Origin of the sequence: Brevibacterium sp. CBA3109 (assembly GCF_040256645.1) — a bacterium.
Lineage (GTDB): Bacteria > Actinomycetota > Actinomycetes > Actinomycetales > Brevibacteriaceae > Brevibacterium > Brevibacterium koreense.
In genome coordinates this window covers 169,756-400,441 of sequence record NZ_CP158281.1, presented here as the reverse complement: position 1 = coordinate 400,441, position 230,686 = coordinate 169,756, and the positions used below count along the sequence as shown (strand labels likewise).

The 230,686-nt window shown below is 62.8% G+C and carries 198 protein-coding genes, 4 pseudogenes and 2 riboswitches (2 of these 204 running past the window's edge); of the genes and pseudogenes, 89 read left to right on the top strand and 113 right to left on the bottom strand.

Annotated elements, in window-relative coordinates; genetic code table 11:
• The 8 genes in view from AAFP32_RS01785 to AAFP32_RS01750 are tightly spaced (each overlapping or abutting the next) and all read right to left on the bottom strand, a layout consistent with a single transcriptional unit that may run on beyond the window.
• Window positions 1–2,669, bottom strand: the 5' portion of a protein-coding gene (locus AAFP32_RS01785) for a bifunctional glycosyltransferase/CDP-glycerol:glycerophosphate glycerophosphotransferase (RefSeq protein WP_350270377.1). It extends 826 nt beyond the left edge of the window; 2,669 of the gene's 3,495 nt are visible here — the first part of the coding sequence; the start codon lies at window positions 2,667–2,669; the stop codon falls past the left edge of the window.
• Entirely contained in the window at window positions 2,666–3,547 is an 882-nt protein-coding gene (locus tag AAFP32_RS01780) for a DUF6270 domain-containing protein (RefSeq protein WP_350270376.1), read from the bottom strand. The genes AAFP32_RS01785 and AAFP32_RS01780 overlap by 4 nt, the downstream gene beginning before the upstream one ends.
• Complete coding sequence (locus tag AAFP32_RS01775) at window positions 3,544–4,851, bottom strand: ABC transporter ATP-binding protein (RefSeq protein WP_350270375.1); 1,308 nt, start codon at window positions 4,849–4,851, stop codon at window positions 3,544–3,546. Before AAFP32_RS01775 ends, AAFP32_RS01780 begins: the two co-directional genes overlap by 4 nt.
• Entirely contained in the window at window positions 4,838–5,719 is an 882-nt protein-coding gene (locus AAFP32_RS01770; protein WP_350270374.1) for an ABC transporter permease, read from the bottom strand. The genes AAFP32_RS01775 and AAFP32_RS01770 overlap by 14 nt, the downstream gene beginning before the upstream one ends.
• Window positions 5,716–7,461 carry a glycosyltransferase family 4 protein gene (locus AAFP32_RS01765; RefSeq protein ID WP_350270373.1) on the bottom strand — a complete coding sequence of 582 codons (1,746 nt, stop codon included), beginning with the start codon at window positions 7,459–7,461 and terminating at the stop codon, window positions 5,716–5,718. Before AAFP32_RS01765 ends, AAFP32_RS01770 begins: the two co-directional genes overlap by 4 nt.
• Window positions 7,458–8,819, bottom strand: coding sequence for a glycosyltransferase family 4 protein (locus AAFP32_RS01760; protein WP_350270372.1), 1,362 nt, complete (start codon window positions 8,817–8,819; stop codon window positions 7,458–7,460). The genes AAFP32_RS01765 and AAFP32_RS01760 overlap by 4 nt, the downstream gene beginning before the upstream one ends.
• Window positions 8,816–9,853: a glycosyltransferase family 4 protein gene (locus AAFP32_RS01755; protein ID WP_350270371.1), complete on the bottom strand. Its 1,038-nt coding sequence runs from the start codon at window positions 9,851–9,853 to the stop codon at window positions 8,816–8,818. Before AAFP32_RS01755 ends, AAFP32_RS01760 begins: the two co-directional genes overlap by 4 nt.
• A complete protein-coding gene (locus AAFP32_RS01750; RefSeq protein ID WP_350270370.1) occupies window positions 9,853–11,790 on the bottom strand; it encodes a nucleoside-diphosphate sugar epimerase/dehydratase in 1,938 nt (645 codons plus the stop codon). Before AAFP32_RS01750 ends, AAFP32_RS01755 begins: the two co-directional genes overlap by 1 nt.
• Window positions 11,791–12,115: 325 nt before the next feature.
• On the opposite strand from AAFP32_RS01750, the gene AAFP32_RS01745 reads away from it, so the two are divergent.
• The gene (locus tag AAFP32_RS01745) at window positions 12,116–14,008 is read left to right on the top strand and encodes a glycosyltransferase family protein (protein ID WP_350270369.1); all 1,893 of its coding nucleotides are present in this window, start codon (window positions 12,116–12,118) and stop codon (window positions 14,006–14,008) included.
• Here the strand turns inward: AAFP32_RS01745 and AAFP32_RS01740 are convergent.
• The 3 genes from AAFP32_RS01740 to wecB all read right to left on the bottom strand — a co-directional run bounded on the left by AAFP32_RS01740 (window position 13,996) and on the right by wecB (window position 18,790).
• Window positions 13,996–15,228 (bottom strand): glycosyltransferase, encoded by a 1,233-nt coding sequence (locus AAFP32_RS01740; protein ID WP_350270368.1) that lies wholly within the window; start codon window positions 15,226–15,228, stop codon window positions 13,996–13,998. The two genes, AAFP32_RS01745 and AAFP32_RS01740, sit on opposite strands and share 13 nt — an antisense overlap.
• Window positions 15,228–17,468 (bottom strand): glycosyltransferase family protein, encoded by a 2,241-nt coding sequence (locus AAFP32_RS01735; RefSeq protein ID WP_350270367.1) that lies wholly within the window; start codon window positions 17,466–17,468, stop codon window positions 15,228–15,230. Before AAFP32_RS01735 ends, AAFP32_RS01740 begins: the two co-directional genes overlap by 1 nt.
• A 155-nt stretch (window positions 17,469–17,623) precedes the next feature.
• Window positions 17,624–18,790, bottom strand: a complete 1,167-nt coding sequence (gene wecB / locus AAFP32_RS01730; protein ID WP_350270366.1) for a non-hydrolyzing UDP-N-acetylglucosamine 2-epimerase — start codon at window positions 18,788–18,790, stop codon at window positions 17,624–17,626.
• Window positions 18,791–19,092: 302 nt separating this feature from the next.
• Between wecB and wecC the strand changes: the two genes are divergently transcribed.
• From wecC to AAFP32_RS01710, 4 genes are all read left to right on the top strand, one after another.
• Window positions 19,093–20,352 carry a UDP-N-acetyl-D-mannosamine dehydrogenase gene (gene wecC, locus AAFP32_RS01725; RefSeq protein ID WP_350270365.1) on the top strand — a complete coding sequence of 420 codons (1,260 nt, stop codon included), beginning with the start codon at window positions 19,093–19,095 and terminating at the stop codon, window positions 20,350–20,352.
• A gap of 85 nt (window positions 20,353–20,437) precedes the next feature.
• Window positions 20,438–21,340: a UTP--glucose-1-phosphate uridylyltransferase GalU gene (gene galU, locus AAFP32_RS01720; protein ID WP_350270364.1), complete on the top strand. Its 903-nt coding sequence runs from the start codon at window positions 20,438–20,440 to the stop codon at window positions 21,338–21,340.
• A gap of 250 nt (window positions 21,341–21,590) precedes the next feature.
• Window positions 21,591–23,573, top strand: a complete 1,983-nt coding sequence (locus AAFP32_RS01715) for an acetoacetate--CoA ligase (protein ID WP_350270363.1) — start codon at window positions 21,591–21,593, stop codon at window positions 23,571–23,573.
• Window positions 23,574–23,726: 153 nt separating this feature from the next.
• Window positions 23,727–25,304: a hypothetical protein gene (locus AAFP32_RS01710; RefSeq protein ID WP_350270362.1), complete on the top strand. Its 1,578-nt coding sequence runs from the start codon at window positions 23,727–23,729 to the stop codon at window positions 25,302–25,304.
• Between the two features lie 85 nt (window positions 25,305–25,389).
• Here the strand turns inward: AAFP32_RS01710 and AAFP32_RS01705 are convergent, their stop codons facing one another.
• Both AAFP32_RS01705 and AAFP32_RS01700 read right to left on the bottom strand, forming a co-directional pair.
• Window positions 25,390–27,072, bottom strand: a complete 1,683-nt coding sequence (locus tag AAFP32_RS01705) for an AMP-binding protein (protein WP_350270361.1) — start codon at window positions 27,070–27,072, stop codon at window positions 25,390–25,392.
• Window positions 27,073–27,105: 33 nt separating this feature from the next.
• Window positions 27,106–28,254: an acyl-CoA dehydrogenase family protein gene (locus AAFP32_RS01700; protein ID WP_350270360.1), complete on the bottom strand. Its 1,149-nt coding sequence runs from the start codon at window positions 28,252–28,254 to the stop codon at window positions 27,106–27,108.
• 293 nt (window positions 28,255–28,547) lie between these two features.
• Here AAFP32_RS01700 and AAFP32_RS01695 point away from each other — a divergent pair, with 293 nt between their 5' ends.
• The 5 genes from AAFP32_RS01695 to AAFP32_RS01675 all read left to right on the top strand — a co-directional run bounded on the left by AAFP32_RS01695 (window position 28,548) and on the right by AAFP32_RS01675 (window position 35,654).
• Window positions 28,548–30,392 (top strand): acyclic terpene utilization AtuA family protein, encoded by a 1,845-nt coding sequence (locus tag AAFP32_RS01695; protein WP_350270359.1) that lies wholly within the window; start codon window positions 28,548–28,550, stop codon window positions 30,390–30,392.
• Between the two features lie 55 nt (window positions 30,393–30,447).
• On the top strand, window positions 30,448–32,043 hold the full coding sequence (locus AAFP32_RS01690) for an acyl-CoA carboxylase subunit beta (protein ID WP_350270358.1): 1,596 nt from the start codon (window positions 30,448–30,450) through the stop codon (window positions 32,041–32,043).
• An 8-nt stretch (window positions 32,044–32,051) separates the two neighbouring features.
• On the top strand, window positions 32,052–34,166 hold the full coding sequence (locus AAFP32_RS01685; RefSeq protein ID WP_350270357.1) for an acetyl/propionyl/methylcrotonyl-CoA carboxylase subunit alpha: 2,115 nt from the start codon (window positions 32,052–32,054) through the stop codon (window positions 34,164–34,166).
• Window positions 34,163–34,936, top strand: a complete 774-nt coding sequence (locus tag AAFP32_RS01680) for an enoyl-CoA hydratase-related protein (RefSeq protein WP_350270356.1) — start codon at window positions 34,163–34,165, stop codon at window positions 34,934–34,936. The genes AAFP32_RS01685 and AAFP32_RS01680 overlap by 4 nt, the downstream gene beginning before the upstream one ends.
• A 94-nt stretch (window positions 34,937–35,030) precedes the next feature.
• The gene (locus AAFP32_RS01675) at window positions 35,031–35,654 is read left to right on the top strand and encodes a TetR/AcrR family transcriptional regulator (RefSeq protein ID WP_350270355.1); all 624 of its coding nucleotides are present in this window, start codon (window positions 35,031–35,033) and stop codon (window positions 35,652–35,654) included.
• Between the two features lie 50 nt (window positions 35,655–35,704).
• Here AAFP32_RS01675 and AAFP32_RS01670 read toward each other — a convergent pair whose 3' ends face one another.
• The 6 genes from AAFP32_RS01670 to AAFP32_RS01645 all read right to left on the bottom strand — a co-directional run bounded on the left by AAFP32_RS01670 (window position 35,705) and on the right by AAFP32_RS01645 (window position 39,918).
• Window positions 35,705–36,508: an ABC transporter ATP-binding protein gene (locus AAFP32_RS01670; RefSeq protein WP_350270354.1), complete on the bottom strand. Its 804-nt coding sequence runs from the start codon at window positions 36,506–36,508 to the stop codon at window positions 35,705–35,707.
• A complete protein-coding gene (locus AAFP32_RS01665) occupies window positions 36,501–37,352 on the bottom strand; it encodes an ABC transporter permease (protein ID WP_350270353.1) in 852 nt (283 codons plus the stop codon). Before AAFP32_RS01665 ends, AAFP32_RS01670 begins: the two co-directional genes overlap by 8 nt.
• Before the next feature lie 77 nt (window positions 37,353–37,429).
• Window positions 37,430–38,635, bottom strand: coding sequence for an FAD-dependent oxidoreductase (locus AAFP32_RS01660; protein WP_350270352.1), 1,206 nt, complete (start codon window positions 38,633–38,635; stop codon window positions 37,430–37,432).
• Window positions 38,636–38,705: 70 nt separating this feature from the next.
• Window positions 38,706–38,996 (bottom strand): DUF4287 domain-containing protein, encoded by a 291-nt coding sequence (locus AAFP32_RS01655; protein ID WP_350270351.1) that lies wholly within the window; start codon window positions 38,994–38,996, stop codon window positions 38,706–38,708.
• Window positions 38,997–39,151: 155 nt separating this feature from the next.
• Complete coding sequence (locus tag AAFP32_RS01650) at window positions 39,152–39,640, bottom strand: pyridoxamine 5'-phosphate oxidase family protein (RefSeq protein ID WP_350270350.1); 489 nt, start codon at window positions 39,638–39,640, stop codon at window positions 39,152–39,154.
• Between the two features lie 44 nt (window positions 39,641–39,684).
• The gene (locus tag AAFP32_RS01645; protein ID WP_350270349.1) at window positions 39,685–39,918 is read right to left on the bottom strand and encodes a hypothetical protein; all 234 of its coding nucleotides are present in this window, start codon (window positions 39,916–39,918) and stop codon (window positions 39,685–39,687) included.
• Between the two features lie 220 nt (window positions 39,919–40,138).
• Here AAFP32_RS01645 and AAFP32_RS01640 point away from each other — a divergent pair, with 220 nt between their 5' ends.
• The 3 genes from AAFP32_RS01640 to pgm all read left to right on the top strand — a co-directional run bounded on the left by AAFP32_RS01640 (window position 40,139) and on the right by pgm (window position 42,832).
• Entirely contained in the window at window positions 40,139–40,687 is a 549-nt protein-coding gene (locus AAFP32_RS01640) for a DUF421 domain-containing protein (protein WP_350270348.1), read from the top strand.
• A gap of 65 nt (window positions 40,688–40,752) precedes the next feature.
• Entirely contained in the window at window positions 40,753–41,079 is a 327-nt protein-coding gene (locus tag AAFP32_RS01635; protein WP_350270347.1) for a rhodanese-like domain-containing protein, read from the top strand.
• Window positions 41,080–41,188: 109 nt separating this feature from the next.
• Entirely contained in the window at window positions 41,189–42,832 is a 1,644-nt protein-coding gene (gene pgm / locus AAFP32_RS01630; protein WP_350270346.1) for a phosphoglucomutase (alpha-D-glucose-1,6-bisphosphate-dependent), read from the top strand.
• A 34-nt stretch (window positions 42,833–42,866) separates the two neighbouring features.
• Here the strand turns inward: pgm and fdxA are convergent, their stop codons facing one another.
• Both fdxA and AAFP32_RS01620 read right to left on the bottom strand, forming a co-directional pair.
• Window positions 42,867–43,199, bottom strand: coding sequence for a ferredoxin (gene fdxA, locus AAFP32_RS01625; RefSeq protein ID WP_350270345.1), 333 nt, complete (start codon window positions 43,197–43,199; stop codon window positions 42,867–42,869).
• Window positions 43,200–43,353: 154 nt separating this feature from the next.
• The gene (locus AAFP32_RS01620) at window positions 43,354–44,403 is read right to left on the bottom strand and encodes an LCP family protein (protein ID WP_135447579.1); all 1,050 of its coding nucleotides are present in this window, start codon (window positions 44,401–44,403) and stop codon (window positions 43,354–43,356) included.
• Between the two features lie 224 nt (window positions 44,404–44,627).
• On the opposite strand from AAFP32_RS01620, the gene AAFP32_RS01615 reads away from it, so the two are divergent.
• From AAFP32_RS01615 to AAFP32_RS01600, 4 genes are all read left to right on the top strand, one after another.
• Entirely contained in the window at window positions 44,628–45,866 is a 1,239-nt protein-coding gene (locus AAFP32_RS01615) for an MFS transporter (RefSeq protein ID WP_350270344.1), read from the top strand.
• 95 nt (window positions 45,867–45,961) lie between these two features.
• Complete coding sequence (locus tag AAFP32_RS01610; protein ID WP_350270343.1) at window positions 45,962–46,924, top strand: universal stress protein; 963 nt, start codon at window positions 45,962–45,964, stop codon at window positions 46,922–46,924.
• A 226-nt stretch (window positions 46,925–47,150) separates the two neighbouring features.
• Window positions 47,151–47,348, top strand: a complete 198-nt coding sequence (locus tag AAFP32_RS01605) for a ferredoxin (RefSeq protein WP_350270342.1) — start codon at window positions 47,151–47,153, stop codon at window positions 47,346–47,348.
• Entirely contained in the window at window positions 47,345–48,610 is a 1,266-nt protein-coding gene (locus AAFP32_RS01600; protein WP_350270341.1) for an FAD/NAD(P)-binding oxidoreductase, read from the top strand. The genes AAFP32_RS01605 and AAFP32_RS01600 overlap by 4 nt, the downstream gene beginning before the upstream one ends.
• A 15-nt stretch (window positions 48,611–48,625) precedes the next feature.
• Here AAFP32_RS01600 and AAFP32_RS01595 read toward each other — a convergent pair whose 3' ends face one another.
• On the bottom strand, window positions 48,626–48,799 hold the full coding sequence (locus tag AAFP32_RS01595) for a hypothetical protein (protein ID WP_350270340.1): 174 nt from the start codon (window positions 48,797–48,799) through the stop codon (window positions 48,626–48,628).
• A gap of 359 nt (window positions 48,800–49,158) precedes the next feature.
• On the opposite strand from AAFP32_RS01595, the gene AAFP32_RS01590 reads away from it, so the two are divergent.
• Both AAFP32_RS01590 and AAFP32_RS01585 read left to right on the top strand, forming a co-directional pair.
• Window positions 49,159–49,368, top strand: a complete 210-nt coding sequence (locus AAFP32_RS01590; RefSeq protein WP_350270339.1) for a helix-turn-helix transcriptional regulator — start codon at window positions 49,159–49,161, stop codon at window positions 49,366–49,368.
• Complete coding sequence (locus AAFP32_RS01585) at window positions 49,365–49,931, top strand: hypothetical protein (protein WP_350270338.1); 567 nt, start codon at window positions 49,365–49,367, stop codon at window positions 49,929–49,931. The genes AAFP32_RS01590 and AAFP32_RS01585 overlap by 4 nt, the downstream gene beginning before the upstream one ends.
• Before the next feature lie 149 nt (window positions 49,932–50,080).
• Here the strand turns inward: AAFP32_RS01585 and dld are convergent, their stop codons facing one another.
• The 6 genes from dld to AAFP32_RS01555 form a co-directional block, all read right to left on the bottom strand.
• On the bottom strand, window positions 50,081–51,829 hold the full coding sequence (gene dld / locus AAFP32_RS01580; RefSeq protein ID WP_420883377.1) for a D-lactate dehydrogenase: 1,749 nt from the start codon (window positions 51,827–51,829) through the stop codon (window positions 50,081–50,083).
• Between the two features lie 50 nt (window positions 51,830–51,879).
• Window positions 51,880–53,211 (bottom strand): replication-associated recombination protein A, encoded by a 1,332-nt coding sequence (locus AAFP32_RS01575; RefSeq protein ID WP_350270337.1) that lies wholly within the window; start codon window positions 53,209–53,211, stop codon window positions 51,880–51,882.
• 370 nt (window positions 53,212–53,581) lie between these two features.
• Window positions 53,582–54,562, bottom strand: a complete 981-nt coding sequence (locus AAFP32_RS01570) for an LLM class flavin-dependent oxidoreductase (RefSeq protein ID WP_350270336.1) — start codon at window positions 54,560–54,562, stop codon at window positions 53,582–53,584.
• A 123-nt stretch (window positions 54,563–54,685) separates the two neighbouring features.
• Window positions 54,686–55,018, bottom strand: coding sequence for a LuxR family transcriptional regulator (locus AAFP32_RS01565; protein WP_350270335.1), 333 nt, complete (start codon window positions 55,016–55,018; stop codon window positions 54,686–54,688).
• A gap of 270 nt (window positions 55,019–55,288) precedes the next feature.
• The gene (locus AAFP32_RS01560; RefSeq protein WP_350270334.1) at window positions 55,289–55,939 is read right to left on the bottom strand and encodes a copper resistance CopC family protein; all 651 of its coding nucleotides are present in this window, start codon (window positions 55,937–55,939) and stop codon (window positions 55,289–55,291) included.
• A gap of 32 nt (window positions 55,940–55,971) precedes the next feature.
• On the bottom strand, window positions 55,972–56,487 hold the full coding sequence (locus AAFP32_RS01555) for a low molecular weight protein-tyrosine-phosphatase (RefSeq protein ID WP_350270333.1): 516 nt from the start codon (window positions 56,485–56,487) through the stop codon (window positions 55,972–55,974).
• A 95-nt stretch (window positions 56,488–56,582) separates the two neighbouring features.
• On the opposite strand from AAFP32_RS01555, the gene AAFP32_RS01550 reads away from it, so the two are divergent.
• Window positions 56,583–58,529, top strand: coding sequence for a M13 family metallopeptidase (locus AAFP32_RS01550; protein WP_350270332.1), 1,947 nt, complete (start codon window positions 56,583–56,585; stop codon window positions 58,527–58,529).
• Window positions 58,530–58,741: 212 nt separating this feature from the next.
• Here AAFP32_RS01550 and AAFP32_RS01545 read toward each other — a convergent pair whose 3' ends face one another.
• A complete protein-coding gene (locus tag AAFP32_RS01545; RefSeq protein ID WP_350270331.1) occupies window positions 58,742–60,253 on the bottom strand; it encodes a DUF1684 domain-containing protein in 1,512 nt (503 codons plus the stop codon).
• A gap of 176 nt (window positions 60,254–60,429) precedes the next feature.
• Here AAFP32_RS01545 and AAFP32_RS01540 point away from each other — a divergent pair, with 176 nt between their 5' ends.
• From AAFP32_RS01540 to AAFP32_RS01530, 3 genes are all read left to right on the top strand, one after another.
• Window positions 60,430–61,767 (top strand): M18 family aminopeptidase, encoded by a 1,338-nt coding sequence (locus tag AAFP32_RS01540; RefSeq protein WP_350270330.1) that lies wholly within the window; start codon window positions 60,430–60,432, stop codon window positions 61,765–61,767.
• A 257-nt stretch (window positions 61,768–62,024) separates the two neighbouring features.
• The gene (locus tag AAFP32_RS01535; RefSeq protein WP_350270329.1) at window positions 62,025–62,831 is read left to right on the top strand and encodes an amidohydrolase family protein; all 807 of its coding nucleotides are present in this window, start codon (window positions 62,025–62,027) and stop codon (window positions 62,829–62,831) included.
• Between the two features lie 120 nt (window positions 62,832–62,951).
• On the top strand, window positions 62,952–64,718 hold the full coding sequence (locus tag AAFP32_RS01530; protein WP_350270328.1) for an ABC-ATPase domain-containing protein: 1,767 nt from the start codon (window positions 62,952–62,954) through the stop codon (window positions 64,716–64,718).
• A 30-nt stretch (window positions 64,719–64,748) separates the two neighbouring features.
• Here AAFP32_RS01530 and AAFP32_RS01525 read toward each other — a convergent pair whose 3' ends face one another.
• Complete coding sequence (locus AAFP32_RS01525; protein WP_350270327.1) at window positions 64,749–67,100, bottom strand: thioredoxin domain-containing protein; 2,352 nt, start codon at window positions 67,098–67,100, stop codon at window positions 64,749–64,751.
• Window positions 67,101–67,154: 54 nt separating this feature from the next.
• Entirely contained in the window at window positions 67,155–67,943 is a 789-nt protein-coding gene (locus tag AAFP32_RS01520; protein WP_350270326.1) for an SDR family NAD(P)-dependent oxidoreductase, read from the bottom strand.
• Window positions 67,944–68,177: 234 nt separating this feature from the next.
• Here AAFP32_RS01520 and AAFP32_RS01515 point away from each other — a divergent pair, with 234 nt between their 5' ends.
• The gene (locus AAFP32_RS01515) at window positions 68,178–68,636 is read left to right on the top strand and encodes a pyridoxamine 5'-phosphate oxidase family protein (protein WP_350270325.1); all 459 of its coding nucleotides are present in this window, start codon (window positions 68,178–68,180) and stop codon (window positions 68,634–68,636) included.
• Between the two features lie 6 nt (window positions 68,637–68,642).
• Here AAFP32_RS01515 and AAFP32_RS01510 read toward each other — a convergent pair whose 3' ends face one another.
• The 10 genes from AAFP32_RS01510 to AAFP32_RS01465 form a co-directional block, all read right to left on the bottom strand.
• Window positions 68,643–69,458 (bottom strand): glycerophosphodiester phosphodiesterase, encoded by an 816-nt coding sequence (locus AAFP32_RS01510; protein ID WP_350270324.1) that lies wholly within the window; start codon window positions 69,456–69,458, stop codon window positions 68,643–68,645.
• Between the two features lie 650 nt (window positions 69,459–70,108).
• A complete protein-coding gene (locus AAFP32_RS01505) occupies window positions 70,109–70,501 on the bottom strand; it encodes an ectoine synthase (protein ID WP_101619153.1) in 393 nt (130 codons plus the stop codon).
• A gap of 155 nt (window positions 70,502–70,656) precedes the next feature.
• Window positions 70,657–71,949: a diaminobutyrate--2-oxoglutarate transaminase gene (gene ectB / locus AAFP32_RS01500; protein ID WP_101643370.1), complete on the bottom strand. Its 1,293-nt coding sequence runs from the start codon at window positions 71,947–71,949 to the stop codon at window positions 70,657–70,659.
• A gap of 166 nt (window positions 71,950–72,115) precedes the next feature.
• On the bottom strand, window positions 72,116–72,538 hold the full coding sequence (gene ectA / locus AAFP32_RS01495) for a diaminobutyrate acetyltransferase (protein WP_233429390.1): 423 nt from the start codon (window positions 72,536–72,538) through the stop codon (window positions 72,116–72,118).
• 656 nt (window positions 72,539–73,194) lie between these two features.
• Window positions 73,195–74,691: an L-serine ammonia-lyase gene (locus AAFP32_RS01490; protein ID WP_350270323.1), complete on the bottom strand. Its 1,497-nt coding sequence runs from the start codon at window positions 74,689–74,691 to the stop codon at window positions 73,195–73,197.
• Window positions 74,692–74,764: 73 nt separating this feature from the next.
• A complete protein-coding gene (gcvH, locus tag AAFP32_RS01485; protein WP_350270322.1) occupies window positions 74,765–75,163 on the bottom strand; it encodes a glycine cleavage system protein GcvH in 399 nt (132 codons plus the stop codon).
• 93 nt (window positions 75,164–75,256) lie between these two features.
• Window positions 75,257–76,498, bottom strand: coding sequence for a glycine cleavage system aminomethyltransferase GcvT (gene gcvT, locus AAFP32_RS01480; protein ID WP_350270321.1), 1,242 nt, complete (start codon window positions 76,496–76,498; stop codon window positions 75,257–75,259).
• The gene (gene gcvP / locus AAFP32_RS01475) at window positions 76,498–79,449 is read right to left on the bottom strand and encodes an aminomethyl-transferring glycine dehydrogenase (protein ID WP_350270320.1); all 2,952 of its coding nucleotides are present in this window, start codon (window positions 79,447–79,449) and stop codon (window positions 76,498–76,500) included. Before gcvP ends, gcvT begins: the two co-directional genes overlap by 1 nt.
• 144 nt (window positions 79,450–79,593) lie before the next feature.
• Window positions 79,594–79,715, bottom strand: a riboswitch (glycine riboswitch).
• 252 nt (window positions 79,716–79,967) lie between these two features.
• Entirely contained in the window at window positions 79,968–80,768 is an 801-nt protein-coding gene (locus tag AAFP32_RS01470; protein WP_350270319.1) for an SDR family oxidoreductase, read from the bottom strand.
• Between the two features lie 141 nt (window positions 80,769–80,909).
• On the bottom strand, window positions 80,910–81,809 hold the full coding sequence (locus tag AAFP32_RS01465; RefSeq protein WP_350270318.1) for a LysR substrate-binding domain-containing protein: 900 nt from the start codon (window positions 81,807–81,809) through the stop codon (window positions 80,910–80,912).
• 195 nt (window positions 81,810–82,004) lie between these two features.
• Here AAFP32_RS01465 and AAFP32_RS01460 point away from each other — a divergent pair, with 195 nt between their 5' ends.
• From AAFP32_RS01460 to fabG, 3 genes are read left to right on the top strand one after another with little or no spacing between them, the layout of a single operon-like run.
• The gene (locus AAFP32_RS01460) at window positions 82,005–83,198 is read left to right on the top strand and encodes a CoA transferase (protein WP_350270317.1); all 1,194 of its coding nucleotides are present in this window, start codon (window positions 82,005–82,007) and stop codon (window positions 83,196–83,198) included.
• Window positions 83,199–83,251: 53 nt separating this feature from the next.
• Window positions 83,252–84,415 carry an acyl-CoA dehydrogenase family protein gene (locus tag AAFP32_RS01455; RefSeq protein ID WP_350270316.1) on the top strand — a complete coding sequence of 388 codons (1,164 nt, stop codon included), beginning with the start codon at window positions 83,252–83,254 and terminating at the stop codon, window positions 84,413–84,415.
• A gap of 50 nt (window positions 84,416–84,465) precedes the next feature.
• Entirely contained in the window at window positions 84,466–85,266 is an 801-nt protein-coding gene (fabG, locus tag AAFP32_RS01450) for a 3-oxoacyl-ACP reductase FabG (protein WP_350270315.1), read from the top strand.
• A gap of 7 nt (window positions 85,267–85,273) precedes the next feature.
• Here the strand turns inward: fabG and AAFP32_RS01445 are convergent, their stop codons facing one another.
• Window positions 85,274–86,593 (bottom strand): acyltransferase family protein, encoded by a 1,320-nt coding sequence (locus tag AAFP32_RS01445; protein ID WP_350270314.1) that lies wholly within the window; start codon window positions 86,591–86,593, stop codon window positions 85,274–85,276.
• Window positions 86,594–86,692: 99 nt separating this feature from the next.
• Window positions 86,693–88,600, bottom strand: a complete 1,908-nt coding sequence (locus tag AAFP32_RS01440) for an amidohydrolase (RefSeq protein WP_350270313.1) — start codon at window positions 88,598–88,600, stop codon at window positions 86,693–86,695.
• Between the two features lie 103 nt (window positions 88,601–88,703).
• Here AAFP32_RS01440 and AAFP32_RS01435 point away from each other — a divergent pair, with 103 nt between their 5' ends.
• Entirely contained in the window at window positions 88,704–89,198 is a 495-nt protein-coding gene (locus tag AAFP32_RS01435) for a hypothetical protein (protein ID WP_350270312.1), read from the top strand.
• A gap of 182 nt (window positions 89,199–89,380) precedes the next feature.
• Here the strand turns inward: AAFP32_RS01435 and AAFP32_RS01430 are convergent, their stop codons facing one another.
• The 7 genes from AAFP32_RS01430 to AAFP32_RS01400 form a co-directional block, all read right to left on the bottom strand.
• Window positions 89,381–90,436 carry a hypothetical protein gene (locus AAFP32_RS01430; RefSeq protein WP_350270311.1) on the bottom strand — a complete coding sequence of 352 codons (1,056 nt, stop codon included), beginning with the start codon at window positions 90,434–90,436 and terminating at the stop codon, window positions 89,381–89,383.
• 622 nt (window positions 90,437–91,058) lie between these two features.
• Window positions 91,059–91,814, bottom strand: a complete 756-nt coding sequence (locus AAFP32_RS01425) for an ABC transporter ATP-binding protein (protein ID WP_101643342.1) — start codon at window positions 91,812–91,814, stop codon at window positions 91,059–91,061.
• Window positions 91,811–92,794, bottom strand: coding sequence for an iron chelate uptake ABC transporter family permease subunit (locus AAFP32_RS01420; RefSeq protein WP_350270310.1), 984 nt, complete (start codon window positions 92,792–92,794; stop codon window positions 91,811–91,813). Before AAFP32_RS01420 ends, AAFP32_RS01425 begins: the two co-directional genes overlap by 4 nt.
• Window positions 92,795–93,015: 221 nt before the next feature.
• Window positions 93,016–94,029: an ABC transporter permease gene (locus AAFP32_RS01415; RefSeq protein WP_350270309.1), complete on the bottom strand. Its 1,014-nt coding sequence runs from the start codon at window positions 94,027–94,029 to the stop codon at window positions 93,016–93,018.
• Between the two features lie 30 nt (window positions 94,030–94,059).
• Window positions 94,060–95,046, bottom strand: coding sequence for a siderophore ABC transporter substrate-binding protein (locus AAFP32_RS01410; protein WP_350270308.1), 987 nt, complete (start codon window positions 95,044–95,046; stop codon window positions 94,060–94,062).
• Window positions 95,047–95,232: 186 nt separating this feature from the next.
• Window positions 95,233–96,216: an inositol monophosphatase family protein gene (locus tag AAFP32_RS01405; RefSeq protein WP_350270307.1), complete on the bottom strand. Its 984-nt coding sequence runs from the start codon at window positions 96,214–96,216 to the stop codon at window positions 95,233–95,235.
• 441 nt (window positions 96,217–96,657) lie between these two features.
• Window positions 96,658–96,816 (bottom strand): hypothetical protein, encoded by a 159-nt coding sequence (locus AAFP32_RS01400; RefSeq protein WP_350271520.1) that lies wholly within the window; start codon window positions 96,814–96,816, stop codon window positions 96,658–96,660.
• Window positions 96,817–97,188: 372 nt separating this feature from the next.
• Here AAFP32_RS01400 and AAFP32_RS01395 point away from each other — a divergent pair, with 372 nt between their 5' ends.
• Entirely contained in the window at window positions 97,189–100,173 is a 2,985-nt protein-coding gene (locus AAFP32_RS01395) for an FAD-binding and (Fe-S)-binding domain-containing protein (protein WP_350270306.1), read from the top strand.
• A gap of 63 nt (window positions 100,174–100,236) precedes the next feature.
• Here the strand turns inward: AAFP32_RS01395 and AAFP32_RS01390 are convergent, their stop codons facing one another.
• Together AAFP32_RS01390 and AAFP32_RS01385 are read right to left on the bottom strand one after the other, a co-directional pair.
• Entirely contained in the window at window positions 100,237–100,626 is a 390-nt protein-coding gene (locus tag AAFP32_RS01390) for a universal stress protein (RefSeq protein WP_101643334.1), read from the bottom strand.
• A gap of 157 nt (window positions 100,627–100,783) precedes the next feature.
• Window positions 100,784–101,749 (bottom strand): transcriptional regulator, encoded by a 966-nt coding sequence (locus AAFP32_RS01385; RefSeq protein WP_350270305.1) that lies wholly within the window; start codon window positions 101,747–101,749, stop codon window positions 100,784–100,786.
• 86 nt (window positions 101,750–101,835) lie between these two features.
• On the opposite strand from AAFP32_RS01385, the gene AAFP32_RS01380 reads away from it, so the two are divergent.
• A complete protein-coding gene (locus AAFP32_RS01380) occupies window positions 101,836–102,432 on the top strand; it encodes a DUF664 domain-containing protein (RefSeq protein WP_350270304.1) in 597 nt (198 codons plus the stop codon).
• Between the two features lie 127 nt (window positions 102,433–102,559).
• Here AAFP32_RS01380 and aceB read toward each other — a convergent pair whose 3' ends face one another.
• A complete protein-coding gene (gene aceB / locus AAFP32_RS01375) occupies window positions 102,560–104,164 on the bottom strand; it encodes a malate synthase A (protein WP_350270303.1) in 1,605 nt (534 codons plus the stop codon).
• 98 nt (window positions 104,165–104,262) lie between these two features.
• On the opposite strand from aceB, the gene AAFP32_RS01370 reads away from it, so the two are divergent.
• The gene (locus AAFP32_RS01370) at window positions 104,263–104,430 is read left to right on the top strand and encodes a hypothetical protein (RefSeq protein WP_350270302.1); all 168 of its coding nucleotides are present in this window, start codon (window positions 104,263–104,265) and stop codon (window positions 104,428–104,430) included.
• 20 nt (window positions 104,431–104,450) lie between these two features.
• On the opposite strand, the gene aceA is transcribed toward AAFP32_RS01370, so the two are convergent.
• Window positions 104,451–105,761, bottom strand: coding sequence for an isocitrate lyase (gene aceA / locus AAFP32_RS01365; RefSeq protein WP_101643330.1), 1,311 nt, complete (start codon window positions 105,759–105,761; stop codon window positions 104,451–104,453).
• 177 nt (window positions 105,762–105,938) lie between these two features.
• Between aceA and AAFP32_RS01360 the strand changes: the two genes are divergently transcribed.
• Window positions 105,939–107,390, top strand: a complete 1,452-nt coding sequence (locus AAFP32_RS01360; protein ID WP_350270301.1) for a helix-turn-helix domain-containing protein — start codon at window positions 105,939–105,941, stop codon at window positions 107,388–107,390.
• A gap of 86 nt (window positions 107,391–107,476) precedes the next feature.
• Here AAFP32_RS01360 and AAFP32_RS01355 read toward each other — a convergent pair whose 3' ends face one another.
• Window positions 107,477–108,322, bottom strand: coding sequence for an FAD-dependent oxidoreductase (locus AAFP32_RS01355; RefSeq protein WP_350270300.1), 846 nt, complete (start codon window positions 108,320–108,322; stop codon window positions 107,477–107,479).
• Window positions 108,323–108,363: 41 nt separating this feature from the next.
• On the opposite strand from AAFP32_RS01355, the gene AAFP32_RS01350 reads away from it, so the two are divergent.
• Window positions 108,364–108,564 (top strand): hypothetical protein, encoded by a 201-nt coding sequence (locus AAFP32_RS01350; protein ID WP_350270299.1) that lies wholly within the window; start codon window positions 108,364–108,366, stop codon window positions 108,562–108,564.
• Here the strand turns inward: AAFP32_RS01350 and AAFP32_RS01345 are convergent.
• Window positions 108,487–108,987 (bottom strand): annotated as a pseudogene (locus AAFP32_RS01345) (FAD-dependent oxidoreductase); the annotation flags it as partial. The gene AAFP32_RS01350 and the pseudogene AAFP32_RS01345 sit on opposite strands and share 78 nt — an antisense overlap.
• Before the next feature lie 57 nt (window positions 108,988–109,044).
• On the opposite strand from AAFP32_RS01345, the gene AAFP32_RS01340 reads away from it, so the two are divergent.
• The 5 genes from AAFP32_RS01340 (at window position 109,045) to AAFP32_RS01320 (ending at window position 113,992) form a co-directional block, all read left to right on the top strand.
• Window positions 109,045–110,253: a site-specific DNA-methyltransferase gene (locus AAFP32_RS01340; protein WP_350270298.1), complete on the top strand. Its 1,209-nt coding sequence runs from the start codon at window positions 109,045–109,047 to the stop codon at window positions 110,251–110,253.
• Window positions 110,254–110,345: 92 nt separating this feature from the next.
• A complete protein-coding gene (locus AAFP32_RS01335) occupies window positions 110,346–110,630 on the top strand; it encodes a zinc ribbon domain-containing protein (protein ID WP_350270297.1) in 285 nt (94 codons plus the stop codon).
• Window positions 110,631–110,674: 44 nt separating this feature from the next.
• A complete protein-coding gene (fmdA, locus tag AAFP32_RS01330; protein WP_350270296.1) occupies window positions 110,675–111,925 on the top strand; it encodes a formamidase in 1,251 nt (416 codons plus the stop codon).
• A 171-nt stretch (window positions 111,926–112,096) separates the two neighbouring features.
• Window positions 112,097–112,393 carry an antibiotic biosynthesis monooxygenase family protein gene (locus AAFP32_RS01325; protein ID WP_101619136.1) on the top strand — a complete coding sequence of 99 codons (297 nt, stop codon included), beginning with the start codon at window positions 112,097–112,099 and terminating at the stop codon, window positions 112,391–112,393.
• Between the two features lie 144 nt (window positions 112,394–112,537).
• Window positions 112,538–113,992 (top strand): APC family permease, encoded by a 1,455-nt coding sequence (locus tag AAFP32_RS01320; RefSeq protein ID WP_350270295.1) that lies wholly within the window; start codon window positions 112,538–112,540, stop codon window positions 113,990–113,992.
• 416 nt (window positions 113,993–114,408) lie between these two features.
• Here the strand turns inward: AAFP32_RS01320 and AAFP32_RS01315 are convergent, their stop codons facing one another.
• A complete protein-coding gene (locus AAFP32_RS01315; protein WP_350270294.1) occupies window positions 114,409–115,692 on the bottom strand; it encodes a glycine cleavage T C-terminal barrel domain-containing protein in 1,284 nt (427 codons plus the stop codon).
• Between the two features lie 176 nt (window positions 115,693–115,868).
• On the opposite strand from AAFP32_RS01315, the gene AAFP32_RS01310 reads away from it, so the two are divergent.
• Together AAFP32_RS01310 and AAFP32_RS01305 are read left to right on the top strand one after the other, a co-directional pair.
• Window positions 115,869–116,732 carry a methylenetetrahydrofolate reductase gene (locus tag AAFP32_RS01310; RefSeq protein ID WP_350270293.1) on the top strand — a complete coding sequence of 288 codons (864 nt, stop codon included), beginning with the start codon at window positions 115,869–115,871 and terminating at the stop codon, window positions 116,730–116,732.
• Between the two features lie 209 nt (window positions 116,733–116,941).
• Window positions 116,942–118,531 (top strand): FMN-binding glutamate synthase family protein, encoded by a 1,590-nt coding sequence (locus AAFP32_RS01305; RefSeq protein WP_350270292.1) that lies wholly within the window; start codon window positions 116,942–116,944, stop codon window positions 118,529–118,531.
• A 1-nt stretch (window position 118,532) separates the two neighbouring features.
• On the opposite strand, the gene AAFP32_RS01300 is transcribed toward AAFP32_RS01305, so the two are convergent.
• The gene (locus AAFP32_RS01300) at window positions 118,533–119,282 is read right to left on the bottom strand and encodes an IclR family transcriptional regulator (RefSeq protein WP_350270291.1); all 750 of its coding nucleotides are present in this window, start codon (window positions 119,280–119,282) and stop codon (window positions 118,533–118,535) included.
• A gap of 121 nt (window positions 119,283–119,403) precedes the next feature.
• Between AAFP32_RS01300 and AAFP32_RS01295 the strand changes: the two genes are divergently transcribed.
• From AAFP32_RS01295 to AAFP32_RS01280, 4 genes are all read left to right on the top strand, one after another.
• A complete protein-coding gene (locus tag AAFP32_RS01295) occupies window positions 119,404–120,183 on the top strand; it encodes an IclR family transcriptional regulator (RefSeq protein WP_350270290.1) in 780 nt (259 codons plus the stop codon).
• 115 nt (window positions 120,184–120,298) lie between these two features.
• Window positions 120,299–122,812 (top strand): FAD-dependent oxidoreductase, encoded by a 2,514-nt coding sequence (locus AAFP32_RS01290; RefSeq protein ID WP_350270289.1) that lies wholly within the window; start codon window positions 120,299–120,301, stop codon window positions 122,810–122,812.
• 3 nt (window positions 122,813–122,815) lie between these two features.
• Window positions 122,816–123,604: an electron transfer flavoprotein subunit beta/FixA family protein gene (locus AAFP32_RS01285; RefSeq protein WP_350270288.1), complete on the top strand. Its 789-nt coding sequence runs from the start codon at window positions 122,816–122,818 to the stop codon at window positions 123,602–123,604.
• A complete protein-coding gene (locus AAFP32_RS01280) occupies window positions 123,601–124,662 on the top strand; it encodes an electron transfer flavoprotein subunit alpha/FixB family protein (protein WP_350270287.1) in 1,062 nt (353 codons plus the stop codon). Before AAFP32_RS01285 ends, AAFP32_RS01280 begins: the two co-directional genes overlap by 4 nt.
• A 109-nt stretch (window positions 124,663–124,771) precedes the next feature.
• On the opposite strand, the pseudogene AAFP32_RS01275 reads toward AAFP32_RS01280, so the two are convergent.
• Window positions 124,772–125,691, bottom strand: a pseudogene (locus tag AAFP32_RS01275) (CoA transferase).
• A 247-nt stretch (window positions 125,692–125,938) separates the two neighbouring features.
• On the opposite strand from AAFP32_RS01275, the gene AAFP32_RS01270 reads away from it, so the two are divergent.
• The 8 genes from AAFP32_RS01270 (at window position 125,939) to AAFP32_RS01235 (ending at window position 132,357) form a co-directional block, all read left to right on the top strand.
• Window positions 125,939–126,340: an acyl-CoA thioesterase gene (locus tag AAFP32_RS01270; protein ID WP_101643299.1), complete on the top strand. Its 402-nt coding sequence runs from the start codon at window positions 125,939–125,941 to the stop codon at window positions 126,338–126,340.
• A 296-nt stretch (window positions 126,341–126,636) separates the two neighbouring features.
• A complete protein-coding gene (locus AAFP32_RS01265; RefSeq protein WP_350270286.1) occupies window positions 126,637–127,209 on the top strand; it encodes an HAD domain-containing protein in 573 nt (190 codons plus the stop codon).
• On the top strand, window positions 127,206–128,012 hold the full coding sequence (locus AAFP32_RS01260; protein ID WP_350270285.1) for a glutamate racemase: 807 nt from the start codon (window positions 127,206–127,208) through the stop codon (window positions 128,010–128,012). The genes AAFP32_RS01265 and AAFP32_RS01260 overlap by 4 nt, the downstream gene beginning before the upstream one ends.
• A 104-nt stretch (window positions 128,013–128,116) precedes the next feature.
• The gene (locus tag AAFP32_RS01255; RefSeq protein ID WP_350270284.1) at window positions 128,117–128,347 is read left to right on the top strand and encodes an SPFH domain-containing protein; all 231 of its coding nucleotides are present in this window, start codon (window positions 128,117–128,119) and stop codon (window positions 128,345–128,347) included.
• Window positions 128,344–128,811 carry a hypothetical protein gene (locus AAFP32_RS01250; protein WP_350270283.1) on the top strand — a complete coding sequence of 156 codons (468 nt, stop codon included), beginning with the start codon at window positions 128,344–128,346 and terminating at the stop codon, window positions 128,809–128,811. Before AAFP32_RS01255 ends, AAFP32_RS01250 begins: the two co-directional genes overlap by 4 nt.
• 47 nt (window positions 128,812–128,858) lie before the next feature.
• On the top strand, window positions 128,859–129,452 hold the full coding sequence (locus tag AAFP32_RS01245; protein ID WP_350270282.1) for an HdeD family acid-resistance protein: 594 nt from the start codon (window positions 128,859–128,861) through the stop codon (window positions 129,450–129,452).
• Between the two features lie 659 nt (window positions 129,453–130,111).
• Window positions 130,112–131,614: an inorganic phosphate transporter gene (locus tag AAFP32_RS01240; RefSeq protein ID WP_350270281.1), complete on the top strand. Its 1,503-nt coding sequence runs from the start codon at window positions 130,112–130,114 to the stop codon at window positions 131,612–131,614.
• Window positions 131,615–131,780: 166 nt separating this feature from the next.
• Window positions 131,781–131,892: riboswitch (SAM riboswitch) on the top strand.
• 33 nt (window positions 131,893–131,925) lie between these two features.
• A complete protein-coding gene (locus tag AAFP32_RS01235; RefSeq protein WP_350270280.1) occupies window positions 131,926–132,357 on the top strand; it encodes a hypothetical protein in 432 nt (143 codons plus the stop codon).
• Between the two features lie 43 nt (window positions 132,358–132,400).
• Here the strand turns inward: AAFP32_RS01235 and AAFP32_RS01230 are convergent, their stop codons facing one another.
• A complete protein-coding gene (locus tag AAFP32_RS01230) occupies window positions 132,401–133,123 on the bottom strand; it encodes a metal-dependent transcriptional regulator (protein ID WP_350270279.1) in 723 nt (240 codons plus the stop codon).
• Window positions 133,124–133,305: 182 nt separating this feature from the next.
• Between AAFP32_RS01230 and AAFP32_RS01225 the strand changes: the two genes are divergently transcribed.
• From AAFP32_RS01225 to AAFP32_RS01200, 6 genes are all read left to right on the top strand, one after another.
• The gene (locus AAFP32_RS01225) at window positions 133,306–134,433 is read left to right on the top strand and encodes a hypothetical protein (protein ID WP_350270278.1); all 1,128 of its coding nucleotides are present in this window, start codon (window positions 133,306–133,308) and stop codon (window positions 134,431–134,433) included.
• A gap of 209 nt (window positions 134,434–134,642) precedes the next feature.
• Complete coding sequence (gene betT, locus AAFP32_RS01220) at window positions 134,643–136,892, top strand: choline BCCT transporter BetT (RefSeq protein ID WP_350271518.1); 2,250 nt, start codon at window positions 134,643–134,645, stop codon at window positions 136,890–136,892.
• Between the two features lie 185 nt (window positions 136,893–137,077).
• Complete coding sequence (locus tag AAFP32_RS01215) at window positions 137,078–138,649, top strand: lipase maturation factor family protein (RefSeq protein WP_350270277.1); 1,572 nt, start codon at window positions 137,078–137,080, stop codon at window positions 138,647–138,649.
• A 179-nt stretch (window positions 138,650–138,828) separates the two neighbouring features.
• Window positions 138,829–139,773 (top strand): metal ABC transporter substrate-binding protein, encoded by a 945-nt coding sequence (locus AAFP32_RS01210; protein WP_350270276.1) that lies wholly within the window; start codon window positions 138,829–138,831, stop codon window positions 139,771–139,773.
• Window positions 139,770–140,513 carry a metal ABC transporter ATP-binding protein gene (locus AAFP32_RS01205; protein WP_350270275.1) on the top strand — a complete coding sequence of 248 codons (744 nt, stop codon included), beginning with the start codon at window positions 139,770–139,772 and terminating at the stop codon, window positions 140,511–140,513. The genes AAFP32_RS01210 and AAFP32_RS01205 overlap by 4 nt, the downstream gene beginning before the upstream one ends.
• Window positions 140,510–141,403 carry a metal ABC transporter permease gene (locus tag AAFP32_RS01200; RefSeq protein ID WP_350270274.1) on the top strand — a complete coding sequence of 298 codons (894 nt, stop codon included), beginning with the start codon at window positions 140,510–140,512 and terminating at the stop codon, window positions 141,401–141,403. Before AAFP32_RS01205 ends, AAFP32_RS01200 begins: the two co-directional genes overlap by 4 nt.
• A gap of 26 nt (window positions 141,404–141,429) precedes the next feature.
• Here the strand turns inward: AAFP32_RS01200 and AAFP32_RS01195 are convergent, their stop codons facing one another.
• On the bottom strand, window positions 141,430–142,689 hold the full coding sequence (locus AAFP32_RS01195; protein ID WP_350270273.1) for an Nramp family divalent metal transporter: 1,260 nt from the start codon (window positions 142,687–142,689) through the stop codon (window positions 141,430–141,432).
• Window positions 142,690–142,800: 111 nt separating this feature from the next.
• Here AAFP32_RS01195 and AAFP32_RS01190 point away from each other — a divergent pair, with 111 nt between their 5' ends.
• From AAFP32_RS01190 to AAFP32_RS01155, 8 genes are all read left to right on the top strand, one after another.
• Entirely contained in the window at window positions 142,801–143,451 is a 651-nt protein-coding gene (locus AAFP32_RS01190; protein WP_350270272.1) for a TetR/AcrR family transcriptional regulator, read from the top strand.
• Window positions 143,448–143,807, top strand: a complete 360-nt coding sequence (locus AAFP32_RS01185; RefSeq protein ID WP_350270271.1) for a DoxX family protein — start codon at window positions 143,448–143,450, stop codon at window positions 143,805–143,807. The genes AAFP32_RS01190 and AAFP32_RS01185 overlap by 4 nt, the downstream gene beginning before the upstream one ends.
• 213 nt (window positions 143,808–144,020) lie before the next feature.
• Entirely contained in the window at window positions 144,021–144,803 is a 783-nt protein-coding gene (locus AAFP32_RS01180; protein WP_350270270.1) for a methyltransferase type 11, read from the top strand.
• A 123-nt stretch (window positions 144,804–144,926) separates the two neighbouring features.
• Complete coding sequence (locus tag AAFP32_RS01175; protein ID WP_350270269.1) at window positions 144,927–145,448, top strand: hypothetical protein; 522 nt, start codon at window positions 144,927–144,929, stop codon at window positions 145,446–145,448.
• Window positions 145,449–145,462: 14 nt separating this feature from the next.
• Window positions 145,463–145,753, top strand: coding sequence for a hypothetical protein (locus AAFP32_RS01170; protein WP_180957352.1), 291 nt, complete (start codon window positions 145,463–145,465; stop codon window positions 145,751–145,753).
• 247 nt (window positions 145,754–146,000) lie between these two features.
• On the top strand, window positions 146,001–146,381 hold the full coding sequence (locus tag AAFP32_RS01165; RefSeq protein ID WP_350270268.1) for a VOC family protein: 381 nt from the start codon (window positions 146,001–146,003) through the stop codon (window positions 146,379–146,381).
• An 82-nt stretch (window positions 146,382–146,463) separates the two neighbouring features.
• The gene (locus tag AAFP32_RS01160) at window positions 146,464–146,667 is read left to right on the top strand and encodes a CopG family transcriptional regulator (RefSeq protein ID WP_350270267.1); all 204 of its coding nucleotides are present in this window, start codon (window positions 146,464–146,466) and stop codon (window positions 146,665–146,667) included.
• Window positions 146,664–147,029, top strand: coding sequence for a type II toxin-antitoxin system death-on-curing family toxin (locus AAFP32_RS01155; RefSeq protein WP_350270266.1), 366 nt, complete (start codon window positions 146,664–146,666; stop codon window positions 147,027–147,029). Before AAFP32_RS01160 ends, AAFP32_RS01155 begins: the two co-directional genes overlap by 4 nt.
• A gap of 84 nt (window positions 147,030–147,113) precedes the next feature.
• Here the strand turns inward: AAFP32_RS01155 and AAFP32_RS01150 are convergent, their stop codons facing one another.
• Window positions 147,114–147,263, bottom strand: coding sequence for a hypothetical protein (locus tag AAFP32_RS01150; protein WP_164743296.1), 150 nt, complete (start codon window positions 147,261–147,263; stop codon window positions 147,114–147,116).
• 245 nt (window positions 147,264–147,508) lie between these two features.
• On the opposite strand from AAFP32_RS01150, the gene AAFP32_RS01145 reads away from it, so the two are divergent.
• Window positions 147,509–149,164: a BCCT family transporter gene (locus AAFP32_RS01145; protein WP_101619101.1), complete on the top strand. Its 1,656-nt coding sequence runs from the start codon at window positions 147,509–147,511 to the stop codon at window positions 149,162–149,164.
• A 362-nt stretch (window positions 149,165–149,526) separates the two neighbouring features.
• On the opposite strand, the gene AAFP32_RS01140 is transcribed toward AAFP32_RS01145, so the two are convergent.
• From AAFP32_RS01140 to hutI, 5 genes are all read right to left on the bottom strand, one after another.
• Window positions 149,527–150,276: an IclR family transcriptional regulator gene (locus AAFP32_RS01140; RefSeq protein ID WP_350270265.1), complete on the bottom strand. Its 750-nt coding sequence runs from the start codon at window positions 150,274–150,276 to the stop codon at window positions 149,527–149,529.
• A 3-nt stretch (window positions 150,277–150,279) separates the two neighbouring features.
• Window positions 150,280–151,755 (bottom strand): amidohydrolase family protein, encoded by a 1,476-nt coding sequence (locus tag AAFP32_RS01135; protein ID WP_350270264.1) that lies wholly within the window; start codon window positions 151,753–151,755, stop codon window positions 150,280–150,282.
• Window positions 151,752–152,969 (bottom strand): allantoate amidohydrolase, encoded by a 1,218-nt coding sequence (locus AAFP32_RS01130; protein WP_350270263.1) that lies wholly within the window; start codon window positions 152,967–152,969, stop codon window positions 151,752–151,754. The genes AAFP32_RS01135 and AAFP32_RS01130 overlap by 4 nt, the downstream gene beginning before the upstream one ends.
• Window position 152,970: 1 nt before the next feature.
• On the bottom strand, window positions 152,971–154,656 hold the full coding sequence (hutH, locus tag AAFP32_RS01125; RefSeq protein WP_350270262.1) for a histidine ammonia-lyase: 1,686 nt from the start codon (window positions 154,654–154,656) through the stop codon (window positions 152,971–152,973).
• A gap of 87 nt (window positions 154,657–154,743) precedes the next feature.
• Window positions 154,744–156,030, bottom strand: coding sequence for an imidazolonepropionase (gene hutI, locus AAFP32_RS01120; protein ID WP_350270261.1), 1,287 nt, complete (start codon window positions 156,028–156,030; stop codon window positions 154,744–154,746).
• Window positions 156,031–156,258: 228 nt separating this feature from the next.
• Here hutI and AAFP32_RS01115 point away from each other — a divergent pair, with 228 nt between their 5' ends.
• Window positions 156,259–157,137, top strand: coding sequence for an NAD(P)-dependent oxidoreductase (locus AAFP32_RS01115; protein WP_350270260.1), 879 nt, complete (start codon window positions 156,259–156,261; stop codon window positions 157,135–157,137).
• A gap of 249 nt (window positions 157,138–157,386) precedes the next feature.
• On the opposite strand, the gene hutU is transcribed toward AAFP32_RS01115, so the two are convergent.
• A complete protein-coding gene (gene hutU, locus AAFP32_RS01110; protein ID WP_101619096.1) occupies window positions 157,387–159,108 on the bottom strand; it encodes a urocanate hydratase in 1,722 nt (573 codons plus the stop codon).
• Window positions 159,109–159,355: 247 nt separating this feature from the next.
• Here hutU and AAFP32_RS01105 point away from each other — a divergent pair, with 247 nt between their 5' ends.
• From AAFP32_RS01105 to AAFP32_RS01095, 3 genes are all read left to right on the top strand, one after another.
• Window positions 159,356–160,561, top strand: coding sequence for a CoA transferase (locus AAFP32_RS01105; RefSeq protein WP_350270259.1), 1,206 nt, complete (start codon window positions 159,356–159,358; stop codon window positions 160,559–160,561).
• Between the two features lie 4 nt (window positions 160,562–160,565).
• Entirely contained in the window at window positions 160,566–161,705 is a 1,140-nt protein-coding gene (locus tag AAFP32_RS01100; protein WP_350270258.1) for an acyl-CoA dehydrogenase family protein, read from the top strand.
• Between the two features lie 299 nt (window positions 161,706–162,004).
• Window positions 162,005–163,441, top strand: coding sequence for a cytosine permease (locus tag AAFP32_RS01095; protein ID WP_350270257.1), 1,437 nt, complete (start codon window positions 162,005–162,007; stop codon window positions 163,439–163,441).
• Between the two features lie 158 nt (window positions 163,442–163,599).
• Here the strand turns inward: AAFP32_RS01095 and AAFP32_RS01090 are convergent, their stop codons facing one another.
• The 4 genes from AAFP32_RS01090 to AAFP32_RS01075 all read right to left on the bottom strand — a co-directional run bounded on the left by AAFP32_RS01090 (window position 163,600) and on the right by AAFP32_RS01075 (window position 169,460).
• A complete protein-coding gene (locus AAFP32_RS01090) occupies window positions 163,600–164,985 on the bottom strand; it encodes an amidase (protein WP_350270256.1) in 1,386 nt (461 codons plus the stop codon).
• Window positions 164,961–166,535, bottom strand: a complete 1,575-nt coding sequence (locus AAFP32_RS01085; RefSeq protein WP_350270255.1) for an amidase — start codon at window positions 166,533–166,535, stop codon at window positions 164,961–164,963. The genes AAFP32_RS01090 and AAFP32_RS01085 overlap by 25 nt, the downstream gene beginning before the upstream one ends.
• Window positions 166,532–167,923, bottom strand: a complete 1,392-nt coding sequence (locus AAFP32_RS01080; protein ID WP_350270254.1) for a M20 family metallo-hydrolase — start codon at window positions 167,921–167,923, stop codon at window positions 166,532–166,534. Before AAFP32_RS01080 ends, AAFP32_RS01085 begins: the two co-directional genes overlap by 4 nt.
• Before the next feature lie 217 nt (window positions 167,924–168,140).
• Complete coding sequence (locus AAFP32_RS01075; RefSeq protein WP_350270253.1) at window positions 168,141–169,460, bottom strand: MFS transporter; 1,320 nt, start codon at window positions 169,458–169,460, stop codon at window positions 168,141–168,143.
• 239 nt (window positions 169,461–169,699) lie between these two features.
• On the opposite strand from AAFP32_RS01075, the gene AAFP32_RS01070 reads away from it, so the two are divergent.
• Window positions 169,700–169,873: a hypothetical protein gene (locus tag AAFP32_RS01070; RefSeq protein WP_096162499.1), complete on the top strand. Its 174-nt coding sequence runs from the start codon at window positions 169,700–169,702 to the stop codon at window positions 169,871–169,873.
• Between the two features lie 66 nt (window positions 169,874–169,939).
• On the opposite strand, the gene AAFP32_RS01065 is transcribed toward AAFP32_RS01070, so the two are convergent.
• Window positions 169,940–170,860 carry a LysR family transcriptional regulator gene (locus AAFP32_RS01065; protein ID WP_096163133.1) on the bottom strand — a complete coding sequence of 307 codons (921 nt, stop codon included), beginning with the start codon at window positions 170,858–170,860 and terminating at the stop codon, window positions 169,940–169,942.
• Window positions 170,861–170,968: 108 nt separating this feature from the next.
• Between AAFP32_RS01065 and lgt the strand changes: the two genes are divergently transcribed.
• A complete protein-coding gene (lgt, locus tag AAFP32_RS01060; protein WP_350270252.1) occupies window positions 170,969–171,892 on the top strand; it encodes a prolipoprotein diacylglyceryl transferase in 924 nt (307 codons plus the stop codon).
• A gap of 45 nt (window positions 171,893–171,937) precedes the next feature.
• Here the strand turns inward: lgt and AAFP32_RS01055 are convergent, their stop codons facing one another.
• The 3 genes from AAFP32_RS01055 to AAFP32_RS01045 all read right to left on the bottom strand — a co-directional run bounded on the left by AAFP32_RS01055 (window position 171,938) and on the right by AAFP32_RS01045 (window position 174,375).
• Window positions 171,938–173,134: a pyridoxal phosphate-dependent aminotransferase gene (locus tag AAFP32_RS01055; RefSeq protein ID WP_350270251.1), complete on the bottom strand. Its 1,197-nt coding sequence runs from the start codon at window positions 173,132–173,134 to the stop codon at window positions 171,938–171,940.
• 139 nt (window positions 173,135–173,273) lie between these two features.
• Window positions 173,274–173,837, bottom strand: coding sequence for a hypothetical protein (locus AAFP32_RS01050; RefSeq protein ID WP_350270250.1), 564 nt, complete (start codon window positions 173,835–173,837; stop codon window positions 173,274–173,276).
• A gap of 139 nt (window positions 173,838–173,976) precedes the next feature.
• Window positions 173,977–174,375 carry a cupin domain-containing protein gene (locus AAFP32_RS01045; RefSeq protein ID WP_350270249.1) on the bottom strand — a complete coding sequence of 133 codons (399 nt, stop codon included), beginning with the start codon at window positions 174,373–174,375 and terminating at the stop codon, window positions 173,977–173,979.
• A gap of 138 nt (window positions 174,376–174,513) precedes the next feature.
• Between AAFP32_RS01045 and AAFP32_RS01040 the strand changes: the two genes are divergently transcribed.
• Together AAFP32_RS01040 and AAFP32_RS01035 are read left to right on the top strand one after the other, a co-directional pair.
• Window positions 174,514–175,968, top strand: coding sequence for an FAD-binding oxidoreductase (locus AAFP32_RS01040; protein WP_350270248.1), 1,455 nt, complete (start codon window positions 174,514–174,516; stop codon window positions 175,966–175,968).
• Between the two features lie 45 nt (window positions 175,969–176,013).
• Window positions 176,014–177,183: a pyridoxal phosphate-dependent aminotransferase gene (locus tag AAFP32_RS01035; protein ID WP_350270247.1), complete on the top strand. Its 1,170-nt coding sequence runs from the start codon at window positions 176,014–176,016 to the stop codon at window positions 177,181–177,183.
• A gap of 30 nt (window positions 177,184–177,213) precedes the next feature.
• Here AAFP32_RS01035 and AAFP32_RS01030 read toward each other — a convergent pair whose 3' ends face one another.
• Both AAFP32_RS01030 and AAFP32_RS01025 read right to left on the bottom strand, forming a co-directional pair.
• Window positions 177,214–178,203 carry an ImmA/IrrE family metallo-endopeptidase gene (locus tag AAFP32_RS01030; protein WP_240516247.1) on the bottom strand — a complete coding sequence of 330 codons (990 nt, stop codon included), beginning with the start codon at window positions 178,201–178,203 and terminating at the stop codon, window positions 177,214–177,216.
• Window positions 178,204–178,262: 59 nt separating this feature from the next.
• On the bottom strand, window positions 178,263–178,871 hold the full coding sequence (locus tag AAFP32_RS01025) for a hypothetical protein (protein ID WP_350270246.1): 609 nt from the start codon (window positions 178,869–178,871) through the stop codon (window positions 178,263–178,265).
• A 96-nt stretch (window positions 178,872–178,967) separates the two neighbouring features.
• Between AAFP32_RS01025 and AAFP32_RS01020 the strand changes: the two genes are divergently transcribed.
• On the top strand, window positions 178,968–179,651 hold the full coding sequence (locus AAFP32_RS01020; protein ID WP_350270245.1) for an SDR family oxidoreductase: 684 nt from the start codon (window positions 178,968–178,970) through the stop codon (window positions 179,649–179,651).
• An 18-nt stretch (window positions 179,652–179,669) separates the two neighbouring features.
• Here the strand turns inward: AAFP32_RS01020 and AAFP32_RS01015 are convergent, their stop codons facing one another.
• From AAFP32_RS01015 to AAFP32_RS01000, 4 genes are all read right to left on the bottom strand, one after another.
• Window positions 179,670–180,317 (bottom strand): RraA family protein, encoded by a 648-nt coding sequence (locus tag AAFP32_RS01015; RefSeq protein WP_101639324.1) that lies wholly within the window; start codon window positions 180,315–180,317, stop codon window positions 179,670–179,672.
• Window positions 180,318–180,322: 5 nt separating this feature from the next.
• On the bottom strand, window positions 180,323–180,721 hold the full coding sequence (locus AAFP32_RS01010) for a RidA family protein (protein WP_125187642.1): 399 nt from the start codon (window positions 180,719–180,721) through the stop codon (window positions 180,323–180,325).
• Window positions 180,718–182,127 carry an MFS transporter gene (locus AAFP32_RS01005; RefSeq protein ID WP_350270244.1) on the bottom strand — a complete coding sequence of 470 codons (1,410 nt, stop codon included), beginning with the start codon at window positions 182,125–182,127 and terminating at the stop codon, window positions 180,718–180,720. The genes AAFP32_RS01010 and AAFP32_RS01005 overlap by 4 nt, the downstream gene beginning before the upstream one ends.
• Window positions 182,128–182,323: 196 nt before the next feature.
• Window positions 182,324–182,956: a homing endonuclease associated repeat-containing protein gene (locus AAFP32_RS01000; protein ID WP_226823970.1), complete on the bottom strand. Its 633-nt coding sequence runs from the start codon at window positions 182,954–182,956 to the stop codon at window positions 182,324–182,326.
• 126 nt (window positions 182,957–183,082) lie between these two features.
• Between AAFP32_RS01000 and AAFP32_RS00995 the strand changes: the two genes are divergently transcribed.
• The 4 genes from AAFP32_RS00995 to AAFP32_RS00980 all read left to right on the top strand — a co-directional run bounded on the left by AAFP32_RS00995 (window position 183,083) and on the right by AAFP32_RS00980 (window position 187,435).
• The gene (locus AAFP32_RS00995) at window positions 183,083–183,253 is read left to right on the top strand and encodes a hypothetical protein (protein WP_350270243.1); all 171 of its coding nucleotides are present in this window, start codon (window positions 183,083–183,085) and stop codon (window positions 183,251–183,253) included.
• 25 nt (window positions 183,254–183,278) lie between these two features.
• Window positions 183,279–183,647, top strand: a complete 369-nt coding sequence (locus tag AAFP32_RS00990; RefSeq protein WP_350270242.1) for a hypothetical protein — start codon at window positions 183,279–183,281, stop codon at window positions 183,645–183,647.
• 75 nt (window positions 183,648–183,722) lie between these two features.
• A complete protein-coding gene (locus AAFP32_RS00985) occupies window positions 183,723–186,764 on the top strand; it encodes a DEAD/DEAH box helicase (protein WP_350270241.1) in 3,042 nt (1,013 codons plus the stop codon).
• Between the two features lie 32 nt (window positions 186,765–186,796).
• A complete protein-coding gene (locus tag AAFP32_RS00980; protein WP_350270240.1) occupies window positions 186,797–187,435 on the top strand; it encodes a hypothetical protein in 639 nt (212 codons plus the stop codon).
• Between the two features lie 142 nt (window positions 187,436–187,577).
• Here the strand turns inward: AAFP32_RS00980 and AAFP32_RS00975 are convergent, their stop codons facing one another.
• Window positions 187,578–187,901, bottom strand: a complete 324-nt coding sequence (locus tag AAFP32_RS00975) for a CHY zinc finger protein (RefSeq protein ID WP_350270239.1) — start codon at window positions 187,899–187,901, stop codon at window positions 187,578–187,580.
• A 101-nt stretch (window positions 187,902–188,002) separates the two neighbouring features.
• Between AAFP32_RS00975 and AAFP32_RS00970 the strand changes: the two genes are divergently transcribed.
• Window positions 188,003–189,043, top strand: coding sequence for a DUF2891 family protein (locus tag AAFP32_RS00970; protein WP_350270238.1), 1,041 nt, complete (start codon window positions 188,003–188,005; stop codon window positions 189,041–189,043).
• A gap of 84 nt (window positions 189,044–189,127) precedes the next feature.
• On the opposite strand, the gene AAFP32_RS00965 is transcribed toward AAFP32_RS00970, so the two are convergent.
• Window positions 189,128–190,630, bottom strand: coding sequence for an aspartate ammonia-lyase (locus AAFP32_RS00965; RefSeq protein WP_350270237.1), 1,503 nt, complete (start codon window positions 190,628–190,630; stop codon window positions 189,128–189,130).
• 60 nt (window positions 190,631–190,690) lie between these two features.
• Complete coding sequence (locus AAFP32_RS00960; protein WP_350270236.1) at window positions 190,691–191,809, bottom strand: NAD(P)/FAD-dependent oxidoreductase; 1,119 nt, start codon at window positions 191,807–191,809, stop codon at window positions 190,691–190,693.
• Between the two features lie 158 nt (window positions 191,810–191,967).
• Here AAFP32_RS00960 and AAFP32_RS00955 point away from each other — a divergent pair, with 158 nt between their 5' ends.
• Both AAFP32_RS00955 and AAFP32_RS00950 read left to right on the top strand, forming a co-directional pair.
• The gene (locus AAFP32_RS00955; protein WP_350270235.1) at window positions 191,968–193,143 is read left to right on the top strand and encodes an HNH endonuclease; all 1,176 of its coding nucleotides are present in this window, start codon (window positions 191,968–191,970) and stop codon (window positions 193,141–193,143) included.
• Window positions 193,140–194,462 (top strand): SMODS domain-containing nucleotidyltransferase, encoded by a 1,323-nt coding sequence (locus AAFP32_RS00950; RefSeq protein ID WP_350270234.1) that lies wholly within the window; start codon window positions 193,140–193,142, stop codon window positions 194,460–194,462. Before AAFP32_RS00955 ends, AAFP32_RS00950 begins: the two co-directional genes overlap by 4 nt.
• Before the next feature lie 84 nt (window positions 194,463–194,546).
• Here AAFP32_RS00950 and AAFP32_RS00945 read toward each other — a convergent pair whose 3' ends face one another.
• From AAFP32_RS00945 to AAFP32_RS00895, 11 genes and pseudogenes are all read right to left on the bottom strand, one after another.
• Window positions 194,547–194,669, bottom strand: coding sequence for a hypothetical protein (locus AAFP32_RS00945; protein ID WP_350270233.1), 123 nt, complete (start codon window positions 194,667–194,669; stop codon window positions 194,547–194,549).
• Window positions 194,670–194,722: 53 nt separating this feature from the next.
• A pseudogene (locus tag AAFP32_RS00940) lies at window positions 194,723–195,181 on the bottom strand (IS3 family transposase); the annotation flags it as partial.
• 37 nt (window positions 195,182–195,218) lie between these two features.
• Window positions 195,219–196,397, bottom strand: a complete 1,179-nt coding sequence (locus AAFP32_RS00935) for an IS30 family transposase (RefSeq protein WP_420883396.1) — start codon at window positions 196,395–196,397, stop codon at window positions 195,219–195,221.
• A 300-nt stretch (window positions 196,398–196,697) separates the two neighbouring features.
• Window positions 196,698–196,796: pseudogene (locus AAFP32_RS00930) on the bottom strand (hypothetical protein); the annotation flags it as partial.
• A gap of 471 nt (window positions 196,797–197,267) precedes the next feature.
• Window positions 197,268–197,579: a transposase gene (locus AAFP32_RS00925; RefSeq protein WP_350270232.1), complete on the bottom strand. Its 312-nt coding sequence runs from the start codon at window positions 197,577–197,579 to the stop codon at window positions 197,268–197,270.
• A 620-nt stretch (window positions 197,580–198,199) separates the two neighbouring features.
• Window positions 198,200–198,583, bottom strand: a complete 384-nt coding sequence (locus tag AAFP32_RS00920) for a very short patch repair endonuclease (RefSeq protein WP_350271517.1) — start codon at window positions 198,581–198,583, stop codon at window positions 198,200–198,202.
• An 80-nt stretch (window positions 198,584–198,663) separates the two neighbouring features.
• A complete protein-coding gene (locus AAFP32_RS00915) occupies window positions 198,664–199,437 on the bottom strand; it encodes a hypothetical protein (RefSeq protein WP_350270231.1) in 774 nt (257 codons plus the stop codon).
• A gap of 2 nt (window positions 199,438–199,439) precedes the next feature.
• Window positions 199,440–200,030, bottom strand: a complete 591-nt coding sequence (locus AAFP32_RS00910; RefSeq protein WP_350270230.1) for a hypothetical protein — start codon at window positions 200,028–200,030, stop codon at window positions 199,440–199,442.
• 278 nt (window positions 200,031–200,308) lie between these two features.
• Window positions 200,309–202,045, bottom strand: a complete 1,737-nt coding sequence (locus tag AAFP32_RS00905) for a hypothetical protein (protein ID WP_350270229.1) — start codon at window positions 202,043–202,045, stop codon at window positions 200,309–200,311.
• 191 nt (window positions 202,046–202,236) lie between these two features.
• On the bottom strand, window positions 202,237–203,223 hold the full coding sequence (locus tag AAFP32_RS00900) for a PD-(D/E)XK motif protein (protein WP_350270228.1): 987 nt from the start codon (window positions 203,221–203,223) through the stop codon (window positions 202,237–202,239).
• Window positions 203,220–205,889 carry a Z1 domain-containing protein gene (locus AAFP32_RS00895; protein ID WP_350270227.1) on the bottom strand — a complete coding sequence of 890 codons (2,670 nt, stop codon included), beginning with the start codon at window positions 205,887–205,889 and terminating at the stop codon, window positions 203,220–203,222. The genes AAFP32_RS00900 and AAFP32_RS00895 overlap by 4 nt, the downstream gene beginning before the upstream one ends.
• Before the next feature lie 523 nt (window positions 205,890–206,412).
• Between AAFP32_RS00895 and AAFP32_RS00890 the strand changes: the two genes are divergently transcribed.
• Window positions 206,413–208,050, top strand: a complete 1,638-nt coding sequence (locus AAFP32_RS00890; RefSeq protein WP_350270226.1) for a restriction endonuclease FokI C-terminal domain-containing protein — start codon at window positions 206,413–206,415, stop codon at window positions 208,048–208,050.
• Here AAFP32_RS00890 and AAFP32_RS00885 read toward each other — a convergent pair.
• From AAFP32_RS00885 to AAFP32_RS00850, 8 genes are all read right to left on the bottom strand, one after another.
• Complete coding sequence (locus tag AAFP32_RS00885) at window positions 208,047–209,246, bottom strand: DNA cytosine methyltransferase (RefSeq protein WP_350270225.1); 1,200 nt, start codon at window positions 209,244–209,246, stop codon at window positions 208,047–208,049. The genes AAFP32_RS00890 and AAFP32_RS00885 overlap by 4 nt on opposite strands.
• 832 nt (window positions 209,247–210,078) lie before the next feature.
• Window positions 210,079–210,984, bottom strand: coding sequence for a hypothetical protein (locus AAFP32_RS00880; protein ID WP_350270224.1), 906 nt, complete (start codon window positions 210,982–210,984; stop codon window positions 210,079–210,081).
• 121 nt (window positions 210,985–211,105) lie between these two features.
• Window positions 211,106–212,272, bottom strand: a complete 1,167-nt coding sequence (locus AAFP32_RS00875) for a CoA transferase (protein ID WP_350270223.1) — start codon at window positions 212,270–212,272, stop codon at window positions 211,106–211,108.
• Window positions 212,273–212,281: 9 nt separating this feature from the next.
• Window positions 212,282–213,151 carry an FAS1-like dehydratase domain-containing protein gene (locus AAFP32_RS00870; protein ID WP_350270222.1) on the bottom strand — a complete coding sequence of 290 codons (870 nt, stop codon included), beginning with the start codon at window positions 213,149–213,151 and terminating at the stop codon, window positions 212,282–212,284.
• Between the two features lies 1 nt (window position 213,152).
• Complete coding sequence (locus tag AAFP32_RS00865; protein WP_350270221.1) at window positions 213,153–214,331, bottom strand: acyl-CoA dehydrogenase family protein; 1,179 nt, start codon at window positions 214,329–214,331, stop codon at window positions 213,153–213,155.
• 14 nt (window positions 214,332–214,345) lie between these two features.
• On the bottom strand, window positions 214,346–215,494 hold the full coding sequence (locus AAFP32_RS00860) for an acyl-CoA dehydrogenase family protein (RefSeq protein ID WP_350270220.1): 1,149 nt from the start codon (window positions 215,492–215,494) through the stop codon (window positions 214,346–214,348).
• Between the two features lie 93 nt (window positions 215,495–215,587).
• Window positions 215,588–217,321 (bottom strand): FumA C-terminus/TtdB family hydratase beta subunit, encoded by a 1,734-nt coding sequence (locus tag AAFP32_RS00855; RefSeq protein ID WP_350270219.1) that lies wholly within the window; start codon window positions 217,319–217,321, stop codon window positions 215,588–215,590.
• A gap of 5 nt (window positions 217,322–217,326) precedes the next feature.
• The gene (locus AAFP32_RS00850) at window positions 217,327–218,514 is read right to left on the bottom strand and encodes a CaiB/BaiF CoA-transferase family protein (RefSeq protein WP_350270218.1); all 1,188 of its coding nucleotides are present in this window, start codon (window positions 218,512–218,514) and stop codon (window positions 217,327–217,329) included.
• 154 nt (window positions 218,515–218,668) lie between these two features.
• Between AAFP32_RS00850 and AAFP32_RS00845 the strand changes: the two genes are divergently transcribed.
• The 5 genes from AAFP32_RS00845 to AAFP32_RS00825 all read left to right on the top strand — a co-directional run bounded on the left by AAFP32_RS00845 (window position 218,669) and on the right by AAFP32_RS00825 (window position 222,795).
• Window positions 218,669–219,349 (top strand): GntR family transcriptional regulator, encoded by a 681-nt coding sequence (locus tag AAFP32_RS00845; RefSeq protein ID WP_350270217.1) that lies wholly within the window; start codon window positions 218,669–218,671, stop codon window positions 219,347–219,349.
• A 246-nt stretch (window positions 219,350–219,595) separates the two neighbouring features.
• The gene (locus tag AAFP32_RS00840; RefSeq protein WP_096160024.1) at window positions 219,596–220,639 is read left to right on the top strand and encodes a TRAP transporter substrate-binding protein; all 1,044 of its coding nucleotides are present in this window, start codon (window positions 219,596–219,598) and stop codon (window positions 220,637–220,639) included.
• A gap of 2 nt (window positions 220,640–220,641) precedes the next feature.
• Window positions 220,642–221,217, top strand: a complete 576-nt coding sequence (locus tag AAFP32_RS00835; protein WP_350271516.1) for a TRAP transporter small permease — start codon at window positions 220,642–220,644, stop codon at window positions 221,215–221,217.
• The gene (locus AAFP32_RS00830; protein WP_350270216.1) at window positions 221,217–222,497 is read left to right on the top strand and encodes a TRAP transporter large permease; all 1,281 of its coding nucleotides are present in this window, start codon (window positions 221,217–221,219) and stop codon (window positions 222,495–222,497) included. Before AAFP32_RS00835 ends, AAFP32_RS00830 begins: the two co-directional genes overlap by 1 nt.
• Before the next feature lie 166 nt (window positions 222,498–222,663).
• Complete coding sequence (locus AAFP32_RS00825) at window positions 222,664–222,795, top strand: hypothetical protein (protein WP_350270215.1); 132 nt, start codon at window positions 222,664–222,666, stop codon at window positions 222,793–222,795.
• Between the two features lie 42 nt (window positions 222,796–222,837).
• Here the strand turns inward: AAFP32_RS00825 and AAFP32_RS00820 are convergent, their stop codons facing one another.
• The 9 genes from AAFP32_RS00820 to AAFP32_RS00780 all read right to left on the bottom strand — a co-directional run.
• Window positions 222,838–223,872, bottom strand: a complete 1,035-nt coding sequence (locus AAFP32_RS00820) for a helix-turn-helix domain-containing protein (RefSeq protein WP_350270214.1) — start codon at window positions 223,870–223,872, stop codon at window positions 222,838–222,840.
• An 85-nt stretch (window positions 223,873–223,957) separates the two neighbouring features.
• Complete coding sequence (locus tag AAFP32_RS00815) at window positions 223,958–225,139, bottom strand: serine hydrolase domain-containing protein (RefSeq protein ID WP_350270213.1); 1,182 nt, start codon at window positions 225,137–225,139, stop codon at window positions 223,958–223,960.
• Window positions 225,140–225,149: 10 nt separating this feature from the next.
• Window positions 225,150–226,109 (bottom strand): alpha/beta hydrolase, encoded by a 960-nt coding sequence (locus AAFP32_RS00810; protein WP_350270212.1) that lies wholly within the window; start codon window positions 226,107–226,109, stop codon window positions 225,150–225,152.
• A gap of 94 nt (window positions 226,110–226,203) precedes the next feature.
• Complete coding sequence (locus tag AAFP32_RS00805) at window positions 226,204–226,605, bottom strand: hypothetical protein (protein ID WP_350270211.1); 402 nt, start codon at window positions 226,603–226,605, stop codon at window positions 226,204–226,206.
• Window positions 226,606–226,785: 180 nt separating this feature from the next.
• On the bottom strand, window positions 226,786–227,190 hold the full coding sequence (locus AAFP32_RS00800; RefSeq protein ID WP_350270210.1) for a hypothetical protein: 405 nt from the start codon (window positions 227,188–227,190) through the stop codon (window positions 226,786–226,788).
• A gap of 605 nt (window positions 227,191–227,795) precedes the next feature.
• Window positions 227,796–228,278, bottom strand: coding sequence for a carboxymuconolactone decarboxylase family protein (locus tag AAFP32_RS00795; RefSeq protein ID WP_350270209.1), 483 nt, complete (start codon window positions 228,276–228,278; stop codon window positions 227,796–227,798).
• Window positions 228,275–228,649 carry a GNAT family N-acetyltransferase gene (locus tag AAFP32_RS00790; RefSeq protein ID WP_350270208.1) on the bottom strand — a complete coding sequence of 125 codons (375 nt, stop codon included), beginning with the start codon at window positions 228,647–228,649 and terminating at the stop codon, window positions 228,275–228,277. Before AAFP32_RS00790 ends, AAFP32_RS00795 begins: the two co-directional genes overlap by 4 nt.
• A 450-nt stretch (window positions 228,650–229,099) precedes the next feature.
• Entirely contained in the window at window positions 229,100–229,561 is a 462-nt protein-coding gene (locus AAFP32_RS00785) for a MarR family winged helix-turn-helix transcriptional regulator (protein WP_350270207.1), read from the bottom strand.
• Window positions 229,562–229,864: 303 nt separating this feature from the next.
• A protein-coding gene (locus tag AAFP32_RS00780) for a TRAP transporter permease (protein ID WP_350270206.1) crosses the window boundary here: on the bottom strand, window positions 229,865–230,686 show its 3' end. It continues 1,140 nt past the right edge of the window; the window shows 822 of its 1,962 coding nt (coding positions 1,141–1,962); its start codon lies off the right edge, out of view — the gene reads right to left on this strand; its stop codon occupies window positions 229,865–229,867.

The following is a 230,686-nucleotide window of genomic DNA, read 5'->3' as shown; positions in this document are numbered from 1 at the left end:
ATCCACACTCGACTAGTCGCTATTGCGCGGTGCCACTCGGCAGTCCCCTCAACTACTGGGATGCCACCGGTCGGCACGTCGACTCGGCGGTCTCTCACCGACCAGTAGAAGGGGATGTCCGCGTATTCTTCTTTGATGGCGTCGAAAAGAGCCCTCGGATTGTCGTTTGCGGACTTACCGTTATACGACTCGAAGACAATCCCCGCAGTCAGCGGTCCCCAGTCTTTAGTGCGGAGTTGAAAGCGCCCGTACTTGGTGCGCTCCTGAGCAGACCAAGGCGGTGAGGCCGTGACAGAAACGGCACCCGAGTTGCGTCCTTCGACCCGGAGCGTGTTCCACTCGGTGAAGCAGTCCACAGGTCGGATAGCAAGTTTGCCGGCTACCCTGGCCCACCCTTCGACTTTATCCGGGGTCTCGCCGTACCTCACATGATAGCCGCCTGCGAGCGCCGCGACTTTGCCTCCTTCGGCCCCGGTAGTCGTCAGGTCATACACAGCGGTAAAGCTGCCATCAGCATGCAGCGCAGGCTCATCAGGCTCAATCGTCTGCTCGGAGGATTTAAGTACGACCTTGAGCTTCTCCGGAGGGTCGATCCGGCCGATGATCAGTAGTCGATCCCGGTCGTTTGTCGCACCAGTGACAGTCACTCGCCGGAACCGCTGCGCCAGCCTCACCTTGCCAGCGGAGTTGGCCGCAAGACGCACGCATGAGGTGCCGGGTAGCAGATAGTCGACGGAGGCGTGGTAGACATCGACGTCATTGCCTTCGTTTGTCTTGGCCAACAGCTTCCATTGCCGTTCCCCATGGGCTCGGAACCGCTCGGGAAGTTCAGGCAGTGTGGTCGAATAGATGGAAGGGCCGTTTGCATCCAGCTCAACCTTGATTCCGGCAGTGTGCAGCGACAGACCACGGGCATTCGCAGAACGGTCGAGAGTCACCGTCACATCCCGCCCGCGGAAGTCGATGTTCTTCACGACGACTGGATCAGTGGGCATGTCTACGGGACGAATCGACAGTTCGCTTCGCTCGTCAGCGACAACTGTCAGGCGTCCTGAATCGCGAATCGGGCTTGGAGCAATCATTCCCACTACCGCTGTCAACACAGCCGGGGCTTGGAGATGCATCCCTTGCATTTCAAAGGAGCCGAACAGGTCGATTCCTCTCGGAGATATGTCCCTGAGGCCCGCGACGTCGATTCGAGCTATGAATCCCCCAGCCTCGTACGTCCTCCAAGGATCACCGACGTCCAAGTCCACTCGATTGTCATTTCGGGTCTCCACAGATACGTCCAGAACAGTCGCCCCATCCATGACGCCCTGCAAACGGAATGTGGTCTGCCCTGGATCAATGCCGGGGATGTATGCACACCCTTGGAGCTCGATCTGCTGATCATCGATCCACCGCGCATTTCGCACGATGACGACGGGTCTGAAGTCGACATGCTGTGCTTTCAACAGCCGCTGCGGCACATTGGTCTTGAGTCGAGACAGGTACGTCGGTGCGACTGTCCAGGTGCCGTCGACTAGTTCGAGCGGCACGGCTCTGGTCTCTTCCATCCTCGTTCCGAGGACTTCTTCGATATCGTCCAAGTCCCCGGACGCCACAACCCACATGTACAGACGTTCCTGCGCCGGCAAAAGCTTCCAAGCGCCTTTCGGCATCGCCTTTCGAAGACTCTTGGCCGCATCGCAGAGGGTGTTTCGGAACCGTTTGTTTGCCGTGTCGAGGTACTCCGCGTGCATAGCGAGGTCGGTGCCCATCCAGATCGCATATGCCTGCTCGACCACGTGATCGGGAGCGTGGTTCAAGGTATTCTTGAGAGCATCGATGACTTCAAGCTTTGACTGCAGATCGCTCAGTTCTGCTTTGCGTTTGGAACGGGTATCTCTGCCGTCGGCTAGCCTCCACGCATACACGTCATTCGTGAGCACGTCGATCGCCGCGGCACCGACCAGTGCCCTGTAGACAGGCTCTTGATCTTCGTAGTTGGAGAACCCCCACATCTCCCCCACATGACGATTCCAGAAGTCGTGCCTATAGACCTTGTTCCACAGGACAGGCTCCTCCAGCAGTTCCGGCATATCGTCCAACCGAACTGCCAACCGCTGGCGTGCGTGTACTCGCGCGGTCAGCTTCGGCCTGGATCGGCCGACTGAGCCAACACGAACATACGCCCCGGTGGCAATGTCAGAGCCGGTCCGTTCAAGCGAATCAACCATCGTCGTATACGCGTTTGCCAACACTTCGTCGTCTGCGTCGACAAAGGTGATGTATTTGCCGCGGGCAGCACCGATTCCGCGATTGCGTGCACGCGCCGGCCCTTCGTTGGTGCCCGTGAGGACCGCTACCGGGTGAGCACCGTGCGAATGTTGGCTAGCTTTTTCAACGGTGTCATCGGTCGAGCCGTCGTCGACGACAATGACTTCCAACGACACACCGCTCTGGTTGAGGATGCTTTTCAAGCATCGATCAATGAAGCCACTCGCATTGAATGCAGGCACGATAACGCTCAGCGTTGGAGTGTCCGTGCCATCCTGATTGGAAGATCCAGCGGTCGATGTCCTGGTCGAAGCGAGTTCCGATTCGCGCTTACGCCGGAATTCTTTGAATCCTTCGACTCCGCCATGCCGCAGATGCCACAGGGCTTTACGCCACTGCTGTCCGCTCACATGGCCTCACCACCGTTCTTATTCACCTGCTGACGGATGCTGTCGACGATCGACCGGTAGTCGGCGTGCCGATAGTGGAACGGTTGAGGTCCCCACTTGTGGTCTCTGTCGATTCGGACCTCGCGGCTCTCTCTCACCACTGACGACGCAGCCAGCGATCGTGCCTCTCTACGATACCGAATGTAGTCACTATTGGCCGAAAGAGCGCGGTCGGCATACTCTTCGGCCTCCGTCGGCTTGATGTTGCGCAGGCTCTGCCAGGCCTCGCCCAACCCGCGACCTCGTGACAGTTCCCTGCCCGCCTCACGTGAACCTCGTTGGAGGCGCCTCCACCGGCGACCGAGGCTGGCGAAGCTGTCGTTCTGCGGGTGCTGGGCTCCGTCAACGGCTCCGGCCCATTCGATGTCGAGGAGGATCGTCTTTTCCCACAATTCGGCGTCCTTGAGACCTTCAATGAGAGTGATGAGGCCCGACTTCCACTGATCGAAGTGCTCGTCGGTGCCGAACTCTATGAGCCGCGCACCGGCGCGACGCGCTGCACGAGCAGCTCCGCACGACTCGATTTCAAGTGAATTCGTCATTGTCGTGCCGTCGGGAAAATTCCAGAATCCCCGTCGTTCATCGACCAGGTCGAGGAGGACGACATCAAGATCCTTGGCATCCTTGGTAATCCGCTCGAGACCGGTGCCGTTGAGATCACTGGTGACCATTCGCTTCTGAAAAGCGGAGGTCAAGTCGCTGAGGTCGATTCCAGCTGTCCCATGGGGAGACTCCAGGCTCGTCACCGAGTGCCTGGCCACGTAAGCCACGACCTCAGCTTCAGGCATAAACTCCGCCGTATCACGGCTCACGCAGGAACCGAAGATTGCGATCTTCATCGGCCCGAATCCTGGTGAACGACAGGGGTCTCGTCTTTCTGCCGCAAACGCTGCCTCTCCTCATACCGTTCATCGGCGATCTTTCGCGCGCGAGAAGCGAGCCTCCGGCCGGTGAAGTCATCCGCAGCGGCAACCGACGACGCACGGTCATTCGGATTCGCTGCTCGCAGAACAACGCGTTTCTTACTGGGGTTCAGTCGCAGAGGCGGGGCATCGGTGATTCGTGGTGCGCTCACTGCCTGAGAGGCCGGTTTGGGCAGAGCCGGGAATTTGGCTTTCGGCATCTCAGCGTCGAAGGATTTCGGCCAGACCTGCTCCTCGGCAGCGGCCAGCATCGGGGTCGGAGTCTCTTCGACTACTTCGACCGTGTCCTGCCGCTTCACATGGCGCGCCCGAGCGGCCTTCTTCTTAGACGGGCGTGCTGCGTGCCGCGGGATGGGATCCTTGATGAGTTCGGGTTCGAGGATATTGATCTCCTCTTTGACCGCATTGCCCACCACATCGGCGAGTAACTTGTCGGCGATATCTTCCTTGCCCTTTGCCACATTCCACGCCCACCACCGGTACTTCTCTGCAACAGCCTCGGCGGGACCGTTCATGAGAATCTCACCTCGGTGCATCCACACTGCACGGGTGCACAGCTCCTGAATCACTTTTGCGGCATGGTTGACGAGCAGAACCGTTCCTGCTTCCGCGAGAAGCTCGTCCATCGCACGTTCGCTTCTCTCGGCGAAGGTCGCGTCACCTGTCGATAGAGCTTCGTCGATGAGCAGAATCTTCGGGCGCGCAGCCAAGGCGATGGCAAATCGGAGCCTGGCGCCCATGCCGGAAGAATAAGTTCCCATCGGACGGTGAATAGCTGAGCCCAATGCCGAAAGCTCAACGACATAGTCGAAGGCTTCGGCCGCCTCCTCGGGCGACAATCCCATCGCCAAACATCCGAGACGCACGTTCTCACTTCCGGACAACGCTGGTTGCAAAGCGGCGCTGACACCGAGCAGAAGCGGCTGATAACGGACGAGAATGCGGCCTCGATCCGGCTGCTCGACACCCGCGACATTGCGCAGGAAGGTGGACTTTCCGGAGCCGTTGGCTCCGACGATTCCGACCATCTCTCCTTCGCGGGCGACGAAGTTGACCCCACGCAGCGCTCGCACGGTGGTCTGACCTTGCCGCCCAGCGATTCTGTTCGTCAGGCGCCGGATACCTGTTGCCTTGCTGCCCGGGTCGTTGGTGTTGACGGTGTACCGGACTTGGACGTTCTCGGCGATGATATTCGGTTCCTGGATTTCAGAGTCGACCATAGTTCTCCTCCCCTCTCCAGAAGAACAGGAAGCCGACGATGAGGAGGCCGAAGGCCCAGACCGTGCCGACGATCCACATCTTCGGATCAGAATCGACTCCGTAGAGCAGTGAGTTGCGCACCAGGGTCAGATAAGCATGCATCGGGTTGTACTGCATTGCTTCCAAAAGCGCCGGGTGATTTCCCAAGCGGTCTTCGATGGAGAAGAACACTCCCGATCCGTAGAGCCAGAATCGGCTGACGATCGACATGAAGTTCGTGAGGTCCGGGATCTTGTGACCAAGACGTGCCAAGAAGCAGGCGAGACCGACGTTGAAGATCGTCTGCAGAACAATGACCGGGATGACGAGGATGACACGCCAGGTGATCACTTCAAGCGGGGGCACAACAGCGAGCACGATCACCATGACGAGCAACGTCGGCATGAAGTCAAGGAAATTGCGGACCACTGTCGAGATCGGAAGCGCAGCACGTGGGAATTGGAATCCCTTGATCATCGACGCGCCCGAGCGGATGGCCCCCGTTCCGCCGGTCATACATTTGCCGGTGTATCCGAAGAAGAACACTCCGACAACGAGAAATCCGAGGAAGTTCGGAACGCCTCGAGAGGTCTGCAGGATAAATCCGAAGATGAACCAGAACGCGAGCACCGACAGCAGCGGATTGAGGAACAGCCAGCCGTATCCGAGTATGTTCTTCCGCGTCGAGCTCGACATCTTGGCTCGGGATTCGGCGATGATGAAGTGCCGACGGTTCCACAGCGCGGCGAGGTAGCGGCTCAGACATGTCCGTCGACCAACGGGCACGAGGCCTTCGCTCGACACGGACGGGATCGAACTCAGCCCGAGGGGGTTCTTCGTCTCACTCATCGCACATCACTCCCCACGAGTTGAGAATAGACCTGCCCATATCGTCGTCCGATTTCCTTCCACCTGCGAGTTGCAAGAACATGTGCTCGTCCATTGTCCCCGAATCTTCCCCGTGCCGTGTCATCGGAGGCGAGCTGTGACAACAGTTCCGCGAGTTTCTGCGGGCTCTCCGGCGGTGTCCACAACCCTGCACTGTCCGGAACCAGTTCACGCAGTGCCGGCAGGTCGGAGATGACAACTGGTCGTGCAAGACCCATCGCTTCGATCGGTTTGATCGGAGTGACCAATCGACAGACCGGTTCGTCTTTGCGCGGCACGACGATGGCATCGAGGGCGAGTTGGTACTCAATTGCCTGAGCTTGAGAGACCCGTCCGGTGAAGACTGCGTTCTCCCCCAGCGGTGCTGCACGTTCCCGTAGTTCCGGCAGAGCGACACCGTCGCCGGCGATTAGCAGCCGCAGGTCCGTGCCTTGGCTCCGGGCCAGGATGACGGCATCGACGAGGTCGTCGAGGCCCTCATAGCCGACGATAGACGCCGCCGTTCCGACCCACACCCCGTCGTCGGGCAGGCCGAGGCTTCTTCTCACTTCGGCCGGAGTGCGGGTGACATCAGTATCGACGACGGCTTCGGAGACCGAATTCGGAATGAGTGTGATGGTTTCCGCCGGTACTCCCCCGGCGATCAGGTGCTCCCGCATCGTCTCGCCCAGAGTGATGACGGCGTCGGCAGCCGATGCAACTTCGATCTCCTTGGCCCGCATGAGTGCGAAGCGTTGGCTGTCCCTGCGCGCAGAACGCTCTTCCGGACTGCCGCCTGCAGCCGCCCATGTCTCTTCCAGGACACCGCGAACTTCGTAGACCCACGGCAGGCCCGCTGCAGCCGCCGCCGCTCCAGCAGCCAGGCCGTTGACGTAGTGCGTCGTCGTGTGCAGGATCTCAGTACCACGTTCGTGCGCCTCGGCGGCGATGCGATTCGCCTGCTCGCTCAGCCGTTCGGATGGCGTGGGACGCGGCCTCAAGGGCACGTCCCGGATGTACTCGACACCATCGATGACCTCGACCGGCGCCTGGCTCAGTCGTCCGATGGTCACGGGATACGACGGGCGCGTGATCGCAGCCGTTTGATGGCCGGCCTCCGACAGAGTGGTGAGGATGGCATGTGACCGGTACGCATAGCCGGAGCGGGTGTGCGGCAAGGAGTTCGTCAGCACATGTAGCACCGTCGGATGAGCATCTCGGTCATAATCCGTATTGCCGCCGGCCCGGCGAGCCGTGATGTGGCTCGAAACCTCGGGCCACCATTGCGGATGCAGGCACTGTCGTTCATCGATCAGTCGTGACCGGCGTGCGCCGTCGGGCAGAAATGCGATGGCTTCGTCGACGTGTCCCTCGGTCCACTCGATACGTGAGCTCAGTGCACGGGCACCGGGAACAGCAGCGGCGATCGATTCGGCTTCGTCGAGGAGTCCCAGATTGAGCGCGATCTCGCCGAGTAGGCGTGAAGGCGAGGGAGAACCTGCGACCAATGACTTCGCTGTCGTCTCTTCTCCGAGCAACCACGCAGATGCCGCCCGACTGGCATCGCCCGGCAAGCGTCCCAGCGTGTGTCCGACGAAACGCGAGGCAGGGCCCGGCAGGCGACGTGCCAACTGCATACCGAAGAACACGCGGTCATCGTTGATGTGTCCGACAGTCGTCACAACGACGTTCGTCAACTGCCGGGCGAGGAAGCGCAGGTTCACGAGACCACCTGCTCGAGGACGCGTTCGTAAGTGCGCCCCATTGCGGCGGCCGAAGCATGTCGAACCACCCAGTCGCGTGGGTTCTGACCTGCAGGCGGATTCGATCCGAACTCCTCACCGGTTTCGACTCGTTCTCGCATCCTCGACATCGCCGCGGCCACGGAATCGACATCACCGGGAACCGCGACTTCTCCCGCTGCGGTCTGCGTGATGATGTCAGCGGCCTCACCGGCAACGACTCCGAGGACAGGAATTCGACGAGCCATCAACGAATAGAGCTTCGACGGGACTGTGCATTCATAGGAATCGAGGCAGCTGAGGCTGACTAGTCCGGCATCTGCCCACTCCCAATGAGCAGCGAGTTCGGCGCCTGCGATCTGGGGATGGAACTCGACCGGCACCCCATACGCTGCGGCTGCGGTTTTGAGCTCGCCGGTATCGACGCCGCCGCCGACGATGCGCAGTCGCACACCTTCGGTGCGGGCCAAGGCGCGAATCGAGGTGCTGAGATCCTGGGATCGACCGACAGTGCCCACGTACAGCAGGTTGAGCCCTCGGCGATCGGCAGGAGTCCTGCCTTTGACGGCGTCGCCGACGGTGCCCGTCTCATCTGCGGTAGGGACCAGGGGGATTGCTCCCGTGGCGGTCAGGCCGGATGCGCCTTCCAACTCCGCCGGTGAGACTCCGCTGCGAACGACCTCTGCGGTCACTCCACGCTGTTCCAGGCGACGTTTGAAACCTTCAGTAGTGACGACGACGACCGCCGCACGCCGTTGGGCACGAGTGAGCAGGTCCGGCAGCAGTCGATGCTCGAGGCCGCGTGTCAGCGTCCCGGGAAGATATCGCCCGACCGCTCCCGTCACCAAGTTCATCTCCGAAATGAGATCGGGCCACGCATCGCGCACTTCAGCGACATGCGGCACTCGCAGCAGCCGCGACAGGGTGTCGCCCGCCAGCAGAAACGGCAGTGCCGGAGTCGTGGAGACGATGACGTCGGGACGCATTCTGCCCCGCAACCGGTCAATGACCGCCGACATCGCACCCGTCGCCGATACCGTCTGATCGAGCAGCTGACGAGCCATCGACGATCCGCTGTGCAGGTACGGCACGCGAAGGATCCGCTCACCGTCGACACCGGTGTCCCAGGTGCCGCCGAGGCGCACGTCGACTCGACGACGGCCCTGCCCGACCTTCGATCCGAAGAACCCGTTGCGGTCGGAATACGGGTAGTGGGGATGGGGTGCCACCGTGATGACATCGTGTCCGGCAGCGCGCAGGTGGTCGACGAGGATCCGCCACCGTCGCTGCGGTGCGCCAACCTCGGGATAGTAATAGTGGCTGAGCAGAACGATTCTCATGCGGTCATCGCCTCCTTCAGCGCCCGTCGCCGCAGCCACAGCGGCAACAGCGCATAGAGGGCGAGCAATCCGACCCAGAACACATGGGCCGGGTACGTCGTCGCCGTATTTCCGCTGATGAGAGTAGGGACGGCCATGATGCAGGCGAGGACGCTCAATGCGGCGTGGAAGAGCGAAACAGAACTGTGTGGCCAGCCCGCCTGCTGGATCCGCTGGTAGATATGTTCACGATGAGGCAAGAGAATATTCTCTCCCCGGAAGAGCCGTAGGACCAAAGTGACTCCGACATCGAAGAAGACGAAGATCATCGGTGCGATGATGACGACGATCGGGACGCCTTGGACGAACAGCCAGACCGCGAGAGCGAATACGGCCGCTCCGATTCCGTAGCTTCCCGTGTCTCCGAGGAACGCCTTGGCCCGACCGAGGTTGAACGGGAGAAACCCGACAGCAGCGCCAGCCAGCGCCAGAGCGAGCAGTGCAATGTCGTTCTCTCCTTCCCAGGAGCTGACAAAGGCGAACCATCCAGCGGTGACGATGGTCCACTCGGTGACATAGCCATTGAGTCCGTCGACGAAGTTCACGGCGTTGACAGTGGTCACGCCGATGACCGCGAAGGCGATGACGTGAGCGATTCCCTGTGTTGAGAACATCGCGATGATCGCGCTGAACAGCAGAGCCAGGATCACCTGTCCGATCAGCCGCCCAGCGGGGCGCAGCGAGTCGAGATCGTCGCTCATCCCGATGGCCGAATAGCACCAGGTCAGGACCAGGAAACCGACCGGAAGGAGGATCCCGCCGAGGCCGAAGACACCGTCTTCGCTGACGGTCCACACCATGGCGAGAATCGTGGCCACGGTGATGCCGCAGCCGATGGCGATTCCCCCGCCGCGGACGGTCGACAGCGTATGCGAGGAGCGATGTGAGGGGACATCGACGACTCCCGCTCGACGCAGCAGCGGAAAGGCGATGAGGGCGCTGAGAACCGTGACCACCGCGGCCACAACCAGGATCACCAGCGACTGCAGAGCCATCAGAGGCCGACTCCGGTGTCATGGGGGTCTGCGCCTGGCTCGGAGGCACTTGATGAAGTCGCTGCCGGCTCGATGGCCTCCGTCGCGTCACCAGTGGTCGGTGCCGTCTCGGAGTCGAGGAGACGCGTCAGGTGCTCTTCGAGGCCCGACCTGTGAGAGAAAACCCGCGGGTCACGTGATTCGGCGACCAGGGCACCGAGTTTCTCCAGATCGATCGGAGCGATCGGCACCTGAGTGATCAGCGGATGGTTGGGGCGGCTGTCGACCTCACCGGGCGACAGAAGGGCCTCAGTCAGCTTCTCCCCCGGGCGCAGACCCGTGTAGACGATCTGCGCATCACTGCGACCTGACAGCGCGATCACTCTCTTGGCGAGGGCCGCGATGCGGATCGGTTCGCCCATGTCGAGGACCAAAGTCTCTCCGGGGCCACCGATCGCTGCGGCCTGAAGGACGAGTTCACAGGCCTCATCGGCGGTCATGAAGTACCGGGTGACATCGGGATCGGTGACCGTGACGGGGTCGCCGGCCGCCACCTGGGCCACAAAGGTCTCGAGCACGGACCCCCGGGATCCGAGCACATTGCCGAAGCGCACCGACATATAACGTCGTCCGGTTGCCGCGGCCACAGAGGCGATCGCCCGTTCGATGGAGAACTTCGTCCGCCCCAGCACTGAGGTCGCACCGGCGGCTTTGTCGGTGGAGATGTGGACGAAGGAATCGACGTCGTGGGCCACCGCTGCATTGAGCAGGTCGAGGCTGGCACCGATGTTCGTGCGCACTGCCTGCTCCGGGAACCGCTCAAGGAAAGTCAGGTGTTTGAGAGCTGCGGCGTGGAAGATGATGTCCGGCTTCGCCTCAGCGACGAGGGAATCGATGAATGCCGAATCTCGCAGGTCTCCGAGGACGAGGTCATCACTGGTCAGAAGGGCTGAGCCCTCAAGACCGAGCTCAGTGGCGTGCAGGCCGGATTCGTCCCGGTCGGTCATGATGAGTCGGGCCGGATCGAACCGGGCGACCTGACGGCACAATTGTGAGCCGATGGAGCCCCCTGCACCGGTGACGAGGACGACCTTGCCGGTGATCGCCGAGGCGATGTCGTCGATATTCGTTGAGATCGGTTTGCGTCCGATGAGGTCTTCAAGGCTGACATCGCGGAAGCTGCGGTGACGCAGGTCCGCGACATCATGGGCGTCCGGCTCGGGACGTGCCAACGCGGAGTCCGAGAGTTTCGGCATGATCTTGATCTCGACAGGCCGAGATTCGAGATTCGACGCGATACGGGAGAGCTCTTCGGGCGGCAGGTCAGCGATCGCAATGATGACAGCCCCGGCTCCCGTACGGTCGACATGGGTGGCGATGTCGGCAATCGGTCCGAGCACGCGGATTCCGTTGTAGCGCAGATGCCGCTTGGCCGGATCGTCGTCGAGGATGCCGACAGCGACGAATTCGCTGTGCGTGTCGTGAGCGATCATATCGAGGGCGAGCATGCCCTGGTTCCCCGCGCCGACGACGATCGTGGGCCGGGACGCACCGGACGTGGTGAGGCTGCGTTGCCTCAAGTTGCGACGAATCCAGTTCTCGAGGCTCTTGACCACGACCATGAGCGCTCCCGCCGTAATGGGGACGCTGGTCGGGATGAGCAGTCGACTGGCGAAGGCGAATTCGGCCACCCACATGATGCCGACACCCAGAGCAACCGTTCCCACGATTGCGGCGAACTGATCGGTCGAACCACGTCGGTAGCGACCGCGGTAGATCGCCAGGGGCCCGCCGATGAGAAAGACGATCAGACCGACCGCCGAACAGACGAGCATTCCCGGCACGTTGACGAGAGATGCATGGAAGTCGTACCTCACGAGCGTCATCGATACGACGAGGAACGCGAAGACGAGACCATCGATGAGTGACAGCGCCATGGCTCTGCCGTGCCGACTCATTGGGGTCCGTGAGGGAATGGGCCCTGTGTTGCTTCCCACTGTCCTCATTTCTCCCGATGTGCACTGGTCAGGCTCAGGGAATCTCACTCCTGTAACGACCGTCTCGTTGAGACGAACCGAGCCTCATTCGACTTCCCGATTGTACTATTGGAGCTAACAGGTTCCAGTCAGAACAAACACTGCGAGCATTAAGAATTGGTTGCAATATACAGGTGAAGTAGCTCCAGGTCGTCACCTTCGAACCTGGTCTGCCACAAGGTTAGTTGCAATTGAACTGCCGCGCTTCGCCGCCCACTGCCTGTCCACTTCTGAGAGGACTCGATCCGTGCCCCGAACACCATTTCGCACACTGAGAACCGCTGTGTGGCATCTGCGCAACGGCGGAATCAGCCAAGTCGCGAAGTGGCGACGTCGCCGGTCGTTGGCCCAAGGAGCCGCAGAAGCCTCCGCCGAAGTCGCCACGGGAAGCCTGTCGGCGGAGGTCCTCGCAGACCTGTTCCCTCCCCTGCCGGTGCAGCATCGTCCTCCGGTCTTCGATCAGCTGTCCGTGGGCGTCGTCCTCGACGAGTTCTCGACCGAGAGCTTCGGCTATGAGTGGTCGCTCCGACCGCTGTCGCCGACGCAGTGGCCGACCGAACTCGACGATCTCGACTTCGTCTTCGTCGAGTCTGCCTGGAGCGGCAACGACGGTCAGTGGAAGTTCAAGCTCACGAGCCCGTCGGGTCCGAGTCCAGAGATCACCGAACTGCTCGGCGAGTGCCGTCGCCGGGGCATTCCGACCGTCTTCTGGAACAAAGAGGATCCCCCGCACTTCGAGGATTTCCTGCCCCTGGCACGGATGTGCGACGTCGTCTTCACCAGCGATGTCAGGTTGGTCCCCGAATATCGCTCCAGACTGGGCCATGACAGAGTCACAGCCCTGCCCTTCGCAGCACAGCCTGCGGTCCACAATCCTTCGCGTCCTGCGCGGAATGCCGCGGCTAGGGACATCGCCTTCGCCGGCATGTACTTCGCCCACAAGTATCCGGAGCGCAGGGCGCAGATGGACCTGCTGCTCGGAGCCGCTGACGCCGTATCGCCGAAGATGCAGTACGGACTCGAGATCTTCTCCCGCTTCCTCGGCAATGATGAGCGCTATCAGTTCCCAGGCAACCTGGCCGGGCGGGTGGTCGGGTCGCTCCCGTACCGCAATCTGCTCACCGCCTACAAACATTTCAAGGTCTTCCTCAACGTCAACTCCGTCACCGACTCTCCGAGTATGTGCGCCCGCAGGATCTTCGAGATCAGTGCCGCGGGCACCCCGGTCGTCACAACTCCGAGTGCGGCGACTCGAGAGTTCTTCCCCACGGACGAGGTTCCCCAGCCCGACACTCGGGAGGAAGCAGAATGGACTCTGCGCGCCTATGTGCGCAGCCCTGAACTGAGAGACCGCACCGTTCACCTGGCCCAACGGCGCATTTGGGCCGAGCACACCTACACGCACCGGGCAATGACAGTGATGGATTCGCTCGGACTGGATTATGTGCGGCCATACCCCACGTCCATCTCAGCGGTGGTGTCGACGAATCGGCCCGACCACCTCGGCGAGGTTCTGCAGACCCATGCCGCGCAGCTGCACGCGGACAAGGAACTCGTATTGGTCACCCACGGGTTCACAGCACCTGCCGATCTGCGATCGCGTGCGGCAGAAGCAGGTGTCGAGCATCTCCAGATCGTCGAGGTCGATTCTGCGCAGCCGTTGGGAGTCTGCCTCAATCGCGGCGTCGAAGCTGCTTCCGGCCAAGTGATTGCGAAGATGGACGACGACGATGTCTACGGAGCGCACTACCTGGGCGACCAACTTGCAGCACTGCGCTACTCGAATGCCGACCTCGTCGGCAAACAAGCACACTACCTGCATATACGGGGCCGGGACATCGTCATCTGCCGCTTCCCCGAACGCGAGCACCGGTTCACCGACCTCGTCATGGGGCCGACTCTGACGACGCATCGGTCAACGCTCCTCGACAATCCGTTCGCGGAACGCACCCTCGGCGAAGACACGGAGCTCCAGCAGAGACTCATCTCCTCCGGAGCCCGGATCTACTCAGCGGACAGGTTCAACTTCGTCCAGGTCCGCGGCGACCATGCCCACACGTGGAGCGTCGACGACAGCCACCTGTTGGCCAACGGCGATGTCCACGCATTTGGCTATGCTCCCGACCACTACTGTTTCTGACGCGTCCCGACTTGAAGACCGTCCAAATCGACGCTGCCCTCGAAGCTCCTAGAGACCCAAACGGACATCTCCACAAGCTCGCTGGCAGCAGGGACGCCGAGGAGATGGGCACGAAACTTCATCTTTGGTGCGTAAACCACAAAACCGACGGCAAGCGTGTCGCGATCTACTTCCACCCAACGCCCAGTTGCGGGTGGTCGGGTTCCTGGAGCGAATCGTGTCCCCAAGATGACCCTGCCTTCTGTCTGGACTTCCGCGGCCGTCACCTGTGCTTCAACAACCAGATCACCGTTACCGCCTACGCTCTCTCGGATCGGTTCTACAGACAAGCTTTGTTCCTTCATTACCGGTGCCAACGGAAAATCCGCGACGATGTCCGACTCACGAACCTGGGAAAACTCGGCCTCGAGACCTTCCACAGCGACAATTGGCTTATTGCCTTGCTCCTTCTCCACCGCTGCCAACGCTTGGTCCGGCTCCAAGTGGGCGCGGCCGTCCTGCATCGGATGGACGACTGTAATGAACGAAGGCTGCCGGGAATCAAGCAAGGTAGGAGCAAATTGGTCAATAATCGAATGGTCACCCCTGGGCGGCTCGATGAGCCGATCGCTCGATTCGTCGAAGGCGCAGATATACAGCTGCCCGATGGAGTTCTTAGGCCTGTAGTCCCGCCTCAAGTCCCACAGCTGTCCGTTCGAATAGATCATTGAGTATCCCAGCCCCAAACTGACCACACGGCCCGGCGACTCGGACTCCACGTACGGCACGATTCTGTCGAAATATCGATCAGAGACGATGTCGTCATCGTCTAGCCGGAACCAAGCGAAGCTCGTATACTTCCGGTCCTGTTCCGGGACGATCTCACGGAATGCGGCCGAGACTGACTGATCGTGGACGTGCTTCTCATCGCTACACACGATTTCCAGAAAGTCGTACTGCTGTGACAGTTCGCGCAGTCGCATTTGGTAGGGCGATGGCAGACTGCTTGAGTGCTGCACAATATGGCGGTAATCCGTTCCTCGTGAACCTTTGGCCAGCTGCGGCAAGGACAACTGCGTGAAAATCTTCAACCGAGCGTCCAAACGCTCCGGATCGTAGAGTCGCTCCCGATACGACTCAAGTGTCTCCGTTTGAGCCGACAGGTTCCATTGTGCAGCACCGGGCAGCAGCAGCGAGAACCTGGTGACTCCGACGATGCAGACTCTCTTCTTGCTTTCCATCACACCTCAATCTGCTGGGGGTCGCTGCCCATGAACTTCATCTCGCCAGTTCCCATCAGATGTGCGTCCGCAGCTGCCCAGGTGTGACGGGTTTTGTCCGCGTGGCGGTTGACGACATAGTTGAATCGGTCCGAACTGTAGATCGTCCCTCCAGACTTCCTCAGCCTGGTGATGAAGTCGGAGTCTTCGCCCGTGTGTTTCTCTTGAAACCTGGTTTCGGTGAAAGTCTTCCGACGTCCTGCAAACGTTGCACCCCGAACGAAGTCAGTCTCCCGATGCGCTTTCCCAGGAAATGTAAGGAAGGTCGCGTCTTCTTCCTCGAAGTACATGTAGGTTTCGGCCTTTCCCACCAAGTCGGCGCCACTGTACAGAATTGCGTTGAGTTGATCGCGAACATAGTTCGCTCCGTAATAATCGTCATCGTCCATTCGGAATGCGAATTCGCCAGAGGCTTCGTCGAACCCGGTGTTGAGCAACTCGCCCAGACTAGCTTGCTGATCGGCCTCGATCACGACTATGGGCCCCGGTTCCCGACCGAAGTCCTGACGTTCAGAAACTTCATCGAGGACAGATTCGAGCAACTCTTCTTTCACACTGAAGCCGTGTGTGACAACGACCAGCTCAATCGATCCGATTTGCTCGGCCCGATTCTGACGTAAGAAGTTTCCGATGATCAGAAGCAAGTTATGGGGACGGTTGGTGCACACGACGATTGAACAACGCATCGATACTTCTGCGGCATCCAGGTTAAGGAGTTCCATCACCTGACGGGCCCGATGCGTATACGTGTCGTTCTCCCAGATGCGTCGCTGTGCGCGGTGCACTCGGCGCTCTCGAAGTTCGTCGGAGCGGATAAGTGCCCGCATCCGGTCATAAGCCGTCGATTCGTCTTCGATCAGCGTCAGCAAATCGTCGTCAAAGAATCTGTCGATCGCGGCTGTAGGTGTCGTAACTACTGCTGCTCCGCACGCGGTTGCTTCGAATACACGCCTGGCGCACATCGAACTAGAGTTCACAACTGAATTGACGTTGATGACGACTTTGTAACCATGGTAAGCCGAAATCATTTGCTGGTACGGAATGCCAGGTCTGACAGATGCCGCAAACCGCTCAGGGAATCTGTATCGTTCCTCGTCTCCTGAGTTGCGAGAGTAGATATCCAACCCCAACTTCTCGGCCGCGGGAAGCAGGACGTCAAGCTGCTGCCGACGTTCTGCATACTTCTCCCGGAAATACATACCTCCGAATACGATCGAGCGATCTCTGTCAACACCACGCACACGTTTCGGATTGTGAATCGCCGGCTGGGCGGCGAATGGGAGCAGATGCACCCGGTCGTGGCCCAGGCGTGAGACATACTCCGGGATCTTGTCTCCATCCGTCGTGAATACAAAGTCAAACAGTGAAGCGGTGTCCAGGAAGTCTTCGAAATGTGGGGGATCCTCCTTATTCCAGAAGAGAGTATGGATTCCCTGTTCGCGGCAGTATCCCGTCAGGTCTCGGACAGCTTGTCGTGGCGCCGAGGATCCAACGAGGTGGTACTTCCAGCTTCCGCCGTTGCCTTCCCATGCGCTTTCGACAAACACGAATTGAGGTCGTTCGGCATGAATGACTTGCATCCAGTCGTCGGGTGTCGCGGTAACGACATTCCACTCGTGAGCAAATGCTTTGAGAGTGAACTCATCCGCGATCATCAATACTGTTATTGCAGGAAATGTTGGGAGTCGATCGGATTCCGGGGCATTAGGGAAAGAAATAGGCGCACTCCCCGTCGCGTGGGCTTCCAACTCTCCTGGGTTGAGTGCGGCAATTGTGACGGGATCAGCCCCGCCCGTCAGCGCACGCGCAGTGCTATTGAAGTCGGATCTGAGTCCGTTGACAGAAGCGTCGATTCGGCGAATGATCGGAGAACTTCTCCCCGCAGATCCGGCCGTATCGTTGAGAACGCGCTCCATCCGGCGCCCCCGAATGTCCAAGTGTGCAAGCGCCGCTGAGCACTCGCGTGCCAGATTCCGCGTATTCAGTTCACTCTGTGCAACAGCATTCCGAATGTTGATGGCGACCCGTTCGGATGCAATCAGCAGGACAATGACAACAGCGCCGAGTCCTAACGCATTGAATAGGTACAGGGGTTCGCTGAAGAACACCGTTGCAAGCAGGCCGCCGACTATCAGGATGATCGCAATCGCTGCCGCCGCAATATTCGCGCGGCTTGCACGCTGCATCTTGGAAAAGGACATGCTTTACATCATCTTCGCCGTCTTTTAACTGTTTGAAAACGTCCGATGAAGGCGAAGCGTCGTTCGGCTAACAGGTAAGTATTTCTGAGCTGTGCTCGCTTAGCGGAGCGCCGATTTCAGCCGTTTCCTCCCCCGCGAGGCAATCTGCCGGCAGCTCACACTTCGCCGTTGTCCGGCTCAGAGGCAAAGTCATCAATCCTAGCGCCGACGCCGAGTAGCTCCGCGATTGCGGCAACTGACCGCTCTGCGGCTCGGCCATCGCCATAGGGGTTGACGGCGCGAGCCATCGAACCGTAGGCAAACGAGTCGTCGAAGAGCCGCGACACTTCGGAGACGATTGCAATCCTGTCAGTTCCGACGAGTCTGACCGATCCGGCCGTGACGGCTTCAGGGCGCTCGGTATTCTCACGCATCACGAGCACGGGTTTGCCGAGGCTCGGTGCCTCTTCCTGGATTCCGCCGGAATCGGTAAGGACCACGTCCGAGGCGGCCATGACGGTAGTGAACTCGCCATAGGACAGTGGCTCCGTAATAAGCACATTGTCGAACTTCTCGACCCTGGGCAGCACTGCCTCGCGTACAAGAGGGTTACGGTGGGCAGGGAGCAAGATGAGCATCTCCGGGCGAGCAGCGGCCAGCTCGGCCAACGCGTCTCCGATGTTCTCCATCGCCGAGCCGAGATTCTCCCTGCGGTGTGTTGTCACAAGCAGCTTCGGCCGGCCGGTAGCGACATAGTCGGCCACCATGGGGTCGGCCGGGGCCACTTGCATGTCGACGGCCAGGTGGAGGGCGTCGATGACCGTATTGCCAGTGGTGACGACGTCGGCAGGAATGATGCCTTCGGCCACCAGATTGTCACGGGATCGGGGAGTCGGAGCCAGGTGGAGTGCGGAGATCTGACTGGTCAGTTTCCTGTTGGCCTCCTCGGGGAAGGGACTGAGCAGGTTGCCCGAGCGCAGTCCAGCCTCGAGATGGATGACCGGAATGCCGCGGTTGAAGGCGGCGATCGACGCAGCCATGACCGTAGTCGTATCGCCTTGAACGAGAACCGCAGCCGGTAACTCTTCCGCCAGGACCGCGTCGAGGCCGCCGATGACCTTGGATGCGACCCCATTGAGAGTCTGACCCTGAGCCATGAGATTGAGATCGATGTCTGGAGTGATGCCGAACAGCTCGTTCACCTGGTCGAGCATCTCGCGGTGCTGAGCCGTGACCGCAGTGCGCGAATGCAATGTGTCGCTGACTTCGATCGCCCGGATAACAGGGGCCACCTTGATGGCTTCCGGTCTGGTGCCGAAAACGGTGAGGACAGTTGGGGTCACGAACGAACTCCTGGTCGGGAGAACCTCGGGGAGCCGCCTCGGCGAGGCAGGGTTCTCGCATCAATTCCGATTTGGGTAATGGTATGCCGTTCTGTGGCACTTGGACATACCGACTGGGTCAATCACATCATGACAGCCCGGTTGCAATTGTCGGCAATTGCAAACTTTTGCAGCTCGTTCACCCAAAGTTGTTGACAAAGTCACGCCAGGGGTCATTTCATGAGTCACTGTGGTGAAGATGTTCCGACTCAGCCTCGGGTAACATCAGAAGTCGTTCATCTTCAGTTTGGAGCATCGCACACATGCCGCCCACCGCCACCTCTCAACGCCCTTCGGTCGCCGTCATCGGCCTCGGTTATATCGGTCTTCCGACAGCAGCTGTTCTGGCCAGTTCGGGCGCAGAGGTCGTCGGGGTCGATATCAACGCCGATGCCGTGGCCACGATCAACGCCGGTCAGGTTCCTTTCGTCGAGCCGGACATGGCGACGACGGTGGCCGGTGTCGTCTCTCAGGGTTATCTGCGGGCCACGACCGAGACCCCGCACGCGGACAACTACATCGTCGCGGTGCCGACGCCGTTCAAGGACGGGCACGAACCTGATCTGTCCTACATCGAGACTGCGGGCAAGCAGATCGCTCCCCTGCTCGAAGGCAATGAGCTCATCATCCTCGAATCGACTTCGCCTCCAGGAGCAACGGAGTTCCTGGCCGAGACGATCATCAATGCTCGCCCGGACCTCACCCTCAAACCCGGCAGCGCACAGACCGTCTACTTCGCACACTGCCCTGAGCGCGTTCTGCCCGGCCGGATCATGATCGAGCTGCGGACGAACGATCGCATCGTCGGCACCCTCAACGGCAATGCTGGCGAGCGTGCCCGTGACCTGTACGAACTGTTCTGTGAGGGCGAGTTCCTCATGACCGACGCTCGCACTGCGGAAATGGCGAAGCTGACCGAGAACGCCTACCGCGACGTCAACATCGCCTTCGCCAACGAACTGTCGGTGATTTCCGACGGTCTCGACATCAACGTGTGGGAGCTCATCAAGCTCGCGAACCACCACCCTCGAGTCAATATCCTGCAGCCTGGCCCTGGCGTCGGAGGCCACTGCATCGCCGTTGACCCGTGGTTCATCGTCTCCACCGCGCCCGAGCAGTCGTCACTGATCCGCACCGCGCGTGAGGTCAACGACTCGAAGCCCGGATATGTGCTCGACAAGCTCCTCCCCCAGGCCCGTCGCATTCAGGACGTGCAGATCGCAGCGCTGGGCCTGGCGTTCAAGCCGAACATCGATGACCTGCGGGAGAGCCCAGCCCGGCAGATCGTCGGACAGCTTGCTGATGCACTCCCGGAAGCCAACATCATGGCAGTGGAGCCCAACATCGACAGCCTGCCCGCGGAACTCGAAGAGCGCGACAACGTCGCTCTCACTGAGGTGAACGAAGCCATTCGCACGGCCGATATCGTGCTGCTGCTCGTCGACCACAATGAGTTCACGCGCATCGACCGAACGCTGCTGACGCAGAAGATCGTTCACGATACGCGCGGGGTGTGGGGCTGAATACCCAGTAGGCGGAAAGTTCAGTTACATCACCGACTCCTCATTCCGTTTTAGGACTACATTCGGTATTCGATAACATCAGTCTATGAATGTCGAACAAAACAATAGAGTGCGCAAAGCCGTGATCCCCGTCGCCGGCTTAGGAACTCGGTTCCTCCCCGCCACGAAGGCCACCCCCAAAGAGATGCTCCCCGTCGTCGACAAGCCGGCAATCCAGTACGTTGTTGAAGAGGCGACAGAAGCTGGTCTTCGAGACGTCGTTATGATCACTGGGCGCAACAAGCGGCCGCTCGAGGACCATTTCGACCGTGTGGACGGCCTGGAAGACGCGCTGGCGAAGAAGGGCGATGACAAGAAGCTCGCCGCTGTTCAGCATTCCACAGACCTCGCTGACATCCACTACGTGCGCCAAGGCGACCCGAAGGGCCTCGGCCATGCCGTACTCAAGGGACGCCAGCACGTCGGCAACGAACCGTTCGCCGTGCTCCTCGGCGATGACCTCATCGACGAACGTAACCCCATCCTGCCGAAGATGATCGAGGTTGCCGAGAAGACCGGCGGCAGTGTCGTCGCGCTTATGGAAGTCCCCAGCGAAGCAATCCACCTCTACGGCTGCGCCGCAGTCGAGACCACCTCGGACGACGAGGTCGTCAAGATCAATAACCTGGTGGAAAAGCCTGCCACCGAGGAGGCTCCCTCGAATCTCGCAGTCATCGGCCGTTACGTGCTGGCGCCAGAGGTCTTCGATGTCCTCGAGACCACGAAGCCGGGACGCGGCAATGAAATCCAGCTCACCGACGCCCTCCAAGAGCTCGCCGGAAACGCGGAAGGGAATGGCGTCTACGGAGTCGTGTTCAGGGGTGCCCGCTACGATACGGGCGACAAGCTCGACTACCTCAAAGCTGTTATGCAGATTGCCTGCGACCGGGAGGACCTCGGCGATGACCTCAAGGCGTGGCTGCGTGACTTCGTGCCGACGCTGGACTGATCAGGCTCTGCTCGCGCAGAAGATCGTCCACGACACCCGGGGCGTGTGGGGCTGAGCCTCAACCCACCTCCCTGTCCACTGCGCCGCTGAGAATTCTCAGCGGCGCAGTTGTGTTCCAGACAGCCTGCAATGGCCGCGGGGTCGGCGGCGTAAGGTGGGACTCAACTGCTCCACTGCAGAACGAGTACACCTCGTTTCAGGTAGTGGAGACCGCTATAGCTACCGCCCACCGCTGTGCTGAGGAGAAGAATTGACCGCTGAACCGATCTGGCTTCCCGACCCCGACCAGACCCCGCAACCGCAGATTGCCGAGTTCATCGACTTCGCCAACCAACGCACCGGCCAAAACCTGGCCGGATATGACGATCTGTGGAAATGGTCGGTGGACGACCTCGACGGATTCTGGGGCGCAGTCTGGGACTTCTTCGACGTCATCGCCGATGAGCCCTACACCGAAGTCGTCGCCGATCGGACCATGCCCGGCGCCACCTGGTTCCCTGGCACTCGGCTCAACTACGCCGAACACGCCTTGCGGGCCGGTCTTGATGACACACTCGCCGACGAACCGGCGATCATCACCATCAAAGAATCCGGCGAGCACCTTGAGACCACCTGGCGCGAACTACGTCGCCAGGTCGGTTCCGTCGCCGCATGGCTGCGTGAGCAAGGAGTCGGCCAGGGCGACCGCGTAGTCGGCTACCTGCCGAACACCCACCACACGCTCATCGCCTTCCTCGCCTCCGCGTCCATCGGCGCCATCTGGTCCGCCTGCGCCCAGGACTACGCGGCCGAAGGTGCGGCGACGAAACTCGGCCAACTCGAACCGACAGTGCTCTTCGCCGCCGATGGCTACCTGTGGAACGGTCAGGCTTTCGACCGCCGCGACCAGGTCGCGGAATTGGCCAACCGGATGCCGAGCCTGCGAGCCGTGGTTGGGGTGGGCAACCTCGGCGAGGAATTCACCGATGAACACGGTCAGATCACGAACCTTGTCACCTGGGACGATATCGCCTCCGGGGATGTTGAACCCGAGTTCGCGCGCGTCGATTTCGATACCCCGCTGTGGGTGCTGTACTCCTCGGGCACGACGGGGATTCCCAAGGGGATCGTGCACAGCCACGGCGGGGTCGTCATCGATCATCTGCGCCTGCTGGGTCTCCACCTCGACATTCGCCCCGGTGACCGGTTTTTCTGGTACACGAATACGAACTGGATGATGTGGAACCTCGTCGCCTCGGCGCTGGTGGGCGGTGCGACCACGGTGTGCTTCGACGGCAGCCCCCTCTATCCGGGGCCGGGCCGGCTGTGGGAGATCGCCGCGGACACGAAGGCCAATGTGCTCGGGGTCAGTCCCGGGATCTTCCTAGCCGGGATGAAGGCCGGGATCGAACCCGGCACGGAGTTCGACCTCTCCGCGCTGCGGACGATCGGTGCCACCGGCGCCCCGGTGCCCGCCCACTGCTTCCCGTGGGTGCGCGATGCCGTCGGCGAACGCGTGCAGTTGGCCTCGACGAGCGGCGGCACCGACGTCGTCAGCGGCTTCGCCGGATCCGCCCCGAACTGTCCGATCTGGGCCGGGGAACTCTCACGGCCCATCCTCGGTGTGGCGTTGGAATCCTGGGACGACTCTGGTCAACCTTTGGTTGGCGAGGTCGGCGAGATGGTCATCACCGCACCGATGCCGTCGATGCCGGTGAAGTTCTGGAACGATCCCGACGGTGAGCGCTACCACGATACGTACTTCTCGATGTTCCCCGGAGTCTGGTGCCACGGCGACTGGATCACCATCACCGACCACGGCAGCGTCATCATCTCCGGCCGCTCGGACGCCACCCTCAACCGGCAGGGCGTGCGCCTGGGCAGCGCCGACATCTACGACGTCGTCGACGGCATCCCCGAGGTGGCCGAATCCCTGGTCATCGGTGCCGAGCAGCCCGACGGCGGATATTGGATGCCGCTGTTCGTCGTCCTGGCTTCAGGGGCTGCGCTCGATGATTCGCTTCGGTCTCGGATCGTAGGCGAACTGCGGACGAAAGCCTCGCCGCGGCATGTTCCCGATGACATCATCGCCGTTCCTGCCATCCCCCACACCCGCACGGGCAAGAAGCTCGAGGTGCCCGTCAAACGCCTCGTCCAAGGCCACCCACTGGAGAAGGTCGCGAACCCGGACGCCGTGGATTCGTTCGAGGCGCTGGAGTACTTCGCGCGGTTCGCGAAGGGCAGAGAAGACTGAGGGACAGCCTCGAACGCGACTTCACAGCGACTCCTCTCTTCTGGTGGCGTGATCTCCACCCCTGCAATGTCTCGCCCGTGGAAGTTGTTGATTCTGCGGGGACAGGGCAGAGTTATTGAAGTGAACCTCAGAAGGAGTATTCAGGGCGGTGTTGTGGCGCTCGCCCTCGTGCTGTCGGGGTGTTCGTGGTCCGATTCGCAGGGCTCATCATCCTCTGCGGATCAGACTCCGGAGCCGAGTCCTTCTCCGACCGAATTCGAGCAGTCATTCGCGGGCTCTGTCAGCGGTGAGACCGCCACGGTCACTGCGACGGCAGAGCAGACCGGCCCCGGGTTCGCTGCCGACAATATCGGCGTCTCCTTCGAAGCTACTGGCCTGGCCGACCCCCGGCTCGATCCCGCGCAATCCAATCTCGACGAGCAGCTGAAGTCGCTCGGATCGCCGGCGCTGCGGTTCGGCGGCAATGCTCTCGACCGGAGGACGTTCTGGACGTCGAAGGGAGAGAAGCCGAAGCACGACGAGAAAGTCACCGTCACCCCCGAGGACCTGGGGAGGCTGAAAAAGCTCGTCGAGGCCACCGGTTCCTCGGTCACCATCGGCATTCCCCTGGGAACCTACGACCCGGAACGTGGAGCGGACATGGCCGCGCACGCGGTCGACATCCTCGGCGATTCCCTGGTCGGTCTTGCCATCGGCAACGAGCCGAACGGCTACACCGTCGACGATGTGCCCAGCGGCGCCGTACGCGGCAAAGGCTGGAACAAGGACAAATACGTGGGACAGCTCGAGGCGTATGCCAAAGCCATCCATGCCAAGCGCCCCGAGGCTCCGATCATCGGTCCCGATGTCTACGACGGGGCATGGATGGATGCGTTCGCAGGCTCTGATGTGAAGCACAAGACCGCGATCTCGCAGCACTGGTACCAGCTCTACGAATGCGACTCGACTCACGTGCCGGGCCGGGGCCCGCAGGCGGCGAACCTCATCGATCCGCTGGCGAAACAGTCGGCGAAGAAGAACCTCGGCATCGGCAAGGACAAGGCCGATGCGGCCGGGCTGCCGCTGTGGTTGGAGGAGACGGGGCCGACGAGCTGCCCGGGCACGAACGACACCTCACTGACGAATGCCTCGGCGCTGTGGGCGGCCGACTTTACACTGTACGCGGCCACCATCGGCGTCGACCGCATGGCCATGCACTCAATGCTCGGAGCCTGCAACGGAGGAGCGCCGATGTCGCTCATCTGCGATCCGGCCGACCACGGGGACCGGTCGAAGGCGTTCCAGGTGCGGCCGAACATGCTCGGACTGCGGCTGCTCGTGCCCAGCCTCGGCGGGAAGTTCACTCGGACGGCGGTCAAGGGCGGTGGGAATATGAGCGCCTACACGGTGGTCAAGAACGACGGTCGCACCCTGGTGACGACGGTGATCAACGCGAACGACGCAGCGACGGTGGGTGGCAATCCTGTGACGCTGTCGATACCTTCAGGTTTCTCTGTCGATTCAGCCTCGCAGGTTCATGGGGTGTCGAACGATGTCAAGAGCGCTACGCAGGTGGTGCCGGCTAATCCGCTGCCGGCTGATGTGCCCTTCAGAGGGAAGGACATCGATAGTGCGAGCGGGTCGGATGGAGCGAGGTCGTCGGCGGCTTCGAGTGGCGGGGCGGATGATGGCAAGCTGCGCATCGACCTTGCTGGGAGCTCGGTGACGGTCTTTGTACTGTCTCAGGGGTGAGTGGCAGTGAACAAGGCGGGCACTCGGTTTCCACCGGGTGCCCGCCTTGTGGGACTGCCAGGCTGTAGCTGACTGTCAGACCTGCTCAGAACAGGTCGCGCAGCAAGTTCTTCCTGATCTTGCCTGTCGAGGTCTTCGGCAGGGCATCGATGAACTCCACGCGCTTGGGTGCTTCGAAGCCGCTGAGACGCTCCCGCACATAGGCGAGAATCCCGGCTTCGACCTCCTCGGCCGCCTTCTGGCGAACCTCAGGGTCCGCCTCGTCGGCGGACGGTACCTTGTCGCTGAGGACGACGGCGGTGACCGCTTCGCCCCAGCGAGCATGCTCCGTGCCGATGACGCTGCATTCGATGACTCCCGGTGCATCGGAGAGGATCCGCTCGACCTTCATCGATGACACGTTCTCACCGCCGGTCTTGATGATGTCCTTGACTCGGTCGGTGAACCAGATGACGCCTTCCTCATCCATGTACCCGATGTCGCCGCTGTGGAACCACCCATGCCGGAACGCCTCTTCATTGGCATCGGGACGGTTCCAATACCCGGCAGTGACATGTGGTCCGCGGTAAACGATCTCTCCGACCTCTCCCACAGGCAGCAAGTTGCCCCCGGGATCCATGATCCGGGTCCGCACTGTCGGTGAGGAGACTCCCCAGGACGCGTTCTTCCCATGGCGATGCTCGGACCGCTGGAACGTCGTGGCAGGGACCACTTCAGTCTGGCCGGAGCCCAGGACCTTCCTGGCATGAGGCATCATCTCGTCCATGCCGGCGAGGACTCGCTCAGGCATCTGCGCCATCGCATACATCGCGGTGTCGACCGAGGAGAGGTCACGCGGCTGCCGCGAATTCTCCGCCACCAGTGCCGCCCACATCATAGGGAGCCCGACGAACGATGTGGCGTGCTCCCGCTCGATCGCATCGAGGACAGCGCCGGGGTCGAAGCCATGGTGGATGACGAGCGTCCCGCCCATGAACAGCACGGGTTTGGCCAGTGTGTTCAAACCGGTGACGTGGAACAACGGCAGACAGACGACCGTGATGCCCGGCTTCTGCGCCCAGCCTTCGCCGAGCAGCATCGAATTCGACATCACCCCGGTGACCACCGAGGAATGTGTCACCAACGCGCCCTTGGGCCGACCGGTCGTACCCGAGGTGTACATGCACTGGACGACGTCGTCGCTGCCGATGAGTATTCTCAACTCCTCATCAACCGGGGTCGCGAGCAGCTCCGACAGGTCCCGACGCTGGTAGGCGGAAGACGCATCTGCCTGAGTGCTCGTTCCATCGGTCTCTGCGGATCCGATCGTGGCGGTCCCTGAGGAGCGGACGACGGCGGTCCTGATCGTCGTGCCGAGCTTCACTGCGGCGTCGACGAGCGGGAGCATCGCATCATCGACGAAGACCAGGCTGGCGCCCGCATCATCGAGGATCCAAGCAATGTCGTCGGCAGTGAGACCGTAGTTGATCGGCAGAACCACTCGACCCGCCTTCGCAATGGCAAAGTAGATCGGCAGAAACTCGTAGCTGTTGGCGACGATGACAGCAACGGGCTCACCCTGCTCGGGCGCATCCGGCAGCTCAAGCAACCCCCGGGCGATCGCCTCGGCGTCGTGTTCGAGCTGTGCATAGGTGACGCGGCGATCACCGTCGATGACCGCGGTCTTCCGCGGGGACTTCTCCGCCGCGCGAGTCAGCGCATCACCGACGGTGTTGCGCCGGGCCAAGTTGAGATCGTAGTCATCGATTCTGGTCGTATCGGATTTCATTTCGTCCTCTTCATTGGGGTCGAACGGTGGGGTTCAAACGGTGTAACCATCAATTCGGGAAAGAACCTGCAACATGACCTCATCGGCGCCGCCGCCGATCGAAGACAGTCGAACGTCGCGGTAGAACCGGCTGGTCCAGTTCTCCTCCATGTATCCCATTCCGCCGTGGTATTGGAGCGCGGCATCGGCGACCTCGCGCATGAGCCGACCGGCGGTGAGCTTTCCGATCGTCGCCTCACGGGTGATGTTCTCCCCCGCCTCGAACTTCTGGCACATCTGTGCGTTGAGCGCGCGCAGCAACTCCAACTGGGCGGAGAGTTCGGTCAGGCGGAACACCGGGTACTGCCGTGTTGCCAGTGGTGCGCCGAAGACTTCTCTGGTCTTTATGTACTCCTGTGTCTTGGCCAGAGCCCATTCGCAGGCCCCGACCGCGGTGAAGCACACGGAGAGCCTCTCCAACACGAACTGGCCCATCTGCTGCTGGAACCCACGACCGATCTCTCCGATGGTGTTCGAGACAGGCACACGTACCTCATCGAGTCGCAGCTCCACCGTGTCGGAGGCGCGGTTGCCGAGTTTGTCCAGCTTCCGTGCAACTTCAAATCCCGGGGTGTTGGCCGGCACGATGATCTGCGACATGCCCCTGTAACCGCCCTCATCCGAGGTGCGCACGAGCATGCAGAACCAGTCGGCCTGCGTGCCATTGGTGATGTAGACCTTCGATCCCGAGATCACCCAGTCATCTCCCTCACGCCGGGCCCGAGTGGACAAGGTCGCGACATCTGAGCCGGCACCCGGTTCGGTGACGGCGATCGCGGCCACCTGACGGCCCTCGAGAGCCGGTCGGAGGTATTTGTCCTTGAGCTCCTGGGATCCGAACTCGGCAAGCGAAGGGGTGGCCATGTGCATCTGCACATTGATGGCCATCGAGATTCCCGCAGTGTTGCCCCGGGCCAGTTCCTCGGCGAAAACCCGCTGGTACTCCATCGGGGCACTCTCGCCGCCATCGGCGACATCATGGCTGAGACCGAGGAAACCCTGCGCCGCCAGCTTGGAGAACAGCTCATGCGCGTCGAAGGTGCCGGCGGCTTCCCACTCCTCCATCCGCGGGACGATCTCCTTGTCGCAGAAGGCACGTACGCTCGCGCGGAACTGCTGAAGTTCAGTGTCTGATTCTGTCATCGGGATCCTTTCGATCATTCTCCCCAGGCGGCCTGAGGACCGCCAGGCGGCGGTCTGCCGGCGAAGGATCGGCAACGTCGACAGACTCAGTGCCGCCGATCCGACGGTGACGGACAACACATTATCGACAAAAACCAAAACAATCAAGCGTGATTGATTGTGGCCGAAAAGTGTGCCAGCATGAATTCGACGGGCTCTCGCCCGGACTTCGCGACAGGAAGGATCGCTGACATGGACGCCTCCACCGCTCATGAGCTCTTCACTCTCCCCCGCACCACACGGGAGGTGACATCATGACGACGCTCAGAATCGGAAATGCTTCGGGCTTCTTCGGCGATAGGTTCTCCGCCTTCGCAGAAATGGTCGAAGCCGGAGTCGATGTCATCACCGGTGACTACCTCGCCGAGCTCACCATGCTGATCCTCGCACGGCAGAAAGCGAAGGACCCGGAGCGGGGCTATGCCAGCACGTTCCTGTCCCAGCTCACCGAGCAGCTGCACACGATCGCAGGCTCACAGGCACGGGTCGTCGTCAACGCCGGGGGCATGAATCCTGCCGGCCTGGCCGAAGCCATCCGCACCGCCGCACACGAGGCCGGCCTCGAGATCCCTGTGGCCCATATCGACGGCGATGACCTCACCGACCGCGCGAACACACTGGGACTGGGCACACCGCTGGCAGCCAACGCCTACCTCGGCGGATTCGGAATCACCGAAGCACTGCGGGCCGGGGCACGCATCGTCGTCACCGGTCGCGTCACCGATGCCGCTCTGGTGACCGGACCCGCCGCTTGGTTCCACAACTGGGCCCGCGAGGACTACGACCAGCTGGCCGCAGCCATGGCAGCCGGACATGTCATCGAATGCGGGATGCAGGCCACCGGCGGCAACTTCTCCTTCTTCACCGAGATCCCGGACTTGCGCCGGCCCGGGTTCCCGATCGCAGAGATCGAAGCCGACGGCAGCTGCGTCATCACCAAACCGGCCGGCACCAGTGGCGCCGTGACTGCAGAGACCGTCGTCTCCCAACTGCTCTACGAAGTCAGCGGAGCCCGCTATGCCGGACCCGATGCCACCGTGCGCCTGGATACGATCACCGTGACCGACCTCGGCGACGACCGCGTGCGCCTGGACGGTGTGCGCGGTGAAGCCCCACCACCGGAGCTCAAGGTCTCCATCACTGAGATCGGAGGCTTCCGCCAGGAGATCACCGCCTACCTCACCGGGCTCGATGCCGAGGCCAAAGCAGACCTCGTCCAGGCACAGTTCGCCCACGCCCTTGAGCTCTCCGGTCTCCCCCGTCCCCACAACATGGAGTGGACCCTCGCGCGCACCGACCGTGCCGACGCGAACGTCCAGGAAGAGGCGAGCGCACGCCTGAGCCTCGTCGCACGTGATCGGGACCCGAAGACGGTCGGCCGACAGTTCGCGAACCTGCTCGTCGAATTCGCCCTCGGCACCGTTCCCGGATTCTTCGTGGCAGCACCACCCGGCGAAGCCTCGGTCTACGGCCGGTTCCGCCCCGGAAAGGTGTCTCAGTCCGAGCCCATCCATCGAACCCACCATGACGATGAGACATCACTGACGATTCCCGCACCAACCGAATTCCGCGGGCTCGAACCGACGTCGCTGGATGCGCACAGTCCAGCTCCGGCTAATGGCCGGACATCGGCCCCGGCAGGTTCCCAAACCCCGGCTCCCGCCCACCGGTCAGGCACCACGGACGTCACCCTTCCGCTGGGCCGGCTCTTCGGCGGCCGCAGCGGTGACAAGGGCGGAACGGCCAACATCGGATTGTGGGCGCGCACCGAAGCCGCCTGGCAGTGGCTGCGATCCGAACTGACCCACGATGCACTGCGGCGTCTACTGCCCGAATTCGCCGACGCCGCCCTCGACCGGGTGGAGCTGCCCAACCTCCGCGCCGTCAACTTCGTCGTGCACGGGGCACTAGGAGAAGGCGTGGCCTACGGGGCCCGATTCGACCCGCAGGCGAAGGGTGTGGCGGAGTGGCTGCGCAGTCGCAGCATCACCGTCGACGCCGACATCGCAGGATCCGTCAACTTGGATGACTTCTTCACCGCCGAGCACACGCCCGCCTCGGCGTCGTCCGGGTCGGATGCCGCAGCAGGCGAGAGCTGAACAGACGAAGCAGAACTTTGACCACCTGAGCTACGACCGAACCGGAGCGAATCCCATGACAGTCCTGTCCACCACTCTCGATAAGAACTCCGAAGAGTATCAGCGGGCCACAGCGGCGATGGAGGCCAAACTGGCCGACACCGACGAGGTCTTCGCCCAACTCGCTGCTGCGGGGGGCGAGCGCGCCGTCGCCCGGCACCGCGACCGCGGCAAGCTCACCGCCCGGGAGCGCATCGAGCTGCTCCTCGACCGTGACACCCCCTTCCTCGAACTCTGCCCCTTCGCCGCCTGGGGGTCGGACTTCCCCGTCGGAGCCAGCGTCATCGGCGGAATCGGCACGGTCTCCGGCGTCGAATGCGTCGTTCTGGCCAATGACCCCACGATCGCTGGCGGCACCTCGAACCCCTTCACGCTGAAGAAGCAGCTGCGCATCATGGACATCGCGCTGAAGAACGAGCTGCCCTTCATCTCACTCGTCGAGTCGGGCGGAGCGAACCTGCCCACCCAGAGCGAGGTGTTCATTCCCGGCGGTGATTCCTTCCGCCGCCTGGCCGAACTGTCCAAGGCCGGCATTCCCACGATCTCCCTCGTCTTCGGCAATTCGACGGCCGGTGGCGCCTACCTGCCGGGCATGAGCGATCACGTCATCATGATCGATGGCCAGTCGAAGGTCTTCCTCGGAGGTCCCCCACTGGTCAAGGCCGCCACGGGTGAGATCAGTGACGATGAGTCCTTGGGTGGGGCCTCGATGCATGCCCGCACCAGCGGGCTGGCCGATCACTTCGCCGTCGACGAACCGGATGCGCTGCGCATCGGCCGTCGCGTCGTCGCCCGCCTCAACCACCGCAAACAGGGTCCTACACCGGGACCGGCGGTGGCTCCGGTGCACAGCCAAGAGGAGCTGCTGGGCATCGTGCCGGAAGACCTCAAGATCCCCTTCGATCCGCGTGATGTCATCGCCCGCATCGTCGACGGCTCCGACTTCGATGAATTCAAACCGCTCTACGGGGCCGGCATGGTCACCGGCTGGGGCCGGATCCACGGGTACCCGGTCGGGATCATCGCGAACGCGAAGGGAGTCATCTTCAGCGAGGAGGCGCAGAAGACGACCCAGTTCATCCAGATCGCCAACCGCCAGGGCACACCCCTGATCTTCCTCCACAACACCACCGGCTATATGGTCGGGCGCAGCTATGAGGAAGGCGGCATCATCAAGCACGGCTCGATGATGGTCAACGCGGTCTCCACCTCGACCGTGCCCCACATCTCCCTGCTCATCGGCTCCTCCTACGGGGCCGGGCACTACGGCATGTGCGGGCGGGCCTTCGATCCCCGGTTCCTCTTCACCTGGCCCTCGGCGAAGTCCGCGGTCATGGGCGGAGCACAGTTGGCCGATGTCGTGACCTCGGTGGCCAAGGCCTCCGCGCAGGCACGGGGCAAGCCCATCGACGCAGAGACCCTCGAGGTCCGCAGGGCCGCGACCGAGAAGCAGATCGATGACGAATCCTTGCCGCTCTTCCTCTCCGGCCTCGTCTACGACGATGGGATCATCGACCCCCGCGACAGCCGCACCGTCCTCGGTCTCTCGTTGTCTGCCATCGCCAACGCCCCGATCGAGTCCGATCGGTCCTACGGAATCTTCAGGATGTGAGTGCCCTCATGAATGCACAACCGACAGCAGCCACCACACGCCCCATCACCCGAGTCCTCGTCGCCAACCGAGGCGAGATCAGCCGTCGCGTCTTCGCAGCCTGCCGGGCCCGCGGCGTCGGCACCGCCGCCGTGTTCTCCGACGCAGATGAGCACGCTGCCTTCGTCGCCGAGGCCGATGTCGCCGTCCGTCTGCCCGGAACGTCACCGTCGGAGACCTACCTGCGCGGTGACCTCGTCATCGCCGCGGCACAGTCCATGGGCGCCGACGCCATCCACCCCGGGTACGGGTTCCTGTCCGAGAACGCCGAGTTCGCCCGCGCCGTCGTCGACGCCGGGCTGGTGTGGATCGGACCCGATCCGGAGTCCATCGAGCAGATGGGCTCCAAGGTCGAATCGAAGCGACTGATGGAAGAGGCCGGAGTTCCCGTCCTCAAGGAGCTGGACCCGGAATCCATCACCGAGGCCCAGCTGCCGGTCCTCGTCAAGGCCTCGTCCGGCGGCGGCGGGCGCGGAATGCGCGTGGTGGAGAACCTGGACGAGCTCACCGAGACCGTGGCCGCGGCCTCCCGCGAAGCCGCGAGCGCCTTCGGCGACTCCACCGTCTTCTGTGAACGCTACATTCCCACCGGCCACCACATCGAGGTGCAGGTCTTCGGCGACCGGGCAGGGACAGCATGGGCGGTGGGCGAGCGCGAATGCTCGATCCAACGCCGGCACCAGAAGGTCGTCGAAGAGGCCCCGGCGCCGCTCGTCGAACGGCACGGCCAAGCAATGAGGGACCGTCTCTACGAGGCCGCCCGCAACGCCGTGTCTCGGATCGGATATGTGGGCGCCGGGACCGTGGAGTTCCTTGCCGATGCCGACGGGTCCTTCTACTTCCTGGAAATGAACACCCGCCTCCAGGTCGAACACCCCGTCACCGAATGCACCACCGGACTCGACCTCGTCGGGCTCCAGCTCGACCTGGCCGCAGGCGGCTCCCTCACCGGCACCGAGCCCACAGCCAGCGGCCATGCCATCGAAGTCCGCCTCTATGCCGAAGATCCGGCAGATGACTGGGCCCCGCAGGCAGGTCCCGTGCGAGCCTTCGACATTCCCGGCACCGAAACTCGTTTCACCCTGCCGGAACCGGGACGCCCGAGTGTCCGCGTCGATGCCGGGGTCGAAGCCGGCGAAACCATCAGCACCTACTACGATCCGATGATCGCCAAGGTCATCGGGGTTGCAACCACCCGTGAGGCCGCGGCGCGAGTCCTCGCCGCGTCCCTGGCGCGGATGAGCTGGGACGGTCCCCGCACGAACGTCGACCTCCTTGTCCGAGTGCTGCGGGAGGCCGACTTCCTGGCCGGGTACACGGCTACGTCCTACCTGCCAGAGCACCCGGAGGTCTTCGACCGACTGGTCGACGAGGCGACCCTGGCCACATCCGCGATCGCCGCGGCCCTGTCAACGGCGGCGGCACGCGCCGAGGGCGGTGTCGCCGGCCCTGAGGACGTCGTCTCCACGGGAGGGACGGAGAGTGCTGAATCCGCCCTCGCCGAGTCGATCGCACGGGACAATCCGCGCCCCCGCATCGGCGGCTGGCGCCTGTTCCATCCGGACTGGCGCACCCGCGCCTACACCATCGACGGGCACGACCATCCGATCATCTACCGCCAGCGCCGGGATCGCTGGGAGGTCTCTTCCGACTCGATGCCAGAGGGCTCACAGGTCGACGTGGTCTCGGTGGATCCCTCGACGGTGCGGTTGAGCATCGATGGGATCGAACGACGCTTCCACGTCACCCGGCATGGACGACGCATGCTCGTGTCCACCTCGGCGACATCTCTCACCCTGGTCGAGGCCGAACGTTTCACCGACCCGCAGGCGGTCGTCGCGCCGGGCAGCCTGCTGGCTCCGATGCCGGGAACCGTGATCCGGGTCGGCGCTGCCGTCGGTGACACGGTCACCGCGGGACAGAAGGTCATCTGGCTCGAAGCGATGAAGATGGAACACGCGATCACGACTGACGCAGCAGGCATCGTCGAAGAGCTGCGCGTGTCTGCAGGCGATCAGGTCGACATGGGGATGATGCTCGCCGTGATCGCCGAGGAGTCTGAACCGGAGGAGGGACAGGAATGAGCGTCGTGACGTATACGGTCAAAGGGTCGACTGCCACGATCACACTCGACTCACCCGGCAACCGCAATGCCATCAGCGAAGCACTGCTTGAGGGCATCGACGAGGGCATCAGCCAAGCCGTTGAGGACGAGACTGTGCGCAGCCTCGTCCTCACCCACACCGGCACCGTCTTCAGCGCCGGCGCCGATCTCAAGGGCAGCTCCAAGACAGCCGACCCACGTGCCCGCGCGCAGGCGGCCAACTCAGTCATTCGTCGTTTGCTGACATGTCCGAAGCCGGTCATCGGTGCCATCAACGGACATGTCCGCGCCGGCGGTATGGGATTCACCGCCGCCTGCGACATGGTCGTGGCGGGCCCACAGGCCACCTTCGGCCTCAGCGAGGTCAGGATCGGAGTGGTCGCGGCGATGATCGCCCCTGTCGTGCTGGCCCGCCTCGACGACAGGACGGCCGCGGACTGGCTGCTGCGCGCCCGCACCGTGACGGCTCAGGAGGCGATGGCTGCGGGCTTCATCACCCACGCTCTGCCCGCCGACGGGCCCAGCGTCGATGACGTTGTCGACGACATCCTGACCGATCTGCGCAAGGGAGCCCCGCAGGCACTGGCCGCGTCGAAGTCGATCGTCAACCGGGCCGTGCTCGCAGCGATGGACAGCCGTGAAGCCGAGATGATCGACCTGTCCGGACAGTTCTTCTCCAGCAGCGCCGCCAAAGCGGGGATGCAGGCCTTCTTCGATAAGACGCCTCCCCCATGGGTCGTCGAGACATGACCACCGCGCGCAGGGGCCGTCTCTGCTCCGTCGCATCGCCGATCGAGGGGCCGGTCGGAATCTCTTCCCCGGCCCCCTCCTATACTTGAGAACCATGACCAGCGACCCCAGGAACAGTCCCCAACAGGAGCGCAGCAGGGAAACACGTTCACGCATCCTCGAATCCACGGTCACTTGTCTTGCCACGAAGGGCTGGCAGTCGACGACTACCTCGGCGGTCGCCGCTCACTGCGGAATCAGCCGCGGGGCACTCCAGCACCACTTCCCGACCAGGGAAGGACTCTTCCTCACCGCCCTCGAGCAGATGTTCGACGAGCAGGCCGCGGCTAATGCCACCTCTGCCGCCCTCGCCGATGGCACAGACCGCTTCGATCTCATCGTTGAACAGGTCTTGGGCTACTATGCCTCCGACCTATTCAAGGCGGCCCTGCAGATCTGGACGGCTGCCGCAGCCGAGCCGGCCCTGCGAGAGAACATCCTGCCGCTGGAGGAGAAGTTCGCGAGACGCATGTATGACAACGCCGTGCTCGTCCTCGGTGCAGACACCTCCGACGAGCGGACCCGTCGGCTCATCCAGACCACCCTCGATCTCGCTCGAGGACTGGGATTGGCCGATGTCCTCAGCGACGATTCTGCCCGACGGAGGAAGATCGCCCACTTCTGGGCGGAGGAGCTGCGGTCGATCAAGACCGCACATCCCACCACTGAGCAGGGCTGAGGTACCTCTGAGCAGGGCTGAGGACTCGGCGGTGCTCCCGCCGATCAGCGTCAGTCCTTGTCTTTGTCTGCTTTGTTGAAGTCCTGGTATTCCTTGATGATGTCGGCGGCCGGCCCGTCGGCTCGTAAGACACCCTTCTCGATCCACAGCACGCGGTTGCAGGTGTCCTTGATCGAACGCATCGAGTGGGAGACGAGGAAGACCGTGCCGGCGTTCTCCCGGATCGAACGGATGCGTCCCTCTGAGCGGTCGCGGAACTTCTTGTCACCGACGTTCAGTGCCTCGTCGACGATGAGGATCTCGTGCTGGACCGAGGTCGCAATGGCGAACTTCAGACGCTGGGACATGCCCGAGGAATAGGTGCGCATCGGCAGGTTGATGAAGTCTTCGAGACCGGTGAACTCGACGATATCGTCGAACTTCTCTTCTATCTGGGGGCGGGTGAGGCCTAAGGCCAGTGAACCCAAGACAATATTGCGGGCACCGGAGAGATCAGGGATCAGTGCCGCACCGACACCGAGGAGATTCGGCCGTGAGCTCGCGTAGATCGCACCTTCCGAGGTGGGTGTCAGGCCCGTGATCGAGCGCATGAGCGTGGACTTGCCGGAGCCGTTGCTGCCGATGACACCGATGGATTCGTTCTTGTGCGCGACGAAGCTGACGCCCTTCAGCGCGTGGACTTCCTGAATGCCGCGCTGGCGACTGAGCATTCCGCCCCCACCGCCGAGTTTGAGCTTTTTGCCTGTGGCCATGGTCTTATACCGGACGTGGACATCGTCGCAGATGACGACGGGCGGATCGTCCTGTGTCACCTCGGGGAGGCTTCCGGTCTCGTGCGAAGTCTGTTCACTCATCGCGACCGTACCTTTCCTCAGCTTGCCAGAAGAAGACGAAGCCGAAGATGAAGATGGCGACGGCCCAGATGGCGAGGTGCCAGAAGTAGTCATAGGGGATGACACCGCCCTTCATGAGGATGCCGCGGGCGATCGCGAGGACGTTGTTCAGCGGCTGCCAATCGGCGAAGGGCTGCAGCGCGGGGTTGATCTTCTCGACCATGGTCTTGAGCTCGAAGAAGACGCCCGAGGTGTAGAAGATCATCCGTGAGATGAATGGGGTGACCTGGGACAGATCACGGAAGTGGACAGTGACGCGAGCGAAGATGAACGCCACGCCCTGGTTGAAGATCCAGAACAGGATGACCAAGGGGATGAAGAGGAACCAGTCCCAGTCGGGGCGGGCACCGAACATCATCGCGAGAATCATCATGAACAGCAATGTGGGAATGAAGTTGAGGAGATTCTGAAACACCGTGGCGATGGGCAAGACGATGCGCGGGAACGGCAGCGACTGCACCAGGGACGCGTTTGAGATGATCGACTTCGCACCGCCGTTCATCGAGGTGTTGAAGAACTCGATGACGAAGACGCCGATGACGACGAAGGGGGCGAAGTCGTCCGGGCGCGCAGTCGCACCCTGCATGATGACGCCGAAGACCGTGCCGTAGATGAGTGCTGAGAATGCCGGACGCAACAGCACCCAGAGCATGCCGAGGCGGTTGCGTTCGTTCTCACTCTGCATCTTGTACTTGGCGAGAGTGAAGGTGAAGTCGCTGCGAGTGATCAGCTGCTTGACGTACTGGGGCAGTGACGGCCGCCCGCCTACTCTGTCGAGGCCATGCTCGTCAGCTAGCTTAGCCATATCCATGTACAGAAATTTCTCTCGTCGGCGACTGGGGGTCGATCACAGGAAGTCTACGTGATGAGATTAGCCGATTCTCACAGTCGGCTGTGAGCCTTGACGTCGAAGTTGGGGTCTCCGATCTGGGCACGAGTGGGAATGTTCGTACCGGCAAGTACTCGGCGTGCCGCGGCCTGCATGGGCGGCCAGTTGAGTGTTTCGACTCCGATGAGTCTCGCGTGCGGTTCGCCGCCGTCGAAGTGGAAGACCTGGAACTTTGTGCCGCTTGGGTCATGTCTGATGATCGTGTCGGTGGCATCTGGGCTGGTCAGGCCTGCGGTGAAGACCTTTTCTGGGCCTTGGAAGCTCCAGTGCCAGGGGATGTCGGCCCAGGGTTGCCCGGCGTCTCCGTCGTCGGCGCCCAGCAGTTCGGCGAGGTATTTGCCGTGGCTCTCGGCCACGGGTTCGCAGGCCCAGGGATGGTCAAGGGCGAAAATTCCGTCGGTGATCTGCGCGCAATCACCTGCCGCCCAGACTCCTGAGTGTGGTGTTGCCAATTTCTCATTCACCTCCCACGCCTCGGCGGGTCGGTCACCGTCGACGGGGATGAGGACCGGGCGGGCCCCGACGCTGGTGACGAACAGGTTGTGAATGTTCGCCTGGATTTCATCTGGACTGCTGGTGTGAGCCACGAACTTCACGCCGGCGTCCCTGTGCTTGTCCAACAGTGCCTTGCGCACAGGCGCCGAGAGCTGCTTGCGCAGAGGTTCATCACCGCGCAGGTAGACGGTCGCCTCATGCCCGGCGGCAACCGCCGAGGTCGCGACCTCCATGCCCAGGTATCCGGAGCCCAGGACGCCGACGTTGAGCGGGGTACTGGATTCGGCGACGAACTCGCGGATCCACTCAGCCTCAGCCAGGTTGTACACAGGCAGGGCGTCCGGATACCCGGGGATCTGAGGCCTATTCGCCTCCATACCGGTGGCGAGGATGCAGTGGGTGAAGTCCAGCGTCTCCCCCGACGCCAGGTGGACGGTGCCGGCCTGCTGGGACTGGTCGGCTGCCTCGGCGAGGGTGATCTCTGTGGCCCTGTCACGAACGAAGGTGATGAGTTCACTGGACTCGAGGTGGAAGGGCAGGTGGTATCTGGAGCCGTCGAAGAGGTGCTTCGACAGTGGGGGCCTCTCGCTGGTCTCCCCCGCGGCGGGGTCGACGAGTGTGACCGCCTGACCGCGTTCGCGAAGTTCCCGGGCGGCGGTGGTTCCTGCCAGCCCTGCGCCGATGATGACGATCCTCTTTGCCATGTCTCCATGCTATGCCCAGGTAGGACAGTGGAGTCGACACCGGAGGGTTGGGCCACCTCGGCGAGGGCGGTTATGCGGGTTTGGTCGCTTTGCCGTCGAGCCACAGGAGATCGGACTCGTCACTGTGGCTTCCGGAGGTGCCGACGTGCCTGCTGTCGACCTGCGGGCCCTTCTTGATTACATGGACCAGCGCCATTCTATGCCCGCGGCCGAGGTCGTAGTCGGTCTTGAGCCAATCGAGGATGACTCCGGCCTTGACAGAAGGGTCATCGTAGCCGCGTTCGCTGGCCTGTTCTATGAACTCACGCGGAGTGAGTCCGGTCTTGTCTTCGATGGTGTCGAGGTAGGCCTGGAACGACATGTGGGTCTTCCTTCAGCATTGGGCACTACGGTGTGCCGCCCTGCATTGAACCTATATCGCTGGACGAGGCATCACAAGGGGTCGTCGTTGACGTCGAAACTGCCCCGCCGATGTTCGGCAGGGCAGTTTCGGCAGCAGAAGGTCGCTAGCCCACCTCACAGTTCCGTGGTGGTGCTGCCTCCCCCGGTGCGATCACCGGAGATCTTGGCCTTGACCATCTGGGCGAGTGCGGACACCTTGCCGCCCTTGAGTCCCCAGTGCTGTGCCGAATCCCCTGTGACCTTGATGAGTCCGAGGTTCGGATCGTTGCGGCCACCATCGAACCAGGCGGCCGTCTCGTCATTCCACAGTTCGTCCATTTTGTTCTGGTCGTCGATGAACTCGACCCTGCCGGCCACCGAGAGCCAATTGCCCGCCTCGGCGACGGTGATATTGACTTCGGGGTTCTGCAGCAGGGCTTTGGCCTGGTCACCCTGCAAACCGAGGAAGAACCACACATCGGCATCGTCGGTGACCTGCTGGGGCACCATCGGATGCGCGAGCAGTTTGCCGTCATCGAGGGCGGTGGTGAGCATGATGTAGCCGCTGTCGCGGAGGAGTGCGACGACATCTGCCTGGTTGAGTTCTGTGGGGGTGGTACTCATGTGTGTCTCCTTTGTGGGGACGGCGGTGGAGCGCCGCTGTTCGATCAGCTGTTGATGTCGGAGTCCTGCTGTGATTCGTCGACGGCCGTATGTGAACCATCGGCGTTGCGACGCAGAGTCACACCCTGTTCGCCTGCGGCCTCCTGGGCACGGTCCTCGGGTGAGTCTTCGGTATAACCGACCTCGACTCCCGAATCAACGTTGGACGTGCCGCCCAGCTTCTCTGCTGTCTCATCGAGCTTGGCTGCGACGCCGCGCAGCTTGTCTTCTGCTCCCATGACCATTCCTTTCGCTTCCAGTCAATGATCTCCACGGTTCACAGATCGCACCTCTTGTGAAACGACGATCTGTGAGCACCCGTCCCGTCATTCTCACACGCTGGCGTGTGAGACAACAGTTGCCGCCTGCCCGTTCCCGCCTTTGCCAGGCAACGGACAGCTTTCAAAACGTGACCGCCCGCATGAGGGGTCAGTGCCGGAATTGTGTCACGATGGCGGAATGGATCTCAGCTACTTCTGGACCGGTTGGTCCCCAATTTGGCACACACTGCTCATCGGCATCGTCGGGTACCTGACGCTCGTCATCCTGCTGCGTGGCACGGGTCCTCGCACAATGGCGAAGATGACGCCCTTGGACTTCGTGATCGCGGTGACGATCGGCTCAGCCTTCGGTCGTGTCCTGACTGCGGTCGATGTCAGTCTCGTCCAGGCCCTTGTCGCCTTGGTGCTGCTGGTCATCGTGCAGTGGATGCTCGCAACCATCCGCTCGCGGTCACATCTCATGCGCAGGCTCCTCGACTCGCCGCCGGTGCTGCTCTACTACGACGGAGCGCTGCAGCGGAAGGCCCTGCGCAAACACCGACTCACGGAGGCCGATGTCCACACCGCGGCCCGTCAGTCGGGGCACGGTTCGCTGCAAGACCTCCAGGCCGTGATCCTGCATCAGGACGGCTCGCTCGGTGTCATTGCCGGGAACTCGATGGGCGATGGCTCGAGCATCCTGCCATTCGTCGAGCAACACCCTGGAGATGACAGCCAGGATCGTTGATCCGCGAGGCGTCGCGGCAAGGCCTCGGGATGCATGCTCGAAGTCTGCGTGCCTACACTGAAGCCATGGATGAAGAAGCAGTCTCTGTCAACGATATCCCCGAAGGCGCCGCCATCATCGACGTGCGTGAGGACGACGAGTGGGAGGCAGGGCACATCGACGGTGCTCTGCACGTGCCGCTGGGCGACTTGCCGACCCGCCTCGACGATCTGCCCCTTGATGACGACATGTACGTCATCTGCCGCACCGGCGGTCGCTCCCACCGTGCCGTCGCCTGGCTGACGACCAACGGCTTCGACGCCTACCATGTCGCCGGCGGCATGGGTTCGTGGAACCTGGACAACGGCAAGCCGATCGTGTCGGAGAACGGCCAGGAACCCTGGGTGATGTGAGTCCAGTTCGGGGCTGAATCCCCACCGGGTGTGGACGCCGCGAGTCCACGATGCAAGAACACGGACGCCAGGACTGTGTGCATCGGCTCTGGTTTGGCATTGTAGAAGTATGACTACTCGCGCCGGCCAGCTGGCCCAGGACCGGGATCTTGTTGACATCCCCGCACTTCTCGACTCGTACCATGACCTCGTCCCCGATCCTTCCGTGCCCGCACAGGCCGTGAGCTTCGGAACATCAGGCCACCGCGGCTCGAGCTTCAACCGTGCGTTCAACGAAGCACACATCACCGCGATCACCGCCGCCATCGTCGACTTCCGCAAGGACAACGGCATCAACGGGCCCATCTTCCTGGGCAGGGACACTCACGCCTTGAGCGAGCCCGCGTTCCTCACGGTCCTCGAGGTCCTCGCCGCTGCGGAGGTGCCCGCACTCATCGACGAACGCGATGGCTTCACCCCCACGCCGGCCGTATCCCACGCGATTCTCGGTTTCAATGCGGGCAAGGCCCGATCCGAGGCCCAGGCGGACGGCATCGTCATCACGCCCAGCCACAATCCCCCATCGGACGGCGGCATCAAATACAACCCGCCGCATGGTGGGCCGGCCGGCACTAAGACGACGATCTGGATCGCTGACCGTGCGAACGCCTACCTCGAGGCGGGATGGGAGAAGATTCCGCGAACCGCGTTCCAGCGGGCCTTCCATCTGGAGAACACCGAGAACTTCGACTTCATCGCAAACTACACCGACGACCTCGAGTCGATCATCGACCTCGACGTCATCCGCAACTCGGACATCTCCATCGGCGCCGATCCCCTGGGCGGGGCAAGTGTGGACTATTGGGCCGCGATCGCTGAGGACTTCGATCTCAACCTCACCGTCGTCCACCCGGAGGTTGATCCTGCCTGGTCATTCATGACCCTGGACTGGGACGAGAACATCCGCATGGACTGCTCCTCCCCCTACGCCATGGCCGGCCTCATCGCCTCCCGGGATGACTTCGACATCGCCACCGGCAACGATGCCGATGCCGACCGACACGGCATCGTCACCCCCGATGCCGGGCTGATGAACCCCAACCACTACCTGGCTACGGCAATCGACTACCTGCTGGACAACCGGCCCGAATGGCCCAGCAAGGCAGGAATCGGCAAGACCCTGGTCACCTCCTCGATCGTCGACCGAATCGTGGCCGCACACGACCGCACTCTGTTTGAAGCTCCTGTCGGCTTCAAATGGTTCGTGCCGGGACTCCTCGACTCGACGCTGGCCTTCGGCGGTGAGGAATCCGCGGGAGCATCGTTCCTGCGCCGCAACGGCAAGGTCTGGTCGACCGACAAGGACGGCATCATCATGGCCCTCCTCGCCGCCGAGATGACTGCGAAGACAGGTCAGACCCCCTCCCAACGCTACGCGGGACTGGCCGCGAACTTCGGCCACAGCGCCTATGCCCGCCAGGATGCCCCGGCCACCCGGGAGCAGAAGGCACGCCTGGGGGCCTTGGACGCTTCCCAGGTCAAGGCCACATCCGTCGGCGGCGAAGCCGTGACCTCGGTGCTCACCTCGGCGCCGGGGAACAATGCACCCATCGGCGGGCTCAAGGTCACGACCGACAACGCCTGGTTCGCTGTGCGCCCCTCAGGCACAGAGGACGTGTACAAGATCTATGCCGAGTCCCTGCGCGATGAGGATCATCTGCGCCAGGTCCAGCACGATGCGCGCACACTCGTTGACGGGGTCCTGGAGGGATAAGCGAGAAGGTTGCCGCCGGAGGGGTGCCGGCTGATCACAACTCGACGTCCTGATTCTGAGGCGGCAGGGCAGCCACGGCGGGGTGGTCCCGGCCGGTGTTGCCCAGTTTCGCCGCACCCCCGGGTGAGCCCAGCTCGTCGAAGAAATCGACGTTGTACGTGTAGTACTCCGCCCACTCCTCCGGGACATCGTCCTCGTAGAAGATCGCCTCGACGGGGCAGACCGGTTCACAGGCACCGCAGTCGATGCATTCGTCGGGGTGGATGTAGAGGCTGCGTTCGCCTTCGTAGATGCAGTCGACAGGACATTCATCGACGCACGACTTGTCCTTCACATCAATGCACGGTTGCGCGATGACGTAGGTCATGCGGGCCTCCGCTCTCTGCTCGGGTCGTCCCCTGACTAGGAGTGACGAACAAGTGGGACCTGAGCCCAGTCTAGGCTCTCGTGTCCATTGCGCATCTGACCGCCATCACGGATCGATGGGGTGCCTTCATGGTGACCCGACGTGAACTGACTTTCTACAGGTGTGACTCCGGAGCGTTCTGCACGTAGTCCTCAAGGGTGTCGTTCTTGTACGCGTCCTGGACCTTCTTCAGTTCCTCTTCGTCGACGTTGACGATCGACTGACCGTCACTCGAGGTTCCGACTCCGGCAGTCGGGGAGGTGAAGAACTGGATGTCGCCGGGGCGGACATCGCGCATGCCGAAGGCAGTGGCGGAGATGTACTGGGCGTCGAGGCCGGAGTCGACGTACATGTACGGCGAGAAGTCCTCGACCATGTTCTGGATCTTCATCGGATTCGACAGGGTGTCAGCGGAGATGATCTCACTGGTCAGGCCCTTGATGAAGGCCTGCTGGTTGCGGGCGCGCTGGAAATCGCCGTCCTTGAAGGACTTGCGTTCGCGCACGAAGGTCAGTGCCTCGTCGCCGTCGAGGACGTTCTCTCCTTTTGCGAAGGTAAAGCCGTTCTTCTCGAAGCTCTGCTCCGAGTTCACGCTCACCCCACCGAGGCTGTCGGTGAGTGCCTTAAAACCTTCGAAGTCGATGATCGCCACGTGGTCGAGGTCCGTGCCGATGAAGTCCGAGACCGTGGACACGGCCAGCGGCAAACCACCGTAGGAGAGAGCTGCGTTGATCTTCGCCTTGCCGTGACCTTCGATGTCGACCCAGCTGTCACGCGGAATCGACATGACCTGAACCTTCGAACCGTCCTCGGGCAGGTGCATGACCATGATCGTGTCCGAGCGCAGCCCGCGGGAGTCGTTGACGTCGACCTGGTCCATCGGTTCATCGGAGCCCAGCAGCAGGATGTTCGTGCCGCCGTCCTCCTTCCGGTCATCGGGACGCTGCGTGCCGAAGATCTGCTCATCGGTGAGCTTGTTGGCGTTGTTGTCGAACGAACGGCCGACGTTCCACAGGTAGAGGCCGATGCCGAGCACGCCGAGGATGACGATCACGAGCACGATGACAAGGACCTTGCGCCAGACCTTTTTCTTCTTGCGGCGGGGGCGCTGCGGTTGCTCGTCCTGGCTGTCGAACAGATCATCGATACTGCTGTTGTCCGTCATCGGCACTCCGGGTTTCAGTCAATGCGGCGGGCCCGCCGGCAGGGAGAAGATTGCAATAACGGCAATTATATAGGTTTTGTTACATTTTCCTGGACGTTGCGCCCGGCTGCGCGGCCAAATCCTGCCAGTTCCCTCCGTGTGTCCCTCGCCGAGGTGACTCGACTCACCGCTAAGAACGCCGTCTTTGTATGGTGGTCGTCTGGTGCGCTGGGTAGACTTTCCTGGTGTTCAACAACTATCGGGAAATTCTGTCTCTTCCCGGTGCTCTCAAGTTCTCCTTGGCCGGTCTTGTTGCACGTATGCCCATCGCAGTTCTGGGTCTGGGAATCGTCCTGTTCATTCAAGGCGTCAGCGGCTCCTATGGCTTGGCAGGCATCGTCGCCGCCGTGTACATGATCGTCCAAGCTCTTGCCGGCCCGGTAATTGCGCGCCTCGTCGACCGCCGAGGACAAGCTGCGGTCATGGTGCCTATCGTCGTCACCCACCTCGTTGCCCTGCTGATGCTCATCATCACCGTCTACGCCGACTGGTGGGTGGGTTTCATCTTCGTCTTCGCCGGCATCGGCGGCGCCACCGTCGGCTCCGTCGGCTCGCTGGTGCGTTCACGCTGGTCACACGTTGTCGACTCACCGAAGAAGCTGCAGACCGCGTTCTCCTGGGAGTCCGTGGCAGATGAGCTGCTCTTCGTCACCGGGCCAGTCGTGGCCACTGTTCTCGCAACTGCCGTGTGGCCTCCAGCCGGCATCATCCTCTCGATGGTCACCGCGGGCGTAGGTTCGATGCTCCTCTACATTCAGAAGTCGACCGAACCCCCGCCGATCGAACGGACCACCGAGGCCAAGGGCCATGTCTTCTCCAATCCCGGAATCTTCACGATCATCATCGTCAATGTGTTCCTGGGTGTGAACTTCGGTGCCATCGACGTCATCGCTGTGGCCTTCGCCGACGAACAGGGTGTGAAGTCGCTGGCCGGGATTCTCCTCAGCGCCTTCGCCCTGGGATCGCTCATCGCCGGGGCGCTCTACGGATCACGGAACTGGGCGTCGGCCACCCACCACCGCTTCGGCGTCACCGTGTCCCTGCTGGCCATCGGCGCCTGCACGATGCTCCTGGCCCAGAACATGGTCTCCTACACCATCATCCTCTTCCTCGTCGGCTTCACGATCGCCCCCAGCCTCATCGGTGCGAACTCCGTGATCGAACGACTCGCCCCACCTCGGCGCCTGACCGAGGCCTTCGCCTGGTTGGGCACCTCGCTGGGCTTCGGCGTCGCATTCGGTTCCGCCATCGCCGGCAACATCATCGACGCGGCGAACGCGAAGACGGCAATGCTGCTGCCAGCCGGGTGCGCGATCATCGGAGCCCTGCTGGCACTGAGCCTGCTCAAGCTGCTCAACCCAGAACGTTCGAGCCACGAGGTGCGGCTGGCGAAGGACCGTCGCAAGGTCCGCATCGAGGAGTAGGGAACCAGAACCGCGGTTACCTGCGGCGATCTGCGCTTTGACTATACGATTGAGGGACATCGGTCATCTGGCCCTGACTCCGCCAAGGAGGCGCAGTGGAACTCAACTCAGATGTGATCGTCGGAATCGACGATTCGGCGCAGAGCGGCGAAGCAGCCGCCTGGGCACTCAAGGAGATGCGCGGCAGCGGGCAGCGGCTGCGCCTCATCCACGTCATCGCCCCCGCACCCCTGCACGAAAGCGGACCCCACGGCGCGGATGAGGCGCAGAGGAATGCGGCTGACCATGAGGTCGTGACCCGTCTCAGAGATCGGCTCATCGAGCTCGATGCCTCCCATCCGCAGGGTGCGTCAGGCACCGAGATCCTCACCGAGGTGATCGTCGGCGATCCTGCCGAGCAGCTGTGCACACTCGACTACGACACAGCATTGTTCGTGCTCGGACACCACGGAGCAGGCCAGATCAACAGCCGACGGATCGGCACCATCAGCTTCGGACTGCCCGGCCATCTGCTGTCCTCGGTGCTTGTGCACTCCACGCGAGGCGGCAGCGAATTCGACGACCCTGCCGCGCACCCGATGATCACGGACGATGCTGGTGCTGCCGGTGCTGATGGGGCCGATGGCGGCCGGTCCGGTAGTGCCGGCGTCATCGTGGGCCTCGACACCTCCGAGTACGCAGGAATCGCAGCCCTCGATGCTGCTTCCTTCGCGGTCGACAACGGCGTTCCTCTGCGCCTGCTTGTTGGCATCGACGCGCTCGAGGATCCCACCGCGAGGGATCTCGCCGAGGCGGATCTCGCGTGGCTGCGCTCCGAGTTCCCCCGCGTGGACGCCCAACTCGAATTCCGCTCCGGTGATCCCGCAGACTTGCTCATCCGGGCCTCTGCCCACGCGGACCTCGTGGTCATCGGCAAACGCGGCATCGGAGCCTTCGCCTCGATGACATCACAGCTGGGCAGGACCAGCTCGGCAGTTCTCTCCGCGGCGCTCTCCAGCGTCCTGTTGGTGACCTACCGCTCGGATCCGCGACTGGCGAACCGCGGTCAGGTCCGCTGAAGCGCAGTCAGGCTCAGCTCTTGTGCGGTGAGGTCTCACCGAGGCCTGATTTGCAGATGTTGGATGGGTCGACCTGGATATCGCGTTCAGCCACACCTTCTAAGCCCTTGGTCTCTGCGCGAATTCTCAAGCGCGGCGACTGAGGGAGACATCTACAATGAGAGCAATGCTCTACCCGTGTGTCAGCGAATTGACGAATGGGTGACGGTCAACTTAGGAGGATCTGTTGAGAATCGAACTGGACCAAGACATCTGCGTCGGCTCCGGAAATTGTGTCATCTCGGCCCCCGACGTTTTCGACCAGCGAGAAGACGACGGAATTGCGTTCCTCCTCGAGGAGAACCCCTCCGCTGAGCGGGAGAGCGCCGTCAAAGAGGCAGAAGCACTGTGTCCTGCCCTCGCAATCCGCGTTCACAAGAAGTGACAGGCGACGTTTCAGCGGGGAACGCTTCAGCGAAAAAAGTCGTTATCGTCGGCGCTGGCCCTGCAGGAATCGCTGCCGCCGATGCGCTGCGGACTGAAGGTCATGCCGGAGAGATCCTGATCTTCGGTGAAGAGCGGCATGCGCCCTACGACAGACCGCCACTGTCCAAACAGATCTTGGCGGGCACCTGGTTGCCCGAAAAAGCCCAGCTGCGTTCCGATGATCAGCTGGCAGCTGCCGAAGTGAGCCTTCACCTCTCGGTCAAAGTCGCCTCAGTGGACGTCGAAGCCCATCAGGTCACCCTCGAATCCGGCGAGCAGGTCGCTTATGACGCCTTGATCCTCGCCTCCGGAGTCACCGCTCGAGAGCTGCCGTTCGGACACCACCTCGAAGGTGTCCACGTGATGCGCACTCTTGACGACGCCCTGTCTCTGCAAATCAACTTGGAGACGTCTCAACACCTGGCAGTCATAGGCGCCGGATTCCTCGGCGCAGAAGTGGCCGCTGTAGCCCGCTCACTGGGCAAAGAGGTCACCATGATCGATCCTCTCGAACTGCCGATGCAGAACGTGGTCGGCGACGAGGTCGGATCCATGATCGCCGACCTGCATCGCCACCATGGTGTGAACCTGGAACTCGGCCACGGCGTCAGCTCCATTGAAGACAACTCGGGGCGGGTCACCGGGGTCAGGCTCGACGACGGAAGAACAGTGCCTGCGGATGCGGCTCTCGTCGCAGTTGGGGCCCGCCCTGCCGTGGATTGGCTGCGTTCGAGCTCGGTTCCGCTGACCGCACCGAACGACCCCGGCGCCGGTGGTGTGCGCTGTGATTCGAGCGGACGCGCCACCGATGACGTCTGGGCCATCGGCGACGTCGCCGCCTGGTGGGATCCCACGCAGGAACGCTACGTGCGCGTGGAACATCGGATGACCGCGAACGAGCACGCTCGCTCCTGCGCACGCGACATCCTGGGACTCACCCCCACCGCAACGAAGTCCCTCCCGTATTTCTGGTCCGACCAGTACGATCTCAAGCTGCGCAGCTTCGGCTTCCCTTCACGTCACTACAGCTTTCACGTGGTCGAGGGGGACCTTGAGGACCGACGATTCGTTGCCGCCTACACGGACGAATCCGATCGCATTGTCGGCATCATCGGGGCCGGAATGTTCAAAGCGATGAATTGGTGGCGGCAGCAGATTCTTGACGGCCAGACGCTCAGCGATGCTCTCAGTATCAAACGCTCTGCGGAGAACCCCGCTTAGTCGCTCGGGATCGCTTCAGGCCCAGTTCTTGTGCGGTGAGGTCTCACCGACGCCTGGATTGAAGACGTTGCACGGGTCGAGCTCTTTGAAGTGAGCTTCCATCTCCGGGGGCACGCGGTAGAGGCGCCCATAGTTGTGTTCGGCGGGGAGCGCGATCGTCGGAGTCCTGCTGGCACTGAGCCTGCTCAAGCTGCTCAACCCGGAACGCTGGAGCCACCAGGTACGGCTGGCCGACGAGGGGTAGACGAGGCTGGCTGGGCCGTCTGGGTGCCGAGCCTCGTGCCCCTCCACCTCGCACCCCACACTCGGAGCTCTAATTCCTCCCTTTGCGGCGGTATGAATTGGCACTCACGCGCCCGGGTCACAACCGCCCCTCACCGTCACCTCTTGTTGGCACCATCGCAGAGGGATGACTACACATCCACGGTGATAGGTACGCTCCAACCGCTCCTGAAATGTCAAAGATTCTTGACACATCAATGTCAATGATGTTTTACTTTTTATGTAAAGAATCATTGACATTGAGAATGTTAACGTCAGGAGGCGATGTGGAAGTTCAGACCTCGAGCCTCAAGCAGGTTCGCAAATCAGCGGGATTCACTCAGGCTCAGCTGGCCCAGCTCACGGGCGTCTCCCGTCAGACGATCATCGCGACCGAACGCGGCGACTATGCGCCCAGCGTGTATCTGGCCCTTCGGATCGCCCAGGCACTCAGCACCACAGTGGAAGACATCTTTTCACTTCAGGAGGAAGAATGAGCAACACCAACGGGCAGCAGAAGAGGCCCAATGCCCTTGCCAACAGAATTGCCGGGCTCAATGACCCGTCGATGGGCGATGAACGTGAACGCGACGTCATCCTCCGGGCCTACATGTTCGGTTCGATCATCTCGATGTATGCCTTCCTCGCCATCGCCGTTCTCTTCGCAGTCATCGGAGCCGGGCTCTGGACTCTGCCCTTGGTCCTTGGCTCAGGGCTGATGACCTTCGCGGTCTCCGGCTATTGCAAACATGAGGGCGTCGACTTCGCGCTCGCGGCAGCACGTGCTGCACCCAGGCGGTTGGTCCTCACCCAGATCGTGACCTCCTTGATCGCCTTTGCCTGGGTATTCGCCGTTGGCTTCCACCAGTCCACCGGTCATCCTCTTGCCGAAGCAGGCTTGGGGACAATCATCAGCGGCGCCAGCGGCAGTTCCATCATGATCGGCGGCGTCATCGGAGCAGTTGCCGCGATCGTCGGTATGGCTGTCTCCCGCTACCGCAAGCTCAAGCAGGCACGACTTGAGGCCGCAGCCGCCGCGGACATCGAAGACGAAGACTGACCTGAGCCAGGTCTGTCCGCCGAAGGCCGGTCTATCAGCCAGAGTCAGCGCTGCCCACCAGCGCAGTCCAAACCCGCAACGACAAAACGCCCCGGCGCACCGGGGCGTTTTGCTGCTGAATGTAGGTGATGTGGAGTGAGGCGCTGCGTTCAGGCCCAGTTCTCGCGTGGGGAGGTCTCACCCACACCGGGGTTGAAGACGTTGCAGGGATCGAGTTCCTTGAAGTGAGCTTCCATCTCCGGTGGCACCCGGTAGAGGCGGCCGTAGTTGTGTTCGGCGGGGACTGCTGCTCCACGCGCCTCGAGCAGCTCCATCATCTGCTTCTTGAGGGCAACCGGGTCCACCCCCTTCTTCGCCACATGGTCCTGGTGGAGGACGTGGCAGAAGAAGTGACCGTAGTAGGAGCTGATGTGCAGCTGGGCGGAGATCTCTTCCGGCAGCACCTCGAGCCAATCGTCCTCATCCCGGCGCAGCGCGACATCGAAGGTGATCATGTCCGAGGAATCTTCACGATTGAGGTTGTAGTACCGGGTTGCCGCACTGGCAGCACCGAAGCGGTGAAGCATAGCGGACTGAGCCTCATCGGCAGTGCAGATGAAGAAGTCCCCGTCTCGGGCCGCCTCGGCGAAGAACGTTCTGAGAAACTCCTCTGTCTCCTGCTTCTGGCTGCCGCTGACGACGAGCAGCAGATGATGTTCGAACCGGTCACGGTACTCGAGCATTCGGTCCGGCAGTTGCTGCGGCAGCAAGCTGAACGCGCCCTGCGCGATGGAATCTGCGACGGTCTGCCCGAAGAACGGCAGCTTCGCGAAGACCCCGTTGGCCCAATTCTTCAGCGCGAAGAGCTTGATCTGTTCGCGGCTGCCAGCGTGCTTGACGGAGACGAACGTGTCCTTGCCGTACTTGGCTGCGAGATCGAAAGCGGGCCGCCCCATGTATTCACCGGAGATCGGCAGGGGCATGTCCGAAGTCAGTATCGCCCGGCGCAGTGCCTCAAGCTCGGCAGGGCCGCCGGTCCCGACGTAGAAGGTCGTCGTATCCTTCTGCTTGGGGAAGGTACGGGTACGCACGGCGAAGACCATAAGTTTGCCCGCCGACCCGGAAGCTTCGAAGAGGAACTTCGGGTTGGCGTTGTAGCGGGCTGGAGAGTCGACGATCTCGCGCACGTGCTCACTGTATTCGGTGTCGGCGCTGTCTTCCGGCGCGGGCGTGACGTCCTCTTCACTCCAGTCTCCGCGCTGGAGTCTATCGAGGATATGCGCCGGATCGGATCCGAGGCTGATGCCCAGATGGTTGACGAGCTCGACCTTTCCTGTCTCGTTGACTCGCGCGAAGATCGCATGTTTGGTGAATGCCGGTCCCTTGCGGATCTGACTGCCGCCGGAGTTGTTGGCGATCCCGCCGACGACCGAGGCACCGATCGAAGATGACCCGATCACCGAGTGCGGTTCGCGTTCGTGCGGGGCCAATGCGTCTTCGAGTTCATAGAGTGTCGAACCGGCCAGGCAGAGGGCTTCGCGGGCGTCGTTGATGAGGTGGATCTGGTTGATGCGCAGGGTGGAGATGATGACGATCTCGCGGTCGTAGTCCTGGTCACCGGGGCCAGATCCTCCGGTCAGTCCGGTGTTCGCCGACTGCGGGATGACGATGAGGTCGTGATCGACGCAGACCTGCAGGGACCGCCACATATCGACGAGGCTGCCCGGTTTGAGGACCGCGAGCACGCTGCCTCCGCCGAAGCGATTGCCCTTGGCGTAGGGCTCAGTGGCCCGGGATGAGGTGAGCACATGGCGTCTGCCCATGATGTCGATGAAGGCGGTGACTGCAGGTGATGGCTTCTGGCGTGTTCTTCCGAGCATGGTGTCGATTCCTATCCGGTCGTTGCGAACTGTTGTCATCGTAGATCTTCGTCAGAACTGGCGCCGAGGTGGCTCACTGCGGTCAGTCCTCAGACCTCGGTCCCCTCACCATCCTGTTCTTCCTGCGTCCGTTTCTCAGTACGCATCCGTTCCCACTCAGCCAGTTTTTCGGCGATGACACGTTCGTAGCCATTGCCGGTGGGCCGGTACATTCTCTCCGGCTCCATCTCCTCGGGGAAGTAATTCGCCCCCGAGAAGCCTCCCTTCGTGTGCGGATCGTACTCATAGCCTTCCCCGTAGCCGAGGTTCTTCATCAGCTTGGTCGGAGCATTGAGGATATTCGCCGGCGGCATGAGTGACCCGGTCTTCTTCGCAAGCTTCCGCGCGGCGTTGAACGCCGAGTAGACCGCGACGGACTTCGGTGCGGTGGCGAGATAGACGACGGCTTGGGCGACGGCGAGTTCGCCTTCCGGAGATCCGAGCCGCTCGTACACATTCCATGCCGCCATGGCCTGGTGGACGGCTTGGGGATCGGCGATCGCAATATCCTCGTTGGCGAATCGAATCAGACGTCGGGCAATGTAGAGCGGGTCCTCGCCGCCGTCGAGCATTCGTGCCAACCAGTACAGTGACGCATCGGGGTCGGAGCCGCGCATCGACTTGTGCAGGGCAGAGATGAGGTTGTAATGCCCCTCTTGCCCCTTGTCGTAGATCGGCGCACGCTGCTGAACCAGAACAGCCAGGCCAGCGGTGTCGAGCGTCTCACCGACAGTCTGAAGCTGCTCGATGAGGTTGAGCAGGTAGCGGCCGTCACCATCGGCCATCGCCACCAATGCCTGCCGTGCCTGCTCATCAAGTGGCAGTCTTCTGCCTGTGGCCTCCTCGGCGCGGTCGATGAGCGTGGTCAGCGTCGGCTCGTCGAGGCGTTTGAGGACGAACACCTGAGCACGGGAGAGCAGTGCGGAGTTGAGCTCGAAGCTGGGATTCTCCGTGGTCGCGCCGACGAGTACGACGGTGCCGTCCTCCACGTAGGGGAGGAAGGAGTCCTGCTGAGCGCGGTTGAAACGGTGGATCTCATCGACGAACAGCAGCGTGCCCTGCCCGAGCTCACGCCTCTTGGCTGCTGATTGGAAGACTCTGCGGAGTTCGGCCACACCGGAGAAGGTCGCTGAGATCGGTTCGAATGCGAGATCGGTGCGTTCTGCCAGCAGGCGCGCGATGGTTGTCTTCCCACAGCCCGGCGGCCCCCAGAGCACCATCGAGACCAGACGGCGTTCGGCGACCATCCGACCGATCGGTGCGTCGGGCCCGAGCAGATGCTCTTGCCCGAGCACGTCCTCGAGGGTCTCCGGACGCAATCTGTCGGCAAGCGGACGACCTGCGTCATCGGGTTCGAACAGTGACGGCGGTTCCTGGCTCACGGTCTCATCTCCATCATCACAGCCTAGGTGAAGCGGCAGGTGTTCGTCAGTGAAGTGGTCGCCACCAGTTTGCCGACCTAGCTGATCTCTTCGGCTTCCAAGCACCCCATGGCCCGAGTAGAACCGCCGCCCCGAAGAGACCCTGCGTGCGACGCTCGTTCCAATCCTGGAAGGCCGAGCAGAACCTGTGGGCAGGAGTGGTGCGAACGGCACGTCAAAGCCATCGAGAAGTCGAACAGGGAATCAGCCTCGGTCGCAGATGCTGTCAAGGGCGTACCAGCCGCAGTGAACGGGGCCACGGCCGCTGTGATAGCCGCAATAACAGTCGCGACCGTGTGAGTCGGACGGCTAGTGCCTGGATGGGACCGACTCAGAACCAGGCGTCGGCGAGGAGCCTCAGGGAACGCTCCGTCACTGCAGGCTCATAGGCATAGGTGACGGTGATGAGCTCATCCGCGCCGGTGCGTTCGACGAATTCCGACATCTGACGGGTGGCTGTCTCCGGTGAGCCCACGGCACTGATCTGGAGCATCGGGTTCTCACCACCCTCTACGTCTTGTGGATCGATCGGCGGCTGGAGTCGCCGGCGGCGACCGCGGCCGATGTCTGCGAACATCTGCCGCACCGAGGTGAACTCGCGCTGGGCCTCCTCGTCGGTCTCGGCCACCATGACGTTGATGCCGGCCATGACGTAGGGCTTGTCGATCTGCGCGGTGGGCGCCTCGGCGGTGAACGAATCGCGGTAGACCTTGATGGCAGCGTCGATCTGGTCGGGGGCGAAGTGCGAAGCCAGCGAGAATGGCAGCCCCAGCTGCCCGGCGATCGAGGCACCGTTCATCGTCGAACCCAGCACCCAGATCGGGACATTCATCCCAGCTGAGACGGCAGATTGGATCGGCGTGGTGTGAGCCTTGCCCTCAGCACTGAACCAGCCCTGCATGTCATAGATGTTCTGCGCGAAGGACTGCGGTTCGGCCGAAGATCGGCTCAGCGCCTGCGCCGTCATTCCATCGGTGCCCGGCGCACGTCCCAGCCCCAGGTCGATGCGATCGCCGTGGAAGTTGGCCAGGGTCCCGTACTGCTCCGCAACCATCAGCGGAGCATGGTTGGGCAACATCACTCCGCCCGATCCCACACGAATCTTCTCAGTCACCGACGCCGCCTGGGAGATGAGCAGCGCCGTGGCACTCGCGGCCAGTCCCGTGGTGTTGTGGTGCTCAGCGAACCAGAGACGTCGGTAACCCAGCTCATCAGCCACACGCGCGGCACTCATCGAGGTGTCGATCGCTTGGCGGGCAGTGGATCCTTCACGGATGGGAACGAGGTCAAGAATGTTCAGCGGAACGGACAAAGCGATACGGTCCTTCGATCGAGAGTGCAAAATCAACTGTTGAGCACAACAGCGGCACTGCAGGATTCTATTCCGTGGGTGATGAGAGATGGGGCGATCCACACGTGGGCCCCACGATCTGCCTCAGCGTAGTTTCGCAACGGTCAGGACCACCACAGAGTCCTCGACTGCTTCCAGAGCATGGGCGGCGTCAGGGATGAACATGAGGTCGCCAGGTGAACCGTTCCAGCGCGCCTCTGGCCCGACGAGGGTCACTCGTCCGCACAGTACATGCAAGGTCGCTTCCCCCAGATTCTCATGCTCTTGCAGCCCTGTCCCGGCGCGCAGGGCAATCATCGTCTGCCGCAGGATGCGTTCATGGCCGCCGTAGACGGTCTGGGCGCTGCGCCCACTCGATGCACCTTTGGCGATCTCCAGCTGGTGTCGCATCAACGCCGTCAACGATACTTTCTGCATGAGGGCTCCCTGTCATGTCGGACAACTCTGTCTGTAGACAACCACGATCTCAGCGCATCGAGCGCTCAGCATCTCTGTGCCCAAACTACCAGAACGGCTGCCGAGAACTGCCTCTTCAGCCATTGCGGCTGCGAACGCTTGCTCAACGACCAAGGCCCTAGGCGCTTTCGCACCCAGGGCCTCGGTCGTGTGATCAGCTGCACCGGTCTCGAAGCGCAGCCACCGCACTCATTGAATCGACCCTCCGCGTTCAGCGGATGGTCCCCAGCCTCAGTCGTCCTTCGGACCGTCGCCGGATTCGTCACCCTGGGTGGTGCCGGGCAGACCTTGGGCCTTACGGCGCATGAGGAGGACGACGATGACGATGATGGCCAGACCGCCGACGCCCAGCAGTACGATCATCGGAGTCGACATGCCGGAGTCGCTGCCGGTCGATTCGCCGATCTCGCCACGCTCTTCGGTGTTCTTGCCCGGCTCGTCGACGACTCCGCCGCCGAGTCCGGCCGGTGAGGATTCTTCGACCGAGCCGCCGGCGCCTTCGGCATCGGCGATGGTGAAGTCGAAGTCACCGGAGATCGGGTGGCCGTCCTGGGAGACCACACGCCAGGTGACCGTGTAGTCGCCTGGCTTGAGGTTCTCGGGCAGAGCCGAGCTGAGTTTCTTGCCGTCAACGGTGAGCTCACCGGCAGAGACATCCGTGCCATCGGTGACGACCTTGACCTCGGAGCCGACCTCTTGGATGTCACCGGAGAAGGTCATTTCGATCCATTCCGGCTGCTGGTCGAGCTTCGATCCGTCCTCAGGTGTCGAGGAGACGAGCTGGTCGTGGGCACTGGCCGGGGCGAATGCGAAGACACTCAAGGCGGCCACCAGCAGTGCGGCGAAGCCGAGCTTGAGAGCGGACCACGTGGTTCGAGTCATGTGAAATTCTCCTTCAACGAATACCTTCAGTATCACCGAGTCTGCTCGGCCAAAGAGTGCAGATAGTCTATGATTCCCGGCACGGACACCTCTATTGTCTCAACAGTTTCTTCGAAATCCTTCATTTGCCCCGCCCACGGGTCGGCGACGTCCGGTGCGGGGGCATCGACGGTCTCTTCCCCAGCCACCCGCGGATCGAATTCGCGCAGCATACGCAGCTTCGGGGCCGCCTCGGCGGGGAGGTCTTCGATGAGCTTCTGCAGGGCACGGTAATGCCTGCGGGTCATCGCGATCGCCACGTCTCGCTCGGCCAACCATTCGGAGGTGATCTGGCGTGCGACATGAGCCTCGGTGCGGTAACCGGCGGTTCTCAGCACCCGAGCCTGGGTGGGGTCGATGGGGTTGCCGGCCTCCTCATCACTGATGCCGGCCGAGTCCACGACCGCCTCGACGCCGGCGCGGGCCAGGTGATGCTGGAGCACACGCTCGGCCGTGACCGAACGACAGATGTTGCCCGTGCACACGAACACCACGGATGCGAGACTCATACGTTCCTCCTCGTCGAACTGGGGCTGGCCATCGGGCCACATTCGCCCCGGTGACTCCTGACCATTGTGCCTGTTGATCACGATACTGTTGCACCATGACATCTGTTGCATCTCACGCTTCGGCGCGCCCTCAGGACGATCTGTTCCGCCACACCAACGGCGAATGGATCGACTCGTTCACCATCCCCGACGACCGTGCCGGCGACGGCGCGATGCGCGAGCTCTTCGACACCGCTGAGACCAAGGTCCGCGACATCATCACCGCCGTGACCGACGCCCCGCAGGAGCCGGGCAGCGAAGGCCAGAAGGTCGCCGACGTGTACTCCTCGTTCATGGATCTCGAGCAGATCAACTCACTCGGAGTCAGCCCCCTCGATTCCTCCTTCGCCGCCATCGACGCGGCCGAGGACAAGTCGGAGCTGGCGAATCTGCTCGGTCGCCTCGAGGTCGAAGGCATCGGCGGGGTCCTCGGCGGCTACGTCACCGCTGATGCGAAGGACTCCGACATCTACGCCCTCTACCTCGACCAGGCCGGGATCTCCCTGCCAGACGAGGACTACTACTTCAACGACGACCACGCCGAGGTGCGCGTGAAGTTCGTCGATCACGTGAAGAAGATGTCCGCCCTCGGTGGGCTGGGTGCCATGAGCGGGATCTCCGACACCGAGGTGGCCGCCAAGGTGATGGCCTTCGAAACCTCCCTGGCCCGCCACCACTGGGACCGGGTCGCCTGCCGTGACGCGGAGAAGACCTACAACAAGGTCACGGTCGATGAGCTGCGCGAACTGGGCCCGGGCTTCGACTTCGACTCCTGGTTCTCTTCGCTGGCCGCCGACGTCGATGGCGAACTGACCTACCTGGTCATCGGCCAGCCCTCCTTCGTCACCGGCATGGCCGAGGTGTGGGAGCGCACCGACATCGAGACGATCAAGACCTGGCTGCGCTTCTGCGTCCTCTCCGCCACGGCCTCGCTGCTGACCGATGAGATCGTCGAGGAGAACTTCGACTTCAACGCGCGCACTCTCTCGGGCACCCCTGCACTGCGGGAGCGCTGGAAGCGCGGTGTCGGGCTGGTGCAGGGCCTCCTCGGCGAGGCTGTAGGCAAACTCTATGTGGCTCGTGAGTTCCCGCCGGCAGCCAAGGATGCCATCGACCACCTCGTCGAGATGCTCATCAAGGCCTACGACAAGTCGATCAACGAACTCGACTGGATGAGCGAGGAGACGAAGCAGAAGGCCCTGGTCAAGCTCTCGAAGTTCACTCCGAAGGTCGGTTACCCCGAGGTGTGGCGCGAGTACCCGGCCGCGATCGACTCCTCGGATCTGGTGGGCAATGTTCGACGCTGCTCCCGTGCCGAGCACGTGCGCCAGATCAAGCGCATCGGCAAGGAGATCGACCGCACCGAATGGCTGATGACACCGCAGACCGTCAACGCCTACTACCACCCGGTGATGAACGAGATCGTCTTCCCGGCCGCGATCCTGCAGCCGCCGTTCTTCGACGCCTCCGGTGACGTGGCAGCGAACTTCGGTGCCATCGGCGCGGTCATCGGCCACGAGATCGGACACGGCTTCGACGACCAGGGCTCACGCTTCGACGGCGATGGCAACCTCGTCGACTGGTGGACGGCCGAGGACCGGGAGCGCTTCGAGGAGCGCACCAATGCCCTCATCGCCCAGTACGAGACGCTGGTTCCGTCCGGCCTGGACCCATCGCAGCACGTCAACGGCGCGCTGACCGTGGGTGAGAACATCGGAGACCTGGGCGGACTGTCCATCGGCTGGAAGGCACTTGAGCTGGAGCTTGAACGGGAGCCCTCGTCGGATGAAGCTGCAACCTTCTTCGAGGCCTGGGCGAAGGCCTGGCGGGCGAAGATGCGCACCGAGGAGCGCGTGCGACGGCTGAGCATCGACCCGCACGCACCGGAGGAGTTCCGCTGCAACCAGGTCGTGAAGAACATGACCGCCTTCCACGACACCTACGGCGTCACAGAATCCGACGGCATGTACCTGGCTCCCGAGGAGCGCGTCACCATCTGGTAGAGCCTGGTGAAGTCTGGTCAAGTCTGGTAAAAGCTTGATGAAGCGGTCTGGCGGCCAGGCTGGCTAGCTGTGCTGGCTAGCTGGACTGTCCCACTAAAACTACCTGACGGCGGCCCAGCAACCTTGCGCGAGGTTGCTGGGCCGCCGTCAGGTAGTTGTGGGAGAGTACGAGCACAGGCAGCCATGCACTCCCGCAGCCCCCTGCCCTCGGCTCAGCGGTGCTGGCGGATGAGGCAGACCATGCGGTAGTCGAACTCTTCCCAGCTGTTGATCGGGGCATCCGCGTGCATCGCGGCCTCGAACTCGTCGATCTCGGAGAAGCCTGATTCCAGTGGGATGTCATAAGGCATCTCGACGTAGAGGAGACCGCTGGCATCGGTATGGACAACGTCGAATCCGGCGCGCTGCGGCATCAGCTCATTGTTCATCACGATGAGCAGCTTGCCATCGGTGCCCGAGTACTCCTGCTCGATGCCGTCGGCGTACCCCTCGGATTCGCGCAGTTCGCGCTGTGCTCGGACGACGAACTCGGCATAGGCGCCGATGCCGATCACGGGGATACGGGAGGTCAATGCCTCGGTCGCGACCTTGACCAGGTGCGACCTCGCCTTGCGAGTCAGTGGGGTGAGGTCCCCTCCGGACATGGCGACGCCGTCGAAGCCGACCAGCGATTGTGCAACGTCATCGTGGTTCGGGTTGATAAGTGTGGTGTCGACCCCGAAGCGGGCGTACCACGGCCGGGTCACCTTGGCGCTTTCCTCGTCCCACCACACGTAGAACAGGAATGGCACGTTGATGCCGGCCTCGGAGAAGTAGAAAGGTGGGGTGCGCTCTCCCGCGGTGACGTCGAAGGGAACGACGTTGCCCTCAACCGGTGCCGGGCAGGTGGCGAAGGCGGTGAACGCGAATGGGTAGTTGACGGCCCGGTTGAAATCGACGACCAGTGAGCCGTCATGGTTCGGGATGCCCAAGTCCAGGGTTCTCCACGCGGGTGTGGAGACGCCATTCGTGGAGTCGTGGAAGTCGAGCTGCAGCCCGCTGGCGGGGTTGCCTGTGGCCAGAAGCCTCACCTCGCCGGCTTCGCTGGTGAAGGACACGGTTCCGACTGCCGCAGTCTCCACGTTCAGGTCGTCCTGCGCCGTGCTGATCGCGTGCACCTCCGGCGTCTCGAAGGGAGTGAACTTGGCGAGGAACACGAAGCTGGGGTCGGGGTCGAAGACGGGCACCTCGAAGAACTTGCCCAGCAGCGGCGACTTGGCATCACGCACCCGAATTCCGATCCGACCAGAACGGTCGATGAGTTCGTAGAGCACATTGCCGACAGTGAACCACTGGAGGGACCCATTGGTGGGCAGCTTCGCGCTGAACCCGTTCTCTTTGACTCGCACCTCGGGACCGGAGACCTCTGGGATCTTCGGCAGAATCGTGGTGTCACTGGGCACCGAGGCCGAGCTGGAGGGAGACGCTTCGCTGGTGTTCGGGCCCGCCTCGGCGGACTTGCTCATGAGGTCGAAGGTCGCAGCGGCAGGACCGGCTTTGGTCCCGGGTTCCAAGGTCACGCTGACCCAGCCGTCGTCGACGGTGAAGGTTCCTGGGGCGTCGGGCCACGTCGTGGTTTCGTCGAGCCAGTGCAGACCGGACACGCTCAGCCAGCCGAAAGGAGTCGCCAGCGCCGAGTTCCTAGAATCCCGCCATGTGTTCCATTCGGTCACGAACTGGTTCACTTCGAACACTCCTTGCATCGTGTTGCTTTTCGGCGCTGGTTCTCGGGCGTTGAACAACGAAGCCCGAGCAGTCGATGGCTCCTGCGGCACCAGCCCCTCACCCGCCGCCGTGTCGACGCAGATTCGAGAACCAATGTCCTTGTGGCCAAAGCTACCGCAAACGATAGGCTGTGAAAATGAGTACATCCCCCGTGAGACCATGCACGAAAACCCAGGTCGCAGCCGATCTGACAGACTTCATCAGTTCTTCTCCCAGCTCCTATCATGCCACCGCGACGGCGGCCGCACGGTTGGAGACCGCAGGTTTCCTCCGACTCGACGAGCGCGAGATTTGGTCACTCGAGCCTGGTCAGGGCCACTATGTCATCCGGGACGGTGCGATCATCGCATGGCGGACTCCAGCAAGCAAAGCTGGTGCCTCCGATGCCGACTCTGGTGGACCTTCCGGCCCGATTCCAGGCTTCCGCGTGTTCGGTTCTCACACGGACTCCCCAGCTTTCAAGCTCAAACCGGGCGAGGAGTTCATCGCCGAGGGCACCCGCCAGATCGGCGTCGAGATCTACGGCGGGCCGCTGCTCAACTCGTGGCTCGACCGGGAACTGGCGCTGGCCGGGCAGCTCAGCCTCGCCGACGGTTCCGTCGTCCTCGCCCAGACCCCGCCCATCGCGCGCATCCCGCAGCTGGCCATCCACCTCGACCGCCAGGTCAATGACGGTCTGACACTGGACAAGCAGCGCCACACCACTCCGATCATCGGTCTGGCAGACCTGGCTGAAGCCGATGTCATCGAGATCCTCGCCGCCTCCGCCGAGGTGGATCCTGAGCAGGTCGTGGGACACGACGTCTACACGATCCCCGTTCAGTCCCCCAGCCTCTTCGGTGCCCAGGAGGAGTTCTTCGCCTCGCCGAGGTTGGACAACCTGCTGTCCGTTTACGCCGGCGTCAACGCCCTGGTCGATGTCGACGCTTCGGGCCTCGAGGCCGTTGCGCTCTTCGCCGGGTTCGATCATGAGGAGATCGGGTCGAACTCACGGTCCGGTGCCTGCGGGCCGTTCCTCGCCGACGTCACCGAACGCATCATCGCCTCCCTGTTCCCGGCCTCGACGCGCAGTGACTACTTGGCTGCACTCGCCTCATCGATCTGCGTGTCCTCCGACGCGGGGCATGCCGCCCACCCGAACTATCCCGAACGCCACGATCCTCATATCCGTCCCCGCCTCGGCGGCGGTCCCCTGCTGAAACTCAACGCCCAGCAGCGCTATGCCACGGATGCTGTGGGCACCGCCGCCTGGTCGCAGGCGTGCACGGCGGCCGGGGGCGAATACCAGAACTTCGTGTCCAACAACGCGATGCCCTGTGGATCGACGATCGGCCCGCTGACCGCGACTCGCCTGGGCATGACCACCGTCGATGTGGGGCCAGCACTGTATTCGATGCACTCGGCCCGCGAAATGGTTGCCATCGATGACGTTGTGGCACTCGGTGTTGCTGCGAAGGCGTTCCTGCAGGGGTGATTGCTGGGGTCGCTCGCGGTTGCTGGGGTCGCTGACCGATCGAAGTTTCATAGCCCCGCTTTGAAGGTGGGCTATGAAACTTCGACCGATCCCTTTCGGCGAACCCACGTGGCTCCACCGTTGAGGCAGCTGCCACCAGAACGGTCGGGGCGAGACTTCTGACAGGACCGCTTAGCAGAAGGTGAACGTTGCGGCTGCCGTGGCGCCATTCATTGAGATGAAACGTGTCTTGCCGAACACGAGGGGAGGTGGAGACCATGGATTCTCCGACCCCGGTCTTCGACGCGCACCTGCACATCATCGATCCGAAACATCCTCTGGTCGAGAACAACGGCTACCTGCCCGACCCCTTCACGGTCGAGGACTATCTGATGCGCGTCGGTGGCCTAGGCATTGCTGGTGGCCTGGGCATTGCCGGTGGCCTGGGCATTGCCGGTGGAGCAGTGGTCTCTGGGTCGTTCCAAGGGTTCGATCAGTGTTTCCTGATCGACGCCCTGAGCACTCTTGGCCCCGATTTCGTCGGCGTCACTCAGCTTCCAGCCGACACGTCCGACGATCGCATCCTCGAACTCGACCGCAACGGCGTGAGAGCACTGCGCTTCAACGTCGCTCGAGGCGGGTCTTCAGCTCTGGACGATCTTGACCACATGGCCCGACGGGTCCATGATCTCGCTGGATGGCACTCGGAGCTCTACATCGATGCCCGCACCATCGACGAGGACCTCGGTCACCGCATCGCCGGACTGCCCGCCGTGAGCATTGACCATTTCGGCATGCACAGCGACGGCCTGCCCGCCCTGCTGAAGCTGGTCGAACGAGGCGTCAAGGTGAAGGCGACAGGCTTCGGCCGCATCGAACTCGATCCTGCCACCGCTATGCGAGCAATCGTCGATGTCGACCCTTCGGCACTCATGGTGGGAACCGACCTGCCCTCCACCAGAGCACCTCGACCATTCGAGGACTCAGACTTCGACATCATCCGTGACACCCTGTCACCCGAGGAGCTCACCGCCGTGTGCTGGGACAACGCCGCCACGTTCTATCTGGGGCGCGAACGCGGCTGATCGCAGAGCCGACGAAAGCCTGGTTCGCGCAATGGATCCGAGGCGACCGGCCCTGGCGAAGCGCGGGACGGCGGGTCCTGTCTTGGCCACTGTTGACCTCGATCAAGTAGCATTCCACGAATGAACTCCCAACGATCGAATCTCGCCTCCACCCTGCACAGCCTCGATGGCCGCAGCTACGGAAATTACAAGCAGATCCGTGGCAGCTACGAGTTCGGCCCGGTCACCGTGTTCATCGACCGGGTCCAGGTTGACCCTTTCGCATCGCCGTCGAAGGTCCGGATCAGGATCAATCGCTCCGAGGCGGGGTTCCCCACTGATATCACCACCGACCGGTCGGATCGCATCGCGGCCTCTGATTTCCTCTTCCGCGTCGGCGATTCGTTCCTGCACCGCAATGACCGGCGCGCGATCATCCTCGGACGTCCGGGCCAGGAGGTGCTTGAGCGCACCAATGTCGTCATCGATGACGAGGGACTCGAGGCGCGTCTGCTCGTCAATCTCCCGGCTCGCGGCAGACGCATCCTGGGTCACCAGGCTGCCGACATCCTCACCCGCGACGTCCCCGAGCTCGCCCAGGCGATGTTCGTCCACTCAAATCTCTCCGGCGACGATCTGCGCGAGCATGTTCAGCTCCACCGAGATCAGCAGGAACTGCGCAACCACCTCGGCGAGGAAGGCCTCCTCGCGTTCATCGGCAACGGTGCGATCCTGCCGAGGCGAGCAGGCGATTCGGATCTGCCGATGGATTCCAGCGCCGTGGCCTTCAGCAGCCCGGCATCACTCGAGCACACCGTCACGCTCTCGAGCGGACGCAGTCTCACAGGCATGGCGATCCCGCGTGGCGTCACAGTCATCGTCGGCGGCGGCTATCACGGGAAGTCGACGATTCTGCGCGCTCTCGAGCGCGGCGTCTACCCGCATATAACAGGCGACGGCCGGGAATGGGTCATCACGGAACCCAGTGCCACCTCCATCCGGGCCGAGGACGGTCGCGCCGTCACCGGCGACGACATCTCACCCTTCATCAACAATCTGCCATCCGGCACTGACACAGGAGCCTTCACCACCACGAACGCGAGCGGGTCCACGTCACAGGCGGCCAACCTCGTTGAGGCCGTGGAGGTCGGTGCACGTTCGCTGCTCATCGACGAGGACACCTCGGCGACGAACTTCATGATCCGCGACGATCGGATGCGGGCGCTGATCCCGGCCAACCGCGAACCCATCACCCCGTTCGTCGACCGCATCCGGCCGCTGTTCACCCGCCGAGGCGTCTCCACAGTGCTCGTCGCCGGTGGTTCGAGTGCGTTCTTCGAGGTCGCAGACCGTGTCATCGCCCTCGACGCCTACGTGCCTCAGGAGGTCACCGAGACAGCGCATGAACTCGTCGGTGTGAGCGCCGCGGACCTGACAGGCAATGTCGAGCCGGACAGCGCCGCGGTGGGGGACCATTCGGACGTGAGTGCACCGCGCAACCCGGCCGAAGCGGCTGTCGAAACGGCTGGAGAGGTATTCACCACCCCACAGCCCCGAATCCCGACGGCGAAGGCACTGCGTCCCAGCTCGAAGACGAAGTCAGCGAAGGCGAAAGGGTTGGGCCAGGTCCAGTTCGGCAAGGCCTTCATCGACCTGTCCGCCGTCTCCCAACTCGTCGACCCACAGCAGACCACGGGCATCGCCGAGGCACTCGAATACATGTCAGAGATCTTCGACGACCGGGTCTCACTCACCGAGGCTCTGGCGGAGGTCGAAGACATGCTCGATGCGCAGGGGGTCGACGGTCTGACCGGCAACCGCGACCACCCGGGACACGTCGCCCGACCCCGCCCGCAGGAGATCGCGGCCGCCCTCAACCGCTTCCGGGGACTGCGCCTCGTCGACTGAAGCGAGCACCTGTTCGACTGCGGTGGTGCCTCAGGTATCCAGCAGCCCTATCAGCTCCTCAACCGTGGTCACAGGCAGCGAGCACTGCGTTCCCCGGCAGACGATGGCAGTGCCGTCGGGCACCTCGACCTCGCCACCGCTTTCAGCCGGAACGCCGGTTGAGCGAGTGATCAGCGTGACCACCGGATGCCTGGCCGCGATACCCGACAGCGCAGCATCACGGGTGGCGACGCGAACCGGGTTGAGTGCCCGTTCTGACTGCCACAGCGCGTGGCCACAGCCGCGTGGGGCTCGACCGGCGAGCGCCCGATAGACGCCGAGCAGACGGTCGCGCAGATCCAGAAGCCCGCTTGTGCTCAAGCCTTCAGCCGAAGCGGTGCCCGTCGAACCAGCCTCAGAGCTGCCCTCCACACCGATCTCCGCGAGCAGGAGTGCGACTTCTGCTGCGGCGGATCTGCCGGAGGGCACTGTGTTGTCCACCGGGTCGGAAGCTCTCACACCCAGGATCTCGTCACCCATGTAGTCGAAGACCTCGAGCGTTTCGCCCTCGGCGGTGAAGTCTGTGAACATCGTCGCGCTCGCAGACATCAGATCGCTCACCTGCACCGATGCGTCCGGCAGTTGGCTGACCGTGATGCCGGCGGTGATGAACTGTGCCCAGTCAGCGAGTCCGGCTTGGCCTGGTCCCGGCCTGTCACCGGTGAAGCTGCGGCGGACATGGAGCCCCGTATCCGAACTGGCGCTGGAACTATCGGCGCCCACGTCCGAGTCGCGGTCACTGCCTGCAGCGGAGTCGCCGAAGCGTGCCAGCATCGCGTCCCACAGATGCATCGCCGCACTCCCCCAGTTCACCGCCGAATCGGCGACTGCGGAATCGCCGGTGCCACTTACTCCGGTGCGCCCCACGCCGGGCTCACCAGCACCAGCACCCGCCTCGTCGACACCACCGGTGTACAGCGCTGCTTCGGCCAGTGCCGTGATCGCCAGCGAATTCCATTCGGTGATCGTCTTCTCGTCCCGTGCGGGCTGGGGTCGCTGAGCCAGCAGTTCTCTGAGTCTGTCCTGCTGTGCGACCGTCGCCGAGGTGGTCCACGGGGCCGGGTGCTCCTCGTCGAAGGGCACATCGTCCATGCCCAGCCAGTCGATGATTCGAATGGCGGCGACGACGGAACCGGAGAGCTCTCCGGCGGCGGGCGAATCGACGAGCTGCAGCAGGCCGTCCTCCCCCACCTCGGCGAACTCCTCGGGTGTGACGACGTACGCGGCGCCTTCCTCCATCACTCCCTCAGCATTGAGTGAGTCAGCGTCGAGCGCTGCGATGAAGCGGTCACCATCGGACATGTCCGCGGTGAGGAAGTTCGCGGTGTCGGTGACTTCGCGTTCGGCCAGCGCCAGCCACTTCGAATCCGGGTTGAGGGCGCGTTCGACCTTCGCCCACACGACGGCGGCGCGCAGGTAGAGCGCATTGTCGTAGGCCATCTTCTCGAAGTGCGGCACGAACCACTGCCGGTCGACGCTGTAGCGGGCGATGCCGCCGCGCACCTGGTCACGCATGCCGCCGCTGGCGATCCGCGCGAAGGTGCTGCGGGCCGCGATGAGGCAGTCGAGGACGAGTTCGCCCTCGAGATGTCCGTCGGCTCCCAACCGGTCGACCATGTCAGGCCCAAGTGCCTTCTCCCTCGCCGAGGTGGTCCCGCCCAAGCGCACGAACGTGGCCAGGAGCTGCATGAGGTTCATCAGCGGTGGGAACTTCGGTGCCTTGCCGAACCCACCCCACGCCGGGTCGTAGGAATCGAGCAGGGACTCGGCTGCCGAGTCGAGTTCCTCGGCGCTGAGCAGTTCGGATGCGGCCTCGGCAGGCAGTGCGTCAGAGACGGCGCTGGCCATATCGGCCAGCCCACGATCCATGCGCTGGGTCATCTCGTTCACCTCGGCGCGGCGATCCGTCCACGACTGGGACACTGCGCCGAGCACCTGCGTGAACGCAGGCAGGTTCCTCCGCGGTGCCGGCGGAAAGTACGTCCCGGCATAGAAGGGACTGCCCTTAGGCGTGGCGAAGATCGTCATCGGCCACCCACCCTGTCCGCGCATCGCCTGCAGGGCGTTCATGTAATAGGCGTCGATGTCCGGCAGCTCTTCGCGGTCGATCTTGATCGGGAGGAAGTTCTCATTGATGACGCGCGCAATGGCCTCGTCCTCGAAGGATTCGTGGGCCATGACGTGGCACCAATGGCATGTGGAGTAACCGATCGAGATGAGCAGTGGCACGTCACGACGGGCCGCCTCGGCGAGGGCCTCTTTGCTCCAGGGCCACCAGTCAACCGGATTCTCGGAATGCTGGCGCAGGTAGGGGCTGGTCGTGCTCTTCAGTCGATTCGTCATCGGTGTTACTCCAAACGCGGGGTAGCTGCATCATGTTCGCGGCTGCGGGCATCCTCAATTGGGCATGAAGCCTCGACGGTCTTCAGCAATGGAGCTGTGACTGCTCATGCCCCCGTCGACGACGAGGAGCTGACCGGTCAGGTAGCGGGACTCGTCCGAGGCCAAGAAGAGCATCGTATTGGCGATGTCCTCAGCTTCGCCGAGGAATGGGAGCGCATTGTGCCCCTTGATGGCCTCGATCTCGTCCTCGGAGAGATTGTCCCGCAGTGCCGGGGTGGAGATGGCGCCCGGTGCCACCGCGTTGCAGCGCACCATCTGGGGGCCGTACTGCGTAGCGATGTACTGGGTCAGACGGATCACCGCCGCCTTGGCGGTGCCGTAGGCGGATTGCAGATAGTCCCCTGAGAGCCCGCCGACCGATGCGGTGTTGATGATGGACCCGCCGCCGGCTTCGATCATGTGCGGCAGCGCCAATCGGGACCCCAGTACCGTGCTGCGCACGTTCAGGGCCATGGTTTTGTCGAATTCATCCATGTCCATCCGCAGCAGGTCCAGGTCCTTGCGCGGATTGCTGCCCCCGACGTGATTGCACAGTACGTGCAGGTTGCCGAATTCATCCACGGCCCGGGCGATGAGTGCGGCGATCGATGCTTCCTCAAGCACATTCACGGCAACGCCGATCGCGGTTCCGCCCGCGTCGGTGATTTCCTGGGCCGCGGCCTGGGCGTGCTTCTCGTCCAAATCGCCGATGACGACGGACGCGCCTTCGGCGGCGAAGCGATGCGCCGCCGCCAGGCCTATTCCGCTGGCGCCACCGGTGATCACGGCTACCTTGTTGGACATACGCATAAGCTGTCTCCTCCGTACTCTTCAATCGTGCTCTTGAATCGTGTTGTCTCTCGATGGTCTCACCGGACGGCTGAAGATGTGTTGTGCGGCGGACGTTGCTGAGATGGCAGAGACCAGACTGTGGCTCATCGTTCCCTTGTGAGCCGCTTTAATCTACACTTCGTAGAACCTGATGATGGCGATGCCCCACTCACGTGGCATCCTTCCGCCCCGAGGAGAGGAAGAGAGATGGACGCGAAGTCGAACATGATCTTGGACATCAACGACTGCTGGGAATACCTCCGCAGTACGACGATCGGGTGCCTGGCAGTCATCGGCCCTGACGGACCCGACATCTTCCCCGTCAACTACGCCGTCGAGCACTCGGCGATCGTCTTCCGCTCCGGAGAGGGAACGAAGGTCGACGCCATCCGCGAGCACCCGGCGACGGCGTTCGAGGTCGACGGGTACGAACCCGAGACCGACACCGCCTGGAGCGTCGTACTCAAGGGCCAGGCGAAGGTGATCAACGACCCGGATGAACTGCGGGAGACCGTCGCCCTCGATGTGTTTCCCTGGCAGCCCGGAGCAAAGAATCGCTTCATCCGGATCACCGCCGAGGATGTGTCTGGCAGGCGCTTCCCAGTGACGGATTCCGCCGCCTGGGAGACCCCGCTGAGTCACGTGGCGCGCGCACCGCGGGAATGACCGGACTCAGATCTCCTCAACCAACTGCACGAGACGATCGGGCAGGTTGGTGATGATGCCATCAGCTCCGAGGTCGATGGCCTTCTCCATGTCGTCGACGCTGTCGACAGTCCAGACCAGGCTCGACATTCCGAGCTCGTGGACGAAGTCCAGATAGATCGGATCGACCGCGGTGTACTCGGAGTTGATCTGATCGGCCCAGGTGGCGAATTCGCGCAGCTCGGCCAGGCTGGGTCGACCCAGTATCCCGACGGGAATCTCCGGCGCCAACTCGTGGAACTCGCGGACGAAGCTCCAGTCTGCGGACTGGACGACGAGCAGTCCTGCGGCCAGAGCCCGCTCAAGATATCCGGGCACGGATCTCAGGGACTCAGCAATAGCCTCGGCGATTCCAGGGTACCGGGCGGGTTGCTTGACTTCGAGGAGCAGACCGGTGCGGGTTGTGTGCACCAGATCCAGCACTTCCGTGAGGTGAGGGACGGTGACCCCGGCGAAGGATGCCCCCTTCCAGCTGCCCGCGTCCAGGGCAGCGATCTCTGCCGTCGTCATGCCACTCACGCTGATCTCGGCACGGTCAGGGTGGAGCGTGCGGACGTTCGTGGTGCGGTCGAAGGTGTCGTCGTGGATGACGATGAGATCGCCGTCCCGGTTCAGGTGCACGTCGGTCTCGATCATGTCTGCACCCTGGTCGATTCCGGCGACGAAGGCAGGGATCGTATTCTCGGGATGCTGCACGGACGCCCCTCGGTGAGCGACGACCAGCGGTGGAACACGAGCGTGCGTGACCTCCGCGGCGGAGTCATTTATCAGTGTGATCGGCATGTCGGGCTCCTCCGGGGATGACAGCTCACGATGGCGGCGAGCAGCCGAAGCTGCAGTCCAATGCGGCTCACACTAGACTTCGTGGGCCAGGAGCCAGTGATGCGCGAGTAGACAGAGCGTGAATGCTGCCTGGGAAGGCCCGGAATATGAGAACGGCCCAAGGCGTCTGAGAGCTGCTCGGGCCGTTCTGCCTCGGTCTGCGCCTATGAGCACCTACCTCATTGAGGACTTCGAGGTCACCTCTTGGCAGACTTCGAGGTGGCTCCGGTCGCCCAGCTCACCTGGCTGAAGGTCACACGGTAGGTCTTCTTGCTCGCCGTCCTTCGCCGGACTATTGACCTTCGATGTCGACGTCAGGGTGGCGGTCTTGCCGCTGCGCTTGGACGAGAGTGAGGCGTAGGACCTGCTGCGGAAGCAGAAGGAGTCCGTGGTGTGGTCGGTGCGGCGTCATCCGAGGGCTACCACTCCTGAAGTCCATCTGGGAACAGAAATGGTGGCCACGCAACCAAGGTCGAACCCCGCGCAAGGCGGACTTCTCCTCGGTTCCGTGGCCACCATTCCTGGTGTCCGGACGTCGGACGGAGCTTCAGCGACCGATGAAACGATCAGCCACCTCGGCGAGTGGAGCTCTTCAGTTCAGGCGGAGGACTTCAGTCCTCTTCGACGATGAGCGGGTAGACGCCGTTCTCGTCGTGGGTCTCACGACCGGTGACCGGCGGGTTGAACACGCAGGCCATGCGCAGCTCTTCTTCAGCCACGACGGTGTGCTTCTCATGACCGTCGAGCAGGTACATGGTGCCATCGGACAGTGGGTATTCCTTGCCGGTCTCCAGATCGGTCAGCGTGCCTTTGCCCTGCACGCAGTACACGGCTTCGACGTGGTTCTGGTAGTGGAAGGTCGAGGTGGTTCCGGCGTAGATCACGGTGTCGTGGAGCGAGAATCCGACGCGTTCCTTGCCCAGCACCATGCGACGGCTACGCCAGGTCTCCGACTTGATGTCGCGGTCGGTGTCATTGAGGTCATCGCGGTTGACTACGTACATTCGTGGTCCTTTCGAGTGGTCTATCAGACGGGTTGCCGGTGCATCAGTCGAAAAGTCGAGAGATCCACCGGCAACGCGTCATACAAGTTTCATGATTGAGTCTCGGCGAACCGAAGCTCTGTTTTTCAGGCTCTCGCGCTCAGCTGGGAGCAGGCTCAGACCGCCGCAGTTTCTGCGGCCGGAGCGAACTTCAGCACAGCAGCCTCGATGATGTCGAGGCCCTGCTCCAGATCGTGCGAGGAGATGGTCAGCGGAGGCATGATCTTCGTGACCTCATCCTTCGGACCGGAGGTCTCGAGGAGCAGTCCGTTGTCGAATGCATACGCTGCGATCTTTCCGGCGACCTCGTCATCCTCGAAGTGCAGTCCGGCGAGGAGTCCGCGTCCACGGATGGATGCTCCCTCTGCCTTCTCCACAATCGAGTCGAGGCGCTGATGCAGTGCGGCGATCGTGTCGGCCAATTCGTTCTGGAACGTGTTGTCGGCCCAGAAGTTCTTGATCGCGGCGGTCGCCGTGACGAATGCGGGGTTGTTTCCGCGGAAGGTTCCGTTGTGCTCGCCGGCCTCCCAGACGTCGAGCTCAGGACGGAACAGGGTCAGTGCCATCGGCAGACCCGAACCGGAGATCGACTTCGACAGGCAGACGATGTCGGGCTCGATGCCAGCCTCTTCGAAGCTGAAGAACGAACCGGTGCGGCCACAGCCGGCCTGGACGTCATCGACGATGAGCAGGATGTCGTGCTTCTTGGTCAGCTTCGACAGCTCGCGCAGCCATTCGGCACGAGCGGCGCGGAGGCCGCCTTCGCCCTGCACAGTCTCAACGATGACAGCGGCCGGCTTGTCGACGCCTGAGCCGGAGTCTTCGAGGACCTTCTCGAGCCACAGGAAGTCAGGGATCTCGCCGTCGAAGTAATCGTCATAGGGAATCTTCGAGCTGTTGGTCAGCGGGATGCCTGCGCCTTCGCGCTTCATCGAGTTACCGGTCACCGACAGCGAACCCAGGGTCATGCCGTGGAATGCGTTGGTGAAGGACAGCATGTGCTGACGACCGGTGACCTTGCGCGCCAGCTTGAGGGCAGCCTCGACGGTGTTTGTTCCCGTTGGTCCGGGGAACATCACGGTGTAGTCGAGTCCGCGGGGCTTGAGGATGAGGTCCTGGAAGGTCTCGAGGAACTCACGCTTGGCCGGTGTCTTCATGTCCAGCGAGTGCAGAACTGCACCTGACTGGAGGTACTCGACCAGAGGATTCATCACGACGGGGTTGTTGTGCCCATAGTTGAGGGCACCGGCGCCGGAGAAGAAATCGAGGAATTCCTTGCCGTCTTCGCCCCACTGCTTCGCGCCATGTGCCTTGGCGAAGGTGGCGGGCCAGGAGCGCGAGTATCCTCGCACCTCTGATTCGCGGGTTTCGAAGATATCGGGAGTTGTGGTCTTAGAGCTTTCGGTCATCACTAGAGTCCTTTCGACTTCTGGATTACGCGCTTGCCTCGTGAGCAAGCGGCTAGGCGGTGGCCGCGACCGATCAGTTTCGGATACGGCTGTCGCCGGTCGGCATCCCAGTCAGGATCAGCTGATCCCCAGGTCGCCTGATGGCACCACGCTTGACAGCGGTGCTTTAAAGCGGTGCGATCTCGTACAGAAATTCGGTGTCGTGGCCGTCCGGGTACAGTTCCGGGGTGATCAGCGCACGTCGTTCGCATGATGCTCCGCGCTGCTCAGCGAATGACTGGAACAGACGGTTCGACGCGTCGTTGTCATCGGTGATCGTCGTTTCCAGGCGGAGCGAATTGGTGCGATCGGCCAGCTCGTTGAGCATGGTCTTCGCCAATCCGTGCCCGCGGAAGTCGGACGAGACAGCAACCTGCCAGATCATCAGCGTGTTGGGTCGATCCGGACGTGTGTAACCGGTGACGAACCCGGCGGGCTCTCCGCCGATTCGCGCGATGGTCGAGGTAGCCGCGAAATCACGACACCAGAGGATGTAGGAGTACGAGGAGTTAAGGTCGAGAACGGCCGAATCTTTAGCCAGTCTCCACATGTGTTGCCCGTCCTCCATGGTTGGAGTACGGACATCGGTTTCCGTTTGAGGTTCAGCGACTGCGTTTCTCACGCCCCCAAACCTAACGACCTGAGAATGAGCGTCAACTCGGAAACCAGCGATTCGCGCCACATTCAGGGGTGATTCCCGCGCGTGTTCCACACGTTTCCAACCGGGGCTTCCCCATGGCATCTCTGGGATGCGTCAGGGCGCTCCTGCGCGCTCATTCCGGGGCTGAGCTTCGTTATCGTTTCGTTACATCTCAGCAGCTTTGGAACTGCGGTTCCATGGTTGTTCCACGTTTCGAAGCCACTTCCGGTCGCAGCTTCGTCGATGACTCTCCGCAGGTTTGCGAGTGAGATCGGTCCGGCTCACACCCTGACAGGGCTGTTTGCCTGCTGGGGGTCAGGGCTGCTCATTCGCTGCGCCATTTGGCCCTGGCGCATCGCCTCTGCACCGAGATACGGGCGTACGCGGTACGCGGGCGCTTCTCGGTGCAGAGGCAGGTTACCGAGGGAGCAGCAGGGTGTGAGGCCGCAGCTCGGCGGGGCACCCGTGTCTCGGCAGGGCTATTGGGCGGCAACCCAGCCCGTGGCGCGATGCCTGGCCTCGCGACGCGGGGCCGGCATCACGCCCCCTGCGCCCAGCGGGCTACCTCAGCATTCGACGACGTTGACGGCGAGGCCGCCCTGCGCTGTCTCCTTGTACTTCGAACTCATATCGGCACCCGTCTGGCGCATCGTCTCGATCACCTCGTCGAGGCTGACCCTGTGCTGACCATCGCCCCACAGTGCCATCCTCGAGGCGTTGATGGCCTTGCCTGCCGCGATCGCGTTGCGTTCGATGCAAGGAATCTGCACGAGCCCGGAGATCGGGTCGCAGGTCAGGCCCAGGTTGTGCTCCATGGCGATCTCGGCGGCGTTCTCTACCTGCTCGGGAGTTCCGCCCATGATGGCGGCCAATCCTCCGGCAGCCATCGACGACGCGGATCCGACCTCACCCTGACAGCCCACCTCGGCGCCGGAGATCGACGCCCGCTCCTTATACAGGACACCCACCGCAGCCGAGGTGAGCAGGAAGTCCACGATCGCCGCATGCTTGGCGGCCTCGCCACCCTTGACCACGGAATCCACGTAGTTCAGCGCGTAGTGAAGGACGGCAGGAATGATGCCGGCAGCACCGTTCGTCGGTGCGGTGACCACGCGTCCGCCCGAAGCGTTCTCCTCGTTGACGGCCATGGCGATGAGGTTGACCCATTCCAGGTAGTAGCCGGGATCGCGGTCGGGGTCCTCGGCCTTGAGCTTGAGGTGCCAGTCGTGGGCACGCCGGCGCACCTTGAGTCCGCCCGGCAGGTAGCCCGAGCGATCCAGCGACGCCGAGGCGCATTCCTCCATCACGGAGTAGATGTGGAGGAGGCCGTGCCGGATCTCGTCCTCATCACGCATCGACTTCTCGTTGGCGAGCATGATTTCAGCAACCGACATGCCGCTGTCCTGACATCGCTGCAGGAGTTCAACGCCCGAATGGAACGGATACGGGAGTTCTTCGCTGTAGGACTGCAGTTCGGCGTCGATGACCGAGTCGGCAACGGCGAACTCACTGGCGTCGTCCTCACCCGACTCCGCAGCGGCCTCGGCGGCCTGCTCCTTCTCGCGGAACTCGGTCTCGGAGGTGACGAAGCCGCCACCCACCGAATAGTAGGTCTCTTCGGCCACCGTGTCACCCGAGGCGTCGAAGGCGGCGATCGTCATGGCGTTCGTGTGGCGGGGCTGGATGGTCAGGGGGCGTTTGACCATGTCGTTCTCGGTGAAGTCGATCTCAACGCCGCCGTCGGCAGATCCCGCAGTCTCGGCAGCGTCGCCGAGGAGGATCGTGCCCGTTTCGGACATGCGGGTCCGGCGGGCGGTGAGTTCATTGGCTTCGACGTGCTCGGGCGAACAGCCTTCCAGCCCGATCAGTATGGCGTCGAAGGTGCCGTGTCCGGCACCGGTGGCGGCAAGGGATCCGAAGACATCAACTTTGATGCTGGCAACGGATCCGAGCTTGTCGCCCAGAAGAGTGAGGAAGCTCGATGCCGCTCGCATCGGGCCGACGGTGTGGGAACTCGACGGGCCGATGCCGACGGTAAAGAGATCGAAGACGCTCAGTGGCATGGAAGATACTCCGATTCTTTGCGGGTGCTCGATGGGACCGACCAGGGCCGGTCCCATCGAACGAAAGGTGGTTTCAGAGGGAGTTGGCCTCTGCGTAGCCTGCTGCATCCATCACTTCGCCCAGTTCGGTGACGTTGACTTCGAACAGCCAGCCGTCGCCGTAGGGGTCGGAGTTGAGCAGTCCGGGGTTGTCCGTGGCTGCCTCGTTGATGGAGGTGACCTCGCCGGTCACGGGGCAGTACAGATCAGAGACCGACTTGGTCGATTCGACCTCGCCGCAGGTCTCGCCCGCGGTGACGGTGTCGCCGACTTCCGGCAGGTCCACGTAGACGACCTCGCCGAGTGCGTCGGAGGCGACCGCGGTGATGCCGATCTTCACCGTTTTGCCGACAATGGCATCGGCTCCGGCGTTGATCCACTCGTGCTCGGCGGAGTACGTGAAGTTGTCGGGGAGCGGAGGCAGTTGCGCCATGATTGTCCTTTTCTGCTTAGGTGACAGCTGTATGGGTGAGCAGGTGCCCCCAGTGTACGAGTCACCGGGGGCAACAGCATCAGGATGGGCGGATCAGTTCTTGCCGCGTGTGTAGAACGGCAGTTTGGCTACGGTGAATTCGTGCGCCTTGCCGCGGATGTCCACGAACACGGGCGTGCCCGGAGCGGCCAGACCACGGTCGAGGAACGCCAGGGCGATGGGGTGCCCGAGCGTCGGTGAAGGCTGTCCGGAGGTGATGGTCCCGACGGCTGCAGCACCCTCAGCACCGACCTCGTCTGCCGAGGCGAAGACACTCGCCCCCGATCGTGCGGCGCGGCGGCCCGCGGAGGTGAGTCCGACGAGCACGCGTGCCGGATCACTCTCCCCCAGCTTGGCCAGCGCCTCACGCGCGACGAAGTTCTCCTTCGTCTTGAAGCCGATCATGCGGCCGAGTCCGACGTCGAAGGGCGAGGTCTCGAGGCCGAGTTCGTTGCCGTAGAGCGGCATGCCCGCTTCCAGGCGCAGCGAATCACGTGAGGCCAGACCGCAGGGCACGAGGCCGTAGTCAACGCCGGCTGTCGTCAGGGTCTCCCACAGCCGCTCAGCGGCGATATTGGGAACGTAGAGCTCGAATCCGTCCTCACCGGTGTAGCCGGTGCGTGCGAGCATCAGGTCGATACCAGCGATCGTCAGCGGCATCCACGCGTAGTACTTCAGCTCCCGGACCGCCTCGCCGACGGTGATCCCGGTCGAGTTCACGGAAGAGTCATTCGCCGAGGTGGTGCTTGGCCCGAATTCCCCACCTGCACCCTCATCGAGGGCGCGGAGGATGATGGCCTCGGAGTTCGGTCCCTGCACCGCGATGAGCGCAGTGCCCTGGGACTCGTCGACGAGTGTGGCATCGGCGCCCGGGGCCTCGTCCCGCAGGAAGTTCTGCAACCGTTCCTGCAGGGTCGCGACGACGGTCGGGGTGTTCGAGGCGTTGGGAACGATGAGGAACTCTTCGTCACCGATCCGGTAGGTGATGAGGTCATCGAGGAGGTAGCCTGCCTCGTTGACCAGCACACCGTACTTGGCCTTGCCGATCTTCATCTTCGAGTACTTCGCCACGAGCGCGTAGTCGAGGAACGCAGCGGCATCGGAGCCGGTGAGTCGGACTTCGCCCATGTGGGAGAGGTCGAAGATTCCCGCAGCCTCACGCACCCCACGGTGCTCGGCCAGTTCGGAACCGTACTTCAGCGGCATGTCCCAGCCGCCGAAGTCGGTGAAGGATGCGCCCAGCTGTTCATGGATGGCGTGCAGCGGGGTCTCGCGCGTCGAATTCTCAGTGCTCATCAGTCGTCCTCTTCATCGTTGACTTCGAAGGCCTCTGGCGGTGGGCAGGTGCACACCAGGTTGCGGTCGCCGTAGGCACCGTCGATGCGGCTGACCGGCGGGAAGTACTTGGTAGCCTTCAACCCCTTGACCGGGAACACGGCAGTCTCGCGGGAGTACTTGGCGTCCCAGTCGTCCATCACCACGGTGGCTGGGTGCGGGGCTCCGGCCAGCGGTGACTCCTCGTAGGTGTACTTGTCGCCGATCGAATCGATCTCTGCGCGGATGACGCGCATGGCTTCGATGAAGCGGTCGAGTTCGTCCTTGTCCTCGGACTCGGTCGGTTCGACCATCAGGGTGCCGGGAACCGGGAACGCCAGGGTCGGGGCGTGGAAGCCGAAGTCGATGAGGCGCTTGGCCACGTCCTCGGCGGTGACCCCGGACTTCGCGGTGGCCTCGCGCAGGTCGAGGATGGTCTCGTGCCCGACGAGTCCGTGTTCTCCCGAGTAGAGGATGGGGAACACGTCGTGAAGCTTGGCCGCCAGGTAGTTCGCACCCAGGAGTGCGACACGGGAGGCTTCCTTCAGTCCGTCTCCGCCCATCAGCTCGAGGTAGGCGAAGCTGATCGGCAGGACGCCGGCGGAGCCGAACATCGATGCGGAGATCGGCAGCTCGTGCGCGTCCTCTTCCCCGGCCACAAGCTCTGGTGCGGTGGGATCGCCGGGCAGGTACGGGGCGAGGTGTTCGCGCACCGCGACCGGTCCGACGCCGGGTCCGCCACCACCGTGTGGGATGCAGAAGGTCTTGTGCAGGTTGAGGTGGGAGACGTCGCCCCCGAATTCGCCGGGCTTGGCCAGACCGACCATGGCGTTGAGGTTCGCACCGTCGACGTAGACCTGGCCGCCGGCGGCGTGGATCTTCTCGCAGACCTCACGGACCTCGGATTCGAAGATGCCGTTGGTCGAGGGGTAGGTGATCATGATCGCGGCGAGCTTGTCCGCGTTCTTCTCGATCTTCGCGTCAAGGTCGGCCATATCCACCGCTCCGTCTTCGGCGGTCGCGATGACCTGAACCTTGAGTCCGGCCAGGACCGCCGACGCGGCGTTGGTGCCGTGAGCCGACTGCGGGATGAGGACCACGTCGCGGTCGGGTTCACCGCTCGCGACATGGAAGTTGCGGATCGCCAGCAGTCCGGCCAGTTCGCCCTGGGAGCCGGCGTTGGGCTGCAGGGAGACGCGGTCGTAGCCGGTGACCTCGACGAGCGAGTTCTCCAGGCGGGTGATGAGGGTGCGCCATCCGTGGGTCTGCTCGACCGGGGCGAAGGGGTGGATGGAGGCGAATTCCGGCCAGGTGATGGGTTCCATCTCTGCCGCGGCATTGAGCTTCATCGTGCACGAGCCCAGTGGGATCATCGTCCGGTCCAGCGCCAGGTCCCGGTCGGCCAGGGTGCGCAGGTAGCGCATCATCGAGGTCTCGGAGCCGTGTGAGCTGAAGATCGGGTGGGTGAGGAACTCGGTGTCGCGGTGGAAGGTCGCGTCGAAGGCCGGGGTGGGCACGTGGTTGGCTCCGAAGGTCCCCGCCGAGGCGGCTTCGAAGTTAGCCGCATCGACCCGGGCGATGATTCCCAGTGCTTCGAGCAGTCCATTGGCATCGGCAACAGAGTGGGGTTCGCCGAAGGAGACGCCGATGGTGGAGTTGTCGATGACGCGGATGTTGAAGCCTGCGCGTTCGGCGACGACTCGGGCTGCTTCTGCGTCGGCGACGCGGATGGCCACGGTGTCGAAGAAGTCACGGCTGAGAACCTCGGCGCCGGGGGCGGTGTCGGCGGCAGACGCGAAGGCCTGGGCCAGGCGGTGGATGCGGGAGGCGATGCGGGTCAGGCCGACGGGGCCGTGATAGACGGCGTACATGGAGGCGACGTTGGCCAGCAGAGCCTGGGCGGTGCAGATGTTGGAAGTCGCCTTCTGGCGGCGGATGTGCTGTTCACGGGTCTGCAGGGCCAGACGGTAACCGGGCTTGCCCTGGGCGTCCTTGGAGACGCCGACGAGGCGGCCGGGCAGCTGACGCTGGAGACCGGACTTCACAGCCATGAAGCCGGCGTGAGGTCCACCGAAGAACAGGGGGACACCGAAGCGCTGGGCCGAGCCCACGGAGATGTCGGCTCCCTGGGAGGCGGGATCCTTGAGCAGGGTCAGGGCCAGCAGGTCGGCATCGAAGGTCACGAGTGCGCCGCGGTCATGGGCGCCGTCGACGGCCTCGGTGAAGTCGCGGATGGCGCCGGTGGTGCCGGGCTGGGCGCAGACGATGCCGAAGATGTCTTCGCCCACGAGGCCTTTGGCCAGGTCAGCGACGGTGACGCGGAAGTCCATGGCCTTCGCACGGGCGCGGACGACGGCGATGGTCTGCGGGTGGATTTCGGAGTCGAGGACGACGGTTGTCCCCTTCTTAACGGCCCGACGCATCAGCAGGACCGCCTCGGCGACGGCGGTGGCCTCATCGAGGAGGGAGGCGTTGGCGATGTCGAGGCCGGTGAGATCCTGGACGACCTGCTGGAAGTTGAGCAGAGCCTCGAGGCGACCCTGGGAGATCTCGGGCTGGTACGGGGTGTAGGCGGTGTACCAGGCGGGGTTCTCGACCAGGTTGCGGCGGATGACGGCCGGGGTGATCGTGTCGTAGTAGCCCTGGCCGATCATCTGCGTGCGCATGATGTTCTGGCCGGCGATCGCGCGGAGGTCATCGAGGACCTCGGCTTCGGAGCGACCGGTGGGCAGGTCGAGTCCGTCGATCTGAATGGATTCTGGGATGGCTGCCGATGAGAGCGCTTCGAGGGAGTCGTAGCCGAGTTCGGCCAGCATGGCCGCAGTGTCGTCGGCGCGGGGGCCGATATGCCGGTCGGAGAAGGGGCGTTCCGTGTCTCCGGTGGGCGCTGTGGTGTGCGCGAGTGAACTTGTGTGGGCGAGTGAACTGGTCATTGCCGTCCTCGGGTCGGTGTCGCGCCCGCCTATGGAGGACGCACTGAGCAGTGGTGGTCCTCCCCGTTCTGTCGGACGCACGTCTCCATTTCGCAGTGCGACAAGTGGCGCGCGGCGAGCCGGAATCGGCTCCTTCAGATATGCCTGCAATCGGTGGTACTGGGCCTGAGAGTTTCCCGGGGAGGGAATTGCACCTACGGCGCTACTTCGGACTGTTCGGGCAACTGGTGGTTGCGACAGTTGAGCAGCTCTCCCACGTCATGTCTTAACGGCAGTATTCAATTGTGTGTGGCTGTATTCCTATAGCCAGTGTGGCTATATTCCTATAGCTGGTGTGGCTATGAACTTATGGGGTTAAGTCTAGTGGCTGGGATTACGGTGGACAAACACCGAGATGGGGCTCGGTGACCGGGCGATATTGAACCCGCAGGCACACGAGTTGAGGAACTTTTGGTGCGCAGAATCCGTCACGGATCACACCAAAAGTTCCTCAAGTCGTCGTTGCGACGGCCTGGGCCTCAGGCCTTCCCGCCGGCGGTGACGACGCCGCCGTCAGCGGTGAGCACCTGCGCGGTGATCCAATCGGCATCGGAGGAAGCCAGGTAGGCCACGGCACCGGCGATGTCCCCTGGAGTTCCGAGTCGTTTGGCCGGGTATGAGGAGGCGACTTCCTCTTCCTTTCCCTCATAGAGTGCGGTGGCGAAGTTCGTCTTCACCACAGCCGGGGCGACGGCGTTGACCCGGATGTCCGGGCCCAGCTCGACGGCCAGCGACTTCGTCAGATGCGAGACCGCTGCCTTCGAGATGCCGTAGAAGGAGATGCCCGGGCTGGGAACCTGACTGGCGACCGAGGAGATGCTCACGACCCGTCCCCTGTTTTCGCGGAAGCCCAGCTTCTCGTGATGGACTGCCTCCTGCACCCAGGCGAGCGTGCCGATGACGTTGACATCGAGGATCTTGCGAGCGGCGTCGAGGTCGAGGTCGATGAGCGGGCCGTAGACCGGGTTGATGCCCACGTTCGTGACCAGCACATCGAGGCGGCCGAACTTCTCTGCGATCGTGTCGTAGACCTCTGCCCGGTGCTCGGGATCGTCGGACTTCCCGGCGATGGCCAGGGCAGTGCCTTCGGGGAACTGCGCGACCGCCTCGGCGAGGGCCTCGGGTTTGCGCGCGGTGAGGACGACGGTGGCGCCTTCGGCCTGCAGCCGCTTGGCGATGCCAAGCCCGATGCCGCGGCTGGCGCCGGTGATGAGTGCGACCTGACCGGCAAATCGCGCGCCGAGGTGGGGCTGAGCTTCCGAGCTGGCGTGTTCTGTCATGCGTGAACTCCATCGTCCGTCGAGTTAACCGAGCGTTCGCTCAGTACTGTGTTTGTATCGTAGGCAGGAGCGGCCGCCAATCACAAGGACGAGTTGGCCGGAAACATCAGGAGACGGCGGATGCTGCCGCGCACGTAGCGCTCATCCCACGGTCGGCAGCACCTCCTCGGCGAGGGCCAGCACCGCATCCAGCGAAGGTTTGCCGTGGTCGCTCAGGTGCGCCAGGTACAGCGTTGAGGGATCCTGTGGAATGTCGAGGGGCACGGCAACCGTGCCCGCCTCACGCGTGTTCGCCGAGACCGAGTCGAAGGTGATCGATACTCCCAAACCAGAGGCGACGAGGGCACCGATCGTCTGCGAGTCCGGGGCGGCTTGGGCCAAACGAGGTGAGAAGCCGGCTTCTCGGCACAGCTTCAGCGTGTTCTCACGCAGGGTCGAGCTGGGATGTTCCGGCAGGGTGATGAAGTCTTCATCGGCCAGGTCCTCGACCCGAATGGAGGAGCGGACGGCCAGGCGATGATCCTCGGGCAGGGCAGCGCACAGGCGCTCGATCATCACCGGTCGCCCCGTCATTCCCGGCGGCTGCCTGTCCCATCTCACCAGCGCGAGATCGAGGGTTCCGTCGACGAGTCGAGCCAGGCCCTCCTCCGCGAAGACATTGGATTCGAGGCTGAAGACGATGCCCGGATTCAGTCGGCGCGAGGCCGTGACCAGGCCAGCAGCCAAGGTCCGCGATGAGGATCGGGCGAATCCGAAGCTGATGCGCCCGGTCTCCCCCGTTGCAGCTCGCTGCACCGAGTCGACCGCGAGACTCTGGTACTCCAGCATCTTCCGCGCCGGCTCGATCAGCGCCTCTCCCGCGGGCGAGAGCTTCACGTTTCGGGTCGTGCGTTGGAACAGTGTGACGCCGAGGTCGTCCTCGAGAGCCCTGATCGTGCGGCTCAGCGGGGGCTGGAGCACACCCAGACGCTCAGCCGCACGGCCGAAATGCAGTTCCTCGGCGACGGCGAGAAAGGCACGCACCTGCTGAATCTCCATCATGTCTCGCTCTCCTCTTCCCCTGCGACCACCTCGGCTGCTCCAGCTGCTGCGACAGTCACTTCGACAGTCGCCAAACTCTACTAGATATCATTTTCGATAATAATCACTTCTCATTATTATTCACTTTGCTATATTGTGGACTGGAACACTCTGAGGAACTTCAGAGCCGAGCAGATCCATCGGGAGCGTTTATCGATGAATGGTGAGACCACCGCGAACCAGTCCCACACCATCAACGACTTCCTGCCCCGCGCTGGCAACGGCCCGCTGTCAGGCCAGATTGTCGTCGACTTCTCCCGCGTCCTCGCCGGCCCCTATTCCACGATGATGCTCGCGGACCTGGGCGCCACGGTCATCAAGGTCGAGGGCCCGGGCGGCGACGACACCCGAAACTGGAGTCCACCGGTTCGCGATGAGGATGCCACCTACTATCTGTCGATCAATCGGAACAAGTTCGACATCGTCCTCGACTTCTCCGATGCCGATGACCTCGCGGTCGCCCAGAAGCTTGCCGCCAGAGCCGACATCGTCGTCGAGAACTTCAAACCGGGAGGCTTGAAGAAGTTCGGCCTCGACTACGACTCGGTCAAGGACGCCAACGCGGAGGTCATCTATGCCTCGGTCACAGGCTTCGGCGCCCACAATCCGCTGCCCGGGTACGACCTTCTGGTGCAGGCCATGTCCGGGTTCATGAGCGTCACCGGCAGTCCCGACGGCTCCCCTTATCGTGCCGGAGTCGCGGTCTTCGACGTCATCACCGGTCTCCACACGACGATCGGGATCATGGCCGCAATCCAGCACAAGAATCTCACCGGTGAGGGGCAGCTGGTCGAAACCAACCTCATGTCATCGGCGATGTCGGGCCTGGCGAACCAGTCCGGAGCCTATGCCGCGGCCGGTGTGACACCGACTCGCATGGGCAACGCCCACCCCAGCCTCTATCCTTACCAGCCGATGGCGACTAAGGACGGCGAACTCATCGTTGCCGCGGCCAACGACGGTCAGTTCGCAGCCCTCGCCATGGCCCTCGGACGACCCGATTGGGCCGAAGACGTTCGCTTTGCCAAGGCCAAGACTCGCAACGCCCACCGCGATGAGCTCGAACCTGAACTGCTCGAAGCACTCCAAGCCCACACGGCTCAGGAATGGTTTGAGAAGCTCACCGCCGTGGGTCTGCCCTGCGCCCCGATCAACTCGATCTCCCAGGGAGTCGAACGTGCCCGGGACCTCGGCCTCGAGCCGATCGTCGAAACCGGTCAGGGCGAGCGCATCATCCCCACAATCCGCAATCCGATCCGATTGGCGAAGTCCGAGGTCTCCTACGACCTCGCACCACCCGAGCTCGGGGCCGACTCCGATCAGGTCCGCGCCTGGATCGACAGCCTCTAGCCCCACCTCGGCGACAAAGTCACCGCCACCCCACCACTCAAGGAGAACGAAGAATGGATACCTCGGAACTGGATGACGTCCTCTCGATCGTCCGCGAATTCGTCCGCGAGAAGGTCGTCCCCATCGAACTCGACATCGAGGCCGATGACGCCATCCCGGAGGCGATCATCAAGGAATCCGCTGAGATGGGGCTCTTCGGCTGGGCGCTGCCCGAAGAGTACGGCGGGCTGGGCATGAATGCCGAACAGGACGCCGCACTGGCAATGGAGCTTGGCTACACAACACCGGCATTTCGGTCCGTCTTCGGCACGAACAACGGCATCGCCGGGCAGGTCCTCGTCAACTACGGCACCGATGAGCAGAAGAGCGAATGGCTGCCTAAGCTGACCTCGGGTGATGTCGTGGCGTCCTTCGCTCTGACCGAATCCGAGGCCGGTTCCGACCCCTCGGGTATGCGCACCAGAGCTGTGCGCGAGGGCGATGACTACGTCATCACTGGCAGCAAGCGTTTCATCACCAACGCCGAGTCCTCCGACGTGCTCATGGTCTTTGCCCGCACCGACCCGAACGCGCAGGGCTCGAAGGGCATCTCGGTCTTCCTCGTCCCCACGAAGACTGCCGGCGTCACCGTCGGAACTCATGACAACAAGATGGGCCAGGCCGGCGCTTGGACCTCGGAGATCTTCTTCGACGACGTCCGCGTGCCCGCCGCCAACCTCATCGGCGGTGAGGAGGAGAAGGGCTTCTACGCCGCGATGGCCTCGCTGAACAAGGGCCGCCTGCACATCGCCGCGATCTGCGTGGGCCAGGCCACCCGCATCCTCGACGAGTCCGTGAACTATGCCGCCGAGGCGAAACAGGGTGGCCAGCCCATCGCCCGGTTCCAGCTGGTCCAGGCCATGCTCGCCGACATCTACACCGACCTTGCCGCCGCCAAGGCTCTCGTGCTCGCGGCCGCGAAGCGCTGGGATGCTGACGAGGACCGCAAGCTCGGACCCAGCTCGGCGAAGCTCTTCGCCTCCGAAGCTTTGGGCCGCATCGCCGACAAGGGTGTGCAGATCCAGGGCGGAATGGGCTACATGCGTGAGTCCGCAGTCGAACGCTTCTACCGCCATGCTCGGCTGTTCCGCATCTACGAAGGCACCTCGGAGGTCCAGCGCGTCGTCGTCGCCCGGCAGCTGCTCAAGGGCGCCCATAAACCCCAGTTCAACCTGTAACTCATCCACCCGCAGAGAAACTCATCCACATACATAGAAAGAAGGCCCATATGACCGACGCACCGGCCACCACCGAGTTCTCCAACGCGCAGGGCATCTCCGAGATCCCCGGCTTGCTCACCGGCAAGGTCGCCGTCGTCACCGGCGGCGGGCAGGGACTCGGCCTGTCTATGGCCCGGTCCCTCGTGAACTCCGGAGCCAAGGTCGTCCTCGGCGATATGAACGAGGAGAGCCTGCGCTCGGCCGTCGAGGAGCTTGGCGGAGCAGAATCTGCAGCCGGAGTCGTGTGCAACGTGGCCTCCCTGGAGAACACGCAGAAACTCGCCGAAGCGGCAACGACAGCCTTCGGTGGCGTCGACATCTGGGTCAACAATGCCGGCATCACCCGCGACGCGACGATCCGCAAAATGACGGAGCAGGAGTTCGATGACGTCATCTCCGTCCACCTGCGCGGAACCTGGAACGGCCTCAAGGTCGCCACCGGTCTCATGCGCGAACAGGACCGTGGCGGCACGATCATCAACGTCTCCTCCATCAGCGGCAAGGTCGGAATGCTCGGCCAGTCGAACTATTCGGCGGCGAAGGCCGGCATCGTCGGCATGACCAAGGCCGTGGCCAAGGAAGTCGCGTTCAAGGGCATCCGCATCAATGCGATCCAGCCCGGCTTCATCAACACCGCGATGACCGCAGCCATGCCTCAGCATGCCATCGATTCGAAGCTCGCCGAGATCCCTCTGGGCCGTCCTGGAGAGCCCGAAGAGGTCGCCTCGGTGGTGCTGTTCCTGGCCTCCGGCCTCTCCAGCTACCTCACCGGTACGGTCACCGAGATCTCCGGTGGGCGCCACATCTGATCAGGATCTAGCCATTGCCTCTGCGAGGATTTTTGCGTGGGAGCTTGACGACGCCGAAGACGACCATGCCCACCAGCGGCAGCAGCGGCCAGATCCAGGTCACACCGGCAGCGTCGACCATTCCCACGTCGGCCATGATCGCCAGTCCCGCACAGATCGTTGCCGCGGCGAGGAGCGGCATCCACACCGGCGGGGCTGGGCGATCGTCGGGCTGCGGCGATTCGAACCGGCCGAAGATCACTACGAGGATGCCGGTGATCGCGAGCAGCGCCAGGCACCACAGGGGGCGGGTCAGCCACCACACACCGGTCGACGGGGTGGGCAGCAGTGCCTCGGCGTCGAGTGCGAGGAGCACGTGGGCCAGGGCCGTCAGAGCGGTGAGATGCCACAGGAACCAGGTCATGATCCGCTGGTTCACAAGAACGGTGAGCATCCACAGCCCGGGGCTGCGCAGCAGGCCCGCCAGTGGTCGCGCAAGCATGAGCACGATTCCGGCCTGCGCCATTCCCAGGAAGGCCATGGTCACCCGCGTCGGGGCCGAGTTGGAGATCGCATCGGTGCCGGCGGTGATCATCGAGACCGGGTACGGGCCGAAGCCGACGAGGAGTCCGAGCCCGAGCGCGCCGATGACGAAGAGCAGCAGGCAGCGTTTCAGGCTCGAGAGCCTGCCGTCGAGCCACGCGTAGCCGAACTGGTGGAAGCTGGCCCAGACGAGCAGATAGTTGGGGTAGCCGGCCAGCGTGCTCCCGGTGGTGATGCTGATGAGGTCGATGACCCCTGCCGCGGCGATGCCGAGAACGATCGACCACCAGCCCCACTTCTCCCACAGCACCAGGCACGGCGGGGCGACGATCGCGACCAGCAGGTAGGCGGCGAGGAACCAGGTGGGCACCAACGCCATCTGCGATGCCAGCTGCAGTGCGGCAGGCTGCGCACCGAAACTCAACGCGATGATGCAGGTGGCCAGCCAGACAAGCAGCAGTGGGATGAGCGGCAGTCCCAGACGACGCAGGCGAGCGCGCAGCCATTCGGCGTAGCCGATGTTCTTCCGCCTGGCCGAACGCCAGGACAGAGCGTTGGAATAGCCGCCCACCAGGAAGAAGATCGGCATCACCTGGAACACCCAGGTCAGCGGGTGCGTCCAGCGAGCCTCATCGAGCAGGCCGTGGGGCTCGATGCCTCCGGTGGAACTCACCGCGATGATGGTCCAGTGGCCGAGGACGACGACGGTGATCGCTGCCGCGCGGAGGAAGTCGACTTCACGGTTGCGAGAGTCCGGGGTGGCGGCATCGATCTTCCGCGCCTGAGCCATGAACGAACGAGGCATGTGTGAGGATCCTTTTCGGCAGGATGGGACGGCGGGATCGGGCGACTGGACGGTAGGCCGGGATCGGACGACTGGACGGTAGGTGAGTGGAGGGACCGGTCAGACGGTGTACTTCACCTGGCCGCCGACCACGGTCAGCGCGACCGTGGTGTCACGGATCGCCTCGGCGTGGGCGAACAGAGCTGCTTCGGACTCGTAGCCGAGCAGGCCGTCGTGATTGAGCAGGCCATCGTTCAGCCCCTCTGCGGCACACGGATCGGTGTCGACGACGATGAAGTCAGCGTCCATGCCCGGCGCCAGATAACCTCGGCGGTCTTCGAGTCCTGCCGCAAAGGCCGGTCCCTGGGTGTGCTGCCGAATTGCCTCGACGGCTGATAGCCGACGACGCGGCTGGAAACTGGTGGCCGCATCTCCGGAGATGCTCGCCCTGGTCATCGCCGCATAGATCGCGGCGAAGGGATTCGCAGGTTCGACCGGGCCGTCGGAGCCGAACGCCACATGTGCCCCAGCGGACAGCAGGTCCGGCCAGGCGTAGGCGGCGAGTTGAGCGGATTCGTCGATGAGGTGGAGCAGGTGGAGGTCGGAGATGCAGTGGCGGGGCTGCATCGAGGCGATGATGTCGAGTTCGGCGAACCGGGCGACATCGGCAGGCTGAATGAACTGGGCGTGCTCGACCCGGTGACGCAGGGGCCGTTCGAAGCGTTCCTCGGCCTCCTTCGTGGTCTGGCGCAGGCGCTCGACGACGTTGAGCACATGGTGGTTGGCCTGGTCGCCGATGGCATGGATGGCGACCGAGATGCCTGCCTCTGTGGCCCAGCGTGCGTTCTCGAACAGATCGTCCTCTGACATCTGGGTGATCCCGTAGTTGGCATCGGCAGGCTCACTGCTCAAGGCGTCCTCGGGCACAGTGCCGGGATAGGTGTAGGACTCCTGCTCGGAGGTCTCGCCGAGGGCGGCTGGCTCCTCGGAGGCGGCTGGCTCGTCGTGAGCGCTCGGCTCAGGAAACGGTGAGGACATGTGGCAGGTGTGCGAGCCCAGGGCTCCGTCGGAGAACAGCTTCAGGCCACCTCGGCGCAGCCAGTCATCGCCGTCGCCGGTATGCCATCCGGTTTCGATCGCCCAGGGCACCTCCGGTGAGCGCAGATACTTCATCACACGAATGTGCTGACGATCGGCTTCCCGCAGGTCGTACCACCCCAGCGTCGAGGCGATGCTGTCGAAGTCGTGGATCCCTGTCAGCCCCTGGGAGAGGAACAGCTTCTGTGTGCGGTCGAGTCGCTCGACCTGCTCCTCACGAGTGGGTTCGGGAATGAACCTGGCCACCAGGTCAGTGGCATCCTCACGGACGAGTCCGGTCAGCGAGCCCTCGTCATCGCGAACGAATTCTCCACCGAATGGGTCCGCCGTGAGGTCATCGATGCCGGCGATCTCCAGGCCGTGGGCATTCGTCCAGAGCGTGTGGAGATCGACCGACCACATCGCCACCGGATTGTCGGGCACGGCCTGGTCGAGGAGTTCTCGATCGGGGTAACGCGGGTCATCCCATTTGTTGATGTCCCACCCCGAACCGACCACCCATTCACCGAACGGAGTCTGGCCGGCGCGTTCGCGGATCGCAGCCACCGCCTCGGCCAGCGATCGGACGTTCGAGAGATCAAGGTCGGTCAGGGAGTCTGCGTAATGGACCGAATGCATGTGCGCGTCGACGAGTCCGGGCAGGATGACCTGACCTGCGCAATCGATCTCCTCGATTTCGAGGCCCGGAATCACCGTGGTTGCCCCGATTCCGCCCGCCGAGGCGAGCGCTGCGGTCGTCGAGGATTCCGCGGCTGCGATGTCGAGCAGTTCCGCTCTGGTGCCCACAGCCACGATCTTCTCCCCGTCGACGAGGATCGAGTCGGGTGCCGTGTCAGAGACGGCGGCCGATGTGGCGGCATTCGATGTGGCGGCATCCGACCCTGAGGAGGGAGCAAAAGTTCGCACGACGGCGTTGGAGAACAGACGCATGAGCACCAGTCTAGAGCTCAAGGTCATGTGTTCCCGACAGGGCAGCCGTCTGGTTTCGCAGCACTTGGGGCAAGCATGTTCTACCGGGAGTAGAATCCGAGGCATGGCGAAAATTCTCAGTTCTCAGGACACCCGCCTATCCGCAGGAGCCCGCGTCGTTCTTCCGGCTATCTGGCTCGGCCTCATCATCGGCATCTCGCTCATCGAGGCCCCGTTGAAGTTCACCGCTCCGGGCATCACGATCCCCTTGGGCTTGGGCATCGGCCGACTGGTTTTCACCACCATGAACTGGGTCGAGATCGTCATTGCCGTGATCCTGCTGTGGGCGGTGCTCAAGGAGCACGTGGGAAGACTCTACCGGGGGCTGGCCTGCGGCATGATCGCTGTCCTCATCATCAAGATCACTGTGATCCGGCCGCTGCTCAACAAGCGCACAGATGCTGTGCTCGCTGGAGTCGAGGACGGCGGATCCAGCCTGCATCTGCTCTACATCGCCGCCGACGGGATTCTCATCCTCGGCCTCATCACCATGCTCATCGTTGCGGTTCGCCGGTGGGTGACAGTGCAGCCTGCCAGCCAGGACGCCACGCCGAACTGAGTGACGATGCAGCCTGCCGGCAAAGATGCCACGCTGTGCGGGACCGGCACTGCGGCATCGTAACCGCCCCCTTCGGTTTGCAGACGAGCAGCCTGTTTGCAGACAGGCTGCTCGTCTGCAAACCGAGTCGTTGATGCACGTAAGGCGAGTGATCTGCGCACACAGCGCACCCGCGGTGGACGTCACCTGCCGCCGTGGACATGTTTCCGGAGTTCGGGCGCCTGAGAGAACAGCTTGGTGGCGAAGACACTGAGGTTGAGAAGTTCTTTGAATCTGAATCGCACCACGGTATAGCCCAGCGCCAAGAGTCGATTGTGCTGGTCGCTCTCTCGGTTCATCAGCTCTCGTCCGACCTTGATGTACTTGCCTACGCCGTCGACTTCAAGGATGGTCATGGTCTCTCGATGCGCGAAGTCAGTGCGCGAGACGAACCCGGCATCGTCGTAGATCTTCACCTGCTGGTCGAACCCATCGACATGCAGAGCCTTGAGGTCAAAGGAGCAGTAACTCTCGGCGATGCTCTCGGACTTCGGGTTGAGTGCGTCACACATTCTCCGCGCTGTGGCCTGCCCGGTCGTCAGCCTTTCAATCACCGGGTACCAGTTGTCCACAAGTTCTCCACGTGCGAGTCGGAGAAAGTCGGGTGGGTAGCCGAACTTCGGCTCGATCGCCCCATACCGGGCGAGAAGAACCCGACGAAGAACGGTCTCCATTGCAGCGAACCCGGCCTGTTGGCCGCGAATATGGATGAGGTCCAGACTCGTTCTGACCGGCGTGGTCACCTCAAGGTGCAAGTGTCTGATGCGGTCGGCCCGGCCGATTAGACGATTCGACCGGTGGATTTCGCGAGTCTTCGAACTGCTCCGGGGATGGGCGACGGAGATCGGCCCCGCGTCGATGCCGAGCAGCGGGATGTTCTGGAGCATAGCGGCAGACGTCCCCCAGATGGTGTCATCCGCACGGTACCTCGGATAGTGGAGGATGCGCAGCCTGCGCAGCAGCTCCTGGTAGTGATAGTCATTCCGAAGCTCCTGTGGCGGAGTTGCCCAATGACGATCCGTCCACGCAGTGTCTTCGACGAATCTCGCAATACGTCGATGCGAGTCGATCCCACACACCAACGTGACGGTATAGACGCCGTTGCACAGTTTCAGAAGGCAACATTCCTGCGCTTGCCTGATCAACCGCGTCGATACACCCGCCGACTCGAGTTCCCGGTAGTAGACGATGTTGTACATTCCTTGACGGTGCACCACCGCGGGTCGGTTCCACCAGGAGAGATCTCACGCTTGTGGACATCACCTCACCGTGCACAGCCGATTCGCACACGAGTGACACCAGTGTCCACAAGTACCTGCGGTCGAGTCCTCATGGGCTGCGGAGCCCGCCCGGCAGACCGGTGGCAGCGAGACGGCAATCAAGACCCAGCGCAACCAGTGCCCACCAACTCTTAAGGGCTTCATACAGAACCTCGCGGCCCCCTGTCTCGCCGCCACGGCGCCCCGCCAAACCGCCGCGCCCCGCTAAACCGCTAAGCCGCTAGGCCGCCAAACCGCTAAGCCGCTAGGCCGCCAAACCGCTAAGCCGCTAGGCCGCTAGGCCGCTAAGCTGCCAAACCGCTAAGCCGCTAGGCCGCTAGGCCGCTAGGCCGCTAAGCTGCCGCATCATGTTCCGCCGCGCCGCACCTTGCCCCGCAGTGCCGCCTCGCTTTGCGGACGAGAAACCTGTCTGCAAACAGGCACGTCGTCCGTAAACCGAGGGGCAGGCGTCCGTAAACCGAGGGGCACCCGCGGCGCCACTACCTCACACAGCGACACCCGCGGCGCTCCGCCCGCCCTCGCACAGCCACCACCGCGCGGCTCAGTAGTACACAGCCAGCCGACCGCGGGGTCCGTCGATGACCTCGACGGGAGTGTCGAAGACGCGAGAGAGCACCTCGTCGGTCATGATCTCGGTCGGCGTTCCGAACTCGACGACGCTGCCTTTCTTCACCGCGCAGATGTGATCGGCGTAGTGTCCGGCGAAGTTGATGTCGTGGAGGACGATGACGATCGTGCGTCCCATTTCAACCGCGGCCCGACGCAGGTGCGCCATCATCTGCACGGAGTGCTTCATGTCCAGGTTGTTCAGGGGTTCGTCCAGCAGCACGTAGTCGGTGTCCTGGGCCAGCACCATCGCTACGTAGGCTCGCTGACGTTGGCCGCCGGAGAGTTCGTCGATGAACCGGTCCTCGAGATCGTTCAGTTCGAGGAAGTCGATGGCCTGCGAGATGATCTCCTCATCAGCAGACGTCAGACGCCCCTTGGAATAGGGAAAGCGGCCGAAGCCCACGAGCTGTCGGATCGTCAGCCTGGTGATGAAGTGGTTCTCTTGGCGCAGGATGGACACGATCTTCGCCAGGTCCTTCGACTTCGTGGAGGACACGTCGTATCCGGCGACCTCGATCGCCCCGTCGTCGATGCCCAGCAGCCGGCCGATCATCGTCAGCAGCGTCGACTTTCCGGCGCCGTTGGGCCCGACCAGCGCGGTGACTCCCCCGGCGGGGATCTGCAGGTCGACCGGTCCGATCTCGACGTCGTTGCCGTAGGCCTTGCGGACTTGATTCAGGGTGATCACAAGCGTCCCTTTCTCATGATGACGAAGAGGAATGCGCCGCCGCCGATGACCTCGATGATGATCGACACGACGCCTTCGGCGTAGAACAGGTTCTTCATGATGAAGTACGCCCCGCCCAGGACGACGAACCCGAGGAGGGCCGCCATCGGCAGCACGTATTTGTGGTCGTAGGTGTCCGAGAACTGGTAGGCGAGCATCGCGACGAGGAAGCCGAGGAAGATCATCGGTCCGATCATCGACACGGACACCGCCATGAGGATCGAGACGAAGAACAGGATCTTCATCATCTCGAAACGGTGCCCCAGCCCCAGGTTGCTGGTCGTCTCCCTGCCGAGCGCGAGGACGTTCAGACGCGCAGAGCTCAAGTAGATCGCGGCACAGGCGAACAGGCACAGCGGGATCGACACCGGGAGATAGCTTGCGTCCGAGTTGGAGACGGAACCGAAGAGTCGGGCCGCGAGCACATCGAACTCACTCGGCGTCAGGGTCCGCTGCATGAACGTCGCGATCGACCCGAGGCCACCGCCGATGACGACGCCGATGAGCAGCATGATCGCGATATTGCCGTATCTGCCTGAGAGCAGCCACCCGTAGAGCGCGAGCGAGAGTCCCACCATGAGCAGCAGCTGCACGGTGAAGGGCACCAGGCCCTTGAGGTCGACGATCGCGGTGACCCCGAAGAAGTACATGGCCCCGGTTTGGATGGCCACGTACAGCGATTCGAAACCCATGATCGAGGGCGTGATGATGCGGTTGTTCGTCACCGTCTGGAACGCCACGGTCGCAAACGCCTGGCACAGTGCGACGATCGCGATGACGACGAGGTTCTTCATCCGCAGCTGCGCAATGAGCCAGAACCCCTCGTCGGTGATCGGCATCGGGTTGTCCCAGGCCAGGAGCCCAAGAGCGATGGCCGCCGAGGCGACGATGAGGCCGATCATGATCGACCAGTACCGCCACCTGGACTTCGACGTCGCCAATGACTTCGACGACCGCCGAGGTGGCGCTGGGTCCCGTTTTGACCTCGGCTCCAGCTGATCCTGAGCTGCTTTGGCTCGCCCCGTGATCGAGCGTCGCCCCGTGGTCGATTGTCGCCCCGTGATCGAGCGTCGCCCCGTGGTCGATTGTCGCCCTGTGTTCGATTGTCGCCCTGTGTTCGGGTATGTCGTGGACTCTGTCGTCTCTGCGCTCATGGCGTGCCTCATCCCCGCTTCCGCTGTCGTAGGAGGAGCCCGACGAACACCGCGGCGCCGACGACTCCGAGGATGACGGAGACCGGCAGTTCGAAGGGCATGATGATGACTCGGCCGATGAGGTCGCAGATCGTGACGATCGCGATGCCCAGCAGACACACCCAGGGCAGATTGCTTCGCAGGTCGTCGCCGCGGAGCATCGAGACGATGTTGGGGACGATGAGGCCGAGAAACGGCAGACTGCCGACCACCACCGTGACGACCCCCGTGGCGATGGCCACGAGGATGGTGCCGATGAGGATCACCTGGTTGTAGTTGAGGCCGATGTTCGTCGCCACCTCTTTGCCCAGACCGGCGACGGTGAAGCGGTCGGCGGTGATGAAGACCGCGATGACGACGATGACCACGACCCACAGGATTTCGTATTGGCCGCGCAGGATCGAGGTGAAGCTGCCGGCGAACCAGATGCCCAGGCTCTGGAGCATGTCGGTCTGGACGGCGATGAACGTCGAGATCGCTCCGACCACCGCACCGAGCATGATGCCGATGATGGGCACGATGAGCGAGGACTTGAGGGACACCCTGCGCAGGAACACGAAGAAGACCAGCGTGCCGATGAAGGCCGCGATGATGGCCCCGATCATCCGCGCCAAGATCGAGGCATCCGGGTAGACGATGACGGTTAGCATGAGGCCCAGCCCCGCCCATTCGGTGGTGCCGGTGGTCGTCGGTTCGACGAACCGGTTCTGCGTCAGCAGCTGCATGACCAGACCGCACATGGCCATCGCCGCCCCGGAGAGGACGAGGGCGATGGTGCGCGGCACGCGGGTGATCTGGAACATCTCAGCTCCCCTGTCACCGCCGAAGATGTCGTAGACGCCGGTGAACAGGGAGAGCACGAGGAGCAGCAGGACTATGACGATGCCCATCGCCAGCTTCCAGCTCAGCAGCTGCCTCTTGCCCCCAGCAGAGTCCTTCCTCGCGAAGGTGGTGCCGGCAGGGCGCTCGCCTGTACTCGTCATTCTCTCGATCTCAATTGCTGATGGGAAACGTTACTTCTGCTCTTCGAGTTTGTCCGCAAAGGAGTTGAAGAACTCGGTGTAGGTCTGGATGCCCTCATTGAGATAGGTGTCCTGCGGGAAGTAGACGATCTTGTCATCCTTGATCGCGGGAACATCCTTGAGTGCTTCCGAGTCTTCGAGGACCTCGGCGGCAGGTGCCGAGCCCTCATCGCGATCCTCGGGAGCAAATGAGGCATCACGGTCGAGGACGATCATGAGCTCGGGTTTGGAGTCGGCAATCGCTTCGACGGAGATGTCGTCGCCCTGGTGGTCCTCGCTGCTCGATTCGACCTCGAGGGCCGGGTCCAGGTCGAGGATGTCGAATACCGGTCCGACTGTGCGTCCGTTCGAAGGTGCGGAGTAGCCGATGTCGCCCGCCGAGGTGATGAGGCCCATGGTCTTGTCAGTGCTGTCATAGGCAGCCTTGGCTCGTTTCACCGAGGCGTCGTAGTCGTCGATGGTATTCTGCGCCTCGTCCTGCTTGCCGAAGACCTCTCCCAGAGTGGTCGTCTGACGCTTGAGTTCGGAGCCGAAGTCCTCGCCGTCGCGCGGATCGAGTTCGAGCACGGTGGCCTCGGGCGCCAGCTTCGCCAAGTCGTCATGGAACTGCGCAAACCGCTGCCCGTTGATGATGAGGTCGGGCTTGGCCTCGACGACCTTCTCGAGGTCGGGCTCGCGGTGCGAACCGAGGTCGAGGATCGAGTCGTCCTTCGTGTAGCTGAGATCCTCGGGCATCAGGGAGACCGCACCGGCACTGAGCTCGATGCCCCAGGTGTCGAGAGTCTCGAAGGTGCGGTTGTCTGTGGCCACCACCGAGGAGGGAGGGCTCGCCACGCTCTGCTCTCCATTGTTGTCCTCGACGTCGATGGTGCTGCCGGTGTCGGCGCCGGCGTCATCGGCGGCTGCTTGGCCGCAGCCGGACAGAGCGAGTGCAACCACGCCGGCCAGAGCGGTAAAACGGAGGCGAGACGAAACCATGATGATCTACTTCCTGCAAAGGTCATTGATGTCAGATGAACACGAACCGTGAATTAGCTTAGCCTAAGCTTCACGAAATACGTGACAGTAATCTAACGTTATTTATCTCACAATGACAGCGGAGGTAGTCGGCTGACCCATCGCGGAGCCAGTCAGCCGGCCCCTCGGGTAGGCCGAAACAGTCAATCAGATCGAGGCGATGAGCCGCCGAACCTCGCGCTCGGACTCCGCTGCGGCCGTGGGGCCACCGGATCCGCCACGGTGCACATGAGCCCCAGCCTCGGCGGCGATGACGCCACCACCTGCATAGTCATAGATCCCGATGCCTCGCTCTGCATAGCTGTTGACCTTGCCCTCTGCGAGCATGCACAGATCGATGGCCGCCGATCCGCAGCGCCGGATATCGTCGTAGCCCTCCATGAGCGTGAACAGCTTAGCCAGCTGCGGCCCACGACTGTCGCCGGTGTAGGCGAAGCCTGTCGCCAGCAGCCGGCCAGAGAGCCCGGCTGGAGTGCCGCGCAGCCGCCTGGCAGGAATGGCCGAGGCCGAGCCATCGACCAGTGCGGAGCCCCCTCTCCCCGACAGGCGACCTTCGATGCGATAGGAACCGCGGCCCTTGGCGCCCACCCAGGTGACGTTCAATCCCGGCGAGGCGACGAGGCCGATGAGCCACCGCTCCTCACCAAGGCCCCGACCATGGGACTCCCCGGCCTCACAGACTCCAACGGAGAACGCATAGTGTTCGATGTTGCGCACGTAGTTGACGGTGCCGTCGATGGGGTCGACATGCCACTCCAGCGGCTGGCCGCCGTCGCTCATGTCGCGGAGGTCATTGGCACTGGGGTCAAAGCAGTGGAGTCCGCGCGCGAATTGCGCATCGAAGAAGTCGATGGGATCCAGTGCCGGCGCACCCTCCTCGCCGACCATGGTGTCCGCAGGCCGGACCTTCGCCAGGTACCCGCGGACAAGTGATTCGATCTGCGCATCTGCCAGAGTCACAAGGTCATTGGGCGAGGTCTTCGTGTCCACCACCGAGGCATCAAGCTGCGCACCGAGGGAGCCGCGCCAGGCCACCATCTGCTCCCACGCCATCATGGACAGGTCCGAAGCGATACGAACCAAAGGCAGATCGCTGACGTCACAGGGCAGAAGTTCGGTCTCTGAGCTCATGGTTCAACTCTAGTCGGCCCCGACCGGACCCCTCCTGTAACAACACTGCAATACAGAGGCGAGTGTGTACTTCTTGTATCTAAGCCGCATTGAGACCGGCTTTCAGGTGGTTCAGAACTCCGAGTTTGATCAACCGCGCTTCACTGCAGGGAACCGAAATCGGCACCCGGGAACCGGGCTTCTCGATCACACGTGCACTCAACTGGAGGGGCCCTTCACTACCCCTGGACAATCATCTTTTGAACACTTCATGCATGTCTTTCACATGATTTCCATAATAAAGAGATCTTGTTATCAAACGGTAATGAAACGAATGACTCTGGTCACCACAGAGCACCCGAGGTGCGCCTCGGCGCGAATCACGACACTGTGACACACAGACCCGATGAGCAGCTCGGCCAACCGGCCGCAAACAGGCGCCAGAGTGGCGCCCTGCTGCCCCTATTTCGCGGGGGCTGGTGCGGATCCCGCGGCGTCGGGGCGCTGAACCTGACCATGCCTGCGCACGATCTCCTGCACCGCCTGCGAGGAGGTGCCTGCCGCCTCGGCGATGGACCCGAAGGTTGCACCTTCTTCACGGGCGCGAAGAATCGCCATCACGTAGTCAGTATTGATTTTGGCTCGCTGACGAGAAACCTTTCGAACTGCACCAACTAAGGCTGTCTGGTCAACTGTTAATTCACGGGCGCGACGCGACATGGTTTTTTCCCTTGCTTACGACTGTGGCCTGATGCCACTTAAATGTGTAGTTCCATTAGATACCACGTATATGACAATAATCCAATAATTCCCGAATCAAAGAAGTTCAGACACTTTCTTGTTCGTTTCGCATAACACTTTGATAACTTTCGCTGAGGTTCCGGCGCTCGGCTGTCGTGCAACCAGACACGTGCCATCCCGCCCGCAGTCGGCACCATCCCACCCGCTGCTGGGGGAGTACCTCACTGACAACTGAAGTGGCACAATGCGGACATGACCACATTGGCTGACAGTTCCAGTGCACCTCGGAAGTCTGCGGAGACTAAGACGTCTCTCGCCGATGTCCTCTCGATTGAGCTCAGATCCGCGGGGGTCAGCGACTTCAGCGTCGATGACACCGATCGTGCTGCCTACACCACTGATGCTTCCCTGTTCCGGCTGGTCCCCCAGGCCATCGTGTTTCCGCACGACGAGTCCGATGTCTCGCGGACACTGGCGATCGCACGCCGGCTGGGCGTGCCCATCACCAGTCGCGGCGCTGGCACGTCGATTGCCGGCAATGCGATCGGCACGGGCATCATCCTCGACTTCTCACGCCACATGAACGAGGTCATCTCACTCGACCCCGACGCGCAGTCTGCATGGGTCCAGGCCGGATGCATCCACGCTCACCTGCAGGGACAGGCGCGGCCGCACGGCCTGCGCTTCGGTCCGGACCCCTCTACCCATACTCGCTGCACGATCGGCGGGATGATCGGCAACAATGCCTGCGGACCACGAGCTCTCGGCTATGGACGCACCGGCGACAACATCCTCGCACTCGTCGTCATGCTCGTCGACGGAACCATCGTTACCCTCGATGAGACCGACGCCTCCCGGCAGTTCCCCCGTCTGCATGAACTCGTCGCCGGGCAGCTGGGCACTATCCGGACGAACCTGGGCACCTTCTCTCGGCAGGTCTCCGGGTACGGGCTGGAATCCCTGCTGCCGGAGAACGACTTCGACCTGCGCCGGGCCTTCGCCGGAACCGAGGGCACGTGGGGCATCGTCCTCGCCGCGAAGATGCGCCTGGTCAAGGACCCCACCCACACCTCAGCGGTGGTGCTCGGATATGAGGACATGGTCGCCGCCGCACATGACGCTCCCCTGCTGAAGGACTTCCCGGTCGCGGCCTGCGAGGGTATTGACTCGCGCATGCTCGATCGGGTCGCCGAGACCAAGGGCGCCGAGGCGATCCCCCACCTTCCAGACGGTGGCGGATGGCTCGTCGTCGAACTCACCGGCGAAGACGAAGCTGAACTGGTCGATGAGACGAAACGACTGGTCAGAGACTCGAACGCCCTGGATTCGGCGGTGCTCAGCCCCAGTGCCGCCGCCGAGGTGTGGGCGATCCGCGCCGATGGTGCCGGCCTGGTCTCCCGCACACCGGATGGGCGTGACGCCCACGCCGGGTGGGAGGATTCCGCGGTTCCGGTGGAGCACCTCGGCGACTATCTGCGCGATCTCATGGATCTGCTCACCGAGCATGGGCTGTGGGGGATTCCGTACGGGCACTTCGGCGACGGCTGTCTGCACATGCGCGTCGACTTCCCACTCGAAGATCCCGACGGGCCCGAGGTGATGCGGACGTTCATGGTCGCGGCGACGAAGCTTGTGGCGCGCTACGGCGGGTCCGTCTCCGGTGAGCATGGCGACGGCAGGGCGCGGTCGGAGCTGCTGCGCCTGATGTACCGGCCCGAAGTTCTCGATCTGTTCAAGGAGGTCAAGGAGCTCTTCGACCCGCAGTATCTGCTCAATCCAGGAGTCATCGTCGACCCCGATGCCCTCAACGAGTCACTGCGGCTGACCCAATTTCCACTGCGGGAAGAGCTGCCCGGAACCTTGGCAATGGCCTACGAAGGAGAATCGGCGGGGTTCGCCTCCGCCGTGCATCGCTGCACCGGCATCGGCAAGTGCCGCGCCGACTCCGCCGCAGGTGGCGAGGTCATGTGTCCGTCCTACCAGGCCACCCGCGACGAACGCCATTCCACTCGCGGTCGCGCCCGGGTGCTGCAGGAGATGGTGTCCGGGGACCTCCTCGACTCCTCTTGGCAGTCACCGGAAGTTGCCGATGCCCTCGACCTCTGTCTGTCCTGCAAGGCGTGCGCCACCGAGTGCCCGACCGGGACCGACATGGCTACATACAAGGCAGAGGTCCTTCATCAGTCCTACAAGGGCAGACTGCGCCCGATGAAGCACTACTCGCTGGGGTTCCTGCCGCAGCTGGCCCGTGTCATCACACCCCTGGCCCCCGTGGTCAACCGCGTTTCGGGCCTGCCGGGGCTCACGACAGTGGCCAAGAAGCTGGCCGGGATCGACGTCCGCAGATCGATCCCACAGTTTGCGTCGACGACGTTCAGGAAATGGTGGACAACCACTGGCCCCACCCCCGCCGAGGTTGGGCCCGCAGCTGTTGGTTCCGCAGCGAAGACCCGTGAGGTGATTCTGTTCGCCGATTCGTGGTCGAATCATTTCGCGCCGCGTATCCTCGCCGCCGCCGTTGCGGTGCTCGAACGCGCGGGTGTCACGGTTCGTGTCATCGACCAGACCGTGTGCTGTGGTCTGCCCCTGATCTCGACAGGTCAGCTGGATGCGGCGAAGGCGAATCTGACAGCGACGATCAGCGCACTCGATGCGACCGGGGATGTGCCCATCGTCGGGGTCGAGCCCTCGTGTCTGGCCACCCTCAAGGACGATTCGCAGAAGCTCTTGGCCGATGAGGCCTCGGCCCGAGTCGCGGCACGTGTGCAGACCTTCGCCCAATACCTGCTCAGTGTCGGCGCCGAGCTGCCCAGCTTGAACGGAGTCGACGCACTCGTGCAGCCACACTGCCATCAGACAGCGATCTTCGGCAATGCCGCCGACAAGGAGCTGCTGGCCAGAACCGGTGCCGAGGCAAAGTTCCTGGGCGGTTGCTGCGGTCTGGCCGGAAACTTCGGCGTTGAGGAAGGACATTACGAGACCTCTGTCGCCGTGGCAGAGGTAGCTCTGCTGCCGGCCCTGCGCGACCAGGAAGCACCGCGCAATCGGGCACCGGACGCGGTCGGGGCTGGAGGAGCGGCGGGCACAGGCAGAACTGCCGGCGACGGTGACCGCACACGGGTCGTCTTGGCCGATGGCTATTCCTGCCGCACTCAGATCACCGATCTCAGCGATGCGCAGGGTGTGTCACTGCCGGAGCTGCTCGCCTGGGGCTGGGGTCTCGAACCCACCCGCTAGGTCTACTGACCAGCGACGGGCTCAGACACACCACGCCTGACCTCAGGCGAACGGCCCCTGGGCTCAGGCCTTGGCGGTGAGGACCGGGACCTCGGCTTCGAGGAGGATTCGCTGAGCCTGTGAGCCGAGGATGAACTTGCCGATCGCTGAGCGTTTGCGCAGGCCGATGACGATGAGCTGAGCCTCGTGCTCTTCGACGAGATCGTTCAGGGTTCCCGGCAGATCGTCTTCGTGGTCGGGCTGGAGAACCTCGACCTCGACGTCTGAATCCTTGCCCAATGCGACGATGCGGTCGATGACATCCTGGTCGATCTCGGTCGGAGTTCCACTGGCTCCGCGTCGCTGGGAGTTGATCACGACAGCATTGCTCGACCGAAGTTTGGCTTCTGCGAAACCCGCGCGCAGAGCCGCCTCACCCTCAGGAGCAGGAAGATAGCCAATGAGAATCGTCATAGCAATCATTATATTAGCTCTGCCCTGATTCGTTCATTCCCGTATCACCGTGAGGACATCTCGCGGTCATACCGAGCTCCAGCCACCCGAACCTGCAAAAGCCCACCGCCTGCACGACGCTTTTGCAGGTTGAGGTGGCCGGCAGTGCACAGAGTGCTCATTCCGCGCGGCTGCTACCGCTTCTGCTCACTCGAGTCGCACGCTCGCCGAGGCCCTGCAGAGCCGACAGCAGTTCCGGTGGCTCGACGACGCGGAAGGAAACAGGCGTCGCCGCAGTGATCACGGCCGCCCAGGTCAGGTCCTCGACTCCGAATTCGACGCGAGCACCGCCGCCGGTCTTCGTGATCGTCGCGGACCTCGTCGGGAACCATGATTTGGCCTCAGTCACGGAGGCATCCACGTCCAGGATCACTGTGTGGCGGTAGGCAGCGGTGGTCACGGCGGAACTCACAGCCGCCTCGGCGTCGGGATGGTCTCTGGCAGTGAAGGCGAACGTCGTTTCATGGACCTGACTCATCCTGTCGAGGCGGAAGACCCGCCAGTCGCTGCGGTTGAGATCCCAGGCGTAGAGGTACCAGTGCGCACCGAGGACAACCATCTGCACAGGCTCCACCCGGCGCTGCAACGTCTCGGATCCGGTTGCCTTCCGTTTCTCATGAGTGAACGTAAGAATGTTCCGGGACGCGATCGCCGAGGTGGTCGTCATCACCGCTGTCATGTCGACTCCGGGTTCATGACCAGGAAGGACGGACACGGACGTGCTGATTTCCCCGACTGTCTCGCGCACTGCGGGAGGCAGCATCGCGCGCAGCTTCGCAGTGGCCGAATCGGCATTCTCGGTGCCCAACCCGGCACCGTTGAGCAGTGCCAGGCCGACGGCTGTGGCCAGTGCCTCCCCGGTCTCGAGCTGCAGCGGAGGCAGGACGGTACGCGAGTGAGCACGGTAGCCGCCGGCAGCACCGGGGATGGATTCGATGACATAGCCGAGCTCACGCAGACTCGCGATATCGCGACGAATAGAGCGCGGGGTGACACCGAAATGCGCGGCCAGTTCGGTCGCGGAGTAGGTCCGCCCTACGGCGAGCATTCCCAACAGCGACAACAGACGGGATTCAGCAGTCATCGCGGACAGTATATGTCCGCAATTGCTAAGACACTTGTGTCACAGATCCGAACGACCGCATCAGTCACCGATGCTCAGGAGATCCCATGCCATTCTTCGCCCCATCCGTCACGACAGAGGCCGACGCCCTGTTCACCTACCTCGAACAGCAGTGCACCCAGCTCAAGCTCACCACCCTTGAGCTCACCGATGAGCAGGCCCGCAGCACCCCCACCGCGAGCCCACTGAGCATCGCAGGCCTAGTCGCTCATGCGGCGCAGGTCGTCAATGGTTGGCTGCAGCAGGTGAAGGACCCAGCCCGCTGTATCGGGGCGGAGGAATATCCGACGATCAATGACGGGCTCGGCCTCAACGGAATATTCGATGGGTCTGCGCTCCCAGACCTCGGCATCGCCGAGGTGGTGGTGATCTTCGAGAAGAGCATCGCCGAGATCGAGGTGGCTCGCCGGGCCGTCGAGGAGAACGGAATCAATCTCGGCACCGTTGTGCCGCTGCTCGGCAATCCCTGGATGCCCAAGGACTTCGTGATGAACGTCCGGTGGATCCTGTGCCACCTCGCCACCGAGATCGCCCGCCATGCCGGCCACGCTGACATCATCCGCGAGTCCATCGATGGAGCGATCGCCTACCAGCTCAACGCCCAGGCCGACGGTCAGCCCTGGCCACCCGAGGGATGGAGCTGAGCGGTCGCGCGGCTAAGCGGCGCCCTCACGCAAAAACTACCCGAACCTGCAAAAGCCCACCGCCTGCACGACGCTTTTGCAGGTTCGGGTAGCTGATGCAGAGGTTCGGGTAGCTGAAGTGTGACGATCAGACCGCGAACACGGCTCCCTTCGACACCCTGTCGACCAGGTGGTCGGAGTAGGCGGGCATGGTGAGGAATTCGGGGAAGTCCTCGCCCAGTGCGCTCTTGCGGAAGATCTCGACCGCCTCGGTGTAGTGATCTGCGGGGTGGCGCTCGATGACTGCGAGCTCCTCGCCCATGTAGCGTTCCACCAGGTCGCGGGTGAGCTGCTTCCCGTTGTCCAGTGTCACCGAGTGGCGGATCCACTGCCAGATCTGGGACCGGGAGATCTCAGCCGTCGACGCGTCTTCGAGCAGGTTCTCGAGTGCCACGTTGCCGTTGCCGCCCAGCCATTCGTTCATGTAGCCGATGGCCACGCGAATGTTCAGACGAACGCCTTCCTCGGTGACCGTGGTGTCCAGCCCCGACACGTCGAGCATGTGCTCGGCGCAGGCGTGGGCATCGACCCGGCGGTTGTCGAGCTGATTCGGCTTGTCGCCGAGGGCTGCGTCGAAGACCTCCAGTGCGTCATCCACCAGACCCGGCTCCGCCACCCACGTGCCGTCGAAGCCACGGGAGGCTTCGCGAGCCTTGTCTTCGCGCATCTTGGCCAGCTCTGAGGCGACGAATTCCTTGTCCGGGTGCGTGGTCATGAGGTTGCTCATGGTCCCGATCGCGTGTGCCCCGCGGCGGTGGCAGGTCGAGACGAGCCGGTCTGCGAATGCCTGCAGGAGCGGCAGTCCCATTGTCAGGTGCTCGCGATCCGGCAGCACCCACTTCGGGGAGTTCCGGAAGTTCTTCACGAGTGAGAACAGGTAGTCCCAGCCTGCGGCGTTGAGGCCGGCACAGTGGTCGCGCAGCTCCCACAGGATCTCTTCCATCTGGAACACAGCGGTGATCGTCTCGATGTGAGCAGTCGCCCGGATGGTTCCCTGTGGGATGCCCATGTAGTCCTGTGCGAAGACGAAGATCTCGTTCCACAGTCGTGCTTCGCGGAAGGACTCGAGCTTCGGCAGGTAGAAGTATGGTCCCGAGCCGTTGTCGATGAGACGACGAGCATTGTGGAAGAAGTAGAGACCGAAGTCGACCATGGCGCCGGAGGTCTCCGACTGACTTCCCTGGTCATCGACGTGAAGCAGGTGCTTCTCCGGCAGGTGCCAGCCTCGGGGACGCAGGCCGATCGTGGGCTGCTCACGGTTGTTCACACCCGGCAGGTTGCCCCGGATGGCGTTGAACAGGTTGAGCTGTCCCCCGATGATGTTGGCCCAGGTCGGGCTGGTTGCGTCTTCGAGGTCGGCGAGCCAGACCTTCGCGCGGGAGTTCAGCGCCGCAACGACTTCAGGTTCGGAGACGGGGCCGGTCAGTTCGACGCGTCGGTCTTCGAGACCAGGGGCGCCGGTCGCGCCGGCAACCTGCCACTTGGTGTCGGCCCGGATTCCTGCGGTGTCGGGGATGAACCTCGGGAACGTGCCGTTCCTGATGCTCTGCGCCTGACGCCCGCGGACTCCCAGCAGCGTGCCCAGACGGTCGCTGAAGCGATCGTGGAGTGCCGCGATGAACTTGAGGGCGGACTCCGAGAGGATTGTGTCAAAGCCTGGTTCGATAGGGGCGTTGATTGTGATGTGAGACATGGGGCTTCTCCTCACCCGTCGGGATGTTGGCTGCTGATGAGCGTTGCGATGGTGGTGCTGCGGTGGTGCTGCGGTGGTGTTGCGGTGGTGCTGTGCCGGTGGCGCGATTCTTCGGTGGTGCTGGTGTCGCCGAGGTTGTGGTTGGAGCCGTGTGGACCGGTGTGCCGGCGCGGATCAACAGTGCAAACCCCGTGAAAACACTGTCGATCCGCGCCGAGTACTGGGTGACGAGTCCACCGGCGAGTCCGGTGTCCGTCGTCTGGTGACCGGTCGGGTCACCGAAGGCTCAGCTGAACTGAGCGGACTCGGTCGAACCGGCCAGAGCTGTCGTCGAGCTCTCCGGGTTCAGAGCGGTCGAGACCAGGTCGAAGTAACCGGTTCCGACTTCACGCTGGTGCTTGGTCGCGGTGTAGCCGCGCGACTCGGCAGCGAACTCGCGTTCCTGCAGATCGACGTATGCAGTCATCTGTTCGCGGGCGTAGCCGTGAGCCAGATCGAACATCGAGTAGTTGAGCGCGTGGAAGCCGGCCAGGGTGATGAACTGGAACTTGTAGCCCATGGCTCCCAGCTCGCGCTGGAACTTCGCGATGGTGGCATCGTCGAGGTGCTTGCGCCAGTTGAACGACGGCGAGCAGTTGTAGGCCAGCATCTGGTCCGGGTACTCCGCATGGATCGCGTCCGCGAACTGCTTGGCGGCCGCGAGGTCGGGTGTGGAGGTCTCCATCCACAGCAGATCCGAGTACGGAGCGAAGGACAGTCCGCGAGCGATGCCTGCTTCGATGCCGTTCGTGATCTTGTAGTAGCCCTCTGCGGTGCGCTCACCGGTCACGAAGCGCTGATCGCGCTCGTCGATGTCCGAGGTCATGAGCGTGGCGGCCTCAGCGTCCGTACGGGCGATGACGAGGCTGGGCACGTTCTCGACGTCGGCCGCCAGGCGAGCCGCGTTGAGGGTGCGGATGTGCTGCGAGGTCGGAACGAGAACCTTGCCGCCGAGGTGGCCGCACTTCTTCTCGGAACCGAGCTGATCCTCGAAGTGCACACCGGCTGCGCCGGAGGAGATCATCGAACGCATGAGCTCGTAGACGTTGAGCGCGCCGCCGAATCCGGCTTCCGCGTCAGCGACGATCGGGGCGAACCAGTCGTCGACGTTCTTCTGACCTTCCGAGGTCTCGATCTGGTCGGCACGCATGAGCGCATTGTTGATGCGACGCACGACCTGCGGGACCGAGTTGGCCGGATAGATCGACTGATCGGGGTAGGTCTGTCCGGCTGCGTTCGCGTCAGCGGCGACCTGCCAGCCGGAGAGGTAGATGGCGTTGAGGCCGGCCTTGACCTGCTCAACTGCCTGGTTGCCGGTCAGCGCACCGAGTGCGTTGACGTAGTCGCCGGACTTGATGTCGGTGGAGCTGACCTGGTTCCAGAGGCGCTCGGCACCGTGGCGAGCCAGTGTGTGCTCTTCGATCAGCGAACCGCGCAGTTTGACGACATCCTCGGGCTCGTAGTCACGAGCGACTCCCGACCAGCGGGCGTTGGTCGCCCAGTCACGGCGGATGGCCTCAGCATCGTGCAAGTTGGCCTGCGTGGTGTTGTCAGTCATTGTCATTCACTCCTACTCGTTCGGGGTTGATGAGTTCAGTCTGCCGTGAGCGCAAGTGGGTCGATAGAGGTTTCTTCTATGAATAACCGCCTGTTTTCCGGTTTTAGAAATTTCCCTGTTCTGTCATACTGAATCCCACTGCACGTGAACCACGCCACAATGCCACCGGGAGCCGCAATGACAAGCAATGAGACCGACCTGAGGGATGCTGAGCAAGAGGCGGACACCCTGAGCATCGGCAGAAGAATTCGCTTTTTTCGCAAACAGCATGGACTCACGCTCACCGAGCTGGGTGAGAAGGTCGGTCGTGCGGCCTCTCAGATCTCGACGATCGAGAACGGCAAGCGAGAAACTTCTGTCACCCTGCTCAGTGCGATCGCGAAGGCCCTGCAGACCGATGTCGCCGAGCTCATCGATCCCACTCCGGTCGACGGCAGGCAGGCTCTCGAGCTTGAAGCCGAACGCAATCAGGCCTCGCCCATGTACTCCTCGTTGGGTCTGCCGCAGGTGCGGATCAAGTCACTGCCCCACGATGCCCTCGAGGCGATCGTGGGTCTGCAGAGACAGCTCGGCCAGGTCCTCGAACGCCGGGCCGCGACTCCGGAGGAGGCTCGCCGGGCCAACCGGGAACTGCGCGAGCGGATGCGTGAGAAGAACAACTACTTCGCCGATCTCGAGGCTCAGGCCGCGGAGCTGCTGCGCCTGGCTGACTACGAATCCGGTACAGTCTCCCAGCGGCAGACGGCACTGATCGCGGAGAAGCTGGGTTTCAGCCTCCACTACGTCTCGGACCTGCCGAACTCGACCCGGTCGATCTCCGATACCGCGAACAACCGTCTCTACCTGCCCAACGCCGATGCTGCCGCAGACCCACGCTCCCATCTGCTCACGAGTCTCGCTGCACACGTTCTCGGCCATGACTCGCCGAAGGACTTCAGCGAATTCCTGCAGCAGCGGGTCGAGGCGAACTATCTGGCCGCGGCGGTGCTGCTGCCCCAGAGCGCTGCTGTGCCGATGCTCGTCGAGGAGAAGCGGAAGCGTGAGATCTCGGTCGAGCATCTGCGCGATATGTTCGGCGTCAGCTACGAGATGGCCGCCCACCGGTTCACGAATCTGGCCACCGAGCACCTGGGGCTGCCCGTCCACTTCATGAAGGTCCACCGCTCCGGGACGATCCACAAGGCGTATTCGAACGACGGTCTGCCCTACCCCACGGACCCGCTCGGCGCCATCGAGGGACAGTTCGCATGCAAACGATTCACCTCACGCACAGTGTTCCGGGTCGCGGACAGGTTCAGCCCGTACTACCAGTACACGGACACACCGGAGGGCTCGTTCTGGTGCACCGCACGCGTGCTGCCCGGCGGTGACTTCGCCATCAGCGTGGGCGTCCCCTTCGCCCACGTGAAGTGGTTCGAGGGACGAGAGTCGCAGATACGGTCCAAGTCAGCCTGCCCGGATCCGGCCTGCTGTCGGCAAGCACCCGAGGATCTGGCCGAGAAGTGGGAGAAGCAGGCTCTGCCCTCGGCGAAGATGCACGCCTCCCTGCTGGCGGCCGTTCCGCCCGGTGCTGTCCCGGGCGTCGACGATACCGAGGTCTACGAGTTCCTCGAACGCCACTCCGGCTGAGCCGAGCTCCCGGTTCACGCCGACGGTGTCGGCCAGCGACTTCGCGGGCCGGCTGTCCTCACTGGCCGTCCACGTCGGCGGGTGCGTCAGCCGTTCGCGTCGGTGGGCGCGTCAAGGACCGCATCTGCGATGTCTTCGGCCACAGCCAGCGCCGAGGTGGCCCCTGACCTCGGGAGGCTCCTGACCATGGTGAGCCTGCCGCGGGTGGTCACCCGCAGTTCGTCGACCAGGTCACCGTTGACGCTCATGGCCTGTGCGCGGACGCCCCGGAATCCGTGTTCGACCGCCGCTGCATCGATGGCGGGGACGAACTTCTGAATGCCGTCGACGAAGGCAGAGGTGCTCACGGTCGACCTGACATCGCGCGCCGCGGTCTTGGCCGTCTGCGACGCAAATTTCCAGAATCCTTTGAAGCCGACGGTCGATCCCATATCGCCCAGATCGAATCCGTGCCTGTCGTATCGTTCGCGCCCCAGGGACACGAAGGTGTTCGGCCCCAAGGTCAGCGCACCGTAGGTGGCTGGGACAACGGACTTCTCGGAAAATGGGGAGCCGGGTTCCGGGACGGTTCCGATGATGCCTCGGACCTCCTCTGCGGGGGTATCCACCCGGTAGTAGTCGCTGGTGAAGGGGACGATGCGAGGGTCGTCGTCGAAGCCTGCAGCCACGGCCAGCCGGTCGGATTGGAGCCCGGCACAGACGATGACGAGATCAAAGAGCTCGGAGTCTTCGTCACCGGTGGGGTGCTGGGTGGTCTCGGCGGGCCCTCGCCCCGAGGCGGGGTTCGAAAACCGGTGGCTGAGGTTGCCGATCGTGTCCTCGACCTGTTTGAACCAGTCCTGCTCGCCGAAGCGATTGCGCAGCCCTTCGCTGAAGTCGATGACCGGACCTGTGCTGTTATCGCCGCGATACGTCCGCGGCGCCTCGTGCACCTGATCGTCGAGATTGCTGCGGCGTCTGCACTGGCAGGCTCATGCCCATCATTGTCCCCGTGTTCGACATCGGGTTCGCTGGAGTCTGGCGCGGCTGTGCGGGTACGGACCCGGACCTCGTTGCTCATCACATCGATGCCGGTGACCTCTGTGCTCAAGTGCAATGTCCCACCTGCGGCGCTGACATCGGAGGCCAGCGCCTCGGTCAGGGCAACGAAGTCGGTGACGGCGGTGTGCGGTGAGTACAGGGCGAGGACTCCTCTGGCGTTCGGTTCGATCTCCCGCATCTGCGTGCGATCGAGCAGCCGGACCCCCGGGACCTGGTTCGCTTCGGCACGGGCGAGGATGCCCTCGAGCCTGTCAGCTTCGTCGGTGTTCTGCGCGACGAGGAGCTGCCCGCACTCGCGGTAGGGGATGCCGCGTTCGGACACGTACGGGACCAGCAGCTCAACACCTCGGCGGGCGAGCTTCGCTTCCGCTGATCCGGCCTCCGCGTCGAGGGCGGGGTCCACGATTCCGGACGTGTGCCCGCTCTGATGTGCGGCGACGCGATTGGCCTTGTCGAAGACGGTCACTTCGGCTGTGGGGAGTCTGCGGGTGATCTCTCGAGCGAGCGCCACTCCGACGATCCCGGCACCGACCACGGCCACTCGTGAAATACTCATACAGCAATCTTGGCACCGATCGCAGAGAATCGGCACCGATCGCGGAGAAGGAGAAGGATGTCGACGGCCCTGAACTGGACTGGCAAGGACGCCTCCTTCGCGCTCGGTCGAGCGCTGGAACAGCAGAGCCGCCTCGGCGAGGGTCCGCGCTTCCTGCGCGACGGTGCCACCTACGTTCCAGGCTCCCATGAGAACATGTTGGTCGTCGGGGACAATCTGCCGGGCCTCACGGCCCTGCTGGCCACGCACCGGGGGCGGGTCAAGGTCGTCTACATCGATCCGCCCTACAACACGGGCAATGCGCTGGCGTACAAGGATCATGGCCACGATCACGCGAGCTGGCTGAACTTCATGACGCCGAGGCTGATGCTCGCGCGTGAACTCATGCGTGATGATGGTGTGATCTTCATCCACCTCGACGACGGTGAGAGTGCGTGGGCGCAGCTGCTGGGACATGAGATCTTCGGCGAGGAAAATTCGCTGGGCACCCTGATCCATCAGCGCGCGAAAGGCGGAGGCAACTCACCCTCCTTCGTCCGCGGTCACGACTATGTCCACGTGTGGGCCAAGGCCGCTGATCAGGCGGGCGCATTCCTGACGGAGAAGAAGGCTCCGGCGAAGCTCGAGATCATCGACGGCAAACGTATGCTCGTCGAAACCGATGTGCTGCGCGCTGGTTTCGGCCGCTATGCCCGGGGCCAGGAACGCCGGCTGATGTACGAGGACATCCTCGAAGTCAAAGGAGCGAAGAAGCTCGCCGAGGTGGATGCGAAGTTGGCCTCGGGGGAGTTCATGCTCAAGCCCTGGGGTGGTGGCAAGCATGCCGTGGTTCGGGTGACGCCGGCAGAGAAGGCGAGTTCGAAGCTCTACTCGATCATCAAGGCCCTGGGCGGGCAGAACGATCTCGAGGACCTCGGTCTGGGTGGAATCTTCAGCTATCCGAAGCCCGTCGAGCTGGTCAAGACGCTGGTGGCCTCGCAGACGTTCTTCGAACCCGAAGCGATCGTCCTCGACTTCTTCGCCGGTTCCGGTACGACGGCGCAGGCAGTGATGGAGGCGAACCGACGTGACGGAGGCGCGCGGAAGTTCATCCTCATCCAGACACCGGAGCCGCTGCGGTCGACGAATGCGCGCAGCCTGGTGGACGCGGATCCCGACGCCGGCTTCCCTGAGATCAGCAGGCTCACTGCGGAGCGGATCCGGCGGGCTGCCCGGCGTCTCGATCCGGAGCTGTCATTCACCGAAATCGCGGTGGCCGAGGAATGAATTCTCGCCAGCACCCTTGAGTCTTTCCTGGTGACAGTGTAGAAATACATCAAGGCCTATCTGTCGGCAATGATTTCGAGAAGAGTGATCCAGTGCCCACCTACGTCTACCGATGCACGACCTGCGGCGACACCGAACAAGTCTTTCCCATGAGCCGGAAGCCGGAATCCGTCACGTGCCCCGACTGCCGCGGAACGGCCGTCTCCGCATTCACATCCCCTCACCTCGGCGCCGGGTCGGGGACTGCCTTCGGCGTCATCGACGCGACGAAGAAGACCGCAGACTCACCGCCCGTCGTCTCGCGCATCCCCTCCACCGGTCGCCGTTCGCAGCCGGTCAGTCGGGATCCGCGGCACGCCAAGCTTCCCCGCGCCTGAGGTCGATCGGCTTCGGCGGCAGGGACCACGAAAGGAATAGAACAATGCCGGACAATGTATTTCCACTCGATTCGACACAGCCCTTCACCGCCCAGGAGATCACCGGTCACAACCGCTGGCACCCGGACATTCCCGCAGCTGTGCACGTGAAACCGGGGGAATCGTTCCGGCTGGACTGCCGCGAATGGTTCGACGGAGCGATCAAGAACGACGACAGTGCCGATGACATCCGCGACGCACCGATGGACATCGTCCACGCTCTGTCCGGTCCGGTGGCGATCGAAGGTGCGAAGCCCGGTGACCTGCTCATCGTCGATATCCTCGACGTCGGTCCGATCCCGCAGGAGGATGGCCCACTGGCCGGGCAGGGCTGGGGCTACACCGGCATCTTCGCGAAGAAGAACGGCGGCTCGTTCCTCGTCGACCAGTTCCCTGACGCCTACAAGGCAGTCTGGGACTTCTCCGGCGGGACGGCGACATCACGCCACGTCCCCGGTGTCTCCTTCACCGGGATCGTCCATCCGGGCCTCATGGGCACCGCCCCGAGCAAGGACCTGCTGGGTAAGTGGAACACCCGCGAGGCGGCCCTCATCGCCACCGACCCGAACCGCGAACCACCCCTGGCACTGCCGCCTGAACCCCAGGGCGCGATCCTCGGCTCGCTGAGCGGCGAGGACTTCAACCAGGTCGCATCCGAAGGCGCGCGCACCGCTCCCCCACGGGAGAACGGCGGCAACCAGGACATCAAGAACCTCACCAAGGGCACACGAGTCTTCTATCCGGTGTTCGTCGACGGCGCGAACTTCTCCGTCGGCGATCTCCACTTCAGCCAGGGCGACGGTGAGATCACCTTCTGCGGCGGCATCGAAATGGGCGGTTTCGTCGACATCAGCGTCGACCTCATCAAGGGTGGGATGGACACCTATGGGGTGAGCGAGAATGCCATCTTCCAACCCGGCAATTCCGCCCCGCAGTATTCCGAATGGCTGGCATTCTCCGGAACCTCGGTGACGCTTGACGGCGAGCAGCGCTACCTCGACTCCCATCTGGCCTACCAGCGGGCGTGCCTGCACGCGATCGACTACCTGTCCAAGTTCGGCTACAGCCCGGAGCAGGCTTATCTGCTGCTCGGCGCGGCACCGATCGAGGGCAGATTCTCCGGTGTCGTCGACATTCCCAACGCCTGCGCCACCGTGTACCTGCCGACGGCGATGTTCGACGTCGATATCTCGCCCAGTTCGAACGGGCCGACTCAGATCAATCCGGGCATCGGCGCACCGCACTCGGCGTTCTGAGCGCCGTCGTCCCTGTCATCTCCTGGTGCTGAGACGGGGCGTGGTCTCATGTGGACAATTCAGCTCGAATCCAGACTTCGGTCGTAGCCTCGAAGAAGACTCGAACGGTTTCACCGTCGGTCTGTGAACCACTGCACTGCAGATAATCGTTCCCCAGTTCTAGGAGCCAGTATGTCCGTCGTCGCCATCAATACCCTTACCGTCCCCGAGGCTGCTCGCGGTGAGCTCGAGAAGCGCTTCGCGGCACGCAAGCACTCCGTCGACGGCTCGCCCGGCTTCGAAGGCTTCCAGCTGCTGCGCCCGGTCGCCGGCGGTGACCAGTACTTCGTCTACACGCAGTGGGCCACACGCGAAGACTTCGAGAACTGGAAGCAGGCACGCCAGCCGGCCCACGAAACCAACGGCAAGGAGCCGGTCTCTGAGCAGGCCAACCTTCTCGAGTTCGAGGTAGTCGACCTCGGCGAGTGACAACGACCTCTCGTGGGCTCCGGCTGCGCCTGCGAGACAGCACCCGAAGCCGCCTGGGCATCTCTGCGAAGGTTACTGGCCGGAAACTCTCCGCTTTACTGCTACTCTGCGAAACAGTAATAGCAGGGACACGAGAGGCACGCGATGACTCAACAGCAATCAGTGGCCACCGACCGGGGCCACGGCTTCGTCAAGGCACTCGGAACGGTCGACGCACTGTTCATCGGGTTCGGAGCGATGATCGGCTTCGGCTGGGTCGTCCTCACCGGTGAGTGGCTCAGCGGCGCCGGAACCCTGGGTGCCATCCTCGCCTTCGCCGTCGGCGGCGTCATCATGTGCTTCGTCGGCACGGTCTACTCCGAGCTGGTTGCCGCCATGCCGCACGCCGGCGGTGAGCACAATTACCTCATCCGGGCGATGGGCCCCCGCGTCTCTCTGTTCGGCTCGTGGGCGATCACCGGCGGCTACATCAGTGTCGTCATGTTCGAAGCAGTCGCAGTACCCAAAACTGCGCTCTATCTGTTCCCGAACCTCGAGCACATCAAGCTGTGGACTGTTGCCGAATCCGATGTCTACCTCACCTGGGCTCTCGTCGGCACTGTCACCGCGATCTTCATCTCCTGGATCAACATCCGCGGCGTCAAACTCGCCTCGCTGGTCCAGACCTTCGTGGTCTCGTTCCTCATCATCGTTGCCTTCCTGCTCCTGACCGGTGGTCTGGTCGGAGGCGAAACCGCCAATGCCGAACCGCTCTTCACCGGTGGCGGTGCCGGCTTCATCGCAGTGGTCGCCGTCGTGCCCTTCCTATTCGTCGGTTTCGACGTCATTCCGCAGTCCGCGGAGGAGATCAAGCTGCCGCCGGCGAAGATCGGCAAGCTCGTCGTCATCTCCGTCCTCATGGCAGTCGCGTTCTACATCATCATCATCTGGATGACGTCGCTGGCCATGCCCGCCTCGGAGCTCGCCACCCATGACCTCGTGACTGCGGATGCTCTGGCCACAATGTTCAACTCCGCGTTCTGGGGCAAGCTCGTCATCGCCGGCGGTCTGGCCGGCATCATCACCTCCTGGAACGCATTCCTCATGGGTTCGTCTCGCCTGATGTGGGCCATGGCCGTGGCCGGTATGATCCCCGCCTGGTTCGGCAAGCTGCACCCGCGTTACCGCACCCCCGTCAACTCGATCATCTTCATCGGCATTCTCTCGGCGCTGGCGCCATTCCTCGGCGCAGCGGCCCTGGGCTGGATCGTCGACGCCGGCTCACCCGCCATCGTCATCGCCTACTTCCTCGTCAGCATCGGATTCCTCGTCCTGCGCAAGCGCGAACCGGCGATGGACCGTCCCCTGCGCATCGGCGGCAAGAGCAATGGCGGCATGGTCATCGGAGTCATCTCAGCCGTGCTCACCCTGGCGTTGTTCGTCCTCTATCTGCCGATCACCCCCTGGTCGGCACAGCTGGCATGGCAGTCCTGGGCGATGTTCGGCCTCTGGCTGGCAGTCGGAGTCTTCTTCATGTTCCGTCTGCCTACCGGCGTCAAGGCAGGACCCAACGCAGAAGTCGAACTCCTCGCCAAGGTCAAGTCCCTGCGCAGGAAGTGATGCGGTGAGGCTCAGCCCGACTAAGGGCGACTGAGACGAGAGTGCGGCCATCGGAGACTTCTCCGGTGGCCGCACGTCATTGCAGGAGGGCTGCGCCTGAGGACTGTGATCGACGATCGTGTCGTGCGGATTGACGCTGAGGTGCACCTGCTGGTGGTTCACCCCTCACCGCGAGCAGCAAATCACCCCCGTGCACATGTATGAATTGGCGCCACCGGTGCCTCGCGTGAAACCACCGGTTGTTATTGAGGCCGCGGGGAGGAAGTCGCGGCGCGGGGAGGAAGTCGTGGTGCGGGGAGCTATTGGAGCTGCGGGTGCGGGCAGAGGCGAGCGCGGCCACCGGCATATCGCACAGTGACCGCGCTCGGATCAGGGGAATGGAACCAGGCGGCATAGACCCAGACGCTTGCCGCGACTCAGACGGCGGCGTCGAGGCCGTGCATCTTCAGACGTTCACGCTGGTTGGGATTGACGCTTGGTCGAAACGGCATCTCCACCACCTCGGCGCGGACGGGTTCACCCGGGGTGTCGGCGAAGGGCTCGGGCAGCTGAACCCAGTACTCGGTTCCCAGCGCACTGCCCTCGACCGGCACATGAGCCATCGCGATATTGGCCTCGAGTTCCGGCGAGTACCAGGGCGAAGTCACATACCCGACTGGGTCGCCACCGGATGTGGCGCTGACCAGCCAGAAGTCGGGAGCGTAGTCCGTGATCGGCTTTCCGCCGACCAGCAAGCCCACGAGCTGAGTCTTGAACGGTGGAGTGCCGGCCGCGATCTGCTCGCGAACTTCCTCGAGCTTGGCCTTTCCGATGTAGTCGGCCTCCTTCTTCCGCGGCACCTGGTAGGAGAGGTTGACTTGGAACGGGTAGGTCTCGAAGTCCATGTCCTGGCCCCACGAGAGGATGCCGGCGGCGATCCTGCGGTGGTGGCTGGGAGCAACGACCCTGAGATTGTGGGCAACCCCGGCTTCGAGCACCGCGTTCCACATGTCCTCGGCGTACTTGGTCGAATCCTTGAGATAGATCTCGTAGCCCTTCTCTCCCGTGAATCCTGTCTGGGAGATGATCACGTCATGCCCGCCGACCTGGGCCTCCATCAGTCCATAGCTGGGCAGCGTGCGCCCCTCCTCTCCGACCAGGTCGGAGATGAGATCGACGGACTTCGGTCCCTGAACCTGAACCGGCGAGACGTCGATCTCCTGGATGGTGACATCGAACTTCCTGCCGACGTTGACTCCCTGCAGCCAGAGCATGAGGTCGGTGTCGGAGAGGCTGAACCAGAATTCGTCGATCGCCACACGCAGCAGGATCGGGTCATTGAGAATGCCCCCGGCCTCATTGCACAGGATCACGTAGCGGGCACGCATGACCGGGATCTTGGTCGCGTCACGGGTGATGACAAAGTTCACGAACGCCTCGGCGTCGGGACCCTTGACCTGAATCTGACGTTCGACAGCAACGTTCCACAAGGTCACGTCGTTGACGAGGGACTGGTACTCGGCCATCATCCCGCCGTCTTCGCGCGGCACATAGCCGCGCGGGTGGTACATCCGGTTGTAGATGGAGGCCCGCCAGCATCCCTGCTGCATGGACAGTTCCCAGTACGGCGACTTGCGCACTCTGGTGTCGATGAGCATCTCAACTGGGGTGGGGCCTGATTGGCGTAGGTTGATCGGGACTTCTCTGTCGCTTTGATCCACTGACGGGACGTTATTGTCCATGGTGTTCCCCCTGCTAACAGTTCTACAATGTAGAACTCGATTCCCATATTATGGGTATATTCAGTGTAGAATCGAAGTGTCGGCGGAAGCAAGGGTTTCCGTCCAGATTCATCGGCCGCCGACCCCCTTCCAAGGATTCTCTCAAGGGAGCCGGAATGTCACAGGCAAATCTGAGCACACTGCTCAAGTCCGCACGGTATGAAATCCTGCCCACCGCCGGAGTCGTCGACCGTGTCCACGAATACGTCGCGCCCGGCCGGGTGATCACGGTGACCGCCTCGACGGGCCTGACCCTTGAGGCGACACTGTCCACTGCGGAGCAGCTGCAGGCGCTCGGCTTCCAAGCGGTCCCCCACATCGCCGCGCGGATGGTGCAGAGCAGAACCGAGCTCGAAGAGATCGTCGCCCGCATCGCCCGGGCCGGCATCGATCGAATCTTCGTCCCCGCCGGTGACGCCACTCCTCCGGCTGGCGGCTACGCGAGTGCACTCGACCTCATCGTCGACCTCGCGAGCATGGCGGCACCTATCCAGCACCTCGGCGTCAGCGCCTACCCCGAGACCCACCCCCTCATCTCCGACGACGTCACCGTCCAGGCCATGTGGGACAAACGCGACTACGCCACCCACCTCGTATCGAACCTGTGCTTCGATCCAGCTGTGATCGCCACCTGGCTGGCCCGGGTCCGGGCCCGCGGCATCGAGCTGCCGCTCGTCCTCGGCATCGCGGGCAAGGTGGAGCTGACGAAGCTCGCACGAGTGGCGGGCAAGATCGGCGTCGGCGAATCGACGCGCTTCCTGCGCAAGAACACGGCGACCTTCTCCCGGATGGCCAAACCCGGCGGTTACAACCCACGGAAGCTCCTCGACAAGCTCGCCCCCACTCTCGACAATCCGGCTATGGGCGTGGTCGGACTGCACATCTACACGTTCAACCAGATCAAGGACACGGAGATCTGGAGGCGCAAGCAGCTCGCCGCCCTTGGCCACACCGACGAGGCGACGATCAAGAACGGCTGATCTCCCCACCGCACTCAGAGCGCGGCTCGCACCGGCGCACTCACACCTCACAGGAAGAATCTCACAGTTCTCACCGGGCCTGGGCATACGGTGGCAGGAAGAGAGATGCTGCCCGACGCCGCTGATCAGCACACAGAACCAACGGTGCCCGTCGCTGAGACCGTGACCCGAAACTCGGGGCTCCATCTTTCGCTCGGGAGGAGATCGCGATGGGACGTTTCCTGGCAATCGCTGCGACACTCAGCATTCTGGTGGCCCTGGGATGGGCGGCAGCAGTCGGACCGTGGGCATGGTGGGTGATCGGGGCGCTCGTCGCCGCCGTCATCGTTCTCGCGATCTACGACCTCACGCAGAAGAAGCACGCGATCCTGCGCAACTATCCGGTTGTCGGGCACCTGCGGTTCCTGCTCGAGAGCCTGCGGCCAGAACTCCAGCAGTACTTCATCGAACGCAACTGGGACGGTCGCCCCTTCGACCGTGACACACGCTCAATCGTCTACGAACGATCGAAGGGCATCCACGGAGAGAAGGCTTTCGGCACCGAACGCGATGTCAACGCCGCCGGCTATGAATACCTCACCCATTCGACCGCTCCGGTCACCGCACCCAGCACTGCCCCACGCGTCATGGTAGGCGGTCCCGACTGCTCACAGCCCTACAGCATGTCCCTGCTCAACGTCTCAGCGATGAGCTTCGGTGCCCTGTCCCCGAATGCCGTGCGCGCACTCAACCGAGGAGCCGAGATGGGCGGCTTCGCCCACGACACCGGCGAAGGCGGCATCTCGCCCTACCACCTCGAGAACAATGGCGACCTGATCTGGGAGGTCGGCTCGGGATACTTCGGCACGCGCACCGACGACGGCCGGTTCGATCCGGACCAGTTCGCGCAGCAGAGCTCGCGTGAGCAGGTCAAATGTGTGTCCCTGAAACTGAGCCAGGGAGCGAAGCCAGGCATCGGCGGCGTGCTGCCGGCGGCCAAGGTCACGGCGGAGATCGCGCGGGCCCGCGGAGTCCCGGAGGGCGAAAAATGTGTCAGCCCCGCGGCTCATTCTGCTTTCAGCACCCCGACCGAACTCATTGAGTTCATCGCTCGCATGCGTGAACTCTCGGGTGGGAAGCCGGCCGGTTTCAAATTGTGCGTCGGCTCCCGTATCGATGTGCTGGCGATCTGCAAGGCCATCAACGAGGTCGGCACAGCACCGGACTTCATCATCGTCGACGGCTCCGAGGGCGGAACCGGTGCGGCTCCGCTCGAATTCGAAGACCATATGGGAACGCCTCTGACCGACGGCCTGCTCACCGTGCACAACGCACTGGTGGGAACCGGTCTGCGAGACCAGATCCGGATCGGAGCCAGCGGCAAGGTCGCCACCGGCAACGACATCGTCAAACGCCTGGCACAAGGGGCCGACTACACGAATTCTGCACGAGCGATGATGATGGCCGTCGGCTGCATCCAGGCCCAGATCTGCCATACCGGCCTGTGCCCTGTCGGCGTTACGACACAGGATTTGAAGCGGCAGCGGGCCCTGCACGTGGGAGACAAGAGCGAACGCGTACAGAACTACCAGAAAGCGACCGTCGATCAGGCCGTCCAGATCATGGCGTCCATGGGTGTCAGCGACCCACGAGATCTGCGCCCCGAGTTCCTGCAGCGCAATATCGCACGCAATGAGCATCGCTCATATGCCGAACTCTACGAATGGCTGCAGCCGGGAGAGCTGCTGGCACAGGCACCGGAGTCATGGGCGAAGGACTGGGCTCTTGCCGACTCAGGCACCTTCCGGCGGCGCGCGTGACTCAGCGGTGGGTGACCTTGCGCTTGAGGCTGCGGGAGAGCAGGCCCGCTTCGTCGACGAGGAGACGCCCGACCTCATCGTGGTGATCAGCGATGCGCATGGTCGGACCCGAGATTCCGATCGCCGCAATCACCCGGCCGTCGACGCCGTTCACGGGTGCGGCCAGGGCATCGAGGCCCTCTTCGAACTCCTGGTGCACGATCGCGTATCCACGTTCGCGCACCTCGGCGAGGTTGTCCAGGAGCTCTTTCCGGGACCCCAAGGTGTAGGGGGTGCGCCGTTCCAGACGGCCCGAGGGGACCGGAATGATGTCGAAGGCATACATGATCTTGCCCAGCGCCGAGCAGTGCGGCGGCACCTCCACATCGACCCAGTTCGTGGCGCCGAGGACGAAGGTCGAATCGACCTGCGCGACCTGCACGACACCCGTGGAGCTGGGGACGGCGAGGTTGACCGTCTCACCGGTCTCTTCGCTCAGCCGCTGCAGTGTGGGATCAGCCGCCGTGACCAGCGTCTCGACGCGATCGAAGCGCGAAGCGTAGGTCGCGAACAGGGAACCTCCGCGATACTGCCCGCCCCCGTCACGTTCGACCAGCCCGTTGCGTTCGAGGGCGGAGAGCAGTCGTGAGACCGTCGAGCGCGCCAGCTGGGTCGACTCCACCACCTCGGTGTAGGAGATCGGGGCATCCGCCTTCACCACCAGCGACAATATCTCTGCCGCACGATCGATCGACTGGGTCCCATTGGTCATTACGCTCAACTCCGTCGGGGAAAGATATGCCGCGGCACCAGTGGCACTCCGGCGGCATTCACCCTACAGCACACGTGATCGGCCCCTGTTCGTGTTGTGCCATGTGAGCTACAGTTTCGAAATGAGCAACAGCGAGACGAACACCGGCTCCGTGCAGTCGGTCGACCGCGCGGTCACGATCCTGGAGATCATAGCCCGCACCGGCCTCGCCGGCGTCACCGACATCGCCGCCGAACTCGGCGTGCACAAGTCGACCGCCTCCCGCATCGTCTCCACGCTCGAGGCCCGCGGCCTCGTCGAACAGGACCAGCATCGCGGCAAGTACCGCCTGGGCCTGGGCATCCTCCGCCTCGCCGGAGCCACCACCGCACGCCTCGACATCGTCCAGGAGGCCCGCCCGATCGCGAAACTCCTGGCCGAACGCACCGGGGAGACGATCAACATCGCCGTCCTCTCCGACGGCGCGGCCCTCTACCTCGACCAAGTATCGGGCACCGCCTCCGTCCAGAGCCACAACTGGGTCGGCCAGCGCATCCCCCTGCACGCGACGTCGAACGGCAAGGTCCTCTTGTCGGGCCTGAGCGAGGCCGGCATCCGCACTGCCCTTGAGTCCAGGCTTCCGACCTACACCCCGCACACCGTGACTTCGATTCCCCACCTGCTCACCGAAATCGCCGAGGTGGTCGCCGCCGGGCACTCGATCGTCATCGATGAGCTCGAGATCGGCCTCACCGCCGTCTCCGCACCCATCCGCAACGCCCACGGCGATGTCATCGCCTCGATCTCGGCCTCGGGGCCGGGGTTCCGCTTCACCGACAAAAAGGTCGCTGCCGCCAAAGACCTGCTGGTGGCTGCGGCCGCTGACGTCTCGTCACGGTTCGGCTGGCGCGAAAACCCTTGACACGCCTCGGCGGGCGGGGGACGATCAAAGCACCCAGTTTCACATAGTGCGTCACGTTGCATAGTACGCAACATGTGCCGTTGAAGGCGAAGAAGCCTTCGGAGAGGAGCCTGATATGGCTTCCATTCCCACCCAGGCCAGTGTCGTTGTCGTCGGTGCAGGCATCGTCGGCAACAGCCTCGTCCACCATCTGGCCGAACTCGGCTGGAGGGACATCGTCCAGGTCGACAAGGGCCCGCTGCCCAACCCGGGCGGCTCGACCGGGCACGCCTCGAACTTCATCTTCCCGGTCGACCACTCCCGCGAGATCACCGACCTCACCCTCGACAGCGTGCGTCAGTACAAAGACCTGGGCGTCTTCACCCAGTCCGGCGGCTTCGAGGTCGCCCGCACCCAGGAGCGCATGCAGGAGCTGCGGCGCAGGATGGCCTCGGCGAAGGCATGGGGCATCGAGTCCCACCTGGTCACCCCCGAAGAGGTCGTCGAGAAGGTCCCCTTCCTCGACCCCTCCGTCATCGTCGGCGCCTTCTGGACACCCACGGTCGGCGTCGTCGACTCCGTGGGGGCGGGCACGATGATGCGCGAATCCGCACAGAGCAAGGGTGCGCTCACAGTGTCACCGAACACCGAAGTGACCGGCATCGACGTCGAGAACGGAGCGATCGCACGGGTCCACACGACCAAGGGACCGATCGAAACCGATAAGATCCTCGTCGCCTGCGGAGTCTGGAGCCCACGTATCGCTGCCATGGCCGGGGCCGCGATCCCGCTGACGCCGGCAGTGCACCAGATGATCAGCGTCGGCCCGGTCCCGCAGCTGGCCGAGCAGACGGGTGAGATCTCCGTTCCCATCGTGCGCGACATGGACACCTTCTGCTATGAGCGCCAGCACGGATCGGACATGGAGATCGGTTCCTATGCCCACCGTGCGATCCTTCACGAACCAGACGAGATCCCGTCGATCGAGGCCGCGAAGCTCTCTCCCACGGAGATGCCCTTCACCGACGACGATTTCGACCCACAGCTCGAACAGGCCCTCGAACTCATGCCCGAGGTCCTGTCTAACCCCGACGTCGAGATCCGCTATGCGATCAATGGTCTGCTGTCCCTGACCCCGGACGGTGCCCCCATCCTCGGCGAGTCCCCCGAGGTCAAAGGCCTGTGGTCGGCGGCAGCGGTGTGGGTGAAGGAAGGACCGGGCGTGGGCCGTGCCGTGGCCGAATGGATGACGAACGGTCTGCCCGAGATCGACGTGCAGGGCGCAGACATCGCCCGCTTCCACCCGCACCAGCGCACTCGCGAACACGTGAGGGCCCGCACCTCCGAGGCATTCATCAAGACCTACGGCATCGTCCACCCGGGCGAGCAGTGGAACTCCGACCGCAATGTCCGCCTCTCCCCCATGCATGAGCGCGAGAAGGAACTCGGCGCCGTCTTCTTCGAGGTCGCCGGCTGGGAACGCCCGCAATGGTACGAATCGAATGCGAAGCTGCTCGAGGAGTTCGGCGAGCGCGTCATGGACCGCAGCGCGGAATGGGACTCGCGCTGGTGGTCACCGATCATCAATGCCGAACATCTGGCACTGCGCGAGCGCGCCGGGCTCGTGGACCTCTCAAGCTTCGTCATCTTCGATGTGTTCGGGCCCGCCGCCCTCGATGCCGTCCAGTCCATCGTGCTCGCCCAGATGGATGTGAGCATCGGCCGCGTGGTCTACACACCGGTCCTCGATGAGGCTGGCGGGTTCCGTTCGGACCTGACCATCATGCGCCTGGCTCACGACCGGTTCCGCGTCGTCACAGGTGCCGCCCACGGCATGGTCGACGTCAAATGGTTCGCCGATCGGCTGCCGGTCACGGGTGCCCAGATCGCCGACCTCACCTCCTCGTGGACGACGATCGGACTCTGGGGGCCACGGGCACGGGACATCCTCTCGCAGATCACGAGCGCAGACGTCAGCCACGAAGGCTTCAAGTTCGGTACGGCGCGGACCATCGAAATCGGCTCGCTGACGGTCCTGGCCTCCCGCATCTCCTACGTCGGCGATCTGGGTTGGGAGCTCTACGTCCCCATGGAATCCGGGCTGAAGCTCTGGGACGTCCTCACCGAGGCCGGACGCGAGCACGGGCTCGCACCGGTGGGGCTGGGCGTCTATGGCACGACGGGGCGCATCGAGAAGGGCTACCGCGCCTTCGGTGCCGAACTCGACTCCGAACGCAGCGTCATCGAGGTCGGTATGGCCCGACCGAAGGTGAAGTCGCAGAGCTTCGTCGGCCGCGATGCCCACCTGCGACACCGCGCGGAGGACCCGAAAGCGGTCCTCTGCTCACTCACGGTCGACGATCATACGAGCGCCAGCGGCGAGAAGCGCTACATGCTCGGCGGGGAACCCATCCTGTCCCAGGACGGCGGCCCGCTGGTCGATGGGCATGGGCACCACGCCTTCGTCACCTCGGCGGGGTCCGCTCCGAGCCTGGGACAGCACGTCCTGATGGCCTTCCTCCCTCCCGCCGAGGCGGTCCTGGGCAACCAGCTCACCGTCGTCTACATGGAGGAGTCCTACCCGGTGACGGTGGCCTCGATCGACGCCACCCCACTCTTCGACCCCAGCAACGAGAGCATCAGGAGGTAGGCGATGAATATTCTCGTCTGCATCAAGCGCATCCCCGACATCTCGGGCCAGATCACACTCAACGACTCCGGCACGGACATCGATGACTCGGGTCTGGGCCACACCACCTCGGCGCATGAGGAGTGCGCGGTAGAGCTGGCCATCCAGACCGCGGCGGCCACCGGCGGCAAGGTCACGGTGCTGACCCTGGGCCCCGCCGAGGCGGTCGAACAGCTGCGCGCGGCTGTGGCCGTGGGCGCCAACGACGGGATCCTCATCGAAGCCGAGGCTCCCGGAGCCTTCGGCCCCGAGGACATTGCCCAGGTCATCGGCGACGTCATCCGCGACCGCGCCGAGGAGGGGCAGAGCTTTGATCTCGTGCTGTTGGGCAATGATGCCGCCGACACCGGTGATTTCCAGGTCGGAATCCGCCTGGCCTACGACCTCGAATACCCCGTGCTGACAGGGATCCAGACGCTGAGTGCGACCGGTGGTTCTGGCGGTTCGGCGGCGATCGAGGCCCATGGGATCGGGCCGGCTGGGACAGAGGTCTTCTCCCTTGATCTGCCCGCCGTCATCGCCGTTCAGGAGGGCGGCGTCGACCCGCGCTATCCCTCGATCACCGGGCGGATGAAGGCGAAGAAGGCTCGCATCGCCGAATATGTGGCGCCGGAACCGGGTGCCGGAAGTCCGCGCATCGGCCTCGAGCTGCCACCGGAGACGGCGAGCGCGGTCACCATCCTCGGTGAGGGGCCCGATGCTGCCGGCGCCCTGGTTGATGTTCTGGAAGAGATCGGAGTGATCAGGTCATGACTCTCGTATACGTCGAAACCGATGAGAACGCTCAGGTGCAGCTGACCTCGGCCGAGGCGATCACCTTCGCCCGCACGAACGCGGACGTCCTCGCCGCAACCACCCCCACACAACTACCTGGCGGGGGCCCAGATACCTCGCGCGAGGTTGCTGGGCCGCCCTCAGGTAGTTCGGGGAGTGGTGGCTTGGGTGGAGGGGTGGAGGTTGCGGTCATCGGGCCGCTCTCCAACGACTGCGTTGATGAGTTGACCCGCCTCGGGGTGGACACCATTCATCACCTTGAGCACACTGACCTTGAGGCCTATTCAGCCGCTGCGTGGGCGCAGGCACTGGTCGACATCGCGCCGGAGACCGGGACCGTGATGGCGTCGGGGACACCGCGCGGAATGGAGCTCATGGCACATGTGGCGGTGAGAACCGGGGAGCGGATGGCGGCCAATGTCGTGGCCGCCGATGACGGGGGTCTGCTGCGGCAGGTGCTCGGCGGGGCCGCGTTCGAACGCCTCCAGCTCGGCGGTGACCTGCAGGTTCTCACGATCGCCGGTCACGCCTGCAATCCGCAGGAGACGACACCGACAAGCCCCGAGATCGTCAGCCACTCCCCAGCGGCCGCGGCCGACGATCTGCGAACACGAGTCGTGCGCACCGAGGTTGAGACCGCCGATGACACCGACACGTCGGGCTTGACCCAGGCCCGCGCCGTTGTCGGTGCCGGCCGCGGGGTCGGTTCGGAGAACGGCTTCGGCGAGGTCCTCGAACTCGTCGACCACCTCGGCGGGGCACTGGGTGCCTCTCGTGTCGTCACGGGGCTGGGCTGGCGGCCACATGCGGAGCAGGTCGGTCAGACCGGCAGTCGGATCACGCCCGATGTCTACATCGCGTGCGGAATCTCCGGCGCAGTCCAGCACATGGCCGGCGTCGAGGGTGCGAAGACGATCATCGCGATCAACACCGATGAGGAGTCGACAATGGTCCAGCGCGCCGACTACGCGATCATCGGCGACCTCCACGAGGTTGTGGGTGCGGTCAACGAGGAGATCCGGAACCGACGCGGCTGATCCCGCTCACAGGCCCAATTCGGCGATCACCGCGTCGGTGTCGGAACCGATGGCCGGAGCCCGCCGAGGCTGGTCTGCACTGTCCGTGCCAGCTGAGGTGGGTGCGCCATCAGCAGAGGTGGGCGCGGTTGCCTGGCCGAACCTCGGCGCCGGTGTGGGCTGATCGATTCCGGCTTCGTCGGTGTAGAAGAGGCCGCGGTGTAAGTTGTGGGGATCGGTCTTCGAGTTCGGCCAAGGTGCGTGAGGCGAGCGCCTCAGCAAAGACTGGTCGCATGATGGACCAGTGCCTCGGCTGCCAATGATCGATCTCGCTCAGCGGTGCGGGCAGTTGGTCTTCGATGCCGAGGGTGCCCAGGAAATCGGCGAAGAATGTCGGTTCGATGCAGGCAACGGACACGTACCTGTCATCGGCGGTGGGATAGACGTCGTAGAACGGTGTTCCGGAATCCAAGAGTTTGCGCCCACGTGCATCGTGGCGCCACATTCCCATCTCGGAGAAGCCGTGCATCATCGAATACAGATGGTTCGCGCCGTCGATCATGGCGGTGTCGACTACAGTGTCGATGCAGGTGATGCGGGCGCTGGTGAGTGCGCCGAAGACGCCGACGACGAGGAGCATGCCGCCACCGCCGAAGTCGCCGATGAGGTTCGCGGGGAACTGCGGCGGTCCTTCGGCGCGACCGAGCTGGTTGAGCAGTCCCGTCGAGGCGATATAGCCCAGGTCGTGGCCGGCCTTCTGCGCCTTCGGCCCGCCTTGGCCATAGCCGTGATGCGGCCGTAGACGAGTGTCGGATTGAGCGCGTGGAGATCGTCCGGCCCGAGGCCCAACCGTTCCGCATCGCCTGGGCGAAAGCCTTCGATGACGATGTCGGACTCCGCACCCAAGGAGCGGGCGAGTTCGATGCCGGCCTCGGACTTGAAGTCTGCGGTGACCGAGCTTTTACCCCGGTCGAGGACGGGGTTCATCGGCTGACCTGCAACTGCGGACGGATCGAGGCGAATCACCTCGGCGCCCATATCTGCCAACATCATTGTGGCGGAGGGATCGGGGCCGATTCCGCCGAGGTCGAGAACGCGCACGCCTTTGAGCACAGTCATGATTTCCTTTCGTCGACCAGTCCTGTTTAACTATAGAACGATCGATCAGTTCCGCTCAGGAAACAGGACCGCTCGTGAGCATGAGGGATCCCGGCGATCAGGGCCGCCCTGCCGTCCTGGTAACGTCCCAGAGTCGGAGATGGAGAGTCTCCGAAGCAGTTGAGTCGAAAGGTTGTCCGTGAAGACATTCGAGTATTCCCCAGAGGTGCGTTGGTCCGATCAGGACATGCTTGGCCACGTGAACAACGCGCGCATGATCACCCTCATCGAGGAGTGCCGCATCAGGTGGCTCCATGAAGCCGAAGCGGGCAGCCTGACCGGCGGGGGCATGCTCGTCGCCAACCAGTCGATCGACTACCTGCTCCCCGTCATGTACGGCCCCGAGCTCACAATGACGGTGACCGTCAAACGGATCGGCAGCTCCTCGTTCACTGTCCACACGCGTGGTGACCAGAGCGGCCAGAAGGTGTTCAACTCCGACGTCATCCTCGTCCACATCGACCGGGAAACCGGCCGACCAGCACCGATCACCGAGGACATTCGCAGCGTTCTCGAGGAATACGTCGCCGAGGCCGGCTGAGGCCCGGCCCGACAGGGCACAATCACATCGCAAGCATGCGATCAACGGCGCACCCACCGCGCCGAGGCGGCAGCGGAGCTGACTGCCTCGGTCGATGCCACCCGGTCTGCGAGTTCGACCGCTAAAAGGGCCGAGCCCACCGTGAGGCGCGGAGCCTGGGGATGGCCATCTCCGCGCACATCAGGTGCTCGTGCTTCTTCAGTTTCGAGCGGTATTCTTGGAACCCATCGGCTAGCCCCAGGCCGACGCCGCCTGATCTCCGACCAGCCGGCACTCGACTCCCCCAGGAAGGACCAATGGCAGCCACATCCCCCTCGCCGGTCTCAGCACGTCGGCAGGCTCGGCATGTCACGGTCTTCCTTGACGTCGATGGAGTGCTCAACTCATACCCGGTGCCCAAGCTGCGCATCATGACCGAAGGCCGCAAGAAGCTCCAAGCCTGGCAGTACGAACTGCACTACAAGCCTGCGGTCATCGCGTTCTTCGACCGTCTCGTCGAAACCCACGAGGTCGACATTGTGTGGCTCTCCACCTGGTCCCAGCGGTGCAAGACGGAACTGGAGCCGAAATTCGGTCTGCGCAATTCCTTCGAGGTCATTCAGATGCCCGACGAGTCCCACAACCGTTACGCCAACGATCCTCACCTGTGGTGGAAGGCCCGGGCCATGGAGGACTGGCTCGACTCCCACGAGCATGGTCGGGCCGTCTGGATCGATGATGACCTCGCCGCACCGGCCACGCGGGACTACTTCGTCGAACACTATCCGGCGAACAGGCTCAAGCTCATTGCTCCTGAGTTCGCGCAGGGCCTGACGAAGGCGCACCTGAAGGAGATCAAGGAATTCGCCTACCCGAAAGAGGATTCATGACGCGTATCGGTCTGCTCGATTCCGGACTCGGACTGCTCGGCACCGCCGATGCACTCTTCCATCTGGCTCCGCACGCGGATCTGATCCTGGCCATGGACCCGGACTTCACCCCCTACGGCAGCCTCAGCCCGGAAGCGCTCGAGGCCAGGGCCCTGCACTCGGCAGCGGTGCTCGCCGAATGGGAGCCCGATGCGATCGTCATCGCCTGCAACACGGCATCGGTTCAGGCGCTGGCGACCGTACGCGCCCGCTACGAGCCCGACATCCCCGTCATCGGCACCGTGCCCGCGGTGAAGATGGCGGCCGGGACCGGGCAGGACTTCGCCATCTGGGCGACCCCGGCAACGACGGGCAGTGCCTATCAGCAGAACCTCATCGACACCTTCGCCGCCGAGGTGGCAGTGTCGCCAGTGGCATGCCCAGGCCTCGCCGAGGCGATCAATGAGGCTGACATCGCCATGATCGATTCCGCGATCGACGCGGCCCTGGACCAGATGGATCCCGGTATGGAGACGATCGTGCTCGGATGCACCCACTACGGCCTGGTCGCCGAGCGGATCATGGCCGCCAGGGCCGGCGCGATCACACTCTTCGACTCCCCCATTCCGGTGGCGAAGCAGACTCTGCGCAGAATCGGCATCGATGCCCACGGGGTCGGCCCTGGCCAGCCCGACACGGGGGAGGTCATCGCCACGTATGCCTCCGGTCGGCTCGTGCGGCTGCCACGGTCACTGAATGCCTATCCGGCCGGGAAGCGCCTGCTGGCACGAGAGTCCTCGGCGGCTCCCCACACCGAGATCTGAACGGATCCAGCCAATCGGCTCAGCATTATAACCAAGACGGATCAACATTTCCACTCCGGTGCTAGCGTGGATAGGAGAGCCAATCGTCAAAGGAGGCGGTCCCGATGTTCTTGCTGTATATAGTCCTCGGCCTGGTTGTACTGGGTCTGATTACGCTTGGCAATAGCCTGAAGGTCATCAAACAGTACGAACGCGGGGTCGTCTTCCGTCTGGGACGAGTCACGAACGACCACAAGAATCCAGGTATGACGGCGATCGTGCCGTTCGTGGACAAGCTGGAGAAGGTCAATCTGCAGATCATCACCATGCCGAACGTGAGCGTCGTTCACGCGTGATCATCGCCGACGGTGAGTTCCAGGCCTCCAACAAGCTCGCACAGGCAGCCGAGATAATGGCGGACACGCCCGCAGCTCTGCAGCTACGCCTGCTTCAGACGATCGTCGAAGTCTCCGCCGAGAAGAATTCGACCCTGGTCCTGCCATTCCCCGTCGAGCTCCTGCGATTCTTGGAGGGGAACACTCCGACGGCGGCGACTACCTCAGCCGAGGACGTCCCCGCGGGGACGTCTGGCAACGACAGCACCGCCTCGGCGGCGAACGCCTCGTTGAGCTCCACTTTCGGAGCCAAGGACACCGAAGCCTCGCTGGAGGATCTCAACGGAATCGTCCGGGCACTCTCCAACTCGATGAGGCTGAACGAGACGATGAACCTGCCCGCATCGATCAAGCTTCCAGGCAGCGAGAGCAGCACTGCAGCCTCGGCGAACATAGCTGGGAACGACGAAAAAGCGCCTGCATAGCCTGATGCGCTCAGCGAGCTTCCATACCGAGTGACTACGCTTGAGGCATGGACCTGAAACGCACCAGCAGAACAGTCATCGTCAACGGCGTCATCGCCTTTCTCGTGGGTGTCCTCATGATGGTCTGGCCCGGTGCCAGCGCCGAGGTGGTAGTGCGAATCTTCGCCGCCTGGCTGGCCGTCATCGCCGTCTCCTCCTTCGTCCTCGCCCCGAAGGGCGGACGAACTGGGAGTTTGGTGGCCCGTTCTGTCCTGCTGATCCTCCTCGGCGCGCTCATCTTCTTCTCCCCCATGTTCTTCGCGGCCTTCGTCACCGTATTGACCGGGTTCGCGGTCATCTTCTTCAGCTTCTTCGCCGTCACCGTCTCACTATTCATTCGCAGCATGGGTGTGCGGATGTGGTGGGCACTGACACTCATCGGAGTGATCGGCATCATTCTCGGCGGCTTCTTCCTCTTCGCCCCAGAGGCCGGCGTCACAGCGCTCATCTTCACGCTCGCGACCTTCATCGTCGTCGTCGGTATTGCCTTGGTCGCTCTCGGCAGGCGTCTGCACAAGACCGCTCAGAACCTGCAGCACGACCCGAACCGCCGGCCCCCCGAGGACGGCGGCGACATCATCACCGGCGAAGTCATCGAATAGAGCCCGGCCACCTCGGCCCCAGAAATTTCGCCGAGCGGACCACTTAGCGTCGAAGGGACCAGTTGCACTGAGCTCCCTCGACGCCAAGTGGTCCGTTCGGCGTTCAGCAGGCATTCGGCAGGCCCCGACGCTGAATGGCCAGGTCCCATCTTGGAGATCGGTCCCGGCATCGGTGCAGTAGCTGCTCAGTCCCCAATGTGCACCCTGGTTCGACATTCGCCGCATCGAACGCCTTCCGACCGGGTGATGAAGAAGCTCGAAGTCCACACCCTAGGCTTCGACAGTGACGCCAAGCTGAAGAGTCACGACCACGGGCACACGCCCGCGCGCGACATGCGTGCTCGTGTGTGACGTGCGTGTCTGCGTGTCTGCGTGTGCGTGTCTGCGTGTCTGCGTGTCTGCGTGTCCATCATCACAGTCCGAGATCTGCCCAGCAAAGATGACGGCTGAGCCGGCGATAACTGGCCAGCACATACCATCTGACCTGGAACGTTAAATGAACACCGAGTGCACTTTCGCGAGAGTGCATCCGCTGTTCCTCGGGCGCAAGAAGTTTGTTCACCGTCCGTTCATCTTCTGCTTAACCTTGCGGACACCCTGGATGCGAATCATGGGAGACAGCCGGTTACACACCCCATGATTCTCGCAAGGAGACACGCATGACCCAGGTCCTGGCCCCGGAGACTTTCACTCCGACGCCTGCAGTCGGCCGCAGCAATGATCGCCGCTGGAACCTGGCCTTTGGCCTGCTCCTCGCGATCAGTCTCATCGCCTTCACCCTGTGGTCATTCGGCTATGTCGGCCAGGACGCACCGCGCATGGTGCTCATCACAACGGTCATCTTCGGCGCGTTCATGGCCTTCAACATCGGCGGCAATGATGTGGCCAACGCCTTCGGCACCTCGGTGGGCGCTGGCACCCTGACAATGAAGCAGGCACTCCTCGTCGCAGCCGTCTTCGAGGTCAGCGGCGCGCTGCTGGCCGGTGGTGAGGTCACCGACACCGTCAAGAGCGGAATCGTCGATCTCGGCGCTGCCGCTCTTGACCCGATGGAGTTCGCCTACATCATGATGGCGGCCCTGCTCGGTGGAGCAGTGTGGCTGCTGATCGCCACCCGCATGGGATGGCCGGTCTCGACCACACACTCGATCATCGGTGGCATCATCGGTGCTTCACTGGCCACTGGCTTCGTCACCGGCACAGGCGGATTCGCCATGGTGCAGTGGTCAGAGGTCGGCATGATCGCGATCTCCTGGGTCCTCTCCCCCGCGCTCGGCGCGCTCGTCGCCTTCCTCATCTACGGCGCGATCAAGAAGCATGTCCTCGGCAATGGACTGTCGCAGACTCTCAAGCCGCACATGCTTGCCCGAACCAGCGGTGAGGGCCACGCTGCAGAGACCGAAATGGACCTCGAGCGCGATGCCGCGACGTCGACCGACTCAACGGTCGGCTCGCACTCGACACTGCAGCGCTGGGTTCCGCTCATCGCTGCCGGCGGTGCCGTCATCATCACCGGGATGCTCCTGTTCAAGGGCCTGAAGAACCTCGACATGAGTGTCAGCACCGTCGGCGGAATCCTCATCATGGCGATGATCGGCCTCGCCGTCTGGATGGCAGTGTTCGTCTTCGCCAAGACCCTGCGCAAGCAGACCGTGCCCCGCGCAACCTACATTCTCTTCTCCTGGATGCAGGTGTTCACGGCCTCCGCGTTCGCCTTCAGTCACGGATCCAACGACATCGCGAACGCAATCGGGCCTTTCGCAGCCGTCCTCGACGTACTCAAGACGGGCAGCATCAGCTCCGAGGCGACCGTTCCCTTAGCCGCCATGCTCACCTGCGGAATCGCCCTCATCGCCGGCCTCTGGTTCATCGGTCGCAAGGTCATCACCACAGTCGGGACCAAGCTCACTGAGATCCACCCGGCCTCGGGCTTCGCCGCCGAGCTCGCCGCAGCAGCCGTCGTGATGGCAGCTTCGATCAGCGGACTGCCCGTCTCCTCCACCCACATCCTCATCGGTGCGATCATCGGCGTGGGCCTGGTCAACCGGTCGGCGAACTGGAAGCTGATGAAGCCGATCGCCATGGCCTGGGTCATCACCCTGCCTGCAGCCGCGAGCATCGGCGCCATCAGCGTGCTCACCCTGCGCATGTTCTTCGGCTGAGGGCACCCGCACTCCCCCGGCATACCCGACCGCATTCCCTGAAGATCTGAACGCGGTTCACGGCGGCCCGGACCAGCAGCACTGGTCCGGGCCGCCTCGTCAACGTGACCTCCGACCACGTCTGTCCGAGTCCTGTGTCAGGGCGGTCGGATAAGATCATTCACACGTTCACGAGTCGTGGCTATCGGTACCTGGCCGGCCACGCGGCAACCCGTCATCGACCGGGTGCCCCAGGGAAAGAACGGGCCAGCACCACGTGGTGCTGGCAAGATTCGATCCGGGCGCGATGCGCCCGAGAAACGGGTGCCGTCATGTCACTTGACACCAACGAGAACTGGCCAGGATTCTCCCCAGAGGAATCCCTCCAATGGGCCCGAGCTCTCCTCCGCCATTCGCCCCAGGCGCTGCCGCCCAGCTACAAGGCACTCGCTCACGCAGATATCTCACGCGGGGTTCCCCACGCCGGACCAGACTGGATGAGAACCGCCGAAGCGGCTAGCACCATCGACTTCACGCCTGTGCTCTACCACTCACTCTTCAAATCCCTGGAGTCGATCGACCCCGACTCATTCAGATGGCATCCGAAGAACCGTGAGATCACCAATCGCGCCTGCGTCCCGGGGATTCCCTTCGAGACCGAGCTGTGGAAGGAGTGGCCGCAGCTCGTCCTCAAAGACGACTTCTCTCCGGGAACTGCCGCAGAACTGGTGCTCACGTTCGCTGACGTGAACTATCGCAGCTGACACGGCGGCCTGTTGCCTATAGGCATCGTCCTCGGCTGTGTGGTCAGGTCGCTGACAGGTACACCGCCGAGGCCACCGCCCGGTCGATCTCGCTTGACTCGCCGCCGATCGCGACCGTCACCACCACGATCCCAGCGTCGGCACCGATGCTATCGTCCGTGGCGGATTCACCCACTTCCGACGACGACCTGCTCACGTCCGCAACCTCAATATGGGCACCCGGGATGACCCCTGCCTCGGCGAGGTGGGCGAGCACTGCGGGATCGGCATCCGAGACCCGGATGACCTCGTAGGACCCGGGATCTGCCTCGGTGAGGAGGATCGAGGAGTCGTGTGATTCGATCTGCCCATCGGGATCGGGAATCGGATCACCGTGGGGATCTGCCTGGGGACGGCCCAGGAACGCATCGATGCGATCGACAAGCCGGTCAGAGGCCGCATGTTCGAGGATCTCCGCCTCGTCGTGGACCTCGTCCCAGCCATAACCCAGTGATTCGACGAGGAAGGTCTCGAGCAGTCTGTGCCGACGCACCATGGACAGGGCGACCTTCTCCCCGGCAGGGGTGAGAACGGGCGGGCGGTAGGGCACCCGGACGATGAGACCGAGCTCGTCGAGCCGTTTGAGCACCTCGGTGACGTTGGCCTTCGTGGTGCCGAAGCGGTTCGCCAGCTCCGTTGCGGTCATCGGCTCTCCGCCCCACTCCTGGGCCGACCAGATCGCTTTGAGGTAGTCCTGGCTGACCTCGGAGACTTCGCCTGCACGCATGCAATCAGCGTATCCGATGTGCCGAGACCGCCAATAGGTTCAAATTCGAGGTCGAGGCGGGGTCGAGGCGAGGTCGATGCGGGGTCGAGGCGCGCGGCGGACTGCCGGCCAGACGTCGTCGCGACACAGATCTGGAACATTCCCTCGCCTCCTGTGCCGAAACGAAATGGAAGAATCACAGTATGAGGTTCAGAACGCACAAGTTCAGCACGACGATGCTCTTCGCGGTGACGCTCGCCGTCTTCATGCTGATCATCTTCGCTTTGACGAATGCCGGCTTGGACCCCCGTGCGGGCCACTTCAGGGACTTCGACCCTGAAGACGCAGCCCCGGCGTGCTTCGGCCTGCTCGGTCTCTACCACTCCATCGCGATCATCTTCTTCGATGAGGACGATTCGACACCCTCGAAGGCCAAGGCGGCTGCCGACTCTCATATCCCACGGGCTCCCGACTCCTACACTGGCTTCATCCGGCAACCCTGGTACAAGGTCCTTTCCGTGGGACCGGTCTTCGCCGCATTTTCCGCGACCTCGGTGTTCCTCTGGCACACTTTCGCAGAATTTCCGGGTACTCCGGGCACGATGTGGGGCGACTACGCCTCTTCGACACTGCCCGCCCTCGCACTCTTCCTTACATGTTGGTCCGCGGCGAACATTGGATTCATGTTCGCCGCCATCGCCGAGGCGTTCAACCGCGACCATCCGGGGATCACCATCACATCCCTCATCGTCATGTTCATCGTCGGCATCGGCCTCACCATCGGCTTCATCTTCATGGCGAACGGACCCACGGGCAGGATCCTGGCCCTAGCCGCTCTGGTGTTCCCACTGAGCCTGTGTACCTCGATCGGCACCCACGTGTGGGCTCGCGTCCGCGTCGCCCGATACGACGCCGCTCATCCCCATCAAAGTCCTCGAGCACGCAGGCGGGCGACGAAGTTCGGTGCACGCAAGGTGAATCAGGGCGGGCCCGGCCGAGGTGGTCCTCCGGTGGATCTGCTCGAACCCGGTGAGCGTCTGCTCATGCACTTCAGAAGCGATAGAACCCCGGAACCCCAGCTTCTCATCGCCACGGATCAGAGGTTCGTCCGTGCCTCGATCCTCGGATCAGATCGGACCTTCATCCTCGAACAGGCCAGTCCTGGGCAGCTGTCCGGAGGCACATCGGAACGAGTGGGCCATGACCTCATGACCACTGCGCACTTCCGCGATCGTCAGTCCATGCGCGTCGTCGGCGGAGACCCCGAACAGTCCCGGGCCTTCGCCGAGACGATCACCTTCCTCGCACGTACCGGAAAGGTTCGCCGCTGACACGGCGACCGTCGCTGACCTCGCCGAACTCCCCTGCAGAGCGGAAATCACACCCTGCGCGACTTACCGCACAGTAACGGCTCCGTCCTGAAAGCCGGGGGTGGAGTCGCTGACAAAGTCCCGAGAGTCTAGGATGGATCGGTGCCCTTTTGGGCGAGTCCAGAGTTTCCGACCGGAGGTTATGCGTGCAGGATCCCAACGATGAGAAGATGAAGCGGCCGATCGTCGAGCGCGAGCTCTTCGGCGGAACCGACAGGCCCTCCCGAGACGTCGACCCCGAGAAGCTCCCTCCGATCTCCAGCACGGAGATGAGCCGCGGCCCCGCGGAACTCACGGACGAGCGGGGGTCTCGGGTCAATTGGAAGGTCTTCCTCATCTCATCGGCGGTGATCCTCGCCTTCTCGATCTGGGCGATGCTCATGCCAGACACCGCTCAGTCGACGATGAAGGCCGCTGTCGATTGGATCTCGGTCAATCTCGGCTGGTTCTATGTCGTCACGGTCACCGTCGTCATCGTCTTCGTCCTGTGGGTCGCCTTGTCGAAGGAAGGCTCCGTCCGGCTGGGACCCGACCATTCCAGGCCGCAATACAATCTCTTCACCTGGGTCGCGATGCTCTTCGCCGCGGGCGTGGGCATCGACATGCTCTTCTACTCTGTGACGGGACCGATCACCCAGTTCCTCCAGCCGGTCAATGCCGATCCCGAATCCGCGGCCGCCGCTCAGGATGCCGTGGTGTGGACGATGTTCCACTACGGCATCGCCGGCTGGTCGATGTACTCGCTGCTCGGCATGGCCATGGGCTATTTCGCCTACCGCTGGGGCATGCCCCTGTCGATCCGAGCGGTCCTCTACCCGCTGCTGGGCAAGCGGGTGCGCGGAGCCACCGGTGACGTCATCGACATCTTCGCCCTCGTCGGCACCGTCTTCGGTGTGGCCACCTCGATGGGCATCGGCGTCGTCCTGCTCAACGTCGGCTTCTCGACGCTTTTCGGACTGCCCCAAGGGCTGGCCCTCCAGATCGGCCTCGTGCTCGTCGCCGTCATCATGACGGTCGCCGCCTGCACCTCGGGCGTGGACAAGGGCATCCGCCTGGTCTCCGAGCTCAACCTCTGGTCGTGTGCGGCGATGATGCTCTATATCCTCGTCACCGGCAAGACCGCGTTCCTGCTCAACGCCATGGTCGAGAACATCGGCCGGTTCATCTTCACTCTGCCCGAACGCACCCTGTCCACCTTCGCCTACGTCAGCGACGGCTCCGAGTGGATGGGCGCATGGACCTTGTTCTTCTGGGCCTTCTGGCTGGCCTGGGGTCCCTTCGTGGGGCTGTTCCTGGCCCGCATCTCCCGTGGTCGCACCTTGCGCGAGTTCGTCATCGCCGCGATCAGCGCCCCGGTGCTCTGCGACTTCATCATCGTGACGATCTTCGGAAACTCTGCCCTGTCGGAGGTCTTCGACGGCAATTCCGAATTCGCGAAGCTCGCCATCGACTCACCGGAGCAGGGCTGGTATGCCCTTCTCGAAATGTTCCCCGGAGCGACCTTCCTCATCGGGTTGGCGACGCTCTCGGGGCTGCTCTTCTATCTCACGAGCGCGAATTCGGGCGCCATGGTGATGTCGAACTTCTCCTCCACGATCCCCAACCCCGAAGAGGACGGCGCGAAATGGCTGCGGATCTTCTGGGCGGTCGTGACCGCGGTGCTGACCATCGCCATGCTCGTGGCCGGCGGAGTGACGACGATGGAGTACGCGACGCTGATCTTCGCACTGCCCGTGACGATCATCGCCTATCTCGTCATGGCCTCATTCTCCAAGGTCCTGCGCATGGAGAGAGCCGAGCGGGAGGGCAGGACCCGCAAGCGCCGGACGACCGCAGTCCATGGCGGCAGGACTCCGGAGAAGACGTGGCGGCAGCGCTTGGCGACGCTGCGCTCGTATCCTTCTAAGAAATCGGTCGACAGATTCGTCGCCGAGGTGGTCGAACCTGCCCTGGAAGCGGTGGCCGCAGAGTTCCGCGAACTCGACTACACGGTCGAGCTGATACAGGAACCGGGCCCGGAATCGGGCATCACGGAAAGCACCCTCATCGTCGACATGGGCGAGCAGCGCAACTTCCAATATCAGATCGCGGCGGTCGAACACAATGTCCCGTCGTTCGGCGGTCGCAATGCTCCTCGCGGCAACGACGTGTACTTCCGAATCGAAGTCTTCACACAGACCGGCTCCGAAGGTTACGACCTGATGGGCCTGAGCTCTCAGCAGATCATCGACGACGTCCTCGACCGCTACGAGAACCACCTGTCGTTCCTCGCCTACTCCCACGAGCACTCGTACCAGTCGGTGGTCACTCCGCCGACACCCCCGGCCACGGATTCGATTCCAGCTGTTCCCACCTCGGCGGAAGAGGTCGAGGAGATCGACCCGGAACCGACATCGGAACCGGTACACGACCGTACTTGATCAAAGGCACAATGCCCGAGCCCTGATTCCGGTCTATGGCGAACCGGGCCAAACGAGGCTGTCCCCGATCCTGGGGGCAGCCTCGGCGCATTCATGACAGGTATTGCACGACACCGTGCTTGGGACCATAGTCGAGGCAGGACCGTCGGGAACCGCGCCGACGCACGAACCGGGAGGTGATCGCCGTGGACATCGCCACGGTGCTGTCATTCTTATCGGCCGAGGACTACACGATCGCCCGCGAGGTCATCCAGCGCGGATTCGGCGTCCTGTTCTTCATCGCCTTCCTCAGCGCCTTCAACCAGTTTCCCGCCCTGCTGGGCGAACACGGACTGACCCCAGCCCCGCGCTTCATCGAGCTCACCACCGCCAAGCAGGCACCCACGCTGTTCCGGTGGAAACACACCCGCTACACCGATCGTCGACTGCGCATCGTGTGCGGCGTCGGCATGCTGCTGGCCGTCTCAGTCATCGCCGGCCTCCCTCAGGCGGGGCCCGCGTGGACGATGATCCCAGTGTTCTGGCTGATGTGGTGGCTCTACTTCTCGATCGTGGCCATCGGGCAGCGCTTCTACGGCTTCGGCTGGGAGTCCCTCCTGCTCGAAGCGGGCTTCCTCGTCGGATTCCTCGGCTCCCACGAGGTCGCACCCTCACTGCTGATGATCCTTCTGCTGCGGTTCTTCGTCGTCCGCATCGAGTTCGGGGCGGGCATGATCAAGATGCGCGGGGACAGCTCCTGGCGGGACCTGTCCGCCATGGACTATCACCATCAGACCCAGCCCATGCCCAATCCGCTCAGCCGCCGTGCGCACCTGATGCCCGGCTGGTGGCACCGAGGAGAGACTCTGGGCAGCCATATCGCCCAGCTCAGCGCACCGTGGCTGCTCTTCCTGCCCCAACCCATCGCGTCCTTCGCCGCGCTGGTCATCATCATCACGCAGCTCGCACTCGTCATCACCGGCAATTACGCCTGGCTGAACTGGGCGACGATCCTGCTCGCATTCGCCGGGATCAGCGACTCATTCCTCGGCTGGGTTCTCGGCGGCCCGTGGCCCGGGTGGGGGCTGTCAGGATTGCCCGGCGCCGAGGCGGTCGGATCATCCGCGTCGACCGCTGCGCTCGCGTCGTCCTCGGCTCTCCCCCTGTGGTGGGCCGTCCTCGTCACTGTCTTCGTCGTGTGGCAGTGCGTACTCAACGTCCCTGCCCTGCGCAATCTGTTCTCGCCTCACCAGCTGATGAATGCCAGCTTCAACCGGTGGGGGCTGGGCAATGCCTATGGTGCCTTCGGTTCGATGACCGAATCCCGGGACGAGATCATCATCGAGGGCACCCTCGACCCTGATGCGAGCGACCACGCGGATTCCGACGACGATGTGGCGGATGCCGATGGAGGCTGGCGGCCGTATGTCTTCAAGGGCAAACCCGGTGACGTGTCCCGGCGCTCACCGATCGTCGCGCCCTATCATCTGCGCCTGGACTGGCTGATGTGGTTCGCCGCCCTCGGCGACTACCGGCAGTCGTGGTTCTACGCGCTGCTCGAACGCATCGGTTCCGGCGACCCACTGATCCGGAAGCTGCTGGGCCCGGATCCCTTCGGCGGGCAGGCACCGGCGCTCATCCGCGTGCGGGTCTTCACCTACCGCTACGCCACAGACAAGGAACGACGTCAGGCCGCGGACGAGGGCCAGCCTCGACCGTGGTGGGTGCGTTCGAACTCCAGAACCATGGTCGAACCCACAGCTCTGCGCAAGGACTGAGGTTTCCACCGAGCCGGGCAGAGGTTCCCACCGAACCGGTCTGAGGCTCCCCTGACTCCGATTGCACACTTGCGCAGGCAGGAAATTGAAACTCCACTCACGAATGCTTAAAGTTAATGTACCTTAACTTTTCGGCTCCGGTGCTGGTGCCGAAACCCGACTTCGTGCCAGGAGCCGCCTTGCCCCACCTCAGATCCCGCCGTCTCACACTCCCACTGACGGCCCTCACCGCATCCGTTCTCGTACTCGGCCTCAGCGCCTGCGGTACCAGCAGCTTGGCAACCGAGTCGAACAGTGGAGAGAAGCCGGTCGTCCTCACCACCTTCACCGTTCTCGCCGACATCGCCGAGAACGTCGCGGGTGACCATCTCGAGGTCGAGTCCATCACCAAGGTCGGTGCCGAGATCCACGGCTACGAGCCCACCCCGGGCGATATCCGCCGCGCATCGAAGGCTGACCTCGTCCTCGACAACGGGCTGAATCTCGAACAGTGGTTCGAACAGTTCGTCAACGATCTCGACGTCCCTCACGCCGTCGTCAGCGAAGGGGTCGAGGAGCTCTCGATCACCGCGGACGCGTACGCGGGCAAGCCCAACCCGCGTGCCTGGATGAGTCCGCTCAATGTGCAGATCTACGCGCAGAACATGGCCCGGGCATTCGGCGAGCTCGACCCCGATCACGCCGATGACTACAGCGACCGCGCCGAGGCCTACAACGGCCAGCTGCAGGAGGTCCAGGACGAACTCGCCTCGGACCTGTCGGCACTGCCGCAGAAGAAGCGGGCGCTTGTCACCTGCGAAGGCGCGTTCTCCTACCTCGCCAGGGATGCCGAGCTGACCGAGAAGTACATCTGGCCGGTCAATGCCGAGGCGCAGGCGACGCCCGGTCAGATCACCTCGGCGATCGAATTCGTCGATGACAACGACGTGCCCGCAGTCTTCTGCGAATCCACGGTTTCTCCGGCCCCGATGGAACGGGTCGTCGAAGCCACCGATGCGGACTTCGGCGGCACCCTCTACGTCGATTCGCTCTCCGAGGCCGACGGCCCGGTCCCGACCTACCTCGACCTCATCCGTCACGACGCGTCCGTGATCACCGAAGCCCTGACAGGAGAGAACTCATGAGCACCCCCGCCATCGCCGTCAACGAAGTGACCGTCCACTACGGGTCCGTCTTGGCCCTCGACCGTGCTTCATTCACCCTCGAACCGGGCCGGATCTGCGGTCTGATCGGCATGAACGGGTCCGGAAAGTCGACGCTGTTCAAGGCGATCATGGGCATGGCCGACCCCGATTTCGGCACCGTCTCCATCAATGGCGAATCTACTGCCTCGGCTCGGCGGGCCGGCATCCTCGGCTACGTTCCGCAGAGTGAGGACGTCGACTGGGACTTCCCTCTCTCCGTGCGGGAGGTGGTCATGATGGGCCGGTACGGACACATGGGTCCGCTGCGCATCAGGAGGAGGGCCGACCGCGAGGCGGTCGATCGGGCTCTCGAACGCGTCGAACTCACCGAGTACGCCGACCGTCAGATCGGCCAGCTCTCGGGCGGACAGAAGAAGCGCGCCTTCGTCGCCCGGGGAATCGCACAGGGAGCCACGATCCTCCTCCTCGATGAGCCCTTCGCCGGCGTGGACAAACGCACCGAGGCCACGATCACCCGTCTGCTTCGGGAACTTGCCGCCGCCGGTGCCACGGTGCTCGTGTCCACCCACGACCTGCACGCCCTGCCGGACCTGGCCGACGAAGCGATCCTGCTCATGCGCAGTGTCCTGCTCCAGGGTGAGCCACAGGAGGTTCTCCGGCCCGAGAATCTCGCGTTGGCGTTCGGTCTCGACGTGATGAAAAGAGGCGCAGCAGCATGACCGCCGTTCACCTCCTGCTCGAACCCATGAGCTATGACTTCATGCTCCGCGCGCTGGCGACCACGCTCATCGCATCGATCGTCTGCGCCGTGCTCTCGTGCTGGCTGGTCCTCATCGGCTGGTCGCTCATGGGTGATGCGGTTTCGCATGCCGTGCTGCCCGGAGTCGTCCTCGCCTACGTCGTCGGGGCTCCGTTCGCCTTGGGTGCTGTGGTCTTCGGATTCCTCGCCGTCGGGCTCATCGGCGCCGTGCGGGATACGAGCCGGATCAAGGAGGACGCCGCGATCGGAATCGTTTTCACCACACTGTTCGCCCTCGGCCTCGTGCTCATCTCCGTCGTTCCCTCACACACGGATCTCAACCACATCATCTTCGGCAACCTCCTCGGCGTCTCCTCCTCCGAGCTGCTTCAGGTGTCCGTCCTCGGCGTCATCACTCTGGTGGTGCTCGCGGCGAAGAATCGCGATTTCACCCTCTTCGCCTTCGACCCCACGCATGCTCACGCCCTGGGCCTCAACCCGAAGATCCTCGGCGCGCTGCTGCTGGGTCTGCTCGCGCTGACCTCCGTGGTCGCGCTGCAGGCCGTCGGAGTGGTCCTCGTCGTCGCCATGCTCATCATCCCCGGCGCCACCGCCTACCTGCTCACCGACCGGTTCCAGCGGATGCTGATCATCGCACCGGCGATTTCGGTCGTCTGTGCGCTGGTCGGACTCTACGCCAGCTACTACATCGACACCGCCTCGGGCGGCATGGTCGTGCTCTCACAAGGTGGCGTCTTCGTCCTCGTCTACCTCTTCAGCCCCCGCCACGGTCTGATCGGGCGGCGCTTGTCCGTGCGCAGGCGGCGACGGGAGATGGCCGATCCGAGCTTGACCGTCCAGCCGCAGTGACCGACAGGAGTTGATTGAAGCCGACTTCAGTCGATGCCCAGAGCCAGGAGCACGATGAGGACGAGGTTGAGGACGATGATGAGCGCTGAGGCGAGGATCGCAACGATAGTGATGATCCGTGAGTTTGCGTACCGTCCCATCACCTTCTTGCTCATCGTCAGCCTGACCAGGGGAACCATCGCAAATGGAATTCCGAGGCTGAGGACGACCTGACTGAGGACGAGCGACCAGGTCGGATCTGCCCCGATTCCTAAGATGATGAGGGCCGGGATAATCGTCACCGCCCTCTGCCACACGATCGGGATCTTGACTCGCAGCAGTCCCTGCATGATCGAGGCCCCCGCATAGGACCCGACTGCGCTCGAGGCCAAGCCGGAGGCCAGGAGTCCGATGCCGAAGAACAGACCCACAACCTCGCCGAGGTTGGCCGACACCACCGCATGCGCCCCCTCAATCGTGTCGGTCCCGTCCTGGCCGCGAAGTGAGGCAGCGGCCAATAGGAGCATCGCAATATTGACCGAGCCCGCGATGACGAGAGAGGCCACGACGTCCCACCGGGTGGCCTTGAGCAGCTGAGGAATCGAGGCACGCGGCGCGGCGCCGTGCCGGTCGACGGACAACGCCGAATGCAGGTAGATCGCGTGCGGCATCACGGTCGCACCCAACATGCTTGCGGCCAGCACCACCGAGTTCGTGCCCTCGAGTCTGGGCACGATTCCACCTGCCGCTTGCCCCCAATTCACATCGCCGACGAACAGACCTGCCAGAAAGCCGATGGCGATGATTGCGAGCAGGGTGATGATCACCGTTTCGAAGGGACGCTGACCACGGGTGGACTGGATCGAGAGCAGGACCAGGGACACGACGCCGACGATGATTCCGCCCAGGAGGAGCGGCAGGTCGAAGAGGATCTTCAAGGCGATGGCGCCGCCGATCACCTCGGCGATGTCGGTGGCGATGGCCACGATCTCCGCCTGCACCCAATACGCCAGCCGGGACCTGCGGCGCAGCCTGCCGCCGAGGAGGCTCGGCAGGGACTGCCCGGAGACAAGGCCGAGTTTCGACGACAGATACTGCACGAGGACTGCGATGAGGTTGGCCGCGACGAGGACCCACACGAGCAGATATCCGTACTGGGCACCCGCGCTGAGATTGGCGGCGACATTGCCCGGATCGACGTACGCGATCGCCGCGACGAAGGCCGGGCCCAGGAGGAGGAACGTGGAGACCTTCTTCGGGCGCGCAGAAGTGGCGGCCGTACCGATACTCGGTGGATCGACGTTCATTAAGTTAATGTACGTTGACTTTGATGCGCGAGGCAAGGCCGCGACGGCTCAGCTCCAGAGTGAAACCAACCCCGCCTGGTAACTGAACACGGAAGGGCCTACGATTCAATCATGCCTACTGAACATGTTCACTCACAGACCGGCCGTCGGCTGAGAACCGAGGAGAAGGTCATCTCTGCCGCCGCCGATCTCTTCCTCGAGTTCGGCTACAGGGCCACGACGGTCAGAGGAATCGCCCACCGCGCCGAGGTGTCCGTGGGCAGGGTGATGACCGCCGGAGACAAGGAGGTTCTCCTCATCCGCTGCTACGACCGGTGGATCGCAGCGCTCCAGGCCGGGACCTACACCCTGCCCACTCGGACGCGCACTCAAGCGGGGACAGCGCCGTCCGCGTATATCCACGCCAGGACAGGACCCACCTCGGCGGTGCAGAGCCATCTGCTGGGGATCTTCCTGCCCTTCCTCGAATTCTTCGCCGCTCATGAGGATCTCTCCCGGGACTACGCGGCGGCACTGATGCGCGTGACCGGCAAACCTCAGGTGTTTGACACCCTGGCGGCCGATCTGCAGGACAAACTGTCCTCCAGCCTGATCTCGATCGGGATCAGCGAAGCCTACGCACTGGCGAGCGCCTCTGCACTCTATGACTCCCACCTCGGAATCCTGTTCCGGTGGGCGGCCAGCGATATGAGCCTCGACGAGGCGACCGAGGCCCTATCGCGCAGCATCGCGTTCCACACACAACTGCGGAGACCCGTATGACCCTGCTCCCCGATCCCTGGTGGCCGGTTGCGGTGATGGCCTTCATCGTCCTCATTGACGGCATCCTGACTTTCGCCCCGCCGAAGGTCATTGCCGACTGCCTTGACGGAGTCGGACTCCCCCGTAATTGGTGGTGGGTGCTCGCGGTCGTGAAGTTCCTCGCGGTGGCCGGGCTCATCGCAGGCTTCTGGATCCCGGGCCTCGGCTTGGCTGCGATCGTCGGCCTCATCGTCTACTTCCTCACCGCCGCCGGCGCCCACCTGCGGGCTGGTTATGTGGGACGCGATTTCTGGCTCAACTGCCTGGGGATGCTTGTGCTCAATGTTCTCATCCTCGTGTTCTGCTTCCTCGTCTGAGCCGCTGCCGCACCTGAGCCGCTGCCGCACCTGAGCTGCTGCCGCCCCGGCGCCCGCGCCTGAGGATTTGCCTTCGTCCGTGAAGGCGGGTGGCCCCTTGCGGTAGATTTCATTGTGGAGTTGCGTTCGACGATCGGCGATTTTTCGCACGCAACTCCACAATGACCGCTACTGCGGCCGAATGGTTGGCATGAAGTTGGAAGGATTGGCAGCGTGGCCGAATCCACAGAGGACCGATACGCCCGGTGGGCTTGGATCCACGAGACCGCAGTGATGACCGGGTGGGACTTCGCCGCACTCGGCTCCAGACTCGTCGCCGACGAACCACCCTGGGATTTTGACCTGACCTGCGCCAAGGCGATGGCGAGGTCAATGCCGTGCCTCGACATGGGAACCGGCGGAGGAGAGCGCCTCAGCGAACTCGTCAAACGTGTCAGCACCGTTGGAGGCTTCATCAGTCGCAGATCCTCGGTCCATGCCAGTGAAGGGTGGAAGCCGAACTTGGAGCTGGCCACCTCGGCGCTGGCAGAATACGGCATCGAGGTTCGTGAGTACGACAGCGAGACCGGGGAGGCCATGCCGTGGCCCGACGACTTCTTCACCCTCGTGATGAACCGGCATGAGAGCTATGACCCGGCAGAACTCGCTCGCGTCATCGCACCCGACGGCGGCTTCCTCACCCAGCAGGTTGACGGCACGGAGGCCTCCGAGTTCAGACACTGGTTCGGCGGCGCACCGCAGGCGCCGGAGAACCGACTCGAACCGTGCATCGACGGGCTCGAAGCACATGGCTTCACCATCACCGATGCCGACGAGTGGACCGGCACGATGGAATTCGCCGACGTCGAGGCGATCATCGAGTACCTCGCCTACATCCCCTGGGATGCCCCCGGATTCACCGTGGCCGGAAATCGTGAGGCCCTCGACCGGCTGGCGGCCCGCAGCTCTCCGATCGAGGTGACCCAGAAGCGATTCCTTATCGTCGCCGAGCAATAGCCACCCGCACGGCGACCGCGCTTGGTCGAAATCTCGTCCTCACCTGAGGGTCAGGTTTCCCCGACCTCGGCCACAGGCGAGCCGCATGGGCGGGCCGTGGCCGGCGTGGATAGTGTCGAAGACATGACCTCGCCGGATTTCATGTATCCCCAGCCCACCGATGACGAGTTGGCCGCACAGCAGCCCTACACCGCAGCGCGGGGAAATCACGTGCACGGCGTCGGTCACAGCAGTGCCGTCGGTCAGGCACCCACCTCACCAGGCGTGCAGCCCGATCACGACCGGATTTCACCCGCAGGAGCGAACCGCCCGCTGTTCGGCACAGTCGCCCTGGTCGTCACCATCGTCGCCGCGGGACTGTCCCTGCTCGCCTCGATCGTCCTCGGAGTCACCATCGGCCCGATGGAGAACGAGAACGGCTACTACTTCGCCGATACTCCCAGCTGGTACCAGAATCTCGCAATCGCACTCGCCGGCCTTCAGGTCCTATGTGCGGCACTCGGAGTCACCGGCCTCATCATGGGCATCGTGTCTGTTGCCACCAGCCGCGCCAGGACGCAGGGAATCGTCGCAATCGCCATCGCCGCACTGGCACCCTTCGTCTCCTTCGGGATCTTCATGATCCTCAGCTTCACCGTCGCCTGACGCCATCGCGCAGCTTGGCCACGGTTCCGACTGGCGAGATCAGCGAGCAGGCTGTCGAATCAGCGAAGATCAGTGCTGCCGAGCTCGGCTTCGGCTCACAGCCGGGCGCCACGGTCGAGTTCGTCGCCGGCGGTGCCCCGGAGTTCGTCGAGACGAACCTGGCTACCGACCAACGACCGGACTGCGTGATCATCGACCCGCCTCGGCGAGGGATCGGGGCGCGACCGTCGATGGCTTTGGAAGCTTCCGGGATTGAGCACATCGTGTACTCGACGTTCGCAATCACTAGTTCGCGATGCCCCTGAGCACGATCGCACCGGCAACTGACCCTCAAGTCGATTAGGCTGTGGACCATGACCGGACAGGCTCTCAGCCGCTCACGGATCGGCCACCCGGTCGACCGTTGAGTCGCCGTGGACGCGAATACGATATTCGCGGCCCACCCCTTTCGAAAAGATCTCCCTCGCCGAGCTCCAGCTCGCTATGCCCGCAATCATGTCGGGCCCTCAGCCCCGGCCCCACCTTGTCGGGCCCAATTTGCGAAAGGACATCATGTCAGCAACCTTCAACCACACCATCATCGTCGCCGCCGATCCCGCCGAATCCGCTCAGTTCTACGTCGACATCCTCGAAGCCGAACACACTGAATCCTGGGCAGTCTTCGCCAACATCATGCTCTCCGGCGGAGTCATGCTGCAGTTCGCGGCACCGCCACCTCCCTATGAGTTCTCACCCGTGCATATGGCGTTTCTCTGCACGGATGACCACTTCGATCGGGCAGTCCGACTGTTGCAAGAACGCAGCCTCGACTACTGGGCGGACCCACAGCGGACTCGTCTGCAGGAGACAAACTCCGGACATGACGGGTGTGGGGTCTATTTCCTCGATCCGGCCGACCATTTTCTCGAGCTCATCACGAAGCCATACTTCTGAGGACAAGCGCGACTCTCAAGGTCAGCGCCGACTCCACCAAACGCCCTCGTCAATTCTGCTACCACTTTGGTATCATAGATTTATGGCAATGACATTGCGTTTGAACAAGGACGACGAGCAGCTCCTGGCTCGCCTCGCCGAACAGGACGGGGTAAGCCGCCAGGCCCTCGTCATCAATGCAATCCACGAGGTGGCCGAGCGACGAGGCCACGAGGCACAGGTCAGTGAGGCTTCGAAGCACGCCCGCGAACGGTATGGCGATCTGCTCGACCGACTCGGCAAGTGACTGTCTACCTTCGAACCGAAGATCTCCTCGAACTAGTCGCCGATCTCAACGTCGGACCGGTACGCGACCTCGGCCTGCTTGATTCTGCTGCGCATCGGCCCACGACCACTCTTTGGGCGACTGAGGTCTATCCATCCGTAGATGAAAAAGGCGCTGTTCTGCTGGAGTCGATCGTTCGAAATCATCCTCTCGTTGACTGCAACAAGCGGCTGGGCTGGCTCAGCCTAGCGGTCTTCTACGATCTCAATGGCGTCGAATTCGATGCGCCGGATGACGATGCCTACGATCTCGTCATTTCGGTCGCGAGTGGTGGCATAGAGACCGCCGACATCGCGGCGAAATTGAGAACTTGGCGCGCTTGACCACTGGGACATGGACGGACGCTACCCCACGAGTCGTACCGCTCAGCGACATCTCGCTCAATGTCGCGCTCGGCCGCCCCAGCTCTACGACAGCAGACTCTGCCGGAAGCGTTCGGCGACGGCCGGCAGCGGGCCGCGCTTGCGGTGGACCACGACCAGTGTGCGCTCGATCGCCGGGCTGCTCCGCGGCGGAGTCACCGGTTCTCCCAACCTGGACGGGCACAGGAAGTCCATGAGCTACCACCTGCTCACACTCGAAATCTGAACTTCTACGGCTGCAGCGAGATACCTCACACTCTTCATCGAAGTGCCGAAACGAGGCGGCAATTCCACGCGAAGGCGAATACACTCGTCACCTACGAGGCTCCACGAACACCCCAGTTCGCGGAGCCTGTTTCTTGCCATTGCGCACTACCCCCACCGCCCCCTGACGAAGACTCCTGCCCGCCGCCGAGGCGGACTCGAGCTTGGAGACCACGATGACGATGCTGGACAACCACGAACCAGAGCCCGAACCTGCCCCCGGTTCTGAGGCCGATTCGGAGCCTGACCCCGCGGCAATTACCACCGACACCCAGCTGGCAGCAGCACCGGATGCAGACTCCGCTCGGCACAACCCTGTCGGCGCCGTCTTCTTCTGGTCGGTGGCGTTCGTCATCGCCTTCGTCATCTGGGCCACGGTGTCGCCCGACAGCCTCGGCGACATCATGACCACGGCGATGACCGCCGTGTCATCGAGCTTCGGCTGGATCTACCTCGTGGTGCCCTTCGCCGCGATCGTCATGCTCGTGTGGTCCGCCGCAAGCCGATTCGGGCGCATCCGTCTCGGTTCTGCCGATTCCCGTCCGGAGTTCACCACGATGTCCTGGCTGGCGATGATCCTCGCCGCAGTCATGGGGATCGGCCTGGTCAGCTACGGTGTGGCCGAACCGATGTCCCACTTCATGGTGCCTCCTCACGGCCTGGCTCAGCCGGAGACCATGGACGCCGCCGTGCGTGCCATGCAGTTCTCCTACCTCGACTGGGGTTTCCAAGCCTGGGCCATCTTCGGCGTCTTCGGTCTGGCGATCGGCTACTCGACGCACAGGAAGGGACGCCCTGCACTGGTCTCCACAATGCTGCGGCCAGTGCTCGGCCGCCTCGTCGACGGTTGGGTCGGCAAGGTCATCGACATCCTCACCATCATCGCCACTCTGTTCGGAACGACAACGTCGCTGGGCCTCGGCGCCTCTCAGATCGGTGAGGGCCTCAATGCGGTGTTCGGCATCGATACGACGATCATGCTGCAGATCGTGGTCGTCGGTGTGCTCACCCTGCTCTTCACCGGATCGGCGTTCACCGGGGTCAGCCGCGGCATCAGATACATCTCGCAGATCACTCTGACCATGGCGACTCTGCTCGGGCTGTTCGTCTTCATCACCGGGCCCAGCGGGTTCGTCGCGAATCTGTTCGTGCGCTCGGTCGGCTCCTTCGCCGGGGACTTCCTGAAGCTCAGCTTCATGACGCCATCGAGTGCTTCCGACAGCGAGTGGATGCTCGGGTGGACCTACTTCATGATGGCCTGGTGGCTGTCCTGGAGCGCGTTCGTGGGAATCTTCCTGGCCAAGATCTCGAAGGGCCGCACGATCCGCCAGTTCGTGGCCGGGGTCCTCCTCGTCCCCAGTGCTGTGTTCTTCGTGTGGTTCACCATCATGGGCGGCTCCGCGATGAAGCTGGACATGGACGGGGCCACGATCGGTGAGGCAACTGCGTCCAATCTCGACACGGCCTTCTTCAGTCTTCTCAACGAACTGCCGCTGTCGCTGCTGACATCGGTCTTCACCATCATCATGGTGATCCTGTTCTTCGTCTCCTCGGCCGACTCGAACACCTTCGTCCTCAGTTCGCTGTCCTCACGGGGTTCGTTCAACCCGAGCCGCCCGGTCATCGCCACCTGGGGCTTCCTCACCGGCGCCTGTGCCATCGTGCTGCTGTTCGTCGGCGGATTGCAGGCACTTCAGCAGGCGGCGATGCTCTCGGCGGTTCCCTTCACCATCATCGTCATCATCCTCGGCATCGCGTTGATCAGGGAATTGCGCAATGACCACCAGGTGATTGAGGAAGTCGCCCGCGAAAGGCGCGCACTGGGACTCTGACCCCCAAGCTTCACCGAGCGGACCACTGAGCATCGGGAGACCAGTTTTCACTGGTTCTCTCCTGGCTCGATGGTCCGCTCGTTAGTTCTTTTTTGAGGGTCACCGCAGCTTGGCGGTCACCTCGACGGCGACAGAATTCATCAAGCGCCGTCGTTACTCTTATGAACAACACTTCTGATTCATAACAACTGAGGGGGCTAGTTATGAGTTCTGAATAGCGAATGGAACCCGGGCCTGATCGAGCGGACCACTTAATCTCGAGAGAACCAGTTACAACTGACTCTCTCGACGCTAAATGGCCCGCTCGATTACATGGCATGTCGAGGCGCTGGGACGAGCACCCGCCGCTCTCGCTTGAGAGGTCACCGCAGCTTCGCGGTCACCTCGGCGGCGGCCGTGAGGACCTTATCCACGAGCGGTTCGGTGTCGGTCTCCTCGCTCAGCGCATCACCGGCGAGCGAGAGGCCGATCGCGGCGATCGGGCGGGAGAGGACATCGTAGACGGGGGCGGCGATCGTTGAAATTCCCGGGGTGACTTCGCCGTGTTCGATCGCCCAGCCAGCGCGGCGGTCCTGAGCCAGGATCGCGTTGAGCGCCTTCACCGTCGTCGGTCCCTGACCGGTGCGGGTAACGAATCCGGACTCGGACTGGAACATCGCCAACACCTCTGGCTTGGGCAGATTCGCCAATATCGCCCGCCCAGTCGCGGTGAGGTAGCTGGGCATGCGCACACCGGTGGCAGTGATGACCGCGACCGACTTCAGCGACTGCTCCTTGAGCAGGTACACGGTTTCCCAACCGCGGATGACGGCCAGCTGCGCCGTCGCTGATGTGTCGTCGGCCAGCTGCCGCACGATGGGCTGCGCCAAGCGCTGCAGCGGGTTGGTCCGCAGGTAGGAGCTGCCCAATTCGTGCACACCGGCACCCAGGACGTATCCGGATTCGGTGCGGACGACGAGCCCAAGTTCCTCGAGCACGGTGAGCAGTTCGTAGGCACTCGAGCGTGGGATCTCCAGCGCCCGTACAAGAGCGCCCGCGGAGATCGGACGGTTCGACGCCGCCAGATGCCGCAGAATCGCGATCGAGCGCCGCAGCGCCGGAACCTCAGCCACGGTTCAGTCCTCCATCCCGAGGGCCGCGAAGGCCTCCCTGTACAGGTCGGCAATCGGCCCGAGTGCGGTATGCACCCCGTCGCGGACGCGGACGTGGGCGCCGCTGACGGTCATGTGCACATCCGCCGAGGTGGCCGAGAGGATGGCCTGCTCCCCCACCGATCCGAAGGTGCGCATGGTCTGGGTGTCGATGGCGATGAAGTCGCACGCCTTGCCGACAGCCAGCTCACCGACCGGCAGCTCGAGGCTGCGTGCCCCGCCTTCCGTCAGCGAGGTGATGAGCTCGGCCGGGGAGAACCGGCCGCGTTGGCCGCTGCGGAGTCGTTCACCGGCTTCCAGGCCCTGGGTCTCGCGCAGCGCGTCGAGCACGACGTGCTGGTCGGAGCCGATCGCGATCGTCGCTCCGGCGTCGGCGAGTTCGCGTGCCGGGCCGATGCCGTCGGCCAGATCTGCTTCCGTGCACGGGCACATGACAATCGAGGCCTGTGCCCCGCCCAAGGTCGCGATGTCGTCCTCGCTGAGATGCGTGGCGTGGACGGCCGAGAGGTTCGAAGCAACGACCCCCGAACGTGCGAGCACCTGCGTCGGGGTCGTGCCATAGGCGGCTTGGCTGGCGTCATTCTCCGCCGGCTGTTCGGACAGGTGCACGTGCACGGGTCCGCCGAGTTCTGCGAAGCGGGGCAGGTTCGCTGCCGGGACCGCGCGGATCGAATGAATCGCCGAGCCGACGTGAACATAGCTGCCACCAGCAGATTCGACCGGAAACTCGGTGGCGAAGGCCTCGGACAGAGCCGCGTGACGGTCCATATATCCGTCGATGGTGCCGTCACCGAAACGGGCCTGCTCCACCGAGAGCTCGGTGTCGATTCCGCCCGTGAGGTAGCAGGTGTCGAGGAGTCGGATCCGCAGTCCCGCCGAGGTGGCCGCTCGTGCCAGCGCCCGTTCCATTGCGTGTGTACGGGGTTCGTCCGAGCCGGAAACGTCCCCGCGGAGACGTGAGGCACTGCCGGTCGCCTCGGCTCCCGTGGTCGCGTTGGTCGACGCGTCATCGGCGGAGACGTCCCCGCGGGGACGCACGTCGTTTCCGTACGGGGTCCCGTCGGGTGCGTGGTGGACGTAGTGGAACTCCCCCACCGAGGTGTAGCCGCCGGCGAGCATCTCCGCGAAGACGGCGCGAGCCACCGTTTCGTAGCTCTCCGGGCTCAACCGGGCTGCCACGGAGTACATGACTTCGCGCCACGTCCAGAAGGTGCCGCCGTCGCCGTGGGTCCGACCGCGCAGGATGCGGTGGAAGGCATGGGAGTGGGCGTTGACTCCACCGGGCAGGGTGAAACCGGAAACCACCTCGGCGATGGTGGGCGGGGTATCGATCCCGGTCTCGACGGAGGTCAGGGTGCCTGTCTCATCGGCGGTGAGCAGGACACCTGTGGCGACCCGACCATCAACCCAGGCGGATTCACACCAGAAACGTGTGCTCATGATGCCACTACGAGTTCCCCTTCGAGAACCTTCACCAGGGCGGAGACTCCAGCGCGCTGGTCCTCGTCCTCGCAGGCCTCTTCCGGAGCGTGGGAGACGCCGGTCGGGTTGCGCACATAGAGCATCGCCGAGGGCACGTGCGGGGCGAGAATGCCCGCGTCGTGCCCGGCACCGGAGGCCAGCAGCGGTGCGGTTGGAAGCGCCGTGCGCAGGCGGTCGCCCAGTTCGGCCGTGAAGTAGGTCGTCGGTGAGTACGACTCCTGAGAGATGCTCACCTCGACGCCGGTGTCGCCGGCGTGGGCTTGCGCGCGCTGAGAGATCGCCTCAAGCACCTGCTTGACCACGGCGTCGTCGGCGTGACGGATGTCGAGCCAGAAGCTCATGCCCGAGGCGATGACGTTCGTCCCGCCCGGGTGGATGAGGGTGCGGCCGACGGTGGCCACCGCCTGGTCGTGGCTGGCGGCGAGGACCGGAATGTCGCCGATGACACGGCTGCCGGCGACGACCGGGTCGGCCCGGTGGCTCATCGGGGTGGTGCCGGCGTGGTTGCCCTGGCCGGAGAAGGCGAAGTGCCAGCGGCCGTGGCCGATGATCGAGGAGCCGATCGCCACCGCCTGGTCGGTGTTGATGAGCCCGATGCCCTGTTCGACGTGGAGTTCGATGAAGGATCCGACTGTCGACAGTCGCGAGTGGTCGGTGCCGATGCGGTTCGGGTCGAGCCCGTAGCCCGTCGCGACGTCGGCGAACGAGTCACCGTTGGCATCCTTGAGTCCCAGTGCCCGGTCCGCGTCGATGGCGCCTGTGATGAGACGCGATCCCAGGCAGGCCACACCGAAGCGTGACCCCTCCTCCTCGGGGAATACAGCGAGTGCCAGCGGCCGCTGGGCCCTCTCGAGTGCGCCGGAGGCCTTGAGCTCGTCGAAGGCCGCCAGCGCCGAGGCGACACCGAGGGGCCCGTCGAAGGCACCGCCACCTGGAACGGAGTCCAGATGCGAGCCGGTGACGACGGCGTTCTCACCGGGCGGCGTCGCCCACGCCCAGGTGATGCCGTTGGCGTCGATCTCGGTGTCGAGGCCACGACGGGCCGCCTCGGCGAGGAACCAGTCACGCAGTTCACGTTCGGTGTTCGAGAACCCGGGCCGCTGGTACCCGGGTCCGCGGGTGTCACGGCCGGTGTCCTCGATCTGGGACAGGAGGGAGACGACGTCGCTCATCTCAGTTCGCTCCGTCCTGATGGGTCGTGGCAGCGTCCGTGCCTGAGGCCTCGGCCGCTGCGTTGAGGTTGCCCAACGACGTGAACTCGGGGTCGTTGACGGCAGGTGATCCGCCTTCTGGCAGCCAGGTTCCGGCAGCCTCGGTGACGGTGTGCTGCATCGGCGTGACCGACTCTGCGGCAGCGACCAGGGAGCCGTCCTTGACCTTCGCGATGGTCTCAGCGAGTTCGGGCGAGAGGAACCGGTCGGGGCCGGGGCCGGGGACGGTCTCGCGGATCGCCGCGATCACGGCTCCGGTCACCGGCGCCGGTGCGGCGTCACGCATATCGCAGGCCCGGGAGGCGGCGTAGAACTCGATGCCGATGACGCTGGCCAGGTTGTCCACGACCTTGCGCAGTTTGCGTGCGGCGGACCAGCCCATGGAGACGTGGTCCTCTTGCATCGCCGAGGACGGAATCGAGTCCACCGAGGCGGGGCTGGCGCCTCGCTTGGCTTCGGAGACCATCGCGGCCTGCGTGTAGTGGGCGATCATCAGGCCCGAGTCGACGCCGGCGTCGTCGGCGAGGAACGGGGTGAGGTTCTGGTTGCGGGTCACGTCCATCATCCGGTCGGTGCGGCGTTCGGACATCGAGGCGACATCGGCGGCGACGATGGCGAGGAAGTCCAGTGCGTGGGCCAGCGGTGCGCCGTGGAAGTTTCCGTTCGAGGACACCATGCCGTTGGTCAGGACGACGGGGTTGTCGATGGCCGCACGCAGTTCGCGTTCGGCGACGCCGGTGGCGAAGGCCACGGCGTCACGGGCGGCGCCGTTGACCTGCGGGGCGCAGCGCATCGAGTAGGCGTCCTGCACCAGGTGGGTGGAGTCGCGGTGGCTGGCCGTGATGGAGGAGTCCTTGAGAGCGGTGAGCATGTTCGCAGCCGCGGCGGACTGGCCGTCGTGGGGGCGCAGTGCGTAGTGGAGTTCCGGGGCGAAGACCGCGTCGGTGCCGAAGAGTCCCTCGATGCTCATGGCCGCAGAGACGTCGACGGCGGTGAGCAGGTTCTCCAGGTCGGTCAGGGCCATGATGAGCATGCCCAGCATGCCGTCGGTGCCGTTGACCAGCGCCAGTCCTTCCTTCTCAGCCAGGGTCACCGGGGTGATGCCGGCCGTCTTCAGAATCTCATCGGCGGGGCCTGCCACTCCGTCAGGTCCGGCGGCCACACCTTCGCCCATGACGACAAGCGCGCAGGCCGACAGTGGTGCGAGGTCGCCCGAGCAGCCCAGCGAGCCGTATTCGTGGACGACCGGGGTGATGCCGGCATTGAGCAGGTCGACGTAGGTCTGGAGCACCTCGGCGCGCACACCCGCCCGGCCGGTGGCCAGGGTGCGAGCACGCAGGAGCATGAGGGCTCGCACAACCTCGCGCTCAACAGGTTCGCCGACGCCGGCCGCGTGGGAACGGATCAGGGACTTCTGCAGCTGGGTGCGCAGTTCGGCGGGGATGTGGCGCTGGGCGAGGGCACCGAATCCGGTGGAGACTCCGTAGACGGGCTTCTCCGCGGCGGCAAGGGCGTCGATGGCCTCACGGTACTTGTTCACACGGGCCAGGGTGGTCTCGCTGAGGGCGACCTTCGCGTCATGGCGGGCGACGTCGACGACCTGGGCGAAGGTGAGGGTATCGGGATCAAGATCGATGAAGACTGACATCTGGGACCTTTCGGTTGAGAGATTCATATGTTCGTGTGGCGAAATTGGACGGTGGGGACGCAGAAGGCCGGCAGCCTGCCTGCTGGGTCAGCCTCGCGGGCGGTTGTCGGCGACGAGCTCGCCGCCGCGAATGACCCGCTCGACGAGCTGGACGCCGGGCCGGTAGGCCAGGTGGCGGTAGCTGGGAGCGTCGAGGATGACGAGGTCTGCCCGGGCGCCGGCGCCGAGGTGGCCCACGTCGGTGCGCTGCAGGGCGTTGGCGCCTCCTGCCGTTGCCGCCCAGACGGCCTGCTCGAGCGTGAAGTGCATGTCGCGCACAGCGATGGCGATGACGAAGGGGACGCTGTTGGAGAAACCTGAACCCGGGTTGCAGTCCGTGGCGATCGCCAGACGCACCCCGGCCTCGACGTAGCGGCGCGCATCCGGGTAGGGCTGACGGGTGGAGAATTCGATGCTGGGCAGCAGCGTGACCACGGTTTCGGACTTCGCGAGAGCCGCAAGGTCCTCATCCGAGGCGAAGGTCGCGTGGTCGACGGAGACACAGCCGAGCTCCGCACCGAGTCGCAGAGCTCCACCCTCGGTGAGCTGGTTCGCGTGCAGTCGCGGCTTCATTCCCGCGGCCTTGCCCGCCTCGATGATGCGCCGGGTCTGGTCCTCGGTGAAGGCCCCCTTCTCGCAGAACACGTCGATCCATTTGGCGTGACCCGTCGCGGCCGGGATGATCTCGTCGATGACGAGGTCGACATAGCCCCCCGGTTTCTCCTTGTATTCGGGTGGGACCACGTGGGCGGCGATGAGCGTCGATTCCTCGGTGTGCCGGTTGATGATCGTCAGCGCCCGAAGTTCGTCCTTGAGAGTGAGCCCGTATCCGGATTTGATCTCAAAGGTCGTCGTGCCCTGCCTGGTCGCCTGGTCGAGGAGGTGGACGAGGTTGGCCTCGAGCTCCTCATCGCTGGCGGCCCGGGTGGCGGCGACGGTCGTCGCGATGCCACCGGCCGAATACTTCTGCCCGGCCATGCGCGCGGCGAACTCCGCCGAGCGGTCGCCGGCGAAGATGAGGTGGTTGTGGCTGTCGACGAAGCCGGGGATGACGGCCTTGCCGCCCACATCGATCGTCTCGAGCTCGACCCCACCTCTGGCCGAGGTGAGGGTGCCGTTTTCGATGTCATCGTCGTCGAGGGTCGCGGTCGCAGACGAGTCTGATCGGGCATCGCCGAGGTGGCCCTGCACAGCGCTGTCCGCCTGAGCGGACGGCCCCGACCACAGAACCCGACCCTCGTCGATGAGCACGGCGGCGTCCTCGACGACGCCGAGGGCGCCGAAGTCGGCACGGTCGTTGACGACCAGTTCGCTGATCCCGGTGATGAGCTGCAAGGGAGTGTCCTTCGCGGTCGAGAGTAGTTCAGTTTCAGTATGGACCGGGTGAGCTTGCTGCTGAACCGTGATCGACAAAATTTGTCCGATATTTCGGACAGAAAGTGATCGGCGACTCGACATCCTTCGATGCACCCGCCCGCGATGAAGCATAGGCAAACGATGTGCCTGACGAGTAGTCTGCAACACACACCCTCAGCATCGAACCAAGGACAAAGGAGACCAACGATGAGCACTGACAGCCACCTCGGCGCGGGAGAATCCCCCTCTGAATCCACACGCTCACTGGCCGGGCGCACAATCATCATGAGCGGCGGCAGCCGCGGAATCGGCCTGGCGATCGCGCTGCGCGCGGCGGCCGATGGGGCCAACGTCGCCATTCTCGCGAAGACATCACAGCCGCATCCGAAGCTTGAGGGCACCGTCTACACGGCGGCCGAACAGATCGAGGCCGCTGGCGGCAAAGCCCTGCCGATCATCGGCGATGTCCGTGACGATGCTTCCGTGGCAGAGGCGGTCGCGCAGACCGCGGAGACGTTCGGCGGGATCGACATCGTAGTCAACAATGCCAGCGCAATCGACCTGTCGCCGACGCAGGATCTGCCGATGAAGAAGTTCGATCTCATGCAGTCGATCAACTCGCGCGGCTCGTTCATGCTGGCCAAGACCGCACTGCCTCACCTCAAGTCTTCGAGCGCCGCGCACATCCTCACGCTCTCCCCACCACTCAACCTCAACCCGCGGTGGGCGGGGCAGCACCTCGGATACACAATGGCGAAGTACGGAATGTCGCTCGTGACTCTTGGCCTGGCAGAAGAGCTCAAGGCAGACGGGATCGCTGCGAACAGCCTGTGGCCCAAGACCACGATCGGGACCGCCGCGATCGCGAATCTCCTAGGCGGGGCAGAGGTGATGGCTCGCAGCCGCAGTCCGCGGATCATGTCGGACGCGGCGTGGGCGATCCTGACGCGTGATCCCCGCACGACGACGGGCAACTTCTTCATCGACGAGGATGCTCTGCGTGAGGAGGGGATCACTGATCTCTCGGTCTACAGTGGGGCGGCGAATGAGGAGGACCTGCAACTCGACCTCTTCCTCGACTCCTGAGCCCTGAGTCCTGAGGTGCCCTGGGTCCTGAGTCCTGAGGTGCCCTGAGTCCTGAGCCCTGGGGTGCTCTGAGTCCTGAGTCCCGGGGTGCGAGACACCGGTGGCCCCATACCGCGCGCTTCGCCGCTGGACGAAAGCGCTCGGTCTGAGTCTGAGTGATCGGGTTCAAACGCGATCACTCAGACTCAGACCGAGCAGCAACGGACGGGACGTGGCCTTTCCGCAGAACAGCCACGCCACCCCGTGGGCTTACTGTGCTGCGGACTCCTCGTCGCGCTTGTCGAGTTCCGGGATCATCGGCACTCGCATGCCACGCTCTTCGGCGACCTCGGCAGCACGGTCGTAGCCGGCATCGACATGGCGGATCACGCCCATTCCCGGGTCGTTGGTGAGCAGCCGGGCGAGCTTCTTGGCAGCCAGTTCGGTGCCATCGGCCACGGAGACCTGTCCGGCGTGGATGGAACGGCCGATGCCGACGCCGCCGCCGTGGTGGATGGAAACCCAGGTGGCACCCGATGAGGCGTTGACCATGGCGTTGAGCAGCGGCCAGTCGGCCACGGCGTCGGTGCCGTCAAGCATCGACTCGGTCTCACGGTAGGGGCTGGCGACCGATCCGGAGTCGAGGTGGTCGCGACCGATGACGATCGGGGCCGAGATCTTGCCCTCGGCGACGAGCTGGTTGAACAGCAGACCGGCCTGCTGGCGTTCCTTGTATCCGAGCCAGCAGATGCGGGCCGGCAGACCTTCGAACTCGACGTATTCGTTCGCGGCGTCGAGCCAGGTGGCCAGGTGCTCGTTGTCCGGGAAGAGCTCCTTGAGTGCCTTGTCCGTGACCTCGATGTCCTTCGGGTCGCCGGACAGTGCCACCCAGCGGAAGGGCCCGAGTCCTTCGCAGAACAGCGGGCGGATGTAGGCCGGGACGAAGCCGGGGAACTCGAAGGCACGATCGTAGCCGGCCTTGCGGGCTTCATCGCGGATCGAGTTGCCGTAGTCGAAGACCTCGGCGCCGCGGTCCTGGAATTCGACCATGGCACGCACGTGCTTGGCCATGGACTCCTCGGCGCGGATGGTGAACTTCTCCGCATCCTGTTCGGCCTCTTCGCGCCAGTCATCGACGCTGACGCCGATGGGCAGGTAGGACAGCGGGTCATGGGCCGAGGTCTGGTCGGTGACGATGTCGACCTCTGCGGCCTCGTCGCGATCGAGGATGAGCGGCAGGATCTCCGCGGCATTGCCGACGAGCCCGACCGACAGGGCCTGCTTGTTCTTCTTGGCCTCGATGACCTTGGCGAGTGCGGTATCGAGATCGGTTTCGACCTCGTCGAGGTAGCGCTTGGACTTGCGACGATCGAGGCGAGTCTTGTCGACATCGATGATGAGGCAGACACCTCCGTTGAGCGTCACGGACAGTGGCTGGGCTCCACCCATTCCGCCGCAACCACCGGTGATGGTCAGGGTGCCGGCCAGCGTGCCGCCATAGCGCTTCTGCGCGATGGCCCCGAAGGTCTCGTAGGTGCCCTGGAGGATGCCCTGAGTGGCGATGTAGATCCAGGACCCGGCGGTCATCTGTCCGTACATCATCAGGCCCTCGGCCTCGAGCTCACGGAAGTGCTCCCAGTTGGCCCAGTCGCCGACGAGGTTGGAGTTGGCGATGAGCACGCGTGGCGCCCATTCGTGGGTGCGCATGACGCCGACCGGCTTGCCGGACTGGACGAGGAGGGTTTCGTCGTCCTCGAGGTCATCGAGGGTGCGCACGATTGCGTCATAGGCCTCCCAGGAGCGCGCCGCACGGCCTGTGCCGCCGTAGACGACGAGGTCTTCGGGACGTTCGGCGACCTCGGGGTCGAGGTTGTTCATGAGCATGCGCTTGGGGGCTTCGGTCTGCCAGCTCTTGGCGGTGATCTCGGTACCGCGGTCGGCGCGGATCACGCGGCTGGGGTCGTGCTGGGTGAAGCCTGGCTTGGTGGTCATACGGCTCTCCTTGTCGTCGTGTCCGATGGAGCAGAATCGTCCATGGAGATCGATCGTGGCGCGAGACCATCGGCCCCTGCGCTGTCTTCTCTGACTACACGATCCATTCTGACGCGTGAAGAAAAATGTGAAAGTGTTTTGAATCAAGTTCTGTCCGATATTTCGGACAATTGACCATCCGACATATCGGACGAATCTCATCGGAACACCGTTGTCTTCGGGCAGACCCGCCTCGAGGATTGACCTCATGACTGCAACGAAGCAACTCCTCAACGGGGTCAGGGTCGCCGACTTCTCGCGCGTCCTCGCCGGTCCCTATGCCACGGCCATGCTTTCCGATCAGGGAGCCGAGGTGTACAAGATCGAGATGCCCGGCCATGGTGACGACTCCCGGCATCTGGGTCCCTTCACGGATACCGGATCGACCTATTTCACCTCACTCAATCGCGGCAAGCTCTCGATCGAGGCCGACCTCAAGGACCCCAGTGCGCACGTACAACTGCTCGACTTCATCCGCACCTGCGATGTCGTCGTCGAGAACTTCCGGCCCGGGGTCGCTGCGAAACTCGGCCTGTCCTACGAGGACGTGAAAGCGATCAAGCCGGACATCGTCTACGCCTCGATCTCCGGCTTCGGACAGACCGGCACTCAGGCGAAGCGACCCGCCTACGACACCGTCATCCAGGCGCTGAGCGGCCTCATGTCGGCCACCGGATTCCCCGACGGCTCCCCCACCCGCGTGGGCGAATCGATTGCCGATGTCTCTGCCGGTGTCTTCGCGGCCTTCGGCATCTCCTCGGCGCTCTTCCACCGCCAGACCACCGGAGAGGGTACCCACATCGACATCCCCATGCTCGACGTCATGCTCGCAATGCAGCCCACCAACGCAGCCATCCACGCCGCCGGGTCGACGCCGAACCGGGTCGGCAACCGCCATCCCATCTCGGCGCCCTTCGACACCTACGCCGCCGCCGACGGCCTCGTCGTCATCGCCGTGGCCAATGACAAGCTCTTCGGCATCCTCGCCGAGACCCTCGGCAAGCCCGACCTCGTCACCGACGGCAGGTTCTCCACCGACACAGCCCGCTCGGATAACGATGAGGCGCTGCGCATCGAGATCGAAGAGTTCACACACGGCCATACCGTCGACGAACTGTGTGCGGTCTTCGACGCGGCAGGCGTGCCCAACTCCCCCGTCCTCGACTTCACCGAGGCGATCGAAGGTCCGATCACAAATGGCAGAGGGCTCTCAGCCACGGATGAGCGCACCGGACATGCGTACCTGGGCCACCCGATTCTCATCGACGGAGTCCGGCCCACGTCCGGACTCCCGGTCCCCCGCCTCGGTGAGCACAACGCCGAACTCGACACCGAGCTCACGACCGAGTCACGGCGCACATTCGCGGCCGACACCGGGCACTCGCCCATCGCAGCAGCACCGAGCAAGGAGTAGGACCATGGGATTCGACATCAGCACAGACGAGCAGGAACTCGTCGACGCCGTCACACAGATCAGCGCCGATGTCCTCGCCCCGCAGGCTGCGGCCGCGGACGCGAACGAACGCGTGTCAGACGAGACGCTGAGGACCCTCGCCGAGGTCGGCGTCCTCGGCCTCAACCTGCCCGAAGCCTTCGGCGGGCCCGGAGTCGGGTCGGTAGCGATGAGCCAGATGGTCGCCGCTGTGACCGCAGCGTGTGCGTCGACGGCGTCGATCATCACCGCACAGTTCCTCGCCACCGATTCGATCCTCCTCGGCGGCACCGATGCGCAGCGTGAGTCGTGGTTGCCTCGAGCCGCGGCCGGCGAGGTCATCGGCGCCTTCGGCCTGACCGAACCGGGTGCGGGATCCAACCCCGCGGAGATGTCGACGAAGGCCACGAAGGTCGACGGCGGCTGGCACCTCAAGGGCACGAAGTGCTTCATCACGAACGCCGGATTCGCCGACTTCATCATCGTCTATGCCAAGACCGACGTCGATGCCGGGCACAAGGGAATCAGCGCCTTCATCGTCGACACCGTAGCCGCCTCGGCGGGACTCGCCTTCAACCCGCCGGAGAAGACCATGGGCCTGCGCGGCAGCCCGGTCTACGAATTCGTCATCGACACCGTTGTGCCCGACGACGCACTGCTGGGCGCCGAGGGCGAGGGATTCACCACGGCCATGCGGGTGCTCGACCGCGGGCGCATCGAGGTCGCCGCCATGAGTTTGGGCATCGGCAAGGCGGCCCTCGACGCCGCCGTGGCCTGGTCGAGCGAGCGCAAGATCAGCGGCAAACCCCTCAACCGCCTCCAGGGCATCGCGTTCAAGCTCGCCGATATGTACACGAAGTACCGTTCGGCGTGGCTGCTGACGATGGACGCCGCAGAACAGAGAGACGCGGAGGTGGACTTCACGCGTTCCTCGGCCACGGCCAAGCTCGCCGCGTCCGAGGCTGCGGCATTCATCGCCGACGAAGCCCTGCAGATCCACGGCGGCTACGGCTTCACACGCGACTTCCCGCTCGAGCGCTACGTCCGCGATGCCCGGATCTACCGCATCTACGAGGGATCCTCGGAGATCCAGCGCACGATCATCGCACGGAGCCTGTCTGCCTGAGACTTCACCTCCACGCGCTCCACCAACGCCCCGCCATGACTCGGTCTGCGAACGAGAGGCACGTCTGCAGACAGGCCTCTCGTTCGCAGACCGAGTCGTCCTTGCACGTAAAATGAGCAACCAGACACCGAGGCAGGGCCCGCGTGCGCGATCACGGCGAGCAGCCTCGGCGCTGAGTCACCCAAGCACCGTTTACCCAATATTTCCGAAATATCGGACGAAACGTGTGATCTGAACCTCGAAACGAGTTGTGCGATGGTGCCACACTGTCACTGATTCAACTTTCAAAGGAGAAACCCATGGCGAGATCGTCCAGTTCGGGGATCGAAAAACGATCCATCGAGATGGTGCCCGACAACGAACGACACGGCACCCCTCGTTCCCAGTTCACGCTGTGGTTCGGCGCCAACACTCAGATCACTGCGATCGTCGATGGGGCTCTCGCCGTCGTCTTCGGCGCCGATGCCCTATGGGCCATCATCGGTCTGCTCATCGGCAACATCATCGGCGGCATCGTCATGGCACTGCACTCGGCCCAGGGCCCGCAGTTGGGCCTGCCGCAGATGATCTCCTCCCGAGCGCAGTTCGGCATCATCGGAGCGATCATTCCGCTGGTGCTCGTCGTGCTCATGTACATCGGCTTCGCCTCGACCGGTGCTGTGCTGTCCGGTCAGGCCGTCAACCTCATCATCGGTGTCGATACTCCAGCAGTGGGGATCGTCATCTTCGGTGCACTGACAGCGGCAGTCGCACTGCTGGGGTACAAATACATTCACGTGCTCGGCCGCATCTCCTCGGTGACCGGCCTGCTGGGCTTCCTGTTCATCACCTACTGTGTCTTCACGAAGATCGATGTTCCCGGACTCATCTCCGGCTCGTCCTTCGCCTTCCCCGCATTCCTGTCCGCGATCGCCCTGTCCGTGGGATGGCAGCTGACCTACGGCCCCTACGTCGCTGACTACTCGCGCTACCTGCCCAGGTCGACTCCGTCGTCGAAGACCTTCTGGTTCACATTCGGCGGCTCCGTCGTCGGTTCGCAGTGGTCGATGACCCTGGGTGCGCTCATCGGTGCCGCCGCGATGACGGAGACCGGAAACTCCTTCGTCGAGAACCAGGTCGGCTTCGTCGGCGAGATCGTCGGCGGAGGCATCTTCGCCTTCCTCATCTTCATCGTCATCCTGTTGGGCAAGCTCACCGTCAACACGCTCAATGCCTACGGTGCCTTCATGTGCACGCTGACCATTCTGACAACCTTCGGTGAGAAGACGAATATTCGCCGTTGGACGCGGGCGGTCTTCGTCATCGGCATCGTGACGTTGACGGTGCTCGTCGCGCTGGTGGCGTCCTCAGACTTCCTCGCGAACTTCAAGAACTTCGTCCTCGCCCTGCTCATGGTGTTCACACCGTGGAGCATCATCAACCTCACCGACTACTACCTGATCTCCAAGGACCGTTTCGACATTCCTGCCTTCTACAAGCTCGATGGTCGGTACGGCAGGTGGAACTGGCGCGCCCTCGCCTCCTACGGCATCGGCGTCGTGGTTCAGATTCCATTCCTTGCTCAGTCCTTCTACACCGGGCCGATGGTCGAGAAGCTGGGTGGGGCCGACGTCTCGTGGCTCGTGGGCATCATCGTCACCTTCGTCCTCTACTACTTCCTCGTCCGCAACCGCAGTGTTGCCCCAAGCGAGACTATCTACCCCGACGTCGAGGCGCTGGAGGCACAGCGAGGCTGACAACCAGAGGCTGCGCGCCCCGCTGGCACAACCCCAGCGGGCCGCGCAGCCGGGGACGCTGCATGTGCGCAGCGGAGGTCCGATGCGCAGCCGTGTCCGCACTGCCGCCCACCGAAGCACTGCGAAATGAACTCAGTTCCATCGATGCACAGTTGAAGTCAGGGACAGAGACCGGACACGAACTCCAGCAGCCTCTCATCACTGTGCGGAGGGCCGACGATCTGCACCGACTCGGGCTTCGCCGCTCGGGTCGATGCATTTTCTGTTTCGGGGGTCTCTCGCGCCTCGGCCAGGTTGGCCACAGCTCCGACCGGCAGCGTCACCGCCGGCCACCCCAATACGTTGACCGGCATCGAGTAACGCATGAATCGTGCGGCAGAATCCGGGCCGATCTCATCCCAGCGGATCACGTCCCCGTCGATTGCCGGAGTGATGAGGAAGTCGACATCGTCGAAGATCGATGCCGCCGAGGCACGGAGTTCTTCCAACGCCACCACCTGCTCGTGGTACTCGGCGTCAGTGATGGCCCGCCCCGACATGATCTTCGCCCACACTCCGGGCTGATAGAGCTCGCCCTGAGTATCCGCTAACTGGCTGTGCAGCACGAAGGCCTCGTACCGGCGCACGACGTCGTAGATCCCGGTGCACCGGTGGAAGATCTCCGTCAGTTCGCGAGATCTCGCCGAGGTGACCGCACACTCTGAGAGGTGCAGTTCAGTCCACCTGCGCGCCCCGTTCGCAGAATCACCGGCTGAGTCCAGGAGGCTGAGATCGACCGTCGTCGTATTCGAACCTGACCGGCCCTTTGCCGTTGGCTGCACTTCCGCTGGCCTAGGCCCCTCTTCAGCGGAGCCCCGACCGGTAGCTGCGGAGCCTCGACCGTTGGTCGTGATCGCGGCAAACGCTGAGGCCAGCAACGAGAGGTCCCGGGCCAGCAGCCCGACCGTGTCAAAGGACGGCGCCAGCGGGAACACCCCCTCGGTGGGCACTGCGCCGAACGACGGCTTGAACCCGATGATGCCCTGACACGCTGCGGGCACGCGCACCGAGCCCGCGGTGTCCGTGCCCAGGGCCAGCGGCACCACCCCGGCAGCGACCAGCGCTGCTGACCCGGAGCTCGAGCCCCCGGTGCACAACGCCATGTCGATCGGATTGACGACCCTACCGAAGGCGCTCTCATCGCCGAGGATGCCGTACGAGTACTCCTGACAGTTCGTCTTCGCCACAGGCATGGCTCCGGCCTGCTCCAACAGGTACACGACCGGGGCGGTGGTGCTCGGATCCGGCCCGCTGCTGACCTTCGAACCCATCGTCGTCGGTATTCCCGCCACGTCGATGACGTCCTTGATCGCGAAGGGGATTCCTTCCAGGCTGCGTGCCGGTTTGCCCGCGGCAGCACGATCGGCGGACGTCAACACCAATGCGCGTGCCCGACACTCCATCACCGAGGTAACGGCATTGAGGTCTCGCCCAGTGCCGGCAACGGCATCGAGGGTCTGTTCGAGGCTCGCGGCTGAGTTCACCCCGGTGCCAGACCTGTCCACGGCACCAGCTGCTCCACTGCGGCCGCGACGTCGAAGGCGCTGCGGTCGTCGAAGGGATGCGCGATGACCTGGAGTCCTGTCGGGATGCCGCAGTCAGCCATGCCGGAGGGTACGTTGACGATCGGCACCCGATTGCAGATATTGAACGGCATCGTCATGTGCCCCTGCCAGTAGTGCTCGAGGTGCACTCCCCCAGCATCCGTCCCGCCAGCCGAACCCGGTCCAGCGCCGGAGCCAAGGCCGTCGCGACCCACCCCGTTGTCATCGATCGTGATCCCACCCAGATAGTTGCCATCGGCTTCGAGCCCCGCCACCGCCGAGGTGGGTGCCAAGAGCACATCGAACCCGTCCATTGCCCTCGCGAGCTCCGCCTGGATCTGCGCCTCCATCCTCAGTCCCTCGTACTGGGTATGTCGGGCGGCGACCGCCTCGGCGTCTGCCATCAGCTGGAGTGTGTAGTCGGCCAGCGTGTCCTCGTGGCCGCGGGTCGCGGCCCGCATCGCCGGTGCCAGAATGTTCCCGAAATGGGTGAAGGCCGTCTCGAAGATCCGCTCAGTCGTCCACGGCAGTTCGATCTCCTCGACGATCGCACCGGCGGCTTCGAGCGCCGAGGCGACCGCCCGGGTGTTGCCGATGATGTCCTCCCCGACAGGGAAGTCCCCCAGCCGCAGACACAAGGCGATGCGCTTCCCCTTCACACCATCGACCGCTTCAGCCAAGGAGGCGTCGAAGCCGTCAAGGAATCCGGTGGAGTCGATCGTCGCGTGATCGCTGGCGTCGATGCCGACCATAACTCGGGCCAGCAGCGCAGTGTCCGCGACTGTGCGTGCCATCGGCCCGTCCCCGCGGTACCAGTCGGCGGCCAAGGGCTGAACACCAGGGATCCGACCATAGGGCGCCTTGTACCCCACGGTGCCGGTGAATGCCGCGGGCAGTCGCGTCGATCCGGCGATGTCCGAGGCCGTCGCCAAAGGCGCGAAGCCCGAAGCCAGGGCCGCGCCCGAGCCACCCGAGGATCCTCCCGGGGAGAGCTCGGTGTTCCACGGGTTACGGGTCACACCCCACATCGGCGAGTGTGTGACCGTCGCGCAGCTGAACTCCGGGGACGTCGCCCGCGCGTGGATGTATCCTCCGGCGCCTCTGATGCGGCCGATGATTGCGGCATCGGCCGCGGCCACGGTGTCGCGTTCGTGGACGAGGCCCTGGGTGAGTGTGCGGCCGGCGATCGCGTGCTTCTCCTTGGCGATCACGGGCAGTCCGAGCAGCGGCCGTGAGGCGAGCGCCTCGGCGAGGTCACCGGTCGTGGCGTTCGCGTAGAAGCGCTCCGCTTCCCTCGCCGAGGTGACCGCCTCCTCGACGACTTCCGTGACCGCGTTGATGCGTTCGTCCTCGGTGGTGATGCGGCCGATGAGTGCGCTGAGGTACTCGACCGGGGAAAGTTCCTGCGACCGGAACTTCGCGAGCGCCTCGGTGGCGGTCAAGGCCCAGGTTTCATTCGACGCTGACCCAGCCAAGGTGCCAGTGCCCGCGGAATTGGATGTGGAACTCATGCGTTCACCTGAGATGACGCGGACGATGATGCGGACGACGACGTGGAGGAATGCGAGGTCGAGGCTCCTCGCGCCTCGGCGACGGATCTGCCGACCCACACCTCACCGTCGCGCTCGTCACCGAGCTCACCGCCCACGAGTTCGGTCGCCACCGAGGTGAGGACACCCAAGCCGCGGACCATGTCCTCGTCGGTGGTGAATTCGCGTTCGCAATGGGAGACGCCGTCGACGCTGGGCACGAACATCATGACGGCCGGGACTCGATGGTTCATCGCCACAGAGTCGTGGCCGGCCATGGTTTCGAGGCGGCGGATGGACAGCCCCTCGTTGGCCACGGCCTTCTCAGCCAGTTCGACCCCGGCCTCTGGAAAGTAGCGCTTCTCGCGGATATCGAAGTCCTCGACGTTGATCGTGATGTCGTGGGCGCGGGCGATGTCGGCGATCTGCTTCCGCAGGAGGTCGCGGGCCGCAATCACGACAGCTGGGTCGGAGGAGCGCAGGTCGGCGACCATGTGCACGCGGCGAGGAACGACGATCGGCGAGTTCGGTTCGACGACGTGCTGACCGACGGAGGACACGAGCGCTTCGTCGTCGAATTCGGCTGTGATGTCGTGGACGGCGAGGACGACCTTGGATCCGGCAACCAGGGCGTCGTGGCGGTCGGCCATCGCCGTGGCTCCGGTGTGGGACTGTTCACCGAGGACATCGATGTCGAGCTTCTGCGTGTACCAGCTGGATTCGACGACGCCTAAGTGGGTGGACTCGCGTTCGAGGATGCGGCCCTGTTCGATGTGGATCTCCGCGTAGGAGATCGCCTCAGGCGGGGTGTCTGCGCCGTTGTATCCGATGGCTGCGAGCGCCTCGGCGACGGAGGTTCCCTCCAGGTCGCACACGGCGAGCATCTCCTCGAGATCGAACAGGCCCGCGTAGACGGAGCTGCCCATGATCGAGGGTGCGAAGCGGCCACCTTCCTCGTTGAACCAGTTGACCACTGCGAGGTTGAACCGGGGAGTCTGCCCGGATTCGGCGACGTTCTCCTTGACCCGCAAGGCCGCGAACAGTGCGGAGATGACACCGTAGGCGCCGTCGAAGCGACCGCCCAGCGGCTGGGAGTCCAGGTGTGAGCCGATGAGGACGTAGGGGGCGTCGGGAACGAATTCGAGGCAGGCGAACATGTTCCCGATGGCGTCGACGCGGACCTCGAAGCCATTGCCTTCGGCCCAGCTGCGCATCCAATCACGGGTCTGCTTGTCCTCAGACGTCAGTGCCTGCCGGTCGACGCCGTCATTGTCGGTCGCACCGATGGTGGCGACGTGGTGGAAATCGGTGAGGAAGGTGTGGTCGCTCGAGGGGGCCGCGTTCGAGAGGGCGGCGGTCGGTGCGGTCATGGTGCGTCTCTTTCTGTGGCTACGGGCTGAGGCTGAGTGGGCTGAGGCTGAGTGGGCTGAGGCTGGTGAGCTGAGGCTGGTGGGCTGAGGCTGAGTGGGCTGAGGCTGGTGAGCTGAGGCTGGTGGGGCGCCGACTACTCGCTTTGCGGACGAGAAGTCTGTTTGCAGACAGGCTTCTCGTCCGCAGACAGAGGTAGCGAAGTCCGCAAGACGAGCCTCATCCCAGACGCCCACGAGTCTCGGGCAGGCGGGTGACGAAGATGAGCACCAGGACGACGACGGAGGCCGCGGTCATGTAGAACCCAGGAGCTGTGTTCACACCGGTGACGTCGACGAGCCAGGTGCCGACGAACGGTGCGGTCCCGCCGAGGATCGCGTAGGAGATGTTGTAGCTGATCGCAGCCGAGGTGAAGCGGGTCTTCGTGGAGAAGCGCTCGCAGAAGAAGGTGTAGCAACCACCGCCGTAGCAGCACAGGGAGATGACGAATATCGTCTGCCCGATGAAGGCCAGGTCCATGTTGCCGCTGGTAACTAGCCCGAATGCCGGGATCGACGTGGCCGCCAGGAGGATGGAGCCGGCGATGAGCATCGGCTTGCGTCCGACCCTGTCGCCGATGGCTCCGGCGATGGGAAGGAAGATCGTGTAGCTGGCCATGGCGATGGCATTCGTCAGTAGTGACTGTTCGCGGGTGAGGTCGCCGGTGGTCTGGATGTATGTGACGAAGTAGGCCGAGAGCATGTAGAAGCCCAGCGCGGTGAGGCCGAGGACGAAGAAGACCTGCAGCATCCCCACCCAGTTCTCCCGGAAGGACTCCCGGATCGGGCTGAATTCCTTAGGTCGTTCCGCGGCGGTCTTCTTGAACAGTTCGGACTCATCGGTCCGCGACCGGATCCAGAGTCCCACAGCTGAGAGAGGCAAGGCGAGAAGGAATGGGATCCGCCAGCCCCAGGAGTCGAACGAGGCATCGCTCATCACGGTCGAGAGCAGCAGGATGAGGCCGCCGGCGAAGACCGAGGGCAGTGCGGTCGCAGCGAGGGTGATGTTGATCCACAGCCCGCGCTTGCCGACCGGAGCGTGCTCGTAGACGAAGGAGGGGCCGCCGACCGATTCGCCGCCAGCGGAGAATCCCTGACCCAGGCGGGCGAGGATGAGCAGGATGGGAGCGAACCAGCCGATCTGGTCGAAGCCGGGAAGGATGCCGATGAGCGCGGTGCAGCAGCCGACGAGGAAGATCGTGATCGTCAGTGTCTTGCGTCGGCCGACCTTGTCACCGAGGGCCCCGAAGAACAGTCCGCCCAGGGGCCGCATGACGAAGGCGACGCCGAAGGTGGCGAAGATGACGAGCAGTCCGGTGACCTTGTCCCCAGCGGGGAAGAAATAGTCGGCGAGGATGACCGCCGAGAGCCCGTAGAGCGTGAAGTCGTAGAACTCGACGAATTGGCCGATGCTCCCGCCGACGAGCACCTTCTTCTGCATGCTCGTGGTCTTGCCGGACTGTTTCGGTTGTGTCGTGGGCGTCGCAGGTGTCGCGGACATAGAAGCTCCCTTGCCTAGTCCTCAGGTGTGGGAACCATTGTTGCCCGGCTTCGTGCATCAGTCCAACAGATACTTTTTAACCTGGCCATAGATCTACTTGATGAGCGGTAAGTCCAGTTGTTGAGTGGCGCGGGTATGCGCCCGAGCACGCTGCCGTGCGAGACTGCTCGCAGGCTCAAACTCGCAGTCACACAACTGCGCGAGGCCCCATACCCACAGACCACTCAAGGAGACGAACCATGTGCCGAGCAGTCACCTGCACTACCTGCGGCAAGACGACCTGGGACGGATGCGGACTCCACATCGACTCCGTCAAGCGCGAGGTTCCTGCACAGCAGTGGTGCGGCGGCCATGATCCGGAACCCGAGCAGAAGGGCAACCTCGTCCAGAGGCTGTTCGGACTCGGAAACTGACCCCAGGGACTCGGGCCCCAAGCCGGCCACCTCGGGCCAGCTGACAAGCCCGGGCCTGCCGGCCGCCTACTGCTCCGCGGGTCCCAGGATCTCCCTGGTCAGTTCGCTGAACGCACGCGCCCGTCGGCTCAGACGTACCTCTTTGGGCCACACCATGGACAGGTCGATGCTCGGGAAATCGTCGAGCAGCGGCACGTCGACGGTCATCGATCCGATGTACGTTCCCGAGGACACGCTCTGGCTCAGCAGCGAGTATCCGTGGCCCATCGCGACGAATGATCGGACGGTCTCATAGCCGGCGAAGCTGTGCCGCACCTTCGGCACGATGCCGGCGATGCGAAAGAGCTCGTCGTAGTACTGCCGGGAGAACGGAAGATCGAGTTGGATATAGTCTTCGTCGGCGAGTTCACTCAGGTGGATCGGACGTGGTCCCTCCGCTCCCCCGCCGAGGTGGTGGTTGAGTGAGACGAGCGCGTGAGGTTTGACGACGTCGATGAGGAACGAATCGAACCGGTCGGTCAGTCCCAGCGTGTACGTCAGCGCGATGTCGCAGAATCCGGCGATGACCGCGGTCTGGAGTTCGTGGAGGTCGGCCTCGAAGTAATTGACCCGCACATCGGGGTAGCGTTTCTCGAACTCGGCGTGGATGAGCGGCAGCCGGGTCGGAGCAATCGGTGAGAAAACCCCGACAGTGAGATTCCCGCTCAGCGACTGCGCCAGCCCGTGGGCGGTCTCGCCGAGGGCATCGGAGGATTCGAGGAATGGATTGACCTCGAAGAGGAAACGTCGGCCTGCAGGTGAGAGGACCACGGAGCGGTTCTTCTGCCGGATGAACAGGTCGATGCCAAGGGTCCGCTCGAGCTGAGCCATGGCCGTTGAGATCGCCGACTGGGTGACGTTGAGATGCTTGGCCGCCTCGGTCATATTCTCCCTGCGGGCAACCTCCTGGAAGTACCGCAGCTGAACGAGGGTGAAGTCGAGTGCCATAGGTGTCATCATCTCACTCGACGGTGCTGGCACCCCTCAACCGGTGCACGAAGCTGCGCACGGCTGCTGGAATGTCTCTTCAGGGGGTCGAGGAAATAGACTGACACCGTGCTTGCCAATCCAACGGTCGACGACCTGCCCACGCTGCCCCACGATGTTCTGGCCTCTATTCCCAGCCCGAGCGTCTCCAGCTTCTCGCTGGGCCCCCTGACGATTCACTTCTATGCGCTGTGCATCCTCGCGGGAATCGTCATCGCCATCGTGTTGACCAATCACCGGCTGACCAAGCGCGGAGTCGAGGAATGGCAGGTCCTCGACATTGCGACCCTGGCCGTCCCGATGGCCATCATCGGGGCCAGGATCTACCACGTCATCACCCACTACACGGACTACTTCGGCCCTGGCCGCAATCCGTGGAATCCCTTTGAGCCCGGCTCCGTGTGGGCGATCTGGGAGGGCGGAATCGCCATCTTCGGCTCACTCATCGGCGGCACCCTGGGCGCGCTGATCATGTGCCGCCGGCTCAGCATCAAACTCTCCGCACTTCTCGACGCCATCGCCCCGGGACTGATCCTCGCCCAGGCGTGCGGTCGCTTCGGCAACTGGTTCAATCAGGAGCTCTTCGGCCAACCGACCACACTTCCCTGGGGCCTGGAGATCGACCCGAACAATCCGGCTTTCCCTCCCGGGCTGCCTGTCGACACCCTCTTCCACCCGACGTTCCTCTACGAGGTCATCTGGAACAGCCTCGGCGCCCTGGTCCTGCTGTGGTTGGGCCGCCACCTGTTCTTCCAGTGGGGACGCCTCTTCGGCATGTACCTCGTCTGGTACGGCGCCGGACGCATCGTCTGGGAGTCCATTCGCCTCGACCCCAGCTTCGTCGTCCTCGGCCTGCGCACCAATGTGTGGGCAGCGATTGGCGCGGTTGCTCTCGGAACCGCCATCATCGTCGTTCAGAAGATGCGGCACCCCGAGCCGGAGAAGTCACCGTTCATCAATGATCGGAAACCTGAGCCCGAACCCGCCGACTGATCAGCTCGACCGGCCAACTGGCTCGACCGGCGGCGACCAGCTGGCTCAGCCCTGCGTGACCCAGTCACGTAGGCGCCCCAGACCTTCATTGATCTCGTCGACGCCGATGCCCGAGTAGGCCAGACGGATGTAACTGCGGTCCTCCCACTCCTGCTTCCGGCCGAAGTGTTCGCGGGTGCAGAAGGAGACTCCCGTGTTGTGGAGTGCCGCGGTGGAGAACTCACCCAGCGTGGCAATCCCCATGGCCGCCATCGCCTCGGTGACATCGGGGAAGACGTAGAACGTTGAGCCAGGCGTTGCCACGCTCATGCCCGGAATCGAGTTGACGATCGAGCAGGTGGCGTCCCGACGCTTGCGCAGCACCTCGAGCATCTTCCCTACGCCGTCCTGTGGTCCCTGCAGTGCGGCGATGCCTGCCCACTGGACGTAATGGGTGGTGCACGATTCGTCGTTGGTGTTCAACGTCGACATCACCTCGGCGATCTCACGAGGTGCGACAGCACAGCCCAAGCGGGACCCGGTCATCGCGAACTTCTTGCTGAACGTGTAGAGGATGACGGTGCGCTCGCGCATGCCGTCAAGTGCGGCGATGGACTTCGACTTCCCCTTGTAGCGCATCTCGAAGTAGGCCTCATCGGAGAGCACCCAGAGATCGAACTCCTGGGCGATCTGGGCAATGGCCTCACGTTCGGCATCGGTGGATTCGGCCGAGATCGGGTTCTGCAGGTCGTTGTAGATGATGGCGACGGTCTGGTCGTCGATCGAGGCCCGCAGGTGGTCGAGGTCGATGGCGAATCCGTCGTCGGTGGGCACGTACCGGTAGGGCAGGGCAGTGCCGCCGAGGTATTCGATCTGGGATTCGTAGATCGGGAAGCCGGGGCTGGGGTAGAGCACGCCTTCGCCAGGATCCATGACGGTTTGGAGGAATTTCGTGATGACCGGCTTGCCACCTGTGGTCACGACCACCTCGGCGGGGTCGATGCTCATCCCACGTCGGGAGCCGATGTCATCGGCCAGTGCTGCGCGCAGTTCCGGGATCCCCGGGCCCGGGCAGTAGCCGGTCTTGCCGTCCTTGATCGCCTTGTCCATGGCCTCGACGATGTGGGGTGCCATGGGGAAATTGAGATCGCCGAGGTGGAACGGATAGACCACATTGCCGCGGGCCTTCCAGTCGGCGGCGTCCTGGGCAACCCGAAACGAGGTCTCGGTGCCGAGGTTCTCCAAGCGGCGAGCAGTCTTCATTGTCGGCTCCTTCAATCAGATCACTGACGGTGTGGAAGTCTGCGGATCTGCATTCCCGGTTCCCGTCGATTCCCTCACGATAGAACACTGTGGTGTCGAATGTCAGTGGTGCCCGGCTGTCAGTTCGCAGCCAACGCGCTCAGCTCACAGCAAGAGCGTCGCGACCGGCCATCAGGCACCATAGTCCGATGCTCAAGAACACCGGTGCGCCGAGCAGACCACACCAGAAACTCGGTGCGGCGATATCTCGTGGCAGAAGAAGCGCCACAACCGCGACCACGGTCAGCAGCGCCGCGGCGAGATGGAGGACGGGCTGGGCGAAGACCATGGCGAGAGCAAAGAAATGGATGCCGACGATCGCGAAGATCAGCGGCGCAACCCAGTCCGAGTGCCCCGAACGGATGGCGAGGAAACCGAGCACACCGCCGACGATGATCTCAGCCCAGACGATGACGATGTAGACGGTGAAGGTCGTGGTTCCGGTGGCGATCGCCGTCGCTTCGTCCCAGTGTCGGATCGACAGCAGGATGCTGGGCACCATCAAGGCGAGTCCGCACACGGAGAGCGCGCCGAGGATGACGCGGAAGACGGCGCGACCCGGCGGGCCCTCCTGCGCCCATCCTGACCAGATGAACGCCGCGAGTCCGAACACCGCGCCGATCATTACGAGGTCCCGCGGAAAAGCCTGGTCGATCATCATCATTGACCCTTTCGACCCAGTCGACTTGCCTGCCTGTCTAACCAGAGTCGTCTTGGGAGCCGCCTGCGATGTCGAGCACGCCACTGCCGTCTACATCGAGCCGAATGTGTGGGTTCGCCACCGTACGGGTGCGTGAGACCCGCTATTCGCTGGGCGCGATGAACAGTTTCCGCAGGGGTGCTTCGTCAACGTGCCAGCGAGTTTTCATCCCGTCTTCGAGGTGGACCAATGTGCCGGGCGAGAGCTCAACTGGAGGCAGGTCAGGTTCGTCGAATTCGATGCGGCCGGTGCCGCTGATGACGATGAAGACCTCATCGCCTTCGACATCGCGCATGGCACCAGCGCTCATCTCCCACAGGCCGTAGTCGGCGCCGGCGATCGAACCGAGTTCTGCAAAAGCCGTGGTCGCGTCGGCAGGCGAAACGCGTGAACCAGCATCGCTGTCGGTCGCCGAGGTGGCTGCACCGACCCGTTGCCAGTCCTCGATGGGCTCGTGGTCGAGAGGGAAATCGTCGGTGCTGATCGGCTCCATTGCGCTCATGGGGCCAGTTTATCCAGAGCCGCGGTTCATCGACTGATCCGAGTCATGAAACCGCGGCTGGACTGCACGGAATCCATATGGCAATACGCCGCCCTGCAACCATTTACTTCGCTCCAACGGTGGGATAGAACTGATTCCATGTCCTACCTCAACGGCGAGGCCTCCCATTGGCTGACCCAGTCCCCTCCCGAGACCACCACGCCCTCCCCACTGCCCACCGATAAGCAGGACCTCGTCATCGTCGGCGGCGGCTTGACCGGCCTGTGGTCGGCCTACTACGCCAGGCAGACTCACCCCGACTGGCAGATCACCATCGTCGAGGCAAAGCACATCGGCTACGGTGCCTCAGGTCGCAACGGCGGCTGGCTCTCCACACTGATGCCCGGCAACAGGGCCAAGTACGCCGAGGCGGTCGACCGTGCCAACGACACCGACCCAAACGGCCCGGTCGGCTCTGCCGGACTGAGCGGGGTGGAGTCCGTGAGGTCATTCCAGTCTGCACTCTTCGACTCCATCGACGAGGTCCTCGAGGTTCTCAAAAGCGAGGGCATCGACGCCCATCAGGTCCGCGGCGGCCACATCGACATCGCCCAGTCCGAGGCCGGAATGACCCGACTGCGCGAACTTTACGAGGGTGACAAACAGTACGGCTACGGACCCGAGGACATGCAGTTCCTCGACGCCGAGGCGACCAAGGCACACATCAACGTCGACAACGCTCACGGCAGCGTATTCTTCCCCGGCACCGCCCGCATTGACCCCGCACTCCTCACGCGTGGCTTGGCAGCAGTCCTCAAGAATCAGGGCGTCACGATCTGCGAGGACACCTCGGCGGGTCACATCGGCAAGGGTGTGGTCGCAACGAATCGCGGCCCGGTCACCGGGGACACGATCTTCGTCTGCCTCGAGGGCTACTCGGACACCGTCACCGGTGACCTGCCCGGGCTGGAAGGACGTCAGGTCATCCCCGTGTTCTCGTCGATGATCGCGACCAACCCGCTGCCCGCCTCGGCGTGGGAGGACATCGGCTGGGACGGCCGCGAATGCCTCGGCGACACCGCGCACACCTTCATCTACGCCCAACGCACCGACGACGATCGGATCGCCTTGGGCGGTCGCGGTGCACCGTACGAATTCGGCTCGCGGTTGCCCGGTGACGGGCAGGTCCCCGCCGAGGTGGTCGAGCTGCTGAGCACGCGCCTGTCCTCGCTCTTTCCCAACCTCGAATTCGAGGTCGACCACGCTTGGCGCGGTGCCCTGGGTGTGACCCGGGACTGGTGCGCGGGGATCTTCTTCGATACCAACCAGCGCATCGGCGTGGCCCGCGGCTACGCCGGACACGGAGTCACGGCCACGCACTTGGCGGCGAAGACGCTTCTCGACCGGGCATCGGGAGCCTCGACAGCACTCACACAACTGCCCTGGAACGACCACTACTCCGGACAGTGGGAGCCCGAGCCGATCCGTTGGTTGGGCATCCGCTCGATGTACAAGATCTTCAACATCGCCGATGAGTGGGAACGGATCACCGGCGCAAAGAAGACGAGCCTGCTCGCCCAGTTCGGCTCCCGCCTGGCCGGGCTCCACGAATAGACCCGGCCCAACCAACGTGGCTCCACACAGAAGTACGAGGAATCAATGACACATGAGTACCGCCGCATCGCCCCGATGGCCCAGACCTACCCAGCCTCGAACATCCGCAAGATGTTCAACCTAGCCTTGGACTACCCAGAGGCCGTGAAGCTGACGGTCGGCGAGCCGGACTTCAATACTCCCGCGCACATCAAGGCCGCCGGCATCCGCGGGATCGAGAACAATCAGACTCGGTACGTGGCCAACGCCGGCATCCTACCGCTGCGCACGGCGATCGCGGCGAAGTACGCCGGCCGGTGGAATCGCGAGGTCACAGCCAACAATGTCATGGTCTCCTTCGGTGCGATGGAGGCGCTGACTTTCGCCCTCGACGTCACCGTCTCCCCTGGTGAAGAGGTCATCATCCCCGATCCCAGCTTCCCGAACTATGTGGGACAGATCCACCGCCTCGGCGGGGTGGCGGTTCCAGTGCCGGTCACGGAGGACAACGACTTCAAATTCCGCGCCGAGGACGTTCGATCGGTTATCACCGACAAGACCGCGGCGATCATCATCAACAGCCCGTCGAACCCCTTGGGCTCGGTCATGGACCGGGCCGAATTGGAGACGATCGCGGATCTGGCCGAGGAGTTCGGCTTCACGGTCATCTCCGACGAGGTCTATGACCAGATCACCTTCGACGATGCCCAGTTCACCTCCATCGCCGAGGTGCGCCCTGGCTTCGATCGGTTCCTCGTTGTCAACAGCTTCTCGAAGACCTACGCGATGACCGGGTGGCGCTGTGGATTCGTCATCGGGTCGGTCGATCTCATCGCGCCGATGGCCTTCCTCCAGGAGGGAATCACCTCGAGCCTTCCCGGGTTCGTGCAGGAAGCGGCACTCGCAGCGATCGAGGGCCCGCAGACCGACGTCGACATGATGGTGCAGTCCTATGCGCAGCGCCGCGACCTCATCACCGAGCGCATTGCGGGCATCGACGGCATCAGCATGCTGCGCCCCGAGGCCACGTTCTATGCCTTTGCCAACATCAAGGACTGGGGACTGACCTCGTGGGAGGCGGCCACCGCTCTTCTGGAGAACCACGGGTTGGCAACGATTCCCGGCTCGGCATTCGGGGCTCAGGGTGAGGGCTACCTGCGGCTGACGTTCTCCGTCGCCCCGGAGACTATCAATACGGCCTGCGATCGGATCGCCGACTTCGCCGCAACGCGGTAATGCCTGCCGACACCTGTGACCCGGTGAAACTCAGACCGAGCTCAAGTGGCGACCCGATTGAGGCAGGAACACGTCAGGCACCGCATCCCTCGCGTAACCGGTCAAGTCTGCGAAGTCGTCGTTGGTCAAACCCGCCGATCTGAACTGAGCGACGAGACCTGACACCAGCCTCGGCGACTCCACTGGGACACGGTCTTCCTCTGGCTCTTCTGTGCGCCACCCTTTGCGGCTGATCTGCCGGTAGAAATTCTGCCGATCGGTTCCGCTCGCCAGACCAAGGCGAAATGCCCTCTCGAAGATGGCCTGCATAGAGACTCCCCACTCGAGCTTGAGAGCCAAGAGATTGGGCAGCTTCAGCGTCTTCAGCTGGTGACGGATCTCCGCCTCCGGCATCAGGAACTCGGCTGCGAACTCATTGGCCTGGGCTTCAACGTCGATCATCTCGTCATCGACATATCCGTCTGCGTGCATGACAAGATGCCCCAGCTCATGAGCCAACGTCAGGCGCTTGCGCGAAGGCGAGGACCAGGAGTTGACGATGACCAGCGGATAGTCGGAGACCCACTGCGAAAGACCATCGATTCGATGAGTGCCCAGGTCGAGTTCACAGACAATCGTTCCCGCTGTCTCCATCAGGTCCACCACAGACCTCACTGGCCCAAGTGGCACGCGCCAAGCTGTACGTACTCGACGAGCAGCCTCCGCCGGTTTCGTGAACTGATAATCGAAGGTCGGCACATGGGTTGCCGTCTGCAAAGGCGCGCGTTCGGTGAGCATCGACATATGCATCCGAAGCTCGTTCAATTTCGCTTCGGCAGACTTCCACATCGATACCTTGGTCGACGGCTGGCGGCGCATATGCGCTGACACTCCAATGGCGGCACGCATGCGAAATTCCTTGGCGAGGAACGCCGGAGTGACCCCAAGCTCGCCGGCAATCCTACGGATTTCAGAGTCCTCAGGCGTCCTGGCCCCCGAAATATATCGAGAAACAGTGGCCTGAGCAGCACCGATCGCCAACGCGAGATCAGCCTGAGTCAGGCCTCGTGCGCGCATCAGAGTCTCTATGACTTCGCCTTTCACAGTTGGTCAGTTCCAGTCTCTTCGTCGCTGTCGACGAGGCCACTGAGATCCAGTTCAGGCATAGAAGTCTCGTAGACGTCTTCCACCCGGATCGTCGCCGGGCGCTCAACTTCGCGCTCGAGTGTGACGGCCCACAGGGCTCGACTATCAAGTGACTCTCGATAGGAGATGACGGCAGGACCGATTCGCCCATCCATCCACTTGTACCCGACAGCCAGATGCGTCACCTCAAGCCCATCGAGAGGAAGAGTCGGCTCATACCAACGTTTCGCCCCTTCGGTGGGGAATGCAGCGATGACGTCCCCCGCCCGGTGGCGCTTCACGCGAAGTTTGAATGAGTTCATCCATCCGATCTCACGTACCGGCTCGTCGTCAATGATCGTTGACTCCGGGGACGCGTCGATTCGACGAACGAGTTCTGCCCACACTCGCTCGTGAATGAAGCTGCTGATGAATCGCTGCGTGAATGTCGGAAACCAGGCGGGTCTGAAATCCTGGAAGTCACCCAGGTCAATGCGGGCTTGATCGACCGAATCGATCAGGCCAGTCTGAAATTCGTGCCCAACTGCGTCAAGAATCTCGTGACCATTTTTCGCCGAAATCATACCAGTAAATATACCACCGCATTCGGAATACTGAGCCGACATCCGGACTTACACCAGGGAACCCGAAGAACGCACTCCACCATTTGAGAGGCAGACATGTCGACTATCACGATCATCGGCGGCCACGGAAAAGTTGCGATGCTTGCGGCACCGCTGCTCAACAATGCCGGGCACACGGTCCGTTCGGTCATCCGCAAGGAGGAGCAGTCCTCCGAAATCGAGGCGGCGAACGCCACGCCTGTCGTCGCCGATGTCGAAAACCTCGACACCGATGCCATCGCCGAGGTGCTGGCCGGCAGTGACGCGGTTGTCTGGTCCGCCGGTGCTGGCGGATCGGGTGAGGACCACACATGGGCGATGGATCGCGATGCCGCCATCCGCGTGATGGATGCAGCCCAGAAGTCGGGTATCCGCCGCTTCGTGATGGTCTCATACTTCAATTCCCGGCTCGTCGACGGCGAAGTTCCCGGCGTCGAGAAGGGCGACGGAATGTACGCCTACTACAACGCGAAGTCACAGGCCGACGAACATCTGCGCACGAAGACCGACCTCGACTGGACGGTCCTCGGCCCCTCAGTTCTGACCCTCGAACTTGCGACACAGAAGATCACCGTGGACAGCGCCGGCGAGACCCGCGACCTGGACGTGCCCTCGACGTCTCGCGACAACGTCGCACATGTCATCGCCGCAGTCATTGCCGAGCCCGCGAGCTTCGGTAAGACGCTGAACTTCCACGACGGTGACACCCCCATCGCCGAGGCGGTCGCTCAGGGAGTCTGAGATCTGACCGTTCCCCGGTCACCCCGGCAGTAGCTCCCGCAGGTCCTCCCCCGCGGCAATTCGCGCAAGAAGTGCTGGTTCGCCCCAGTCGGAGGCCAGCGCCGCCTGCAGGACCTCATTCCCCGGGCCCGTCGGTGGCAGTACAAGCACTCCCTGCCGGTCACCGAGAACCAGATCACCGGGGCGGACTGTGACGCCGTCGATCTCGACCTCGCAGTCAAGGACATCATCGCCGAGGCTGCCGGTACGTTTCGTCGTCCGCGCGATCAGTCCGGTGGCGAAGACCGGGAGCCTGTCCTGCACGTTGCGCAGCGCAGCGGCGTCGGTGACGGGTCCGTCGACGACGATGCCTGCGGCACCCTGGGCGATCGCGGCCGCCGCCGTGACCGCCCCGACCGGCGCGTGGAGGCCGCTGGCGACCCGGATGACGAGAACGTCACCCGGCCTCAGTGCGTGCAGTGCGCGGTTGACGGCGAGCGCATCGGGTTCGCGCAGATCGAGGGTTCTGGCCGGGCCGACCATCTGCGGCCCTTCGTTGATCGGCACCATGCGGGGAGTGCAGAATCCGTCTTCGAGGAAGTGACCGAGCGTCGGGAGCTCGACCTCTCTCAGTGAGGCGATCAGTTCCTCGGAGGCCAACTCCTCACAGTCCAGGTCCACCGCCATACCGCTCACGCCCCACCCGCTGCTTCGGAAGAATCGCTGACAACCGCGACACATTCGACCTCAAGCGAGATGTCCCAGATGGAGACGCACACGGTGGTCCGTGCCGGTTTGGCCTCTCCGAAGAAGTCCGCATAGACACGATTGAAGGGCTCCCGCTGCTCGGGCGTGGTCAGATAGGCGTTGACCTTGACCACCTTGTCGATGCCGCTGCCCGCGGTTTCAAGCACGGAGCGCAGATTGCTCAGACACGTTCTCACCTGATCCTCGAAGGCCTCGGGTGTGATGCCGTCGGCAGCGAACGGAACCTGACCTGTGGTGAAGACGAATCCGTTGGCGACGACGGCCTGCGAGTACGGGCCGATGCCCGGGGCCAGACCCGGGGCGGTCTCGATGCGACGGATCATCGGTTCTCCACCCCCACCTCGGAGACGGTGTCACCATCGACTCCAGCTTCCGGCGTATCGGCGCGGTCGATGCTCTGCAGACGGTTTTCGGTGAGCAGGAACAGGGCGATGAGGGACAGGACCGCGGAGCCGGCGATGTACCAGGCCATCGAGTCGGACTTGCCGGTGACGTCGAGCAGCCACACGGTGATCGCGGGGGTGATGGCCGAGCCCAACAGGCCCGAGAGCATGTAGGACACGGACAGTCCGGAGTAGCGGATCTTCGCACCGAAGAGCTCGGCGAGGAAAGTCGCGATCGGGCCGTAGTTCGCGCAGAAAGCGATCATCATCAGCCCGTAGGCGAGGAAGACTGCGGCGGCGCTGCCGGTGTTCAGGAGCCAGAAGAACGGGAACGCGAGGATCACTTCGCCGGCGATTCCTGCGGCGATGATCGGGCGGCGTCCGATCTTGTCGGAGAGGCGACCGAAGACCGGGATGAAGATGAGTCCGACGATGCATGCGACGAGGACGACCCAGAGCATGAAGTTGCTCGACAGCCCCTTCTCCTGGGTACCGTAGTTGACGCCGGAGGCGACCATGAGCGTGAACGTCGACCCGGTCGACAGGGTGGCGACGCCGCCGAGGATGACGGGCTTCCAGTAGTGGCGCATGAGGTGGGCGAAGGGCAGTTTGGCCTTCGCACCCTGTTCACGGACTTGCTGGAAGCTCGGCGTCTCCTCGATGTTGAGGCGGATGTAGATGCCGACGGCGACGAGCAGCACGGAGGCGATGAACGGGACCCTCCAGCCCCAGGAGATGAGCGCTTCCTCGGACACGAGTCCGGTGACGATGAGGAAGGCGAGGTTGGCCAGCAGGGTACCCACGGGCACGCCTACCTGGACCATCGAGCCGTACCAGCCTCGGCGCTCCTCGGGTGCGTGTTCGACGGTCATGAGAACCGCCCCGCCCCATTCGCCGCCGAGCGCCAGTCCTTGGATGATGCGCAGGGTGAGCAGGATGAACGGTGCGGCGATGCCGATCGTGTTGAAGTCGGGGACCAAGCCGATGGCCAGGGTCGCACCACCCATGACGAGGAGGGAGACGAGCAGCATCGACTTGCGTCCGAGGCGGTCGCCGAAGTGTCCGAACAGGACCGCACCCACCGTGCGCGCCAGATAGGCGGCGGCGAAGGTGAGGAATGCGAGGATCGTGCCCAGGGCCGGAGAGAGTTCGGGGAAGAAGACCTGGTTGAACACCAGAGCCGAGGCGGTGCCGAAGAGGAACAGGTCGTACCATTCCACGGTGGTGCCGATGACGCTGGCGGTCGCGATCTTGCGCATCTTCGCGCGATCGAGGCGAGCGCTGGCGGCTGTGCCGGTGCCCGAGTTGTCGACGGAACCGTCGTCGGTGCGAGTTGGCGAACTCATGGTGGTGCCTCCGAGAGTGCAGATGAACAGAGTTGAAAGTGACTGTCATCACTCTTCCCTGTGTGCGCTCCGGCAACAATGACTATTCACACCGGGGTGAGCCTCAGAATTGTGTATTTGCACATTCCGGCATCATCGAGCCATCCCGTGGTGGCTTGAGAATCCGTGCTCGGCCTCTTACCTCGCGGTCAAACCCTCACCCCGCCGAGGCGAGTGCCGCGTTCCAGCTTCCGTAGAACTTCCGCACTGCGGCGGCCGAAGGAACTTCGCCCTTGTGTTCGGCGGCGTATTCGCCGTAGGCCTTGTAGGTGGCACCGAGGTCCCGGTCGTCACAGTCAGCGACGAAGTCGGCGATCGCCTTGTCATACGCGGCTTCGTCGAAGCGCAGCTGGCCCCGTGCTCGACCCACCGAGCTGGTGGCCAGGCCCGCGGCCTTGAGCGCCTCGTTCCAGGAGCCGAAGCGTTGGACGGCGGTCTGGCTGGTCGGCGGCCACACACTGGCGCCCTTGGTCGAGGCCACACCCAACTGCCTGAGGACTGTGGTGCGCGCCTTCTCGTATTTCGCCGCGGTCAACGCCACCGGGCTGGGTGAGCTGCGCACGCTGGCAATGGATCCGGCCACCTCGGCGAGGGCCTTCTTCACACCATTCTCATTCAACGTCTGGTTGCGGAGGGCGACCTCAACCTCGGCGAGGATCTCGCTGTCCTTGGGACTCAGCGCGGACGTGGCAGTCGGGGCCAGGCCAGCGTCGGTCGCGGCGAGGTGGAGCAGCGCCCCGATGAGTGCGGGGGCGGCGGTGTGGGACCTGTCGGTGTCGGAGTCAGTCATCGACTTCATCTTACGTGCGATGCCCCGAATTCGCGGGCGATGACGACGCTCAGCTGGTAGCCAGCAGTCGCAGGGGGCATTGCGTGCATGAGCGTTGCAGCAGCCTTGGCGTGTTTAGACTGCACTATGACTGAGTTCAATATCGGCGACACCGTCCAAGTCACCTCCGGAGCCATGACGCACAGCGTCGGCACCGTCGTCTACCTCTATGAGAAGACCGGCAAATACCTCGTGCGAACTGGTGTCGGGGCTCAGGACTACTACGGACCAGATGAGATCGAACTGTTCACCCCCTGAACCACCGTCGCTGTAAAGTGACTGCATGGTCGTCGAACCGCCAGCCGCCGAACGGCGAGGAACGCTGGGTGCCTATCTGATTCCATTCAGCGTGTGGGTCCTCGCGGCACTTGCTGCGGTCATCATGTGGGCCACCGCTCCCGCCCACAATGTCAATGGCTCATGTGAGGGCCTCGGCTTCGGCTGCACTCCATCGCCGCGAGACACGATCGCAATGTTCGTCATGTTCTTCGGCATTCCCGCGACCGTCGGCTGGCTGGGGTTCTGTGCAATCGTCACCGCAATCCTGAACAAGACGATGCCGGCCAAGTGGTGGGTACGCGGGCTTGTGTCCTTGGCCATCTGCCTGGCGGTCAGCGCGATCGTCCTCGCTCTCATTCTTCTCATTTGGTAGCACCAGCCATTCGGCGACTCTCAGCGCGCGGCTGTGTTCACATGATGTGTCCGTGGGCAATGAGAAGATGGCACGGTGCCCGCTAACGATCATGCTTCGTCCCATCACACCGCCGGCTGGCGTGAGGCCTTTGCCTCCCTCGCCGAGGTGGCTCCGCAGGAGCATACGCCCGTGGCCCTGGGATTCGAGCTCGTCGAGGTCGTGGCCCGCACGTGGTTCGAAGCGAAGCACTCGGTCGTGCTCGAGAAAAAAGAGGTCACACCCGGGTCCAATCCGAGCCTGGCGATCCGCCCGCTGATCCTCAGCGATTCCGGCAACTGGGTGAAGAAGTCGCTGACCTGGCGCACCATCGATCGCATGGCCAGGCAGTTCAACATCGATCCACGTCACCAGGAATGGTTCACCCAGCTCGCTGGTCTGCGGACCCGGGACAAGACCGACTTCACACCCGATGGTGCGCCCTACAACCTCGGCGATTTTCACACCCCTTTGCTGTGGGACATGTTTGCTCAGGCGAACGAGCTCGGGATCGAACTCGTCGGCGTCAATCAGGGCATGCACATCCACATCGGACGCGAGGCGAAGGCGATCATCGACGTCAATCGGGTGAAGAACCAACTGCGGGTGCAACCACGGGTCACGATTGATGAACGCGAATTCTCACCGGGACTGACCAAGCCCATCTGGACGCACGGATTCTTCGGTGTCGACCTGCGCACGGGCTTCACCGTGACCCTGGCTCCGGTCTCGAAGGCGACGGCTCAGTCGGCTCTATCCGTGTTCGCGGCACCCGGTCCGATCACGATCCCGGCTGATGAGTCCGAGGAGTTCTTCGAGGAGTACTACCCGTTGCTGCGCACCTCCGCCGAGGTTGTCAGCACCGATGAGACGGTGAAGTTCCCGCGGTTCAGCGAACCACGGCTGGTGCTGCTCCAGTCGTTCGGGGCCAAGGACATTCTGAGTCTGCAGTGGTACTGGGAGTACTCCGGACCTCGTCGAACCTTGCCCGTGGTCCCATTGTCGAAGCTCGGCACCTCCGCCATCCGCAGCACAGCAGCCGGGCGCGGGGCAGCCACACCAAAGCCGGACCCGCGAGATAACCGCGACCTCACACACGAGGCCGCTGTGCTCGACCAGGTCGCGTCCGCCCTCGCAGAGACACAACCGCCCGGCCACCCTCGCGACATGGAACTGTCCGACGCCGACACCGCGGACTTCGTCGTCAATGTCCTGCCCGGGCTCGAGGAGATCGAGCACGTCAAGGTCATCACGCGCGGGAAGAAACAGCCCTACCGTGAGCTCGGCGGGGAACCGAACATCACGATCACCTCGGTCGAGTCGGAGAAGAACGACTGGTTCGACCTCGGCTTCCAGATCACCATCGACGGCAAGCCCATCCCCTTCGTCAAGCTCTACAAAGCCCTGGCGTCGGGGACGAAGAAGATCAAACTTGTCGACGACACGTTCCTGTCGCTGAACAAACCCGCCTTCGACAAACTCAAGGCACTCCTGGCCGAGGCCGATCTCATCCCCGAGTGGGAACCCGAGTCGCCCAAGATCACGCGCCTGCATGTGGGCCTGTGGTCGGAGTTCGAGGAGCTCGCCGATGAGACTCTGCCCGCCCAGTCCTGGCAGGAATCCGCGCAGGCACTGCTCGACCTCGACCACCTGCCCGCCGTCGAAGTCCCTCACCTGAACGGCGTCACCATGCGGCCCTACCAGGTGCAGGGATTCCGGTGGCTGGCGCTGCTGCACAAGTGCCACCTCGGCGGGATCCTCGCCGACGACATGGGCCTGGGCAAGACCCTGCAGACCCTGGCACTCATCGCCCACGCGAAGCCAGAGCTTCCGTTCCTCGTCGTCGCCCCCACCTCGGTGGTGGACAACTGGGCGAAGGAGGCCGCAAAGTTCACCCCTGACCTCGACGTTCGCGTCGTTTCCGAGTCAACGAAGAAGAGACAGAAGCCCCTCGCCGAGGTGGTCGCCGGTGCCGATCTCATCGTCATGTCCTACGCGATGCTGCGCCTGGACGAGGATCCGATCTCCCGCCTGAACTGGGCCGGCTTCGTTCTCGATGAGGCGCAGTTCGTGAAGAACAGCTCTTCCCAGGTCCACATGGCTGCGAAGTCGGTCAACGCACCCTTCCGGCTGGCGCTGACGGGCACTCCGATGGAGAATTCTCTGCGCGATGTGTGGTCGCTGTTCTCCATCACCGCACCTGGTCTCTTTCCCAGTGCGCATCGCTTCGAGAAGGAATACGTGCGGCCCATCGAAGGCGGTGAGGATCCGGGGCGAATGGGACGGCTGCAGAAGCGGATCAGACCCTTCATGCTGCGCCGCACGAAGGATCTCGTCGCCGCCGATCTGCCGGAGAAGCAGGAGCAGGTCATCAATGTCGAGCTCAATGCCGCACACCGCCAGCTCTACGATCGGGTGCTGCAGAAGGAGCGGAAGAAGATCCTCGGCTTCATCGACAGCGAGTATGACAAGCAGCGGTTCATCGTCTTCCGGTCTCTGACCTTGCTGCGCATGCTTGCGCTCGACCCGCGCATCGTCGACGGCGAACACGAGGGCGTGCCCTCAAGCAAGCTCGCCGCCCTCATGGAGCGCCTCGAGGATGTCGTGGCGGAGGGCCACCGCTCAATCGTGTTCAGCCAGTTCACTTCCTTCCTCGACAAGGTGGCCGAGGATCTTGATCGCCGAGGTGTCCCCTATGTCGTCCTCGATGGTTCGACTCGCAATCGCGGGCAGGTCGTCGACGAGTTCCGGTCCGGTGCGGCTCCGGTGTTCCTCATCAGCCTCAAGGCCGGAGGGTTCGGCCTCAACCTCACCGAGGCCGACTATGTCTTCCTCATGGATCCGTGGTGGAATCCGGCGACGGAGAATCAGGCGATCGACCGAGCGCACCGGATCGGTCAGACGAAGAACGTCATGGTCTACCGCTACGTCGCCGAGGGAACGATCGAGGAGAAGGTCCTGGCTCTGCAGAAGAAGAAGGCCGAGCTCTTCGACTCTCTCATGACCGACGGCGGAGCCTTCGAAGGGCGCGGCCCCAACGGGCAGGCATTCAGCCAGACGGTGACGGCCGAGGACATTCGGGGTCTGCTCGAGGGGTAGCACAGCGCCAACCAACTATCCTGATAGTGACGATGACTGATGACTCAAAAGCGACCCGGGAGCAACGCTGGCAGGAACGCCTGGCAGTGCCGGTTCTGGTCGCCGCACTCGTCTCGATCCCAGCAATCTTCCTCACCTTCCTCTCTGAGCCGTGGAGCGACGCCGGCAGAGTCATCAATCTCTTGTCCGGCTTGGTCCTCGTAGGTGAGACGCTCATACTCTTCCTCGTTACTCCTGACAAGAAGTCCTGGTTCAAACGGCACCTGTGGCTGATCGTGCTCACAGTTCTCGTGATCATCGGAGTCATCTTCGCCCTCGGCCCCGTGCAGCTGTTTCGCATCATTCGACTCGTCGGCGCATTACGTATTCTGCGTACAGGCAGAATCATCAAGGCCGGGCGACTACTCTCGGGACGCATCAGCGGCAGATGGAATCGTCTCGCAGCCCTGGGTGTCTCAATCCTGGTCGCGATCTTCGTCGCCGCCACTCTTGCCGATCCGACCTCGACGGTGCGCGAGATCTTGCGCGGCGTCTTGCCCTTCGATTTCGGCCCCATCGCGGTCATCGCCTCAGGGCTGATCCTGGCAGGCGCCACGTTCATCGTCCTCTTTGATCGCAACAGCAAAGACGAATTGGACGCAGAGCCTGGCAACGATGGCGGTCGGAGCTAAAGTCACCATCCGCCCGAGAATATTTACTTTAGATTGCCTAAAGTAAATACTGACGGCCACCTCGTGAGCTGAGGTCCGCAGCAAGCTGCACGAGAGGCCGGCGCCCAGCGGAATCCGCGATAACTGCGTGGCGGTCGCTGAGTCAGCCCTCGAAGTAATAGCTCGAATGGGCAGCGCACCGAGGGTTGAATGCCGCCGCACACTCGGGACACGAGTCGGCACCCCGGTACGTGTCGATCGCCAGCTCTGCCCAGCACATTCCGCAGAGGATGGCCGCCTGATCCCACTTCTCACGCGGCCATTGCTGCGCCGGGTGGTCGGCGGTCTCACTATGGCAGAGGTGGCACGGATAGTACCGGTCGCAGCACGCGAAGCGGATGGCGATGATGTCGAGCTCGGTCGCATAATGTTCACACCGCGTGTGCTCATCGACCGTCTTGCCATAGACCTGAGGAGACCTCGCCACCCCGCGCCCACCTTCCCCTTATTGAGCCGTTGCCAGTTCTCACTCTAACTGCCGACGCGCCCCGTCCGAGTAGAGTGAAATCCCCGAACCGATGAGGATCCATGCCGCAGTCTGCCGAGTTCGTCACCCCCTTCGCCGAGGTGGCCCTGAGCAACATCACCCGTGACTATCCGTACGCCGCCCACCACGTCGCCGGGTCACCTGCCGACATCGTCGATCCGCGGGAGAAGAACCCGGCCTTCGCGAACTCCTTCGACTGGCATTCCAGCGTGCACATGCACTACCTGCTCGTGACCCTGCTGAGCACCGAGACCGCCCAGTCCGAACCCTGGCGCAACGAGGCCATCACAGTCCTCACCTCGCATCTCAGCTCGGAGAATCTCACCGCCGAAGCGATGTTCCTCCGCGAGCATCCAACCTGGGAACGTCCCTATGGCTGGGCCTGGGCCGTCGAGCTCGTGCGTGCACTTCGGGCCAGCAATGACCCGCAGTTACATGATCTGGCTCCCGGCGCCGAGGTGCTCGCCCAGACGGTCTTCGACCTGACCGTGGCATGGCTGCCGCACATGCCCGAACCCGTCCGCCACGGAATCCACCCGAACACCGCGTTCGGCCTGCGGCGTATTCTGCTCGGCGCACGAGACTTCGGCCGACATGATGTCGTCGATGCGATCGCGGCGTCCGCTCGTCGCTGCTTCGCCGATGATCATGCCTGGAACTTCAGCCAGGAACGCAGCGGCCAGGACTTCCTCTCCCCTGGTCTGTGCGAGGCCGACCTTATGGCTGAGGTTCTCACCGCCGACGAGCTCGCCGTTTGGCTGCCAGACTTCCTCTCGGAACTGGCGCCGGAGTCCCCCGCGCTCTCCCCTGTCGAAGTGCTCGACCCCACGGACGGGTATCAGAGCCACCTCTATGGTCTCGGGCTCTCCGTTGCGGCCTCGATCATGCGCTTGGCCCCACGACTGCTGCAGATTGCCGAGGACTCAGGCAATCTGGACCTCGCTGACCGCACCAGGGGCTTCCTCACCAGAGTCGATACGCTCATGTCTCCCGGGCTCGAGGCGTCTGTGTCCGATGAGTACATGGCCTCGCACTGGGTGGCGACGTTCGCCTGGGAGGCGCTGGAGTTGCGGACTCACTGAGCTGGCGGCTGACTAGCCCTGCCACCAGACCAGCGAACCCACCTCACACCGCCCACTGCTCACTCCGACCACGGCCAAGGCTGGTCACTCCGTCGACGACACCACAGGCAGTTCCGAGGTCATCTCGTCACGAGGAACCGCCTCGGCGCCCTCGGTCGTGTTCTCGACACCATGGTCAGCGGGCAGACCGGTCAGGCGTTCGGGCTTGAGGATCTCCTCAAGCTGGGCTGGGTCGAGCAGACCCTGCGCCACAACGAGGTCAGCGATCGGTTCGTTGGTCGCCAGCGCCTGCTTGGCCAGCTGCGCGGCCGGGGCGTAGCCGATGACCGGGGCGAGTGCGGTGATGACGGTGACGGAACGGGCCACCGTGTCCTCGAGCGCAGCCTCGTTGGCGGTGATGCCGTTGACGCAGTTGACGCGGAAGGTCTGGCAGGCACGTTCGAGCCAGGTGATCGACTGGAACAGGGAGTGGGCGATGATCGGTTCGAAGGCGTTGAGCTGCAGCTGTCCGGCCTCGACGGCCATGGACACGGTCACGTCGGCTCCGGCGACCGAGTAGGCCACCTGGGAGACAGCCTCGGGGATGACGGGGTTGACCTTGCCTGGCATGATCGACGAGCCGGCCTGGCGGGCAGGCAGATTGATCTCACCGAAACCGGCCTGCGGTCCTGAGGACAGCAGGCGCAGGTCGTTGGCGATCTTCGACATCTTCAGAGCGCTGCGCTTGAGTGCCCCGGAAAAGGTGATGAAGACACCGGTGTCGGAGGTGGATTCGACGAGGTCACCGGCGCTCACCAGCTCGAGTCCGGTGATGGTGCGCAAGTGCTTGATCACCGCTTCCTTGTACCCGACGGGGGCGTTGATCGCGGTTCCGATCGCAGTGGCACCCATGTTGACCTCGCCGAGGAGGGCGACGGCCTCTTCGAGTCGCTGCACGTCCTCGCGCAGGGTGGTGGCGAAGGCGTTGAATTCCTGGCCCAGGGTCATCGGCACCGCGTCCTGGAGTTGGGTGCGACCGACCTTGATGATATGGGAGAACTCGCGTCCCTTCGCGGCGAAGGCATCGGCTAAGAGCGTGAGCTCGCCGAGGAGGTTCTGCAGCGAGAAGGCCAGCGCGATCTTGATCGCCGTCGGGTACGTGTCGTTCGTCGACTGGCTGTGGTTCGTGTGGTCATTGGGGTTGATGAACGAGTAGTCGCCCTTCGCGTGACCGCCGATCTCGAGGGCACGGTTCGTGATCACCTCGTTGGCGTTCATGTTCGTCGAGGTACCCGCACCGCCCTGGATCACACCGACGGTGAACTCGTCGTGGAGTCGCCCGCCCTTGATCTCCTCGCAGGCGGCGTCGATGAGGTTCGCCCGCTGCTCATCAAGGGCACCGATCTCCAGGTTCGCCCGGGCCGCCGCCTGCTTCACACAGGCGAAGGCACGGACGAAGTCCGGGTAGACGGAGACCGGCCGGCGGGCGATCGGGAAGTTCTCCATCGCTCGCGCCGTGTGCACACCCCAATACGCCGCAGCGGGGATCTCGAGACTGCCGATCGAATCGGTCTCAGTGCGGGTGGGAGTGAAAACGCTGTCGGTCACCGGTGGTGCCTTCTTTCGTCGTGAGGACGCTTCATGATCGCCGAGGTTATCCCTCGGTCATTACGATACTGCGGCCTCGAGGAGGGCGTTATGATCTGGCTCATAGTCGCGGTACTTGCGCTGGATCTCAATCTGGTCGGCGAGGTATTTCGCGTCGTGCCAGACTCCCCAGATGAAGCTCGAGCCACGACGTGACAACCATGGCAGACCGAGGAAGTACATGCCGGGAACAGGTGTGACGCCGCGCTGCTGGACCGGGTAGCCGCGTTCGTCGAGGACTCCCTCGACCTGCAGCCAGGAGTAGTCGACACCGAATCCGGTCGCCCAGATCACGGTCGATATGTTCGCTTCGGCGAGGTCGAGTTCGAGGATCGGGTCAGTGACCGACTCAGGGTCAGGTCCGAGGATGTGTGCCTCGGGCTCCGGCGGCAGTTCGAGGCCGTTGCGTTCGATGTAGTCATCGGCCTCGCGCAGCAGGGACAGGTAGTTGTCGTCGCCGCGAGCGATGTTCTTGCCCAGGTCGGAACCGATCTGCAGCTTGCCGTCGACGAAGGAATTGGCACGTCCCAACAGGGCGATTCCCGAGGCTGCGAGGTTGCGGAAGTCCACGGTGTGCCCGCCTTCGGCACCGCTGACGGCGATCGTGACGTGGTCGGCGCCCACGGGTGGGGCAGCCAGATCCCATTTGCCCAGGGCTCCGAGCCACCAGCAGAAGTCGCGGTTGCGGTATGCCCGCGGTGGGCGATCGTGTGGACCGACCGCCAGGTAGACCTTTTTGCCGGATTTCTGGATCTCCGCTGCGATTTGGACACCCGAGGATCCCGCACCGACGACGAGCACGGCACCCTCGTCGAGCTGTTCCGGATTCTTGTACGAGTTCGAATGGACCTGGGTGATCCCGGAGCTCTCGGGAATGATCTTCGGGATGTTCGGAGTCTGGAATGGTCCGGTCGCGGCGACGACGTAGTCGGCTTTGATGGTGCCTTGGACGGTTTCGACGAGGTAGCCCCGTGCGTTCACGCGTTCGGTCACAGAAGTGACGGTGACGCCGATGCGCACGGGGAGGTTGTTGCGCTCGACTAAGGTGCGGAAGTATTCGGCGACCTGGTCCTTAGTGGCGAAACCGTCGGGATCAACATCGGCGGATTCCCGGCATCTAGCGTCCGGCAGCGAAGCCAAAGTGGCTGGGACGGCAGGCGTAGGCAGGTGATGGCGCGGCCCGGGTTCTGTCGAACTTGTTCGATACACTTGGTGACAAGATCGTGCGTTCGTCAGCGCGAAGAGGAACCCCGCGGAGTCTCGAACCTCACCGGTGGGCGATTGGTGAGGAGATGGACATGGCAGGCGATGATCGTCGCGGTCGCGTCAGCGATACGGAGCGGTTCAAGGTGTACCTGCGGTCCGGAGGCCGTTGCGCCATGTGCGGGAAGTATCTGCTCGAGGGGACGGTGACACGTCGACCGATGCGGCTCGGCGAGCTCGCGCACATCGTGGGCGCCAAGCAGACACCTGGTTCGCCGCGTGGCATGGACCCGCTCCCCAAGAACAAGCGTGAGAAGGCTGAGAACCTGATGCTGGTCTGCCGTGACGAGCACACCGAGCTAGACCGCAAGGGCACACTCGACGTCATAACGGTCGAGAAGCTCCGCACCATCAAACAGGACCACGAGGCGTGGATCTACCGGATGACGGGCCTAGACCGGAACCGCGGCACCGCGGTCCTACGGATGCTGGGGAAAATTCGTGGCAACACGGTCGAGCTTGCCCGGTCGACCGCCTCGTCGGCGATCCTCGAGTCCGACGACCGGTTCCCCGACTTCCCGCTGAGTCACGACCTCCACGGCATCGAGATCGACCTCCAGAGGCTGCCTGGTGAAGGCACGAACGAGTACTGGAAGACCGGCATGGCCGCCATCGACGAGGTCATCGAGCACAAGCTCAAGGACGCCGTCGCAGACGGCACCGTGCAACACGTCAGCGTGTTCGCGTTCGCACGGCTTCCACTTCTGGTGTACCTCGGCAGCCGCCTCGACGACACGTACCGCGTCGAGCTGTACCAGCGCCACCGCTCGACGGACGCGTGGACTTGGCCGAACACGGATGCACCGACGCCGCAGTTCGAAGTGACGTCCGAGCTCGCGAACGACGCGCCCGCCAGCTCACCCGCCGTCCTGATCTTGAACGTATCCGGCACTGCGCACCCCGATGAGCTGCCCGAGGACCTGCGAGGCCTCAACCGTCACGTCCTCGCGCCCGTCGGCGGCACCCAGGCCGGTGTGGACGTCATCAACTCGCCGGAAGCAGTCGCCGCGTTCCGGCACGCGGTCCGGTCCCTGCTGTCAGACCTCGAGGTCTCCGACAAGAATATGCCTGTCCTGCACGTAGTTGGCGCGCTGCCACTCGCGGCCGCTGTCACGCTCGGTCAGGCCCGCGACCCGCACGTCCATCCGACGTTCGCCATCTACTGGCGCACCGACGACGGCGCCTACAAGCATGCACTGGACCTGAAATGAAGCTCATCGCTTACCACGACGCGTTCCTCAGGGACACCGTCAACCTGAACCGCAGCCGCCTGGACCAGCTGGGCAACCGCGTCAGCAGTATCGTGTCGGCCCTGGAGAAGGACGACGAGGTCGGCGACATCCTCGTCCGCCACATCCCGCAAGGCTCCTGGTCGCACAACACGATCATCAAGCCTTTAAACAACCACGAGTTCGACGCCGACATCCTCGTCGAGCTCAAAGAGCAGGCCGACTGGTCCGAGCGCGACTACATCACCGCAGTCCGGGACGCGTTCAAGCGGTCCACGACTTACAAGCCGCTGGTCCGCAAGAAGAACCGATGCGTCCGCATCGGCTACAACAACGACTGCCACGTCGACGTTGTCCCGTACATCAAGCTCTCCGACGGGCGCCAAGTCATCGTGAACTGGGCCGAGGAGAAGTTCGAAGGCACCAATCCCGACGGATTCACCGCCTGGATGAAGGAGCACGACGAGCTCGCGCTGAAAAATCTCCGCAAGGTCTTGCGTCTCCTGAAGTACCTGCGCGACTACAAGCAGACCTTCACCATCCCGTCGGTCATCTTGACACTGCTGGTCGCCGAACGCGTCACATCGTGGGACGCGGACCAGCGATACAAGGACGTGCCGACTGCTCTGAAGAACATGCTCAACGACCTCGACCAGTGGCTCGACATGTACCCGCTGATGCCGTGGCTCGAGGACCCGTCATGCCCGGGCACCTACTTCAACCACCGCTGGAACGAGGACCAGTACAAGAGCTTCAAGAAAAGGGTGAAGAAGTACGCCGCGTGGGTCAACGAAGCGTACTACGAACCGGACAAGACGACCAGCCTGACCGCCTGGCAGAGGGTATTCGGCAACGGGTTCAAGGCGCCCGCTGTCGCATTGTCGGCGGCGGCGTCCGAATCGGCGCCCCCGACCCCGGTACGGCTGGAGCGGGCCCCGAACGAGCAGTACATCGAGGAGCTCGGGTTCAACATCAACCTGACTCACGTCGCCCACATCGACGCGACCGCGCTGATGGATGGGTGGCGCAAGAAGGACTTGCGCCGGCTTCGCTGGTTGGCCCGCAACTGTCAGCTCGACTTCAGGGTTACGACCGACGTCCAGGAGCCATACGACGTGTACTGGAAGGTCCGGAACGTGGGCGTGGCCGAGCACCGACTGCGCGGAGAGATCACGGCCGACGACGGCCGTCGGACCAAGCGAGAGAATACCCTCTACCCGGGTCGTCACTACGTCGAGGCGTACATCGTCAAGGACGGGCAGGTGCGCGCCATGGACCGCCACGGCGTACCCATCGAGTAGCTGCATCTGCGCCCAGCGGCCCCTCGGCGCAGATGCCCCTGCGCCCATGAGCGGCGCCCGTCAATCATTGCCGCACTCTTAGTCCTACTCTCCGACGTCGTCGTAGGTGCCCTCGGCGTAGAACGACGGGTCAAGACCAGCGGCGGCGACGAGCTCTTCGATGTCGAGGACCAGGCTGCAGTTGGAACAGTCGAAGCAGGCCGACACGACGGTTAAATCGATTAACGGGACTGATGCAAAGAAGGGTGACAGCGTGAGTGTCATGCTGCGAGAGCAGCTGGCTCTATGATTGCTTCGTACTCTACTGGTGTCAATCGACCCAACCGGGCTTGTCGGCGACGTCGGTGATATGTCCGCTCGATCCAGGTCACGATCGCGATTCTCAACTGGTCGCGAGTGACCCACCGGCGACGGTCGAGAACGTTCTTCTGCAACAGGGCGAAGAACGATTCCATGGCCGCGTTATCGCCCGCTGCGCCGACTCGTCCCATCGACCCGATGATGCCGTGACGGGCCAAAGCCCGAGTGAATTTCTTCGATCTGAATTGGCTGCCGCGGTCGCTGTGCGTCACGCATCCGGCCACGTCACCGCGCCTGGTCACAGCCATCTCGAGGGCATCAACGGCCAGGCGCGCCTTCATCCTCGAGCTGATCGAATAGCCGACGATGCGTGACGAGTAGGCGTCCTTGACCGCGCAGAGGTAGAGCTTACCCTCATTCGCTTGGATTCCAGTAGTCGTTGCAACACCAAACTTTCTACTGAGGTTCCAGTAAAGCATGGAGTCGTTCTGCCGGTGTGTCCCAGTTCAAAGTTTTTCGTGGTCGAGCATTGAGTTCTGCAGCCACATCCTCGAGCTCCTCGGGAGCGTGCCGGGACAAGTCGGTGCCTTTGGGAAAGTACTGGCGCAAGAGTCCGTTGGTGTTCTCGTTGCTCCCACGTTGCCAGGGGCTGCCCGGGTCGCAGAAGTAGACGTCCATGTTGGTTGCTGTACGAAACGCGACGTGTCCCGACATCTCCGCGCCCTGGTCCCACGTTAATGATCGCCGCAGAGCCTGTGGGAGCTCACTGACGGTCTTGACGAGACCGTCTCGGACCGTCTCGGCAGTATGATCGGCGTCGAGATGGACAAGGGTGACGAACCGACTGGATCGCTCGACGAGTGTGGCGATCGCGGACCTGGACTTCGTTCCGATGATGAGATCGCCTTCCCAATGTCCTGGTATGGCACGGTCATCGGCCTCAGGTGGTCGGTCAGCGATCGAGACCATCTCATCGACAAACCGTTTCGTCCTGCGTGCTGGATCTCGTCGGGGTTTGCGTACTACCCGTCCGCGACGCATCAGTGCTGCGATCTCACGCTTGAGTCCACCACGGCCCTGAACGTAGATCGACTGGTAGATCGTTTCCGTACACACCCGCATTTGTCTGTCATCGGGGAAGTCCTTGACCAGCCGGTGGCTGATCTGTTCCGGTGACCATTTCTGCTGCAGCTTGGTCTGGACGTAGGCACGTAGCCCACTTTCACCTTCGAGTTTACGCACTCGTGGCCGCGGGCGACGAGACGCCGCCATTCGGTGCGCGGTATATGGAAGATACCCCAACGTGTTGGTGGCATTGCGCGCCAGTTCCCGGCTGATCGTCGAGGGGCTTCGCCTTAACCTCTCTCCGATGGTGCGCATCGATTCTCCACTCTTGGCAAGATCGTGGATTTTCTCTCGTTCAATCAGGCTCAGAAAACGAGAATCGATCGATATTTCGAGGCGCTCGACATCGACGGGAGCACCTCGTGTATAGGCATTGCGCGGATTCTTCACAGTTTTCAGTATCGCCGATTGCCGGTAGCGAATGATCCGACCATCAGGATAGATGCGCCCACCAGTGAACTGCTTAATGTCTTTGTCCCAGTCCTGGGCTGAGCGCTGATCGACACCGATCTGCTTGGCGGCCTTGCCGCGAGGGACGCCAGCGGCTCTAAGAGCTTTGAACTGTGCGCGCTTGGCTCGTGTATCAGTGCCGGTGAAAATACCGGCCTGATGGGCCCATTTGTAACAAGTGACCCTCACGAACCCGAGTTCTTTCGCGACTTGCGCGACATTGCCCGATGCCTTCAACCGTTTGAAGAACTCTGCTTTGTCTTCAGCCGTGTAGGAACGGCTCTTACCTCGCGGCGTCGACACTCCCGCTTCGCGACGCCATCGGTAACACGAATCCACGCTGACACCGAGCTCGGCGGCGACTGCACGGATCGTACCTCCACGATCGAGGAGGCGGAAGAATTCCTCGCGTTCCTTCGCTTTGTACTGGATGTTGTCTTTGCCTCGTGGTCGAGCCACCACACACTCCCATGATCAGGGGTGTTGCAACGATGACTAGAATCCAAGTCGTATGGTGCTCCGAAATGTCGGTCAACCACAGCTGATTCGGTCCATCAGCTCTAAACTCGTGCCTGGTCCGGCCGTTCGCATCGACAACCGCGCACAGATCGTCGTGGACCGGTGGGCCCGGCTTCTTCCCGTTCTTGGCCCGGCCCTTACCGAAGGCGGAGAACCAGTCATTGGCCGAACACAACCGCCACGCAGTGCGTGCCGCCATGGGTTGGCCGGCCGCTTCGGCTTCGTCGGCGAGGTATCGGTACCCGAACTCGGGATCATCGCGGTGGGCATCGAAGAGCGCATTGGCCCGATATGCCTCAACGAGATCGGTATCAGGGACAGGCGCGGCCAGCCACCGGTAGTAGGGCTGGCGGGAGAGCTTCAAGACCCGGCACGACACCGCCACGGGGATCCCGTCGACGGCGAGCTCTCTCACGAGCGGGTAGAGCACAATTGATCAGCAGGGTTCGCCTGTGACAGATAGGCGGCCGCGCGGCGCAGGACCTCGTTCTCCTGCTCAAGCAGACGATTGCGCCGACGCATCTCTCGTAGTTCGGCGGACTCGTCGCTGGTGTTGCCGGGTTTGTTGCCGGCATCGATTTCTGCTTGGCGGATCCATTTGTTCAGGGTGCCTTCGTGGATCCCGAAGTCCTTGGCGATCTGTCCGATCGTCGTCTTCGAGTCCCGGTTCAAAGCGACCTGGATGACGTCGTCGCGGAATTCTTTCGGGTAGGGCTGTGGCATGGTGTCTATCCTTCCAGGCTTGCCTGTAAACAAGCCAGATTAGATGTCACCTAACCCTGCATCAGTCCCTTGCGTGGCCTCGACGAAGTGGCCGCGGTGGAGACATGGACCCACTTCAACCTCGTCAAGGAGGACTATGCCCGGGCGGTAGGGCAGATAGCAGGCGAATAGTCGTCGAGACCTACGTGGTGTGGACATCCACCACTGCAGCGTCGAGAATTTCAGGGCTGAACGACCCGCTCGCTACTAACTTGTCAAGAACGAAGAGCAAAACGGTCAACAACGCCCAGCTCACACCTATTACCACAGCATCGCGTGGAAGAGTCCCTGCCAAATAGGCAAGTACCGAGGTACCAGCACCGACCGCAACCAACCGAATTCTCTCCAGCCACAGTGTGAGTATTTGTCTAACATACAGATCGCAGACCACAGGGTATTGGTTACCTCATGGCTCAGTTCCAAGGAATGCTCACTCGTATTGGTGCACTATGGCACCGGGATTAGTAACCTCTGTCTCGGAGGAGTACATGTTCTCGCATTTTGGGTCGCGACCTATGCGCGTAAGCAATTGGCCTCGAATGAGGCGCAGTCCCCTAACTCACACGTCAGGTCAGCGAAGTTCAGTTTCTGCCAGTTCTGCTTCTCCACGATCGCTCGACTAAGTCCGCGGCAGACTCTGGATCCTCATGTTCCCAGATATGAATGACTGCCCAACCGGCCTCCAACATGATTCGGTCAACTCTTTCATCACGGTCTCTGTTCTTCGTGATCTTCGCCGACCAATAGTTGACATTCGTTTTGGGCGATATGAAATGCTCCGGACACCCATGCCAAAAGCATCCATCGACGAACACAGCGATCTTAGCTTTGGAGAATACGATGTCCGCTCGCGTCCTGACCCCCTTGAAGGGAGCTGAGTCTACGCGGAACCGCAATCCACGAGCGTGCAGAATTGATCGCACGGCAAGTTCAGGCTTTGTGTCCCGCCGCTTGTTCGCTTGCATTGTGCGCCGTGCGTGCTCGGACGACGCCCAAGACTCCTCCATGCAGTTTGCCTCCTAGCTGACGCTGGGCGCAGATCCCTTCACTTTTCTCGATCAATGGATTCGATCGTTTGCCGATGTATCGCGTCTATAACATCTTGTAGATACGAGTCATCGTCCTCAGGTATCTGCACCAACCCTGAAGTCTGCTGAAGCTTACGCATGAAGATTCGAGAATAGTCACGTCGTTCGGATCCGGAATACTTCGATCCTATGATCGCACCGGCAACCGCTTGAGCAATTCGAGGGCGATTGGTGATAAGCCGTTCAATTGTCACACCGTAGTCGTCCTCTGTGAGTTTCCCGCCTTCGGCGATCTCAGGTCCGAATATGAGCCACCTTTTCCAGAGACGCTGAAAGACATGTCGTCTGTCTCCACCGGTAACTCGTTTTTGAAACGACTGTCCTCCGACTGTTGATGCGGTTCCCATCGCCAATCGCTTGGCCGCAAGATCCGGAAGCAGAATCAGCGTCAGGAAATCCCATACATGAGGGTCGCCGAATTCTCCTATCGATTGCCTACCAGCATGAAACAGAGTCCTGCCGATTGCGATGTCAAAGGCTGTAGTACCAGGCAGACCGGAGTAGTTGGAAGACTGATTTAACGAGTCAATGCATGCTTGGCGCAGGCCTCGCAGTTCTGCTTCTCCCATTCGTGCCCCTCCGGTCGGGGGAAAGGCTCGCGGACCGTTCAGCGCGGCATCAAAGGCGACGTCGCTGAATTCAACTCCGCTGTCGAAGCTCAGGACGAACCCGCGTTGAATACGGTGTATCTCTTTGGCATCTACTCGGGGGTAGAGCACATTGCCTTTCATTGTCAGTCCTTCAACAGATTGGTTCCAACAGCAACTTCATAGTCGTGTTTATCCGGCGTAAGTCGATATGATTTGATCGCGGCAGACAGGGACATCTGCAGATATTGTTCAGAAGCCCGCTGTGCCGCGGCTGCGATGGAATCCGGGTATTCAGCGGCGACTTCTTCGAGAGTTTTATCCCGCGCATCTGTCGAAGACAGACGCGCGGCAGATGCAATCAGAACTCGCACAATCGTGGCATCGAGCTCACGGACGACATACAGCTCAGGATTTCCTCCGATCAGCTTGCGAACAGGAGCGAAATCTTCGTTCAGCTCAAGACGAACCGAGTGAGCGAACGGCGCTTCCAACTCGTCAGCGGATACGACAAGCCGCCACGGGGCCTCGGGCATTCCTTCTTTGTCGAAGGAGTAGCTCGAGGTAGGGAATCCATCTAGTTCAGCATCGAGAGGCACCCTCAAGGTCGGCCCTTCCGCGACAATTCGTCTGCGGAGCCAAGGTTGCGAATTGTCCTCGCCGATGAGCTCGGTTCGCACAGTAAGGACCTGGGAAACGACATTTCCGTCTATTCGCAGCTCTGCCTCTGCCGTCATCGAAGATTTCCCAAGTTGAAGTTGAGCGTCTCTAGACACTGAAAAGGCTGTGCTCGGGCAGTTGACAGTCAAAACCAGCTTGGGGTTTCGCACTGCAAGACTGTTCAGCCGATCGGTGCTTGCGCGAACAGAGATTCCGAGAGAGAGCTCCGCATTGGAGTCCCAATCGCCCGAAATCTCAGACTCCGAGGTCTGAGCTCCGTTGAGCCGTATGTTCCAGATTCCCCAGCTGAGGTCGCCTGCCGCCAAGCGAGGATAAGGGAATAGCCGCTGTCTGGTCATGATTCTGCCTCGGCTTTGATCGAAATCTCAATTGCGGCCGGAGTCCGAGTGTCCAATCGCAATTGCACCGCCTTTCCCGAGACCACAACGCATTCTGTGCCGACTTCCAGAAGCCTGCCTCCGGATCGCCAAGTGACGGTCATTTCGTCTTCGTCAAGAGCCAACCGTCCGTCCGACGTGATCGCGAATATCTCAGCTGTGAGGACTACAGGTCGTCCCTCCACGTTGGTAGGAAGTACGTCAATGACCTGGCCTCCTCCGTTCGGCAGCGGTGTCGAATGGACGATTGCAGCTTCGGATTCTCCGCCCCGTCTCGATCCTCCGGACTGCCGCGCTCTCCGTCGCGGCGATTCACGGACCGTGTCATCGTCAGGTGGTAGGCCCAACGGAACAAAACTTCGAAGACCAAGTGCGACTTTCCTGACCGACTGCTCTTGGTCCTTCGATTGCGCCTTGTTTTCGCTCAGGAACGACTTCGTCTTCGCGCGAATCAGCTCCAGCGCACGTCGGACTACATATCGTGATGCCTCGCTGTCCGCGGCATCAGGAGTCCACCTGTCGTGAGTCGGTGGTTCTGAGGCTGAGAAATGTCCATCGCATTCGGGAGTTGGTTTGAAAACCCCATGCCATTGCAGAACCCCGCCCTCTGTCTCAACGACGGGGTTATAGTTCACCACTAACTCAGCTTCGGACCGCATCATACAGATCGCATTTTTCGGCACGTTGCTCTCGCCCTGTGTATCCAATTCTGCGCTTTCGATGAGAAAGAGGTGACCGATCGTATTATCTGTCCGTTTGCCGAACAACTCTTCCTTCTTTGATCGCATCGCCCCTCGAGGGCTCAGGGTGATTGGAAAACTTTGCGATCGCACAGTGCCGATAGGCAGGGGTACTGAGTAGTCTTCTTCCAATTGCCCCTGCAGTCGCCGAATGGAATTGAGACCTGCCGCGAAATGGCCGTATTGAGATAGAGCCAGATCGACTACGGGCTTCTCAGTACGGTTTTCGTAGAGCTCGATGATCATCGGCCGCGACTCTTCACCGGTGGGAACGACTTTCGCCCAGGCGCTATGCGCCACTGCATCCGAAACCTGCTGGATGAGTACCTCCGAGTGTTCGTCAGTGCGAACTGGCACGCGTGCATCAAGGTCGTCTTCGATTCCGACGGTAATTACCGGATCAAGTATAAGAATTGATGTCCCTGTTTCCGGCTCACCTTCCTCGGTATCGCCGAAATGCGTTCGAAATATCTCTTCGCCCATTGCTGCCGCGGCTTCTCCGCGGAGCGGGACGATGTCATCGTCGTCTGGGTCACCCCACCAGTGTGCGCCTGTGAATCTTGCATTGCCTTCCTCATACTCGTCATGCAAGGCACATGCGATGAGTCGATGCTCGACTTCATCATTCTGTGTGAGACAGCGTGACCAGTAGACGACGCTGTGCGCATTCGAAACTTCAAAGCTTGCAGTCTTGCCGAATCCGAATGTCCCTCCGGACCGCCCCGATGATTTTGTCGAACCGATGTCAAAGACGAACGAGTTGAAGTTGTTCTTTTCGCCATCTTGCGCGACTTCGGACGCACGAAATGGTCCGTTCAGTCCTACCGTGCCACGATCGAAGATCTCGATCGCGTGGACGTCAGGAGACCGAAGACAGTCGGTAAGCTCAGAAAGCGAATCAGGAAGGTCGGTGAAGACGTTCTCACGGAGAACCTGTTTGACCTCATGGTCCATCCGATAGACCCTCACTCCGTAAGCAGGAGTCCAGTCGTCATCTCGGGCATCCCATGAGTTCTGGAGGGTCTCCCTCACGAGAAGCTCCAACCGTGAAAGCGCACTGGTCGGCCGAAGCAGCTTACCGCGGCCTCCGCTCGTCTGGTCCCCAGCGCCTCTTGGCTTTGAATACCGCCTAAGTGCAGAGAGCGTCATATCGTCTTCGTCTCCTCTGGGGAAAGTCGATTGAAATCGAAGACAGTTGACGACTCCCCCAGCGACCCGAGATTCAGCGAATAGGAAAGTGAGGAAACTGCGTCAGCCACTTGCTCGTGCAACGCTGACCGGTTCAGCACCGGGGAAAGTTGATCTATTTCCCAATATCGCCATGACAGCAAATTGAATGTGAACTGATCGGCTCCAGGCATACCTTCGACATATCCGGCATCGCGTAGCTTTTCAGTCAGAATTTTATGATCTGTGCCCAACTGTCTAAGCCGTTCGACCACGTGTTCGATCGAGTCGGTCCCGTGTCGTTGGACTTCGGCTACTGCCAGTGTCAATGATCCGGTAGCGGGCGGTTCTAACTGACGTAGCCCGTGGACCGTAACAGCAGACCGGTCTTGGAAAGCGGAAGTTTTCACTTCGATTCGCGCGGAATCACCTATGAAATCTTGAATATCCTGAGCAGTCCGTTGCCACAATCCTATCGCCGAGGGGCCGAGCTTCTCGATGGTGCCTTCGAGGAAGCGAAGCTCACCGTAGATGCCTGCTGCGGCTGCCTCGGATAGCTCTGTCATTGCGACGTGGAGCAGACGACGCCAGTCTGAAGCGGCTGAATTGACTACATCAATCACTTCCGCTTCTCCGTCGAGCGCTGAGCGCACTTCATCAATGAACACGAAGAAGACCTCATCTAATCGTGGTTCATGGCATACGACTTTCAAAGCTCGAGAGCGGCTGCCTGCCGCCTCGTCGCGGATATCAACGCTCTGCACGCTGATCACCTGACTGACTGAGAAGCTGATGTCGCGCTCGCTGTCCGTGGAGAAATAGGCGGCCGCAAACTCCCCCTCCTGATACCCAAGCCAGGTGCGTCGCGCACCATTCGAATCTGCAACTAACACCGACGCTTCGCCGACCACTAACGCTGATCCGTCGCGAATCGCGGCGTGGAAGACCTCTTTAGTTGAACTCATGCGTCGCCTTGAAAGTCTCGTTCTGTATCTTCCACAAGAGGTTCGTCAATATCTTCGGCGTCATCGAAGACAGGACGCACCGCGATAGTACTGCCTTTGGTTTTGAGACGATTATCAGAATCGAATGGCGCGACGACAGCCATGCCGATCAGTGGGGGAAGTCCCGGAGCCACAAGCGACGGGTGAATGACTCTCAACGCAGAGTCCATCGACATTCTGCCTTCCGAAGTTGCAGTCGACAACCGACTGATCGGATACAGAATGAGCAGCCCGCGGCCATTTCCACCGTCCCTGTGCTTTCGCCAGTTGTATTGAGCTTCATTATTCAGCTGCGAAAGTGTCTTATTGAGCGGCAATTTGTTTTGAAGGCGCAGATCGAGGATGACATCCTTCCCAGACATCAACGCCCGGATATTGATCGATTCTGATTCCCGCAGCTCCTCCAAATCTCTCTCGATCGGCGAACGTCGGATCGACCCGACCTTTGTGCCCGCAACGTTCAGTCCGTCAGCGCCCTTACCCTCACTTGGCACGACGACATTCCACCGCTTTTCGGGTAGCTTCTCGCTCGACCATTTGATTGCATCGAAGAAGACACCCTGGTTGTTCTCGTGGACCTCAAACTCCGTGAAGAATGTTTCGAGTTCCTCGAGAGGAACGTCTTCAAACAGCGTCGGCACCGCCGATGACCGGAATGGTTGAAGACGTTGCAGAAGTGTTTCAGTCGATTGCACGTTCTTGAGTGCTTGCTCACGTCTTGAGAAGTCGAACTGTGTGGTCTGCAACCTGAAGCCTTCGAAATCGACTTCTGCTTCCAACGCGTGCTTCTGTTTGGCTGAGCTCGTCACCTGCAGACGCCCCGGATGCAACCGCACGCGCACTCCGATGTCCGCCGGGGTCATCCCCGCCTGCGTCATGCGAGCGATCTCGCTCCGCAGATCAGACTCGACTGTTGCCAAGAACTGGTAGTCCTTATCGAGGCGCGGGCTTACCCAGATGCGCTGGAGGTCTTCATAGCCGTTTCGATATCCGAACCAACGCCCCATCTGAAGCAAGGTGTCATAGGTGTTGGACGTCCGTGTGAAGTAAGAGACGAAAAGGCCTTCCAACGTCAATCCCCGTGACAATGTGCTGCCGCCGATCACGATCACAGTCTGCGGTTCATGCGAATACGAAAGTCGTTCGCTGTCATCTTCACGACCGTTGTCGACAACCGTACGCAAGTAGCGCAGCACATTCGGAATCTCATCGCTGATTCGAGGCCAGGTCGGAGCCAACCCGTCGCCGTCATAGAGAGATGCGGCTCTATTGATCTCAACTTCGAACACCTCTTTGAACCGTTCCACGTCACCGTTGAGCGAAGCCCTGCGAAGTGGTTCGAGATATTCTTCAATGGCGTCTCGAGTGGCGAAATGAGGTTCTGTCCGCGGAGTAGTATGGATCAGCATTGTTGAGTGCTTCTTCTGCTGTCCTCGAATGCGGCGGACTGCGCATGCAACTATGAACCACCGTATCGCCTCTCCAAGAGATTTGGTGACGCGCGGCTGGAAGCCCTCAACCTTGTTTCCGCTCGGCACCAGCTCTCGGACCTCTTCTTTGGTGATCGCCCGAATCACATCCGGAAGCTCGACGTCACGTTCTTCATCTGCGACATCCTGAAGACCGAAGATTCTCTCTGCGCCGAAATAGTTCGCAGGAGTCGGCATTACGTGGATGAAATCCCGCGGATAGAGCTCGGGCAATGCACCCTTCGGGACGTTCGGGTCCATAAAGACGTTGGCAAACGGAGTAGCTGTGTACCCTGCATATGTACCGTTTCGGACTTCAGCCCAAATCTGCCGCATTAGAAGGTTGATGGCGGTCGGTTCGTCACCGACTTTCGCCGACGCATCGGGAGTCGCTTGATCTGATTCATCGTCGATGATGAGGAAAGGTGTGTCGCGCTTGGTGGCCGAGTCCAAGCTTCGAAGGAACCCCAGTACCTTCTTGAGCCGATGACTGTTCTTCTTCACAACGGCGAGGATTCGACCGTGGTTAGCCACGATAGAGCTCGCATTTCCCGTGTGCGCATCACCGAAGTCACCTTCAGAGTCCGTGAGCCGATACCATGCTTGACGATTTTCCAGCACTCCAAGGTCCGTGTCGAGCCTCACCTGCGTCTGTCGGCGCAGATTGTTGTGCACGCCCGACAGCACAAGCACAAACTTATAACCGCTGTCCAGGGCTTTCGCAATGACTGCCGAATAGTTTGCCGTCTTTCCAGACTGGACATTTCCGATCACAAGCCCGAGCCTGTTGTCATCATCGACTCGGGGCTCAGCCAGTGAAGCGACTATCTCCTCGGTTGACCGGTCGATCGAGTCAAGCGCTCCGGACAGCCCACCATTCGCCATCCGTTCGCGAAGAGCGCCCCAAACGCCGTCCGTTGCCACGCCGGAATACCATCCCAGTTCTCGAAGGTCCTTCTTCCTTGCCGTGCCGATCTCGGTCAGTTTTGTCCGTGTCAGAACCTGCTGTTCATGCTCACGCTCCAATTCGTGGAGAGCTTCGTCGATACCAGGAAGAGCCTCGAGCGATACTTTTGTCTTCTTAAGCGCGTCTTCACGCGACATCATCTGAAGAAACCTGTTGAAGACGATTTCGACCGGCGAGGACTCTTGACTCATTAACACTCCTAGGGGCACGACTTCTCTGAGAATCACAGGTCGATGCCCACAGCATCTTGATTCGACGAATGCGATTTTCTGGTATTTTCTCTTACCGTATCGTGAACCACAGACATTGTTGATGTCTCAAGAGACGAAGTCAGACTGTTTCCACTTGGAGTGACGCATGCGGCAGCCCTCCGATCGAATCGAATGACGATTTCAAGGAACCGCTTCTGCTCGATTCCCGGTATCGCTCGATTGTCAGAAGGACCCGCTTAGCTCGGCATGCGACTTGCCGATGATTGATCATCGAGTGAAGTGCGCACATGGTGGCTTCAACTTTGACCATTGAGCGTGAGGTGCCGAGGTAGCACTAGCTGCAATTAAGAATCCTGCCGTGCCGGTGCCCCGAACCTTTGCATCCTCGCAATTGGCGTTCCCTGACGTTGCGTCACTCCCTTCCGCGCTGTCTAACCACTACTATTTGCGTTTTTGCCGAGTTGCGATTTCGCCAACGCACTTTGTCCGGCAGTATGTACATATGACGGCAACGAAGGCGAATCGAAATACCTGGTGGATGTCTCGACCCAAACGGAGCCTGGCTCCGGCTCCGGGCACCTTGCGTACATTAGTCGATTCTGTCGCAGGCGATTCCTGGCGCGATGAAAATCAAACTACTCAGCGAGCGTTCGAACACGGCCTTGAAGACAACGAACTCAAGGCCAGTCGCAGTAAGCGAGATCCCAATGGAGGTGGTCCCCGCACCTACTTGGCATGGCTCCGATCGCTCGGCCTGCTTTGGATAGGTAACGAGCACAAGCTATATCTGACCTTGGCCGGAGAGGCAATCGTCAAGGGCGATGAACGTCTGATGGAAATCATGTCGAGACAGGTGCTGCACTACCAGTTCCCTTCCTATTTCACGTCTGGCAGCGGGGCGTCATCAGTCAGTCAGCGCTTCCAAGTCCGCCCATTCGTCTTCCTATTGCAGTTGCTTCTCGACCCGCGCCTCGATGGCTATCTGACACAGAAAGATGATGTGGCCAAGATTGTGCTGTGCTTCGGAGAAGACAACACCCAGCAATGCGTTGATGACGTAGTTGAGCGAATTCTCGCGATGCGCGATCGAGGAAATTCCTCACTGCCTGACGACTATCTCGAGAGATTCCAATCAAATCGCTCCAAAGAAGAGACGCTCGATAAACTCTTCAAGAATCTCAACCACATCGCAAACACAGCCGGCAACTGGCTATCGCACACCCAGCTGGTTCACCGAGAACACGGCGGACCCTGGACTATTGCCGACGGCGCTGAGGCGGCTGCTCGCGAAGCTGTCGATACGATGCTTGCCAAGCCCCTCATCTCCGACTGGAATAACCAGGAGCGCTTCCAACGCAAGTACGGCCTGACTCCTGGCAGGAAGAAGGATCTTCGCGACGTTGAAGCTGTCCAGAATATCGGCCCCGAAGCTGTTCAGGAACAAGAAATCATCCGAGAATATACAACTTATTCCACAACTAATATTGTTACTGAAATTACCGATGATCTCGTGATATCCATCGCCTCCAAAGTTGCAGCCGAGGCCAAAGTTGTGCGGAAGGTGCTTCTGAGTCGTTTCAAGTCGGGTTATGGCGGGTTCCTCATGCGCTATACCGAGCTCGCTCAAGATTCAAGGAAGTCCGCCACAAAGTTCGAAAAGGCTACAGCTGAGATCTTTGATAAAGTCTTCGGCTTCCAGGCTAAGCACATAGGTGCCCAAGCGCTACGGCCAGATGTCGTGATCCACTCTAGGAGCGACGGGTACGGGGCAATCCTAGACACCAAGGCATACGGAAAGGCCTATACTCTCGCGCACGACCAACGCGGCGTGATGCGCAACTACATTGACGACTATTCCGATTACCAGCTCGACGAAGGATCACTTGCCTTCTTCGCCTACGTTGTCGGTACGGTCGGCCCGAACATGGACGCGCAGATCGCTGAAGTTTCACGGAGGTCCGACAATGTCCCAGGATCGGCTGTCACTGCCCACGACCTCGTGCTCATGGTCAAGCGGCACTTAGGAGAAAAGCCCTATTCCCACAAGGAGATCCGCGAACTGTTCTCCCGCAACCGCGTAGTTGAGGTCGCAGGCAATGAGCACTCGCTGGATGAGCTTGTAGCGGCAGCTTCTTCCTAATCAATCACGGGGAACGAAGATGAAATTGACTCGTAATCCTCGCCCGCAAAGGTCTTCAAGATCGCTTCGAAGATAATTTGGGCGCCGCGGACCGGAACTGCCATCCCTACCTGCTTGCGAACCGACTCCTTGCTACCTTCGAAAACGAAGTCGTCTGGAAAGGTCTGCAACCTAGCGCGTTCGCGGTTTGTGAGAGCTCGGGGCTCCGTCCAGTGGTAAACATGGGTGCCGCCACCTCCAGAACCGGTAATGGTGTAGGAGGGCTTTTTCGAATCCAGACGCTTGTAGATCTGAGATATCTTCGTGGCCGTCTTAATCTGCAATCTTTCGGGTAGGTCCGCCGTAAAGGCTGACTTACCTTCCCCAATCAATTTGAGGCGCTCGACTACGGTGGCTGACTGACGTGTCCGTTCCTGATTGGTAGCCCACTCCGGAATTGGTGGCTTTGTCAAAGCAGTCTTGGAGCTCACGTCTGCCATTTCATACGCCGCCGGGCTCGGTACTTTGAAGTCAACGCTGAGGTCTTCACGTATACCGACAATTATGATCCGGTGCCGCGCCTGTGGCACGCCGTATCGCTCGAATTTGTATAGATGAGGAACCAATTTATACCCTGCGCCCCGCATTTCCACGAGGATCTGCTGTAACGCCTTCCCACCAGCATTCGATGTAAGACCGCCGACGTTTTCTGCCAGAAAGAAGGCCGGTTGGAACATCTCCAGTGCCCTCACCCCGTAGGAATACAGGGGCCCGTAGGTTCCTTCAAAACCCTTTCGTTCGCCTACAACTGAGAAGTCATTGCAAGGGAATCCAAAAGCCAACCCATCGATGCCACCAAGCCTCGCGAGCCGGCCATAATCCAATTCTCGGATGTCGTCGTGGATCACTGCTTCTGATTCGGCGTCACCCATGACATTGCGCGCGTAGGTTCGGCATGTGTCCGAGTCAAAGTCATTAGCCCACTGATGCTCAATCTTGTATTTCGGGTCATCGATTGCGGCCTTCGCGGCACCCACACCAATTCCTCCAGGTCCGGAGAACAACTCTCCCAGACGGAAGACTGTTCGTTTCATATCTTCGGCGGTGCGTGCGGCAGGGACCTTTGCAGTCGCCGGCGCAGTAGATGCCGCATGCTCAGCGGCCTCTTGTGCGAGCCGAACTGCCCGCTCCTCAGGATCAACTTGTGTATCGGTCATTTTGTCCATCTTCAGATCTTCCGCTGCACTCACGCCGCGCGTAATACGCGAGCCTTATTTTCTACTACAGATTCCAAATTGTTTCAGAATCCCTCACCGATGCATCAACATCTTTGCCTGTCCCGTCAAACACAGAGCAACTCTTCGCTCTCTAATCACCTCGCTACGAGGCTATGGTTTTCCGCGCCGTATGCTGCTCCATACCTGGAAGTGTGCCTTGGGGCTCCGAGAGACAACTTCGTATGACCCGTATAACCAGACAAGCACCTGCAAATGTTCCCAACCAGCCGTCCAATTCATCCCGTCGTCACGAGCAGTCATTGATGGTTCATTCGGTATCGCACGTGCGACATCCTGTAGCCTATCTGCTCCCACTGACTCCGGCCGGTCGCATCGACCGATTGGTATGTCCGCCAAGGACAAATGGCAGTCTGTTGGTGGCCCCAACCGCTCTCTTAGATTGAGAAAGTGTATGTGGATCCTTCCGAGTACAAGATCACCAGGTGCCAATGGGTCCGTACGACCGTCTCAATCCTGCATTTGCGCAATGTGGTCAAATTGGCAGTTTGTGACTCCACCCAGCCCCGTTGCCGACACCGAGAATTGCGTCCCAGGTGGTACGGCTCCTTCACAGCGCTGTCAGAAGCAACCGATTGATTCCTGGGCTTGGGAATCAATAAGATAGGGGCCGCGCGATCATTCCCAAGGGGCTGATGCAGGGATTGGAGACACCTGATCTGTCTTGTTTGCAAGTAAATCTGGAAACATTTTCACTCAGTCCTGCATTAGTACCGACGTGTCAATATTGCGCGTCATCATTGCGACTCTGATCTCACCCAATCTCGGGCGCTCGTTTCTGGCCGGCCGCCCACTGTTCGAGGTGCGCCGGACAGTAGACATCGAAGTGCCCAGTTTCTGACGAGCCATGAGCCGACCGAATAACGTGCAAGATGCCAGCGTCATACCGAGATGGTCTTCCGCAGGACGTGCACGGCGCGATCGCCCGATCATCGACCTTCTCAAACGGTATCGGTACTCCGAACGGTGCATCGTTTCGATTGTCCTCTTTTTCCTCGGATCTCACCGAGATGAAAGCCTTCTCTCGTTCAAGTCGCCAGACTCTTATTGCCTCAGACTCAAGCTCGCCGTAAGAGACTGGTGTATAACCGTTCTGGTCCAGCCAGCGAAGTCCAACACCAGCCAGGTTGCTTGAAGCCAGTGAGTACCGCGGAACGACGAAGTACTTCCACACGCTGATGTCCAAGGGATCAAAGGCAGCTGGATCGGTCTGATCGTTCAAACACATCACGTAGATGTCAGCGTTGTAGCCGGGCTCCCCGGGATATGCGCCCAGATCTTCGTTGAGAACTTTGCCCTTCAGCCCAGAGAATGACGGCGTGGAGAGCTTTCGCTGTCGCCATGACTGAAGGTGGGCCGAGCTCTTCACCTCTATTCGTACAGATTCCGAAGAAGAGGGATGCCACAGCAGATCGAAAGGATCCCATTCGACCCGGTTGGATTCGATGCCGAGCGCCCGCCCAACTAAAAACTCGGCGAGATAGCCTCGCGTGTTGTTCATTTGGAGGTCCTGCATGGCAAAGCGCCAGAAGTCGGCAACTGTCGCCCCACCCGTTCCTTCGAGCTGTTCGTCGCCCGTTAGACGAGGACGCGTAGTCGGATCGGGCCGGATGATCCAACCAGCAGAATCACGTGCGAGTTCTTCCGAAGACTTCGTCATGCCCAGCTTCTCTCAAATCGTGCGTAAGCGTCTTTACACTCACCTAACCACATAGAGTGCTGTCTGCCGCCGACTGCATTTGGCTCAGCCACGCACGACGACCGATTTCAGCCCGGCAACCTCATCGGTCCTCGAGCCCAAGCACCTCCGCCAACACACTCTCCGTATCCCCGCCCAACTGCGGAGCCGGAACGGCCGCCCCAACAGGCGACCCCGAGAACGTCAACGGCACCCGCGGAGCAATCACAGTCCCAACCCCCGGCTGGTCGATTTCCCCGAACAGCGGGTTCTCCAATGAGCACCACGGGTCGTTAGTCACGAGTTCCTCAAATGTCTGGAACTCCCCCTGCAGGACACCTGCCCCGCTCAATGCCTCTGCAGCCTCGGCGGCCGTGTGCGCAGCGAACCACGGACGCACCACAGCGTCGATGGCCTCGCGAGCCTCGAAGCGCCCACCTTCAGTCGACAGATCGACATCCAACATCGGCCCGATCATCTCGAGTTTCTCACTCAGCCCCGTCGCTGTACCCAGTCCTCGCCAGTGCTTGTTCGAGATGACGGCAACCATGATCTCGCGCCCATCAGAGGTCTTGAACGACTGACCGTAGGCACCATAGAGCCCATTGCCCAACGGTCCACGCGTCTTACCCGTCGACTGCACCTCGGCGATATAGCCGAGGTTGCCCACGGTTGCGAGCATCGCATCGGACAGGGCCAAGTTGATCTCCTGGCCCTTGCCCGAGGTCCGGCGATCGAGCTCAGCAGCGGTGATGCCATTGGCGATGTAGAGGCCCGCCGCGACATCCCACGCCGGCAGCGCATTGTTGACGGGACGCTCATCATCACCGGTGATGATCGGGAACCCACTGGCCGCGTTGATCGTGTAGTCCACGGCTGGCTTCCCATCGTGGGAGCCGTTGAGCCGCAGCATCACGAGGTCCTCGCGATGTTGCACAAGGTTCTCATACGAGAGCCAGCCGCGAGCGGGCAGGTTCGTGACCAGAGTGCCCGCCTCGGCGATGAGGTCGGTCGCGATCTTCTGGCCCTCTTCTGACTTGAGGTCGAGGGTGACTGAGCGTTTTCCCTTATTCAGGCTGGCCCAGTAGATGCTCGTGCCGTCATCGCTGATCGGCCACCGGTTCGCGTCGATGTTGCCGCCGATGGGGTCGATGCGGATGACATCTGCGCCCAGTTGAGCCAGGGTCATCGCACCCAGAGGTGCTGCGACGAAGGCGGAGATCTCGACGACTTTCAGTCCGGTCAGTGGTGCCGGTCGTGTCTCAGACATGTGTTCTCCTCAGCTTTCCGTGGTCGTCACCGTTGCCGCGATCGCGGTCTTGCCGTCAGGTGCGATGGCTTCGAGTTCATGGGTGTTCGCCCCGGTGCTGCGACCGATGAGGTGGATCTGCTCGTTCGCAAACAGGGGCGACTTCGCGCGGAAGTCGTAGGTGGCGACGGTTGCCTCGGGGTGGTTCTTGATGAACGCGTCGAGTAGCAGCGTCGCGGTCAGCGGACCGTGGGTGACGAGTCCCGGGTAGCCTTCGACGCCTGTCACGTATGGGTGGTCGTAGTGGATGCGGTGGGAGTTGAACGTCAGCGCTGAGTAGCGGAAGAGCGTGACCTCGTTGGGTCGCACCGAGCGCACCCAGTCCCAGCCCACGGGTGCGCGTGAGTCCGCCCGGGCTGGTGCCGCCGCGGATCCCTCGGGCGCCGAGGTGGCTTCCCGATAGACGATCGTGTGCCGGTCCGTTGTCGCCAGGTTTCCATCGGCGGAGACCTCATGGCGCAACACAACGAAGCAGAGTCGGCCGCTGCCGCCAGCCTTCTCGGTGATCGATTCGATGGTCGTCGTGCGCGACAGCTTCTGTCCAGCAACGATGGGACCGTGGAACTCGAGCTTGCTGCCGGCCCACATACGCCTAGGCAGGTCGACCCGTGGCAGCGCAGCGCCGAGCTTCGCATGCCCGTCTGTTCCGAGCTCGCTCATCGGCACATCGTCTTCGGCGAACTGCAGCCAGTGCCCAACGGGGAACAAGCGCTGCGGTTCGGAGCCGTCCTGCGGACCCTGCTCGAGCAGTGTGGCCAGCCGGGCAGCATTGACGCCGTCGGCAATGTCTTCATCGGTGCTGGATCGTCCGACCCAGTCCTGCAAGTTAGTCTCGGTCATCTCAACGCCCTAACAGCTCGTCAGAAATGATGCGCATCTGGATCTCTGACGATCCTTCGAAGATCTTCGTCAACCGGGCATCGCGCCAATGACGCTCCACCGCGAAGTCCTTCGTATACCCGGCACCACCATGGATCTGGACCGCCTCCGACGTGACCTTCTCCGCCATCTCAGCAGCCAGGTATTTGACCATCGCGGCTTCCTTGTCACAGCGGGCACCCGAATCGATCTGCGTGCACACGTGATACATCAACGCCCGGCTAGCCTCGATCTGGGCGGCCATGTCAGCGACCTTGAACCGCAGATGCTGGAAATCAGCCAACGGGTGACCGAACTGGACCCGCTGCTTGAGATACGCGATCGAGTCCTCCAGTGCTGCCTGCGCCAAACCGATCGAACGAGCCGCCGTGTGAGCACGCCCCACCTCGAGACCCGACACGGCCTGGTAAAAGCCACGGTCTTCCTCACCCAGCAGGGCGTCGGCCGGCAGGTGGAAGTCGTCGAAGTTCAGGTCCCAGGTCTTCCACCCGAAGTACCCGATCTTCTTCACCGCAGTACCGGACATGCCCTCGGGGAACTCACCACGCTTCTTCTCCACGAGGAATGCCGAGATCCCACGGTGACGCTTTTCCTCATCGGTCGAGGTGCGGGCGAAGAGGATGATGTAGTCGGCCTGATCAGCGAACGTGCACCACATCTTCGTGCCGTTGATGACCCAACCACCATCATCGGCACGGGTGGCTTTACAACGAATGTTTGCCACATCCGACCCAGCCTCGGCCTCGGAGAGGGCAAAGGCGCCGAGGTATTCACCGGTCGCGACCTTCGGCAGCAGACGAGCTTCCTGTTCGGGTGAGAATCCACCGCCCATCCCATTGCCGCGAGCCAACAGGCCACCAACGGACATCCAGGCTCTGGAGAGCTCTTCGGCAACGAGGCAGTACTCGAAGACGCCGAGCCCGAGGCCCCCGTATTCTTCGGGGATGAGAATCCCGAAGAACCCCATGTCCGCCATCTGCTTGATGAACCACTCCGGGAACTGACCCTCCACGGGGTCGAGTTCATTGGCGAGCGGCAGGACAACATCGCGGGCGAACTCTCGAGCCAGCTGCTGGATCTCCAGCCGGTCCTCGGTCATGAAGTGCGGAGTATTCGGCCTAGGCCTGGGCTTATGCGTCATAGTGAGACTCCTTCTCAGGCCTTGTTGCGGCCGATGAGCTGCTTGGCGATGACGCCGAGCTGGATTTCGTTGGTGCCCTCGCCGACGATCATCAGCGGAGCATCACGGTAGTAGCGTTCGACGTCGTACTCGGTGGAGTATCCGTAACCGCCATGGACACGGATAGCGTCAAGGGCCACCTCGGCGGCCATCTCTGAGGCGTAGTACTTGGCCATGCCGGCCTCCATGTCCACGCGATCACCGGAGTCATAGGTGCGAGCGGTGTGGAGGACGAGCTGACGGGCGGCCTCGAGCTTCGTGGCCATCTTCGCGAGCTGGTTGCCCACCGCCTGGTGCTTCCAGATGGGCTTGCCCATAGACTCGCGTTCCTGGGAGTACTTCACCGCGTCATTGAGGGCAGCCTGGGCCACGCCGAGTGAGCGGGAGGCCACCTGGATGCGGCCGATCTCCAGGCCCTTCATCATCTGCTTGAAGCCCACGCCCTCCTTCTCACCGAGCAGCTGGGACTGCGGCTGGCGCAGGTTCTCGAACACGAGCTCGCAGGTCTCGACACCCTTGTAGCCGAGCTTCGAGAGGTTCTTCGACACGGTGAAGCCCTCGGCCTTTTCGACGAGGATGATCGAGATGCCCTTGTGGCGAGGTTCGGCCGTGGGGTCGGTCTTGACGAGCAGGGCGATGAGGTCGGACTTGCGGGCGTTGGTGATCCAGGTCTTCGACCCGTTGATGACGTAGTCCTCGCCGTCCTTGGTCGCGACCGTGCGCAGGGCCTGCAGGTCGGAGCCGCCGCCGGGTTCGGTCAGGGCCATGGTCGCGCGCAGTTCACCGGTGGCCATGCGCGGCAGGTACTTGTCCTTCTGCTCGGCCGTGCCGTATTCGGCGATGAGCTTGGCTACGACGGTGTGCCCGCCCATGGCCCCGGCCAGGGACATCCACCCGCGGGCCAGTTCCTGCGTGATGAGCGCGTAGGCCTCGGTCGAGACCTTGCCCGGGCCCCAGGGTTCGTCGATCGCGAGACCGTAGATGCCCATGTCCTTCATGGTCTGGATCCACTTCTCCGGGTATTCGTCGGCGTGTTCGACCCGGTTGACGTGGGGTTTGACGTCGTGGTCGATGAACTCGGCGACCGTGTCGATCATCATCTGCTCTTCAGTGCTGACTGCCATGTCGAATTCCTTATCCTCTGATGCTGAAAATTCTTCTCAATGCCTCGCCGAGGTGGCCCGGCGTGGCCGTGTCCGTGGTGGCCCGTGCCTGGTTCAGTCCAGGCGGGCGCCGTCCTTGGCTGTGCGTGTGCGTCCGAGTCCGATTGTGGTGTCGGGTCCGGTGGTGTCGAAGAAGTCGTGGCCTTTGTCGTCGGTGATGATGAAGGCCGGGAAGTCCTCGACCTTGATCCGCCAGACGGCCTCCATGCCGAGGTCTTCCATGTCGAGGACTTCGACGGAGGTGATGCAGTCCTGGGCCAGACGTGCTGCGGGTCCGCCGATGGAGCCGAGGTAGAAGCCGCCGAATTCCGCGCAGGAGTCCTTGACCTGCTTGGAGCGGTTGCCCTTGGCGAGCATGATCATCGATCCGCCGGCTTCCTGGAACTGCCGCACGTAGGTGTCCATCCGTGAGGCAGTGGTCGGCCCGAACGATCCCGAGGGCATCCCTTCGGGCGTCTTCGCCGGTCCCGCGTAGTAGATCGGGTGGTCTTTGAAGTAGTCGGGAAGTTCGCCGCCCTCATTGAGACGCTGTCGCAGCTTGGCGTGGACGATGTCGCGGGCCACGATCACCGTGCCGGTCAGCGAGAGCCGGTCGCCGACTACGAGCCCACTCAGCTGGGACTGGAGTTCGGGCATGGGTCGGTCGAGGTCCACCTCGGTGACGTTGCCGGATTCGATCTCCTCGACCCGGCCCATGGAGGGCAGGAACCGTGCGGGATCGTGCTCGAGCTCTTCGATGAAGACGCCGTCTGAGTTGATGCGGGCGATGATCTGCCGATCGGCCGAGCAGCTCACGGCGATCGCGATCGGCAGTGACCCGTTGTGGCGGGGTAGCCTGACGACGCGCACGTCGTGGCAGAAGTACTTGCCGCCGAACTGGGCGCCGAATCCGAGCGTCTGGGTCAGTTTGAACACGGTGTCTTCGAAGCCCGTGTCGCGGAACCCGTGGCCCAGTGTCGCGTCACCGGTGGTGGGCAGGTCGTCGAGGTAGTGGGCGCTGGCGAGCTTCGCGGTCTTGAGTGTGAACTCCGCCGAGGGTCCGCCGATGACGACTGCGAGGTGGTAGGGCGGGCAGGCCGCGGTGCCCAGGGTGGAGATCTTCTCGGCGAGGAAGTCGAGCATCGAGTCCTCGTTGAGCACGGCCTTCGTCTCCTGGTAGAGGAAGGATTTGTTCGCACTTCCCCCGCCCTTGGCCATGAACAGCAGTTCGTAGTCATCGGCCGGGCTCAAGCCGACTTCGATCTGGGCGGGCAGGTTCGTTCCGGTGTTCTTCTCTTCGAAGAGGCTGACCGGGGCGAGCTGGGAGTAGCGGAGGTTGAGTTCCTCATAGGCCCGGTGGATGCCGGCCGAGAGATGTTTGGCGTCATCACCGTCGGTGAGCACATTGGGTCCGCGTTTGGCGGAGACAATCGCGGTGCCGGTGTCCTGGCACATGGGCAGGATCTCTCCGGCCGAGACCGAGGCGTTCTGCAACAAGTCGAGGGCGACGAAGACGTCGTTGGCGCTGGCTTCCGGATCGTCGATGATCGCGCGCAGACTGGCCAGGTGATCGGTGCGCAGGTAGTGGGAGACCTCTTTGAACGCGACCTCGGCGAGGTCGGTCAGCGTCGAGGGTGCCACCTGCAGGAATGACCTGGACTGTCCGGCCACCTCGGCGTGGACCGTTTCGACTCCGTCGATGTCGAGTTGCCGCATGGCCGGGCCATCACCGTGCGTGGGCAGCAGCGGTGTATAGGCGACGGTGGAAGTTGCGGGCGCGGACGTTGCGGGTGCGGATAGATCGGCCATGGTGATCAGATGGCTCCTTCACGATGGAGTTCGGCGACCTTCTCCGGGCTGATTCCGAGATCGTCGAGGATGGACTCCGTATGGTCGCCCACGTCGGGAATCGGGTCCATCCGAGGAACGACACCGGACATTTCGACCGGGGGCACGAGCATGGAGATCGGTCCGACCGGGGAGCCGACGTCCTGCCAGCGGTCACGTTCGACCAGCTGGGGGTGATCGGCGATCTCGGTCATGTCGCGTTGCCGCGAGTGTGCGACCTTCGCGGTTTCAAGGAGCTCATCGCACTGCTGACCGGTGAAGTCGGCGAAGACTTCTTCGATGATGGTCTGGAGTTCGTCCTTGTGGGCGTAGCGGTGGGCGGCCCGGTCGAAGCGTTCGTCGGTGACCATGTCGTCGCGGCCCAGGACCTGGGTGGCGAAGCTCTTCCATTCGCGTTCGTTCTGGATTGCGAGCATGATCTGGGTGCCGTCGCCGCAGGTGAAGGCACCGTAGGGGGCGATGGCCGCGTGGGAGGTTCCGGCTCGGGTGGGGCGGGTGCCGCTGCCGTGGGTGAAGTACAGGGGGTAGCCCATCCATTCGACGAGGGAGTCGAAGAGGCTGATCTGGAGGGTGGCGCCTTCGCCTGTCTTCTCCCGGTTGAACAGTGCGGCGAGGATTCCGGAATAGGTGTACATGCCGGCGGAGATGTCCGCCGTTGAGATCCCCGTCTTCGCGGGGTGATCCTCGGTCCCTGTCACGGAGACCAATCCTGCTTCGGCCTGCACAAGTGCATCGTATGCCTTGGCGTTCTTGTACGGTCCGTCTGGTCCGTATCCGGAGATCGAAGCGTAGATGAGACGTTCATTAGTCCCGCGCAGCTCATCGGCACCGAAGCCCAAGCGTTCGGCGGCCCCGGGGGCGAAGTTCTGGATGAACACGTCGGCCTCGGCGACGAGATCCTTGAGGATCGCCTTGCCCTGCGGGTGCTTGAGGTCGAGGCTCAGGCTCTCCTTGCTGCGGTTGAGCCATACGAAGTGGCTTGCCATGCCGTTGACGGTGGTGTCGTATCCGCGGGCGAAGTCCCCGGTTCCGGGGCGCTCGATCTTGATCACACGTGCGCCCAGGTCGGCGAGCTGCCTGGAGGCGAACGGTGCCGCCACAGCCTGCTCGCAGCTGATGACGGTGATACCGGACAACGGAAGTTCGGCGTGCACGGGGCCTCCACAACGAGATTTCATGAGCTATCCCCGACAGAATACATCATTCACCACATCATGCATTATTCACGCTGAAACCGTGCACCGGGATACACTTCACGAAGCGAAGGCAATTGACGAGGCACGACGAGCGACAACGGAAGGCTGTGGAGTGGATCAGGAATCAGCATCGACGAAGCGGGACAAGATCGTCCTGGGCCTGCGCCGGAAGATCCTCGGCCGCGAGCTCGAACGCGGTGAACGCCTGCGTCAGGACGAGGTCGCCGAATGGTTCAAGGCTTCGATCACTCCTGTCCGCGAAGCCCTGCGCATCCTCGAATCCGAAGGTCTCGTCTCCTCCGAGGCCCATCGCGGCGTGCGCGTGGCCGGCGTCGACGTCGACCGCCTCAAGTCCCTCTTCGTCACCCGCAAACTGACCGAGACCTTCGCCATCGCCCGTGCCACGACACGGATCTCCCGCCACGAACTGCGCCAAGCAGAGAAGCTCCTCGAGGCACTCGACTCCGCCAGCGAAGAAGGCGATGCCATGGGCCGCAACACCCGCAACGAGGAGTTCCACTTCTTCTTCTACGATCGGTGCGGACTCCCGGCCCTGCGCGATGACATCGCCACCCGGTGGCATGCCTTCCCCTGGGATCTCACCCTCGACAGTTCGGACCGACTCAACGAGGTCCACAGCGAACACCAGGCCATCGTCGACGCCGTGAAACGCATCGATCCGGACGCTGCGGCGAAGCACCTCGGCGATCACATCACCAACGGGTTCCTGCGCCTGGCCGAGTCCACGGCCGGTGAGCCGATCTCTGACCCCTTCGACTTCGACGCAGACTGAGCGGCCCCACTCCCCCATTCTCTGCATCCATCGGCCACGGGTTCCCACATCTCAAGAAATAATGCATTCTTCGTCAGATAATATTGGAAATCGGCTGATTCTCGTCTAAGCTCAAATGGTTTGGCTCCGAAGGTGACCCATCGCACCTCCAAAGCACGTTGCCGTGCATTGTGCAGCAGACTGCAATGTCTGCGCTCGTCACCTCGGAGACTGACATGACATTGGTCTCGATTACTGGAGCTGACGATGACGTCGATACGACGACCCAGGTGGAAACCGCTGGTTGCCTGCCTGTCGATCTGCCTGCTGGCACTGAGCGGGTGCAATCCCGCGCGCAGCGGCAAGCAGGAGAAGTTCGAACTGCGCTTCGCCCATGTGACTTCGACGAGCACGCCGAAGGGACTGGCCGCTGACTTCTTCGCAAAGCAGATCGAAGAGAAGTCCGATGGTCGCATCCAGGTCGAGGTGTTCCCGAACTCGGAACTCTACGGCGACAAGGACGAGATGCAGGCGCTGCAGTCCAATGCTGTGCAGATGCTCGCCCCGGCGAGCGCGAAGTTCACGACGATCGCGCCGAGCCTGCAGGTTCTCGACCTGCCGTTCATCTTCGATCACCCGGATGAGATCCCGGAGATCGTCAGCCCCGACACCGAGATCGGCAAGGCCATCTACGCCAACCCCGACCTCGAGGCCAATGGGCTGAAGGTCTTGGGCCTGTGGGATTCGGGAATGAAGCAGATCCATTCGAACAATGCGACGCTGAGCCCTGACGATATGAAGGGCAAGAAGTATCGCATCCAGCCTTCGGATGTGCTGCGCACTCAGTTCGAGACCTGGGGCGGAATCCCGTCGCCCCTGGCTTTCGCCGAGGTCTACAACGGGCTTCAGCAGGGACTCATCGACGGTGGTGAGAACACGTACTCGAACATCGAGTCGCAGAAGATGCACACCGTCCAGAAGTACGTCACCGAACTCAATCACGGTTACATCGGCTACATCCTCACCGTGAATAAGCGCTGGTATGACGAACTGCCCGATGATCTGCAGGCTGTCGTCGACGAATCTGCCGATGAAGCCTCCGAGTTCAACCGCAAGGAAGCACAGAAGGTCAACGCGGAATCCAAGCGGCTCATCGAGGAGTCCGGGGGCACGAAGATCGTGGTGCCCACGAAGGAGGAGCGCCAGTCATTCAAAGACATGGTCGTGCCTTCCGAGTACGAGAAGTACAGCGATGTCATCGGACCAGAGGTCGTCGACGAGCTCCTGCAGCGTGACAAGGAACGTGAGTGACGATGAAGACCTTCGACAAGTATCTGAGCCGGGTCGAGAACTTCCTGGCCGGCGCCAGTCTCATCGGCGCCACAGCACTCGCGGTCTTCGCCGTGCTCCTGCGCAACATCACAGGAGACGTGCTCTTCTGGTCCGAAGAGGCCATCATCTACCTCATCATCTGCTCGACCTTCTTCGGTGCGGTCGTGACCCTACGCCACAACGAGCACGTGGCCGTGGACATCATGCCGACGCTGCTCAAGGGCAAGAAGAAGAAGTTCTTCGTCGTCCTCGGCGGGCTGATGACCCTCATCTACGCAGGCTTCATCGCCTACCTGTCTTGGGCGCTGATCAGCGAACCCTTCTCACGCACGACGATCACACCGGCGCTCAAGCTGCCTCTGTGGGTTGTTGAACTCTCACTGGCCGTGGGCATGACGCTGTTCTTCATCCGCGCCGCCGAAATGCTCATCCGAGCGATCAACGCCCCGGCCGAAGAGCTCGACAAGGACGTGTTCGCTGAGGAAGCCGCGGCAGTCGGCATCGACGTGAACGACATCGCCATCGATGACGACGATACGAAGGAAGGGGATCGCTGATGCTCGAAGCAACATTCGTTCTCATTGCAGTCCTCATTCTGCTGCTCGTCACCTCGGCGCCCATTGCGGTGGCCTTGGGTCTGACCAGCCTCGTCTACTTCTACTACTTCACGCTCATCCCGATGACCCAGGTCTCGGAACGGCTCTTCAACGCTCTGAACTCGTTCCCGCTGATGGCGATTCCGTTCTTCATCCTCGCGGCCAACATCATGTCCCGCGGCGGAATCTCGCGGCGACTGACCGACTTCGGTGCGGCAATGGTCGGGCATCTGCGCGGGGGCATGGCGATCACCACGGTGCTTGCGTGCATGTTCTTCGCAGCGGTCTCCGGTTCATCACCTGCCACGGTCGTGGCCGTCGGTGCGCTGATGATCCCGGCCATGATGCGAAACGGCTATCCGAAGGAATTCTCCACGGGGCTCGTGGCCACCTCGGGGTCCTTGGGCATCCTCATTCCACCGTCGATCCCGCTCATCGTCTTCGGCATCGCCACCGAGCAGAACATCGGTGACCTGTTCCTCGCCGGCATTCTGCCGGGAATCCTCGCCGGAGTCATGCTGCTGGGCATGGCCGTGTTCGTGGCATGGAAGAACGGTTACGGCAACGCCGGGGAAGGCTTCCGGATGTCCAATGTGGACAAGCTCAAGGCATTCCGCGACGCGATCCTCGCCTTGGCCCTGCCGTTCCTGGTCCTGGGTGGAATCTACTCAGGCTGGTTCACCCCCACCGAGGCGGCGGCCGTCGCTGTCGCCTACTCATTGGTGGTGTCCCTGGTCATCTACCGCGAGATCAAGATCTCGCAGCTGTGGGAAGTCACGCTGTCATCGGTGAAAACCTCGGCGATGGTCATGTTCATCATCGCCAACGGCATCCTCTTCACCTTCGTCCTCGCCAGTGAGCGGATCCCGGGATCGATCTCGGAGACGATCACAGCCTGGGACCTGCAGCCGTGGCAGTTCCTCATCCTCGTCAACATCCTGCTGCTGTTCGTGGGCTGTGTGATGGAGACGTCCTCGGCGATCCTCATCCTGGCACCGATCCTGCTGCCGATCGCCATGGAGTTGGGCATCGACCCGATCCACTTCGGCATCATCGTCGTGATGAACCTGGAGATCGGCATGATCACGCCGCCGCTGGGGCTCAACCTGTTCGTCGCCTCCGGCATGTCGGGTATGAGCGTCATGCGCGTGGCGAAGGCTGCCATCCCGAGTGCGCTGGTGCTGCTGACTGCTCTGGCGCTGGTGACGTTCGTTCCGTTCTTCGCGACGGCGTTCGTGTAGGACGCACGGCCGGATTCGGCAATAGTGCCTTGACTCCCCAAGTGGGGAGTCAAGGCACTATTGCATTCGCTCCCGTGCCCTCACGCCGCAGAGCAGGAGCGAACGCCCCTTGACTTCGAGTGCACTCTCAGCCGTAGGTTGTCTTTCACGCGACACGAAACCGCCGATGCGTCTCGGCGCACTCGATCTGAGACTGGATGCCGAGGACATGGGCAGCCTCGATGCGATCCGCATCCTCGTCGAGGGGACTCGGAACATCGTGGACAACCCTCAGTGGATCAGCTCCGGTCGGGAGTGAGCACGAGGCGAGTACCGCGGGCAAGTGGCGGCCAAGAACCCCTCACCCCACGGGCCCCGGAAGTTCAAGCACTCGGGAATTGCGAAGCCGCCACCGGAGCACGCTGATGCCCAACCTGGTGCGGTTGTAGCCCGACAGCGGGTCGTAGCCGAGGCAGCGTTCGATCTGCTCGGCCCGGCTCTGCACCGTGCTGTGGTGCAGACCGAGGTCGCGGGCCGCCTGTCGGATCGTCGGTGCTTCGAGGAGCACGCGCACCGTGGACTCCGCCCACTGCGAGTCCATGATCTCGTCGATCAGCGCAGCGTCCGGATCGGTTGTGTCAGATGATTCGGCGAGCAGTTCGACGAGCCCACCGAAGTTTTCCGCCCGCACGAGCCCTTCCTCGGGCGGGCGGCTGAGCCGCAGTGCCACCACGGCTGCCCGCAGTGACCGCGGCAATTCTCCGATCGACCCGGACGGCCCCAGTCCGGCCGGTGTCACGGCGATGTCCTCGGTGTCGTCGGTCACGATGACCACCTGCAGAGTGCCATGTTCGCTGGTGATGACATCGGTGGGACCGGCGGGTCGTTTCTCGAAGACGGCGAACAGCGGGGCCGCGAGGACTCGATATCCCGAACCAGGCGTCAACCCGAGGCGAACCGCGGCAGCAATCCGGTCTTCGGGCGTCGCGGCAGGGTCGAGGGCGAGCGCCACGTCCCGCGGGGTCTCCAGCTGCTGCCGTTCGAGACCGAATCTCACGCCGATGGCCAGGCCGAATCTCTCAAGGATGAGTTCATCGTTGGGCAAGGCAACGTCCTCCCGCTCGAGCCAGACCTCGGAATCGTTCGGCAGGGACAGGGCGGCCACCTCGGCGGGTCGGTCTCCCGGAATCGAGACTCCGCCTGAATCGACCCTCAGCTGCCTGCTCCCGTCCCCACTGCGAAAGCCGACCGGGCAACCGGCCAGAGCCGCGGCCGCGGAGGCGAGGGCATGGGAATTGACCTCGCCGGCCATGAGTTCGTCGAAACAGGCGATGACGCGCAGACCCAGGCTCGCTTCGGGATCGAGCTTGGCAATCCTGCCGAGCAGCTCCTGCACGTCACCACCTCCTCGTTCGTCCGTCGATCGACGATTGGCAGTCCACGATTGTCGCCCGACGGTCGCGATTCGCCTCGGTCGCGAATCAGCCTTTCAGAGCATCGTAGACTGCCGTCTCCATCTCGAGGTACCCACCGACGGAGTCGGGGTCGGCGAAGGGGAAGATCTGTGTGGCCCAGTACCCGCCGATCTTGTTCTGTCGGTCGAACCAGTAGAAGAGGTTGGCAAGACCCGCCCATGCGGCGGCGCCGGCCGGGCGTCCGGTCGGGGCGTCCTCCTCGTTGATCATGAACGTGTATCCCCAGGTCTTCGGCATGCCGGGGAAGAACTCCGCATCGTTGGACAAGCTCGGGATGACTCCGGGCATCAGTTTCACCCGAAGATCGCCGAGGTGGTTCTGCGTGGCCAGGTCCACCGTTTCGGGGCGGAGGACGACGGTTCCGTCGTCGGCTGCTCCGTCGTTGAGCCACATCCTGATGAACTTCAGGTAGTCATCGACGGTCGAGAAGAGTCCGTGGCCGCCCATCTCCACCTGCGGATCGGGCAGCATGAAGTCGGTCGCCGCGAGTTCGCCGTCGGTGCGCTGGTGCATCGTGGCCTGCCGCTCCTGCATCGACGCGGTCGGACGGAAGGTGCTGTCGTCCATGCCCAGCGGTTCGAGGACTCGGGTGCGCATCGCCTCACCCAGAGTCTTTCCGGTGATGCCTTCGATGACCTGGCCGGCCCAATCCATGTTCGACCCGTACTCCCACTGGGTGCCGGGATCGAACAGCAGCGGAGTCTCCAACGCCTTCCTGGTGGCGGTGACGATGCTCGGCTGGCCGTGTTCGCGGGCGAGCCGTTCGTACTTCTCGTTGAAGAAGTCGTAGCCGAAGCCGGCGGTGTGCAGCAGCAGCTGTTTGGTGGTCGGTTCGCTGGCGGGTGCCCGGAGGATCGGTTCTCCGCCGTCGTCGAAACCGTCGATGACCTGCACGTCGGCCAGCCCTGGGGCATAGTCCTTCGCCGGGGCGTCGAGGTCGAGCTCTCCCGACTCCACCAGCTGCAGTGCCACGGTGCCGGTCAGGGCCTTCGTCGTGGAGAAGATCATGAACACGGAGTCCGTGGTCATCGGCTGCGAATCGTCGAGGGAGCGGACTCCTGCAGCAGTGAGACTGATGGTCTCCTTGTCGGTGGTCACTCCTGCGACGACGCCTGGGACGCCGCCGCTGTCGACGGTCTTCGTGGCCACGCGGACAACTGCGTCGTTGACAGCTGTGTTCTCAGACATGATGTTCCTTTCAGTCGGCCAGGAGCTTCTCGATCCAGGCCATTCGGGTGCTGATCATTCCTTGCGCAAGGTGTGTATGGGCGGCGAAGATATCGAAGGCGTGGAAGCCTCCGGGCCACACGTGCAGCTCCGCTTCGCTGCCGTCGTTCCAGAGGGCCGAGGCGTAGGCGACGGCTTCGTCCCGGAAGATCTCGGCCGAGCCCACGTCGATGTACGCGGGCGGCAGATCGGTGAGGTCGTTGGCACGCGATGGTGCGATGTAGGGCGAGACTGCCTCGGTGCGGTAGTCATCGCCGAGCATCGCCTGCCATCCGGTTTCGTTGCTCACCCGATCCCAGACGCCGATGCCGTCGAACTGATGGGTCGACGGTGTGATGCCTCGGTCGTCGAGCATGGGGTAGGTAAGCAGTTGGCCCTTGAGCTTCGGTCCGCGCCGGTCGCGGGCTGCCAGCGCCATGCCGGCGGCCAGTCCCCCTCCGGAGCTGGCTCCGGCGACGATGAGTCGGGCGGGGTCGACGCCGAGGGTGTCGGAGTTCTCTGCCGTCCACAGGAGCGCGGCGTACATGTCCTCACGCGCATAGGGGTCTTGGAACTCGGGCGCCAGGCGGTATTCGGGGCAGATGAGGATCGCACCGATCTTCTCGACCCAGTCGAGGTTGAGGCCGAGCGCGCTGAAGCGATCGCCGAACATCAGCCCGCCGGAGTGGGCGTAGACGATCGTCGGTCGTCGTCCGGTGTCCCCGGATCGTCTGAAGACGGAGACGGTGATGTCCTCGCCGAGGTGGCCCGGCACCTGATATTCGGAATGTTCGACCCGACGGCCGTTGAGAGTCTCCGCCAGCGGCTCCGAGGCGTACGAGACTCGCATGAAGTCGATGAGCGAAGGAGTGATGGTCGGCGGAAAGACCCCGCCGATGACGGACAGACTCGCGGCGAGCTCCGCGTCGAATCGTGACCGTCGTTGTGTCATGTCACCAAGTATGCCAACCCCGGCACCGCGGCACTACCGCCAGGCCATCGCGGTTTCGCCGCGTGGGCCCGACAGTTGTCGGGTGCGCCTCACTTCACCCGATGAACCCCATCACCGACTCTTTGACCTGGAGGATCGCCAAGAATCCGAAGAGTGCCAGGCACACCGTCAGCAGCGTGTTCGACCACCACGTGTTGCGCAGGCCGGTCGGCACGGATCCGCGGTTGAGGATGACGAGCAGGGCGAGCGCGAGCACCGGCAGGATGAACGCGCTGATCGCGGCATAGATGAGCACGAGGGTGACGGGCTTGCCGAGCCCCATGATGACCAGCGTCGCCACGGACAGGTAGACGAGCGCGCCGCGGAACTCGACCGACTTCGCCGACATGTCGAAGCGCGCCTCGTCCTGGTGCGGGTAACGCCTGAGCACTCGCAGGCAGTCGGCGGTGACGTAGGCGATGCCGGAGAATCCGCCGAGCACGCTCGTGTACACCACGGCGAGGAAGCTGAGGAGGAAGACGATCCGACACCGAAGGCAGGCTGGTCCTGCCCGGTTCGATGCAGGAGAACTGCGCAGACGTTACACGGGGCGGGCGGACCAAAGCATTGTGAATGCAGAAAATGCCCCGTGTGACCGTCCAAAGACAACCACACGGGGCAATTTGCTCCACGAGGACTACAGCCCCTCGCCTGCAATGTCCGAAAGCAACTCCACGAAGTTCTTAAACGGACCAGCAATGCGCCATTCCAGCTCATCGTCCGACAGGGCAAAGAACCCAGCCGACACCCCAACCTCAGCCCTGGTTAACACGTCGAAGTCCTCCATAGAGAGTTCGATAGAGGGCTCACGAATCAACCGCCCCCTAACCTCGGCGGGAAGAGACTCCCACTGGCGACCGACAGCATCGGGGACATTCACCCACTCGCCCGTATTTTCCAGAAACCTGACTGGGAACCCGCCGAACAAGTCAGCACCTCCACCGTCAAACAGAACAGCGGGGGAAGACGCGGTCTGTACCGCCGGGCTGTCAACTTCTACCGACTGCCGGAATGCACCTTTTGTAAGTAAATGAAATCCCATACACCCCATTGTGCCCGACCTCAACCGGCTCCCACCCCAATATGCTTAGATTCAGTCATAGAAGGATGGGGAATCGCCGGGGCAGCTGTCGCAATCCTTAGCCTAGGTGTCGCAGTCTGGGCACGTTGCGATGCTCGGCGCGCGCTCACGCAAGCCAAACGATCAGCCAACGCAGCCGAAGACGCAACCGGCATCAACAAGGCGCTATTCGAGCAGGGGAAAGTCCGTCTGGGCCTCACCCCGAACCCGCACGAATCTCACTGGCACAACCTCACCAACTACGGGACGCACACCGCATTCAGCATCTCCATCACCGCACCGGAGCTATATCTGAACCTGCCTCCACAGCTTCCCGAAACACTCTCGCCAGGAATGAGTGTGGCGCTCATCGCAGCACCCGAGTTAGACAAGACTGATCGGCGCATATTCGTTAAGTACAAGCGGAACCCAGACGGCCCGGACGAGAGCGCAGTGTTCTATATCTAGGCCAAATCTTGCTCGATCTGGTCAAGCCCGTTTTGTTTCGTCGGCGATTCACAGATCCTCAACTGAGGCCCACCGAGTCCAACCGCTCGGTCGACCACACCCAATCGGCCGGCAGACGCTCAGTCCTGCTGAGCTCCGAAGACCGGGTGGTCACTGGCGATCGAGATGCGGTTGAACGCGTTGATGAGGATGATCGACCACTCGATCGCCGAGATCTGCTCGGTTGTCAGATGCTGGGACGCGTCCGCGGCGATCTGGTCGCGATCGGCGGCCTTGTCGAGCACGGTCAGTGACTCGGCAAGGGTCAGGGCCGCGAACTCCTCATCGGTGAAGATCTCAGCCTCGTGCCAGCTGGGCAGCACGTCGAGCTTGAGCTGAGAGACTCCGGCATTCCGTGCGGCCGGAGCGTGGATGCTCAGGCAGGTGCGGCAACCGTTGATCTGCGAGACCCGTGTGTTCACGAGCTCGATGAGCCCGTCATCGAGACCTGCGGCACGTGAGGCCTTCCGCGATGCCGCGGCCGCCTGGGCCATGTTCTTGTCGTTCTCGGGGTGGATCTTGTCGATGAAGGGACGACTCGCGTTGCTCGTCGACCCGCTCACGCCTGGCTTTTCACGATGTCGATGTCGGCACCGGTGGCGTTGCGGTACTTCCCGCCCTGTGCCGCGTAGTCGTCGCCGGCCTCCTGGAGCTTCTTGACGAAGAGCGGGCAGACGGGCACGACGGTCACTCCGCGTTCGCGTGAGTCCTCGAGTGCCTCGGCGACGAGGATCTTCGATAACCCACGACCGCCGAACTGCTCGTCGACGACGGTGTGGTGGAAGATGCGTTCGGTCTCTGCGTCGGGTCCTGCCAGGAAATAAGCGTGGCCGGCGACGGTGCCGTCGGCGACGGCGATGTCATAGGACCGGGTGGCCTCGTTGCTCGACACGGTCACCTCGGCGCCGGTCTTGTCCTCGAATGTCTTCACCATGGCTATAACCCTTTCGTCGTGCTCTGCTGGTACTGGGTGGAGCGGAATTCGCGGCGGTTCTATTCCGCGGGTCCGGTCTAATCAACGGGCCCACCTTGGACCTGGGGCGGCGGATTATTCCGCAGGATGATCGTGACGTCGGGCAGCCTCGGCACGGGGAGCCTCCCCATGCCATCGGCATTGCGACCGGGCCCACCCTTGCCTACGTAGCCGTCGACGACGCCGAAGCGGTCGCCTTCGGCCTGCCATTCCTCACGGTGGGCCGCGATCTCCTCATGGGTGCGGTCGCCTCGCGGGAGGTGATGATCTCGATCGGCGAGCGTCCCTGCTGGTCACAGCTGGGGCCGGGAAGGCCCCGGCAGTGCAGACGACCTGTTCGGAACGGGCTTCGACGTCGCTCATGGCCACATGCTACCGAGGTTCGGCCGGCTGCGGGGAGGGCCCGCTCCCCTACTCGACCGGGCGGACCTTCGAGACGAGCTCGAAGATCTCGTCCGCCTCGGCATCCGTGAGCCCGGCGAATCCGGCGAGGATGATCTCCGCATTCGTCGCGGCCGCCTCGTCGCACAGCCTCTGCCCTTCTGCGGTCAGCGCCACGAGCACACCCCGCTGGTCCTCGCGGTCGGGCTCCTGCGTGACCAGGCCACGATCCTCGAGCTTGCCGAGCAGTCGACTGAGCGCGCTGCGGCTGATGACGAGGCTGCGCAGCAGATCCCGCTGCCTGACCTGAGCTGCAGGTCGGGCATTGATGAGGACGTCGAACTCGTTCACGGTCAGTCCGTGCCGGGTCCGGAACTCGTGTTCGAACCTCGTATAGAAGTCCTGATACTTCTCCATCATCAGACGCCAGGCCGCGATCTTGATCGGGCCGTTCTGCCTGATCATGCTGCTCACCGGAGTCGTCTTGTCCATCGGTCCGCCCCTGCTCGTCGATGTGTCATGCCACACTTTTGTTGCATAGTCAACAGAATAGTAGTTCAATGATATAACTGGCCCCAGATTCGGGGCCCGTCGACCACCCCTCGACGACAGTACCCGGCAGATCCCCAACGTGCCCCCGGTTGGCAGAGGTCGAGCAGAGCCGCCCCACGGCTCCGATCTCACTCCGGGGGTATCGTATTGCCGCACGCCCCGCACTTCCCACGCACCCCGCCCGGCCGGGGTCTGCTTCGATCCCCGGACGAGCGGCGCCGTGATCACCCGAACGCCGGCAGCTCAGATCTCTCGCCAGTGCAGCCGCCCCTGCCGCTTGGCCATGAACATCGCCGCACCGAGCGCCGCAAGAGCCACGGTGGCACCGACGAGGTCGAGCACATGGTTGGGCGTGACCAGACCGATCGCCCCGAGCGCCAGAACGATGCGCAGCCAGATCGGCAACGGCACGAACAGGTGCCCTTCGGCCGCAACCGCGAGCAGAGTGACCCCGATGAGCAGGATGACCGCGGCCCGGATCGTGTCCACCGCCGAGCCGTCGAGCATGAGCAGCTCGGGCTGATAGACGAAGACGAAGGGCACGATGATCCCGCCCAGGGCCAGACGCATCGCGAGGAACCCGGTGCGCATCGGAGATCCACCCGACAGGCCGGCCGCGGCGAAGGCCGCCAGGGCCACGGGCGGGGTGATATTGGCGAAGAGCCCGAAGTAGAAGACGAAGAGATGAGCGGCCAGGGGCGCCACGTCGAGCTGGACGAGGGCGGGCGCGGCCATCGTGGCGACGATGATGTAGGCCGGGATCGACGGCAGCCCCATGCCGAGGATGATGCAGGCGACTGCGGTCATCAGCAGCGTCGGCAGGAGGAACCCGCCGCCGATGGTGACGATGGTCCCGGCCAGCTTGACGCCGAACCCGGTCTGGGTGGCGACGCCGACGATGATGCCCACACAGGCACAGGCCACCGCCACGGACACCGCGGTCAGCGCCCCGTCACGCAGGGCGTGGACGATGTCGAGCAGCGACATCCGGGTGCTCTTGCGCACCATCGCCGCCGCGATCGTGACGAAGATCGTCGTCACCGCGGCGAAGAGGATCGTCGTCCC

Excerpts from the sequence above, each read along its gene's own strand:
- AAFP32_RS01780 (WP_350270376.1), bottom strand. The coding sequence starts at position 3,547 with ATGAAGATCGCAATCTTCGGTTCCTGCGTGAGCCGTGATACGGCGGAG.
- AAFP32_RS01775 (WP_350270375.1), bottom strand. The coding sequence starts at position 4,851 with ATGGTCGACTCTGAAATCCAGGAACCGAATATCATCGCCGAGAACGTC.
- AAFP32_RS01770 (WP_350270374.1), bottom strand. The coding sequence starts at position 5,719 with ATGAGTGAGACGAAGAACCCCCTCGGGCTGAGTTCGATCCCGTCCGTG.
- AAFP32_RS01760 (WP_350270372.1), bottom strand. The coding sequence starts at position 8,819 with ATGAGAATCGTTCTGCTCAGCCACTATTACTATCCCGAGGTTGGCGCA.
- AAFP32_RS01755 (WP_350270371.1), bottom strand. The coding sequence starts at position 9,853 with ATGGCTCTGCAGTCGCTGGTGATCCTGGTTGTGGCCGCGGTGGTCACG.
- AAFP32_RS01750 (WP_350270370.1), bottom strand. The coding sequence starts at position 11,790 with ATGAGTCGGCACGGCAGAGCCATGGCGCTGTCACTCATCGATGGTCTC.
- AAFP32_RS01740 (WP_350270368.1), bottom strand. The coding sequence starts at position 15,228 with ATGGAAAGCAAGAAGAGAGTCTGCATCGTCGGAGTCACCAGGTTCTCG.
- AAFP32_RS01735 (WP_350270367.1), bottom strand. The coding sequence starts at position 17,468 with ATGTCCTTTTCCAAGATGCAGCGTGCAAGCCGCGCGAATATTGCGGCG.
- wecC (WP_350270365.1), top strand. The coding sequence starts at position 19,093 with ATGCCGCCCACCGCCACCTCTCAACGCCCTTCGGTCGCCGTCATCGGC.
- galU (WP_350270364.1), top strand. The coding sequence starts at position 20,438 with ATGAATGTCGAACAAAACAATAGAGTGCGCAAAGCCGTGATCCCCGTC.
- AAFP32_RS01705 (WP_350270361.1), bottom strand. The coding sequence starts at position 27,072 with ATGAAATCCGATACGACCAGAATCGATGACTACGATCTCAACTTGGCC.
- AAFP32_RS01700 (WP_350270360.1), bottom strand. The coding sequence starts at position 28,254 with ATGACAGAATCAGACACTGAACTTCAGCAGTTCCGCGCGAGCGTACGT.
- AAFP32_RS01695 (WP_350270359.1), top strand. The coding sequence starts at position 28,548 with ATGACGACGCTCAGAATCGGAAATGCTTCGGGCTTCTTCGGCGATAGG.
- AAFP32_RS01690 (WP_350270358.1), top strand. The coding sequence starts at position 30,448 with ATGACAGTCCTGTCCACCACTCTCGATAAGAACTCCGAAGAGTATCAG.
- AAFP32_RS01685 (WP_350270357.1), top strand. The coding sequence starts at position 32,052 with ATGAATGCACAACCGACAGCAGCCACCACACGCCCCATCACCCGAGTC.
- AAFP32_RS01680 (WP_350270356.1), top strand. The coding sequence starts at position 34,163 with ATGAGCGTCGTGACGTATACGGTCAAAGGGTCGACTGCCACGATCACA.
- AAFP32_RS01675 (WP_350270355.1), top strand. The coding sequence starts at position 35,031 with ATGACCAGCGACCCCAGGAACAGTCCCCAACAGGAGCGCAGCAGGGAA.
- AAFP32_RS01670 (WP_350270354.1), bottom strand. The coding sequence starts at position 36,508 with ATGAGTGAACAGACTTCGCACGAGACCGGAAGCCTCCCCGAGGTGACA.
- AAFP32_RS01665 (WP_350270353.1), bottom strand. The coding sequence starts at position 37,352 with ATGGCTAAGCTAGCTGACGAGCATGGCCTCGACAGAGTAGGCGGGCGG.
- AAFP32_RS01660 (WP_350270352.1), bottom strand. The coding sequence starts at position 38,635 with ATGGCAAAGAGGATCGTCATCATCGGCGCAGGGCTGGCAGGAACCACC.
- AAFP32_RS01655 (WP_350270351.1), bottom strand. The coding sequence starts at position 38,996 with ATGTCGTTCCAGGCCTACCTCGACACCATCGAAGACAAGACCGGACTC.
- AAFP32_RS01650 (WP_350270350.1), bottom strand. The coding sequence starts at position 39,640 with ATGAGTACCACCCCCACAGAACTCAACCAGGCAGATGTCGTCGCACTC.
- AAFP32_RS01645 (WP_350270349.1), bottom strand. The coding sequence starts at position 39,918 with ATGGGAGCAGAAGACAAGCTGCGCGGCGTCGCAGCCAAGCTCGATGAG.
- AAFP32_RS01640 (WP_350270348.1), top strand. The coding sequence starts at position 40,139 with ATGGATCTCAGCTACTTCTGGACCGGTTGGTCCCCAATTTGGCACACA.
- AAFP32_RS01635 (WP_350270347.1), top strand. The coding sequence starts at position 40,753 with ATGGATGAAGAAGCAGTCTCTGTCAACGATATCCCCGAAGGCGCCGCC.
- pgm (WP_350270346.1), top strand. The coding sequence starts at position 41,189 with ATGACTACTCGCGCCGGCCAGCTGGCCCAGGACCGGGATCTTGTTGAC.
- fdxA (WP_350270345.1), bottom strand. The coding sequence starts at position 43,199 with ATGACCTACGTCATCGCGCAACCGTGCATTGATGTGAAGGACAAGTCG.
- AAFP32_RS01620 (WP_135447579.1), bottom strand. The coding sequence starts at position 44,403 with ATGACGGACAACAGCAGTATCGATGATCTGTTCGACAGCCAGGACGAG.
- AAFP32_RS01585 (WP_350270338.1), top strand. The coding sequence starts at position 49,365 with ATGAGCAACACCAACGGGCAGCAGAAGAGGCCCAATGCCCTTGCCAAC.
- dld (WP_420883377.1), bottom strand. The coding sequence starts at position 51,829 with ATGACAACAGTTCGCAACGACCGGATAGGAATCGACACCATGCTCGGA.
- AAFP32_RS01565 (WP_350270335.1), bottom strand. The coding sequence starts at position 55,018 with ATGCAGAAAGTATCGTTGACGGCGTTGATGCGACACCAGCTGGAGATC.
- AAFP32_RS01560 (WP_350270334.1), bottom strand. The coding sequence starts at position 55,939 with ATGACTCGAACCACGTGGTCCGCTCTCAAGCTCGGCTTCGCCGCACTG.
- AAFP32_RS01555 (WP_350270333.1), bottom strand. The coding sequence starts at position 56,487 with ATGAGTCTCGCATCCGTGGTGTTCGTGTGCACGGGCAACATCTGTCGT.
- AAFP32_RS01550 (WP_350270332.1), top strand. The coding sequence starts at position 56,583 with ATGACATCTGTTGCATCTCACGCTTCGGCGCGCCCTCAGGACGATCTG.
- AAFP32_RS01540 (WP_350270330.1), top strand. The coding sequence starts at position 60,430 with ATGAGTACATCCCCCGTGAGACCATGCACGAAAACCCAGGTCGCAGCC.
- AAFP32_RS01535 (WP_350270329.1), top strand. The coding sequence starts at position 62,025 with ATGGATTCTCCGACCCCGGTCTTCGACGCGCACCTGCACATCATCGAT.
- AAFP32_RS01530 (WP_350270328.1), top strand. The coding sequence starts at position 62,952 with ATGAACTCCCAACGATCGAATCTCGCCTCCACCCTGCACAGCCTCGAT.
- AAFP32_RS01525 (WP_350270327.1), bottom strand. The coding sequence starts at position 67,100 with ATGACGAATCGACTGAAGAGCACGACCAGCCCCTACCTGCGCCAGCAT.
- AAFP32_RS01520 (WP_350270326.1), bottom strand. The coding sequence starts at position 67,943 with ATGTCCAACAAGGTAGCCGTGATCACCGGTGGCGCCAGCGGAATAGGC.
- AAFP32_RS01515 (WP_350270325.1), top strand. The coding sequence starts at position 68,178 with ATGGACGCGAAGTCGAACATGATCTTGGACATCAACGACTGCTGGGAA.
- AAFP32_RS01510 (WP_350270324.1), bottom strand. The coding sequence starts at position 69,458 with ATGCCGATCACACTGATAAATGACTCCGCCGCGGAGGTCACGCACGCT.
- AAFP32_RS01505 (WP_101619153.1), bottom strand. The coding sequence starts at position 70,501 with ATGTACGTAGTCAACCGCGATGACCTCAATGACACCGACCGCGACATC.
- ectB (WP_101643370.1), bottom strand. The coding sequence starts at position 71,949 with ATGACCGAAAGCTCTAAGACCACAACTCCCGATATCTTCGAAACCCGC.
- ectA (WP_233429390.1), bottom strand. The coding sequence starts at position 72,538 with ATGTGGAGACTGGCTAAAGATTCGGCCGTTCTCGACCTTAACTCCTCG.
- AAFP32_RS01490 (WP_350270323.1), bottom strand. The coding sequence starts at position 74,691 with ATGCCACTGAGCGTCTTCGATCTCTTTACCGTCGGCATCGGCCCGTCG.
- gcvH (WP_350270322.1), bottom strand. The coding sequence starts at position 75,163 with ATGGCGCAACTGCCTCCGCTCCCCGACAACTTCACGTACTCCGCCGAG.
- gcvT (WP_350270321.1), bottom strand. The coding sequence starts at position 76,498 with ATGAGCACTGAGAATTCGACGCGCGAGACCCCGCTGCACGCCATCCAT.
- gcvP (WP_350270320.1), bottom strand. The coding sequence starts at position 79,449 with ATGACCAGTTCACTCGCCCACACAAGTTCACTCGCGCACACCACAGCG.
- AAFP32_RS01470 (WP_350270319.1), bottom strand. The coding sequence starts at position 80,768 with ATGACAGAACACGCCAGCTCGGAAGCTCAGCCCCACCTCGGCGCGCGA.
- AAFP32_RS01465 (WP_350270318.1), bottom strand. The coding sequence starts at position 81,809 with ATGATGGAGATTCAGCAGGTGCGTGCCTTTCTCGCCGTCGCCGAGGAA.
- AAFP32_RS01460 (WP_350270317.1), top strand. The coding sequence starts at position 82,005 with ATGAATGGTGAGACCACCGCGAACCAGTCCCACACCATCAACGACTTC.
- AAFP32_RS01455 (WP_350270316.1), top strand. The coding sequence starts at position 83,252 with ATGGATACCTCGGAACTGGATGACGTCCTCTCGATCGTCCGCGAATTC.
- fabG (WP_350270315.1), top strand. The coding sequence starts at position 84,466 with ATGACCGACGCACCGGCCACCACCGAGTTCTCCAACGCGCAGGGCATC.
- AAFP32_RS01445 (WP_350270314.1), bottom strand. The coding sequence starts at position 86,593 with ATGCCTCGTTCGTTCATGGCTCAGGCGCGGAAGATCGATGCCGCCACC.
- AAFP32_RS01440 (WP_350270313.1), bottom strand. The coding sequence starts at position 88,600 with ATGCGTCTGTTCTCCAACGCCGTCGTGCGAACTTTTGCTCCCTCCTCA.
- AAFP32_RS01435 (WP_350270312.1), top strand. The coding sequence starts at position 88,704 with ATGGCGAAAATTCTCAGTTCTCAGGACACCCGCCTATCCGCAGGAGCC.
- AAFP32_RS01430 (WP_350270311.1), bottom strand. The coding sequence starts at position 90,436 with ATGTACAACATCGTCTACTACCGGGAACTCGAGTCGGCGGGTGTATCG.
- AAFP32_RS01415 (WP_350270309.1), bottom strand. The coding sequence starts at position 94,029 with ATGACGAGTACAGGCGAGCGCCCTGCCGGCACCACCTTCGCGAGGAAG.
- AAFP32_RS01410 (WP_350270308.1), bottom strand. The coding sequence starts at position 95,046 with ATGGTTTCGTCTCGCCTCCGTTTTACCGCTCTGGCCGGCGTGGTTGCA.
- AAFP32_RS01405 (WP_350270307.1), bottom strand. The coding sequence starts at position 96,216 with ATGAGCTCAGAGACCGAACTTCTGCCCTGTGACGTCAGCGATCTGCCT.
- AAFP32_RS01395 (WP_350270306.1), top strand. The coding sequence starts at position 97,189 with ATGACCACATTGGCTGACAGTTCCAGTGCACCTCGGAAGTCTGCGGAG.
- AAFP32_RS01390 (WP_101643334.1), bottom strand. The coding sequence starts at position 100,626 with ATGACGATTCTCATTGGCTATCTTCCTGCTCCTGAGGGTGAGGCGGCT.
- AAFP32_RS01385 (WP_350270305.1), bottom strand. The coding sequence starts at position 101,749 with ATGACTGCTGAATCCCGTCTGTTGTCGCTGTTGGGAATGCTCGCCGTA.
- AAFP32_RS01380 (WP_350270304.1), top strand. The coding sequence starts at position 101,836 with ATGCCATTCTTCGCCCCATCCGTCACGACAGAGGCCGACGCCCTGTTC.
- aceB (WP_350270303.1), bottom strand. The coding sequence starts at position 104,164 with ATGTCTCACATCACAATCAACGCCCCTATCGAACCAGGCTTTGACACA.
- aceA (WP_101643330.1), bottom strand. The coding sequence starts at position 105,761 with ATGACTGACAACACCACGCAGGCCAACTTGCACGATGCTGAGGCCATC.
- AAFP32_RS01360 (WP_350270301.1), top strand. The coding sequence starts at position 105,939 with ATGACAAGCAATGAGACCGACCTGAGGGATGCTGAGCAAGAGGCGGAC.
- AAFP32_RS01350 (WP_350270299.1), top strand. The coding sequence starts at position 108,364 with ATGCCCATCATTGTCCCCGTGTTCGACATCGGGTTCGCTGGAGTCTGG.
- AAFP32_RS01340 (WP_350270298.1), top strand. The coding sequence starts at position 109,045 with ATGTCGACGGCCCTGAACTGGACTGGCAAGGACGCCTCCTTCGCGCTC.
- fmdA (WP_350270296.1), top strand. The coding sequence starts at position 110,675 with ATGCCGGACAATGTATTTCCACTCGATTCGACACAGCCCTTCACCGCC.
- AAFP32_RS01325 (WP_101619136.1), top strand. The coding sequence starts at position 112,097 with ATGTCCGTCGTCGCCATCAATACCCTTACCGTCCCCGAGGCTGCTCGC.
- AAFP32_RS01320 (WP_350270295.1), top strand. The coding sequence starts at position 112,538 with ATGACTCAACAGCAATCAGTGGCCACCGACCGGGGCCACGGCTTCGTC.
- AAFP32_RS01310 (WP_350270293.1), top strand. The coding sequence starts at position 115,869 with ATGTCACAGGCAAATCTGAGCACACTGCTCAAGTCCGCACGGTATGAA.
- AAFP32_RS01305 (WP_350270292.1), top strand. The coding sequence starts at position 116,942 with ATGGGACGTTTCCTGGCAATCGCTGCGACACTCAGCATTCTGGTGGCC.
- AAFP32_RS01300 (WP_350270291.1), bottom strand. The coding sequence starts at position 119,282 with ATGACCAATGGGACCCAGTCGATCGATCGTGCGGCAGAGATATTGTCG.
- AAFP32_RS01295 (WP_350270290.1), top strand. The coding sequence starts at position 119,404 with ATGAGCAACAGCGAGACGAACACCGGCTCCGTGCAGTCGGTCGACCGC.
- AAFP32_RS01290 (WP_350270289.1), top strand. The coding sequence starts at position 120,299 with ATGGCTTCCATTCCCACCCAGGCCAGTGTCGTTGTCGTCGGTGCAGGC.
- AAFP32_RS01285 (WP_350270288.1), top strand. The coding sequence starts at position 122,816 with ATGAATATTCTCGTCTGCATCAAGCGCATCCCCGACATCTCGGGCCAG.
- AAFP32_RS01280 (WP_350270287.1), top strand. The coding sequence starts at position 123,601 with ATGACTCTCGTATACGTCGAAACCGATGAGAACGCTCAGGTGCAGCTG.
- AAFP32_RS01265 (WP_350270286.1), top strand. The coding sequence starts at position 126,637 with ATGGCAGCCACATCCCCCTCGCCGGTCTCAGCACGTCGGCAGGCTCGG.
- AAFP32_RS01260 (WP_350270285.1), top strand. The coding sequence starts at position 127,206 with ATGACGCGTATCGGTCTGCTCGATTCCGGACTCGGACTGCTCGGCACC.
- AAFP32_RS01255 (WP_350270284.1), top strand. The coding sequence starts at position 128,117 with ATGTTCTTGCTGTATATAGTCCTCGGCCTGGTTGTACTGGGTCTGATT.
- AAFP32_RS01245 (WP_350270282.1), top strand. The coding sequence starts at position 128,859 with ATGGACCTGAAACGCACCAGCAGAACAGTCATCGTCAACGGCGTCATC.
- AAFP32_RS01240 (WP_350270281.1), top strand. The coding sequence starts at position 130,112 with ATGACCCAGGTCCTGGCCCCGGAGACTTTCACTCCGACGCCTGCAGTC.
- AAFP32_RS01235 (WP_350270280.1), top strand. The coding sequence starts at position 131,926 with ATGTCACTTGACACCAACGAGAACTGGCCAGGATTCTCCCCAGAGGAA.
- AAFP32_RS01230 (WP_350270279.1), bottom strand. The coding sequence starts at position 133,123 with ATGCGTGCAGGCGAAGTCTCCGAGGTCAGCCAGGACTACCTCAAAGCG.
- AAFP32_RS01225 (WP_350270278.1), top strand. The coding sequence starts at position 133,306 with ATGAGGTTCAGAACGCACAAGTTCAGCACGACGATGCTCTTCGCGGTG.
- betT (WP_350271518.1), top strand. The coding sequence starts at position 134,643 with ATGAAGCGGCCGATCGTCGAGCGCGAGCTCTTCGGCGGAACCGACAGG.
- AAFP32_RS01205 (WP_350270275.1), top strand. The coding sequence starts at position 139,770 with ATGAGCACCCCCGCCATCGCCGTCAACGAAGTGACCGTCCACTACGGG.
- AAFP32_RS01200 (WP_350270274.1), top strand. The coding sequence starts at position 140,510 with ATGACCGCCGTTCACCTCCTGCTCGAACCCATGAGCTATGACTTCATG.
- AAFP32_RS01195 (WP_350270273.1), bottom strand. The coding sequence starts at position 142,689 with ATGAACGTCGATCCACCGAGTATCGGTACGGCCGCCACTTCTGCGCGC.
- AAFP32_RS01190 (WP_350270272.1), top strand. The coding sequence starts at position 142,801 with ATGCCTACTGAACATGTTCACTCACAGACCGGCCGTCGGCTGAGAACC.
- AAFP32_RS01185 (WP_350270271.1), top strand. The coding sequence starts at position 143,448 with ATGACCCTGCTCCCCGATCCCTGGTGGCCGGTTGCGGTGATGGCCTTC.
- AAFP32_RS01175 (WP_350270269.1), top strand. The coding sequence starts at position 144,927 with ATGACCTCGCCGGATTTCATGTATCCCCAGCCCACCGATGACGAGTTG.
- AAFP32_RS01165 (WP_350270268.1), top strand. The coding sequence starts at position 146,001 with ATGTCAGCAACCTTCAACCACACCATCATCGTCGCCGCCGATCCCGCC.
- AAFP32_RS01160 (WP_350270267.1), top strand. The coding sequence starts at position 146,464 with ATGGCAATGACATTGCGTTTGAACAAGGACGACGAGCAGCTCCTGGCT.
- AAFP32_RS01150 (WP_164743296.1), bottom strand. The coding sequence starts at position 147,263 with ATGGACTTCCTGTGCCCGTCCAGGTTGGGAGAACCGGTGACTCCGCCG.
- AAFP32_RS01145 (WP_101619101.1), top strand. The coding sequence starts at position 147,509 with ATGACGATGCTGGACAACCACGAACCAGAGCCCGAACCTGCCCCCGGT.
- AAFP32_RS01135 (WP_350270264.1), bottom strand. The coding sequence starts at position 151,755 with ATGAGCACACGTTTCTGGTGTGAATCCGCCTGGGTTGATGGTCGGGTC.
- AAFP32_RS01130 (WP_350270263.1), bottom strand. The coding sequence starts at position 152,969 with ATGAGCGACGTCGTCTCCCTCCTGTCCCAGATCGAGGACACCGGCCGT.
- hutH (WP_350270262.1), bottom strand. The coding sequence starts at position 154,656 with ATGTCAGTCTTCATCGATCTTGATCCCGATACCCTCACCTTCGCCCAG.
- AAFP32_RS01115 (WP_350270260.1), top strand. The coding sequence starts at position 156,259 with ATGAGCACTGACAGCCACCTCGGCGCGGGAGAATCCCCCTCTGAATCC.
- hutU (WP_101619096.1), bottom strand. The coding sequence starts at position 159,108 with ATGACCACCAAGCCAGGCTTCACCCAGCACGACCCCAGCCGCGTGATC.
- AAFP32_RS01105 (WP_350270259.1), top strand. The coding sequence starts at position 159,356 with ATGACTGCAACGAAGCAACTCCTCAACGGGGTCAGGGTCGCCGACTTC.
- AAFP32_RS01100 (WP_350270258.1), top strand. The coding sequence starts at position 160,566 with ATGGGATTCGACATCAGCACAGACGAGCAGGAACTCGTCGACGCCGTC.
- AAFP32_RS01095 (WP_350270257.1), top strand. The coding sequence starts at position 162,005 with ATGGCGAGATCGTCCAGTTCGGGGATCGAAAAACGATCCATCGAGATG.
- AAFP32_RS01085 (WP_350270255.1), bottom strand. The coding sequence starts at position 166,535 with ATGAGTTCCACATCCAATTCCGCGGGCACTGGCACCTTGGCTGGGTCA.
- AAFP32_RS01080 (WP_350270254.1), bottom strand. The coding sequence starts at position 167,923 with ATGACCGCACCGACCGCCGCCCTCTCGAACGCGGCCCCCTCGAGCGAC.
- AAFP32_RS01075 (WP_350270253.1), bottom strand. The coding sequence starts at position 169,460 with ATGTCCGCGACACCTGCGACGCCCACGACACAACCGAAACAGTCCGGC.
- AAFP32_RS01070 (WP_096162499.1), top strand. The coding sequence starts at position 169,700 with ATGTGCCGAGCAGTCACCTGCACTACCTGCGGCAAGACGACCTGGGAC.
- AAFP32_RS01065 (WP_096163133.1), bottom strand. The coding sequence starts at position 170,860 with ATGGCACTCGACTTCACCCTCGTTCAGCTGCGGTACTTCCAGGAGGTT.
- AAFP32_RS01055 (WP_350270251.1), bottom strand. The coding sequence starts at position 173,134 with ATGAAGACTGCTCGCCGCTTGGAGAACCTCGGCACCGAGACCTCGTTT.
- AAFP32_RS01050 (WP_350270250.1), bottom strand. The coding sequence starts at position 173,837 with ATGATGATGATCGACCAGGCTTTTCCGCGGGACCTCGTAATGATCGGC.
- AAFP32_RS01045 (WP_350270249.1), bottom strand. The coding sequence starts at position 174,375 with ATGAGCGCAATGGAGCCGATCAGCACCGACGATTTCCCTCTCGACCAC.
- AAFP32_RS01040 (WP_350270248.1), top strand. The coding sequence starts at position 174,514 with ATGTCCTACCTCAACGGCGAGGCCTCCCATTGGCTGACCCAGTCCCCT.
- AAFP32_RS01035 (WP_350270247.1), top strand. The coding sequence starts at position 176,014 with ATGACACATGAGTACCGCCGCATCGCCCCGATGGCCCAGACCTACCCA.
- AAFP32_RS01025 (WP_350270246.1), bottom strand. The coding sequence starts at position 178,871 with ATGATTTCGGCGAAAAATGGTCACGAGATTCTTGACGCAGTTGGGCAC.
- AAFP32_RS01020 (WP_350270245.1), top strand. The coding sequence starts at position 178,968 with ATGTCGACTATCACGATCATCGGCGGCCACGGAAAAGTTGCGATGCTT.
- AAFP32_RS01015 (WP_101639324.1), bottom strand. The coding sequence starts at position 180,317 with ATGGCGGTGGACCTGGACTGTGAGGAGTTGGCCTCCGAGGAACTGATC.
- AAFP32_RS01010 (WP_125187642.1), bottom strand. The coding sequence starts at position 180,721 with ATGATCCGTCGCATCGAGACCGCCCCGGGTCTGGCCCCGGGCATCGGC.
- AAFP32_RS01005 (WP_350270244.1), bottom strand. The coding sequence starts at position 182,127 with ATGAGTTCGCCAACTCGCACCGACGACGGTTCCGTCGACAACTCGGGC.
- AAFP32_RS01000 (WP_226823970.1), bottom strand. The coding sequence starts at position 182,956 with ATGACTGACTCCGACACCGACAGGTCCCACACCGCCGCCCCCGCACTC.
- AAFP32_RS00995 (WP_350270243.1), top strand. The coding sequence starts at position 183,083 with ATGACTGAGTTCAATATCGGCGACACCGTCCAAGTCACCTCCGGAGCC.
- AAFP32_RS00990 (WP_350270242.1), top strand. The coding sequence starts at position 183,279 with ATGGTCGTCGAACCGCCAGCCGCCGAACGGCGAGGAACGCTGGGTGCC.
- AAFP32_RS00980 (WP_350270240.1), top strand. The coding sequence starts at position 186,797 with ATGACTGATGACTCAAAAGCGACCCGGGAGCAACGCTGGCAGGAACGC.
- AAFP32_RS00970 (WP_350270238.1), top strand. The coding sequence starts at position 188,003 with ATGCCGCAGTCTGCCGAGTTCGTCACCCCCTTCGCCGAGGTGGCCCTG.
- AAFP32_RS00955 (WP_350270235.1), top strand. The coding sequence starts at position 191,968 with ATGGCAGGCGATGATCGTCGCGGTCGCGTCAGCGATACGGAGCGGTTC.
- AAFP32_RS00950 (WP_350270234.1), top strand. The coding sequence starts at position 193,140 with ATGAAGCTCATCGCTTACCACGACGCGTTCCTCAGGGACACCGTCAAC.
- AAFP32_RS00925 (WP_350270232.1), bottom strand. The coding sequence starts at position 197,579 with ATGCCACAGCCCTACCCGAAAGAATTCCGCGACGACGTCATCCAGGTC.
- AAFP32_RS00920 (WP_350271517.1), bottom strand. The coding sequence starts at position 198,583 with ATGCAAGCGAACAAGCGGCGGGACACAAAGCCTGAACTTGCCGTGCGA.
- AAFP32_RS00915 (WP_350270231.1), bottom strand. The coding sequence starts at position 199,437 with ATGAAAGGCAATGTGCTCTACCCCCGAGTAGATGCCAAAGAGATACAC.
- AAFP32_RS00910 (WP_350270230.1), bottom strand. The coding sequence starts at position 200,030 with ATGACGGCAGAGGCAGAGCTGCGAATAGACGGAAATGTCGTTTCCCAG.
- AAFP32_RS00905 (WP_350270229.1), bottom strand. The coding sequence starts at position 202,045 with ATGGACCATGAGGTCAAACAGGTTCTCCGTGAGAACGTCTTCACCGAC.
- AAFP32_RS00900 (WP_350270228.1), bottom strand. The coding sequence starts at position 203,223 with ATGAGTTCAACTAAAGAGGTCTTCCACGCCGCGATTCGCGACGGATCA.
- AAFP32_RS00895 (WP_350270227.1), bottom strand. The coding sequence starts at position 205,889 with ATGAGTCAAGAGTCCTCGCCGGTCGAAATCGTCTTCAACAGGTTTCTT.
- AAFP32_RS00890 (WP_350270226.1), top strand. The coding sequence starts at position 206,413 with ATGACGGCAACGAAGGCGAATCGAAATACCTGGTGGATGTCTCGACCC.
- AAFP32_RS00885 (WP_350270225.1), bottom strand. The coding sequence starts at position 209,246 with ATGACCGATACACAAGTTGATCCTGAGGAGCGGGCAGTTCGGCTCGCA.
- AAFP32_RS00880 (WP_350270224.1), bottom strand. The coding sequence starts at position 210,984 with ATGACGAAGTCTTCGGAAGAACTCGCACGTGATTCTGCTGGTTGGATC.
- AAFP32_RS00875 (WP_350270223.1), bottom strand. The coding sequence starts at position 212,272 with ATGTCTGAGACACGACCGGCACCACTGACCGGACTGAAAGTCGTCGAG.
- AAFP32_RS00870 (WP_350270222.1), bottom strand. The coding sequence starts at position 213,151 with ATGACCGAGACTAACTTGCAGGACTGGGTCGGACGATCCAGCACCGAT.
- AAFP32_RS00865 (WP_350270221.1), bottom strand. The coding sequence starts at position 214,331 with ATGACGCATAAGCCCAGGCCTAGGCCGAATACTCCGCACTTCATGACC.
- AAFP32_RS00860 (WP_350270220.1), bottom strand. The coding sequence starts at position 215,494 with ATGGCAGTCAGCACTGAAGAGCAGATGATGATCGACACGGTCGCCGAG.
- AAFP32_RS00855 (WP_350270219.1), bottom strand. The coding sequence starts at position 217,321 with ATGGCCGATCTATCCGCACCCGCAACGTCCGCGCCCGCAACTTCCACC.
- AAFP32_RS00840 (WP_096160024.1), top strand. The coding sequence starts at position 219,596 with ATGACGTCGATACGACGACCCAGGTGGAAACCGCTGGTTGCCTGCCTG.
- AAFP32_RS00835 (WP_350271516.1), top strand. The coding sequence starts at position 220,642 with ATGAAGACCTTCGACAAGTATCTGAGCCGGGTCGAGAACTTCCTGGCC.
- AAFP32_RS00830 (WP_350270216.1), top strand. The coding sequence starts at position 221,217 with ATGCTCGAAGCAACATTCGTTCTCATTGCAGTCCTCATTCTGCTGCTC.
- AAFP32_RS00825 (WP_350270215.1), top strand. The coding sequence starts at position 222,664 with ATGCGTCTCGGCGCACTCGATCTGAGACTGGATGCCGAGGACATGGGC.
- AAFP32_RS00815 (WP_350270213.1), bottom strand. The coding sequence starts at position 225,139 with ATGTCTGAGAACACAGCTGTCAACGACGCAGTTGTCCGCGTGGCCACG.
- AAFP32_RS00810 (WP_350270212.1), bottom strand. The coding sequence starts at position 226,109 with ATGACACAACGACGGTCACGATTCGACGCGGAGCTCGCCGCGAGTCTG.
- AAFP32_RS00800 (WP_350270210.1), bottom strand. The coding sequence starts at position 227,190 with ATGGGATTTCATTTACTTACAAAAGGTGCATTCCGGCAGTCGGTAGAA.
- AAFP32_RS00790 (WP_350270208.1), bottom strand. The coding sequence starts at position 228,649 with ATGGTGAAGACATTCGAGGACAAGACCGGCGCCGAGGTGACCGTGTCG.
- AAFP32_RS00785 (WP_350270207.1), bottom strand. The coding sequence starts at position 229,561 with ATGGACAAGACGACTCCGGTGAGCAGCATGATCAGGCAGAACGGCCCG.